The sequence below is a fragment of the Pseudonocardia sp. HH130629-09 genome, assembly GCF_001294645.1.
GTDB lineage: Bacteria > Actinomycetota > Actinomycetes > Mycobacteriales > Pseudonocardiaceae > Pseudonocardia.
Genome location: NZ_CP011868.1, coordinates 5,661,126 through 5,891,811, shown reverse-complemented (window position 1 = coordinate 5,891,811; position 230,686 = coordinate 5,661,126). Strand labels below are relative to the sequence as shown.

Below are 230,686 nucleotides of genomic sequence, written 5' to 3'. Positions count from 1 at the left end.
CGGTCTGCTGCGCGACCTCGACGCCGCCCGGCGCGGGGCCGTCACCCAGGTCTCCCGGTGCGTCCTGGGCTCGCTGGAGGCCATCGCCGCGGCCCCGGACGCCGAGCGGCTGCGCGAGGTCGTCGGTCGCCTGGTCCACCAGGGACTGCGCGCCGAGTTCGAGGCGCTGCAGGGGCACGCGGCCCGCCAGCGCGACGACCGCGCCCGGCACGCCGCCGGTCCCACGGTCGAGATCGTGGAGCCGCTGCCCCAGGGCGGCGCCGACCTCGTCCGCCGCTACCTGGACTTCCTCGACTCCGGCGGCCGGACCCGGTCCTACTTCCGCCCGCAGGAGCAGAAGGACGCCGAGCCGCACCTGCGCCGCTTCCGTGTCGGCGGGGAGGCCCCGCAGAGCTACGACCACGTGGTCGCAATCGTCCGGCACCTGGATCTGGCCCGCCGCGATGACAAGATCGCGCGGCTGTGCGCGGTGCTGGGCCTGCCGATCCCGCGGGACCCCTCCGAGCTGCCCGCGCTCACCGACACCCTGGACCGGGTGGCGGCGACCGCCCGGTCGGTCGGCGCGCTGCGCCACGACGTGCTGTTCCTGCAGCAGGACTCCCCGGTCTCGGTGCCGGACCTGGCCGCCGCCGAGCGGGTCGCCCGCGCGATCGTCGACTACGACGAGCACGGCGACCCCGCCGAGGCCGCCGACGAGCTGGAACGCCTGGCCGCCACCTGCGCCGACCGGGTGCCCTACGGGGCGCGGGCGCCGGAGCACGACGCCGTCGTGGACGCGCTGCGGGCACACGACCCGCAGGCCTACGCCGACGCGCTCGAGGAGCTCGACCGTGCCCGGCGCGAGGTCGCCGACCGCGACGAGCTGGACCGGCTGCTCGGCGAACTCGCCCGGACCCACCCGCAGCTCGCCGAGACCTGGGCGGCCGACGCCGGCCGTGGCGTCCCCGGCTTCGGCCTGGTCGTCTGCGAGCCCCTCGACGACGTCCTCGGCGCGCTGCCCCCGGCGGACACCGCCGACCTGGTGGTCGTGCTGGGTGCGGGCGCGATGCAGGCCGACGGGCTGCTGCTGACCGCGGCGGCGCCGCGGATGCTCGCCGTCGTCGGGGACGAGCCGCGGGCCGCCTCGTCCGGGACGACCCTGCTCGAGGTGCTGAACCAGGCCTCGGCGCGCTTCCTGCGCGGCACCGGGGACCGCACCGCCGCCGTGCGGCCGGGCCCCGGGTCCCCGGTCGTGCCGCCGCTGCCGTCGGTCCCCGCCGCCCGGACGGCCGCGGAGGCACCGGAGATCCCGGTCACCGTCCTGGTGCAGGCCGGACAGGCCGGCGCCCACGAGACCGTCGACCCGTCGGTGCCCGCGCCGCGCCCGGCTCCGCGCGGGTCGGACACGACCCCGCCCGACGACGAGCCGTCCCGCCCGTCGACACCGTCGGCAATGGCACCGGGTCCGCGCCCGGCCGTCACGGGCGGCCGTGACGACTGAGCGTCAGCTGCTCGCGCGGAGCGTCGCGGCGACCCGCGCGAGCAGCACGAACGGGTCGGTGTCCGGCGGCCCCGCCGGCTGCCAGCGCTGCCCCGAGCCGGGGTCGGCGACGCGGTACAGCGTCCAGCTGCCCGGCCCGGGGTCGTCGACCCGCAGCTGCGCCAGTGCCGTCGACGACCATGCCGCACCCAGCTCCGGGAACGTGGGCGGCCGCCGGTCGAGGATCGTGACGGTGTTGCCGGCGGTGGTGTAGGCGATCCGGCGCCGGTCGCTCTCGCCGTCGGGCACCTGCTCGGTGCACCAGGTCGCGAGCTGCGTGCGGACCTGCTCCGGGACTCCCATGGCGCGACATGGTCCCGGATCGGGCCGCGTGTGCGGAAGAGCCGTCTCCGTCGGAGGTCGTAGGCCGCAGTGCCGACCTGCGCCCGATGTGCCGGGGGCCCGTTCCGGCGAGGCTCGACGACATGATCACCGCACGCCGGACCGGCGGCCCGCCCCGCCGCAGCGCTGCCACCGTCGCCCTGCTCGTCCTCCTGGTCGCGGCTCTGGTCGGTGGCTGGGCGGCCCCGGCCGCACCGGCCCCCGCCCCGGCTCCGCGGACGGCCGTCCCGACCGCTCCGCTCACCGCCGCCGACGTCGGCGCCTGGCTGGACGGCCTCGTCCCCGCCGCGCTCGACCGGAGTGGGATCGCCGGGGCCGCGGTCACCGTCGTTCGCGACGGGCAGGTGCTCGCCGCCCGCGGCTACGGCTCGGCCGGACCGGGCAGGCCGGTCGACCCCGTCCGGACACTGTTCCGGGTCGGGTCTGTGTCGAAGGTGGCCACCGCGGTCGCCGTGCTGCAGCTCGCCGACCGCGGCCTCGTCGACCTCGACGCCGACGTCCGCCGCCATCTCGACATCGACGTGCCGATGCCCCGCGGCCCGGTGACCCTGCGGAACCTGCTGAGCCACACTGCGGGCTTCGAGGAGCAGATCCGCGGGCTCATCCGCACCGGGCCGGGTGGCCCGTCACTGCGGGAGTTCCTCGCCACCGACCCGCCCGAGCAGGTCAGCACCCCCGGCACCGTGCCGTCGTACTCCAACTACGGCTACGGCCTGGCCGGGCACGTCGTCGAGCGGGTCACCGGCGAGCCCTTCGAGCGGTACGTGCAGCGCGAGGTGCTCGACCGCGCCGGGATGACGACCGCGACCTTCGACCAGCCGCTGCCCGCGGCCGTCGCCGCGGCGATGTCGGACGGCCACACCAGCGTCGACGCCCCGCCGATGCCGTTCGAGTTCGTCAGCCCGGCCCCGGCGGGGTCGCTGAGCGCGTCGGCCACCGACATGGGCCGGTTCGCCTCAGCCCTGCTCGGCGCACCCGGTTCGACCCCGCTGCTCTCCCCCGCCGCGTGGGCACTCATGCAGCGCCCGGCGCTGGGCCCGGACACCCTCGGCGCGCTCGCCGACGGCCCGCGGATGGCACTCGGGGTGTTCGACGAGAGCCGCAACGGCCACCTCGTCCTCGGCCACGGCGGCGACACCCAGTGGTTCCACTCGCACCTGCAGCTGTACCCGGCCGAGCGGATCGGCGTGTTCGTCACGACGAACAGCATCGGTCGCGGCGGCGCGGACACCCTGGATCTGCGGCGCGCGGTGACCGAGGGGTTCACCGACCGCTACCTCCCCGGTCCGGCGGGCCCGGCGCCGGCTCCGGACGCGGGCACCCCGGCCAGGGCCGCCGCGATCGCGGGGACCTACGAGTCGGCCCGGCGGTCGGAGAGCACCTTCATGGGGGCGATGAACCTGCTGGCCCAGATGCGCGTGGCGGCCCGGCCGGACGGCACGCTGCTGGTCTCGCCCGCCCCGAACGACGTCCGCCCCGCCGCCTACGCCGAGGTCCGGCCCGGGCTGTGGCGGGAGGTCGGCGGGCAGCGGCTCCTGACCGTGCGCACCGATGCCGACGGCCGGGTCACCGCACTGGGTCACGACGCGGCGTTCACCGAGCTGTCGGTCGGCCCGCTGCGTGACGCGACGCTGCTCGGCACGGTGCTGGCCGGCTCGGTCGTGGTGCTCCTCGGTGCGCTCGTCGCCCGGCCGGCGGGGGCGCTGTGGCGCCGCCGGTACGGCGTGGTCGTCGCGACCCGGCCGCGGGCCGACCGGGTCGCGCACGGTCTCACCCGGGCCGCGGCGCTCGCGGCGCTCGTCGCGCTCACGGGCTGGGTGGTCTCGGTGCTCACGATCGCGTCGCTGGGCGAGGTGCCGCTCCCGGTGCTGCGCGGGCTCCAGGTGCTCCAGTGGATCGGGGTGGTGGGCGTGCCCGTCGCGGCGGCCGGGGTGGTCACCGCACTGCGCGCCAGGGCCGGCGCGTGGTCGGTGACCGGCCGGGTGATGCTGCTGCTCGCCCTGGCCGGCATCGCGGTGGTGGCGGTCGTGGCGGGCCTGCTGCTGCCGAGCCTCACCTACTGAGCCCTACGATCACCCCACCCGAGGCCGGAGACCCCATGCACCCGCACCCCGAACCGCCACCCCGCACGGTCGTGGAACGGCTCGACGCCCGGCTCACCGCGCTGGGCCTGGCCGGACCGCGACGCCGCGACACCGCGCTGGCGGTGCTCGTCGCGGCCGGGACGCTCGCGGTGGTCACCCCGGTGGTGCTGGCACCGGGCCCGGCCGCGGAGCTGGGCCTCGCGCAGGGCACGGTGGCGCTGGCACTCGGGGTGGTGACAGTGCAGAACCTGCTGCTGGCGCTGCGCCGCACCGCCCCCGCGGTCTGTCTGGCGCTGACGGTCGGGCTGGGGCTGGTGAACGTCGTCCTGATGCCGGTGGGTGCGGCGCTGCGCGGCCCGGCGACGGCGATCGCGGCCGGCACCTGCGGGTCGCGGCTCCCGGCGCGCCGGGCCGGGGCCCTGGTCGGCGCCGCGGCGGTCGTCGAGACGGCCGTGGTGCTCACCGGGACCGCGGTACGCCCGTCCGGCGACGCGCTGCTCGGCGCGGGCGGGCTGGTCGTCTCGCAGGTGCTGTCGGCGGTCCTGGTCTACGGCGGCCCGCTGCTGCTGGGTGTGTACCTGCGGACCCGGCGGCGCTACGCCGAGCTGGACCGGGTGCACACCGCCGGTGTCGTCGCGGCGTACCGGGAACGGGCGGACGCCGCCGTCGCCCGGGAGCGGGCCCGGATGGCCCGGGAGCTGCACGACGTCGCCGCGCACCACCTGTCGGCGATGGTGGTGCAGGCCGCGGTGGTCGAGCGGCTGGTGGACCGGGACCCGGACGAGGCGCGGCGGACGGCGTCCCGGCTGCGGGAGCAGGGTCGCCGCACCCTGCACGACCTGCGTCTGGTCGTCGGGGCGCTGCGGGAGCCGAGGGCGGGCGGCGCCGAGGCCGATACCCCGGTGCCCGGCCTCGCCGAGCTCGACGGGCTCGTGGAGCAGGCCCGGGAGCTGGGCGGTCCGGTGGAGCTGGTCCGGCGCGGGGACCCGGGCGAGCCGTCCCCGGTCGCCGACGTCACCTGCTACCGGGTGGTGCAGGAGGCACTGGCCAACGCCCGTGAGCACGCCCCCGGCGCCCCGGTCCGGGTGACGGTGACCCACGCCGACGACCGGGTCGCCGTCGAGGTCGTGAACGGGCCCGCGCGCGGCACCCCGGCGCCCTCCGCCGACGCCCCGGGCACCCGCGGGTTCGGGCTGGCCGGGATGCGCGAGCGCGCGCAGCTGGTCGGCGGGACGTTCTCCGCGGTCCGGACCGACGACGGCGGCTGGCAGGTCCGCCTGGTCGTCCCGCACGACCCCGGCCCGGAGACCGGAGGGGGACGCGCGTGATCAGGGTGGTGCTGGCCGACGACCAGGCCGTCGTCCGGGCCGGGTTCCGGATGTTCCTGGAGCTGGCCGGCGACGTCGAGGTCGTCGGAGAGGCCGCGAGCGGGCCGGAGGCCGTGGCGCTGGCGCGCGCGCACCGGCCCGACGTGGTCTGCATGGACGTCCGGATGCCCGGCGGGAACGGGCTCGTCGCGACCCGGGAGATCACCGGCCTCGACGACCCGGTCCCCGCGGTCCTCGTCGTCACCACCTTCGACCTCGACGACTACGTGTTCGGCGCGCTGGAGGCGGGCGCGAGCGGGTTCGTCCTCAAGGACACCCACCCCGACGACCTCGTCGACGCCGTCCGCCGCCTCACCCGTGGCGACGGGCTGATCGACCGGACCGTCACCCGCCGGGTGATCGCCGAGTTCGCGCGGCGCCGCCCCGCACCGGACACCGCGCCCGACGGCGGGGTCGCCCCGCTGACGCCGCGGGAGACCGAGATCGTGCGGATGCTGGCCCGCGGGCTCTCCAACGCCGAGATCGCCGAGGAGCTGGTCGTCGAGACGTCGACGGTGAAGTCGCACCTGGGCCGGGCGATGGCGAAGATCGGCACCCGGGACCGGCTGCAGACCGTCGTGTGGGCCTATCGGACGGGGGTCGCGGCGCCCGATCCCGACTAGCGTCCGGGACATGGCACAGCACGAGGTGAGCAGGTTCGGGCACGTCGACCTCGACGGGCTCCCGCCGGACCTGGCGGAGCGGATCGGCGCGATCGCCGAGCGCTCCGGGTTCGTCCCCAACGTGTTCCGGGCCCTGGGCCGGCGCCCGCGGGAGCTGCGGGCGTTCCTGGACTACCACGACGCGTTGATGGACTCCGACGACGGACTGTCCAAGGCCGAACGCGAGCTGGTCGTCGTCGCCACCTCGGGGGCCAACGACTGCACCTACTGCGTCGTCGCGCACGGGGCGATCCTCCGGATCCGGTACAAGGACCCGGAGATCGCCGACCGCGTCGCGACCAACCCCTACGCGGTCGAGCTGTCGGAGCGCGAGCGCGCGATCGTCGACCTGGCCCTGCTGGTCGCCCGGAGCTCGGAGTCGCTGACCGAGGCCGATCTCGACGACGCCCGCGCCGCCGGCCTGACCTCCGACGAGATCTGGGACGTCGGCGCGATCACCGCCCTGTTCGCGATGTCGAACCGGCTCGCGCACCTGACCGCGCTGCGCCCCAACCCGGAGTTCTTCCTGATGGGACGCATCCCCCGGAGCTGAGCTCCGCGGCCGATGTTCCCTCAACGCCCCCATCGGGGCTGTTCCCGCAACGCCCCCATCGGGGCTGTTCCCGCAACGCCCCCATCGGGGCTGTTCCCGCAACGCCCCCATCGGGGCCGGGAACGACGGCCCGGCTCCCGGGGCGGGCCCAGACTGCTCCACGGCGGGCCGCGGTGCGGGCGGCCGCCGGGAGGAGGACGGCGATGTCCCACGGGGTCCTGACCCGCGAGCAGCTCGGCCACCCGCCTCGGCGAACACCCGGGTGACGTAGCGGCCGGAGACCCCGAAGCGCCGGGCGACGGTGTCGACGGAGAGGCCGGGGTCGGTGAGCTGGTCCAGGACGAACCGTTGCGGCGTCGCGGCGAGGGCGACCGGGCCGGTCGGGAGTGTCTCGGTGCCCCCGAGCGAGCCGAGCAGGGCGCCGAGGATCTCGAGCACGGCGGACGACATCCGGGCGGCGGGCACCGGATCCAGGTCGCCGGCGGCCCGCCCGAGCGGGCCGAGCGTCGCGGCCAGCACGCGCAGCGCCGGCGTCGGGGCCGGAATCGTCCGCGCGAGCCCCGCGGCGACGGCCGTCCCGCCGAGCTCCGCGCACTCCCCGGTCACCTGCACCGTCACACAACGTGGACTCCTCGCAGACCAGGGACGGCCGGTCCCGGCTGCGGTACAGCACGGCCTCCCCGGCGACGGCCCGGGCGACCCGGCCCGCCTGGGCCACCCGCAGCGCTCCGCTGTGCTGGATCGACAGGAAGAGCGTGTCCGGTGCGTCGTCCACCGACCCGGACCGGGTCATCCGGCACGGATCGGCGGCGATCCGGGAGACGCCCACCCCGGCCGTCGACGGCGCACCCGGCGATCTCGCCGTGGAACCCCGACGGACCCGTGACCGGGGGCCGGACCCGGAGCGGGACGACACCGGTGTCCGCGATCGCGCTCCACTCGTCGAACGAGGAGGCCACCGCGGTTGAACATCCCCGGATGCTAACCCGGCCGCGGCGCCCGACCGTTCAGAGCACCTTCGACAGGAACGCGCGGGTGCGCTCCTCCTTCGGGTCCGACAGCACCGCGCGCGGGTCACCGGACTCGACGATCCGGCCGTCGTCCATGAAGACCAGCGCGTCGCCGACCTCACGGGCGAAGCCCATCTCGTGGGTCACGACGACCATCGTCATGCCCTCGCGGGCCAGCTCGCGCATCACGTCGAGCACCTCGCCGACCAGCTCCGGGTCCAGCGCCGAGGTCGGCTCGTCGAACAGCATCAGCTTCGGCCGCATCGCCAGCGCCCTGGCGATCGCCACCCGCTGCTGCTGCCCGCCGGACAGCTGCGCGGGGTAGGCGTCGGCGCGGTCGCCGAGCCCGACCCGGGTGAGCAGCTCGACCGCCCGCTCGCGCGCGGCCGCCCGGGACTCGCGGCGCACGACGACCGGCGCCTCCATCACGTTCTCCGCCGCGGTCCGGTGCGGGAACAGGTTGAACCGCTGGAACACCATGCCGACCTCGCGGCGCTGGCGGCCGAGCGCGGAGTCGCGGAGCCGGTAGAGCGTCCCGTTCTCCTCGCGCAGCCCCATCAGCTCGCCGTCGACCCACAGCCGTCCGGTGTCGATGGTCTCCAGGTGGTTGATGCACCGCAGCAGGGTCGACTTGCCCGAGCCGGACGGCCCGATCACGCAGCACACCTGCCCCGCCTCGACGACGAGGTCGACGCCGCGCAGCACCTCGACGTCGCCGAAGCTCTTGCCGACCGACTCGGCTCGCACCATCGGGGTCACGAGGTCTTCCCTCCGGTCCGGAACGAGAACAGCCGCACCAGCGGGGTCGCCTCGGTGACCGCACCGGCCACGCCGCGGCCGTAGCGACGTTCGACGACACGCTGGCCGGCGGTGAGCAGCGAGGTCAGCAGCAGGTACCAGGCCGCGGCCACGATGAGCAGCGGGATGGTCTGGAAGTTCGTCGAGTAGATCCGCTGCACCGAGGTGAGCAGGTCGGTGTAGCCGATGACGACGACCAGAGACGTCGTCTTCAGCATGCCGATCGTCTCGTTGCCGGTCGGCGGGATGATCACCCGCATCGCCTGCGGGAGGACGACCCGGCGCAGGGTCTGCGCGCGGGTCATGCCGAGTGCTCCGGCGGCCTCGCTCTGGCCCTGGTCGACCGACTGGATGCCACCGCGCACGATCTCGGCCATGTAGGCGGCCTCGTTCAGCCCGAGGCCCAGCAGACACGCCAGGAACGGCGTGATCAGCGAGTTCGTGTCGAACACGACGAACTCGGGGCCGAACGGGATGCCGAGCGACAGGTTCGGGTAGAGCGAGGACAGGAAGCTCCAGAACAGCAGCTGGGCGATCAGCGGGGTGCCGCGGAACAGCCACAGGTAGACCCCGGACACCCCGGACAGCACCGGGTTCGGCGACAGCCGCATGACCGCCAGCCCGATCCCGCCCACGATGCCGATCAGCATCGACAGGACGGTCAGGACCAGGGTGTTCGCGAGCCCGTTCAGCACCGGGCCGGCGAACAGGTACTGCGCGACCACCGGCCAGCCGAAGTTCTCGTTGGTCAGCAGCGAGTTGACCAGCATCGCGCCCAGGACCGCGAGCACCGCGATCGCGACCCACCGTCCGGGGTGCCGGACCCCGATCGCGTCGCGGGGCTCGGGTCGGGCGCCGGTGGTCGCCGGCTCAGCCACCGTTCACCGAGGACGTGGGGATCGCGCCGTTGCCGACGTTCCACTTGTCGAGGATCCGCTTGTAGGTGCCGTCGTCGATCAGCGACTGGACCGCGCCCTGCACGGCCTGCGCGTACTGGCCGTCGTTCTTCTTCAGCGCGATGCCGTACGGCGCGGTGTCGTAGGGCTGCCCGACGACCTCGACCGCACCGTTGGTGGTGGTCTGCGCGTAGGCGGCGACCGGGGAGTCGGCGAGCATCGCGACGATCCGGTTCGAGTTCAGCGCGAGCGTCACGTCGGTCTGCGCCTGCAGCTCGGTGACCTGGATGGCCGGCTTGCCCTCGTCGGTGCACTTCTTGTTGCGGGCCTGCACGTCCTCGACCTGCACGGTGCCCTGCTGGACGCCGATCGCCTTGCCGCAGAGGTCGTTCGGGTCGATCCCGTCCGGGTTGCCCTTGCGGGTCGCCAGGCTGGTGCCCGCGGAGAAGTAGCTGACCATGTCGAGGACCTGGGTGCGCTCGGGGTTGACGGTGAACGAGGAGATGCCCGCCTCGTAGCGGCCGCCGGTGATGCCCGGGATGATCCCGGAGAACTGGCTCTGCTCGAACCTCGCGGTCAGGCCGAGCTTCTGGGCGACCGCGGTGCCCAGGTCGACGTCCATGCCGATGATCGTCGTGCCGTCGGGCGCGGTGAACTCGTTCGGCGGGTAGGTCGGGTCGGTGCCGACGACCCACGTGCCGTCCCGCTTGACCTCGTCGGGGACGAGGGCGGCGAGCCGGTCGTCCTCGGCGACGGCCGGGATCGGGGCGTCGGTACCGGTTGCTCCGGCGGAGCCGCCTCCCCCGCTGCCGTCGCCGCCGGCACCACAGCCGGCCAGGACCAGTGCGGTCAGTGCGGTCAGTGCGATCCCGGTCAGGGAGCGGACACTGCGGGTCCTCGCGGTCGTCATGCGGTTGCCTTCCAGATGATGCCGGGTCGAACGGCGGGGATCCTGCCACTTGGGGAGTGGTTCCCGCCGCCTGGCGACCGATCCGTTACGTGCTCGTCCCATGACGCCGCGAGCCCGCGCCGGGCCGCGCACGTTCGCCTACTGTTGGTGCGACGACCGGGCGTCGCGGCACCGACGCGGCGCCCCACCGTCACGGAGGTCCTCGACGATGTCGTTGTTCCGCAGGCTCACCGTTCTGGCCGGCGCGGTGGAGGCCGCCCGCCGCTACGCCCGGTCCCACCCGGACCAGGCGGGCAAGGCCCTCGACTCCGCCGCCCAGTTCGTCGACAAGCAGACCAAGGGCAAGTACACGAACCAGATCGCCGGCGCCGCCCGCAAGGCGAAGGACGCCGCGGGCATCCCGCAGCCCGGCTACGGCTTCGGCTCGCCGGGCACCACCCCGCCCGCCCCGCCCCGCGCGGCCGCCGGGAACCCGCCGTACCCGGCGGGCGGTGCCGACGCTCCGACGCAGCGCACCCCGCAGCAGCCCCCGGCGTTCCCGCCGCCGAACCCGGAGCGTCCGCACGGCGCCTGACCTCCCTCCACGACGGTCCCGGCCGGGCGCCGGGACCGTCGTATGTGGACGTCCGACGGTCCGTCGTCCACCCGTCGGCCCGCCCGCCGCCGGTTCTCCTCGGGGCCGGTGACGTGCCAGGATCGGCGGCGACGCGCCTGCGCGTCCCGGGGCCGCACCACCCGCACGGGCCTGGAGCCGACGCTCCCGGGCGCCACCCCGCCCGGTGCGACCGAGGAGGTCTGCCGTGGACGAACCCCAGGCGTGGATACCGACCGATCCGCGGTCGCAGCCCAGCCACGACCAGGTCGTCGCGGGGCTGAAGGGCGTCGACGAGGGCGGGCCCGAGCTCGTCCAGTTGCTCACCCCCGAGGGCGAGCGGGTGCCGGACGAGCGGTTCGACCGCTACACCGTCGACATCACCGCCGAGGACCTGCGGTCGCTCTACCGCGACCTCGTCCTGGTCCGGCGCGCCGACCGCGAGGGCAACTCCCTGCAGCGTCAGGGCGAGCTCGGCCTCTGGGTGCCGCTGCTCGGCCAGGAGGCCGCGCAGGTCGGCTCCGGCCGCGCGCTCGCGCCCGAGGACATGTGCTTCCCCAGCTACCGCGAGCACGGCGTCGCCTGGTGCCGCGGGGTCGACCCGACCGAGCTGCTCGGCATCTTCCGGGGGACCGACCACGGCACTTGGGACCCGGTCGCGACCCGGTTCCACCCGTACACGATCGTCATCGGCAACCAGTGCCTCAACGCCGCCGGCTACGCGATGGGCCAGCGCTTCGAGTCGAAGGTCGGCGATCGCGATACGGGCGAGGCCACCATCTGCTACTTCGGCGACGGCGCCACCAGTCAGGGCGACGTGCACGAGGGCTTCGTCTGGGCCGCCGCCTACGACGCGCCGCTGGTCTTCTTCTGCCAGAACAACCAGTGGGCGATCTCGGTGCCCGCGGAGCGCCAGACCCGGGTGCCGCTCTACCAGCGCGCCCGCGGCTACGGCTTCCCCAGCGTCCGGGTGGACGGCAACGACGTGCTGGCCTGCCTCGCCGTCACCCGCTGGGCGCTCGACGAGTGCCGCACCGGCAACGGCCCGGTGCTGATCGAGGCGTTCACCTACCGGATGGACTCCCACACCACCTCCGACGATGCGACCCGCTATCGGCTCGCCGACGAGGTCGAGCTGTGGAAGCTCAAGGACCCGATCGAGCGGGTGCGGGTGCACCTGGCCCGGCGGCACGGCGTCGGCGCCGACTTCTTCGACGCCGTCGATGCCGAGGCCGACGCGCTGGGCGAGCGGATGCGGGCCTTCTGCCGGGCGATGCCCCAGCCCGGCCCGGAGCGGATATTCTCCCAGGTCTACGCCGAGCCGTCGCCGACGGTGGAGCGCCAACGCGAGGAGTTCCTGGCCTACCACGCGTCGTTCGCCGACCAGGAGGGCTGATCCGTGCCGACCACGATGGCCAAGGCACTGAACGACGGGCTGCGTGCCGCGATGGAGCGCGACCCCAAGGTGCTCGTCATGGGCGAGGACGTCGGCCGGCTCGGCGGCGTCTTCCGCATCACCGACGGGCTGCAGAAGGACTTCGGCGAGCAGCGCGTGCTCGACACCCCGCTGTCGGAGTCCGGGATCATCGGCGCCGCGATCGGACTCGCGGTGCGCGGGTTCCGCCCGGTCTGCGAGATCCAGTTCGACGGGTTCGTCTTCCCCGGCTACGACCAGATCGTGTCCCAGCTGGCGAAGCTGCGGTACCGGACGCAGGGCCGGGTGCCGGTGCCGGTCGTCGTCCGGATCCCCTACGGCGGCGGGATCGGCGCCGTCGAGCACCACTCCGAGTCGCCCGAGTCGCTGTTCGCGCACGTCGCGGGCCTCAAGGTGGTCACCTGCTCGAACCCGGCCGACGCGCACTGGATGATCCAGCAGGCGATCGTCTCCGACGACCCGGTGATCTTCTTCGAGCCGAAGCGCCGGTACTGGGAGAAGGGCGAGCTCGACGCCGACACCGACCTGGGCTCGGCCTTCCCACTGCACGCCTCGCGCGTGGTGCGGCCGGGCTCGACGCTGACCGTCGCCACCTACGGGCCGATGGTGCGGACCTGTCTCGACGCCGCCGGGGCGGCCGCCGAGGAGGGCCGCGACCTCGAGGTGATCGACCTGCGGTCGCTGTCGCCGCTCGACCTCGGCCCGGTCGCGGAGTCGGTGCGGCGCACCGGACGGCTGGTCGTGGTGTCCGAGGCGCCCCCGGAGGCGTCGGTGACCTCGGAGGTCGCCGCCCGGATCCAGCAGGAGTGCTTCTTCTCGTTGGAGGCGCCGGTGCTGCGCGTGACCGGCTTCGACACGCCCTACCCGCCGTCGCGGCTGGAGGAGGAGTACCTGCCGGACCTGGACCGGGTGCTCGACGCCGTCGACCGTTCCCTGGCCTGGTGAGGAGGAGCACATGCGTGAGCACTTCAAGCTGCCCGACGTCGGCGAGGGGCTGACCGAGGCCGAGATCGTCACCTGGCGGGTGGCGCCCGGGGACACGGTTGCGGTCAACGACGTCATCGTGGAGATCGAGACGGCGAAGGCGGCCGTGGAGCTGCCCTCGCCGTGGGCCGGGACGGTCGGTGAGCTGCTGGTCGAGCCGGGCGCGACCGTCGCGGTGGGGACGCCGATCATCGCGATCGACACCGCTGGGTCCGCGCCCGACGCCGACGCCGGAGCCAAGATCGGTGAGGCGGGCAAGGACGGGCGGATCGCGACGCTCGTCGGGTACGGGCCGCGGCAGGGCTCCGCGCGGCGGCGGCCGCGGCGCGATCCCGCTGCCGCCGATCCCGCTGCCGCCGATCCCGCGGCCGCCGATCCCGCTGCCGCCGATCCCGCTGCACCCGCCGCCGCTCCCACCGCATCTGCCGCGGCCGCTGCGCCCGCCGGCTCCGTGGTGCCGGCCCCCTCCGCCGAGCCCCCAGCCGAAGGCTCCGGGAGCCGTGCTGCATCGGGGACGGCCCCGGTCCCGGCGCCCGAGCAGACCACTCCCGCGACCTCCACCGGTCTTCCGGCCGGCGCCGCCCCGGGCGACGGTGTCGGGCCGCGGGCCGCGCAGGTCCCCCTCGCCCCACCGCCGGTCCGCCTGCTCGCGCGAGAGCTGGGCGTCGACCTGCGGACCGTGAGGGGGACCGGGCGGGACGACCGGATCACCCGTGAGGACGTGCACGCCGCCGCGACGGGTGCCGGGCTCACGGACGCCGGGAACGACGCTGCGGTCGACGGCCGCGCCGCCGGGACATCCGATGTCGGGGCATCCGAGGACGGGGCATTCGCTGCCGGGACGTCCGCTGCCGGGGCGTCGGTCGCCGGGGGCGCCGTCGTGGCGGGGGCCGCCGGAGGTGTCACCGGAGCCGCTGTCGCGGGCGCCGCTGCCCCGGGTGCCGTCGACCGGACTGCTGCTGCTGGTCAGACTGCCGCCGCCCAGGGTGGTGTCGCCGGCCAGGGCGCCGGGGAGTCGGCGGGGGCTCCGGCCGGGCCGGGCGCGAGCGCCACCACCCGACCCACCGAGGACCGCCGCGAGCCCATCCGCGGCGTCCGCAAGGCCACCGCCGCGGCGATGGTCGCGAGCGCGTTCACGGCGCCGCACGTCACCGAGTTCCTCGACGTCGACGTCACCGAGACGATGGCCCTGCGCGACCGGCTGCGGGCCTCGCGCGAGTTCGCCGGGGTCAAGCTGACCCCGCTGGCGTTCGTCGCGAAGGCCGCCTGCCTGGCCGCCGCGCGGACCCCGGCGATCAACGCCAGCTGGGACGAGCGCGCCGGCGAGATCGTCTACTTCGCCCGCGTCCAGCTCGGCATCGCCGCCGCGACGCCGCGCGGGCTCGTCGTCCCCAAGATCCGCGACGCGGACACCCTCACCCTGCGCGGCATGGCCGACGCGCTCACGACGCTCACCGACACCGCACGGGCGGGCCGGACCGCCCCGGCCGACCTGGTCGGTGGCACGTTCACCATCACCAACGTCGGTGTGCTCGGCGTCGACATCGGGACGCCGATCATCAACCCCGGCGAGGCCGCGATCCTCGCCGTCGGGTCGATCAAGCCCGCCCCGTGGGTCGTCGACGGCGAGCTGGCCGTGCGCACCGTGTGCCGGCTGGCGTTGTCGTTCGACCACCGCCTCGTCGACGGGGCCGAGGGCTCGCGGTTCCTCGCCGACGTCGGCGCGCTGCTGCACGACCCCGGGATCGCCCTCACCTGGTGACCTGGGGAGATCATCCGAGTGCCCCCGGAGATCGATCCGGGGAACTCGGGCGATCCGGGAGCAGAACGGCGTGCCCGTGCGTTGTACGGGCATGCCGTTCGTGCTGCTCTACGTCGTGCTCGAGATCGTCGCGCTCGCCGGGCTGATCGCGTGGATCGGGCTGGGCTGGACCCTGCTGGTCCTGCTCGCCGGGTCCGTGCTCGGGCTCCTGCTCGCCCGCCGGGAGGGCGTCCGCGCCGCCCGCGCGCTCGCCACCGCGGTTCAGCGCGGGAAGCTGGCGCACGAGGAGGCGACCGACGGGCTGCTCGTCGCCGCCGGCGGCATCCTCATCTTCCTGCCGGGCCTGATCACCGACGTGCTCGGCCTCGCCCTGGTGTTCCCTCCGACCCGGGCCCTGGTCCGGCGTCGCATGGTGAGCGCCGCCGAGCGGGCCGCACCGGGTCTGCGCACCGCGCGGATCCGCTACGGCGCCACCGTGGTGGAGGGGGAGACCGTCACCGAGCCGCGCACGGCGACCGTGTACCCGCGCATCGCCGGTCCCGCCGCGGGCACCGGCCCGGTCGTCGAGGGCGAGGTCGTGGACGGTCCCGACCGCACCTGACCCGTCACCGGGCCCGTGGTCGCCCGGCGCACCCCGCACGCGGTCTCCGCACCCCGTGCGGCGGGTGCGACGGCGGCACCAGGGGGTGCGACGGCCGGGCGCGGCACGCCTCGGGCCGGGGTGGTGGACGGCGGGGACGTTCGGGGGCGTCCCCGCCGTCCCTCTCACCAGCCGGGGCGCGCTCCTGCGAGCAGAGTGCGCAGGCTCTCCAGCCTCCGGCGACGCAGCGTGATCGGCTTCATCCGCAGTGTGGAGTGATGCATCCGGTCGGCGCGGTGCCGTCCTCGGTGTCGACCCACGGCGCTCCCCTCCCGGGTGTAGTCACGTGCGACAGGGTGGTGCACACAGCAGAGTGTTGCTGGTCAGCAGCGGTCGCGGAAGGTCGCGGGGCATGGGCCACCGGATCGTGACGACGACGCCGGCATTCTCCGGCCGCACTCGCACGGTGCGTTCGCGACGGACCCCACGGGCGATGCCGGAGTCGGCCCGGACGGGCAGTGTGACCACGCTGAGTGATTATCAGCGTCGCTGGGTCGCCCGGGTGGCGGGGAGGCGACACGCCGCCGTCGTCTACGGAATTCCGAAGATCGGCGGATACCGTCGTCGCATGGATCCGGTGCGCAACCCGTTCGCCCCCGGCGCGGGTCAGCGCCCGCCCGAGCTGGCCGGTCGGGACCGCGAGGTGGACGCCTTCGAGATCGTCCTGGAACGGGTCGCCCGCGGTCGCCCGGAGCGGAGCCTGGTGCTCACCGGGCTGCGCGGCGTCGGCAAGACGGTCCTGCTCGGCGAGCTGCGCTCGATGGCGATGCACGCCGGCTGGGGCGCCGGGAAGATCGAGGCCCGGCCGGACGCCGACCTGCGACGTCCGCTGTCCGCGGCGCTGCACCGCGCGATCCGCGACCTCGCCGTCCGGCACCGTGCCCCCGAGCGCATCGACGAGGTACTGGGGGTGCTCAAAGCGTTCGCGCTCCGGTCGTCGCCGGAGGGTACGAAGCTGCGGGAGCGCTGGCAGCCCGGCATCGACGTCCCGGTGAAGAACGGGCGCGCGGACTCGGGCGACATCGAGATCGACCTGGTCGAGCTGTTCACCGAGGTCGCCGAGCTCGCCCAGGACGTCGGATCCGGCATCGCCCTGCTGATCGACGAGATGCAGGACCTGCGGCCCGAGGACGTCTCCGCGCTCTGCGCCGCCTGCCACGAGCTGTCCCAGGCCCGGGTGCCCCTCGTCGTCGTCGGGGCGGGGCTGCCGCACCTGCCCGCGGTGCTGTCGGCGTCGAAGTCCTACTCGGAACGGCTGTTCAAGTACTCGCGGATCGACCGGCTGGACCGCTCCGACGCCGACTTCGCGCTGATCGCCCCCGCCGAGCGGGAGGACGCGACCTTCGACCAGGAGGCCCTCGACGACCTCTACGTCCGCTCGGGCGGCTACCCGTACTTCGTGCAGGCCTACGGCAAGGCCGCCTGGGACGCCGCGCCGACCAGCCCGATCGGTGCGAAGGACGTCGAGATGGCCGCCCCCGAGGCCGATGCCGAGCTCGCGGTCGGCTTCTTCGGCTCCCGCTTCGAGCGGGCGACGCCCGCCGAGCGGGAGTACCTGCGGGCGATGGCCGAGCTGACCGACGGGGAGGACCACCCCGTCGAGACGTCGCTGGTCGCCAAGCACCTGGACCGGCGGGCGTCGTCGCTGTCCCCCGCGCGCGACAGCCTGCTCAAGAAGGGCCTCGTGTTCTCGGCCCAGCGCGGGCAGATCGCCTTCACCGTGCCGCACTTCGGGCGGTACCTGCTCGCCAACACCTGAGCCCCACTGCTCCGGACGAGTGAAAACTGTTTGCGGTGTAACGGGTCGTCGTGGCAGTGCGAAACCCCTGCTGAGCCCCGCGGCGCCACCCGACCCCCGACTCGGTAGCGCCGCGGGGCGTTCCACGTTCGGGGCAGGCTGTCGCCCGCCCCGGGCGCTGCCGGGGGCGTCAGGGGTCACCCGTAGCATCGGCCCGGTGGCCGAGCCCAAACTCGAGATCCAGATGCTCCATGACCGAGTCATGATCAAGAGGGTCGAGGGTTCCGGCGAGCGACGGAGCTCGGCCGGAATCGTGATCCCGGCAACCGCACAGGTCGCCAAGCGTCTGGTCTGGGGAGAGGTGGTCGGGGTGGGACAGCACGTGCGCACGGTGAAGGCCGGCGACCGCGTCCTGCTCGCCCCGGAGGACCAGTACGAGGTCGAGATCGCCGGCGTCGGGCACCTGGTCATGCGCGAGCGGGATCTGCACGCGGTGGCCTCCGAGGCCACCCAGCACGGGACCGGTCTCTACCTCTGATCCCCCCCGGGGCGCGCCGGTCCGCACGGACCCGCGGCCCACCCGGTTCGACGGCGGTGTCGACGCAGGCGGCGACGTCGGCCTCGATGACAGAGTCGATGGCAGTGCGGAAAGGAAGTCCCACGTCATGCCCGAGCGCCCTCCCTCGTCCGACGACGCGGACGAGCAGCCGGTGACGGCCGCGCCGGAGCCGGGAGACCAGCCGAACGGCGACGCCGCCGGTGCCGGTCGCCCCGTGATGCCCGACCGCCGTCCCTCGCCCGGTCCCGCGGCAGCCGCTGCGCCCGCCACAGCCGCCCCCGCGCAGGGGACCAACGCGCCGCAGGGCGCGGCAGAGGCCCCGGCCGCCGACACCCGGGCCACCGAGACCCGGAGCGCCGAGGCCCGGGCCGCCGAAACTCCGGCCGCCGACGCGTCCGGGCCCGCGGATCCGGCCGAGGCCGCCGAGCAGGCGCCGCCGGAGTCCCCCGCGGCCCGCACCGTCGTCGGACAGGCCACCACCGCGGACGACCCGGCCGCACCGTCGCCCGCCGGGCACCAGCCGTCCCCGCAGCGCCCGGGCACCGGTGCCCCGCAGCCCGGCCCGGCGCCGCGGCAGGATCCGGGCACGACCGGACCGCAGGCCGGTGGTGCCCCGGCGCCCGCCACGTCGGAGCCCGGCCCCCGGACCTCCGGTGGACAGGACCCGACCCGCCCGGTCCCCGCCACCCCCGAGGGCCGGGACCAGGACACCGTCCGCGTCCCCCCGCTCAGTGAGCAGCGCACCCAGGTCCTGCCCCGGGTCACCCCCGCCGCGTCCGCGGCGGCGTCCGCGGGCGGCGCGGGCGAGCAGACCGCCCGCATCCACACCGGCGGCCCTGGCGCGGGCACCGCGGTCCTCGGCGGCGCGTTCGGTGCCGCGGGCCCCGCGGCCGCGACCGGTCCGGGTGGGCCGGGCGGCCCCGGTGGTCCCGGCGGCGGCGACGGGGGTGGCGGCGACGGGGGTGGCGGCGACGAGGGTGGCGACGGCGAGAGCGGTGACGGCCCGCAGCGCAAGCGCCCGGTCGGCCTGATCGTCGCGGCCGCCGCGCTCGGTGTGCTCGCCCTCGGGTACGTCGGCGACCTCGTGCTCAGCTCCGGCAGCGTGCCGCGCGGCGTCGTCGTCGCCGGTCAGCAGATCGGCGGCATGTCGCGGGCCCAGGCCACCGAGACGCTGCAGGCGGCGATCGAGCCGCGTGCCGGCGCGCCGGTGCCGGTCCAGGCCGGTGAGGTCCGCTCCGAGATCGACCCGAAGGCCGCGGGCCTGCAGGTCGACTACGCGCGCACCCTCGACGAGGCGGGCGAGCAGCCGCTGAACCCGATCACCCGGATCTCCTCGTTCTTCACCACCCGCGAGGTCGGGGTGGTCAACTCCGCCGACGACCGCGCCGTGCGCACCGCGCTCGAGCAGATGGCCCCGCTGGTCATGAAGGAGCCCAAGGAGGGCTCGGTCCAGTGGCAGGGCGTCACCCCGATGCCGGTCGCGCCGGAGCCGGGCCAGCAGCTCGACGTCGACGCGGCCGTCGGCGTCGTCGAGGAGCAGTGGGCGTCCGGCGAGCCGGTGCAGCTGCCGCTGATCGTGGAGCAGGCCGTCACCACCCCGGCCGACGTGCAGCAGGCGATCGACGAGGTCGCCCTGCCCGCCGTCTCCGGACCGCTGACGATCACCGGTGAGGGCGCGAACGCGACCATCACCCCCGAGGACATCACCACCGCGCTGAGCTTCACCGCGGACCCCGAGGGCACGGCCAAGCTGAAGCCGGTCATCGCGAACAAGACCCTCGAGGACGTGGCGCAGCCCCAGCTGGCGAGCACCGAGAAGCCCGGTGTCGACGCCCAGCTCGACTTCGCCTCGACCCCGCCGCGGATCGTCCCGTCCCAGGACGGGCGCGGCATCGACTACGACGCGACCCTCGCGAACGTGCTGCCGATCCTCACCGGTGAGGGCGAGCGGACCGTCGCCGCGGTCTACGCGAACAAGCCGGCCGAGATCACCACGGCCGACCTGGAGTCGCTGGGCAACGCCACCGAGATCTCGACGTTCACCACCGGCGGGTTCGCCGCCGACTCCGGGCAGAACATCAAGCGCGCCGCCGAGGCGATCAACGGCCAGATCGTGCAGCCCGGCGAGACGTTCAGCCTCAACGGCGTCAGCAACCCGCGCAACGCCGCCAACGGCTACGTCGAGGCCGGGATCATCGAGGACGGTCACCCGGCGCGCGGCGTGGGCGGCGGTGTCTCCCAGCTCGCGACGACGTTGTACAACGCCTCGTACTTCGCCGGCATGACCGACATCGAGCACAAGGAGCACAGCTACTACATCAGCCGCTACCCGGTGGCCCGCGAGGCGACGGTCTTCGACGACCTCATCGACGTCAAGTTCCGCAACGACGGCCCCACTCCGGTGCTGATCCGCACGGCGTGGACGCCCAGCAACGTCACCGTCTCGTTCGTCGGCCAGAAGATGTACGACGTCACCTCGACGACCGGGCCGCGGACCAACCCGACCCAGCCGCAGGTCGTCAACATCCCGGCCGGGCAGCCGTGCAGCGCGAGCTCGGGCTCGCCGGGCTTCACCGCGACCGACACCCGGACGATGCGCAACGTGCAGACCGGGGAGTCGACCAGCGAGACCCGGACGGTCAAGTACAACCCTCAGCCGATCGTGCAGTGCGGCGGCTGATCCGGTGATGGTCCCGTCCGGGGGGTGACGTAACCCACGTCACATTCGTACCCTGATCCCTCTAGCCGTCGGACAGCGAGGGATCGGGGTACCCCCAATGCGCATCGCGGACGTTCTGAGGAGCAAGGGCAGCGCGGTGAGCACCGTGGCGCCGGACGACCCGGTGGTCGAGGTGCTCCGGGCGATCGCCGAGCGGCACCTCGGCGCACTGCCAGTCGTCGACGGCGACCGGCTGGTCGGCATCGTCTCGGAGCGGGACGTGGTGCGCCGATTGCACAGTCACGGCGCCGCGCTGCTCGACGCGCGGGTGGCCGAGGTGATGACCACCGAGGTGGTCACCTGCTCGCCCGGCGACGGCGTCGGTGACCTCGCCCGGGTCATGACCGACCGCCGGGTGCGGCACCTGCCGGTCGTCGTCGACGGGGCGCTGGCCGGGATCGTGTCCATCGGCGACCTGGTCAAGGCCCGGATGGACATGCTCGAGCAGGAGCGCGAGCAGCTGGAGAGCTACATCGCGCGGTAACGGTGCGACGAGGAGGGGCCCCGGGCGGGGAGTCCGCACCCGGGGCCCTTCGTCATGGGAACCAGATCAGAACGAGGCCTCGTCGAGCTCCATGAGCGCGTTGTCGGCGTTCGCGATGATCGCCTTCTCCGAGGTCAGACGGGGCAGCACGGACTTCGCGAAGAACGTCGCGACGCCGACCTTGCCCTCGTAGAAGGCCCGGTCCTTCGCCGGGACGCCGTCGGTGCCCAGTGCGGCGAGCGCGACGGTCGCCTGACGCAGCAGCAGCCAGCCGACGAGCAGGTCGCCGACCGCCATGAGCAGCCGCACGGTGTGCTGGCCGACCTTGTACAGCTCGGTGGCGTCCTTGGTGGAGGCGTAGAGGTAGCCGGTCAGCGTGCCGAGCATCCCCTGCACGTCGGTGAGCGCGGTGCGCAGGAGCTCGCGCTCCTCCTTGAGCCGGCCGTTGCCCGCCTCGGAGTCGATGAACGCCTGGATCTCGCCCGCGACGTGCGCGAGCGCCTGCCCGTTGTCCCGGACGATCTTGCGGAACAGGAAGTCCTGGGACTGGATCGCGGTGGTGCCCTCGTAGAGGGAGTCGATCTTGGCGTCCCGGATGTACTGCTCGATCGGGTAGTCCTGGAGGAAGCCGGACCCGCCGAGGGTCTGCAGCGACTGCACGAGCTGCTCGGTGGCGCGCTCGGAGCCGACACCCTTGACGATCGGCAGCAGCAGGTCGTTGACCTTCTCCGCCAGCTCGGTGCTGATCCCGCTGCCCTCGTCGCCGAGGCGCACCCTGTCCTGGAAGGTCGAGGTGTAGATGTAGACCGAGCGCAGGCCCTCGGCGTACGCCTTCTGCAGCATCAGGCTGCGACGGACGTCCGGGTGGTGGGTGATCGTGACCCGCGGCGCGGTCTTGTCCGTCATCTTCGTCAGGTCGGCGCCCTGCACGCGCTCCTTGGCGAACTCGAGCGCGTTGAGGTAACCGGTCGACAGGGTGCCGATGGCCTTGGTGCCGACCATCATCCGGGCGTACTCGATGACCTGGAACATCTGGGCGATGCCGTTGTGGACGTCACCGAGCAGCCAGCCGACGGCCGGGGTGCCGTGCGCCCCGAAGGTCAGCTCGCAGGTCGTGGAGGCCTTGAGGCCCATCTTGTGCTCGACGTTGGTCACGAAGGCACCGTTGCGCTCGCCCGGCTCACCGGTCTCGGTGTCGAAGTGGAACTTCGGCACGAGGAACAGCGACAGGCCCTTGGTGCCCGGCTTCGCGTCCTCGGGGCGGGCCAGCACCAGGTGCATGATGTTCTCGGTGAAGTCCTGCTCGGCCGAGGTGATGAAGCGCTTCACACCCTCGATGTGCCAGGTGCCGTCGTCCTGCTGGATCGCCTTGGTCCGGCCGGCCCCGACGTCCGAGCCCGCGTCCGGCTCGGTCAGCACCATCGTGGCGCCCCAGCCGCGGTCGATCATCAGCTGGGCCCAGCGCTTCTGCTCCTCGTTCCCGTTCTTGTGGAGGATCGAGGCGAAGTTCGGGCCGGCCATGTACATGAAGATGGCCGGGTTGGAGCCGCACATCAGCTCGGCGGCGGCCCACTGCACCGACGGCGGGATGCCCATGCCACCCAGCTCGTTCGGCAGGCCGAGGCGCCACCACTCGCCGTCCCAGAGGACCTTGTAGGCGTCCTTGAGCTCCTGCGGGGTGGTGACCGTGTGGTCCTCGGGGTGGAAGACCGGCGGGTTGCGGTCGATCGTGGCGTAGTGCTCCGCGAGCGGTCCGGTGCAGACGGTCGACAGCTCCGACAGCACGCCCTTGGCGGTGTCGACGTCGACGTCGGTGAACGGCCCCGTCCCGAGGTGGTTCTGTACCTCGAACACCTCGAAGAGGTTGAACTCGAGGTCGCGCACGTTGCTCTTGTAGTGGCCCATCCGTCCTTCACCGCCGTTCGTGCCAGGGCCGATCGACTTACCGGCCGGTAACTGACTCCAGAGTATTACCGACGGGTAACCCAGGCAAGGGCGCAGGTGCGGGTCGGGACCGCCCACCTGTGTGACGCGCTCGACCGGCGCGCCCGCGCCGTACTTCTCCTGTGAACCGAGAGAATGTGGAGTCGCACGGGACGGATGTGGCGTGTGTGACGAAGGCGGTACCGGCTCGGTGCGGCCGATGGGGGGCAGCAGCGATGGGCGAGCCGGGGCAGAGCTGGAGTCGCCGCGGGCTGCTGGTCGGGGGCGCGGTCGCCGGCGCGGGCCTGGTCCTGCCCGGCCGGGCGTTCGCCGGGCCGCCGCCGGCCACCGACCCCGCCCCGCCCGCCACCGACCCGGTGTCTGGTCCGTCGGCGGTCCCGGGGCCGGACGGCATGCCCGGACCGGCGGGTGCCGGCCCCCTCGCGGAGGGCGTGCCGATCCCGTTCATCGCGCGCTGCTTCGAGTGGGGCGCGCGCAAGCCGAAGTCCGCGCCGAAGATCTGGGACCGGCGTCCGATCCGGATCCTGGTGCACCACACGGCCGGGGCGAACACGACCGACTACAGCGTCGGCGCCGCGCACCGGATGGCGAGGGCGATCCAGAACTACCACATGGACCGCAACGGCTGGCTCGACTCCGGGCAGCACTTCACCATCTCGCGCGGCGGGCACGTGCTGGAGGGCAGGCTCTGGAGCCTCGGTGAGCTCAACGGGGGCCGCCGCGTCGTCGAGGGGGCGCACTCGCCGGGCCAGAACGTCATCGCGATCGGCATCGAGAACGAGGGCACCTACATGGGTGTCGACCCGACGCCGGCACTGTGGAACTCTCTGCGCATCACCTGCGCCTACATCTGCCTGCGCTACGGCATCGCCCCGACCGAGCTCTACGGCCACCGCGACTACCGCAACACCCTCTGCCCCGGCGACCGCCTCTACGCCGCGCTGCCCCGGCTGCGTCGCGAGGTGGCGGGGCTGCTGGGCAGGCGGCTCTCCCGCACCGAGGCGACCAAGGCGAGTTGGCCGCTGCTGCGCACCGGCGACCGCGGACCGATCGTCGAGGCGGCCCAGTACCTGCTGCGCGACGCCGGGTCGCTGACCGGGAAGCCCGACGGCCGGTTCGACGACCGCACCGCGGCCGCGGTGAGCGAGTTCCAGCGCGCGCACCGCGCCGACGACGTCAACGGTCTGCTCGGCGGGGAGACCTGGCCGGAGCTGGCCCGCACGGTGCGCGCGGGCGCCGAGGGCGACGCCGCCCGTGCGGTCGAGGTGCTCGCGGCGGCGCGACGGGTGGAGAGCGTGCCCGACGTCGTCGACCACCCGCAGTGGCAGAAGCTGCTCGGGACCTCCGGCAGTCCCGTCCCGGACGCGCACGACCCGCAGGGCGTGCTGAACCGCTGAGGGCCACGCGCGGGCCACGCGCGGGCGGAGAGCGCCCGCACGGACGGGTGACGGACTGCCGCTAGTCTCGCCCGGTGCTGAACCGCTGCCCCACGTGCGACGCGCCCGCGAGCGATCCGTTCTTCTCGGTGACCGGGCTGCCGGTGCACGGCACCGCGGTGCTGCCCGACCCGGTCTCGGCGCGGTCGATGGCCACCGGTGACCAGGTGCTCGTGCTCTGCGAGCGCTGCGGGCTGGTGTTCAACCGCGACTTCGACCCGGGGCTGCTCGACTACACCGGCGACCACGAGGAGTCCCAGCACCACTCCCCCCGCTTCGCCGCCTACGCCGCGGAGATCACCGCGGACTGGGTGGCGCGGTTCGGCCTGGCCGGACAGCACGTCGTCGAGGTGGGCTGCGGGTCCGGTGACTTCGCCGCCGAGCTGCTCGGCGCCGGCGTCGGCCGGGTCACCGGGATCGACCCGCACTTCGTACCGCAGCGGGTCCGGCCCGAGCTCGCGGACCGGCTCACCGCCGTCCCCGCGGAGTTCGCCCGTGACCAGGTCGAGCCGGGCACCGCGGCCCTGGTCTGCCGGCACACCCTGGAGCACATCCCCGACCTCGCCGTCTTCGGCGCGGAGCTGTACGCCGGGCTGCGTCGCGGCGGTGGTCGGGCCCTGCTCGCCGAGGTGCCCGACCTGGGCCGGATCCTCGACGAGGGCGCCTTCTGGGACCTGCAGTACGAGCACTGCTCCTACTTCACCCCGGCGACCATGCGGACGTTCCTGGCCGGTGTCGGCTTCTCCGACCCGCAGGTGCGGCTGACCTACGCCGACCAGTACGTCGTCGCCGAGGCGGGGCCGGACGGGAGCCCGGGCGCGCCCGCGCTGGAGCCGCACCTGCGCGACGCGCTGCGCGGCGCCTGCCTGGACTTCGCGACCCGGGTGTCGGACCAGGTCGGACGCTGGCGGGAGTGGCTGGGCGGCCGGGCCGCGATCGGCGACGAGGTGGTCGTCTGGGGCGGCGGGGCGAAGGGGCTGACCTTCCTCAACGTCGTCGAGGGCGGGGCGGAGGGGACCGGCGCGGTCGGCGCGGTCGTCGACATCAACCCCGGCCTTCAGGGCCGCTTCATGGGCGGGCTCGGGCTGCCGATCCGCGCGCCGAAGGACCTGCTGGACTCCCCGCCGCGGTCGGTGCTGCTGATGAACCCGGTCTACGCCGGCGAGGTGCGGGCCACGCTCGACGAGCTGGGGCTCGGGTCGACGGAGCTACTCGCGGTCTGAGCCCCGCTCACCGGTCCGCGTCGCGCAGCTCGCGCACCGCGCGGGCGAGCTCGGCGCGGGCATCGGCGTGCTGGAGCGCGGTCGGCGCTGGGACACCGGCCCGAACGCGGAGACCTTCCCGCGGGTCCTGACCAATCCCGACCGCAGGCTGTTCTGACTCGACACCGTCGCCGACCCGCTGGACGGGCCGCCGAACCCGCTGTCGGTGCTGCTCGGACGGCCGACCCGGAGCACCCCGGGCGCGGTCCCGCTGTCCCCCGGCCGCTACACCGGTCTGCTGCAGCGGGTCGGCGGCAACGGCATGGACGTGTTCTGCGCGGCGGGCGGCGGCGGCGGGTCACTGACCTACCAGGGCATGACACTGCAGCCGTCCGCGGAGCTGTTCGCGGCCACGATGCCCCGCGAGCTCGACTACGACGTGCTCGCCCGCGAGCACTACCCGCGGGTCGCGCGGATGCTGCGCCTGGAACCGCACCCGACGAGCTGATCAACTCCCCCACCTACAGCTCGTCGCGGGTGTTCCGGGACCGCGCCGAGGCCGCCGGCTACGAGGTCGAGATGATCCCGATGCCGATCGACCGGGACTACGCCCTGGCCGAGCTGCGCGGGGAGATGAAGGCCACCTACACCAACGGCGACGGTGCGCTCGGTGTGAACAACGGCGGCTAGCACAGCGTCGACGTCACCTACCTCGCCGATGCCGAGGCGACCGGCCGGGTCACCGTCGCGACGCTGCACCAGGTCACCGACGTCATCCGGGCCGCCGACGGGCGCTGGGAGGTGCACGTCGACCGGATCGACGAGACCGGCACCTCCCAGGAGAAGAAGATCATCACGACTCCGGCGCTGGTGCTCGCCGCGGGGACGCAGAACACCAACCGGCTGCTGCTACGCGCCCGCGCGCACGACACGATCCCGGACCTGCCCGACGCCCTCGGCGAGAACTGGGTCACCAACGGCGACCGGATCTGCACCTGGGTCTCCCCCGTCGAGGACTTCGGCCCGGTGCAGGGCGGGCCGGTGGTGTTCGGGACGAAGGACTGGGCGGACCCGGCATCGGCGAACACGATCATCCAGGCGTCGCTGCCGCCGCTGCCGCTCGGGCTCGGCCGCACCGTCACGATGATCGTCGGCTACGGCGTCAGCGCCGGCCGCGGTCGTGTCACCTGGGACCCGGTGCGCCAGGAGGGCGTCGTGCAGTGGCCGCTCGACGGCGACGCGCCGCTCACCGCGCGCAGCCACGAACGGATGGCCCGCACCACCGGCGTACGCGGCACCTTCGTCGACACCACCTACGTCGTGCCGACGACCTGGCACCCGCTCGGCGGTGCGTGCATCGGCACGGTCTGCGACGTCGCGGGCCGGGTGCAGGGCCAGCGCGGGCTCTACGTGCTCGACGGGTCGCTGATGCCGGGCACCACGGCGGCCTGCAACCCGTCGATGACGATCGCGGCCGTCGTCGAGCGCGCCACCGACGACTTGATCGCCCAGGACGTCGGCACGCTCATCTGACCAGCCGCCGGACGACGGCCAGGTCCTCCGGGCTCGCCACGTGCAGGTTCGCCGGGTCCCCCGGCACCGTCACCACGCGGTGGCCCAGCCCGGCGAGCATCCCGGAGTTCTCCACCGGCCGGGGTGCGTCGGCGTGCGCGGCCCGCAGCACGTCCGCCCGGAACGCCTGCGGTGACTGGGTGATGACCGCGTCCTGCTTGGGGAGGGTCTCGACGACGACGCCGTCGACCACCCGCTGCACCACCTCCAGCAGCGGGACGACCGGCACCGCCCCGTCCGCTCCGGCACGCACGGCGTCGACGACGTCGGTGAAGATCCGGTCCGCGGCGAGCGGGTGTGCGGGGTCGGCGAGCACCAGGATCCCGGCGTCGCCGGGCACCACGGCGAGCCCGGCACGCAGTGACTCGGACTGGTGGTCGCCGCCGACGGCGAGTGCGTCGACCGGCTCGCCATCCCAGTCCACACCGGACGGGAGCACGAGCGCGACCCGGTCGCAGGTGCGCCGGGCGGCGGCGACGGTGTGGTCGACCAGCCGGGTCCCGGCCAGCTCGTCGAGCTGCTTCAGCCGGCCGTAACGCAGGCCCCGGCCGCCCGCCAGCACGATCGCCCACACGTGTTCACGCACTCCGGTGATCCTGCCGGGTCCGGCGGGGGGACCGGTCACCGCACCCGCTACCCTCGGTCGTCCCCGATCGGGCGACCCGATCGGGCGACCGGAGGGGCGGACGAGGATGGCGGCACCCACGACGTCCCCCTCCCCCTCCCCCGCGACGGCGACCGGCCCGCTCGCCGGCGCCCCCGCGTCGATCGCGCTGGTCCGGGCCGTCGCCGAGGACCCGGCCGCGCCGCGCTTGGTGGCCGTCACCGGTCCGGCCGGGGCGGGAAAGTCGACGGTGCTGCGCGAGCTGGTCCGGGTGTGGACCGAGGCCGGCGCCGGGGAGGGCGTGACCGTCGTCGACGACGCCCACGACCTCGGCGACGACGAGCTCACCGACCTGCGCGATCAGGCGGGCCGTCCGGACGCCCGGCTGGTCGTCGCGTTCCGGCCCTGGCCGCGCGGCCGCGCGCTGGCCCGGCTCGGGGCGACGCTGGCCGCCGCCCCGCCGCTGGTCCTGGGCGCGCTCGACGCCGCCGGGATCGCCGCGCGCGCCGCCCGCGTCGCCGGGACCCGGATCACCGACGAGGCCCTCCGCGCCGTCGCCGAGCGCACCGCCGGGTCCCCGATGCTGGTCGACCGGCTACTCGCGACCGGCCGGGTCGGCGGGCCGGTACCCCCGCAGCTCGCCGAGCAGATCGGCTACGCCGTCGACGCCGAGGACCCACGGGTGGTCGAGCTGGTCACCGCGCTCGCGCTCGGTGCCCCCGTCGACGGCGAGGTGCTCGTCCCGCTGCTCGGGATCTCCGACGCGGCAGGCATCGGCGTCGGCGCCGAGATCGCCGAGCTCGACGAGCTGTCCGGCCGGGCCGTCGCCGCGGGGCTCTGCACCCCCGACGGGCGGGTCGTCCCGCTGGTCGCCGAGTCGATCCGCGCCCGGGTCGCGCCCGCCCGGCGGGCCGAGCTGCGCCGCCACCTCGCCGAGATCGAGCTCGACCGCGGCGGGAGCGTGCTCGCCGTCGCCCGCACCCTGCGCGGGTCCGGGGCCACCGGGGAGCGTGCCGCCGCGGTGTTCCGGGCCGCCGCGGCCGAGGCGGCCCGCGCGGAGAGCCCGGACGCGGTCCGGTTCTACGCCGAGGCCGTCGCCGCGGGGGCACCCCCGCTGACCGTCGCCGCGCACCGCGCGCAGGCCCACCTCGTCGCGGGGGACCTCGACGGTGCGCTCGGGCACGCCGACTCGGTGCTGTCCGCGACCGACGCCGTCGAGGCCACCGACGCCGTCCGGGCCGGGTCGGTCGCGGCCGCCGTCCTCGCCCGGCGGGGTCTGCTGGCGCGCAGTGCCGAGCTGTACCGGTGGACCGCCGCGGTGTCCGGGGAGCGCCCGCCCGCTGCGGCCGTGCCCGTCCTGATCGGGACCGGGGCGCTGGAGGAGGCCCGCGCCGTCGTCGGGGGCGGCGGTTCCGGGTTCGTCGCCGGCCGTGCACCCACCCTGGTCGACGGCGCCGACGACCTGACCGCCCGCGGCATGCTCGACTCGGTCGAGGGCTCCCCGACGGCAGCACTGTCCGGCCTGGCCCGCGCCGCCGGGCTCCTGGAGGCCGCGCACGGCGCCGCGCTGCTGCCCGACACCCCGGCCGCGCTGGCCGCGCTGGTGGCCGTGCACACCGGGGAGTTCGATGTCGCCGCGTCCGTACTGGACCGTGCCCTGCGGACCGGGCTCGGCGGGGCACCCGCCCGGGCCCGGCACCGGCTGCTGCTCGGCTGGATCGCGCTGCTGCGCGGCGCGACCGGCCCGGCATCGGAGCGGCTCGCCGCCGTCGACGCGGGCGACGAAACCCTCGAACCGCGCGACGAGTTCCTCGCCGCGGCACTGCAGGTGGCGATCGCCCGCCGCCAGTCCGACCTCGGCGCCCTGATGCGGTCCTGGACGCGGGCCCGGCAGGCGATCGTCCGCCACCCGGTCGACCTCTACGTGCTGCAGCCGCTCGGGGAGCTGGTGACCGCGGCGTCGCGGCTGCGGGAGGAGAGCTGGGTGGCCCCGCACCTCGCCGAGGCCGACGCGCTGCTCGACCGGCTCGGCCGGCCCGCGCTGTGGGCCGCCCCGCTGCACTGGGCACGGCTGCAGGCCGCGGTCCTCACCGACGACGTCGAGGCCGCCCGCGCCCGCTCCGACGAGCTCCAGCGCGCGGCCTGCGGCAGCCGCTTCGCCCACGCCATGGCGACGGCGGCCCCGCACTGGGTGGGGGTGCTGGAGGACCGGGTCGACGCGGCCGAGGTCGAGGCCGCCGCCCGCGGGCTGCACGCCGTCGGCCTGTCCTTCGACGGCGGCCGCCTCGCCGGGCAGGCGGCGTTGCGGACCGGGGACCGGCGCGCGGTGTCGGCGTTGCTGGCCTGCGCGCGGGCCCTGCAGGCCGCGGGCACGGACCTGCGTCAGGGGACCGTCCCACCGCCGGCGGAGGAGCCCCGCCCGGTGGCCGAGGAGCCCGCCGTCGCGGCTCCGGCGCCCGTCGAGGCCGCCCCGGAGCCGGCCGCGTCGGGACTGCTGTCCGAGCGTGAGCTGGAGGTCGCCGAGCTCGTCGTGCAAGGGCGCACCCAGCGTGAGATCGGTGAGGCGCTGTTCATCTCGGCGAAGACCGTCGAGCACCACGTGGCCCGGATGCGCCAGCGCCTCGGGGTGCGCAGCCGCAGCGAGCTGCTCGACGAGCTCCGCCGGATCCTGGGCGACCGCGGCTGACCCCGCTCGGTCAGGGCAGGATCGAGTCGACGTAACCGCCGTCCACCCGGACCGCGGCTCCGGTCGTGGCCGAGGCCTGCGGGGAGGCCAGGTAGGTCACCATGTGGGCGATCTCCTCGGGCTCGATCAGCCGCTGGATCAGCGACTGCGGCCGGTGGGTGCGCATGAACTCGCGCTGGGCCTCGTCCCAGGGCAGGGCCGGATCGACCAGCTGGTACACGAAGTCCTCGACGCCCGCGGTGTGCGTCGGCCCGGCGATCACCGAGTTGACGGTGACCCCACTGCCAGCCGCCTCCTTGGCGAACCCCCGGACAGCGCCAGCAGCGCCGTCTCGGACACACCGTAGTGGATCATCTCGGCCGGGATGACGATCGCGGAGTCGCTGGCGATGTTCTGGATGCGGCCCCAGCCGCGGTCCCGCATGCCGGGCAGGTAGGTCCGGATCAGCCGGGCGGCGGTCAGGACGTTGACCTCGAAGTAGCGACGCCAGTCGTCGTCGGTGATGGTGAGGGCATCCTGGGCGCCGAAGACGCCCAGGTTGTTGACCAGGACGTCGACGTCGGGCAGCGCCGCCACCAGGGTCGCTGAGTCCCGGACCCGGGCGACGGCCTCGTCGACCCGGTCCGCCGTACGGCCGTTGACCGCGACCCGGGCGCCCGCGCGGGCCAGGCCGACGGCGATGGCGAGTCCGATGCCCTGGGTGGAACCCGTCACGAGGGCGGTCCGGCCGGTCAGGTCGAGGTGCATGGCTGTCTCTCCAGGAGTCGGGGCGGCCGTCTCGTATCGTGGTGACGGCACGCGCAACAGCCAGCGCACGCCGATAGTTGCACACTCTGGTTATTGCTGACGCCGCCAACGTAGCACCGACACCCGAAGGGGACGGATGCCATGTCGCTCGACGACGACGCGGTCGAGACGCGGGCGCGGGGGTGGCGCACCCTGGCCGCCCTGCACGCCCGGCTGGAGGACGACCTGGAGCGGGCGTTGCAGCGCTCGTACGGGCTGTCGGTGGTGGAGTACACCGTGCTCGACGCGCTGGCCCGCCAGGACGGGTTCCACCTGCGGATGGCCCAGCTGTCGTCGGTGGTCGCGCTGAGCCCGTCGGCGACGACCCGGCTGGTCGGCAGGCTGGAGGACCGGGGTCTGCTGCAGCGGTACCTGTGCCCCACCGACCGGCGCGGCATCTACACCGAGCTCACCGAACAGGGGCGTCTGCTCCTGGAGAGCGCCCGCCCGGGCTACGACCGGGCGCTGGAACGGGCACTGGCCGACGCGGCGACACGACCCGAGCTGGCCCCGCTGGTCGCGGCGTTGCATGCCCTGGACACGACGCCCTGACTCCTGCCTAGTGGTGCGCGTGCGGTCGGGACGCCTCGGCGAGCAGCCCCTCGCAGGAGCGCACCACGATCCGCGCGGCCTCCGCCGAGGCCCGCCCGGTCAGCGGGCTCTCCGCCCGCCGCCGCCAGCGGCGCAGCGCCTCGGAGGCGGCGTCGTGGACCTCGCGCGGGCCCGCGGCGCCGTCGAGCCCCAGCCGGGCCGACGCCGAGCCGCCCTCGCCGCCGAGCAGCCGTTCGGCGTCGGCGAGCGCCTCCGGCGGGAACACGATCTTCCCGGCGCGCAGGTCTGCCAGGGCCCGCAGCTCCACGAACTCGTGCGCCCCGGCCAGGATCCGCTCCACCTCGGCACGCAGCGCGGCCGTCGCCGGGCGGGGCTCACGGGTCAGCACGAGGTCGACGGCGAGCAGCGCGGAGCGGGCCTTGAGCAGGTCGCGGCGCTCGGAGAACTGGGTGTCGAGCACCGCGCGCAGCTCGTCGAGTCCGGAGCGGCGCACCAGGTCGTCGGCCAGCGCGGTCGGGTCCTTCACTCCCTGGCGGATCAGCGTGGTCCCGAGCCGGACGCCGAACAGTCCGAACCGCTCCAGCAGCGCGATCCGGGCGGCGGCGTCGGGCCGGTCGAGATCGGTGCGTCCGAACCGGTCGGCCGACAGCAGCAGCGCCTCGACGTCGCCACGCGGGAGCGCGGCGAGCTCGGTGAGCGCGACGTACTCGTCCTGCCGCATGGTGCGGGCGGTCTCTGCGAGCAGCCCGGCGACGGCGACGACGGTCTGGCACAGCCCCCGCAGCTTGTCGTCGCCGCGGTAGCGCCGCGCGATCCGGCGCGCCGAGATCAGCGCGTCGAGCCGGCCGACGCCGATCTCGTCGGCGCGCGAGAGCACCGCGATGGTGTTCACCGGGGTCGCGCGGGCGACGCCGCGGTCGTGGAATGCCTCCAGGAACCGCACGTCACCGGCGTGCAGGTGACGCATGAGGTAGACGACGGCGTCGGCGGGAGACGGGGTGTCCTCCGGTGTGAGGAACTCCCCGGCCCGGCCGGCCGCGTCGGTGGTCAGCGACCCGATGCCGGGGGTGTCGATCAGGTTGGTGCGGCGCAGGTGCTGCGACGGCCAGTCGACGTGCAGCCGGTCGACGTCCTCCACCCGGGTGCCCTGCAGGTCGATCTGCAGGGCACCGTCGCGGCGGGCCAGGGTGAGCGGGCGGTCGGCGCCGGAGCGCAGGTGCATCCGCACGCCCGGGGTGGGGGCGTCGGCGTACCAGGTGACGATGCGGGTGCACTCGCCCGCGTCGGTGGGTGCGATCCGCTCGCCGACCAGGGCGTTGAGCAGGGTGGACTTGCCGGCCTTGACCTTCCCGGCGATCGCGACGCGCAGCGGCTCGTCGAACCGGTCGAGGTGGTGGCGCAGCCAGCCCGCGGCCTGCGGGGAGTCGCCGTAGGCGTCCAGGGTCCGGCGCAGCAGCGCGCGGGTCTGCTCGGTCAGCGCGCTCACGTCGGACCACCGGAGCCCACGGCCGCGGCCAGTGCCCTGGCCCGCTCGGCGAGGCCGGTCACCCGTTCCAGCTCGGCCTCCAGGTCCGCGACGCGCTGCTGACGCTCGGCGTCGTCCTTCAGGGCGGTCTGCGCGGCCGCGACCGACTCCTTCAGCGCCTCGGACAGCTCGTCGGCGACGGTGGTGAAGTGGTCGCGCAGGTCGCGCTGGATGCGGCGCAGGTTGTCCCGGGAGTCCTTGCCGACCTGGAAGGTGACCTCGTCGATGTGCCGGCGCACGGCGTTCTTCGACTCGGCCTGGCGGCGCTGTTTCAAGCGCTTCTTCTCGTCGCGCACGGTCTTGGCGCCGAACAGCAGACCCGCACCGACCGAGAGCGGGTTGAGCAGGGCGATCCCGGCGAAGGTGGAGGCGAGACCGAACATCAGCATGCCGCCGTAACCGCCGCGGGCGCCGACGAACAGCTTCTGCCCGATGCCGAACTTCTCGTCCGCGGGCATCTCCAGCGGGTCGACGAGCCCGGCCACCGAGCCGCCCGCGACCCGCAGCTCGGGCAGGGTCACGTCGACGGCCTCGGCGAAGTGCTCGGCCACCTGCTCGGCCAGCCAGCGTGCCCGCTCGGTCGTCCACACGAAGTTCTGGGCGACGGCGTGGGCCACCTGCTTGTGGAACCACTCGGCGAACTGGTCCCAGATGTCGGCCGGGTCGGCGTCCTCCAGGAGCTGCTCGGCGTCGCGGGAGACCGCGCGCAGCCGGTCGCGCAGGTCGTACTCGATGTCGGCGATGAGGTCGGCGACGCCGTCGGTCAGCGTGGTCTGCCAGCGCGCGGAGCGCTGGCGCAGCCCGTCGACGCGCGACCGCGCGGCCTCCAGCTCGCGGGCGAGCTGACCGGCCTTCTCCGGGTCGTTCTGCGACATCAGCTCGGCCCGCATCGTGGCTTCCAGGGCCTGGCAGGTGACGAGGACGTCCTGGCTGGTGGAGCGGCGGTCGAGGTCGTCGGCGGCACCGACGACCTTACGCAGCAGGAAGCTGGTGAGCGCCTGGAAGCCGGACTCGGCGATGAGGTCGAGGTCCTGGGTGCGGGCCGCGTGCAGCCGCAGCGCGGAGGACACCGGCAGCAGCTCGGCATCGATCCGGGCGGTGCGCAGGTGGCGCTCGTCGAGCTCGACGATCCGCCGCCAGTGCGGGTACAGGTCGGTCTTGGTGACGATGCAGGCGACGTTCGGGCACAGCTTGCGCGCGGCCTGCAGGAACTCCAGCTCGGGGGCGGTGTACTCCTGGCTGGCGTCGGAGACCAGCAGCACCGCGTCCGCGGTGGGCAGCGCCGACATCGTCGCGGCGCCGTGCGCGGACCCGAGCCCGCCGACGCCGGGGGTGTCGACCAGGGCCAGCCCGCTCTGCAGGAGCTTGCGGGGCAGCGTGACCTCGGCGCGGGTGAGCCGGGCCCGGTTGCCGGGGTTGCCGGCCTCGGAGACGTGCTCGGCGAGCTGGTCGAGCCCGACGACGGTCCGCTCGGCCTTCTCGGTCGCCACGCCGTCGGTCCCGGGGGCCTCGCGCACGAGGGTCACCGACGTCTCCTCGCCGAAGCGCACGAGCGTCGGCACGGCGGTGGCGATGTCGTCGTCGACGGGGCACACGGTGGCGTTGACCAGCGCGTTCACCAGCTGACTCTTGCCCTGCTTGAACTCGCCGACGACCAGCACCCGCACGACCGGGTCGGTCAGCCGCGCCTTCGTCTGCCGCAGCCGTGGCGCCAGGTCGGGGCGGTCGTAGGCAGTGACCGCCTTGAGGGCGAGGTCGACGAGCGCGACCGCCTCCGGCACTGCCACGACCGCTCCCCCCAGATACGTCGCGGACGGTGCCCGGCGGCATCCGTCACGTCCTCGTCATGGATACACGAACGGTGACGGCCCCGGGCACCCACGGGTGGGTGTCCGGGGCCGTCGGTCCGGGCGGTCGAACCTGCTCCTCCGCCCGGAGCAGTGCGGTGGGTCAGAGGCCCACGTGCACGTCGGTGGAGACGTCGTTGTGCGACAGCACGTCGGTGTGGCTGTGGTTGTCCACATCGGTGTCGGTGTGGGTGCTCGTGTCGGCGTTGAACGAGTCGTCGATGTCGGTCGAGCTGTGCGTCTCGGTGTGGGTCTTGTTGAACGAGTCGGTCGCGTCGTTCGAGCCCGTGGCGGTGCCACCGACGGCCGCGGCGCCACCGTGGTCGGCGGAGATGTCGCCGGTCTTGGTAGCCGAGCCGGAACCGAAGGCGGTGGTGTTGCCGTCGCCCTTCACCACGTTGTTGTCGTCGCCCACGATGTTGTCGTGGCCGGTGGTGACGGTCGAGTCGCGGATGTCGTCGCCGGCGGCCACCGAGCCGTCGCCGGACGCGACGACCGACTTGGTGTCGATGGACTGGTTGAAGTCGCCGCCGCCGGTGTCGATGTTCTGGTTCACCGAGTTGTCGACGATGGTGTCGCGGTCGTCGACGTTGTAGGTGTAGTGGTTGTTGGTCACGTACTTGTCGATGTACTTGACCGGGTCCTCGCCGTGGTGGACGGGCGGCGGCGGGGTGTGGTGGTGGCCGCCGTGGCCGCCGCCGGTGTTGTAGTCACGGTCGAAGGACACGTCGTCGTTGTCCTGGGCCAGGACCAGGGCGTCGCGGACGTCGTCGGCGGAGACCTCGGACAGGCCGCACTGGGCGAGGACACCGTGCGGGTCCTCCTTGAACTCGGCCAGGGCCTTGGGGTCCTTCAGCAGGTCCAGGATGAACTGGATCAGCGACTTCTCGACGGACATGGCGATCTCCTCTGCGGGTGCCGCCGGGCTCGCGCGCTCGGCGGAGGGTTCGGGTGGTGCGGGAGGTGGTGACCGGGCCGGGGTCGGGGGCGTCCCGGCCCGGTCACCGGGCGGTGCGGTGGGTCAGCCGACGGCGAGGTCGATGCCGTTGTGCGACGCGATGTCGGTGTGGCTGTGGTCGTCGATCGACGTGTGGGTCTCGGTGCTGGCGTCGAGGTTCCCGGAGTCGTGGATCTCGGTGTTCTCGTGGGTCTCGGTCCAGGTCTTGTTGAACGAGTCGGTCGCGTCGTGCGAGCCGGTCGCGTTGCCGCCGATGGAGACCGCGCCGCCCTTGTCGGCGGAGATGTCGCCGGTCTTGGTGGCCGAGCCGGAACCGAAGGCGGAGGTGTTGCCGTCGCCCTTGACCACGTTGTTGCCGTCGCCCACGACGTTGCCGTTGCCGGTCGTGATGGTGGAGCCGTCGATGTCACCGCCGGCGGCCACCGCGCCGTCACCGGAGGCGGTGGTCGACCGGATGTCGATGTCCTGGTCGAAGTCGCCGCCGTGGGTGTTGATGTGCTGGTTCACGGAGTTGTCGACGATGGTGTCGCGGTCGTCGATGTTCTCGGTGTGCCAGACGTCCTTGACGTGCACGTTCTCGTGGGAGGCGGCGGCCTTGTGGCCGTGGTCGCCCTTGCCCTCGCTCCAGCCGCCCTCGTCGCCGCCCCAGTTGAAGCCGGTGTCGTAGTGGCGGTCGAAGGACACGGTGTCGTTGTCCTGCGCGATGACCAGCGCGTCGCGGACGTCCTCCGGGGACAGGTCGGCGAGGCCGTAGTGCTGCAGGACCGCGTTCGGGTTGTCGTTGAACCAGTCGCGGACCTGGATGCTCTCGGAGCCGCTGCCGAGCAGGAGCTTGATGAAGTCGATCAGCGAGATGTCGTGTGCAGCCATGTCGGCCTCCGGAGTCGCTCGGGGGGTGACCGGTCCGTCGGCGACGACCGGTGTTGACGACGAAAGCTAGGGGCGCCGGGCCGCCCGGCCATCGGGGATCGCTCCGGGTCCGTCGGGGGGCCGTTAGGGGATCGGTCCCCCACTTCGTTCCGCTGCGCGGCACCGGCTAACGCCGGAGCGGCCCCCGCCGATGGGTCGGGGAGAGGACCACGCCGGCGTGCCGGTTCGACGAGGGGGGAGCAGTGGTGTCGTACCTGCTCGGGATCGATCTGGGGGCCACCTCGGTGACCGCGGCCGTGCTGCGCACGGGTGGTGCCGCGGAGTCCGTCCGGCTGGGCGGCCGCGACGGGAGCGACGTGCTCCCCGCAGTGCTCGTCGCGACGCCCGGGGGCGACCTGCTCTGCGGTGAGCCCGCCCGTCGCCGGGCCCCGGCCGAGCCGGACCGTGTCGCACGTGGCTTCCTCGACCGGGTCGGGGACCCGACACCGCTGTCGCTGGGCGGCTTCGCCTACGCGGCCGAGGACCTGTGCGCCCGGCTGGTGCGCGTCCTGGTCGACGAGGTGTCCACCCGGCACGGTGGCCCGCCGTCCCGGATCGGCGTCACCTGCCCGGTGGGCTGGGGCCGGCACAAGCGGGACCTGCTGGCCGCCGCCCTGCGTCGCCGCGGGCTGACCGTCTCGCTGGTGACCGCGCCGCAGGCCGTCGCGCTCGCCCACCGCGCCGTCGTGCCGGCCGGGGGGCCGCTCGCCGTCGTCGACCTGGGGGGCAACGGGACCACCGCGACCGTGCTGGCCGCGGCCGCACCCGGGGTGCTGCCCGACGCCGTCGGTCGCACGCTGACCTGCCGGACCGGTGGCGGAGACGTCGACGACGCGGCGTTCGCCTTCGTCCGGTCCTCCTCCCCGGCCACGGCCGCCGCGTTCGACGCGCTCGACCTCGACGACCCGCGGACCGTGGCCGCTCTGACCTCCCTGCGCGACGAGTGCCGCGCCGCCAAGCAGCTGCTGTCCCGGGACACGGTCGCGACCGTCCCGGTGGAGCTGCCCGGCCTGCGGACCGCGGTCCGCATCCACCGCTCCGACCTCGACGAGCTCACCCGCCCGCTGCTCGAGCCGGTCACCGACCTGGTGCAGGACGTCGTGGCCGCCGCCCCGGACGCCGAGGTGCTGCTCGCCGGCGGCGCCGCACGGATGCCGGTCGTGGTGCAGGCGGTCTCGGCGGCACTGGGCCGCCCGGTCGCCGTCGTCGCGGACCCGGTGGCCGACGCCGCCCGGGGCGCGGCACTCGCCGTCGCGCCGGGGGCCGGGACCTCCTGGCCCGGTGTGCGGATGGCGCCGCTGACCGGTGTCCCCACCCCCCGCGAGCCCGTCGACCCCGCCGGGCACAGCCCGTGGGACCGGCCCGGGCCGGACACCGCCGACCGCGCCGGCAGCGTCGACCGTGGTGACCGGACCGACCGGACCACCCCCGCGTGGCCGACCCGCGGCGAGCGGGAGCGGACCGCACGGACCGAGGCGCCCGCCACGGACCGCACGGCCGTCGCCCTGCTCGACCCGGAGCCGCCGACCGGCCCGCTGACCGCGGTCCCCCGCACCCGTACGGCCCAGCCCCCCGCCCCCGCACGGACGTCGGTCCTCGGGGCCGGACAGGTGACCGGCCCGGCCGTCGCCCGCCCGGAGAGTCCCGCGCCGGACACCCTGGTCACCCGGGACGCCCCCGCCGGCGCGGCCCGCCGCGGCGTGGTCACCCGGCAGCGCCTGATGGTCGGTGCCGGTGGCCTCGCCGGTGCCGCCGCCATCGCGGGTGCGCTGCTGTTCTGGCCCACGACGAGCCCGGGGATCGGTGAGCTGAGCGCAGCCCCCGTGCTGAGCTCACCGGCCGTCGCACCGGCTCCGGTCACCCCGGGCGCCGCCCCGGCCGCCGGCGGCGCGGCCGGCCCGGTCGCGGGCGCCCCCGTGGGTGGGACGCGCGCCGGCACCTCGGGTGGCGCGGCCACCGCGGGTGCCGCTGCGCCGACCGCGCCCGGCGCCCCGGCTCCGGCCGCGCCCGCTCCGGCCGCGCCTGCCCCGGCCGCTCCGGGACCGGCCGTGCCGTCCGCCCCGGTGGTGTCGCCCCCGCCGGTCACCACACCGCCGGCGACCAGCACGGGCCCGAACACGCCGGCGGAGGGCACGTCCGATCCGACCACCCCGCCGGTCACCACCCCGCCCGCCACCGACCCGACCAGCCCGGTCCCGGGCCCGACGACCACGGCTCCCGCGCCGTCGTCGAGCGTCCCTCCGGCAGCCGCGTGATCATCCTGGGGGACAAGGAAATCGATCACCGATCACGCTGTGCGCTGCGACGACAGCGCGGAGTGACCCCCACCCCGTCCCGCCCGGACCCCGGGGCGGGATGATTCGGACCGCCGGGCCGGCGTGGACACGGGAGCCCCCACGCCGGCTCGGCCCCATACGGAATGCGATACGGCCGCGCCCGAAGGTGTGAGCGCGACCGCGTCGCGCCGCCCGTCTCCACCCCCTCCGACGTGGTAAAACCGTGGTCGTCACGGTTCGGGGGCACGGGTGAGAGGGGCGCGTGGTGACGCGGTTGGCGGGGGCGGTCATCGGCATGGCAGCGGGTGCGTTGGTGCTCGCCTATGCCGTGGTGGGCTGGCCGATCCTGGTGGTCGGCGGGCCGCTGCTGGTGGGGGTGGCCCTGACGGTCGGCGTCCTGGTCCTCACCGAGCGCCCGCGGGCCGTGCTGGCCCAGCGCCGGGCCGTCCAGGTAGGCACCTCTCCCTGGCAGGCCGCCGCCGACACGCGTGACGAGCAGCCCGGCCGCGGGCTGATGAGCGGCTTCTTCGAGATGCCCGCGGCGCTGCCCGAGCAGCGGCCCGCCCCGTCGGACGCCCGCCCGGCCGGCACCCGGTAGCAGTACGTCACAATCGGCCGGTGCCGATCTTCCCGCGTGCCGCCCGTGACCTGACCCGTGCCCGCCCGTGCTGATCGGGATGTTCTTCGCGGTGCTCGCGATGCTCTGCAGCACCGTCGCCGCCATCCTCCAGGCCGACGCGGCCAACCAGGGCGGGCGCACCAGCGCGGTCCTGGCCCGGCCCCGGTTCGTCGGCGGGATCGGGATGGACCTCGTGACCTGGCTCTGCATGGTCGTGGCGCTGCAGTACATCCCCATCTTCGCGGTGCAGGCCACGCTCGCCGGGGCCATCGCGATGACGGCCCTGTACGCCCGCTACTTCCGCGGCGAGTGGCTGCGGCCGGTGCACCGGCTGGCGATCGGCGCCAGCATCCTCGGGCTCGCGTTCGTCGCCGGCAGCGCGGGGACCGAGCGCAAGCAGGCCCTGACCGGCCACGGCACGACCGTGGCCGTCCTGATCGCGGCGCTCGTGGTGTTCATGGGGGCGACGCTGGCGGTCACCAACTCGACCAAGCCGTGGCCGTCGGCGGTGCTCGCCGGGCTCGGGCTGGGCGGCGGCTCGGTCTGCATCCGCGCGATGCACGTGTCCGAGGGCGTCGACCTCGCCGGTCTGCTGCGCGAGCCGCTGGTCTACATCCTGGTCGGCATGGCGCTGACCGGCCTGTACAACTACGCCCGCGCACTGCAGCTCGGCGACGTCTCCACGGTGACCGCGCTCTACATGGTCACCCAGGTCGTCGTGCCCGGTCTGGTCGGCATCACGCTGCTCGACGACACCGTCCGCCCCGGTCTGTGGTGGCTGCTGCTGCTCGGGCTGGCGCTCGTCGTTTACGGCACCTCGATCCTGGCGCGACGCCGTCCGGAGAAGCGGACTCCCCCGCGGGTGGCCTAGTTTCGGCTCATGCCCTCCTTCGAGCGCCCCGGCGTGACACTGCACTACGAGGAGCACGGCACGGGCTTCCCGGTCCTGCTGCTCGCCCCGGGCGGCATGAACTCGACGATCGCGGCCTGGGACAACGCTCCCTGGAACCCGGTCACCCACCTCGCCCAGCGGTACCGCGTCATCGCGATGGACCAGCGCAACGCCGGGTCCTCGGTCGCCGACATCCACGGCGACGACGGCTGGGACACCTACACCGCCGACCAGCTGGCCCTGCTCGACCACCTCGGCGTCTCCGAGTGCGCGGTGCTCGGCATGTGCATCGGCGGCGCCTACATCGCGAACCTGCTGGTCACCGAGCAGCAGCGGATCCGGGCCGCGGTCGCGCTGCAGCCCGTCGGCCGTGCCGACAACCAGCACCTGTTCGAGAAGAGCTTCGCGAGCTGGCGCGCCGGGATCGAGGCCGACCACCCCGGAGTCTCCGACGACGACTGGGCCGCGTTCCGCACGAACATGTGGGGCGGCGGCGGGATGCTGTACTCCGTTCCCGACGAGGCGCTCGCCCACGTCACGACGCCGTGGCTGGTGCTCATGGGGACCGACGCCTTCCACCCGGGGCCGGTGTCGCGCCGGCTCGCCGAGCTCGCGCCGGGCGCGGAGCTGGTGGAACAGTGGAAGGTCGAGCCGCACGTCGCCGCCGGCCGCGCGGCCGTCGACCGGTTCCTCGCCACCCATCTGGTCTGATTCCTCCACGACGGCGGGCACCCACTGCCCCGCCGTCGGTGGTGCGCCGGCACGACGGTTGAGTCAGGATCGGCGTCGTGCGCTACGTGGTGATCGGGGCAGGGGCGGTCGGCGGGACGATCGCGGCGCGGCTGCACGCGGCGGGGCGGGAGGTCGTCGCCGTCGCCCGGGGCGCGCATCTCGACGCGATCCGCGAGCACGGGCTGCGCCTGGACACCCCGGACGGGTCGACCACCCATCCGGTGGAGGCCGTGAGCACGGTCGCCGAGGCCCGCCCCACCCCCGACGACGTCGCGATCCTCGCCGTCAAGTCGCAGGACACCCCGCCGCCGCTGGCCGCGCTGCTCAAGGCGACCCCCGGGATCACCGTGGCGTGCGCGCAGAACGGCGTCGCCAACGAGCGCCTCGCCGCGCGTCGCACCGACCGGGTGCAGGCGATGCTGGTGATCCTGCCCGCCGAGCACTACGAACCGGGTGTCGTCGTTGCGTCGTCGTCGCCGGTCCCGGGTGTGCTCGACGTCGGCCGGTTCGCCTCCGGGGTCGACGCCACCACCGAAGCGATCGTCGCCGACCTCACCGCGGCCGGGTTCTCCTCCCGCGCCGACCCGGACGTGATGGCCGCGAAGTACGGCAAGCTGCTCACGAACCTGGCCAACGCGGTCGACGCGATCTGCGGGCTCGACGACCCGGACGCCCCCCGCCTCGTCCAGGCCGCGACCGCGGAGGGCCACGCCGTGCTGGCCGCGGCCGGGATCGCCGCCAGGACCGGCGACGACGACCGCGTCCGCCGGGAGGGCATCATCACCGAGCGGCCGGTCGCGGGTGCGACGCGGCGGGGCTCGTCGTCGTGGCAGAGCCTCCGGCGCGGTTCCGGTTCCATCGAGGCCCGGTACCTCAACGGCGAGATCGTGGCCCTGGGCGCGGCGCACCGGATCGCGACCCCGGTCAACACCGAGCTGATGCGGGTGGCCGAGGAGATGGCCGCGGCCGGGGAGCAGCCGGCCTCGCGGTCCGGGGCCGATCTGCTGTGACGGCCTATCCGCTCGACGTGGCGCGGCCCGCGTTCCTCGACACGCTCGACGGGCTGTCCGCGCTGCTCGACCACGTCGACGACACCGACCTGCACGCTCGCAGCCGCTGTCACGGCTGGCTCGCCGTCGACGTCCTCGCGCACCTGCACCTGGGCCTGGTCGAGATGCTCGCCGGGTTCCCGCCCGCACCGACCGTCCCGCCGACGCCGACCTCGCGACCTACTGGACCGCACCGCCGACCGGGCCCGAGCAGCCGGGCTGGGCGCACGAGCGCTTCGCCCGCGCCGTCGCCGCGGCCTACGCCCGTCCGACCGGTCAGGTCGCCCACGTCGCGACGACGCTGCGCGGGCTGCGCCGGCTCGTCGCCGACCTCGAGCGGCCCTACCGGCTGGAGTTCCAGGGGGTCGTCCTCGACGTCGGCGACTTCGTCGCGACCTGGGTGGTGGAGGTCGTGGTGCACCACCTCGACATGACCGTCGTGCTGCCGGACGCGCCCGCGCCGCCGGCGTCCGGGCTCGCGGTGGTGCGGGAGACGGTGCTGCGCCTGGCCGGGGACGCCGCCGTCGCGGGGTGGGAGGACGACACGGCGCTCGCGCTGGCCGCCACCGGGCGGGAGCCGGGCATGACGCCCGTCCTGGGCTAGCAGGTGATGCCGGTCGTCCCCACGCCCGTGACCGGAACTCTCCCGGCCCCGCGCCCGTCCGCGCCTACCGTCGACCCATGACGTCCGACGCGCACGGAACCGAGATCCGCACCCTCGCCGAGCTGCAGCAGATCACCGGGCAGCCGATCGCACCCGCCCTGGCGAAGGAACGCGACCACCTCGTGGACGTGCACCGCGCCTGGCTGGCGGCGTCCCGGTTCCTGCTGCTGGCGACGTCGGGCCGGGCCGGCACCTGCGACGTCTCGCCGAAGGGCGACCCGGCCGGGTTCGTGCACGTCGTCGACGACCGCACGGTCGCGATCCCCGAGCGTCCCGGCAACGGTCGTGTCGACGGCTGGCGCAACGTCCTGGAGAACCCGCACGTCGGCGTCATCCTGCTGGTGCCGGGGCGCAACGACACGTTGCGCATCAACGGCCGGGCCCGCCTCGTCCGCGACGCGCCCTACTTCGACGAGCTCGCCGTGAAGGGCCGACGGCCGCTGCTCGCCTGCGAGGTCGCGATCGAGCAGATCTACTTCCACTGCCCCAAGGCGTTCCTGCGCTCCGAGCTGTGGGCGACGGAGAGCTGGCCCGCGCCGGACGCGCTGCCCTCCACCGCGCAGCTCGCCAAGCGGCTCGCCCGCCCCGACGAGCCGCTGGAGAAGATCGAGGAGTACTACGGCGCCGGCTACGCGGCCCGGCTCTACTGAGGGTCGCGCAGGTTACATCGAAACCCCAGGTCAACCCCTGCACAATGGGGAGACGTGACACCCTCGGTCCCGCCGCTGCGGCGGTCCCTCCGCGCCCTGCTGTCCGCTGTCCTCACCGCGCTCGCGATCCCGGTCGCGCTCGCGGCGGGTGCCGCGCTGCCACCGGCCGCGGTGGTCGCGGGGATCGTGCTGGCGGTGGTGGTCGCCGGGGTGGCCCGCACCCTGTCCTGGGTGGCCGGGCAGCCGATCGGCGAGCGGGCCACGGTGCTGGCCGTGGCCAGCGGCATCGGCGCCGGGATCGCGGCGATCACCCTGGGCGTGGTCGCGGTGTTCGCCGGTCCCGCGGTGCTCGTGCTCGTCCCGCTGCTCACTGGCGCCGGGGTGGTGACCTGGTGGGTCGCCCGCCGCGACGTGCCGCCCGCGCTCTGACCCCGTCGTCCCCGTCCGTGGAGCGGAGGGAGGGCACCGGAAGGGGGAGATGCGGCAGTATCGCTGTGGTGTCCACAGCTCACGCCGCCGCCACCGTCATCGACGCGCCGGCATCGGCAGCATTCGAGCTGTTGCGCGACCCGGCGATGCATCGGCACTTCGACGGCTCGGCGATGGGTCGGAGAGCCGACCACCGCCGAGATCCTGTCCGGCGTCGGTCAGGTCTTCACGATGAACATGACCTACATCGACGGCGACGCCGTCGAGCACTACCTGTCCGACAACATCCTGACGATGTTCGACCTGAATCGAACCAACGCGTGGACCACGGCCGTTCACGGTGGCGCGCCGCTCGGCTGGACGTGGCGATACGACCTCGCGCCGACCGGTGGTGGGACGCAGGTTCGTCTGACCTACGACTGGTCCGACGCACCCGCTGCCACCATCCGCAGGTTCGGTGTTCCCATCGTCGGCCCCGACCGGCTCGCTGAATCGCTCCGCTTGTTGGCGGCGCTCTGGGGACTGTCCGGAAGATCGCGTGTGGGCGGTGATCGTCTCTGTCAGTTCAGGGCGGTTCGGTCGCCGTAGAACAGTAGGTGTGGCTGCCCGTCAGGGGTACGGGCGCCACGCACGGTCTTGCCGTCCGGCGCCCACACCCGCCGTTGCTCTCGACGCGGCCGACCGGTGTCGGTCGGGCGCTCGGCAAGCTGTGCGCTGGTCCAGGCGTGCAGAGCGGACTCCAGCTCGACGGGGTCGAGTTGCTGGAGCAGCCTGCGGATCGTGGACTCGTGCGGCACCACCAGTACGGCGTGCTGCGGGTCGATGCCGAGCCGGTCGGCGAGTTCGACCAGCAGGCCGACACCGACGTCCCGGGTGTGTTCGGCGATCGCGGTGGATGAGCGGGCACCGGCCAACACCGCGCACGCGACCAGCACCAACACCGGTGACAGGCCATGGCGGACCCCGCGCGCCCGTCGCGGGTCGGGAACCGAGTGCAGGGCGTCGAACAGCGACAACGCCGCCTGCGTCGAGCCCGACTCGGTGACGGCCGCGTCGAGTTGGGTGTCGGGGTCGAGCAGGACAGCAACGATCGGAGCAGATGACAACGCGGGCACGACCCTGTTGGTGATCAAGGCTTCGACAACCTCATGATCACCAACAGGGTCGTGCCCGCACCCGCATCTCGGCCCGGCGTGTCGCCCCAGCTCAGTCGCTACCCACTACGACTTCGCCGGGGCCCTGGCTCCGACCTGCTCGACCACCTGGCGGCCTACGTCGCCCGGCGTCCCGACGCGCTCGTCTTCACCGGCCTCCAGGGGAAATGCACTACGACGCGGGGGAGTGAGCCTTTTTCAACCTGACCAGCGAGCTTCTGCGTCAGGAGATCGCGAAGGTTGCAGCGCAACTGCTCTGACCCGAATCCGCGAGTAGCGCTGGTGTCCGGACTGGGGAGATGGCGATAGGTGCCCGCTGACCTGCGATGATCGTGTTTGCGACGACACGACATTGCGGGTTGAGAGGACACCTATCAGGTGCGAACAGTACGCAAGCGACGCCCGCGGTGTGCGCGGGTGCGTCTCGGCGCGCCGGACGCGGCGCTGACCAGGTTCTCCGGGCTGGCCGCGGTGACCGAACTGATCGACCGGCTCGGGATCATCGACAAGCTCGACGCCGCGGTCGGGCCCATCAAGGACCGCGACCGCGGGTGCAGCGCCGGGCAGATGCTGGTCGGCATGTCGGCGGCGCAGCTGTGCGGGGAGGACTTCCTGGTCGGGCTGGACCGGCACCGCGCCGACACCGCCGGGCAGGCACTCACGCCGGTGCCGGGGTTGGCGTCCACGACCGCCGCCGGGCTCGCGCGCAAGTTCATCGAGGGGCAGTGGGCGGCGGTGGAGACCGGGCTCGGTGACGTGCACACCACCGCGCTGGACCTGCTCGCCCAGGTCGACCCGGACCGGGCCGAGCAGCTGACGGCGGACGTGACGATCGATCTGGACACCACCGATGTCGAGGTTTACGGCCGGCTCAAGCAGGGCGTGGCGTTCAACCACCAAGGCCAGCGGGTCGCCCGCCCGCACGTCGCGACCTGGGCCGACACCGCGGTGGTGCTGGCCGCTGACCTCGGTTCGGGCCGGGATGACCCCCGCGCCACCAGCGCCGAGCTGTTCTACCGGGCGCTGGCCGCGCTCCCCGCGCAGGCGCGGGCGGGGCGAGTCCGCGTGCGTGCGGACGCGGGCTACTTCGCCGGGCAGCTCGCCCGCGCAGCCCTGTTCGTCGGCGTGGAGTTCGCCATCGGCGCCCGACGCATCGCGCCGCTGTGGCGCATCCTCGACGGCGTCGCGGCCGACGGGTGGACCGACGCGATCGACATGACCGGCGCGCAGGTCGCGGTGGCCGACTATTGCCCGAACTGGTGGCCCGCAGCGACCCAGCTGCTGATCCGTCGGGTCCGGCTCGACCTGGACCACGGCCAGGTCTCCGGTGACCCGCGAGCGCGGCGCCGACGCACCCTGCACCCCGCCCAGCGGGCGCTCCCGCTCGACGACCTCGCTACGGTGGCCAAGGTCGACGGGGTGTTCGCCTACTCGTTCATCGTGACCAACCTCGACGTCTCCACACCTGCCGCAGCCGCGCAGGCCGAGTACTGGTACCGCCACCGCACGAAGGTGGAGAACCTGTTCCGCGACACCAAGCACGGCGCCGCGCTGCGCCACCTCCCCTCCGGACACCTCGCGGTGAACCGAGCCTGGATGTGGGGCGCACTCCTGGCCGCCACCACCAGCGGGTGGCTGCACCACCTCACCGCCCGCACCCGCGACGGGCGCCTGGTCGGGCACGGCGTCCGCGGCGGCCAGGCCATGATCGCCACCCTGCGCCGGCGGCTGATCACCATCCCCGCCCGCCTCGTGCGCCACGCCCGCGGCCTCACCCTGCGCCTACCACCCGGCGAGCACCTACTCGCCGAGGTCCTCGCCCGCGTCCGCGCCCTGCCCGCTCCGTCCTGACCCGGCCGCACCGGCCCCGACCAGCACAGGAACCCGCCACCCGAGGCGACACTCGGGCCGCCCGCTTGCCCACCACCCAACTCCCGACCCAAGCAACATCAACTTTGGCCGACCAAGATCAGCTCATAGCCTACTCGCGGATTCGGGTCTGACCACAGCTGCACAGGTCACCGGCTCGCTAGCTCGGCGTCTGCACCCACACAACCAGGCCCCTGAGCTGCCGGAACGGCAGGTTGAAAAGGGCTCAGTGAGCGTTTGCCAACCTGATCAGACGTTGGTGATCATGAGCGTCTGAACAGCGGCGACGAGGTCGGTGGCGTGGCTGGGGCTGGAGCAGATCTTCCGCAGGATCCGCCAGTTCTTGAGCTCGGCGTTGACCCGTTCACCGGGCCCGCGTTGGCGGGCGTGAGTGGTGTTGACTTCCTTCTGTGCTGCAGACAGGGGCCGGTAGCGGCCGGTGTCGCGGTCCAGGCGTCGCCTGCGCTGCGGGACGACGACGTGTTTGCCGGCGCCTTGGTAGGCGGTGTCGGCGATCGCCTGAACGCCGGCGTCGGCGAGGGCGTCGATGATCCCGTGCTGGCGGGCCGCGGCGATGTCGTGACGGGCACCGGGCAGCGCCGGTGAGATCCACACCAGCCGGCCGGCCGGGTCGGCGATGACCTGCACGTTCACGCCGTGGCACTTGTGCTTGCCGGAGTAGAAGCCGGCGTTGTAGTCCGATCCCATCCCGACCCGGTCGATACGCAGCAGGCTCCCGTCGAGGATCACGAACGCCTTCCCGCGGGCGACCTCGATCGCCTGCTCGAGGCTCGGGGCCAGGTCGGCGAGCAGCGCGATCGCCTCGCGGATGTAGCGGAACGCGGTCGAGGTACCGACGCAGAACCAGCTCGGCACCCGCTGGCTTGCGGTGGCCGCGCAGGGCGTGAATTGGTGAAGCTCCTGGTAGACGGGCGACGCCACGCCGCAGAGCCGCTGACCAGCACAGATCAAGTTGGCAAAGGCTCAGTACTTCGCGCCTTCCCCGCCGTCGCCGGCCCAGATCCCCAACACGTCACGGCGGCCGTCGACGGTGAACTGACCCCCGGCGTGGTGTGGTGATGGTCAGTCGTTGCTGGCGCGGTTGTGTTTGGCCAGGAGCTCGCGTCGGGCGCGGGTGCGGTAGGAGTCCCCGGACAGGGTCAGGACTTCGGCGTGGTGGACGAGGCGGTCGATCATGGCTGCGGCGACGACGTCGTCGGAGAAGGTCTCGCCCCAGCGGCCGAAGGGCAGATTGCTGGTGACCATGACGCTGCCTTGTTCATAGCGGGAAGCGATGAGCTGGAAGAACAGGTTCGCTGCGTCCTGGTCGAACGGGATGTAGCCGACCTCGTCGATGATGATCAGTTTGTAGCGGCGGATCTTCTTCAGCTCGGCCTCGAGCCGGCCGCTCTGGTGCGCGGCGGCGAGTCTGGTGATCCAGTTGCTGGCGGTGTCGAACAGGACCGAGTAGCCGGCGTGGGCGGCTTTGACGCCGAGCCCGATCGCGAGGTGGGTCTTCCCGATCCCGGGCGGGCCGAGCAGGATCACGTTCTCGCACTTGGCGACGAACGTGCTCGTGGCCAGGTGGGCCAGGATGTCGCGGCGCAGCGAGGGCAGATGGTCGAGGTTGAAGTCCTCCAAGGTCTTGACCTGGGGGAAGTGCGCGGTGCGGATCCGCATGACCGTGCCCTTGGACTCGCGGTCGGCGACCTGGCGCTGCAGCAGCGCGCCCAGATACTCCTCGTGCGACCAGTTCTCCTCACGGGCCTGGGCGGCAAGCTGTTCCCAGCTGGCCGCGATGGTCGGGGTCTTCAGGACCCGGGTCAGGTAGGCGATCATCGCCGGCAGTCCGTCGGGGACCGCGGCCAGCACCGGACCGGCCGGCCCCGAGCTCCCAGCGGGGTCGGTGGTGATCTTCGGTGGTGTGGTTGTCATGAGCTGCTCGCTTCCTCGGCAGTGGAGACGAAGTCGACACCGAACAGGGCGTCGTAGTCGGGCAGTGCGCGCAGGGTCACCGGGTGGCCGTCGAGGTGACGGCGTGCTGCGGCCTGTCGGGTGTTGCGGTCGTGGGCCAGGGCGCGGCGCATCGCCGCGGCGGTGTGCTGGTGCGCCGGGTCGGTGATCACCGCGTGGCGGGCCCAGCTGCGGTCGTGACGGGCGACGACCTGGCCGGCGCAGTAGACGACGACCTCGCGCGGTGAGGCGGCGACATCGACGAACCGGCCGATCATCTGCGGATCCACGGAGTAGTCGTTGGCATCGACGCGGACGTAGTAGTCCCGTGCCAGCCGGATCCGCTGGGCCAGCCCGATCGGCGGGTCCAGCGGCGGCAGCGGAGTCATCGCCGCGTAGTCGTGGGCGAGCACGTCCACCGGGCGGCCGCCGATCGCTCGGACGGTGCGGGTGTTGGCCCGGGCCAGCCAGTCGTCGATCTGGTGGTTGAAGTCGGCTGGGGAGGCGAAGCGACGTCCGGGCAGGAACGAGGTCTCGAAGTAGCCGTTGTTGCGTTCGACCAGCCCCTTGAACTCCGGATCCCGCGGTGGGGCAAGCCGGATCCGGGTGGCCAGAGTGCCGGCGAACGCAGCGGCCGGTGCCGAGACCCGCCCGGTCCCGCCGATCGCAGACTCCCGGTCCCAGACCAGCGTGCGGGTCACCCGCCCGACGTCGCTGATCAGCTGCCACATCCCGGACAGGATGTCCCCGGCCTGGCGCGAGGGGATCATCGTCGCGGACAAGAACCGCGAGTAGCCCAGCGTCATCACCAGCACCGGTAGGACCCGTTCCTGGCCTGGGCCGACGGGGATCGTGGTCTCGGGGAACCACAGGTCGCACTGGGTGATCTCGCCCGGTGCGTAGGCGACCCGGTCGACCGGGTCGATCCCGACATACTCGGGGCGGATCTGGCGGATCCGGTCCTTGAGCACGGTCAGCGAGTGCTCCCACCCGATCCGCTCTGCGATCACCGTGGCCGGCATGCGTGGGAACTGCGCCAGCAATGCCCGCACCTGCGGCTCGACCGCATCCGCCAGCGATCCCCGCGGGCCCCGTTCCCGCTTCGGCGGGCCCGGCGCCCGCAACGCGGAGCGCACCGTGTTGCGGGCCACCCCCAGCCGGCGGGCGATCTCCTTGATCGGGACACCCTCGGCCCGATGCAGACGACGGATCTCGGCCCAGTCCTCCACCGACAACACCCCCTCAGCGTCGTGCAGAGGGGGTCAATCCCAAGCCGACGCTAGGGGGTCAGTCTGAGCCCGTCGTCGACACACAGGTCACCGGCTCGCCAGCTCGGCGTCTGCACCCACACAACCAGGCCCCTGAGCTGCCGGAACGGCAGGTTGAAAAGGGCTCAGTGAGCCTTTTTCAACCTGACCAGCGAGCTTCTGCGTCAGGAGATCGCGAAGGTTGCAGCGCAACTGCTCTGACCACAGCTGCACAGGTCACCGGCTCGCTAGCTCGGCGTCTGCACCCACACAACCAGGCCCCTGAGCTGCCGGAACGGCAGGTTGAAAAAGGCTCAGTGTCGTCAAATGATGAGCCGCAACAGCTCCGGCCGGCACATGGGCACCGCACGGTAAGAAGGGTAGGGCCCGACGGTCCTAGTAGCGTGTCGTCGCTAATTATTAGTTCACGCGGTGTATCAGTAGTGGCCTGGCGCCGGGCGGGATTCCTCGGGTGCCGGTAACCGCTCGTATTCGATCTAGCAGTATCCCCGTCCTCGACGGCCGCGAGTGCGTTCGACTCAGCGACGGGACGTGGCTCAATCTCAGTGGACCGCGCCGGTCGGGCTAGACGATCGTGAGTCTCGTGGGCCGACGAGAGCAGGGCGACCTCACCGGCAGGCCGACTGCACCTTCGAGCGGGGCAGGCCATCGTGCATCAGATGCAATAATGCTCTGCCCTTCTGTCATAATTCTTATTATCGGCTCGCGGTCAGTGCATGTCGGCAAGCGTCTCAGACACTTGATCTCAATCTGAGTGGAGAGTGCACGGTGGTTGGCATGACAGACGTTCGGACATGCGACCCGGCGTTCGAACCATGGATCCGTCCACACTGGCCGGGTTGACTCCACCCCATGACCACCCGACCCACACTCGTCCTGGGCGCCACCGGTAAGACCGGCCGGCGGATCGTCCCCCGTCTTCGACTGCGGGGCGTGCCGGTGCGCGCCGCCTCGCGCACCGCCGCCGTCCCGTTCGACTGGTACGACCCCACCGGCTGGGAGGCGGCACTCGCGGACGTGGAAGCCGTCTACGTCGTGGCCCCGACGACCCCTGGACCCGTCGGGACCTTCGTCGACCGCGCCGAGACGGCAGGCGTACGGCGCCTGGTCCTGCTGTCCGGACGCAGCGCCGACGACTGGGCCGGCTCCGGTTTCGGCGACGACATGCGCGACGCCGAGGACGCCGTGCGAGCCTCGTCCTCGGAGTGGACCGTCCTGCGCCCGACCAACTTCTTCCAGAACTTCTCCGAGGAAGCCCACCTCGCCCCCCTCCTGGCCGGCGACCTGGCGCTGCCCGCAGGGACCCTCACCGACCCAATGGTCGACATCGACGACCTCGCCGACGTGGCGACCCGGGTGCTGACCGAGCCCGGACAGCACGGCGGCCGGACCTACGAGCTCACCGGTCCACGGCCGCTGACCTACCGCGAGGCCGTCGACATCATCGCCCGCGCCACGGACCGGGCCATCACCTACAGCGAGGTCTCCCCCGAGCACTACACGGCGAGCCTGGTCGGCCAGGGTGTCGACGAGGACGTCGCCCGTGCCGTCACCGCCATGTACACGCTCATCGAGCGCGGCGTCCTCGCCGCCACCACCAACGGGGTGCGGGAGGTGCTCGGGCGCGCACCCCGCACCTTCGAGGACTACGTCGCGCGGGAGGCGGCGGCCGGAACCTGGCGACGGTGACCAGCACCCGGGCGTCCGGCGGACCCGGGTTAGCCGGACGCCTCGGCCCGCGCGACGAGGACCCCCGCTGGTCCCGCGCAGGTAGGCGAGCCACGTGCTCCCCGCCGAACGGGACCGCGAACATGATCCGCCGGATGCCGGGCGGGTTCACCGCGGCGCCGGGGTCCCCGGCCCGGCGGCGACGGCGGCGGCGACGCGAACCGCGTCAGCTCGAGGCGCCCGTGCCAGGGGCAGGTGGAGGCTGTCGCGGACGATGCCCGAGAATGCAGAAACCCCGGTGATGTAGCGCGCCGATGAGGGCGGCCAGGGATCGCTCCGGGGTCTTCGCCTTCGAGGATACGGAAGTCGTCAGAGGATGTCGAATTCACCGGCCGGCTCGGCTTCACCGCTGCTGATCCAGCAGTACCTGTCGCCGGCGAGGCTCAGCACCTACGTGGGGGCCTGTGGCGGTGATCTGGGCACGGCCTTGGGTCTGTATCGGTGGAACGCCTCGGTGTCCGCGGCGTTCTGGGAAGTGCTCGGGCACGGCGAGGTGATCCTGCGCAACGCCATGCACGACCAGCTGACCGCCCACCATCAGCGACGCGGTCTTCCCGGCGAGTGGTTCGACGACCCGCAGGGAGTGTTCAACAACCGGACCACCGACGACGTGCAGACAGCGAAAAGGCGGGCCGGGCGAGGGGCTCCGCCGGGCAAGGTCGTCGCCGAGCTCTCATTCGGGTTCTGGCGCTACCTGCTCGCCAATCGCTACTCCACGACGCTGTGGCCGGCGATCCGCCACGCCTTCCCTCAGCTACCCCGCCGCGGCAACACGCGGCCGCTGCTGGAGAGACCCGTGAACGATCTCCACCTGCTCCGCAACCGGATCGCCCACCATGAGCCGCTGATCCGCGAACCGCTGCACAAGCGCTTGGCCAGTCTGGAGTACGTGCTGGACCAGATAGACCCACAGGTCCGCGTCTGGGCTCTCGACGACGGCGGGAGGTTGACGACGCTGCTGGCCAGCAGGCCCTGAACTCGCCAAGGCCGTCGGTACCAGTGCCCTGATGTGCTCTACCCCGGCCATGGAACAGGCAAAGAGGCAGGAGCACGCTGACTGTGCATCTTCCGCTCCCCTGATCGGCGCTGTCGTGGCCCTCCTGATCTCGGCACGCTAGGGCTGGTGGAACGACGCCAGGTAGAGGTCAACGACATCCGACTCGACACCACGATCACCGGGCCCGGTTCGCCGACGGTCGTCCTATGCGACAGCGCTGGTGGCGACGGCGAGCAGTGGGAACATGTCGTGCCCCTCCTCGGTGGATACACGGTGCTCACCTACGCCCGACCCGGGCTCGGTAACAGCGATCCGCTCCCAGCCGAGGACGCTGCCGTCGCCCGTCCCGCTCGATGGGCCGCCGAGCAGCTCCGCGATCTTCTACGAGCCACCGGGGTTCCTGGCCCGTTCGTGGTGGCCGGCTGCTCCGTTGGCGGTCTGATCGCCGACGCGTTCGCCACTGAGCCTTTTTCAACCTGACCAGCGAGCTTCTGCGTCAGGAGATCGCGAAGGTTGCAGCGCAACTGCTCTGACCACAGCTGCACAGGTCACCGGCTCGCTAGCTCGGCGTCTGCACCCACACAACCAGGCCCCTGAGCTGCCGGAACGGCAGGTTGAAAAAGGCTCACTGCCTATCCCGATGAGGTAGCCGGGATCGTCCAGGTCGACGCAAGTCCCCTGACAGACATCCCCACCAATCGGGAACGGACCACGATCGACGAGGCAGACGGTCGTGGGATTGTGTACTCATGGCCGATGACGTGGGCCGAAGCAGCCCGGCTACGGCTGGCCCGTCTGATCGTCGACCAGGACTGGACCTGCTCCACCGCGGCCAGAATGTTCATGGTCGCCCCTCGCACCGCCCGAAAGTGGGCTGACCGCTACCGCGCCGAGGGCCCGCCCGGGATGGTCGACCGCAGCTCCCGACCACGGTCGATGCCGGCCAAGACCCCGCCGAGGCTGGTGAAGCAGATCGTGCGACTGCGGTGGCACCACCGACTCGGACCAGTACAGATCGGCGGCCGACTCGCTCTCGCCGCCTCGACCGTGCACGCGGTCCTGCGCCGCTGCCGGATCAACCGGCTCTCCCACATCGACCGGGTCACCGGCGAGCCCCTACGCCGCTACGAACACCCACACCCCGGCTCGTTGATCCACGTCGACGTCACCAAGTTCGGCAACATCCCCGACGGAGGCGGACACCGCTTCGTCGGACGCCGACAAGGCGCCCTGAACAAGCGGTCCACTCCCGGACTGCCCAGGGGAACCGACTACAAGCCGCGCACCGGCAGAGCGTTCGTCCACACCGTCATCGACGACCACTCCCGCGTCGCCTACGCCGAGATCCACAGCGACGAGAAAGCCGACACCGCCACCGGTGTGCTACGCCGGGCCGTGGACTGGTTGAACGCCCGCGGCGTGACCGTCGAACGGGTCCTGTCCGACAACGGCAGCTGCTACCGCTCACACGCCTGGCGTGACACCTGCAGCGAACTGGGCATCACCCACAAGCGAACCCGGCCCTACCGGCCTCAGACCAACGGCAAGATCGAACGTTTCCACCGCACCCTCGCCGACGGGTGGGCATACGCCCGCTTCCACCCCTGCGAAACGGCTCGGCGAGACGCGCTCCCCGGCTGGCTGCACTTCTACAATCACCACCGGCCCCACAGCGCAACCAACGGCCTACCGCCGATCAGTCGCCTGACCAACCTGCCTGGACATCACACCTAGACGCTGCCGCCCCGGCCGCCCCGGCCCGGCCGGCCACGCCCGAGGAGCTGGGACTGTTTCAAGATCGGTGTTTTCGGCCCGACACGCCGGGCTGAGGTCCGGCGAGATGGGCACGGACAGTGATGACATCGGACCTTGTGGATCCAAGCGAGGGTGACCCGAAGCCTGCTCGGCAGGCGTCGGCGGAGCGGGCCGCTGCGGCGGCGATGGTGGCCGAGGCGAAGGCGCGCGGGCTGGCGTTGACCGGCCCGGACGGCCTGTTGAAGCTCTTTACCAAGAATGTTCTGGAAACGGCGCTGAACGAGGAGATGACCGAGCACCTCGGGCACGACAAGAACCGGGCCGACTCCGGCCGGGAATCCACCAACGTGCGGAACGGGTCCCGCTCGAAGACGGTTCTCTCGGATGCCGCGGGTGACGTGGAGATCGACGTTCCGAGAGACAGGGCCAGCACTTTCGAGCCGCAGATCGTGAAGAAGCGTCAGCGGCGCCTCACAGATGTCGACGAGGTCGTACTGTCGCTGTATGCGAAAGGGATGACGACCGGGGAGGTTTCCGCACATTTCGCTGACATCTATGGGGCGTCAGTATCGAAGGAGACGGTCTCGCGGATCACCGACAAGGTCGTCGCCGAGATGAATGACTGGGTTGGTCGGCCGTTGGATTCGGTGTACGCCGCGGTGTTCATCGACGCTGTCCACGTCAAGGTCCGGGACGGGCAGGTCGCCAACCGGCCGGTCTACGCAGCCATCGGCGTCACCGTGGACGGCTGCAAGGACGTGCTGGGGCTGTGGATGGGCGTCGGCAGTGAGGGCGCGAAGTTCTGGATGAGCGTGCTGGTCGACCTGAAGAACCGCGGCGTGCGTGACGTGCTGTTCCTGGTCTGCGACGGCCTCAAAGGACTCCCGGAGGTCGTGGCCAACGTGTGGCCGCAAACCATTGTCCAAACCTGCGTCGTGCACCTGATCCGAAACACTTTCCGGCTGGTGGGTCGACAGGACTGGGACGCGGTGAAGCGCGACATCAAACCAATCTATGCCGCGCCCAACCCGAATGCAGCACTTATCGCTATGGATGAGCTCGACGAGAAATGGGGCCGTAAGTACGCGGCGATGATCCGGCTATGGCGCAACGCGTGGGAAGAGTTCGTGCCGTTCTTGGACTACGACGTCGAGATTCGAAGGGTGATCTGCTCTACGAATGCGATCGAATCGCTTAACGCCCGCTACCGGCGCGCGGTGCGGGCGCGTGGTCATTTCCCCACTGAGCAGGCTGCGATGAAATGCTTGTATCTTGTGACTCGCAGCCTGGACCCGACCGGGACGGGCCGCACGAGGTGGACGATGCGTTGGAAGCCCGTGATCAACGCGTTCGCCATCACGTTCGGTGACCGCTGGCCGGGAGCCGAGACCTACTGAGCAACGACGCCGAAACACCGATCACGAGACAGGCCCTGATCGGGGAGGCATCAGCTATAAGGGGTAGCGATGCCAGAGGTACGGAAGCGCTACGACCGGGAGTTCCGTGACGGAGCGGTCCGGGTCGTGGAGGAGACGGGCAAGCCGATCGCCCAGGTCGCCCGTGACCTGGGGGTCAACGAGGGCACGCTGGGCAACTGGGTGGCCCGTGCACGAGAGGCCCGCGAGGACACCGAGGGCCTGTCTCGCGGCGGCGTCGAGGAGCTCAAGCGGCTGCGCGCGGAGAACGCCGAGCTGCGGATGGAGCGTGATGTCCTCAAGCGATCCGTGGTCCTGTGGGTCAAGGAGGCGACGAAGTGAGCGTGGCCCGTTTCATCGCCGACCAGAGGACCTTCCACCGGGTGCCGCACACGCTGGCCTGCGCCCTGTTGGGGGTGTCGATCTCCTGGCTGTACAAGTGGCTCGACCGCGCCGCGCGTTCCGACGGTGGTGCCACCGCGACCGAGAAGCGCCGCTGCGCGTGGGACGCCGCCGTGGCCGTGGCGTTCGACGACGCCCAGCGGCTACACGGCTCACCCCGTCTGCACGCCGACCTGTGTGAGGCCGGATGGCGGGTGTCGGAGAAGACCGTGGCGGACTCGATGCGCCGCCAGGGCCTGGTCGCCCGCCGGATCAAGCGGCACAACGGACTGACCCGCCAGGACCGCACGGCGCCGAAGTTCCCGGACCTGCTTCGTCGGGGTTTCACTGCGGCCGAGCCGAACCGCAGATGGGTCGGGGACATGACCGAGATCCCCACCGCGGCCGGGAAGTTGTATCTGGCCACGGTGATCGACCTGTACTCGCGGCGGCTGCTCGGCGCGGCCACGGGGCTGCACCCGAACCCCGAGCTGGCGTGTGCGGCGATCCGGATGGCGGTGGCGGCCCGCGGCGGGGCGGACCGAATCGCCGGGGTGATCTTCCACACCGACCGCGGGTCGACCTACACCGCGGGCGCGTTCACCGCTCTGTGTCGGCGGCTCGACATCCGTCAGTCGATGGGCCGGGTCGGGTCGTGTTTCGACAATGCCGCGGCGGAGGCGTTCTTCTCCAGCCTGGAGTGGGAAGTGCTGTCCCGCAACGACTTCGACACCATCAGTAGGGCGCGGGCGGCGGTCATCGACTGGTGTTACGGCTTCTACAACCACCGGCGGCGACACAGTGCCGCCGCCGGGCTCTCACCGATCAACTACGAGAACGCCGCCCTCACCCGAGACGCGGCATAAGAACCCTCCACGATCTCGGGGGAACCGCAAGCTGCTCGGCGGTGCCGGGTACCGGGAGCCGGCCCGGCTGCCGGACCTGCCGTCCCGCCCGGGTGCGGGACGCGCCGTCGTCGCGGCCGGGGACTGCCGGCGGCACTGGGCGGCCGGTCCGGTGCGGACCGCCGCGCAGCGGGCCCGGGCGAGCGCCGCGGCCCGCGACCGCTCCCGTGGCCAGCGGATCTCGGCCTACATGACGTCGACGGTCACCAGCTCCTGACCGTCCCGGGCGGCGCGGGATGATGTCGCGGTGACGACCACCGGGACCCCGCCGCTGCCGAAGGCCGAGCTGCACCTGCACATCGAGGGCACGCTCGAACCCGAGACCGTGTTCGAGCTGGCCAGGCGGCACGACGTCGCGCTGCCGTACGCCTCGGTGGAGGACCTGCGGGCCGCCTACGACTTCACCGACCTGCAGTCCTTCCTGGACGTCTACTACGCCAACATGGCCGTCCTCCGGACCCGCGACGACTTCGCCGAGCTCGCCTCGGCGTACCTGCGGACCTGCCCGGAGCAGGGCGTGCGGCACGTCGAGATGTTCTTCGACCCGCAGGCCCACACCACTCGCGGCGTGGCGATCGGCGACGTGATCGGCGGCCTGACCGACGCGGTCGAGGCCCACGCCGGCGAGGTGTCGGCCGGGCTGATCCTGTGCTTCCTCCGCGACCGCTCGGCAGCCGAGGCGGAGGAGACCCTGCGGGCCGCGGAGCCGTACCTGGACCGGATCGTCGGGGTCGGGCTCGACTCGGCCGAGGTGGGCCACCCGCCGTCGAAGTTCACCGCCGTGTTCGACCGCGCCCGCGGGCTGGGGCTCAAGCCGGTCGCGCACGCCGGGGAGGAGGGTCCGGCCGGCTACGTCTCCGAGGCCCTCGACGAGCTGGGAGTGCTGCGCGTCGACCACGGCATCCGTGCCATCGAGGACGACGCGCTGGTCGCCCGCCTGGTCCGCGACCGCACCCCGCTGACGGTGTGCCCGCTGTCCAACGTCCGGCTCGCCTGCGTCCCCGGGATCGGGCTGCACTCGCTGCCGGAGATGCTCGCGGCCGGGCTGAACGTGTCGGTGCACTCCGACGACCCGGCCTACTTCGGCGGCTACGCCGACGCGAACTACGCCGCCGTCCGCGACGGCCTCGGGTTCACCGACCAGCAGCTGCGGACGCTGGCCGCGAACTCGTTCGCCTCGTCGTTCCTCGACGACGCGACGAAGGAGCGCCTGGCCGGCGAGGTCGCGGCCTGGGGCGTCCCTGGGCAGTACAGCTAGGCGGTCGCGGCCAGCCGGACCGGTCGCAGCGGGTGCAGCGGCCGGCCCGCCCCGCTGCGGCCCCGCTCCACCGTGAACGGCGAGAGCCGGAACCGGCGGGTACGCAGCTGATACTCGGCGGTGTTCGCGGGCCACATGACGACGTTGACGCCCTCGTCGTTCTGGTAGTAGCTGGAGCAGCCGCCGGTCTCGTACACGGTGCGGGCCGACCGGCGCCGGATCCGCCGCGTCCAGCGCTCCTCGACGGCGGGCTTCACGTCGAGCGCGCGGATGCCCTCGGCCGCCATCCGGCACACGGCGTCGGCGACGTAGCGGGCCTGGGCCTCGGAGAACAGCAGTGTCGAGCTGGCCCCGCTGGTCGCGTTCGGACCCTGCATCAGGAACAGGTTCGGGAAACCGGGGTAGCTCATCCCCAGGTAGGCGCGCGGGTAGGAACCCCAGTGGTCGTGCAGCGAGCGGCCGTGCGCGTCGTGGATGCGGCGCGCGATCGGGGCGGTCGCGCCGACCTCGAACCCGGTGGTCAGCACGATCGCGTCGACCTCGGCGCGGCTGCCGTCGCCGGAGACGACGGTCCGCCCCTCGACCCGGGTGAGTCCTCCGGTGTGCAGCGTCGTGTTCGGCGCGCTCATCGCGGGCAGGTAGTCGTTCGAGACCAGCGGCCGCTTGCAGGCGTAGTCGAAGTCGGGGGTCAGCCGGGCACGCAGCTGCGGGTCGGGCGTCTGGGCGGCGAGGTGCCGGCGGCCGACCCGGGTGAGCGCCTCGCGCAGCAGCCGCGACCGCCGGGTGGCGGCGAGCAGCTCGGCGCCGACGTACATGACGTCGAACTGCATCCGGCACAGCAGCGGGTTCGCCGCCAGCGTGCGACGGGTGCGCTCGCCGACAGGCCGCTCGGGCTTGGGCAGGATCCAGGCCGGGGTGCGCTGCAGGACGTGCAGCTCGGCGACGCGCGGCTGCAGCTCGGGGACGAGCTGGACCGCCGTCGCCCCCGTCCCGACGACCGCGACGCGCGAGCCGGTCAGGTCCGCGTCGTGGTCCCAGCGGGCCGAGTGGAACACCGGTCCGGGGAAGTCCGCGAGGCCCTCGACGTCGGGCAGCCTCGGGTCCGCGACCAGCCCCGCCGCGCTGACCAGCACGTCCGCGGTGAACTCGCCGGACGGGGTCGCGATCCGCCAGCGGGCGTCCGCGGGGTCCCAGCGCGCGGAGAGCACGTCGGCGTCGAAGCGGACGTGGTCGAGCAGACCGGTCGAGCGGGCCAGGCGCCGTGCGTAGTCCTGCACCTCGTGGCCGGGCGCGTAGAGGTCGCTCCAGTCCGGGTTGGTCATGGCCCGCAGCTGGTACAGCGGCGACGGCGTGTCGACGCCGACCCCGGGATAGGTGTTGTCGCGCCACACCCCGCCGACGTCGTCGGCCCGCTCCAGCAGGACGAAGTCGTGCACACCCCGCCGTAGCAGGGCCAGGCCCACGGCGAGTCCGGTGAACCCGGCCCCCACGACCGCGACCCTCGAACGACGGGGTGACGGGCCGTGCGGCCCGTCGGAGGAGCCGGGGGAGCGGCGGGATCGACCGGCCGCTGGATCGGCAGCGCCTCGGACGTCATAGTCTCGACGGTAAAGGCTTCGTGGTGCACCGGCACGCGAGAGCGGCCGGTCTCACGCAGGTCGCCGGACACCCGTGTCGTGCGGGTCACACCGGGCCCGTCGGCCACCGTCGCGCCTGCGCCGGTCGGGTTCGGACGCACTAGGCTCTCCGCGTGCCCTCCGTCATGATCACGGGCGCGTCGTCGGGGATCGGTGCCGCGTTCGCCGATCGGCTCGCCGCCGACGGCCGCGACCTCGTGCTCGTGGCGCGCGACGCCGACCGCCTCCAGGCCGCCGCGCAGCGCTACCGCGACCTCGGCGTGGTCGTGGAGGTGCTGCCCGCCGACCTGTCGGAACCGGACCAGCGGGCCCGCGTCGTGCGCCGCCTCGCCGATCCCGACCTCGCCCCGGTCGACCTGCTCGTCAACAACGCCGGGCTCGCGCTGGGCTCGTCGTTCCTGGACAACGACGCCGCCGACCTGGCTCGGCAGCTGCAGGTCAACGTGGCCGCCGTGCTGGAGCTGACCCGGGCCGTGCTGCCCGGAATGGTCGACCGCGGCACCGGCGCGGTGCTGAACGTCGCCAGCGTCGCGGGCTTCCTGGCCGGGCGCGGCTCCACCTACGCGGCCGACAAGGCGTGGGTCATCTCCTTCACCGAGGGCGTCGCCGCGTCGCTGCAGGGCACCGGGGTGCGCGCGATGGTGCTGTGCCCCGGCTACGTGCGCACCGAGTTCCACGAGCGCGCCGGCATCGACGTCGGCGCCCGCCGCGGCCCGCTGTGGCTGGAGGCCTCCCAGGTCGTCGACGAGGCGCTCGCCGACCTCGGCCGAGGCCGGGTCGTCTCGGTGCCCTCCCGGCAGTACAAGGCGATCGTGGGGGCGACCGGGGTGCTGCCCCGGGGCCTGCTGCGACGCATCACGGCGACGTTCGACAGGGATCGCACATGAGCTCCGCACACACCGACCGCTCCCGGCTGGCCGCGCTGGTCCGGGAGATCGCCGTCGTCCACGAGCGGGTCACGCTCTCCTCCGGCGCGGAGGCCGACTACTACATCGACCTGCGCCGCGTCACGCTGCACCACGAGGCGGCCCCCCTGATCGGGCGGCTGCTGCGCGAGCTCACCGCGGACTGGACCTACCGGTCGGTGGGCGGGCTGACACTCGGCGCGGACCCGGTTGCGACGGCGGTGCTGCACGCGGCGGCGGCCGAGCCGGACACCGACCCGGTCGACGCGTTCGTCGTCCGCAAGGAGACCAAGAAGCACGGCATGCAGCGGCTCATCGAGGGCCCGGACATCGCCGGTCTTCCGGTGCTGGTCGTCGAGGACACCTCCACCACCGGCGGCTCGGTCCTGACCGCGGTCCGGTCGGTGCTGGCGGCCGGCGCCGACGTCGTCGGCGTGTGCACGGTCGTCGACCGCGACACCGGCGCCCGGGAGGCGGTCGAGGCCGAGGGCGTGCCGTACCGCGCGCTGCTGGGGCTGGCGGACCTGCAGCTGGGATGAGCGAGTCAGGGCCCAGCGAGTGGTCGGTCCCCGGCCAGGTCGGGGTGGGCCCGTGGGCCGGGCGGTGGCCCGACGGCGACCACTGGGACCCGGAGCTGCTGGAGCAGGGGGATCGGCGCAACGTCGTCGACCGCTACCGCTACTGGCGTCGTGAGGCGGTCGCAGCGGACCTGGCACGCCGGGCGCACCCGTTCCACGTGGCGATCGAGAACCTCGGCCACGACCACAACATCGGCACGGTGGTGCGCACGGCGAACGCCTTCGGCGTCGCCGGCGTGCACATCGTCGGACGACGGCGGTGGAACCGGCGCGGCGCGATGGTCACCGACCGCTACCTGCGGCTGCACCACCACGCCGACGCCGGCGGGCTCGTCGCGTTCGCCAGGGAGCACGGTCTGGCCGTGGTCGCGGTGGACAACGTCGCGGGGGCGGTCCGGCTGGAGCGGACGTCGCTGCCGCGGGACTGCGTGCTGGTGTTCGGCGCCGAGGGCCCGGGTCTCTCCCCGGAGCTGTGTGCCGCCGCGGACCTGGTCGTGTCGATCGCCCAGTTCGGCTCGACGCGCTCGGTCAACGCCGGCGTGGCGTCCGGCATCGTGATGCACAGCTGGATCCGCGAGCACGCGGACCTGTCCGACGCCTGGTGATCAGCACGTTTCCGCCCCGCCGGGGGCGGAAACGTGCCGGTCGAGGCTCAGCCGCCCGCGCGGGGCGGCATCGCGGGATGGCCGGTGGTGTGGCGGTACGGCGGCTCGGTCCCGTCCTGGGGACGGGGCCCGGCGCCGGGCCGGGGCGCGGGCCCGCCGTGCTGCGGGGCGTGACCGCTCTGCGGGGCGTAACCGGACCGCGGTGCGCGACCGGGCTGCGGTGCGTACGGGGCCTGACCGTCCCGGGGCTGCCCGTGCTGCGGTGCCGGGCCGTTCCCGACGGCGGGCATCTGCATGGTGACCGCGGCCGGGTCGTCGTCGGCGGTGTGGCCGGTGACGGTGGCGGCGGCCGCACCGGCCGCGGCGCCCGCGACGCCGTCGACCGGGCCGGCGGGACCCCCACGCTTCGACGCGGCCCGCGCCCGCAGCACCTCGAACACGATCGGCAGCACCGAGACCAGCACGATCGCGACCAGGATCAGGTCGATGTGCTCACGGACGAAGGTGAACTGGCCGAGGAAGTAGCCCAGCACCGTCACGCCCGCCGCCCAGGCGACGCCGCCGATCAGCGAGTACGTCAGGTAGCGCTTCGGGTCCATCCGCGCGACGCCCGCGCTGACGGTGATGAAGGTCCGCACGATCGGCACGAACCGACCCAGGACGATGGCCCGGTTGCCGTACCTCTCGAAGAACTCGTGGGTCTTCTCGACGTGCTTGGGGTTGAACAGCTTCGACCTGGGCTTGTCGAAGATCGCCGGGCCGGCGCGGTAGCCGATCCCGTAGCCGACGGCGTTGCCGGCGAAGGCCGACACCACCAGCACCAGGCTGGCCAGCCACAGCGGGACGTCGATGGCGCCCTGCGCCACGAACAGGCCCGCGGTGAACAGCAGCGAGTCGCCCGGGAGGAAGAACCCGAGCAGCAGCCCGCACTCCGCGAAGATGATCGCGGCGACGCCCACCAGGGCCCACGGGCCCAGGGACTCGATGATCACCGCCGGGTCGAGCCAGTCGGGACCGAGGGCGAGCGTCTGCGTCGCGGCGAGAACCGTCACGTCGAGAAACGGTACCGGCCGGGTGACGGGGACCGACGTCGCCGTCGCTGTGGAGGTGCTGTGAGCGGTTCAGCCGAGGGCGGGCAGGGCACCCGGCAGGAGCACCGAGACCAGCGCGAGCCCCCCGCCGAGCAGCGCACCGAGGAGCAGCGCGATCACGGCGGCCCAGACGATCTGGCCGGTCGCCGAACGGGCGGGCGCCGGCGCCGGGGCCTGCTGCGGCCGGCGCTGCGGGGGCGGTGCGGGACGCGGGACCGGCGGCGGGATCCGGCCGGCAACGCGCGGTGGCACGGGCGCCGGGCCCGCCGCGGGACGCTGCGGCATCGGGCGCCCGCGGGCCTGGGCCTGGAGCGCCTCGCCGATCCGGCGGGCGGCGTCGTCGCGGCCGGGCTGCGGCGGCTGGGGGCCGGTCATCGCAGCTCTCCCGGACGCCGGACGGCCTCGGTCCCGGCGCGCTCGGCCATGATCCGGGCGACGGCGTCGAGCGCGCGGCTGGCGGTGGACTTCACCGTGCCGCGGCTCATCCCGGCGGCCTCGGAGATCTCGGACTCGGTCAGCCCGCCGTAGTAGCGCAGGACGAGGACCTCGCGCTGGCGCGGCGGGAGCTGGGCCAGTGCGTCGACGACCGACTGGTGCTCGGCCGACAGCATGGCCAGCGACTCCGCCGAGCGGGCGTTCGCCGCGTGCGGGGGCACGTACTCGCGCGCCGTGCGACGGCGCCGCAGCACCGAGCGCGACCCGTTCACCACGGCCGCGCGCAGGTAGGCGACGGCGGCGGACTCGTCCCGCAGGCCGGACCAGTGCCGGTGCAGGCCGGTGAACGCCTCCTGCACCACGTCCTCCGCGGTGGCCGGGATGTCCACCAGCAGCATCGCGAGGCGCATGAGCCGCAGCCGGTGGTCGCGGTAGAGGTCGGCCAGGGTCAGCGGCGTGTCCGGCCCCTGCCGGGACCCCGAGCCACCCGGCCCGTCGACCGGGTCGGGCGCCGTGCCCGGGGCGAACCGATGCGGCCCGGTGCCTTCGGGCGCCGGTCGGCTGTCGATGGCGCGCAACCGGCCCAGCGTCCGGTCGACGGCGTTCTCGGCGCGCTCCTCCTCCACGACCACCACCCTAGCGACCACCACCGACAGCCTTCGCAGCATTACCCGGTGCAGCAGTGTCACGCAGCAGTGTCACCCGGTGCGGCGGTCGGCGACGTCGTCCGCGGTGAGACCAGGCCCATCACCGACGATGGCTCCCCCTTCGCCGTGGGTACGTGATACTCACCCGGAGACAAGGAGCGCTGCGCGGAGCAGCGACCGCCGACGACGAGGAGGCAGGCCCCGTGCCCATCGCCACGCCCGAGATCTACAACCAGATGCTGGACAACGCCAAGAGCGGCGAGTTCGCCTACCCGGCGATCAACGTGACCAGCACCGAGACCCTCAACGCGGCGCTGCGCGGGTTCGCGGAGGCGGGCTCCGACGGCATCGTGCAGGTCTCGACCGGTGGTGCGGAGTTCCTGTCCGGCACCCGGGTGAAGGACATGGTCACCGGTTCGGTCGGGCTCGCCGAGTTCGCGCACGTCGTCGCGGACAAGTACCCGGTCAACATCGCGCTGCACACCGACCACTGCCCCAAGGACAAGCTGGACTCGTTCGTGCGTCCGCTGATCGCGATCAGCCAGGAGCGCGTGGACAAGGGGCAGAAACCGCTGTTCCAGTCGCACATGTGGGACGGCTCCGCGGTCGAGCTCGAGGAGAACCTGAAGATCGCGGCCGAGCTGCTGGAGCAGGCGGCCAAGGCGAAGATCATCCTCGAGGTGGAGATCGGCGTCGTCGGCGGTGAGGAGGACGGCGTCGCGAACGACATCAACGACAAGCTCTACACCGCCCCCGGCGACTACGAGCGCACCGTCGATGTCCTCGGCGCCGGCGAGAAGGGCCGCTACCTGCTGGCCGCGACCTTCGGCAACGTGCACGGCGTCTACAAGCCGGGCAACGTGAAGCTCCGCCCGGAGATCCTCAAGCAGGGCCAGGAGGTGGCCGTGCAGAAGCTGGGTCTCGACGCCGGCGCCAAGCCGTTCGACCTGGTCTTCCACGGCGGCTCCGGCTCGCTGCTCGAGGAGATCCACGAGGCGCTGACCTACGGCGTCGTGAAGATGAACGTCGACACCGACACCCAGTACGCCTTCACCCGGCCGATCGTGTCGCACATGTTCGAGAACTACGACGGCGTGCTCAAGATCGACGGCGAGGTCGGCAACAAGAAGGTCTACGACCCGCGGTCGTACCTGAAGAAGGCCGAGGTCGGGATGAGCGAGCGCGTCATCGAGGCCTGCGAGTCGCTGAAGTCGGCCGGCAAGGCCCTCTGAGCCCTGGTCCGGATCCTCCTCGCGTGCCCACCGGTTGGCGACGACCGGTGGGCACGCGCCAGGATGGCGCCATGAGTCTGCACGGCAACCTGCTCGAGCCCGACGACACGCGTCTCCCCGTCGACCCCGCGGCGGCGGACCTGGCGGCGGGCAAGGACCCGTCGGAGGTGGCGGCGGGGTCGCCGTCGTCGTCGATCGCCTGGGCGGTGCTCGCCGAGCGCGCCCTCGATGCCGGCGAGACCGTGGCCGCGTACGCCTACGCCCGCACCGGTTACCACCGTGGCCTGGACCAGCTGCGCCGCAACGGCTGGAAGGGCTTCGGCCCGGTCCCGTGGTCGCACGAGCCGAACCGGGGCTTCCTGCGGTCCTGCGGGGCGCTGCTGCGCGCCGCCACGGCGATCGGGGAGGCCCCCGAGGTCGAGCGGCTGCGCACGCTGATCGCCGACTCGGACCCGGAGGCGCTCGCCGCCCTCGGCGTGTCCTGACGCCCGTGGCCGCGTGGGACCGGGTCCGCTCACGTGGCCGGGCCGGCGCCCGGCGCGTCCGCGCGTCGTGGCTGCCGATCCTGCAGTGCTCCATGGCCGCCGGGCTCGCCCTCTGGGTGGCCGGTGACCTGGTCGGTCACACGCGGCCGTTCTTCGCGCCGATCGCGGCGGTGCTCAGCCTGGGCATGTCGCTCAACTCGCGGCTGCGCCGCACCGCCGAGCTCGTCGTCGGGGTCAGCATCGGGGTGCTGGTCGGGGACCTGCTGATCGCGCGGATCGGCAGCGGCCTCTGGCAGCTGGTGCTCGTCGTCGCGCTCGCGCTGGTCGTCGCGGTGTTCACCGACGGCGGCACGTTGTTCGTCAACCAGGCCGCGGTCTCCGCGGTGCTGGTGACGACGCTGCTCCCGCCCACCGAGACCGGCGGGATCGACCGCTGCATCGACGCACTGATCGGTGGCCTCGCCGGGATCCTGGTGGCCGCGGTCATCCCCGCGCACCCGGTCCGGATCGTGCGCCGGGTCGCCCGCCGGGTGCTCGACGACCTCGTCACCGTGCTCACCGAGACCGCGACGGCGCTGCGTGAGGGCGACCGGGAGAACGCGTCGCGGGCGCTGGCCCGGGCCCGCGACACCCAGGCCGTCATCGACGAGCTGCGCACCGCCGTCAGCTCCGCGGGCGAGGTCGTCACGGTCTCGCCGATGCACCGGCCGCGCCGGGCCATGCTGCGCCGCTACCGGACCCTCGCCGAACGGGCCGACTACGCCCACCGCAACGCCCGGGTGCTCGCCCGGCGAGCGATGACCGCGATCGAGGACGGCGAACCGGTCCCGCCGGGTCTGCCGGACGCCATCACCGAGCTCGCCGCCGCCGTCGAGGCACTGATCGGGGAGCTCGGGCAGGACGGCGACCGGGAGAAGGCCCGCGGCCCGATCCTGGAGGCCGTGCAGCACGCGCCGGTCCTCGCCGACCCGGGTGCGGTCGTCGTGCGGCCGGCGGAGGGGCAGACGGCGCCCGCGGGGTCGGCGGCGGCGGTGCTCGTCGCGCAGGTCCGCTCGATCGCGATCGACCTGCTGCAGGCGACCGGGATGACCCGCAGCGAGGCGTTGCGGGCGCTGCGGGCCCAGTTCGCCGATCCTGACGTGGACTGAACGGGCTGCGGGGCTTCCGTCACCGGTCGGTCACGGAGCAGAATCGGGCGTCGTTCGGCGCCGGGACGTCGGGTCCCCCTGCACGGAGTTGTGGACGTCGCTCATCGATCGGGGTTCACGGTGCAGCTGTTCATCCGCTACGTCCTCGCGCCAGTCGTCCGGCTCGTGTGGCGGCCTCGTGTGCGCGGGGCGGACCGCATCCCGGCCACCGGGCCGGTGATCCTCGCTGCGAACCACCGCGCGGCCGTCGACACGGCGTTCATCCCGCTCGTCGCCCCGCGCCAGGTCGCCTTCCTCGGCAAGGCCGAGTACTTCACCGGTCGTGGCCTGCGCGGACGCCTGATGGCGGCGTTCCTGGGAGCGCTCGGCTACATCCCGGTCGACCGGGCCAACGCCCGTGCCGGCCTCGCCGCACTCGCGGCCGGACGCGAGGTCCTGGAGCGCGGCGGTGCGTTCGGCATCTACCCGGAGGGCACCCGCTCCCTCGACGGCAAGCTGCACCGCGGGCACACCGGCGTCGCGTCGCTGGCCCTGTCAACGGGGGCCGTCGTCGTGCCCGTCGGCCTGATCGGGACCGAGCGCGTGCAGCCGATCGGACGGCTGTTCCCGCGCCTGGCCCGCGTCGAGATCCGCTTCGGGCGGCCGTTGGAGTTCAGTCGCTACGACGGGCTGGAGGGCGCGCCGGCGATCCGGCGCGCGGTCACCGACGAGATCATGGACGCCATCGCGGACCTGTCGGAGCAGACCTATGTGGATAGCTACCACCGGCGTCCGGACGACTCGGCGGCCGCGGCCTGACCGGAACGGGCCCGGGGACGACGACGGCGGGCTAGCCTGCTGCGGTCCTGTTCCTGTCCGGGGGAGCGTCGCTGGTGGTCCGACTCGTTCTCGTCCTGCTGGTGGTGTGCGGGGTGGTCGTGGGGTGTGGGGCTGCGGGGTCGGAGGGGCCGTTTCCGCCGTGGCCGGCGGAGATCGACGTGGCGAACGTCGATCCCTGTGTGGCGATGACCCCCGAGCTTCGACAGCGTCTCGGGGTCGAGGGTGACAATCCTGCGACCGTCCCGCTGGCGGATGGCCCGAGCCGGGCGTGCTCATGGGGAAACTTCGACTCTGGTGACAACTACACCGTGCAGTCGATTCAGAGTCCAGCCGCGGAGGTGGCGACAGCGGGAGGGGTCATCGTTACGGTTGTTGACGGTTATGGGGTAATTCGGATCGTCGAGCAGCGGGAGCGCTCGGCGTTGTGCGAGCTGTACCTCGACACTGCCGACACGGCGAGTGTCCGGATCCAGGCGGAGTCCCTTGGATACGGCGAGCAGAGCCCGGTCTCGGCCGACGACGTGTGTCGCAGGGCCGAGCTTCTGGCTGCCAGCTACCTAGCTGTAGCCCGCACGCGATGACGAGTTCGCATCTGCGAACCTTTGCGGCCGATCCACTAACGACCCATGGAGAACTGATCTACCGTCTGCGGCTATGCAGACATCCGCTCACGTCCCCCAGGGGAACGCCAGCGACTCGCTCATGCTGCAGATCGACATCGACAACGTGGCCAGCGTCTACCAGAGGATCGACGAGCAGGTCCGGACGATGCAGGAGAGTCGGTGGATCGCTTCCAGATTGAGGAGTCTTCCTCCTTGTGGCGACGATCCGGTATCACGTGACGCAGTAACCGTGTTCCAACCCAAGGTCGACACGATCGTCGGGACTCACGAGAACTATCTCCGCGAGGTCGTGGATGCGCGCGACCGGTTGAAAAGGGCCGCCCAGGAGTACGGCCTGATCGAGGACGAGAACACGGCGACCCTGAACTCCACCGCTCGCCGTCCAACGGCCCGTTGCTCGAGCGTTAGGGATCCGACCGTGCCCCTTCCCCGCTGCTACAACTACGAAGCTTTCGACATCGCCACGAAGTCGGCATGGATCCTCGGCAAACCGGGCGCCGAGGCGACCCGGCAGACAGCGGACAGCCTGCGTTCCCTCGTCGACGACATGGCGGCGACCAAGCAGACCCTCGACCGCGGAATGGCCGACCTCGGCATCTCGTGGCAGGGCCCGGCCGCCCAGGCGGCCCAGGAATCCCTGGATCGCACCGCGACCGGCGTCGACGGCACCGCGACCGTCGCCCAGAACGGCGCCGACCGCATGCTCGACCACGGCAGCGCGTTCGAGCGCATGCGCGGTCAGGTCCGGTTCATGGACCCGGCCGAGTTCTCCTGGATCCAGCGCGCGGGCGACAACATCAGCGAGGCCTGGCAGTCCCTCCAGGGCCGGGGCACCGACCACGTCACCATCGCCGAGCACAACCAGATCAACGACGAGATCGCGAACCGCGCGCTCCAGCAGTACGAGTCCGAGACCTCGGCCATCGACGACCGCTTCACCACCGAGGCCGCCGCCGCGCCCCCGGCCGGGTCGACGCCGGGCGCGACGTCCGGGGGCGGCGGAGCGTCGGGGCCGCAGCCCGGCGTCTCCGTCGGCGCGAACGTCCCCGCCCCTCCGGGCGGCGGCTCCGGTCCGGCGCCGGGACCGGCCGGCATCGGGCCTCCCCCGGGTGGGGCGGCGTCCCCTGCCCCGCCGGTCGGCGGCGCAGGCGGAGGCTCCGTGGGCGTGTCGGGTGGCGGTGCCGGACCCGGTGCCGGGTACTCGCCCGTCGTCCCGCTGCCGAACGGACCGGCGTCGAGCGCCGGCGGAGGGGGTGTCCCAGCCCCGGGTCTCCGCACCCCGCCCGCTCCGGACCGCACGCGGATCCCGCCCCGGACCCCGGTGCCGGATGCCGCCCGTACCCGCGAGGACCTCGCACGCCGGTTCGGTGACCAGGTCCGGCGGCAGCAGCTCGTCCGGCCCGTCACGGAGCCCCGACCCGGCGGGACCGGCTCCTACGGTGGCGGCACCGGAGCGGGCCGGGGCGGCTACGGCTCCCCGTTCGGCGACTCCCGCGGCACCGCGCGGCTGCCGGGGGCGTCGGCCGAGCCGCACTCGCCGGGGAGCCGTGTGGGGTCCGGGACGGCGTGGGGCACCGAGCCCCGTACCACCGGCCCGCGGAGCGGCGGTGCGACCGACTCGTGGACCGGCAGCCGGGCGGCGGAGGCACGGGGTGGCGCCGGCTACGGCCCGATGGCCGGTGGCGTCCCGGGAGGTCGTGCGGACGGGCAGGACCACCGCAACCGCTACGTCGTCCCCACCGACGAGGTGTTCGACGTCGGTGTCACCGCGACCGACGCCGTCCTCGCCCCCGAGGACCCCGGCCGCTGATCAGCCCGGCAGCACCGGTCGCCACGGCTCGGTGTGCTTGTACCAGGCCCAGCGCTTGATCTCCCGCGGGTGCGGGACGCCGTCCCGGACGGGCGTCGCACCCGTCGTCCCGATCTGGATCGCCCGCCCGGTCGCTCCGGTCACCCCACGCCCCGCACGCACCTGGACTCCCTCCGGCCCTGCGTCGACGACGAGCGTCTTCACGCGGCCGTGCAGCACCCGCGTCGCATCGCAGTAGGCCTCGCCGTAGAGGTCGGGGATCTCCCCGCGGCCGGCGAGAACACCGCCGTTGTCGTCGCGCACCAGCGGCATCTCGCGCGCGGTGCCGGACCGGGCGAGGGCGACGGCGTCGTCGAACCGGGTCGGGAGACCCCAGTTCGCGGCGGCGCGGGACCGGCGCGACACCGGCAGGTAGGCGACCTCGGTGTCGAGTGCGTCGCGACGCAGCAACCGGACCAGGACTGCGGCGAGGTCGGCGTCGTCACCGTGCACGATGAGCCGCCGCGCCGGGAGGAGGGCGTCGACCTCCGCCTTCCCGGGGCGCGGACCCACGGTGACCGAACGCACCGCGGGATCGGACACCAGCGACGACGGTGGGCGTTCCCGCCGCGCGCCGAGCCGGATACCGTGGAAGGGAAGACGGTGACGCCGCTGCGGCAGGCAGTCGAGGAGCACCGCTTCGGGATCGGTCGGAACCACTGATCGAGTACCCTCCTCGCCGCGGAAACCGGAAATCACGCCCGGGTCCGCGACCGTGACGAGCGTGTGTGAACTGGAGTCTCTTACATGCCCGCAATCGTGTTGATCGGCGCCCAGTGGGGCGACGAGGGCAAGGGCAAGGCGACGGACCTGCTGGGCGGACAGTTCGGCTGGGTCGTCCGCTACCAGGGCGGCAACAACGCCGGCCACACCGTCGTCACGCCGGACGGTCGCGACTTCGCGCTGAAGCTCATCCCGTCCGGGATCCTGTCCCCGGGCGTGAAGAACGTGATCGGCAACGGGGTCGTCGTGAACCCCGAGGCGCTGATCGAGGAGAAGGCGGGCCTGGAGCGGCGCGGCGTCGACACCTCCGGCCTGCTGATCTCGGCCGACTCGCACCTGATCATGCCGTACCACGTGGCGATCGACCGCGTCACCGAACGCTACCTGGGCAAGGCCAAGATCGGCACCACCGGTCGCGGCATCGGCCCGGCGTACCAGGACAAGGTCGCCAGGGTCGGCGTCCGCGCCGCGGACCTGCTCGACGAGAAGATCCTGCACCAGAAGGTCGAGGCCGCGCTCGAGCTGAAGAACCAGATCCTGGTCAAGGTCTACAACCGGCGCTCGCTGGACTTCAACGAGGTCGTCGACACCGTCCTGGAGCAGTCGAAGGAGTTCGCCGACAAGATCGTCGACACCCGGCTGCTCCTGAACGAGGCCCTGGAGCGCGGCGAGACGCTGCTGCTGGAGGGGTCGCAGGGCACCCTGCTCGACGTCGACCACGGCACCTACCCCTTCGTGACCAGCTCGAACCCGACCGCGGGCGGCGCGTCGGTCGGGTCCGGCATCGGCCCGAACAAGATCACCCGCGTGATCGGGATCCTGAAGGCCTACACCACCCGCGTCGGCTCCGGCCCGTTCCCGACCGAGCTGCACGACGAGATGGGTGAGTTCCTCCGCAAGACCGGCGGCGAGGTCGGTGTGAACACCGGCCGTGCGCGGCGCTGCGGCTGGTTCGACGCCGTCATCGGGCGCTACGCGGTGCGGGTCAACGGCATCACCGACCTCTTCCTCACCAAGCTGGACGTGCTGTCCGGGCTGGAGTCGGTGCCGATCTGCGTCGGCTACGAGGTCGACGGCCACCGCGTCGACGAGATGCCGATGACCCAGACCGGCTTCCACCACGCCGTCCCGGTCTACGAGGAGATGCCCGGCTGGGTCGAGGACCTGTCCGCCGCCCGCACCTGGGAGGACCTGCCGGCCACCGCCCAGGCCTACGTGGCGCGGATCGAGGAGCTCACCGGCGCGCCGGTGTCCGCGATCGGCGTCGGGCCCGGGCGGGACCAGACGATCACCCGCTGACCTGCCGCCCCAGCAGCCCGAGCGCGTCGCTGTCCGGGCTGCCGGGCGGTGCGGTCAGCACCAGCACCGTCCGGTCGGGCGTCCGGCCGACGTCGAGCACCTGGTGGTCGAGTGTCAGCTCGCCGACCAGCGGGTGTCGCAGCGTGTGCCGTTCCTGTGCGCAGGGGTGCGCCCGGTGGTCGGCCCACAGCCGGGCGAACTCGTCGCTGCGCACGGACAGGTCCCCGACCAGCGCGGACAGCCGCGCGTCGTCGGGACGGCGCCCGGCCGCCAGGCGCAGGGCGGCCACCAGGGCGCGGGTGCGGGCGACCGGATCGGCGTAGAGGGCCCGCACGTGCGGGTCCAGCACCGCCATCGCGACCAGGTTCGGGCGGTGCCGCGGGCAGGCCGGGGAGAGTGGATCCAGGTGCGCCGCGAGTAGCGCGTGCCCGAGCGGGTTCCAGGCCAGCACGTCCCCGGACCGGCCGAGGACGAACGCGGGCACGTCCGGCATGGCGGCCAGCAGGTCGGCGGTACGGGCGTCGATGCACTCGGGCGGTGCGCTGCGCAGCGGGACGGGGCGGGCCGCCGTCGCGGCGATCCGGTGCAGGTGGGCCCGCTCGCCCTTGTCCAGGGCCAGCACCCGGGCGATGGCGTCGAGCACCGCGGGGGAGGCACCGCGGGAGTGTCCCTGTTCGAGCCGTGTGTAGTACGACGGGCTGACCCCGGCGAGACCGGCCAGCTCCTCCCGGCGGAGCCCGGGGACCCGCCGCGCGCCGGTCGTCGGCAGCCCGAACGCGTCGGGATCGAGCCGTGCCCGTCGCGCCGCCAGGAACTCACCGAGAGCCGTCACGACCCCCATTGTCCGCACCGGAGCGACCCGAGCCACTCCCTGCGCGGGATACCCCGGGCCGGGGACTCCCGCATCGCGCCGGAGGCACCGACGATCACGGCGTGACCATCCAGCTGCGCGGACCCGTGACGGTCGAGCGGATCACCGAGCTCGACGACTGGCCCTTCGGCGTCCGCGAGATGTTCCCGGCCCACCCCTCGGACGGGCCGATCTCCCTGGTGATCGCCACCCACCTCGTCCGCACCCCGGACCTGACCGTCCTCGTCGATGCCGGCAACGGCGACGGCCGGCACCGCCCCGGCCTGCCCGCCCACCATCTGCTCGACGCCGGGTACGCGGCCCGGCTCGCCGCACGGGTCGCGCCCGAGGAGATCGATGTCGTCGTCTGCTCCCACCTGCACCCGGACCACTGCGGCGGGCTGACCACCGCCGACGCCCGCCCCGCCTTCCCCGGGGCGCGGCACCTGGTGTCCCGGACCGAGCTGGCGTGGCTGGGTGCGGTGCACCGCTCGGCCCCCGGCTCCGGCGTCGCCGAGGGACTGGCCCGGACCTGGGAGGACAGCGTCGCGCCGGTCCTGGACGCGGGTCTGGTCGACCCGGTCGGCGACGGCGTCGATGTCGATCTCGGTCACGAGGTGCGGCTGCGTGTCGCGCCCGGGCACACCCCCGGCCACCTCGTCGTCGAGATCGGGCCGCCCGATGGGCCGGAGGTGGTGATCGGGGGCGACGTCCTGCACCACCCGCTGCAGTTCGACGACCTCGACCTCGCGCAGGCGGGCGACGCCGATCCGGCCCGTGCCGCCCGTACCCGACGCGACCTGTGCGAGCGCCTCGCCCGCTCCGGCGGGCTGCTGCTGCCGTCGCACTTCACCCCCGGCCGTGTCCGGCGGGCCGGGGACGGTTTCGCCTACACGTCGTCGCCCTGACGCCGTCGCTCCTCGCGGACCGGGGTGACCAGCACCGCGGCCAGCGGCGCGACCGCGGCGATCGCGAAGGCCGCCGCGTAGCCGGTCGTGCCGACCAGCAGTCCCAGGGCGGCGGGGACGACCGAGGCGACGGCGTTCTGCCCCGTGTTCTGCACGCCCAGCGCACGCCCGGACCAGGCCGGGCCGGCGATCTCGGCGGTGCTGGTGAACGCCAGGCCGTTCGGGGCGACGGTGACGACCGCTCCGACGGCCAGCATCGTCACCGCCAGCCACCCGGCGACGGCGTCGCCGAGGGCGAACAGCAGCAGCACCAGGGTCGCGGCCACCGCGACCTGGCGCATCGGGCGCAGCCGCGACCTGACTCGGTCCGACCAGGCCCCGGTCGCGATCCGCCCGGCGGCCCCGGCGACCTGGCCGCACGCGACGAAGGCGCCCGCCGCGGCGACGTTCCAGCCCTGCTCCCGGACCAGGTACTCGGTGCCGAACGCCGACACCGCGAACTGCGAGACGACCAGCAGTGCGCTGGCGCCGTGCACCCGCCACAGCACGGACGTCCGGTACGGGGAACGCTCCGGCTCCGCACCGGCAGGCCGCTGCGGTCGGGGCGGATCCGGGGCCAGCGTCAGCACCAGCACCGCCGCGACCAGGCACAGCACCGCGGGCAGCGCCAGCGCCCGGAACGGCCCGACGGCCGCGCCGAGCGTCGGCAGCGTCAGGCCGGCCACCGCGACCCCCAGCGGCTGCGAGGTCTGCCGGATGCCCATCGCGGTCCCGCGCTCGTGGACGGCGAACCACCCCATCACCATCCGGCCGCTGGCGGCGAACACCGACGCTGCCCCCGCGCCGCCGAGCCCGAGCAGCACCAGCAGCGCCGGACCCGGCCCGAGCGGGAGCAGTGCGGCCATCCCGACGGCCAGCGCGCACAGCACGAGCCCGATCGTCATCACGCCGCGTTCGCCGGACCGGTCCGCGGCCGCCCCCCACAGGACGAGGGTGCACAGCAGGCCCACCGTCGGGGCCCCGACGTAGGCGCCGGCCTGCGCCAGCGTCAGTCCGGCCGAGTCGCGCAGCAGCGGCACCACGAAGGGCAGCCCGTAGACGAACGAGCAGGCCGCCGTCTGCGCGAACACCCCCACCGTGAGCACCAGCCAGCGACGCCGGGTGCGGGTCACATCGGCGGAGGTCATGTACCCACGCTAAGCATTCGTCCCACGATCCGGCCATTCATTCCCGGATCGTGGCACGATCTACGGTGGGGTCAGGAGGCGCAGTTCCCGGTGTCGGCGGGGGACGAGGCGCCGCTCGCCGCCACGTTCAACGCCTGCCCGACCTGCTCGGCGGTCAGTACGAAGCCGGTCTCGGTGTCGTCCAGCGCGGCGCCGAACACGACGCCGACCACCCGTCCGTCGGGCGTGATCATCGGGCCGCCGGAGTTCCCGGAGCGCACCACCGCGCGGACGGTGTAGACGTCGCGCAGCACGCTGCCCTGCTCGTAGATGTCCGGTCCGCGCAGCCGGATCCGCTCGCGGATCTTGCCAGGGGTGACCGTGTACGGGCCGTCCAGCGGGTAGCCCAGGATGATCACGTCGTCGCCGACGGCGGCCGGGTCCGGGCTGAACTGCAGCGGCTGCTCGTCGAGGTCGGGCACGTCGAGCACGGCCACGTCGACCTCGGGGTCGTAGTAGACGACCTGGGCGTCGAGCTGGCGGGTCCGTCCGCTGGACGTCGTCACCTCGACGGTGGTGCTGGAGGTCCCGGCGACGACGTGCGCGTTGGTCATCACCCGCTGCGGGGCGACGACGAACCCGGTCCCCTCCAGCGCGCGACGGCAGGACGGGGCGCGCCCGCGCACCTTCAGCACCCGGTCGCGGACCTCGGTGACCACCGGGGACTGCGCGAGCGCGGAGTCCGGCGGGCCGACCGCGGCGACCGGTGTCCGCGAGAACGGGCTGACGACGTCGGGGAAGCCGGAGTCGTCGAGGAGCTGGCGCAGCTCGGCGGGGAGCTTGCGTGCCGCGTCCGGCATCACGTCGTCCACCCCGGCGAGCACCCGCGAGTCGCGCAGGCCGCTGGTCAGGGTGGAGAAGCTCGTCGAGGACAGCGGCAGCGCGATCAGCCAGGCCGCCACCACCACCGCGACCGCCTGCACGCCGGCGCCCAGGGTGGAGTCGACCTTCAGGGTGCCCTCGCCGCGGATCCGGTCGCGGATGAACCGTCCGAGATAGACGCCCGTCGCCTCACCGAGCGCGACGAGCAGCACCACCACACCGATCCCGAGCAGCACCTTCCCCGGCTGGGACTCCACCTGCCCGGCCAGCAACGGGGCGAGCCGCAGCCCCAGCACCGCGCCGGTCAGCACACCGGCGAACGACAGCAGTGCCACCGCGACCCCGTGCCGCCAGCCGGACGCCGCGGCCAGCAGAGCGAGGATCACGACGACGACGTCGACCCAGCTGATGCTCACCGGTCCACCACGCCGTGGTCGTCCACCCGGACTCCTTCCGGTTCGTGCCGCCGGGCCCGGGCCCAGGCGTCGTCGAGATCGAGGACCCGGCCGGCGTCCCACGGACGCTCCCAACCGGACCGCTGCAGCAGCGCGGACAGCAGGCCCGCGGTGAAACCCCAGACCATCAGGCCCCCGGCGTCGAAGGCGGGGCCGGTGTGCCCCCTGGGGCCGCGCACGGTGAACCGGTTCGCCGGGTCGGTCAGGACCGCCACCGGGACCCGGACGACCCGGGCGACCTCGGCGGCGTCGACCACCCGCACCGGCGACGGCGACGCCCAGTGCGCCAGCACCGGGGTCACCAGGAAGCCGGTGGGCGGGATGAACAGGTCCGGCAGGACGGTCAGCGGCACGACCCCCGACGGGTCCAGCCCGGTCTCCTCCCAGGCTTCCCGCAGCGCGGCGTGCACCGGGCCGGTGTCGGTCGGGTCGAGCCTGCCGCCGGGGAAGGCGACCTGCCCGGCGTGCGAGCGCAGCGTCGCCGCGCGCTCGGTGAGCAGCACGTCCGGTCCCCCGGACCCCGCGTCGGTGAACAGCATCAGCACCGAGGCCCGGCGCGGTTCGCCGCTGTCGGGCGGCAGGCGTCGCCACCCGAACCAGGCCGGGTCCAGGCCCAGCGCCCCGTCGACGAGCGGGCGCAGCGACGCCGGGGTCGCCGAGGGGTCGGGCTCGGGCACCTGCGGAATGTCCGCGTGCGCGGTCACCGGAACCGCTCCACGGCGGCCGCGACGTCGTCGGCGGTCCGGAACGGGACGGGCGGGTCCACCATCGCGACGCCGCCGTCGGCGCGGGTCACGTAGCTGACCGGCAGCAGCGGCGGGGTGTCCAGCGCGCGGCGCACGGCCCGCTGCGGGTCGATCACGGCCGGCAGGGTGACCCCCAGCTGCGCGGACAGGGTCAGCGCGGCCACCGGGTCGTCCTGCACGTCGACGGTGAGCACCGGCAGTGCGCCGGGCCGCTGCGCGTAGGCCTGCAGTGCGGGCAGCTCCTCGCGGCACGGCACGCACCACGACGCCCAGAAGTTGACCAGCGTCGGACGCCCGGCCAGGGCGGCGCCCAGGTCGGTGCGGCCGTCGGCGCCCAGGCACGGCACGGTGATCCCGGCGAGCGGACCGGCCGGTGCGGCGCCGGACGGGACAGGGCAGGGGGCCAGCCGGGCCGAGGAGCGCGCGGCGGCCAGAGCCTGCGGGTCCGCGGCGGCGAGGTCGGTCTCGGACCGGTCGGCCGGGGCTGCGCTCGCCGCGGGGTCGCTGCCGGCGCCCCCACCCGTGGTGGATCCCGAGGGCCACAGTGCCCAGACCGCGATCGCCACCAGGACGACGACGACCACGGTCGACACGATCTCGGAGCGGGAGGCGCCTGTCCTGGTCACCGGCCGTCCCCGGAGGGCCCCGCGATCCCCGCGAGTGCGAGCAGATGGTCCCGTTCCGGCCCCTTGACCAGCGCCGCGGCCTCGCCCGGATCGGTGGGGCCGAGGCCGAAGGCGGGACAGTCCGCCGCGAGCGTGCAGGCTCCGCAGGCCGGTTTGCGGGAGTGGCAGACCCGGCGCCCGTGGAAGATCACGTGGTGGGACACGATCGTCCAGTCCCGGCGCGGGACGAGCTCGCCGATCGCGTGCTCGACCTTGACCGGGTCCTCCTCGGTCGTCCAGCCCCAGCGGCGCACCAGGCGTCCGAAGTGGGTGTCGACGGTGATCCCGGGGACGCCGAACGCGTTGCCGAGGATGACGTTCGCGGTCTTGCGCCCGATGCCCGGCAGCTTCACCAGCTCGTCCAGCGTCGACGGCAGCTCCCCGCCGTGCCGCTCGACGACGGCGGCCCCCAGCCCGATCAGCGACGTCGCCTTGTTCCGGTAGAAGCCGGTGGAGCGGATCAGCTCCTCGAGCTCGGTCCGGTCGGCGCCTGCGTAGTCCGCGGCGGCGGGGTACCGGGTGAACAGTGCCGGGGTGACCTGGTTGACCCGCTCGTCGGTGCACTGCGCGGACAGGATCGTCGCGACGGCGAGATCGAGCGGGGTGGTGAAGTCCAGCTCGCAGTGCGCGTGCGGATAGGCCTCGGCCAATGCCCGCAGGATGCGGTTGACCCGGCGTGCTCGCCCGATCGGGCTCTCCCCGGCCGCGACGCGCGCGGCCAGACCGGCCGCGGCGCGGGGGGTGGGCCGCGACGCCCGCGACGTCCGTCCGGCGGAGGTGCTCACGTGACCGAGCGTACGGGTGGGCACCGACAGTCGTGTCACGGTGTCGCGCCGTGCACCGCTCGTCGCCGCGCGCGGTCCGGTTCGCGTCGGAGCGTGGTCGACCGTCCGGCGCGGCGACGCGTCCGACGAGCGGTGCCCGCCCCCGGTCGGGTGTGCGCCGAACGGGCTACGAGGTCACGAACGCGTCACGAAGCCTCCGACGCGACCACCCCCGACCGGCCGGGCTCCGAACCCGTACGAGAGGATCGGAGTCGCCATGACTGCCTGGTTGAGCGTCCTCGTCCCGCTGCTCGTGATGTTCTTCGCGCTCGGTATGGAGCGCGTGGAGTCCCGCCTCCGAGAGTCCACCGTGCGCCAGGACGAGCTGGACGAGATGCTCGAACAGCCGCGTCCGGACGAGGTCCGCGCCCTGTTCCGGTCCGGCACCGGCCGCGCGCTCGAGCTGTTCCGGCTGCGCAACCGGCGTCGCCGGGGGGCTCGTCGGAGCCAGGTCCCGTCGGCCTGACAAGATCTCGTGCGGGCGTGTGACAGCGCCCCGCGACGAATCGGACCCGATCGGATGTCAATCCGATCGGGCCAGTGGTGCGCACGTGTGTGGCGAAGACCTCTACACTGACGCGCCGACGACCCGCCGTGACGACACGGCCGGTGAACGAGGAGCATTGCAGTGGACGAGGTACTGATCCGGGCAGGGATCTTCCAAGGTGTGGAGCCCCAGGCCGCCGAGGCGCTGGCCGAAGCTCTGGAGACTGCCGAGTTCTCCCGCGGGCAGGTCATCTTCTCCGAGGGGGAGCCCGGCGACCGCCTCTACATCGTGTCCGGTGGGAAGGTGAAGCTCGGTCGGAAGTCCCCCGACGGCCGGGAGAACCTCCTCATGGTGGCCGGACCGTCGGACATGTTCGGCGAGCTGTCGATCTTCGACCCGGGCCCGCGCACGTCCTCGGCGACCGCGGTCACGGAGGTGCGGTGCTACACGATGGACCGCGCCGCGCTGCGGGAGTGGATCGGCAAGCGGCCGGAGATCGCCGAGCAGCTGCTGCGCGTGCTGGCCCGCCGCCTGCGCCGCACCAACAACATGCTCGCCGACCTGATCTTCACCGACGTTCCGGGCCGGGTGGCGAAGTCGCTGCTGCAGCTCGCACGCCAGTTCGGTTCCCAGGAGTCGGGGCTGCTGCGGGTCACCCACGACCTCACGCAGGAGGAGATCGCGCAGCTCGTCGGCGCCTCCCGCGAGACCGTCAACAAGGCGCTCGCCGACTTCGCGCACCGCGGCTGGCTGCGCCTGGAGGGCAAGAGCGTGCTGATCCTGGAGCCGGAGCGGCTCGCGCGCCGCGCGCGCTGAATCCACTGGTACGGCCGTCCCAGACCATGTGATGCTGGGGCGGTGCCCGCCTCCCTGTCCGACTACCGCGCCGCCCTGGGCACGCCCGGGGCGGCGGCTCCGGTCTGCGCCTCGGTGATCGGCCGCTTCCCGATCGCGATGCACAGCCTCGCCACCCTGCTCTACGTCCGCGAGGTCCACGGCTCCTACGCCGTTGCCGGGGCGGTCTCGGCGGCGCTGCTGGTCGGGACGGCCGTCGGCACCGTCGTGCAGGGACGGGTGCTCGACCGGTTGGGCCCGACCCGGCCGATGCTGCTGCTCGTCGCGGTCTACTCGCTGTGCGTCACCGGACTGGTGCTCAGCATCGAGACCCGGGCGGCGCTGCTGCTCACCGTCGCCGTCGCAGTGGTCACCGGGCTCGCGACGCCGGCGTTCGAGGGCTCGTCGCGGGCCCTGTGGTCGGACCTGACCCCTCCGGGGCCGCGGCGGGAGGCCGCCTACACCTACGAGGCGATCAGCCTCGAGACCTTCTTCATCATGGGGCCGGCGCTGGCCGCGGTCCTGGTGGTGGCGACCCCGTGGCCCGGCACCGCGCTCGTCGTCGCGGCGACCGCGGAGATCGTCGGCACCACCTGGTTCGCGCTGACCGCGGCCGTCCGACGCCGGTCGGCCCGCATCCGCGCCGAGCGTGCCGACGGCTCACTGCCCGTCGAGGGCGGCCTGCTCGGGGTGTTCCGGCGCCCCGGCCTGCGGACGGTGGCACTCGCGTCGCTCGGGTTCGGCCTGGTCGCCGGCACCGCCGAGGTCGGCGTCATCGCGGCGACCGCGTCCGCCGGCGCCCCCGCAGCCGGGGGGATCCTGCTGTCGGTGTGGTCGGTGGTGTCGGTGCTGACCGGAGTGCTCTACGGGATGCGGCCCTGGCCGCGACCGCTGCACCTGCGGCTGCCGGTACTGCTCGCCGGCTTCGCGGTGCTGGTGACCGTGATGGGTCTGGTCTCCCCGCTCGGCTCGCTGACGCTGCTCACCGTCGTGATGATGGCGGCCGGCGCGCTGATCACCCCGCAGGTCACCGCGCACTCCCTGGGTGTGGAGCAGACCGCACCCGCCGGCTCGGCGACCGAGGCGTTCAACTGGATGGTGATGGCGGCGGTGCTCGGGGTCTCGGCCGGGCAGGCCGTGTCCGGCGGCATGATCGACCTCGTCGGGACGGGCGGGTACGCGGCGGGCGGTGCCCTGGGCGTACTGGTCGCGGTGCTGCTGTGGCTGCGCCGCGGCTCGGTCGCCGACACCGAGCCGCGCGTCGTCGTGGCCGGGAGCCCGGCGTGAGCGGCGCCGGGGAGCTGCGACGGCTGCGCGACGTCGTCGCCGGTGACATGGCCGGTGCGGACGTCGCGCACGACCTCGGGCACCTCGACCGGGTCGCCGGGCTGTCGGCCCGGCTGGCGGTGCGGGAGGGGCTCGACGGGTTCGTCGCCGCCGTCGCCGCGTACGTGCACGACCACCACCGGGCGGCCGAGGCACGGCTCGGCCGGGTCATCGCGCCCGCGGAGGTCCGCGACGACGCCCGGGACGCACTGCGCCGCGGCGGGGTCGCCGAGCCGCTGTGGGACCCGGTGCTCGACGCCGTCGAGGCCACCGGCCGCTACTCGTTCTCCGAGGCGGCCACCGCGCCCACCGCGGACCGGATCGCCGCCTGCCTGCACGACGCCGACATGCTCGACGCGATGGGCGCCACCGGCATCGCCCGCGCGTTCGCCTATGGCGGCGCGATCGGCGAGCCCCTGTGGGACCCGGGTGCTGGCGTCGCGAGCGGTGGCTACCGGTCCGGGCCGACCGGCTCGGTCGTCGCCCACTTCCACGAGAAGCTGCTCCGGCTGCGCGGCGAGCTGCGTACCGCCGCCGGCCGCGAGATGGGCGAGCGGCGGCACGCGGCCCTGGAGGAGTTCCTGCGCCGGTTCCGCGAGGAGTGGATCGAGGTCCACGGCGATGAAGGCGGCGCCCCGCCCGAGGTCTAGGGCGGCAGCGTCCGGGGCGGTAGCGGCTGCGGTGCCGGTGGGCTGCCAGGTCGCGTCGGCGAACAACTCGACGGCGCGCCGGGCCACCCGGACCCCCGCGGCGACGGCGCGCCGGGCCGGGTCCGGACGGGCCGGTGCGGTCTGCGGGGCGCTCACGACGAGGCCGGCGTCGAGGTCGTCGAGCACCGCGTCGGCGGCGTCGGCGGTCCACTCCGGCCGGTCGTCGCCCCGGACGGCGACGACGTGCACCTCGCCGGTCAGGTTCGGGGCGAGCGCGGTGACGAACGAGACCGCCCACGCGGCCGACTGCTCGTCCCCGCTGATCGCGACGATCCCACCGGCACCGCGGCGCAGCATGCCGGGCAACGCGGCGTTGGTGAGACGCCTCGTCGCGGTCATGCCGAGGTCGACGCTCGCCCGTCCGGCGTCCGACGCGGCGACCGCGTCGGCGAGGGCGTCGTGCACGAGGACGTCGACGGCCGGGGCCTCCGGGCCGGCGAGGTGGGCCTCGAGCCGGAACAGGCCGTGCCGGGTGCCGAGGTCCGCGACGAGGACGTCGGCGCGCACCCCGTACCGGGCGGCGAGCTCCCGGGCGGTGGGGGCGACCCGCTCGGGGTCGCGGGTGACGAGCAGGAGGTCGTGTCCGCGCGCGGCCAGTCGGTCGGCCAGAACCGCGCCGAGTCCCGTACCGCCGCCGGTGATGAGAGCCAGAGCCACACGATCAGGCTAGCTGTACCCGTTCGGCTTAACGCGTTCGGGTGGTCACATCGCGTTGTGATCAGTCAACGCTGCGTAGATGTCGCAGGTCAGGAATCGATCGTGGGACGACGGGCGTGCAGCCCCTCCTCCAGAGCGGTGGCGACCTCGGCCAGATCGGCGAGCAGGTCCTGCATCCGATCGGCGGAGATCCCGACGGGCGCGGCGGCCAGCACCCAGGCGTCCTCGGCCCAGAGCAGCTCGACGTCCTCGCCGACCGCGTCGCTGGCGTCGGCGACCCGCGGGGTCAGCAACGGACGGACGGCGTCGGCGTCGCTGACGAAGGCGTAGCGCTCGCCGACCGGCTCGAGCAGGTCGAGGCCTGCGTCGTCGGGCAGCGGGGCCGAGGGCAGCCGCAGCTCGACGGCGGCGGGCAGCGACTCGTGCACCTGCACGGCGCAGAGCACCGAGCTGATCCGGCCGGCCTGCTCGTGGTCGAACGCGTAGGCCTTGCGCGGGCCGTCCGGGGTGGGGACGTCGCCCGAGACCAGGTTGCGGGCCACGCCGGGGCCGCCCTGGTGGATCGTCCCGTAGCGCCAGCGGCTGGGCAGGACGGGATCGGACTCGAGGTACTCCCACTCCCGCATGGAGGCCCAGCGGCGGCGGTCCCGCGTCGCCCCCCCGCGGAACCGGTCGAACAGCAGCAGACCGACGCCGAGGACGATCGCGACGAGGGCGATGACGAACCAGACCGACATGCCGGGGAGCGTAGTCCCGACCGGGCTCGTGGAGTGGTAACGCCACGACACGGACGTGCACGTTTCGACGCGGTCGGGGACCTCAGCCGGATGTCTCCTCGTCCCACTCGGCCGCCGTGGCCCGGCGAGCCGTGTCGTTCTTGCCGTACTCCAGCACCGTGTCCTGCCCGAGGGTCACAGCCTTCTCGACGGCCTTCCGCGCCGCGGGGTCCGCGATCCCGGGCAGCAGCCCGGTCCGCATCGTGTCCTCCAGCCGGCGTGCCACCGCGGCGGACTTCTCCAGCAGCCCGATGACCTCCTCGACCCGGCGGACGATCGTGCGCGCCAGGTCGACGGCGTCGAGGACGAGGACCGCGATGCCGACCGGCGCGGCGACCCCCACCGTCACCACGGCGCCCGCGGCCCACGCGAGCAGCTTCGGAATGAGCCGCACGACGAACTCGGCGATGATGTCGCGTACGACCGCGCGCTCGGTACCGACGATCGAGGCCGAGGTCAGCACGACATCGGCCACCTCGTGGGCGGTCTCGGACAGGCGTCGCGCGGCCTCGACGCGTGTCGCGGCGGCACCGTGGAACGCGTCCCCGGCTGCGCCGGTCCAGGCGCCGGGGGCGGCGAGGACGGTCTCGATCTCCGGGACGAGGGTGGCCAGTTCGCGGGAGATCTGCTGCCAGTCCTTCGCCCGGGCCTCGATCTGCTTCGCGTCACCGCAGAGCCAGTCCAGCGGTTCGCGCAGGAAGTCGACATGCTCGATGGCCCAGCCGACACCGGCCGCCCCGAGCTCCTTCAGCGGGTCGGCGACCACGCTCAGCGTGTCGAGCCCAGCGACGGCCGTGGCCACGACGATGCCGCCGGTGTCCTGCTCCCCGACCGCCTTCCCGACGTCGTCGAACGAGGAGAACACCCCTGCACCCTCGAGCGGGCCGGGCCCCTCCACCTCAACCGGCGCCGTCACCGGTCCGCCCCGACCGGTGACGGGGCCGTCGGGACGTCGACGCCGAGCAGCCCGTCGACCACCCGGCTCTCCACCTCGAGGTACGCGGTGACGGACTCCCGTGCCGCGGTCGCCAGCTCGTGCAGCTCCGAGGAGAGGCGGTCCACGGCCTCGACCCCGGCCCGCATGGCCGAGGTGGCGCGGGCGGAGAAGAAGTCGCCGATGACCCCGTAGGCGTCGGAGTCGAGCTCGGCGAGCGCCGGGCGCATCCCGGTGACGGTGGAACCGGCGTCGTCGAGGACCCCGGCATGGGTCGAGACCGTGTCGGTGTCGACCGAGAAGCCGGGGCCCGTCACCGCCCGCCGCCCGCCGTCAGCGGCTCCACGATGGCCGCCACCTGCGCCGCGGCGTCGGCGGCGGCCTCCCGGCTCAGCCGCAGGACCGTCTCGGCGAGCCGGGCCCGCGGCAGCTCCTCGGCCCGCACGCCGAGCTGCAGGTCGGTCAGCGTCCCGTACGCGTCGACGGTGACAACGACCGCGCCGTCGCGGGTGCGCGCGGTCGCCGTCACCGTCGCCACCCGGTCCCGGGCCTCCTCGGCCCGGAGCCGGATCGTGTCGATGCGGGTGCGGTACTCGTCCAGCCAGGTCCGCCCGGCGGAGGGCTGCTCGGCGGTGAAGGACTCCATGGGCCCCGACGATGACGTGCACCGTCGGGTTCCACGGGCGAACCGGTGGATCAGTTCGCGATCGCGACCGGCTCCAGTGCCTTGCCGACGACCAGGGCACCTGTCCCGCCGTCGGCCGAGGGGTCCAGGTCCACCCGGACCGTGTCGCCCTCGCGGACGCCGCCGGACAGCAGCTCGCGGGCGAGCTGGTCGCCGATCGCGGACTGCACCAGCCGGCGCAGCGGACGCGCCCCGTAGACCGGGTCGAACCCGTTGAGCGCGAGCCACTCGCGGGCCGCGTCGGTGACCTCCAGCGAGAGCCGCCGCTTCGCGAGCCGCCGCGCCAGCACGCCGACCTGGATGTCGACGATGTGGGTCAGCTCCTCGGTCGACAGCGCGTGGAAGACCACGACGTCGTCGAGCCGGTTGAGGAACTCCGGCTTGAAGTGCGACCGGACGACCGACATGACGGCGTCCTTGCGGCCCTTGTCGTCCAGCGAGGGGTCGGCGATGGCCTGGCTGCCCAGGTTGGACGTCAGCACCAGGATCGTGCTGCGAAAGTCCACCGTGCGGCCCTGGCCGTCGGTGAGCCGGCCGTCGTCGAGCACTTGCAGGAGCGTGTCGAAGACGTCCGGGTGGGCCTTCTCGACCTCGTCGAGCAGCACGACGCTGTAGGGACGCCGCCGCACCGCCTCGGTGAGCTGACCGCCCTGGTCGTACCCGACGTAGCCGGGAGGGGCACCGACGAGGCGGGCCACCGAGTGCTTCTCGGAGTACTCGCTCATGTCGATGCGGATCATCGCCCGCTCGTCGTCGAACAGGAACTCGGCCAGCGCCTTGGCCAGCTCGGTCTTGCCGACGCCGGTGGGCCCGAGGAACAGGAACGACCCGGTGGGCCGGTTCTCGTCCGCGACGCCGGCACGCGTCCGGCGCACCGCGTCGGACACCACGCGCACGGCCTCGGCCTGGCCGACCACGCGCCGGCCCAGCTCGTCCTCCATGCGCAGGAGCTTAGCGGTCTCGCCCTCCAGCATCCGGCCGGCGGGCACGCCGGTCCAGGAGCTGACGACGTCGGCGACGTCGTCCGGGCCGACCTCCTCCTTGAGCATCACGTCCTCGTGCTTCTCGACGACGGCGGTCTTCTCCGCGAGCTCCTTCTCCAGCGCCGGGATGCGGCCGTAGCGCAGCTCCGCGGCGCGGCCCAGGTCGCCGTCGCGCTCGGCCCGCTCGGACTCACCGCGCAGCTGCTCCAGCTGCTCCTTGAGCTCGCGGGTCGCCTCGATGGCGCCCTTCTCGTTCTGCCAGCGCGCGGTCAGCGCGGCCAGCTCCTCGCGCTTCTCGGCCAGCTCGGCGCGCAGCGCGACGAGCCGGTCGGCCGAGGCCGCGTCGGACTCCTTCTCCAGCGCCATCTCCTCGATCTCGAGGCGACGGACGGCCCGCTCCACGGTGTCGATCTCCACCGGGCGCGAGTCGATCTCCATCCGGAGCCGGGACGCGGCCTCGTCGACCAGGTCGATGGCCTTGTCCGGCAGGAACCGGGCGGTGATGTAGCGGTCGGACAGGGTGGCGGCGGCGACGAGCGCGGCATCGGTGATCCGGACGCCGTGGTGCACCTCGTAACGCTCCTTGAGCCCGCGCAGGATGCCGACGGTGTCCTCGACCGACGGCTCCCCGACGAGCACCTGCTGGAAGCGGCGCTCCAGCGCCGGGTCCTTCTCGATGTGCTGGCGGTACTCGTCGAGCGTGGTCGCGCCGACCATCCGCAGCTCACCGCGGGCGAGCATCGGCTTGATCATGTTGCCGGCGTCCATCGCGCCCTCACCGGACGCGCCCGCACCGACGATCGTGTGCAGCTCGTCGATGAAGGTGATGACCTCGCCCGCGGAGTCGGTGATCTCCTTGAGGACGGCCTTGAGCCGCTCCTCGAACTCGCCGCGGTACTTCGCGCCGGCCACCATCGACCCCAGGTCGAGGGCGACGACCCGCTTGCCGCGCAGCGACTCGGGCACGTCACCGGCCACGATCCGCTGGGCCAGGCCCTCGACGATCGCGGTCTTGCCGACGCCCGGCTCACCGATGAGCACCGGGTTGTTCTTGGTGCGCCGCGACAACACCTGGACGACGCGGCGGATCTCGGTGTCCCGGCCGATGACCGGGTCGAGTTCACCCTCGCGCGCGCGGGCGGTGAGGTCCTGGCCGTACTTCTCCAGGGCCTGGTAGCTGCCCTCGGGGTCGGGGCTGGTCACCCGGGCGGAGCCGCGGACCTTGCCGAACGCCTCGCGCAGCGCGTCCGGCGTGGCGCCGTGGCGCTGCAGGAGCTGGGCGACCGGGCCGCCGGACCGCGCGAGCCCGACGAGCAGGTGCTCGGTGGAGACGTACTCGTCACCCATCTCGGTGGCGAGCTGCTGGGCCGCGGTGATGGCGGCCAGCGCGTCACGGGACAGCTGCGGCGCGCTCACCGACGACCCCGAGGCCGACGGCAGCCGGTTGCCCAGCGCGGTCAGCTCGGATCGGACGGCGTCCGCGTCCGCCCCGACGGCGGCCAGCAGCGGCGCGGCGATGCCGTCGCCCTGGGCCAGCAGGGCACCCAGCAGGTGGGTGGGCCCGACATCGGGGTTCCCGGCCAGCGTCGCGGCCTGGGCGGCTGCGGAGATGGCCTGCTGGGTACGGGTGGTGGGGTTGAAGGAGTCCATGCTCCGCGTTCCTCCCGGTCCTTCTGTGTCGACGATCTGTGCATGGGGAGCGGCACCCCGGGCCACTGCTCTCACAGTGTGCCGGAGGGTACGCCTCTCGACAGGTTCAACAGCAGGAAAGTTGAGTCTGTTCCGCTCAGGGTGAGGGAGTTCGGAGGAACGACCGCGGCCCGCCCGGAAGGATCCGGACGGGCCGCGGGGTGGAACGGTGGCGCAGGGCGCGCTCAGCGGTGGTTGTCGCCGAGCACCGCGATCTGGGTGCCGTTCAGGTTGTCCTCGACGTCCACGACGTCGTTCAGGAAGTCGCTGCAGTTGCCGATGTTGGCAATCTGGTTGCCCGCGATCGGGGCGAGGACGTTGAGGCCGGCGAGACCACCCTCGGCACCGCCGCGGGCGGACGCGTCGCCACCCTCGAAGGCGCAGTTCTTGTCGCCGCCACCGTGGTGGTGACCCTTGTCGTTCCCGTAGTCGCCCGCGAAGGCGAACGGTGCGGCGGCGGCGAGGGCGGCGGCGGAGCCGGCCACGACCATGCCCAGCTTCTTCTTCGACAGCATTCCTGCTTCTCCTGTGTATCCGATTCAGGACGGGTGGTCGCAGCTCCCGGAGCCCGTGGGAGCCGCAACCCGTCCGATCGCCCGGATTCGACCAGAAGTGCCCGGTCGGTGACGATCTGCAGCAATCAACGAGGCTGCGCCTCGGAAGTGACGGTCCGAACGTCACCTAATCGGCGGACTGTCGGCGCCATGCTCGTCACCGCAGGTCAGCGACGGGTGGTACGACCGCGCAACGAACGTGATGCGCCCGACACCAGATGGGTCGTGCTCGGGAACCGCCGGCGCGGCGGTCGCGGCACGCGCGGCGCCGTCCCCCGCGCACCGAAGAAGTCGCCGCCCTTGCGGGCCGGGTCGTCGGTGCCCCAGGCCCGCCGCTGCGTCACCCGCTCCATCCGCGGGATGTGCTTGCGGCAGTGGATGTAGGCCTCCTCGACGTCCACCACCACCCAGCGCTCGGCGCGGCGGCCCGCGGCGTGGTCGTCACGCGCGCGCCCGGGGTAGACGGCGCGGAAGGCGTCGTCGTCCATGATCCGGGCGCGGCCGTTGACGTGCAGCCCGATCAGCGACTCGGTGAAGTCGACCATCAGCAGCCCGATGTGCGGGTTCTCCGTCAGGTTGCCGAGACTCGCGTAGACGCCGTTGCCCCGGTACTCGGGGTAGGCCAGCGTGTGCGGGCCCAGCACGTGCAGGAACCCGGGCGGGCCCGCCCGCAGCGAGCTGTCGCACTCGCCGTGCGCGTCGGACGTCGCGACGAAGGCCATCTCCATCCGCCCGACGAACTCGATCATCCGGGGCAGCAGCCGGTCGCGGAGCTGGTCGTCGTAGAACCGGTCGGCGCGGGCGGAGCTGCCCACCTCGGCCTGCACCGCGTGCTCACCCGCGGAGCCGGGCCGGTGCGGTCCGTCCGGGACCTCCGGGACCTCGGACGGGCCCCGCTCCGAGGGGGCGGGGACGACGACCCGCGGCACGGCCGGACGGCCCCGTCCGGGCAGGACGACGGCGGGGATTCGCAACGGCACGGGACAACCGTGCCATCCGGCACGGCCAGGACCAAACGATCACCGTTCCGACCGACCGGGCCACCGCCACGTCGGCTTTCCGCACGATGGGCGCTATCCTGAGCCCGGCGCCCCCCACGCCATGACGAGTGACCGCCGTCCCCGAACGGATGATGAGTGACGATGCGTACCCGCTCACCGCACCTTGGTGAGCCGGTCGGCGTACGCCGTACCGGCGGACGGAGACTCTCGCGTACCCTAACCGGCGGAACGCGGGCGTCGACGCCCGGTGTCACCGCGGCACGGAGCACGACCGAGGAGAGTGTCCGCCAGGCATGACTGCTGACCAGCTGATCGCCGGCGACGTCGCCCCGCCGCGACGCCCCGCCTCGGAGGCGGATCGCACCGTCGAGCTCATCCGGACCAGCTTCGCCCTCGTCGAGCCGCAGGCCGAGGAGATCGGCAAGCACTTCTACGCCACGCTGTTCAGCAAGGTACCCGAGACGCGTGACCTGTTCCCCGTGAACATGGAGGTGCAGCGCAGCCGGCTGCTGCGCGCCCTCGTGCACGTGGTGCAGATGGTCGACCAGCCCGACGACCTCGTCCCGTTCCTGCAGCAGCTCGGCCGCGACCACCGCAAGTTCGGCGTGCTGTCCCAGCACTACGACGCGGTCGGCGCGGCGCTGCTGTCGGCGATCGCCACGTTCGCGGGCGAGAACTGGACCCCGGAGATCGAGAAGGCCTGGGTCGGCGCGTACGGGATCGTCGCGGACGCGATGCAGCAGGCCGCCGCGGCCGAGCGCGGGCCGGCGTCCTGGCTGGGCCGGGTCGTCGAGCACCGCCGGATCGGCTGGGACCTGGCCGTGGTCACCGTCGCGACCGACCAGCCGGTGCCGTACCAGGCCGGCCAGTACGTCTCGGTGGAGACGCCGCACCGCCCGCGGCTGTGGCGCTACCTGTCCCCCGCCAACGCGCCGCGTCGCGACGGGACCATCCAGTTCCACGTCCGCGCGGTCGAGGGCGGCTGGGTCAGCCGCGCGATCGTCGCGCACAGCCGGGTCGGCGAGACCTGGCGGATCGGCCCGCCGATGGGCCGGATGGCGGTCCCGCAGAACACCCGGCGAGAGCTGCTGATGGTGGCGGGCGGCACCGGCGTCGCGCCGATGAAGGCCCTGCTCGACGAGGTCGGCCGGCGCCCCCAGCCGCCGCGCACCCAGGTCTTCGTCGGCGGCCGGACGTGGGACGACCTGTACGACTTCACCTCGCTGCGCAAGCTGTCCTACAACTACCCGTGGCTCGACGTCATCCCGGTCGTGGAGTACGAGGACGAGCCCTCCGGCGCCGAGACCGGCACCCTGGCCGACGTCGTGACCCGGTTCGGTGCCTGGAGCGACCACGACGTCCTGGTCTGCGGGTCGCCGACGATGATCCGCTCCACGGTGTCGCGGATGCTGGTCGCGGGCACGCCGCTCGACCGCATCACCTACGACCCGTTCACGATGGACTGAGCGGCTCCGTACGCCACGACGGCCGCCCTCCCGCACCGGGAGGGCGGCCGTTGCCGTCGGGCGGGTGGGCTCAGAACGCCTCGGTCGTCCGGACCGAGAGCACGTGCAGCTCCCGGGTGCCGGTGAACGCGTCCCGGCCGTGCAGGAAGCGGTAGTTGTCCAGGACCAGAAGGTCGCCGCTCTCCAGCCGGAACCGCGGCGCCACGTCGAATGCGGTGGCGAGCACGTCGGCGTAGGACTCGATGTGCGCGAGGTGGGCGTCCCAGTACGGCTCGCGCGGCACCGGCAGCACGTAGTCGCTCGCCCGGACCGCGCGCCGGCCACCCCGGGTGTGCTCGATCATCCGGCGCAGCAGCGGCGTCAGTGGGACCCCGCGCGGCGGGTTCATGCGGCTGCCGAAGAAGTCGACGTCGCTGCCGGTCAGGAACCCGTACAGCGACGGGTGCTCCGCGGCGAGCCGGTCGGCCAGCGCGTAGCCGTCGACGAGCACCGAGTCGCCCCCCGACGGCGCCGGCGACGTGCAGTGCATGAACAGGAAGTCCTCGTCGGGGTCGCGCAGCCGCACGGTTCGGCCGTGCACGTCGGCCTCCAGGTAAGCGCCGTCGTTGTGCAGACCCAGGACCGGGGAGTCGGTCCCGCCCTGCGGCCGGATGCCGAACAGCTCGCGCAGCCGCCCGCCGAGCAGGGTGGCCGCGGCGACGACCATCGCCTCCGGGTCCGGACCGGCGCCGGGGATGTGGACGACGCCGTCGCGGGCCAGCACCTCCCGGGCCTCGTCGAGCTCCGCCGCGCGGGGCACCACCCCGGTCTCGTCCACCAGGCTCTTGAGCTCCGGGCGCGCCTCACCCGTGCGCCGCCCGTCGGTTCCGATCCTCGCCACGACGTACCTCCTGCCGTTCATCCGTACTCGCAGCAGTGTGGCAGGAACGAAGCTCTGTCAGAACTGTCCGGTCGGACCGGTCGTCCACCGGCGTTCCAGCCCGCGGCCGAGTGCGGTGACGAGCAGCGCCGTCCCGACGACGGCCAGCGCGGGCAGCAGGACGAGCTGCGGGGCGTTGAACAGGAACTGCCGGCCGTCGGCGAGCATCGCCCCCCACTCCGGGGTGGGCGGCTGCGGCCCGAGCCCGAGGAAGGACAGCCCGGCCACGGTCAGCAGGACGTTCGCGAACCGCAGGCACAGGTGCGACAGCAGCGGCCGGGCGAGGTTCGGCAGGACGTGTCGGAACGCGATCCGCAGCGGCCCCGCGCCGACTGCGACGGCGCCCTCGACGTACTCGCGGGCGCGTTCGCGCACCACGAGCTGGTAGGTGAGCCGGGCGAACGGCGTCCACCCGGCGACGACGATCGCCACCAGCAGCGACCACACCCCCGGCGCCCCGCCGGACGCGGCGACCACCACGAGCCCGATCAGCACCGCCGGGATCGCGACGAGCACGTCGATGGTGCGCTGGAACAGCTGGCCGACCGCCCGTCCGCACCAGGCGGCGAGCACGCCCAGCACCGTTCCGATCCCCGCGCACAGCGCGAGCGCGACCAGGGTGAACCCGACCGAGAGCCGGGCGCCGACGGCCAGCCGCGCCAGCACGTCCCGACCGAGCTGGTCGGTGCCGAGCGGGTGCGCGGCCGACGGCCCGGCGAAGCGGTGGGACAGGTCGTTGGCGACCGGGTCGAGCGGTAGCAGGGCGATCAGCACCAGCACACCGAGCAGGACCAGCGCCCCGACCTGCAGGACCGCCGCGCGCCGGGTGGTGCGTGCGGCGGCGCCCGCGGGGCGGGCCATGACCGAGGCGGTCACCGGACGGCGCTCCGGGCGACCGGGTCCAGCGCGAGCGCGAGCAGCTCGGCGAGGATCCCGGCGACGGCGGCGATCAGCACGAGCGCGAGCAGCCCGGCCTGCACGACCGGCAGGTCCTGAGCGAGGACGGCGTCGTAGAGCAGGCGGCCCAGGCCGGGGATCGCGAACAGCACCTCCACCACGACCGAGCCGCCGAGCAGCCCGCCGAGGAACAGCCCGGACAGCGAGGTGACCGAGGTCAGGGCCAGGCGGCCGCCGTGGCGCCACAGCACCCGTCCGTCGCTGATCCCCTTGGACCGCGCGACGGCGACGTGCGGGCGGGCCAGCGCGTCGACGGTCTCGGCGCGCACCAGCTGGGCGGCGAGCGCGGCCGGGAACGCGGCCAGGGTGACCACCGGCAGCACCGCCTGCTCCACGTCACCCCAGCCGGTCGCGGGCAGCACCGGCACGGTGACGGCGAAGGCGAGCACCAGCGCCGTCCCGAGCACGAACTCGGGGATCGCGACGCCCAGCACCGATCCGGTGGTCAGGGCCCGGTCGAGCCGCCCACCGGGGCGACACGCGGCGCGCACCCCGAGCGGGATCCCGACCAGGGCCGCGAGCACCAGCGCGGCGACGGTGAGGGTCAGCGACACCCCGAGCGCGGGCCAGAGCAGGCCCGAGACCGGTGTGCGGCTGGTCCAGGAGATCCCGAGGTCGCCGCGCAGCAGCGCGCCGGCCCAGCCGGTGAACTGGTCCCACCAGGTGCCGTCGAGGCCGTACTGCTCCCGCAGCGCGGCCAGTACCGACGGGTCCGGGTCGGACTCCCCTGTCCGGCTGCGCATGATCGCGAGCGCGGTGTCCTGTCCGGAGAACCGCGGGAGCAGGAACACCAGCACCGCCGCGGCCACGGCGACCAGCGGCAGCGCCAGCAGCCTGCGTGCGACGAGTGCGGTCACTCCGTGGTCGCCAGCCCGGGGACGACGAGCGACTTGGCCAGCGGGTCGACGGTGTAGCCGGTGACCCGGTGCCCGACGCCGTTGGCGTTGGTGTGCACCAGCGGGACCCCGACGACGTCGGCGTTCAGCTTCGCCGCGGCCTCGGTGAAGACTTTCTGCCGCGCCGCCGGGTCGGTCTCGGTGGCCAGCGGGGCGAGCAGGGCGTCGAACTGGGGCGAGCAGTAGTGGTTGAGGTTGTAGGAGCCCTGGCAGGTGTAGTCGGTGGCCAGCGTGGCGCCGGCGTCCGGCACGTCGACCAGGTAGCTGCGCGAGAGCAGGTACATGTCGAAGTCACCGGCGAGCAGCTGTGGCTCGCGGGCGTCGTAGTCGCCGATGCGCACGGTGACCTCGATGCCGGCCCCGCGGAGCATCTCCTGGACGGCGGTGACCAGCGTCGGGAGCTCCGGGCGGGCGCCGTAGGACCCCAGCTCGATGCGCAGCGGGTTGCCAGGGCCGTAGCCGGCCTCGGCCAGCAGCTGCCGGGCGCGCGCGGGGTCGGCCGGCGGCGGGGCGTCCTGCGAGCCCCACGCCACGGCCGGGCCGAACGGCTCCGAGGCCGGGACCGCCGACCCGGCGAGCGCCTGCTCACCGAGCGCGGTGCGGTCCACGGCGGCCGCGACGGCCTGCCGCACCCGGATGTCGGCGAAGGGCCTGCGGGACTGGTTGAGGACCAGCGACGCGGTCCGGGGCGCGGCGACGGTCTGGTTCACGTACTCGTCGCCGGTGAACTCCAGCGCGCTGGACTCGGGGAGCTCCTGGGCGATGTCGGCGTCGCCGGCCCGCAGGGCCAGTGCGCGGGCAGCCGGGTCGGGCACGAAGTTCGCGGTGACACCGGCCAGCTGCGGGCGCTCACCCCAGTAGCGGTCGTTGCGGGCGAGGGTCACCGACTGGGTGCCGTTCGTCCGGGTGATCGTCATCGGGCCGGTGCCGGTCTGCTGGACCGACGGCGGCGTGGCCCGGTACGCCGACGGCGCCAGGATCGCTGTGTTCACGCCGGACAGCCGCAGCGGCAGGATCGGGTCGGGCTTCGTCGTCGTGACGCGCACGGCGCCCGCGCCGTCCGCGGCGGCCTGCAGGCCGATCCCGCGCACCGCGCGCGGCGGCGCGGCGACGCCGGCCACCCAGTTCAGGGCGGTCGCGGCGGCCTGCCCGGTGAGCGGCTCGCCGTTCTGGAAGGTCACGCCGGGGCGCAGCTCGAACCGCCAGGTCCGCGGGTCGGACTGCTGGGCCCACGCCGTCGCCAGCGCGGGTCGGGGCTGCCCGTCCGGGCCGGACGCCACCAGGGACTCGGTCACCCCGAGCTGGGAGAGGACGAACGCGTCGTCGGTGTCCACGCCGTAACCGGCCGACGGGCCGAAGGCCATCGCGATCGTGGCCTGCCCGTCCGGCACGACCCGACCGCTCCCGCCACCGGTGCCGCCGCACGCGGTGAGGACCGCGGCGCTCACCACCAGGGCGGCGGCGACCCGCAAGCGGGAACGACGGGGTGCTACGACGGCGCGCACGGCGGCGGGCATCACGACCTGGCCTCTCCGGCGCCCTCGACCGTGTGTCACCCGGCGCCCGGGAGATCTTCGGTAAGCCTGTACAGACGGTCAAGCATCTTCACGCATGCGCATATGTCGTTGTTGCCATCGAGTCGCGACTGCTGACGTCGACCTGGTACCACTTCGTGGTGCTCCGCAGCCTGCTCCGCCGACCCGCCGATCCCGAGTCGGACCCGCGTCCCCCGACGCCGCTCCGACCGGGCCGGTGGGTCCAGTTCCGCGGGCTCCCCCCGGTCATGAAGCTGCTGATCAGCACCCAGATGGCCTTCAACGTGGGCTTCTACATGGTGCTGCCCTACCTGGCGACGCACCTGGCCGAGGACCTCGGGCTCGCCGCGGCGGCCGTCGGGCTGGTGCTGGGGCTGCGGACGTTCAGCCAGCAGGGACTGTTCGTGATCGGCGGGACCCTGACCGACCGGTTCGGTGCGAAGCCGGTCGTGCTCGTCGGGTGCTCGCTGCGCGTGATCGGTTTCATCCTCCTCGGCGCGGCCGGGTCGCTGCCCGCGGTCATCGGTGGGGCGCTGCTGACCGGGTTCGCGGCGGCCCTGTTCTCCCCGGCCGTCGAGTCGTCGCTGGCGCGGGAGGCCGGGGAGCGGGAGCGCGCCGGTGAGGGCCCGGCGCGGACCGAGGTGTTCTCGATGTTCGCCGTCGCCGGTCAGGTCGGGACCGTCACCGGGCCGCTGGTCGGCACCGCGCTCATGGTGGTCGACTTCCAGCTCGCCTGCCTGGTCGCCGCGGCCGGCTTCGTTCTGGTGGGTCTGGCGCACTGGCGGTGGCTGCCGTGGCGCGAGCCCGAGCAGGCCGGGCAGCCGATGCTCGCCGGCTGGGGCGAGGTGCTGGGGAACCGCCGCTTCCTGCTGTTCGCGGTCGGCTACTCGGGTTGGCTGCTCTGCTACAACCAGCTCTACCTGGCCCTGCCCGACGAGCTGGAGCGCGTGGGGCGCACCGCCGCGCTCGGCTTCCTGTTCGTGATGATGTCGGTGCTGGTGATCTGCCTGCAGATGCGGGTGGCGGCCTGGGGGAGCCGGATGGGGGCGGGCCGCGCGGTGGTGCTGGGGTTCTGCCTGATGGCCGCGTCGTTCACCGTCGTCGCGGTGGCGCGGCTGCTGCCGGACCTGCCGGGGTGGTGGGCGCTCACGCCCGCGGTGCTGATGGTGCTGCTGCTGACCTTCGGCGAGATGTTCGCCGTGCCGGTCGCGCAGGATCTCGTCCCGCGGCTGGCCGGGGAACGCAGGCTGGGTGCCCACTTCGGGGTGCTCGCGTCGTTCGGCGGGCTGATGGTGCTCGTCGGCTCGACGGGGGTCGGGGCGCTGCTCGACCCCGCGTTCCCGCCCGCCCTGCCGTTCCTGGTCCTGGCGGCGGTGCCGCTGGCCGGAGCCGTGATGCTGGGCCTGCTGGCCCGGCGCGGAGCGCTGACGGCTGCCTGACCGGCTCGTGGCCCGGGCACGACGGTCGTCGCCGCACGAGGGACGGTCCCGCACCCCGGTTCCGACGGAGGACGCCGGGGTGCGCGACGGAGCGGGTTCAGCCGTCGTCGGCCGGGCGCCAGCGCACGACGGCCTGACGCCGGTCCACCGGCACGAGGTCGCGCCGGTAGGAGCGGTGCACCGCCGCGGTGGCCTGCGCAGCGGCGGCGCGGACCGCGTCCAGCTCGGCGGTCACCTCCTCGAAGCGCGCCGAGAGCTGGTCGACCATCTGCTCCAGTTCGATGATCCGCTTGACGCCCGCGAGGTTCACGCCCTCCTCCTGGGAGAGCCGCTGCACCTCGCGGAGCAGGGCGATGTCGCGCTGGGAGTAGCGACGTCCGCCGCCCGCGGACCGGCCCGGGCTGACCAGGCCGATCCGGTCGTAGCTGCGCAGGGTCTGGGCGTGCAGGCCGGACAGCTGCGCGGCAACCGAGATGACGAACACCGGGCTGTCGTGTGCCACGTCGACCGTCGGCGGTTCCTCCCCGTCACGGGGGGTGCGTCGTCCGGACACCGCCATCACCTCCTGGCGCTACCGTGCAGGTCGGCCCGCGGGTCGAACGACGACGTCGCCTCGGCGTAGGCCTCCAGCGCGCTCCTCGCCGCCGCGTCCAGCTTCTGCGGCACCGCCACCTCGACGGTGACCAGCAGGTTGCCCTTCTTCCCGTTCTTGCGTTCGACCCCACGCCCCGACACCCGGAACGTGCGACCGCTGGTGGTCCCCGGCGGGATCCGCAGCGAGACGGTGCCGTCGAGTGTGGGCACCGTCAGGGTCGCGCCCAGAGCGAGCTCGGGGAAGGTCACCGGCACGGTGAGGGTCAGGTCGTCGGGGTTCTTCGACGACCGCCCGAAGATCCGGTGCGGGGTCACGCTCACGGTCACGTAGAGATCCCCGGCGGGGGCCCCGCCGCGCCCGGGCTCGCCCTGTCCGGGGAGCCGGATCTTCTGACCGTCGTCGACGCCCGCGGGGACCCGGATGGACAGCGACCGGGTCCGGGTGGACACGCCGTCGCCGTGGCACTCGGGGCACGGGTCGTCGATGATGCGCCCGGTCCCGCGGCAGTCGCGGCACGGCTCGGAGAACGAGAACGCGCCCTGGCTGCGGTTCACCAGGCCCTGACCGGCGCAGGTGGGGCAGGTGCGCGGGGTGCTGCCGGGCCGGGACCCGGTGCCACCACAGCGCTCACAGCGGCCCGGCGAGGACAGCTTGATGGGCACCGTCGCGCCGCGCACCGCGTCCTCGAAGGAGATGGTCAGGCTGCTCTCGACGTCCTGGCCGCGGCGGGCGCCGGCCGTGCCGTACCCGCCGGCACCGCCGGCGCTGTTGCGTGCGGCGCGGCCGAAGATGTCGCCCAGGATGTCGCTGAAGTCGCCCGCACCGGCCCCGGCGCCGCCTGGGCGGCCGGCCTGGCCGAACAGGTCGTTGATGTCGAAGCCACCCTGGCCGGCGCCACCGGGTCGCGCGCCGCCGGGGAAGCCACCACCGGTGCCGAACCCGCCGAAGCCGCCGCCACCGGCGAACATCGCGCGGGTCTCGTCGTACTCCTTGCGCTTGGACTCGTCGCCCAGCACGCCGTAGGCCTCGGAGACCGCCTTGAAGCGGGCCTCGGCCTTCTCGTCGCCGGGGTTCGCGTCCGGGTGCAGCTCACGGGCGAGCTTGCGGTACGCCTTCTTGATCTCGTCCTGGGACGCCGTCGAGGAGACGCCCAGCTCGCGGTAGTAGTCCTTCTCGATCCAGTCGCGCTGGGTCACTCCGCCTCCTTTCCGTTCACGCCCGCGACGCGGCGGGTGACCTGTCGTCTCCCGCCGCACCGCGTGGTCACGTCCCTACCCGTCCTGGTCAGGCCGGGTTCTGCGGCTCGCCGTCGCCGGCGTCCGCGCCGCCCGCGGCGTCGGTCTCGGCCTCCGCCTCGGGGCGGTCCTGCACGGTCACCATCGCCGGCCGGAGGACCCGGTCGGAGATGCGGTAGCCACGACGTAGCACCGTCGACAGCACGGTGACCGTGGGGCCGGAGCCCTCGGCCGGCTCGTGCTGCACGGCCTCGTGGAGCTGCGGGTCGAAGGGCTCGCCCTCGGCCCCGAACGGCTCGAGACCGAGCTTCGTCAGCACCGCGGTGACCTTGTCCGCAGCGGCCTTGAAGGGTCCCGTGAGGTCGCCGTGCTGGGCGGCGCGCTCGAAGTCGTCGAGCACGACCAGCAGGTCGTTCGCGAAGGAGACCTTCGCGTCCACCTTCGTCTGCTCACGGTCCCGGTCGGCCCGACGCCGGTAGTTGGCGTACTCGGCGCTGACCCGCTGCAGGTCCGCGGTGCGCTCGGCGACCTCGGCCCGCAGCTTCTCGACCTCCGGGTCCTCCCCGTCGGCCGGGCCCGCGACCTGCTCGCCGTCACCGGCCGGGGCCGCCGTGTCGGCGGCCCCGGTCGCGTCGGCGTCGGGACGGACATCGCCGGTCTCCGGGTCCACCTTGCGGCGGTCCCGGAACGTCACCGGCTCGTCCTGCTTCTGTTCGTCTGCCATGTCGACCGTCCTGTCGTCCCGTGGATGGCCGCCGGCCGTCACTTGCCGCCCTTGGCGTCCTTGTCGTCGTCCACGATCTCGGCGTCGACGACGTCGTCCTGCGCGTCGGAGGCACCGGCCGCGCCGGCACCACCCTCGGCACCGGCACCCGCGGTGCCCTCGGCACCGGGCTGCGAGTACAGGGCGGACCCCATCTTCTGGGACTCGGTGGCGAGCTTCTCCATGGAGGACTTGATCGCCTCGTGGTCGGTGCCCTTCAGCGCCTCCTGGGTCTCACCCAGGGCGGCGTTGACCGAGTCCTTGACGTCGGAGGGGAGCTTGTCGTCGTTCTCCTTGACGAACTTCTCCGTCTGGTAGACGAGGGTCTCCGCCTGGTTGCGGGTCTCCGCCTCCTCGCGACGCTTGGCGTCCTCCTCGGCGTGGGCCTCGGCCTCCTTGACCATGCGGTCGATGTCGTCCTTGGACAGGGCCGACCCGCCGGTGATCGTCATCTCCTGGCTCTTGCCGGTGCCCATGTCCTTGGCGGACACGTTGACGATGCCGTTGGCGTCGATGTCGAAGGAGACCTCGATCTGCGGGACGCCGCGCGGGGCCGGCGCGATGCCGGTCAGCTCGAACATGCCGAGCTTCTTGTTGTACGCGGCGATCTCGCGCTCGCCCTGGTAGACCTGGATCTGCACCGACGGCTGGTTGTCGTCCGCGGTGGAGAAGATCTCCGAGCGCTTGGTCGGGATCGTGGTGTTCTTCTCGATCAGCTTGGTCATGACGCCGCCCTTGGTCTCGATACCCAGGGACAGCGGGGTGACGTCCAGCAGCAGGACGTCCTTGACCTCACCGCGGAGCACACCGGCCTGCAGCGCGGCACCGGCGGCGACGACCTCGTCCGGGTTGACGCCCTTGTTGGGCTCCTTGCCGCCGGTCAGCTCCTTGACGAGCTCGGTGACGGCGGGCATCCGGGTGGAGCCACCGACGAGCACGACGTGGTCGATCTGGTTCACCGAGATGCCGGCGTCCTTGATGACCTGGTTGAACGGCTGACGGGTGCGGTCCAGGAGGTCCTGGGTGATCCGCTGGAACTCCGCGCGGGACAGCGTCTCGTCCAGGAACAGCGGGTTCTTCTCGGAGTCGACCGTGATGTAGGGCAGGTTGATGCTGGTCGAGGACGAGCTGGACAGCTCGATCTTCGCCTTCTCCGCAGCCTCGCGGAGCCGCTGCATCGCCATCTTGTCCTTGGTCAGGTCGATGCCCTGGGAGGACTTGAACTTGTCGACGAGCCAGGTGACGATCCGCTCGTCCCAGTCGTCACCACCGAGGTGGTTGTCGCCGTTGGTCGCCTTGACCTCGACGACGCCCTCGGCGATCTCCAGCAGGGACACGTCGAACGTGCCGCCACCCAGGTCGAAGACCAGGATGGTCTGCTCCTTGTCGCCCTTGTCCAGGCCGTAGGCCAGCGCGGCCGCGGTCGGCTCGTTGACGATGCGGAGCACGTTCAGGCCGGCGATCTGACCGGCCTCCTTGGTCGCCTGGCGCTGCGCGTCCTCGAAGTAGGCCGGCACCGTGATGACGGCGTCGGTGACCTCGTCGCCCAGGTAGGACTCGGCGTCACGCTTGAGCTTCTGCAGGACGCGGGCGCTGATCTCCTGCGCCGCGTAGGTCTTGCCGTCGATCTCCGGCGTCTTCCAGTCGGTGCCGATGTGGCGCTTGACCGAGCGGAAGGTGCGGTCGGAGTTGGTGACGGCCTGGTTCTTCGCCGACTGGCCGACGAGAACCTCACCGTTGCGCGCGAACGCGACGATCGACGGAGTGGTGCGGGCACCCTCCGAGTTCGCGATCACCGTCGGCTCGCCACCCTCGAGGACGGCGACGACGGAGTTGGTGGTCCCGAGGTCGATACCGACCGTACGAGCCATGGTGACTGCCTCCGAGATGTGTGGGGTATGAGTGCGTCCGGCTCAAGTTGTACCAAACCGGGGAGCAGCTCGCGCATCGCCCTTGAGTGGACTCTGCTCAACGTGCTCTCGTGGGGGTCAACGGACCACCCGGGAGACTTGTTCCCAGAGGACTCAACTTTTATCCGCGACGTTCACGTGTGCAGGTCCGTGGGGCGGGCTAGCCTGTGGCCGCTCGATCGTCGACGGAGGATCACGTGCTCGTACCGGCTGCGCGTCGCACGGTCCTCGGCGTCGTGAGCGCCGCTGCGATCGTCGGCCTCACTTCCTGTATGTCGCAGTCACCTGACTCCGCAGGGGACCCCGCATTGCCTGCGCGCCCAGCAGCAGTCGATGTCGGCGGGCGCCATCCGTGTGAACTGCTCGACACCGCCCAGCGGTCGGACCTCGATCTCAGGGACGGGAAGGTCGACGACGCGACGATCGGAGATCTTCCAGCCCCCACATGCGGGTATCTGGGGTCGGACGAGACCGTCGACGTGAACCTTCAGTTCATCCCGGTTCCGGTGTCTCGACTCCTGTCCGACCCGAGGGCGGTGCCGATCGATGTGGCGGGATACCGCGCCGCCGAGACCGTGTACCCGTCGGGCTCGTACCCCTCATGCGAGGTAGGTGTTGATATCGACGATTCGACCTCGCTGAGAGCACAGGCCATGGCGACGTCGTCGAACCTCCAACGTTCCGGAATGACCGACAGCGACCTGTGCGCGAGGGCCCGCGCCGTGGTGTCGGCCGCTCTGTCCTCACTCCTGCACCACTGAACCGACTCCGCGACTTCGCGATCGCGACCGGAGCTGTGGAAACCGCCGTCCCCTGGTCCCGGTGACACTACGTTCCGGTCCGTGGAACAGAACCAACGCGGGACTGTGAGCAGCTCGTCGGACGTCTTGATGAGCCAGATCTCGCCGGACAACGTGCTCGAGGTCGGTCGCGTCCTGTCCGCCCAGATCACCGCCATCCGCGATTCTCTCCGCAGCGCGCAGAGGACGCGGGTCGGGTCCTGTGGAGACGACCCGATCTCGGGAATCGCGACACCCGCGTTCCAGGACAGGTTCGAGCGGATGATCACGACGCACGCGCAGCACCAGACAGAGTTGGAGGAGGCAGTCCGACGCCTTCGTGCGACTGCGGTCGACTTCGAACTCGGCGAGGCCGCCATCGCTCGTTCGTTCACGATCTGAACCCGGTACTCCGGAACAGACGATGGCGTTCCACCAGGGCTTCAACTTCGCTGCCAAGTCCCTCCAGGAGAAGTACGCCTGGGTGGTCGGCAAACCCGGCTCGTCCGCGGTCGTCGACGCCGCGTCCGCGCTCCGGACCGCGGACACCGAACTCCGTGCCGCGGCCGACGAGGCCAGGAAGCGCATGACCGAGCTCGGCGTCTCCTGGCAGGGCCCCGCCGCGGCCGCTGCCCAGCAGTCCCTCGACGGCATCACCACCTCGATGGCGTGCACCGCACCCGTCACCGCGAACGGCGCGACCCAGCTGGACGCCTACGGGCAGTCGTTCGACCGCACCCAGGCCGCCATCGCCGCCCTGGACCCCACCCCGCCCGGCATCTTCACCAGCGGCGTCCGCAACGCCCACCTGCTGGCGGGCGCCCCGTTGACCGGTCTGGGCGCCACCGTCGCCGACTACGTGACCTCGCTCGAACGCGACCAGCGGCACAGCGAGGAGGCCGACCGTGTGCTGCAGGAGCACCTCGACACCGCGTCGGCGATCGACGACCGCTTCCGCACCGTCGACCCGGCGTCGGCTGCGGCGCCCACCGGTGCCGGAGGTCCGCCGCCGAGCTCGGACCGGGCCGGCGGGCTCGGCCCGGCCGCCGTCGGGGACGGCGGCGGAGCCACCCGTGTCGGCGGCGGGGGACCGGGCGACGGTGCACCGGATCAACCGGATCCACCGGGTGTCGGGCCCCGGCCCGGACCGGGCGGCGTCGAGGCTCCCGGCGAGTGGGGATACGGCGGGCGGGTGAGCGGCGGATCGGGTCCCGGCACGCCGGACGTCGGGCGGCCCGCTGGCCCCGGCGGGCCCGGGACCAGCGGGGACGGCACCGACCGGGACCGCACTGGGCTGCCCGGACCGGTCGACGTCGTCGCACCCCAGCGCCTCGACCCACCGACCACGCCCGCCCCGGACCCGTACCGGCCCGCGCCACCCCAGGTCGCGTACCCCACGTCGACGGCACCGGGTCCCGGTCCGTTCGGCACCCGCGTCGACCTCGGGCGCCAGTTCGGCGAGCGGACCCGGGCGCAGCCGCTCCTCCCGCCGTCGGCCCGCGGCCCCGGGTACGGCGAGCGCCTCCCCGGCGGGACGGGGACCGGCGGCGGACGGCTGTTCGAGCCGTTCGGCCACGGCACCCGGTCCGCCGACCCGGCCTGGTCCGCCCGCCCCGGCGAGACCACCGGACGGAGCACCGGCCCGAGCGGCTACGGCCCGACGGCCGGCGGCGTGGGCGGCCGCGACGCCCAGGACCACCGCAACCGCTATGTCGTCCCCACCGACGAGGTGTTCGACATCGAGATCGCCGCGACCGACGCCGTCCTGGCACCCGAGGAGCCCCACCGATGATCGACTGGAACCGCGCCACCGTCCTCACCGCCGCCGAGTTCGACGTCGCCCGGGACCTCCTCGACCTCGGTCGCAACCCAGCGGTCCTGGAGCTGCTCAGCCCCGGGTTCACCGACGTCGAGCGGGCCCGCGTCGTACGGGAGTGCCTCGACACCCTGGCGGCGCGTGGCCTGTTCACCGGCACCACGTTCGAGCCGAACCTGGTCGACGACCTGCGCACGGTCGTCGCACCGGAGTTCCAGCACGACCTCGTGGTCGCGCCCCTGTCGTGGCAGCGTGCGCTGGTCGCGCGGCGGGCCGGGCGCGCGGTGCTGGCCACCCGGATCGACGACGACGTCGCGCTCGTGCGTGTCCGCCCCGAGGACGCGGCCGCCGTCCTGGTCGAGCTGCTCGGCGAGGTCGTCCCGGGCCCCGGTGTCGGGGTGCAGATCCCCGTCACGGTGCTGGGGGAGGCCGTCGAGCGCGCCGACGGCGACGCCGACCGGCTCGTCCACGAGCTCCTGCGGCGGGGCTGCACCGCGGCCGAGACCGAGGTGCTGCGGCGGATGGGGCGGATCGAGGGCGTCGCCCAGCTCGGCGCCGGGCGCAAGGGACCCGACCCGTGCCGCGCGCCGGGTGTCCTGCTGGTGCACGCCACCCCGGACGGCTGCTACGTCCAGCGGCGCCCGACCCCGGACGGCGTCGGCGGCCCGCTGCCCGACGACGCCGTCGTGCACGCCGGGCCGGCCGACGCGACGTACCTGGTCCGTGAGCTGGACCGGCTCGCCGACGCGGCCCGGCGCCGTCGCGCACCGGTCGGGGCGCACCGGACCTGCTGACGGTCAGCCCGGAACTCGCTTACCGGGTAAGCGAATTCGGCAGGAAGGTATCCCTGTCGCACCGCGAGATGCAGCTCAGCAGGCCGTGGGGATCGACGATTCCCGCTGGGGTGCATCTCGCCGTCGCTCGGCCACGGACCGCGCAGGTCCGCCGGAACCGACCGCCGCAAGCAGCGTGATCGGCTCAGCGGCGTGATCGGCTCAGCGGCGTGAGCGCAGCGGGGTCCCGTGAAGTCAGCGCAGGACGACGGTCCCCCGCGGCACCTGCCCCGCCGACGCCGGCGGCACCGTGTCCGGCACCTCCACCCGGACCGGCAGCGACCCGGGGACCACACGGTCGTCGACGTCGCGGTACTCGAGATCCCCGTCGGGACCCAGCTCGGTGACGTAGCCGTGTGTCGCGAGCTGGGCGTCGTCGAGCTCGGTCAGGGGCTCGGCGCGCACCGCGGACACCGCGTACTCGGGCCAGACGACATCGGGGTAGGCCTCGTGCAGGTCGGTGAGCAGCCCGACGAAGACCTGCTGCCAGCGCAGCGGCATCGACTGGGCCAGTGAGCGCGGCACGACGAGATGGTCCGGGCAGGCACCGGGCGCCGCGGAGTCGAGGTAGTCCGAGAGCGGGGAGCGCATGCCGCCCATGATGGCGCCTCGACCCCGTTCAGGCCGGGTTCGGCGTGGTCCCCGGCCGGGTGGCGAGCGGCACGAGGTCGCCGAACTCCCACGGGACGGGCTGCACCCGGACCGGGTGGTCCTTGTTGGGCGCCTCGACCATCTTCCCGTCGCCGATGTACATCGTGACGTGGTAGATCGTGCTCGGATCCGACGGATCGTGAGCGTAGAACAGGAAGTCGCCCGGCGCGACGTCGCGCACCGGCAGGTGCCCGCCGGACTTGTACTGGTCGCGCGAGACCCGCGGGATCGTGAGCCCGGCGGCCTCGTAGGCACGCATGAGCAGGCCGGAGCAGTCGTACGCGTCCGGGCCGGTCGCGCCCCACACGTAGGGCTTGCCGAGCTCGCCGAGCGCGAACCCGATCGCGGCGCCGGCGACGCCCGGGGGCAGCGCGCCGGTCGTGCCGGGGGCGCAGCCGGTCGGGTTGGCGACGTCGCCGATGTTCTGGACCAGCGACGCGGCCAGGCCCTCCCACTTGGCATAGGCGTCGGGGAAACCGGAGCGCTGGACTCTCTGAGCTGCCACTGTCACCGGCAGCGAGTCCCAGCCGGGCACCTCCATCAACCGCTCGTAGAAGATCCGGCTGCTGTAGGCGGGGTCGGTGACCTGCGCGGGGGTCCCCCACCCCTGCGACGGACGCTGCTGGAACAGCCCGAGCGAGTCCCGGTCCCCGTAGTTGATGTTGCGGAGCGTCGACTCCTGCATCGCCGTGGCCAGCGCGATGAGCCAGGCCTTCGGCGGGAGCTGCATGTCCTTGGCGACCGAGATGATCGCGGCGGCGTTCTGCTCCTGCTCGTCGGACAGCGTCTCGAGGGTGGCTCCTCCGCCACCGCGGCCGACCGTCGCCGTCGAGATGCCGGTGTCGCACCAGGCCGCGTTCGACCGACCGCCACCGAGGTTGGGGCTGAACGCGAGGAAGCCGACCGTCAGGAACAGCACCAGCGTCATCCCGATCGCGACGAACGGCAGCAGCAGCCGCAACGGCCGCAGCGCACGCGTCAGCGGGGTGCTCATGCCCGGTCGTAGCGGGACACCTTCCAGCCCGCCTCGGTGTCGACGATCAGGATCCGCAGGGTCAGCGTGTCGGTCGGCACGGTGACCTCGATGCTCTTCGGCGCGACCCGGGTCGGGGTGGCCGGCCCGGTGACCCGGGAGGCGGGCACGTTCGACGGGTCGACGCTCGCGAGCACGCCGAGGAACTCGTCGGTCGTGTACGGCCGCAGCCCGGCGACCCACTGCTGGGAGGTCATCCCGTCGGGGTGGTTCACCCAGGCCGACGCCCACACCCGGGCCGTCTCCAGGGCCTGCTGCGGTGCCTGCGAGACCGGCAGTGCCTCGGGGGTCAGCTCGGGCACCGGCGGCAGCAGCGTCGGGGTGGGCGTCGCGGAGACCCCGGACGACCCGCTGTCCCACCGGTTGCCGCCGGATCCTCCCCCGGCGACGAGCCCGCCGGACGCCGCACCGCCGGAACCTCCGAGCGAGACCAGCCCGAACACGAGTGCGCCCAGGACCACCACCGTCACGGCGAGCCGGACGGGGGAGCGCAGCGGCCACTGCCACACCGCGCGATAGGCGCCGGCACGGCCGCGGGAGGACCTAATCGGCACGGTCACCGCCGGTGTGCGCCGCCCGCGGGCGGTAGATCTTGTAGACGGGCACGCCGTCGACGAGCTCCGGGGTCACCGGGGCCGGGTCGCCGGGGCGGCGGGGGCCCGTGTCGTCGCGGCGGTAGATGGAGCGGTCGTCGACCTCGCCGGGGTCGACCCGCGTCGCGAACCCGGTGTCGGGCCGCCCGGACAGCCCGACCGGCAGCGCCCCGCGGCGTGGCTCGGCGATCCTGGCCGCCTGGGGGGAGGGCACGTCGGTCGCCGCGCGACGACGGACCCGGGCCCCCGGCCCGGCAGCGGTCTCGGCCTCCGGGCGCACCGCACCCGGGTCACCGGACCCGCCGTTGCCGCCGCGCTCGGACCACCAGCGGGACTGGCGTTCGTCGGCGTCGTTCGGGCCGCGCATCCGGTTCCAGACGCGCGACACCGGGCCGCCGTTGATGCCGGGGACGATCCCGCCGAACTGCTCGCGGGTGAGCGTCACCATCGACACCAGCCGCCGGAACGGTCGCGCGACGGCCCACAGCACGAGCGTGACCACACCGGTGACCAGCAGCGCGAGCCACAGATCGACCCCGGACCCCGGGGCGAACAGCGACACGACCAGCAGCGCGTGCAGCCCGGCCAGCGCCCCGACGACCAGCGTGTTCACGATCGCGGCGCCGCCGATGCGCAGGATCGCCGGGATGACGTCCGGTTTCAGCAGCGCGACGACGGCGATCGCCGGCGCCGTCACCACCATCAGCCGGATGATCAGCAACGCGACCAGCACCAGGACCTTGGACAGCAGCTGGAACAGCGCGATGCACGCGGCCTGGATCAGCGCGAGCGTCCCGGCTCCGATCCGGCTGCCGGACGCCCCGGTGAAGTACGCGTAGCGGTCGCCCATGCGGTCGGCGATCGCGGCGTACTCGCCCTTCTTGCGCTCGGCCGTCTCGCTGGTGTCCTCGCCGCGGTCGATCTCGTCGATGGTGAACGCCTGGGCCCGCAGCAGGTCCCGTCCCAGCTCCTGGGCCTGAGGGACGTCCGGTGCGCCGAACGTCCCACGCAGCCAGTTCTGGTAGGCCACCTGGTCCACGAGCACCGTGGGGAGGGTGTCGCGGGTGCCGAGCCCTACCTGCCCGAGGAAGCCCTCCTGCATCTGCGTGACGCCGTCGAGCAGCAGGTTGTCCGCCGCGCGGGACCAGTCGACCGGTGCGAGATAGGCGGCGGAGCCGATCATCAGCGCCAGCACCGCGATGCCGGTGCGCTGGGCCTGGCGCGCGAGCTCGCCGCGCATCGCCAGCAGCAACACGATGATCGCGAACCCGAGCAGGCCGAGGCCCACCCAGGTGGTGAACACCGTCTCGTACATCGCCCGGGTCGCGGTGGTAATGACCTGGTCGAGCGGTTCGAACAGCGACCCGCCGTCGGCGATCAGGTAGTGCGCCCAGCTCACCCCGCCGACGGTCAGCTTCGCCAGGTTGAAGACCTGGTTGCCCAGCCAGGTGTCGGTGGTGACCGAGGGGTTCAGCACGCCCGACGCGGCGCAGCCCAGGTCGTAGTTGTGCCAGACGAGACCGGCGTAGCCGACCTCCTCGTAGACGCTGCCTGCCTCCCCGTGCAGCGCCGAGGGCCGGTCGAGCGAGCCGACCAGCCCGGTGCCGGGGCGGTCCGGCTCCGGCGGGGTCTTGCAGTCCAGCGCCTGCGCCATCGCGGGCGAGCCGAGCAGCAGTGTGCCGCCGGCGATCGCGGTGACCACGAGAATCGCCGTCCGCCGGCGACGGCGCCGGGTGGTCCCCGGGGTGTCCGGCCGGCGTGCGCGGCGGGTCCTGCGCACCGACACGACGACGGCCGCGAGCAGCACACCCAGGACGACCCAGATCCCTGCGCCGCCGGACGGGTCGAGCCCCGCCGTCACCGTCCGTCCCCGTCGGGGGGCGTGGGCGGGGTGTGGCCGTTCGTGGGAGCAGCCCCGTCCGAGGGCGCGCCGTGCGGGGCCGTGCCGTTCGGGCCACCGTTCGGGGGCGTCCCGTTCGAGGGCGCCGCGTTCGGGGGCGCCGCGGCGGGCTCGTCGACGATCCAGTCGTCGTCGAGCTCGTCGAGCAGGTCGAGCTGCTCGTCGTCGTAGAGTTCCGCACGTCCGACGGCGGCGTCGGTCGCGGCGACCGACACGACCTGTACCCCACCGGCGCGGATCCCGCCGGCCAGGACCGGGTCGGCGTCGCCGGGGCCGATCCGGGTGTCGGTGGTCAGGTCGATCTCGTCGCCGTCGAGGTCGGGCACCGCCACCGGGGCCGGGACGCGGCGCGCGGGCAGCGGGCTCGGCTCGTCGGGTGCGGTCATCTCGGGACTCCCCGGCCCGGTGAGCGCCGGCCCGCCGGGCGGGCGCGGGGCGACGACCCGGGCGGCGTCGGGGTTGGTGTCGAGCGCCTCGCGGACGTGCTCCAGGTGCGGCGCCTCCAGGTCGATGCGCACCTTCTCCACACCGCCGTGGCCGTCGGCGAACACGAACTGGCGGGGCGCGTCGTCGGGCCGGTCGTCGTGGCGGGGGCGCGGGGACAGCGTCCCGAGCATCTCCTCGTAGCCGACACCGGTGGGCACGCGCAGCAGCCGCAGCGCCTCGGACTGGGCCTCCTCGTCGTCGGTCCGGCCGACGAACACCGCGTTGACCAGCGACGCGAAGCCCGACACCCGCAGCAGGTCGCCGGCCAGCTGGGAGGCGAACAGCGCGCGGACGTTGAACTTGCGGGAGTCGCGGGCGAGCCGGTCGATGAGGACCTTGCCGGTCGGCACCTGCGACAGGAAGTGCGTCTCGTCGAGCGCGACGCCCTTGCGGAGGTTGCGGTCGGCATCGTAGATCGTGCGCTGGGTCAGCCAGGACGCCAGGTTCAGCAGCTCGACGCCGAGCGACTCGTTGTCGGTCCACTCCTCGCGCGGGCTGCCCGGACGCGGCAGCGACAGGCCCTGCATCGTCAGCACGGTGAGCCGGTAGTCGCGGTCGGCCTGCCAGGGGTCCGCCCGGGTCTCGTCGGGGAACAGCAGCGCGGCCTGCGGCAGCTCGCGCCGCTCGTCGAGGAAGTCCGCGACGACGCCGGCGTGGTCCTCACCCTCGGTGGCGTGCCGGCGCAGCGCGTCGATGACCATGCCGGGGTGCCGGTCGGGCGAGCCGCCGACCTCGCGCACCGCCCGGAGCAGCACGATCCGGGTGTGCGGCTGGCGGGCGATCTCGTAGGGCAGCAGGCCCGACAGCACGTCGAGCACCAGGCGGCGACGGGTGGCCGCGGCGAGCGAGCGCTCCCGCTTCCAGGCGCGCTCGGGGTCCTCGTCGTCGAGGAAGTGGTCCGGGCGCGGCTCGGCGACCACCCGGTACGGGTTGAGGATGCCGGGGTCGGCGCGGAGCAGGTTGATGTGCCGGGAGAACGGCGCCAGCTCCGGCAGCCGGGTCAGCTCCGCGAGCGGGCCGGACGGGTCGAGCACCGTCCAGCGGGCCCCGGCACGCAGCGTCTTGTAGACGACCAGCCCGGTGAGGAACGACTTGCCCGAGCCGAGGCCACCGACGATCGCGGTCAGGCCGGACGCGCGCCGGACCTCCTGGGCAAGCCACGGGTCCCAGGCGACCGGACGCCGGGTCGCGGTGCAGGTCTCGCCGAGCATGATCCCGCGCCGGTCGCCGACGCTGGCCGTCGCGGCCGGGACCGCTGCCGCCGCCCAGGTGACCGAGCCGCGTCGGCGGTAGGCCGTCGCAGCCAGCGGCTCGCCGGGGATGAACTCGCGGGCGTAGCGGTACTGGGCCTCGGGGTGCTCGATCTGCACCTTGGGCCGGTACAGGTCGACGACCTGCTGGGCGCGGGTGGTGGCCTCGGCCTCGTCGCGGCCGGAGACCGCGATCCGCCACCAGCCGTAGAGCCGGGTGTTGAGCTGGGTCAGCCCGGTGGTGAGCTCGTCCTCGACCTCCAGGACCCGGTCGGCCTGGCGCGCCAGCGACATCGGCGGGTCGAGGTCGTGGTCGTGGGTGTAGTGCCGGATCTGGCTGCGCACCTTGCCCATCTGGCGCTGCAGCTCACCGGTGACGTCCTCCGGGCGGCGCACGTAGATCCGCGCCGACCACTCGACCGGGAACGGCAGCCGGTCGGAGTGCTGCATCCACGGGTCGTCGATCTCGGGGATGCGCAGGCCCTCCATCAGCCCGACGCTCAGCACCGCGACGTTGCGGGTGACGGTCTGGCTGCGCATCCGCCCGACGACCTGGACGGTCGGCGCGTACGGCTCCTGGTGGAGGTCGACGCCCTCGGTGAACGCGGCCAGGTCCTCCGGCTCCCAGGTCGACACCCCACGCGGCACCGAGGACAGCCCGCGCGGCGCGGGCAGACCGAGCGCGACGGAGCGGTGCATCAGCCAGGCCATGTCCTCGGCGCTGGCCGGGACGGCGTCGAGGCCGGATCCGGCGACGAGCACGTCGAGGTGGTTCACCTCGGACTCCAGCGCGGCGAGCTCGGCCCGGACCGCGGACGGCACGAGCCGGTCGAGGACGGGCGCGGCGCGCTCCACCCAGCGGTCGATCAGCCCGCGGCCGGAGACCTCGATGCCGAGGAAGACCTCCTTGTCGGCCATCGACAGCCCCATGAGGTGGCGCTGCTCCCCCTCCAGGAAACCGTCCCAGCCGAGCGCGCCGGGCACGTCGGGCATCCGGCCGATCGCGTTCTGGTCGAACGACTCGGCCCACATGTGCACCGGGTACGGCCGGGTGGTGACGCGCAGGTGCAGCCAGCGCCCCTGCAGCTCGCCGAGCTGCGCGGCGATCTGGCGGATCAGCACCTCGCGCTGGTTGTCGCTGCGGAAGCTCCACGCCTGCGCCGCGAGCCGGTACCAGGCCATGACCTGGCCGTTGGTCCGCGTGATGTGGCCGTCGATCGAGCGCAGCGCGATCGACGGGGTGTAGTCCGAACCGCCCTCGCCGGCACGGGCCCGGCCACGCCGAGCCCTCCGGCGGGGGGTTCGCTCAGGTGCGGCCACGGTGGCCACTCCGGCGCCACGGGTCGGGACGGCCGGTGCGCGCGGGGAGGCTCGCCCCACGACCGCTGCTGCTGCCGCGGGCCCGGCGGAAACGGCTGCGCCGCGGCGCGCTCCCCGGCTCCGGCAACGGCGGGACCACGCGCGTGGGTGCCGCGACCGGGGCCTCGAACCCCGGGACCACCGGGCCGGCGGTGTCGGGGACCGACTCCACGAGGGTGCCGGACGCGGGGCGCGGCGTGGCGTCCGCCGCGGTCAACGAGGACCGGCGGGGCGCACCGAGTGCGCGGGCCCGGCCGCCCGAGGAGGAGGCGCCCGGGTGGGCACGGGTGGTGTGGACACGCACGTGGGACGCACGCACCGAACCACCCGCGGCCTTGCGCCCGGCCCGCGGACCGGTCACCTCGGCCCAGAACTGGGCGAGCACCTGGCCGAGCGGCCGCTCGTAGTCGATCTTCTTGCCGAGCAGGCGGGTGATCGCGATCGTGCCGACGAGCGCCCAGGCCACGGAGAAGAAGTCCAGCCCGATGCCGAGCCGGCGCTGGACGAACATGATCAGCATCATGACGAGGAGACCCACGCCGTAGCTGACGTAGCGGGCGCGCCAGGGGAACGTGGCACGCGGCGGCCCGAGCCAGACGGCGTCGACGCGGTAGACCTCGTCGTCCGTGCGAACGAGCACGGGTCAGCCCGGGGTCACGAGCAGGTTGGCCAGCGCCTGTCCGATGGCCGGACCGCTGCCGGTCACGGCGATGCCCAGTGCGATCAGACCCACCAGTAGTCCGATGCTCCGCCGGGCCACGCCGGCGTTGTCACCACGACCACCGATCCACAGCAGGATGACGGCGATCGCGAGCAGGATCAGCGGCACGATGTTGTTCGTGATCCAGTCGCGGAGGTTGACCGTGGTCAGCTGTCCGCCCTGGGCGAGTACCAGCTGGATCGCCTCGTACGAGGTCTTCACAGCTCCTCCTTGCGGCAGTCCGTTTGTCCCGGTCGCTCCCGCAGGCGAGTAGACCACGAGACCCGTACGTGATCCTAGGGGCTGAGCCACCCGGCCCACGCCTGCGCCACGCTGCGCGATCGGGTCGACACGGTCGGAGCAGTGTCGATCGGGCGTGACTCGCGTCTCCCCGGCGACCCGCCCCCGGCCCGAGATGTCATGGTCGGCTTTGTCTACTGTTCGGTAACAAGTATGGCCCGACCGTGACGGGGTCGGGCGACCCACGGCCGGGCGCACTACCCTTCGCCCGACCGTCGTCGCACCCCACCACACCAGTGCGACGACGAGGTCCGAGGAGGCACTGCGATGACGAGGCCCGTCCGGTCCCGGCGGGACGGTACGCCGTGCGCGCACGACCGCACCCCCGCCTCCGCACGTCCCAGGACCGGTTCACCGTTTCCCGTCCCGATCCGTCACGGCAGCACCACGCTCCGGCAGGGACCGCTGGGTGTTCTACAGGGAGGTTCCTCCAGATGACCTGGGTGCAGTACACGCTCGGCATCATCACGGTGGTGTCGGCAGTGGTCGCCGTCGCGCTCGTGTCCATGACCGTGACCCGGATGGTCCGGATCATCCGGCTCGGTCAGTCCGACCCGACGCGCAACGGCCCGTTCGGGCCGCGGCTCGTGACCATGCTCAAGGAGACCCTGGGCCACACCAGGATGCTCAAGTGGACCAAGATCGGCATCCTGCACTGGCTGGTCATGGTCGGCTTCCTGGGCCTGATCCTGGCGCTGGTCGAGGCGTTCGTGGAGGTCTGGAACCCGACCTTCCACCTGCCGGTGATCGGCGTGTGGTCGGTGTACTCGATCTACGTCGAGTTCCTCGGCGTCGCCACCGTCGTGGGCATCGCCGCGCTGATCGTCATCCGGCAGCTGAACAACCCGCGCTCGCAGGGCCGGATGTCGCGGTTCTACGGGTCGAACATGGGCCGGGCGTACTTCGTCGAGGGCGTCGTGTTCCTCGAGGGCCTGGGCATCCTGGTGGTGCGGGCCGCGAAGATCTCGCTGAACGCCTTCGACGTGCCGGTGTGGTCGGCTCCGGTGTCCTACGCCCTGTCGACGATCCTCCCCGCCTCCACCGCGCTGGTCAGCGTGTTCGCCGCGGTGAAGGTCCTGTCGGCGATGATCTGGCTGATCGTGATCGCGGCAAAGCCCACCATGGGTGTGGCCTGGCACCGGTTCACCGCGTTCCCGAACATCTACTTCAAGCGCAACGACGACGGCTACAAGGCCCTCGGCGCGACCCGGCCGATGATGAGCCAGGGCAAGGCGCTGGACCTGGAGGAGGCCGATCCCGACACCGACACGTTCGGCGTCGGCAAGGTCGAGGACTTCACCTGGAAGGGCCTGCTCGACTTCACCACCTGCACCGAGTGCGGCCGCTGCCAGTCCCAGTGCCCGGCCTGGAACACCGAGAAGCCGCTGTCGCCGAAGCTCCTGGTCAACGCCCTGCGCGACCACGCCTACGAGAAGGCCCCCTATCTGCTCGCCGGCGGCAGCCGTGACATGGCCGGCGACGAGGTCGGCATCACCGGCGAGGGCGCCGAGGAGCGGCTCAAGGCCATCCCGGTCGACGCGCTGGAGGCCGCGGGCCGCCCGCTGATCGGCGGCGAGGACGTGAACGGCGTCATCGACCCCGACATCCTGTGGTCCTGCACCACCTGCGGCGCCTGCGTCGAGCAGTGCCCGGTCGACATCGAGCACGTCGACCACATCATCGACATGCGCCGCTACCAGGTCCTGATCGAGACCGAGTTCCCCACCGAGCTCAACTCGCTGTTCAAGAACCTGGAGAACAAGGGCAACCCCTGGGGCCAGAACGCCAAGGACCGCCTGGAGTGGACGAAGGGCCTGGACTTCGAGGTCCCCGTCGTGGAGGGCGAGCTCGACGCCGACACCGAGTACCTGTTCTGGGTCGGCTGCGCCGGCGCGTTCGACGACGGCCAGAAGAAGACCGTCCGCGCCACCGCGGAGCTGCTGCACCGGGCCGGGGTGAACTTCGCCGTCCTCGGATCGGGTGAGACCTGCACCGGTGACCCGGCGCGCCGCTCGGGCAACGAGTTCGTGTTCCAGATGCTCGCGCAGCAGAACGTCGAGGTCCTCAACACGGTCTTCGAGGGCCGTGAGACCGGGACCCGCAAGATCGTGACGACCTGCCCGCACTGCCTCAACACCCTGGGCCGGGAGTACCCCCAGCTCGACGGGCACTACGAGGTCGTGCACCACACGCAGCTGCTCAACAAGCTGGTGCGGGAGAAGAAGCTCGTCCCCGTCTCGGCCCCCGCCGCCGACGCCGCCCCGGTGACCTACCACGACCCCTGCTACCTGGGCCGGCACAACGAGGTCTACGAGGACCCGCGCGCCCTGGTCAGCGCGGCCGGAGCGACCCTGTCGGAGATGCCGCGGCACGGTGACCGGTCGATGTGCTGCGGTGCCGGTGGCGCCCGGATGTGGATGGAGGAGCGCATCGGCAAGCGCATCAACTTCACCCGCGCCGAGGAGGCCGCCGAGACCCTCACGAAGGCCGGTGGCGGCTCGGAGCCGTCCGGGACGCTGGCGGTCGGCTGCCCGTTCTGCCGCACGATGATGACCGACGGGGTGAACCAGACCGCCGGTGAGGCCGTGCAGGTCCAGGACGTCTCGCAGATGCTGCTCGCCGCGGTCAAGCGAGGCGACCCGGCTCCGGAGCCGGAGCCCGTCGCGGCCGGGACCATCACCGAGACCACCCCCGAGATCACCGCCGAGGACGCGCCGACGACGGAGACCCCCGCCGTCGCCACCCCGGACGCGGAGGTCGCCGAGGAGGCCGCGACGCAGGACCCGGCCACCCCGGCCGGCTCGGACGGGGCGTCGAGCACCGGCACCCCGGCGTCGTCGGGCAACGGGAACGGCAACGGCTCGACCAACGGCTCGTCGCCGGAGCAGGCCGAGCAGCAACGCTCGAACGAGAACTGACCCACCACCGACGACGGCCGGGAACCCCGCACGGGGACCCGGCCGTCGTCGTGTGTGCGGGGGTCAGCAGGGTGCGAAGGAGCTGACCTGGAACGTCGACGGCGTGGTCCGGGTGAGCACGACCCGGCCCAGCTGGGGTGCGGCGGCGCCCCAGGCCGAGCGGCAGGCGTCGACGGTGGTGGTGGCGCCGACCGCCACCACCGGGTCGGGGCGGCGGTCCGGCTCGGTGACCCCGGCTCCCGCCGGCACCCGGCCGTGCAGCACGGCGACGGCGTCCTCGCAGGTGGGCGCCCCGGTGGCGGCCCGCACCTGGTCCAGCGCCGCGGGCTGCACGAGCCGGCAGACCCGGGCCGGGTTCGGTGAGGCGACCCCGGTGTCCAGCGAGACGAGCGCGAGCTGTGGGCGGGCGACGCCGAGATCGGTGCGGAACTGGGTACCGGCCTGGGCGTCGATCCGGGCCTGGTCCTGGCGGATCTCCGCGGAGCGGAACGAGTAGCCGACCCCGGACACGACCAGCAGGACCACGCCCAGGGCGAGCACCTTCCAGCGGGGCAGCAGCAGCGCCCCGGCGACGATCACCCCGACCGACAGGGCCAGCGCCCACGCCCACGGGTTCTCGCGTGTCCCGTTGACCAGGGCCGCGACGAGCACGACCCCGGCGACGTGCGGTGCCCAGCCCTGCAGCAGCCGGTCCAGCCGCAGCAGGGCGAGCAGGAGCAGGGTGCCGAAGCCGAGTCCGACCGGGACCCACCAGCGGTCCGGGTCGTCGAGGAAGGGCAGGAGCAGCAGCGCTGCGCCGGCCAGGCCCAGCGCGGTGGCACCGCGGAGGCTGCGGGGTCGCAGCTTCCGCCACGGGGCCCAGGGGTCGTCGGGCCCCGACCCGGGTGGGTCGGCAGCCCCCGGCCCGGGTCCGGAGCCTCCCGTCGCGGGCCCGTCCGGGAGCACGAGGGCACGCGGGTCGGCCTCCGGCGGTGTCCGGGGCTGCTCCGGGGTCGGCACGACGAGCTCGGTCCCGGGCACCGGCGGGTGCACCGTGCCGCGGTCCGCAGCGTCGCCCTGTCCGGTGGGGCGGTCCGCAGCGTCGCCCGGCCCGGTGGGTCGGTCCGCGGCGGCGCGGGCGGGCGGATCGGGAGCGTCCGGCCGGCGGGCGGCGGGGCGGACGCCGCGGTCGGGTCGTCCGCTGCGGCGACGGCCGGTGGCCCACGGGTCCGGGGAGCTGCGGTCGGCGTCCATCACCTCCCAGCGTAGCGAGGCGGGAGCCCGCTCAAGCGCCGAAGAACGCGTTCATGCCCGGCTCGTCGGACAGGAAGATCTCGATCTCGACGATCCGGCCGTCCCCGATCCGGCAGACGGTGGCGAGGTGCTCGTCGAGCACCCGGTGCCCGCGGCGGGCCGTGTTGTGCAGACCGAGCGCGACGTTGTCGGCGCTCACCAGGACGTGCTCGAGCGCGAAGTCCACCCCGTAGGAGGCGATCAGCGCCGCACGGTCGAGAACCGCTCGCAGCCGGTTCTTGTCCCCGGTGGTGAGGGCGGAGTGGAACTCGGTGGCGATGTGGTGACGGCCGTCCATGGCTCCTCTAACTATTCGAATCAATTCGAACCGGAGTCCTCGAACCCGGCCGCCTCCCAGATGACCGCCGCCACATCAGTTCGAACGCAGTCGTACCATGGGTGCATGCAGGACGATCCGAGCCGCGATGAGCTGAGCATCGAGACCGTGATCGCGGCACTCGACCATCCGGTGCGGATGCGGGTCGTCCGCACCCTGGCCGCCCTCGGCGAGGACGAGACGCTCACCTGCCAGGAGATCCTCCCCGACATGACCAAGAGCAGCGCGAGCCATCACTGGCGGACGCTGCGGGAGTCGGGCGTGATCGAGCAGCGGCGCGACGGCAGGGTGCTGCGGACCCGGCTGCGGCGCGTCGATCTCGACGCGCGGTTCCCCGGGCTCGTGGCGGCCGTCGTCGACGGGTGAGCTCAGCTCCGCCGGGTGTCGGTGCGGTGGAAGCTGCGGAACGCGCGCGACGGGGTCGGCCCCCGCTGCCCCTGGTAGCGCGACCCGACACCCTCGGTGCCGTAGGGCCGTTCGGCCGGGCTGGACAGCCGGAACAGGCACAGCTGCCCGATCTTCATCCCCGGCCACAGGGTGATCGGCAGGTTCGCGACGTTGGACAGCTCCAGCGTGATGTGCCCGGTGAAGCCCGGGTCGATGAACCCGGCGGTGGAATGGGTCAGCAGACCCAGGCGCCCGAGCGAGCTCTTGCCCTCCAGCCGGCCGGCCAGGTCGTCGGGCAGACCGACCCGCTCGAACGTCGACCCCAGCACGAACTCGCCGGGGTGCAGCACGAACGACTCGCCGTCCGGCGTCTCCACCGGGGTCGTCAGCTCGTCCTGCTGCTGGGCGGGGTCGATGTGGGTGTAGCGCGAGTTCTGGAAGACGCGGAAGAACCGGTCCAGCCGGACGTCGACGCTGGACGGCTGGAGCATCTCGACGTCCCACGGGTCGAGCACGAGCCGGCCGGACTCGATGTCCTTGCGCAGGTCGCCGTCGGAGAGCAGCACGCCGACACCCTATCCAGGACCGGTTGTCACGCCTCGGAGGACTCCTCGGAGTCAGACTCCACCTCGCCGGGACCGTGCCGGCCGCCCACGAGGTCGTCGGGCAGCTGCGGCGAGCGGGTCAGCCCGAACATCCAGGCGATGGCCTGTTCGGCCCGGGCGGCCTCGAAACCGTCCGACGCGGCGGCGCGACGCCCGTGGTCACCGTCGAGCACCTGCGCGACGGCGCCGGCCGTGTCGTGGGCGGCGATGCTGCGGATCGAGTCGCCGGGCTGCGGCACGTTCGGCCCGTCGACCAGCACCGCCAGGGTGCCGAGGCCGGGCGCGTCGACGACGAGCTCGTGATCGTCGCTGACCAGGACGGTCGCCGCGGCGAGGACGGCCAGCTGGTCGGGCAGCTGGGGCTCGAGCACGGCCGTCACCCGGGGGTGGGTGCCGAGCGATCGGGCCGTCTCCCCGGCGGCGAGCGCACCGAAGAGCACGATCTCGATCCGCGGGTAGCGCTCCAGCAGGTCCGCGACGCCGCGCAGCACCGGCGACGACGACGCCCGCGCCAGGTCGACGACGATCAGCCTGCGGTGCTCGTCGTGCACCCGCTCCAGCGCGTCGACACAGCCCTGGTGCTGCGGCCCTGGCAGCGAGTTGATCGTGTCGCCGATGGTCAGCACGTTCGGGCCGAGGGGGCTGCCCAGCGCGGAACCGCTGGTGGTGAGGAACAGCGACGCGAGCTGGCCGATGACCCGCCGGTGCGCCTCCTGCGGGAACGGGCACAGCAGGTCGTCGGTGCCCATGCCGGCCTGCATGTGCACGATCGGGATCCGCCGCCAGAACGCGACCGTCGCCGCGACCTCGGCGGCCAGCCCGCCGCCGTGCACCAGCACCGCGGACGGGTCCTGGTCGACGAGCAGCTGGTCGAGCCGGGTGAACAGCGCCGCGGCGACGTCGGCCATGCCGGGCCCGGTGTCCAGCGGCAGCAGGATCGTGATGTCGGTGGGGACGCCGAGCGCCTCGAACGCCTCGTGGACGGCCATCGGGTCCGGCCCGGTGGCGACGGTGATCCCACGGATGCGGTCCGCCGCCGCGACGGCCCCGGCGACCGGGGCCAGCCGTGCGACCTCGGGACGGCTGCCGGCGATGAGCAGTACGTCGTGCTCGTGGTCCGGGGGGAACCCGGACGCATCGACCGACATCGGGTCGAACACCGTCATCGCAGTCACCTTCCGGCCGAGGCGTGACCGACGGTGCCGAGTGTGCGCGGAGCGGGTGGCCCGGTCGAGACATGCGCGCCCGGTGGTCGGTTCGTGCGGTGGCCGGGGCGGGGAGGTCCGTGACAGGTCCACGGATCGTGGTGCTAGGGTGATCTCGCGACATGCGGATGTAGTTCAATGGTAGAACATCAGCTTCCCAAGCTGAATACGCGGGTTCGATTCCCGTCATCCGCTCAGAACACGAAGGCCCAGGTCAGCGGCAGGATCACCGCCGCGCCTGGGCCTTCGTCGTTCCCGGGGAACGGTCCTTCGTGCGATCCCCGTGCGATTCGGGTCTCTCATCCGGCGACCGGCGGATCCGGCTCGGCGCTCTGTGGTCGAGCGGGCCCGCGTCGGTGCTCGTCGACCAGGCCGCTCAGCCCGTCGGCGATCCGGCGGTCGGCCGAGCTGGTCGCACGCTGGTAGATCAGGGCCGCTCGCATGTCGTCATGCCCCATCCGGGACATCAGGTCCTTGGTGCTCGCGCCGGTCTGCGCCGCCCAGAGGTTGCCGGTGTGGCGCAGGTCGTGGAAGTGCAGGCCGGGCGCCCCGAGTTTCTTCACGGTCTCGACCCAGCGGACGAGGTTGTTGAAGTGCGCCCGGCGCAAGGCCCCGCCCTTGGGCCCGGTGAACAGCAGCGCGTCCGGCTCCGGGCCGACGTACTCGCGCAGGTGCTCCACCAGGTCCGGGCGGACGGCCGTCGGGATGCTGATCGTCCGGACCCCGGCTCGGGACTTCGGCGGTCCGACGACGATCCCCCGCCCGACGACCTCGGTGTGGGCGACGCTGACCCGGACCCAGCTCCCGTCTGCGGCGACGTCCTGGCGCCGGAGGGCGGTCGCCTCGCCCCACCGCAGCGTCGCGAACGAGGTCACGATGATCAGCATCCGCAGTCGGCGGTAGCGCATCGCGTCGGCCAGCTCGAACACCTGCGGCACGGTGAGGACCGGGCGTTCCGCCGGGTTCTCCTGGTCGGCGCCGCGGACCCGGCACGGATTCCGAGGAAGGATGCGGTCCTCGTCGACGGCGGTGTTGAGCACCGCCCGCAGGAGCCGGTACGCCTTGGCCGCCATCGTCTGGGACACCCCGGCGGTGAGCAGGTCGGCCCGCCACTGTCGGACGAGCGCCGTGGTCAGCTCACCGAGCGCGACCCCGCCGAGGGTGGGGACGATGTGCCTGGCCAGCAGCCATCGATACAGCTCGACGGTGCGCGGCCGGAGTCCCGCGCGCTGCTCGACCCAGCGTCCGGCGTAGTCGACGAGGCGGACCTTGGCCCGGGACGGGTCCGTCCACTCGCCCTGACTGATCGTCGCCTCGACCCGGGACAGGTAGACGTCGGCATCGGTCTTGCGGGCGAACGTGGTCGGAGCGCTCCGGCGCTGCCCGTCCGGACCGAGGTAGCTCGCCTGGTAGCGGCCGGAGGGCAGCTTGCGGACATGCCCGAACCGACGGTGACCCCGCTTGTTCGCCATCAGGCCACCCCGCCGAGGTCACGCCAGACGCTCGCGGCGGTCACCGGCTCGACCCGCCCGGCCTGGACGAAGGCGTCGAGATCGGCCACGGCGAAGCGCACGTGTCGACCGACCCGGAAGAAGGCGACGCGGCGTTCGGCGATGAGCCGGCGGACGAAGCGCACCGACGTGTTCAGGTGCTCGGCCGCCTGCGGGACGGTCAAGTACTGCGCGGTTGAGTCAGCCATGACGGGCCTCCTTCCTACTCGTGCGCTGTTCGCGTCGTCGTTCGGCGATGCCGAGTGCGATCTCTCGTTCCGCGTCGTTGCGGTGGCCGATGTGGACGACGGACCAGTCGTTGACCACCAGCACCGATCCGGGCTCGGTGGGGGTGTCGAGGGCGGCGAGGGTTTCGCCGAGGCGGTAGGTGCGCCTGTCGCCGCGGATCGCGCCGAAGGTCGTGGAGTAGGCGCGGGATTTGGTGAGGAAGTGGCCGCGGAACCCGAGCATGTGCGCCCAGCGGCGCAGGTTCAGCCCCTCGTACTCCTCGCGTCCGCCGAGCTCCCACGCGGTCTCGATCAGGCGCCGGTGGTGCGCGGTGATGTCGAGGTGGTCGAGGTGGGCGATGTCGCGGATGGGCCGGTCGGTGGCTTCGGACTTGCCGGTGCCCTTGGTGGCGTACTTGGCCACGTAGGCGGCCAGGGCTGAGTCGGTGATCTCCCCGTCGTCGTCCTCCAGCGCCGCCGCGGTCGTGGAGGTGATGGGCCGGATGTCGACCTGGCTGCCCCACGCCAGCGTCTGCGGTGTGCCGTCGGGCCGGTCCACCGTGAGCGACACGTCGTGCGCAGCGTCCCGGATGGCCGCATGGAGTGCGTCGGCTGTGGTCCCGGGCGGTGGTGCGGTCCAGGGTCCGTCGGGGCCGTCGAGGCGCACGACGGCGTGGAAGTGGACGAGCCCGCGGCGTTGGTACTCGGCGACCTTGGCGTAGGACAGGCGTGCGTGGTCGCGGAAGTCGCGGACCCGGACGCCGAGGGCGTGGGCGAGCAGGCGGCGGAGGCGGATGGCGAAGCGGTTCCAGAGGACGCCGGAGTGGGCCTGCCAGAGCACGGCGCCGGTGTAGTCGTGGGTGTCGGGGTCGAGGGCGCAGCCGATGCGGGGGTCGTCGCGGTGGTGCTTGTCCCCGCAGCGGCAGGGGACGATCAGGCCGCGGGCGGTGACCCGGCGGGTGTGCACGGGGCCGAAGGAGGGCGCGGTGAGGGTGACGAACAGCCGCGGGTGTGCGGCGGCCGTGTCCGGGACGCCCTTGCCGCCGGCCATCCCGGAGCGGAGCAGGTGGTAGGCGTCGGAGGCGTAGCGGTCCGAGCACGCGGGGCACACCGACGCTCGTCGGTTGCCGCAGGGGGCGAGGATCTCGCCGTCGCGTTCGGCGAGGACGGTGCCGGTGGTCCGGTCGTAGATGTGGGAGGAACCAGCGAGGTGGATGGGGGCGGCGCAGCCGCCGATCGCGGTGACCTCCCGGCGCCAGGTCTGGAAACCGGTCGAGCGCAGCAAGTGGGACAGATCGTGGTCGTGTGGAGCGGTCGTGGCAGCCGTCATCACGGCATCCCTCCGAGGGACGGGGCGAGTGGGTGCGGGGTGGGCGCCGGCCCCGCCGGGAGCTGGACTCGCAATGGCGGGGCCGGGCCAGATTGCCGGGGTCAGCGGCGGTGGAGGCGGTGCTCGTGCTCGATCTCGACCGGCCCTGGTGCGTAGCCGTGGTAGCGAGCCAGGAGCCGCGCGGCGGCCCGGTAGGACGAGGCGTGGCCGACGAGTGCGCCGTGGTCGTTCTCGACCCGGTAGCGGCCGCCGTCGCGCAGCACGGTCCCGCCTTGCCCGGTCGTGCCGAGGCAGACCAGCGCCTTACCGGGTTCCACCACGTCGACGCCGATCAACCCGGTGGAGCGCTGCGGGGCCTTGGTCGGTTCCGGTGCCCGGGTGGGTTCCGGGATGGGCCGCAGGTGGTCCCAGCGCGACACCATGTCCCGGGTCGCCTTCGGCACGAGCACCGAGCGGGCCGGGCCCTCATCACCGTTGTGGTGGACGTGGTGGGTACCGCCGAGCCGCAGGTGCCCGGTGTCAAGGAGCTGGGCCACGGTGTCCCCGTCATGCCGGGCCAGGGCGTCGGCGCAGCCAGGACGGGCCGGGTCGGCGCGCAGTACGAGCCCGGTGCGCTCGACGACGAACAGCCCCGGGTCCTGGGCCAGCCCGACGACCCGGGCGACTTCCCGCGGGTCCTGCGTCGCGGTGGGCCCGTGGTCGGTGGTCTCGATGACGGCCGGGTCCCCGAACAGCGCGCCCTGCACGGTGCTCGTCTCGGCGGTCATGCCGACCACCACCAGGTGGCGCGGGCTTCCCAGGACCACTCGCGGGCGAGCTGGCGCATCACATACCACTCGGCGACGACGGCCCCGGCGAGGACGATCCAGAACCAGCCGGACCCCGATCCGAGGTAGAGCCAGGTCCCGGCCACGATGAGGGCGAAGAGCAGGGTGAACTTGGCCCAGGTGCGGAGCACCCATGCGGTGGTGGTGCCCATCAGGCGGCGCCCCGCTCGGTGTCGAGGTCGATCACGTCCGCGTCCGGCGGTGGGGTGCAGCGGGTCACGAGTTCGGTGATGTCGTCGTCGGAGACGAATGCCGCCCGGAAGCGGACCGGGAGCCGGGACCCTTTGTCGATCACGAACCCGATCCCGGCGTGGCGGGCGTCGCCGGGAATCTCATCGGCCAGCGCCCCCCGCTCCCGGGCGCCTTCCCCGAGGACCATGTCGACGTGGGAGGCGGCGGTGACGCCGAGGCAGATCCGCTGGGTGAACAGCTCCCGCACGTCCACGACGTCCTTGGAGGGCTCCTGCAGGTAGCCGTGGACGGCGAACAGCGACGCCCGCCCCTGGGTCATCACCTCCGCGAGCAGCCGCAGGGCGTCCCGGACCGAGGTGCGGTCGCCGTAGGCGGTGAGCATCGCCATCTCATCGATCACCAGCAGCTCCACCGGCGTCCCGATGCTGGGGGTGGCGGCGCGGATGTTCTGGTCGCGCATGTCGTCTTGGCGGTCGCGCATGGCGTCGCGGAACTCGGTGAGCAGCTCCAGCGCTTGGGGCATGGTGGTGGCGTAGCGGTGGAACAGCGGGGCGCCCTGCTCGGTCTCCACCCCGCCCTTGAGGTCGACCATCCAGACCCGCACGATGCCGTCGCAGATGCACGGACCGACCCCACGCAGCGTCGACCAGAGCACGGAGCCCTTGCCTGCTCCGGAGGCGCCGGCCACGAGGCGGTGTCCGCCGATGACGGGTGCGGTGAAGGGCTCGCCGCGCTCGTTGTCCCCGATCTCCACCGCGCCCAGGTCCACGTCGTCGACCTGCTCGGGGATGTCGGGTGCGGGGATGGTGCGGGTGAAGGGCAGCTCCCACTCGATGACGATCGCGACGACGCCGGGGCGGTGGCGGGTGATGGCGACCCGGTGGGCGATCAGGGCTTCCCACAGCACGGAGGAGCGTTCCTGCCAGTAGGCGACGTCCTGGCCGCGGACCATGCGCACGTAGACGGTGTCGATCGATCGCGACGACGACCGCACCCGCAGCACGCGGGGCACGAGCAGATCGCCGGTGTGTTGGTGCTCCTTCGTCAGCCCGGTGTCAGAGAGTGTTTGAGAAGATCATGTTGAGGGTGTGACTACGTACTTCTGCTGGCGTCGGGCGGGTTCGCCACGGGCGATGCGGCGGGTGATGGTGTTGATCGCCGCCCAGCGGATCATGGCCTCGGACACTGCGGGGTGGCGTTCGTAGTCCCGGGCCAGGCGGCGGTGCGCGGTGACCCAGGCCAGGGTCCGCTCGACCACCCACCGCCGCGGGAGGACGGCGAATCCGCGCTGCTCAGGCGGTTTGCGCACGATCTCGACGCTGGTGTGCAGGATCGTGGTCGCCCAGTCCAGCAGGCGCCCGGCGAACCCGGCGTCGGCGTAGACGAACCGCACCCTCGTGCGCAGGTAGAGGTCGAGCAGGGTCGACTTGGCGCCATCGCGGTCCTGCACCGACGCCGAGCACACCATCGTGGTCAGCAGCAGGCCGAGGGTGTCGGTCACGATGAACCGCTTCCGGCCGTTGATCTTCTTCCCGGCGTCGTAGCCGCGGGTGTCCCGCCCGACCGTGTCAGCGCTCCTCACCGACTGCGAGTCGATGATCCCCGCGCTGGGTTCGGGGTCGCGGCCCTCATCAGCGCGTAGCTGACGGCGCACGATCGGGAGGATCTGCTCGGTGACCCTCTGCTGCTCCCACCGGTTGAAGTACCAGTACACCGTCTGCCACGGCGGGAAATCAACTGGTAGAGCACGCCACGCGCACCCGGCGCGCACGACATAGAGGATCGCATCCACCACATCACGGCGCGCGTGCTTCTCCGGCCGGCCTCCCGCCCCCGCCGCTGGCAGCAGCGGCTCGATCAACGCCCACTGCTCATCGCTGGTGTCCGAGGGGTACCGCCGCCTACGCCGAGCCACTCCTCCACGATGGACCACACCCGGACGCATCCAGCGCAGACACGCCGACCCGTCTCAAACACGCTCTCAGACATCAACTGCGTCCACCGACGTCCGCGGTAGACCGTCCAACGGCGCCAGGTGGCCCGTAGGGCGGGTGCGGCGAACCGGTCGAAGGTGGCCGGGTGAGCACGGCCCCAGACCGCCACGGAGCCCGCCAGAGCGCCGAGCAGGATCGCCGCCAGAACCGGCCCCAGGACGAGCACCAGCCCCAGGACGATCAGGGGTACGGCGACGAACCCAGGATGACGGGCCGTCCAGGCCAGCGCCTGGAACTCCCGCCCCGGCGGCCGCGAGGCACGACCCACATGAGTGCGGGCCGGGCCGTTCATACGAGTTGCAGAGCTACTACGCTTGTTCACTGCTACCAGTCCTCACGAGAGTTGTCGGGTAGCAGGGGCGCCCGCTGTGTGTTTCCGCCAAGAATCAGTGCAGCGGGCGACCCCACCACCCAGAGATGGGTCACTTCTGTTCGCGCAAAGCCCCACGCGCCGAATCGAGGTGCACGGTCAGGTGGGCGACGTCGCGGGCGAGGTTGTCGTGGGTGTTCTTGAACCCACCCGTCCGATACGGAATCCCATGCAGCGACCGTTTGAGTTCGCGCATCGCGGCATCCAGCTCCTCAACCGTGCGGTCCACAGCCTTCGACATCACTTCCTCCATTCGCGGGAGACCAACTCGGCCTCCCACTTCTTCGCCGCCGACGCCATCACCCGCAGCGAGGCATGCGCGGTCTTGGCCGAAGCCCGGATCTCCTCCGGCGACGCAGTCGACCAGTGCTCCCCGCCCGCACCGCTCTTGGCCGACACGCCCTTCCCAGAGCGCTTGCCCTTGGTGTCGGTGGCCTTGGCCGCGACCTTGTCGGCTTCGGCGAGGGCGTCCCCGACGAGCTGCAATGCCCGCCAGAACTCGCCGTACTTCCGCAGCGCCCGCCGGTTGACCTTCGGCAGCGTCTTGATCCGATCCCGCGGGCCCAGGTTGATCGCCACCGCCTCAGACCCCCTTGCGGATCGCGAGCTGGGCCAGGCGCAGGCCCTCGGCGACCCCGGCCCGCCACGCCTGCTCCGTCGCTACGACGGGGTGATCGGTGCGGGCCCAGCGGCGCCGCTCGATCTCCAACCGCCGCACCAGCCGACCCACCCCGGTCGTCACCCGCGGACGGACACTCGTCGTTGTGCTCATCGCGTCGTCTCCATCTCCACCGCAGCCGTCGGGCTGCTGGTCTCGCCGTCTCCGAAGCAGCCCGGGCAGACCCCGGAACCACCACACGCCCCACACTCGACACCGCAGGTCGAGTCGCCGTAGCCGTCGCACACATCGCACGCCCCGCTACCGCTGCATTCGCCACACACCACCGCAGATCACCCCTGATCGAGGACACAGGTGTCCCCGTCTCGGAATTACTGGGAATTGCCGGAACACCATTCCGGCGCATGAATTGGGCCGCTCTATCAGGCGGCCGGCCCGCACATCACCGCGGGCGACACCGACGACTCAGAGGTCGGTCAGGAGTGGTTCTCGTCGTCCTTGCCCCGGCGCATCGGCGCGGGAGCGGGGTGGGCGTGCTTGAGGCCCATCGCCTTGAACGCGATCCCCGACACCGTCCGGCCATCCGCGGACTCGATGGAGTACGGGTTGATCTTCGGATCGATGAGCTGGACCCGGGCGTCCTCCCCGAACCCGTCCCCGGGGTCGGCGGTGAGGGTCACCTTGATCTCCTCGCCCTTCGGGGCTCGCTGCCCGGCCTGGACCTGGAGCTTCGCGAACAGTGACACCACGAACTGCGTCACCCCGTCCCGGTCGGTCACCGGCACCTCCGCACCGTTCGCGTCCTGCCGGGTCTTGGGTGCGGGCGGCTCCACCACCGTGAGCTTGTAGCCGTCGAGCACCACCGGAAGATCCCTCATCGCTCCACCTCTCGTCGTTGATACCTCTAAACCCCTGCTCGGTCAGACAGTCCGTTCAGGGGGCTAAACAAGCATGGCGCCGAGCAGAGCCCTTGTCAAGGGGCCTAAACTGGCGGGCGTGGTTGATGTTGATGAGGAGTTCCACGCGCTGCGTTCGGAGCCGGATCCGGTCCGACGCGGTCGGCGTGCAACCGACCTGCTGGCTACTTACCAGCAGCGATCGGTGGAACTCGCGCGCATCCGTCGCGCCGCGGTCGAAGAGGCCCGTGACCAGCTTGGCGGCAGCTATACCGAGGTGGCCCGTGCGTTCGGCCTGACCAAGGGCCGGATCACCCAGATCCGCAACACCGCGCCTCCGCCACATCGGGCGTTCTTCGGCGTCGGCCCGCTCGACGTCGCGCTACCCGGCCGGCGCCTGCTCGACCGGCAGGACGTCGTCATCGCCACCGAGGACGACGCCACCGGTACCTACCTGACCGAGGAGACCGAGCGCCTGGCGTTCACCGTCGAGCGTCGCATCATCGACCCGCGGCAGGAATGGGAACCCGAGCGCGACGCCGTGGTGGTCTGCGGCCCCGCGTCAGCCCACATCGGGAACGTGCTCATGCAGCGCGACCCGCTGCTCTCGATGTCGATCGGCGACGGGGCCCGCTGGGCCATCATCGACCACGAGACCGGCGAGCGGTTCCTGTCCCCGATGGACGACGAGCAGCCCCACCGCGCCGATGTCGCCTACCTGGCCCGCCATGCGATGCCCTCCGGCGCTGTGGTGATCCACATCGCCGGGATTCACGCCCTCGGATCGGTGGGAGCGGCGCACTACCTCATGGAGCACGTGCCCGAGCTGTGGGCCGAATTCGGTGACGACTCGTTCAGCATGGCCATCGGAGGACAGTTCCACGAGCTGACTCCCATCGGTCTGGACGTCGTAGTGCCACCCCGACGGTGGCCTCAGTGAGCGTCTACGGCGCGGTGCTGCCAGGCGGATCACCTCCGGGGCAAGACCGGTGGACCGCAACACCGCACGGCATCGTCGTGCTCGACGGTGCCACCGCACGCGCTCCCGAGGTCCCACCGGCCGAGCGCTACGTCGACACCTTGCTCGACGCACTGACTACGCGACTCGCAGGCCGCGACGAGCTGCCCGAGGTCATCGCCGAGGCCATCGCGGATGCCAAGAGCACCCTTGGAATCACACCCGGGGTGGGCCCGTCATCGACTGTGGCCTTGCTCCGGTGGACGGAGACAACCATCGAGGTGGCGGCGCTCGGGGACAACACCATCGTGCTCGGGCTGACCAGCGGGGGAGAGGTCCGCCTACGCGACGATCGCCTCTCCACCGTCGACCCAGCCGCCCGCCGGACCTACCACGAACGCCTACGCCACGGCCACGGCTACGACGACGGACATCGCGACCTCCTCACCACCATCCAGCGCAGCGAAGTCCAGGCCCGCAATACCCAGGACGGCTACTGGATCGCCGAAGCCGATCCCGACGCTGGACACCATGCCGAGACCATGCATCTCCCTCACGAATCCGTCTCCTGGGCCGTCATCGCCACCGACGGCGCTCAACGGGTCATCGACCATCTCGGCCTGCCCTGGGCCGATGTCGCCACCAGCGACGACGACGAGCTCCAAGCCCTGCTTGACCGGCTGCACCGCTGGGAGACCGAGAACGACCCGAACGGGCAGGCCCTCCCACGAGCCAAGCCGCACGACGACAAGACCCTCGTCGTCTGGCAGCCCAACCGAGCATGACCAGCATGCCGCGCCACTCCGTGGCCGTAGCCGGGGTCACCGTCCGCGAAGACGGACGCATCCTCGTAGTCCAGCGTCGCGACAACGGCCGCTGGGAAGCACCGGGCGGAGTCCTCGAACAGGACGAGACCTTCGAGCAAGGCGTCGTCCGGGAGATCGCCGAAGAGACGGGTGTGACCGTCGCCGTCGACCACCTCAGCGGGGTCTACAAGAACATGACCATCGGCGTCGTCGCCATCGTCTACCGCTGCCACTTCCTCTCCGGCGAACCGACCACCACCGCCGAATCGCAGCGCGTCGAGTGGCTCACAGTCGACGAAGTCGAAGACCGCATGATGCCCGCCTACGCCGTCAGGGTTCTCGACGCGCTCACCACGGAACCCTGCTCACGGGCCCACGACGGCACGATCGTCCACCCCTCCTGAACAGCACGAATCGCACCATCGGGCGGCGACAGCGCTCGCCGTGTCTAGACCTTCCATTCGGTATCAAGGCGGCGCCTGCGGCGCCGCGCCGAGCGTGCGGCCTCCGGCCGGTCCCGGCGCGGCGCGGCGGACGTGGCGCCCGCTACACCGTCTTTTATCGAACTTCATCGCACGAAGCGGGACTGTTTCAAGATCGGTGTTTTCGGCCCGACACGCCGGGCTGAGGTCCGGCGAGATGGGCACGGACAGTGATGACATCGGACCTTGTGGATCCAAGCGAGGGTGACCCGAAGCCTGCTCGGCAGGCGTCGGCGGAGCGGGCCGCTGCGGCGGCGATGGTGGCCGAGGCGAAGGCGCGCGGGCTGGCGTTGACCGGCCCGGACGGCCTGTTGAAGCTCTTTACCAAGAATGTTCTGGAAACGGCGCTGAACGAGGAGATGACCGAGCACCTCGGGCACGACAAGAACCGGGCCGACCCCGGCCGGGAATCCACCAACGTGCGGAACGGGTCCCGCTCGAAGACGGTTCTCTCGGATGCCGCGGGTGACGTGGAGATCGACGTTCCGAGAGACAGGGCCAGCACTTTCGAGCCGCAGATCGTGAAGAAGCGTCAGCGGCGCCTCACAGATGTCGACGAGGTCGTACTGTCGCTGTATGCGAAAGGGATGACGACCGGGGAGGTTTCCGCACATTTCGCTGACATCTATGGGGCGTCAGTATCGAAGGAGACGGTCTCGCGGATCACCGACAAGGTCGTCGCCGAGATGAATGACTGGGTTGGTCGGCCGTTGGATTCGGTGTACGCCGCGGTGTTCATCGACGCTGTCCACGTCAAGGTCCGGGACGGGCAGGTCGCCAACCGGCCGGTCTACGCAGCCATCGGCGTCACCGTGGACGGCTGCAAGGACGTGCTGGGGCTGTGGATGGGCGTCGGCAGTGAGGGCGCGAAGTTCTGGATGAGCGTGCTGGTCGACCTGAAGAACCGCGGCGTGCGTGACGTGCTGTTCCTGGTCTGCGACGGCCTCAAAGGACTCCCGGAGGTCGTGGCCAACGTGTGGCCGCAAACCATTGTCCAAACCTGCGTCGTGCACCTGATCCGAAACACTTTCCGGCTGGTGGGTCGACAGGACTGGGACGCGGTGAAGCGCGACATCAAACCAATCTATGCCGCGCCCAACCCGAATGCAGCACTTATCGCTATGGATGAGCTCGACGAGAAATGGGGCCGTAAGTACGCGGCGATGATCCGGCTATGGCGCAACGCGTGGGAAGAGTTCGTGCCGTTCTTGGACTACGACGTCGAGATTCGAAGGGTGATCTGCTCTACGAATGCGATCGAATCGCTTAACGCCCGCTACCGGCGCGCGGTGCGGGCGCGTGGTCATTTCCCCACTGAGCAGGCTGCGATGAAATGCTTGTATCTTGTGACTCGCAGCCTGGACCCGACCGGGACGGGCCGCACGAGGTGGACGATGCGTTGGAAGCCCGTGATCAACGCGTTCGCCATCACGTTCGGTGACCGCTGGCCGGGAGCCGAGACCTACTGAGCAACGACGCCGAAACACCGATCACGAGACAGGTGAACCGTCCCGGCTTCTCTGCCGCTCCGTTGTGAGCAGGCTGAGAGGATGGGTGTCGTGCCCAAGAAGATCGACCCAGCGGTTCGGAGCCAGGCTGTGCGTCTGGTGACCGAGCATCGTTCGGCGTACTCGACCGAGCGTGCCGTGCATGTCCAGGTCGCTGAGTCACTCGGGGTGTCGCGTGAGTCCGTGCGTCGCTGGGTGTCCCAGCACGACGTCGACACCGGCGTCGTAGCGGGCGTGACCAGCGATGACCGCGAGGAGCTGCGGCGGTTGCGGGCGGAGAACAAGCGCCTGCGCGAGGTCAACGAGGTCCTCAAGTCGGCGACGATTTTCTTCGTGGGGGAGCTCGACCCCCGAAACCGCTGATCGTCGCGTTCGTCGATCAGATGCGGGCTGCTGGTCATGCCGTCGAGTCGATCCTTGCTGCCCTCAACACCCTGGGGCTCACGATCGCGGCACGAACCTTGCGGGCCTGGTGCGCTCGGACCGGCACCAGGAACGGCGCCGCCGGCCGGGTCGCGGCCCGGACCGTCACCGACGCCCTGGTCGAAGACGCCGTCCGTGCGGCGGCGTTCACCACCAACCGCGCCGGCGAACCGGTGCTGGCCCCAGAGGGACTTTATGGGCGTCGCAAGATGCTGGCCCTGATCCGTCGAACGGTGCTGCCCGAGGCTGGGTTCGGAGCGGTCGACCGGGCGATGCGCTCGGTGGGGCTGGCCGGAGTGGTCCGCGGGAAACGGCCGCGCACGACCATCCCGGACTCGACCGCCCAGCGGGCCGCTGATCTGCTCGACCGCAACTTCACCGCCTCAGCACCCGACAGCAAGTGGGTCACCGACTTCACCTACGTGCGCACGTATCAGTCGTTCACCTACGTGGCGTTCATCGTGGACTGCTTCTCGCAGAAGATCGTGGGCTGGCACGCCGCGCTCACTCGTGACGTCGAGCTGGTGGACGTGCCGTTACGGATGGCGCTGTGGCGACGTGCCCACGAGGGCAAAGCCGTGGCCCGGGACCAGCTGATCTGCCATTCCGATGCCGGGTCGCAATATACGAGTCTGCGGTTCACCGAGCACCTGCACCTCGAGGGCATACGGCCCTCGGTCGGCAGCGTCGGCGACGCCTACGACAACGCCCTGATGGAGACCATCAACGGCCTCTACAAGGCCGAATGCATCCGCACCCGAGTCTTCCACGACGGCCCCTACCGCACGATCGCCGACGTCGAGTACGCCACCGCCAGCTGGGTCGAGTGGTACAACAACCGCCGACTGCACTCAAGTCTGGGCATGATCAGCCCCACCGAGTTCGAGGCAGCCCACTACGCTGACACAGAACCATCGGCCAGATGATCACTGGCCACCAAACCACCGGCAGTAAAGCCGGGACGGTTCAATCCGTCGCTACGGGGTCACTCCCAACCCGCCGTTGACACCTGTGCAGCTGTGGTCAGAGCAGTTGCGCTGCAACCTTCGCGATCTCCTGACGCAGAAGCTCGCTGGTCAGGTTGAAAAAGGCTCACTAGCCACGGCGTCTGTCGATTGCAGCGGAAGCTGTAGAGGTGGGGCGGGCTCAACTCGCGCGGGATAGTCCCCGCTGCTCAAGGACTTCGGCGAGCCCAGCGACGGTGGGGTTCTCGTAGAGCTCCTGGGTCCGTACCCGGACCGAAAGCCGGTCGTCGAGCGCCGACAGGAGCTGCGAGGCCCTCAATGAGCTACCGCCGAGGTCGAAGAAAGACTGGTCGCGCCCGACCCGAGCCCGGTTGAGGATCTCCGACCAGACGGCTGCCACTCGCACCTCGAGCGGGTCGATCGGTTCGACGACCTCGCCTCCGTCGCAGGCCGTGGCGGCGGTGTCGAGCAGCAGCTGCGCGACGTCGACCGCACCGTGGACAGTGACCGGGAGCTTCGCCAACCGGACCGGACGCACCGGAACCGGGCAGGTGCGTCCGGCGTCGGCCACCGCACGCTCTACGGCCACGGGGTCGCAGTCCGCACCGGTCCAGGCGACGACGAGTTCGTTCGCGCCGAGCACATCGCCGTCCATCTCCGGGATGATCTGCGGGTTCGTGGTGTCGATCCCGATCACCAGTTGACGATGCCCCGACCGCAGCACCTCGACCAGCGTCTCGAGCCCCTCGTCGGGGTGGATCACCCGGAACCCACGTTGTTCGACGGCGCCCGTGGCCTGGCCGGCATTCATGCCGACCTTGGCCCACATACTCCAGGCCAGGCACCTGACATCGCGGCCGCGCTCGTGGTGCCAGTGGTCGGCGAACGCGGTGAGGAACGAGTTCGCCGCAGAGTATGCGCCGAACGAGTTACCGCCGAACTCCCCGTTGACCGATCCGAACAGCACGGCCTTTGCCTGTGGCCGGTCTTCCAATAGATAACCGACCGTGACCGTGCCAGCGACCTTAGCTCGGTAAAAGTAATCGAATGTCGCCTGCTGTTCGGTGAGCAGCGTGTGGCGCTCAAGCTCGGCCCATTGTCCGGAAGGGTCAGCCCCAGCCAGATGTAGGACGACATCGGTGGTGCGGTCCCACCGCTGTTCGGCTTCGCGGACTGCGTCGACCACTGCGCCGGTGTCGGCGATGTCCACCGCGTGGTACCCGACTTCGCCCAGCTCATGGAGCTCGCGGAGCCGCTCGGCCCGCTCACCCTCGGCCGGCGACCGTCCCAGCAGGAGCACCTTCGCGTTGTAGGCGCCGAGGAGGTAGCTCGCGAGTTCGTAGCCCAGACCTCCGAGACCGCCGGTGAGAACGTAGAGACCACCCGCGGTCAATGGAGACGATCCCTCCGGATCGTCCCCGGAGAGTGGACGTAGCCGTCGCACCCATCGCACGCCGTCGCGGACGGCGACCACACCGGCGGTCTCGCGGTCGCCGAGTTCGATGGTCAGCGCGCGGCCCCACTCGGAGCGGTTCTCGGGGAGATCGACAAGGCGAGTCAGTACTACAGGTGACTCCGCACCGGCTGTGCGCACGAGACCGGTCAGGACACCCGCCCCAAGGTCGACATGGTCACCGTCGACAGCGTGAACTGCGCCCTGCGTGAGCACCAGGAGGCTCGCGTCCGGCGCGGCGGCAGCGGTCGCCCGTACCGCGGAAAGGAACATTGCGGTGTACTCCTCCGCGGCCTCTGCCACTCCTCGGGACTGGTTCGGCAGCGTCCAGGCCAGTACGACCGAGTCGATCGATCCGTACCGGCGCGCGACCCCGGTGAGTGCCGCGGACACGCTCTCTGTATCACCTCGCGAGACGGCCACCACGGTTCGGCGCCCGTCATCGACCGGGACGTCGCCGTCAGCGAGGACGACAACGGCTCCCCGGCTGCTCCCGTCGTCGGTCGCGGAGACATCCGGCAGGACGGTCCAGCGCCGGGAGAGGGTCCAGGCCGCCTCCGGTGCCAGCCCGCCGGTCTCGACGCGGTCGTCGAAGCGACCCTCGCGCAGCGCGGAGACGAGCGCGCTGCGCTGGATCTTCCCGCTGCCGGTCTTGGGGAACTCTGCTTCGGTCACCGGGACGATGAGGTCAGGGACGAGTCCGACCTGGCGGGCGATCGAGCCGCGGATGGCGACGACGGCTGCGGCTAGGCGGTCGGTGTCCCAGGACAGCGGCACGAAGAACAGAACCAGACGGTCAGAGCCATCCCCCGGCTCCCGCACACCGGTCGCCGCGGAGAACGTGACGCGAACGCCCTCGCACTGCTCGGCCACGCTCTCGATCTCGTGGGCGATGTAGTTGACGCCTTGGACGATGATCTGGTCCTTGATGCGGCCCGCGATGACGACCGATCCGCCGGTAACGAATGCAAGGTCGCCGGTGCGGAACCAGCCTTCGTCATCGTAGGACTCCTCGTTCGCCACGGGGTTTGCGTGGTAGCCGTTCATCATCGTCTCGCCCCGCACCAGCAGCTCGCCCATCCGCTCCTGGGGCAGGGTGCGCCCGTCGGCGTCGGCGATCCGCATGGTCACACCGGGCGTCGGTGGACCGACCGAGGAGAAGACAATCGCGTCCGGGTCGGTGGTGTCGAGGTGACGGATATTGCCGCCGAGCGAGGACTGGGCGACCGCGACCGTCGCCGCGTCCGCCCGGTCCCGGTGCTGGCACTCGTAGGTGACCACGGAGCAGGTCTCTGACATCCCCCACCCGGGCCACATGGCATCGGCCGGCATGCCGTACGGCGCGAGCAGCTCTAGGAAGCGCCTGCTGGTGGAGGCGATGACCGGCTCTGCAGCGTTGCAGATAGCCCGCATTGATGAGAGGTCCCAGTCTCTCCCCTCGATCTCGGCGGCCCGCTCGTTCACCATCGCGAACGCGAAGTTCGGGGCCCAGGTGTTGGTCGCCCCGTACTCCGAGATCCAGTCCATCCACGCGAGCGGGTCGGCGAGAAAGTGGTCGACGCGGGCGTTGACGTGCAGGCATCGGAGGAAGACGTCGCGCACGTTGTACATGACGATTGCGACGTGGTCGAGCGGCATCCAGTTTACGGTCACGTCGTCGGAGCAATAGCCCCGTTCCTGCGCTACCGACCAGGTCCGGGCGGCGACGCTGGCGTTCGTGTGCTGGACGCACTTGGGCGTGCCGGTGCTGCCCGAGGTGAGGAGATTGAGTACCGGGGAGTCGGGCTGGGTGGGGAAACGCTCGTGGTCTGGCGCGTGTTGTGCCAGCTCCTCCACCACTAGGATCGACACATTCTGCTCGTCCCACAGCCTGCCGACCTCGCGCAGCGCCGGCTCGGTGGTGGCGTCGGTGAGGATGACCGGGTCGCCGAGAAGCTTGCGAGAGTTGTACAGGCGCCGGGTGGTCGCGTTCGCCGTGCGGTAGGTCGGGGACACGGCGACCGGCGTCGGCACAAAGCCGCCGAGTACGCAGGCCCAGAACGCTGTGACGTAGGCGCGGTTGTCGTCGAACTGGAACATGGCTGCGTCCCCGGGGCGCAGTCCAGCGGCACGCAGACCGCCGAGCACCCGTTGCGCCTCCTCACGCAGCTCTGAAAATGTCTGCATCGACGCCGTGCCGTCGCGGCGGATGAACACTGTTCCCTTCTCCGGACTCTGGGTGACGGCCTGCTCGAGCGCATCCTGCAACGTCATTGGGGCACCCGGCGGGACGGCCAAGTCACCCCCGTACACCTCGGAGGACACGGTGCTGGCCACTTCACAGGCTGAGGAGTCACCCGTGGCCAGCACGAGGGCACCTGGCTCAGGGACGCGTCGGATCCCATGACGAGGGACCGCCGCGGCGGCGGTCACGCCCGGAACCGCCAGGGCTGCGGCGGAGACGCCGGCGACGACGCCTGGGTCCAGCTCGACGCTTGATGATTCCGGTGACGTGGCGGTCATTTGGTCCCCTCAGATGCCAGAATCGTGCGTGCCGCCTGCTCCGGGACACCGGAAGCGGCGTCGAGGAAGAAGAAGTGGCCGCCGGGGTACCGGTGGCTAGTGACTGGCCCGGTGGTCTGCCGGCGCCAACCTTCGACGGAGTCGGGCCGGGTCCGCGGATCGTCGTCGCCCGCCATCGTGATGATCGGGACGTCAAGCGGCTCACCGGCTGTGATGCGATGGCGCTCCCAGAGCACGAAGTCGTCGCGCATGACGGGCATCAGCGCGTCCATGACGTCCTCGTCCTCGGCGACTTCGGGGTCGACGCCTCCCAAGCTGACCACCTCGTCTCGGAACTTGTCGTCGTTCAGGCCGTGCAGCTCCCGAACCTCATCCATCCGTTCTGGACAGGGCTGTCCGGACAGGAACAGGTGTGACGGCTGGGGGCCGCCACGGTCGCGCAGCGCGCGAGCTAGCTCGAAGGCCAGCACAGCACCGCCGCAGTGTCCGAAGAAGGAGAACCTCCTGGTCAGCACCGGTCGCAGTGCCTGGACTAGCACGCGCACCAGGGGGGCGACCTCGGTGAACGGTTCTTCGGCGATCCGGTTCTGTCGTCCCGGGAGCTGGACGGCGATGGGTTCCACCGAGCTCGGCAGGCGGCCGACCCAATCGGCAAACACGCCTGCTCCCGCGCCGGCGTGCGGGAAGCAGATCAAGCGGTGGACATGGCCTGGTCTCCGGGCCCGCCAGACGTACGGGCTCTCGACGGCCAGTTCGGTGCTGGACACGGTCGCTCCCCTCTTCGTGGTCGGAATCAGTGGCCGTAGATCAGTGGCCGTCGAGAGTGGTCATGAGATGTGCTATCTCGCTACTGCGTCCGTGCTGGGCTGCTGCGAAGTGGCAGCGAACGCGGTCGCGTATGTCCGAGGGCTGTTCCTGGCTGAGCTTGAACATTCCCTCAGCGGACCCGACCCTGACGCGGAAGGCCCCGACTCCTGGCAGGAGCCGGTGGAAGTATTCGATCGAGTCGGTCATGTCCCAGCCCGCGCCGAATCGTCCCTCGAGAGCCGTCACGGTGTCCGTGACGACGTCGAGCGTGGTCCGCTCCGCCTTGTGCGGTTCCAGCTTCGTTACGACGCCGTGCACGTGCACCGCGGTGAAGTCCCACGTTGGCGCTGCGGGGGTGGTGTCGTAGACGGCCGGTGACACGTAGGCGTGGGGCCCGGTGAACACAAGGAGCACGGTCTGCCCGTCGTGCAGGTGACGCCACTGGGGGTTTGCGCGGTTCATGTGCCCTAGCAGAACGGCTCCACGTGGGCCGTCGCTCCAGTCGTGCGGCGCCGACGGGTCAGGAATGCACGGAAGGTGCGTCGCGGCCGGTCCGCAGCCCTCTGGAGTCCCATCAGATGCCATGAGCGCCAGCGGGTTGCTCCGGACAATGTCGAGCATCCAGTTGCTGTCCTGCTCGCGGTACTGCTCAGGGACGAACATCGGCTGACTTCCTCTCGTCTCTCCCCCGGTAGGCGTCCGTAGCTCGGGCGACAGCAGCGGAGCGAATGGCGGTGAAACCCATGCAACTCACGCCCCGGAAGGTAACGCCATGGTGGGTGCCACTGAGCCTTTTTCAACCTGACCAGCGAGCTTCTGCGTCAGGAGATCGCGAAGGTTGCAGCGCAACTGCTCTGACCACAGCTGCACAGGTCACCGGCTCGCTAGCTCGGCGTCTGCACCCACACAACCAGGCCCCTGAGCTGCCGGAACGGCAGGTTGAAAAGGGCTCACTGCGCGTCGAATCCATATGCAAAGACGCAGCGCGTGTTCTCGATCTCTGACACGTCCCGTCGACGGGACAGCTTCCTGTTTCGCATGAGACGGCACCGCCCGTCTGGCGGGCGTTGTCGTCGCAATTATGGTGGACGATTCGAGTCGAACACGGGGTAACGATGATCGTCGCGGTCCGCATAAGCGGATCGAGGTCGTCATTCACTCGGATTTCGTTGGTGGAACTCCGCGGGATGCACCGTCCGACCTGCACCCACCAACCTGCTCTCTCGACAGGGCGAGGCTTCTTGCGTCCGCCGGATACCCGAGGTCTGCTGTTTGGTTGAGTCCTGCGCTGCCTGCCCTTCGGGACCTGCACATCCTGCCGCAGGCGCGGCGTTATGACGCAGGCGCGGCGTTCGCCGACTCAGAGGTCGCCCAGGCGACTCGATGTCACACACTGTACGAGAGTTGGTTCAGCCGTTAGAGTCCACTGTCACGAACAGCGTACGAGATCGATCATGCGATCTCGTCTCGACGCGGAGCGGCAGGGAGTCCGGACCGTCATGATCAAGTACGGGAGAAATTCCCTAGGTGTTTACCCCGGGAATGAGATAGTACGAGGTCGGACGTCGATGTCGCTCGGGTGGGACCTGTCCTCCGACTGTCGGAGGCAGCGCGTCGTGGCGCCCAAGCTTGGTGCGCGATGGCTTTTCGTATGCAGTCTGGAACATGTCCGAAGAGCTACTCCTCGGCACGTCTCACCCACGAGGTCGACCTGAAGATTCACGGAATGACGATCACGACCGCATCGTCGTCGCGGGCGTGAGATTCATCTGGGGGGCTGAGGACAGACCGATGTCAAGCATGATCTTCGAACACGAAGCGACCGAGACCGACCGCGATCAAGTTGCCACCGTGCCACCCGAGGTCACCGCCCGCGGCGTCAACTGTAAGCGGGTCGTGACGACCGATGTGGGTCTCAGCATTCCGCGCGACCTGTCCTTCGAGGCGTGGGAACGGGCTGGTCGCCAGCTGTCTGGGCTGCTGAACTCGTCGTCTTGGTGGCTGGGCGACTGGCTCGTCTACGGCAAGTCGCACTACTCCGATCGCTACCAGCGCGGCATTCAGGCTGCTGGTCTGAGCTACCAGACCCTCCGAAACTACGCGTGGGTCGCCCGGCGGTTCGACCTCCAGAGGCGACGTGCGGCACTGAGCTTCGCTCATCACGCCGAGCTCGCCTCGCTGCCGGTCGAGGAGCAGGAGCGCTGGCTGGACCGCTCCGAGCAGATGCAGTGGACCACCAAGCAGTTGCGCGCCGCGATTTGCGCCGAACGGACCGGTGCGGTCGGCAACGGCACGCCCAACGAGACGCGGCGCCTCGTCGTGCCGCGCAACCGGCTCCCCCAGTGGAGCGAGGCCGCGCAGCAGATCGGCATCGACCTGGACCAGTGGGTTCTCTCCACACTGGATAACGCGGCCAAGAGGGTTCTCGACACAGAGGACGCGCTGACTGTCGACGCGTGACGGCGAGCTCACCGATGCCGGTGACGGCGCGCTGGCCGTCACCGGCATCATGGGGTCACAGACGGGCGCCGTCCATTGCCTCAGCGAGGGACCGCGGCCGCATGTCGGTCCAGTTCTCGTTGATGTAGTCGAGGCAGGCTGCGCGCGAGTCCTCACCCTTGACGACCGTCCACCCCGCCGGCACTTCGACGAATGAAGGCCACAGTGAGTACTGGCCCTCGTCGTTGATCAGTACCAGATAGGTCTGGTTCTCGTCCTCGAACGGATTCATCATCCCATTCTCCTGTCATTCATGATCAGGGCCGCGCTACGCGAAGCGAACGGCGGTCGGTGGCCTCACTCTTACAGTTTCGGGATGGATCATAAAGGGATGATGGGGCGTCACGTCCCGTCGACGGGACAGCAATGCGCAGCCCATCGCGAAGTCTTGAAGGACCTTTCCTGTCGGACCTAGCGTCGCCGTTGCGCATCAGGGCCAGATCCACGACGCCCGAGATTCGGGAGACGTGCCGTGGAGAACGACAGGAGAAAATCCGATGAATGCACCGTCCGAAACCCACGCGACAGCCATCGTCGAGGACGGGCTCGTCGAGTGGCTGCGCGCCGAGCTCGACGATCCGGACATCGTCTCGACGGACAACTTCCTCGACGTCGGCGGTCACTCGATGACGTTTGCGCGCCTGAACGAGCACGTCGGCCAGCGGTTCGGGCTATCGCTCGACCGGAAGACCACCTACTCCGAGGCACTCGGTGACGCCGCCCGCGGAGCGCAGCCCGTCACCTGAGCACCACGACCACCGGCACTGAAAGGGTTCCAGATGACCGCTACGAACACCGAGACCGCCTACCCGCTCAGCCGAGAGCAGATGGACTTCTTCCACCACAACGGCTATATCGGACCGCTGACCGTCTACACGCCGGAGGAGATGGACCAGCTGTGGCGCTCGGTCCAGCGCGAAGCTCTCGACCGAACCCACGCCGCATACCCCGAGGTGGAGCTCGGTGCCGGCTCGCCGAACATCTTCAACTACGACCGCCATCTCGACGTCGATGGGCTGGCCCGGCACATCGGCCACCATCGGATCGTCGACCGGGTGGCGTCCATCCTCGGGCCTGACTTGCTGTGCTGGCGATCCGAGTTCTTCCCTAAGTACCCCGGAGACGAGGGCACCGACTGGCACCAGGCAGACACGTTCGCGAACGCCAGCGGGAAGCCACAGCTGCTGTGGCCCGGCGAGTCCGAGGATGACTTCGGCGCCGGCACGCTGACTGTCTGGACCGCGTTTACCGACTCCACACGAGAGAACGGCTGCCTGCAAGTGATGCCCGGGACCCAGCACCGGATGAACTATGACGAGACCAAGCAGATGACGTTCGACGAGGACCGGATTAACTCCGAGATCAAGGACGGCATCCCGCGCGGGTTCTTCGGTTACGACTACCGCCAGCTCCAGATCGATCCGGACTGGAAGCCATCGGAGGAGGACGCGGTCTCGCTCGTCATGGAGAGAGGACAGTGTGTGATCTTCTGGTCCACCCTGATGCACGCGTCGCTGCCGAATGTCTCCACCGGCAAGAACTACCGGATGGGCTTCGCCAGCCGGTATGTGCCGACGAAGGTGCGCGTCTACCCGGACACCGACCGCATCGAGGAGTACGGCGGCGACATCTCGCTGGACCGCTGGTCGGCCGTGCTGGTGAACGGGCGCGACGAGTTCGGCCACAACAAGATCACGACGACGACGCTTAAGGGCACCCCGATCCGTCCCGCGTGACCGGACCGCGCCCGCGGCGGACGACGCCGCGGGCCGGTCCGATCCCGCCTGATCTCCTGGAGGGACCGGCGATGCCTGATCCCGGCGGCCGACCGACGGTCGTGCTGATCCCGCCGTCATGCTGCGGCGCGGGATACTTCCGCCCGTTGCGTCGTGCGCTCGGCGATCGCGTCACCGCCCGGGCAGTCGAACTCCCCGGGCGTGGCCATCGCTACGACGAACCCCGCGTCGTGCACGCCGATAGCGCTGTGGCTGACCTCGATGCCCGCATCGGCGCCGATGTGGACGTCATCTACGGCGAGAGCCTCGGGGCCTACCTCGGCCTCGCTGTGCTGAGCTCTCGCGACCGCGGTGCCGACGGCGTGGTGCTAGTCGCCGCGTCCAACTCGCCGCCGTCGGCCCGCAGCGGCGACATCCCAGCCGACTTGTCCACCGGCGAGCGGGTGGTGGCCGCGCTGCGAACCATGGGCGGCGAGGTCCCGCCGGAGGTGCTGGCCGACACCGACGACGCCCGCGATGCTGTCAGCCTGATCCGGGACGATCTGCACCTCTCACGCTCGCTCGCCACCCATCTCCACGGCATCCGGGTAGCGGCCGACATCGTCGTGCTTGCCGGGCGGTCTGACCCAACGCTGTACCGGCCTGCGTCGTGGGCTGTCCACACCAGTGGTTCCTGCATGGTCGCCTCCCTTCAAGGCGGACACCTGCTGTCCGCAGGCAATCCCGCCGCCGTCGCCGATGCAGTGGCCCACGTGGCCAGCCGCAGGGCGGTCCTCTGCCGGCCTGCCGCGGGCGGCCTACGCTGGAAAGGAACAAAGCCGTGACCCTCGCGAACGCCGTACCGGCCGCGGGCATCAGCGACGACGACATGCTGGCGTTCCTGGTCCAGATTGGGATCCTGCTCGCCGTCGCCGTGCTGTTGGGCCGGCTCGCAGCCCGGATCGGACTGCCCGCCGTGGTCGGTGAGCTGAGCGCCGGGGTACTACTCGGGCCGACGCTGTTCGGGGAACCGCTGGTCACGCTGGCATCTCCGTCCGGGTCGCCTAACGGCCCGATGAACTTGATCCTGGCCGTCGCCCAGCTCGGTGTGCTGATGCTGATCGCGCTGACCGGCGGCCACATCGACCTGCCGGGGATGCGGCGCAGCCGGCGGGCGCTCGCGTTCGTTAGTACTGGCAGCGTGGTGCTCCCGCTGGCTGCCGGCGTCGGTCTGGGCCTACTACTACCCGCCTGGCTGCGTGGCCCTACCGCCGACCCGATGACCTTCGCGCTGTTCACTGGCGTCGCGATCGCGGTGAGCGCGCTCCCTGTGATCGCCAAGACGCTGATCGACCTGCAGCTGCTGCATCGCGAGGTGGGGCAGCTGATCGTCGGCGCGGCCGCGATCAGCGACATTATCGGATGGCTGCTGCTGTCCGCGGTGTCGACGATGGTCGTGGCAGGCGGCGGCCTTGGCTCCGTCGGCCTGAGCGTCGTGTACCTGCTGGGCACGCTCGTCGTCACCGTGGTTGTGGTCCGGCCGCTGGGCCGCGTGCTGCTGGATCGCTCAAGCCGGTCGCCCCACCCCGAGGTCGGCACCGCCGTGGTTGTGGTGCTCGTCGTGGCCTGCGCCGCCGGCACACTCGTGCTCGGCCTGGAACCGATCCTGGGCGCGTTCCTGTGCGGGCTCGCCATCGGCTCGCTGGGCAGGCACGCCCGCGGGTACCTGGAGTCGCTGCGCCCGGTCGTGATGTCGTTCCTGGCACCGCTGTTCTTCGCGACCGCAGGGCTCAAGCTCGACCTTGGCGTCCTTGCCCACGGCCCCACCCTGCTGGTAGCGGTGGTGGCGGTGCTGATCGCGTCGGTCGCGAAGCTGTGCGGGGGCTACGCAGGGGCACGGGTCGGTGGGCTCAGCCACCGTACGGGTCTCGCGATCGGCGCCGGCCTGAACGCCCGCGGCGTGGTGGAGATCGTGATCGCCACTGTCGGCCTCCAGCTCGGCATCCTCAGCCCAGCCATGTACGCGATCGTGATCGTGGTGGCGGTGGCGACGTCGGTGATGACGCCGCCGTTACTGCGTCTGGCGACCCGTGGCATCCCCACAACCGACGCCGAACGGGCCCGCGAGCAGCGGTTCAGTCCGTCCCCCAGCTGATCCCGTTACCTTCTTGATCAAGCCCGGTGAGGGCTTGCAGGCCACCGGCCACGGCATGACTCGTTGCCCCTGTCGTTGATGATCTGGGGGGTGTTGTCACCGTGGTCGGAGGGCGCCAACGACCGCTGATAGAGACCTGACCCGCTTGCGTGGTCTGCTCGTAACGTGGCTGCCGGCGCGGGTGTCCAGGCTGGTCTGCCACGACGACGGAAGGGCGCCGGTTGTCCGAGGAGATCGAAGCGGTGCCGTTCGCAGTGTTCTGCGGGCTGGACGTGGGCAAGCCCGAACACCACGCCTGCGCGCTCGACACTGCGGGCAAGCGGGTGCACGACAAGGCCCTGCCCAACGACGAGACCGCGCTGCGCACCGTATTCACCGCGCTCGCGGAGCACGGTCGGGTGCTGGTGGTAGTCGATCAACCGGCCTCGATCGGCGCGCTGGCCGTCGCGGTCGCCCGCAGCCTGGGTATCGACATGGCCTACCTGCCTGGGCTGGCGATGCGCCGGATCGCCGACCTGCACCCCGGACAGGGCAAGACCGACGCCCGCGATGCTCACGTCATCGCCGAGGCCGCACGCAGCATGCCGCACACGCTGCGCCGGGTCGGCAGCGACGACGAGACCCTCGCCGAGCTGTCGGTGCTGGCCGGCTACGACGACGACCTCGCCGGGCAATCCACGCGGCTGACCAACCGGCTGCGTGACGCCCTGCTGCACATTCATCCGGCTCTGGAACGGCTGCTCGGACCCCGTCTGGATCGCGGCGGGGTCCAGGACCTGCTCGCCGCCGCACCCACCCCCGCGGCTCTGCGCCAGCTCGGCGAGAGCGGCATCGCCGAGCTCATGCGACCGCGCTCGCCGCGCCTGGCGCGGACCCTGCCCACCCAGATCCTGGCCGCCCTCGACGCCCAGACACTCGTGGTCGCCGGCACGGCCGCCTTCGCCCGCGTCATCAGCGGAGTCGCCGCGCAGCTACGTGACGTCCACGTCGAACGAGGCAATCTGGCGGCTGAGCTCGAGGCCCGCCTGGAGGCCCACCCTCTTGGGCCGGTCCTGACCTCGATGCCCGGACTCGGAGTCAGGACCGCCATCAAGATTCTCACCATCGTCGGCGACGGATCCGCGTTCCCCACCGCCGGGCACCTGGCCGCCTACGCAGGGCTCGCACCCGTCACGCGTCGATCCGGGACCTCGATCAAGGGCGAGACCCGCTCCCAACGCGGCAACCATGCCCTCAAGTCCGCGCTGTTCCTCTCGGCGTTCGCCAGTCTCGCCGACCCGACCAGCCGCGCCTACTACGACCGCAAACGAGCCCAGGGCAAGCGCCACAACGCCGCCCTGATCTGCCTGGCCCGCCGCCGCACGGACGTCCTGTTCGCGATGCTCCGCGACCACACGCCCTACACCCCACCGACGGTTACCGAACCCGATCCGGCCCTCGCCGCGGCTTGACAACCACATAGAGACACCCCCCGGACGCCGAAGGCCCCCGCTACGTCGGCGGGGGCCTTTGGCGTCCGGGGGGATCAGGCGCGGCGCGGAACAGCAGGCAGCGCGGAACGGTCCAACTTGCCATTCGGTGTCAACGGGAGGTGGTCCAGCGTCACGAACCGGGACGGGATCATTGCGCTGGGTAGACGACCGCGCATGAAACGCCGCAGCTCACGCGGATACGGCGTCGCGGCAGTGGCAGGCACGACGTAGGCGATGAGCAGGTCCTCGGAATCGCCGTCGCCGCGCCACAACCTGGCCACGGCATGCCGGACCGACGGGTGCTCGGTGAGAGCAGACTCGATCTCAGCCGGCTCGATTCGGACACCGCGCAGCTTCATCTGACCGTCGCTGCGGCCGAGGTGCTCGAGCTGCCCGTCGTCGTTCCACCGGGCCATGTCACCGGTCCGGTACATCCTCTCCCCCGGCGGGCCGAACGGGTCGGCAACGAAACGTTCCGCCGTTAGGTCCGGCTGTCCGCGGTACCCGCGCGCCACAATCCCGGCGATGTAGAGCTCACCCTCCGCTCCCGGCGGCAGCGGCTGTAGGCCGGCTCCAAGCACATAGGCCCGCATGTTGGCCAGCGGCGTCCCGATCGGCACACCGGCTTCCGGGTCGTGGCCGGCCGGCAGCGTGCAGGTAGTGGCGTAGAAGCTCTCGGTCTGGCCGTAGGCGTTCACGAGCGCCGCGCCCGGAACGGACTCGCGCACGCGCCGGACTAGCTCGGACGGCAGCCGCTCGCCGGCGAATACAAGGGTGTCGACGGTGAGCCGGCCGCCGAGGCGTTCGAGTACTCCGGCGAACACGGACGGGACTGTGTGCACTACGGCGCCGGTCCACGACCGGCGCTCGCCGAGCGCGAGTATGTCGCGTACGACGTCCACCACGCCGCCGGTGGACAGGGCGGTGAAGACCTCGAATACGGACACGTCGAAGTTGATCGAGGTCCCGGCCAGCAGCCGGGCCCCGCGGCGCGCGCCGACGACGTCGGCGAGACCGGCGAGACCGTTGATGACAGCCGCGTGCGACACACCGACGCCCTTGGGCGAGCCGGTGGATCCGGACGTGTACATCACGTAGCAGAGGGCGTCCGGGTGCCGGTCGACGTCCGGTGCGCTCTCTGGCCCGGTGTTGAGGTCGAGTTCGTCGAGCAGCTGGAGCGGTCCGTCATGCGCGGGCAGCGCGTCGGCGACAGCGACCTCGGTGATAAGCAGCGCGGGGTCGGCGTCGGTGAGCAGCTGCGCCAGCCTGCGGCCCGGGTAGGCAGGGTCGATGGGGAGATAGGCGGCGCCGGACTTCAGGATCCCGAGCAGGCAGACCACCAGATCGGCGGAGCGGTCGAGCGCGACACCGACGAGGGACTCGGTCCCGATCCCCCGCCCGGCCAGCCACCGGGCCAGCCGGTTCGCGCGGGCATCGAGCTCGCGGTAGGTCAGCGACCGGTCCCCGTCGAGCACTGCGACCGCGTCCGGCGTCGCGAGCACCTGGCAGTGCACCAGGTCTCCGACCGTGACCCGGGTCCGGACTTTCACCGAACCTGCCCCGGCCACCAGCAGACGGTTCCGATCGGCCGGGTCGAGCACATCGATCCGACTGACCAAGACAGCCGGGTCCGCGGTCACACGGTCCAGCACGCGCACGAGCCCGCGTGCCAGCGCGGACGCGCCCGCGCGGGCGAACAGGTCGGGGGCGAACGTGAGTTCGCCCGCCCGGCAGCGACCCGGCCCGATCCTCTCGTCGAGTCGAACCACCAGGTCGGGTCCGACACCACCGGAGCGGTCTCCAGCTAGGGGCTCACTGGCTCGGCCCGATCCGCCGGTTTCGACGGCGACCTGAGCCAGCGGGTGGCATCCGACCGGGGTGTCCGGCTCGAGGTGGCGGGCCAGCTCGTCGAACGGCACCGGATGCTGCACCGCGGCCGCCGCCCGGTCCCGCAAGCGCCCGACCAACTCGCCGAACGACGGGTTTCCCGCCAGGTCGGCGCGCAGCACCGCGGTCACGATGCCGGCGGACGCGGTCGCGATCGGCACATCGGCACCGCACCCCACCTGATGCAGCAGCACGGCGAACGCCGCCTGAAGCACGATGACAGGGCGAGTGCCAGCCTCTTCGGCCAGGCGGCCGAGGGCGTCGGCCGAGCGTGTCCCAACGACGAACCCAACCCGGCCCGCGTTCCCCTGCCGGTCAGCGCTGCGTACCCGGCAGGTAGGGAGAGGTAGCGGCGACGGGGCACCGGCCAGCTCGGCCTGCCAGAACCGTAGCTGGGCGTCGGGTTGAGCAGTGATCGACGACGAGGTCATGCGCGTCTCCTGTCGTTGCCTCCCGCCGGCCTCATGTACGCAGTTCGAGAGTGCAGCACTTCACGCTGCCGCCCGCCTTCAACAGCTCGGCGAGCTCGACGCCGACGGGGGTGTATCCACGATCGCGCAACTGGTCCCGCAGGCCGACGGCCTCGGCCGGCAGGACGACGTTCTGGCCGTCGGAGACCGCGTTCAGGCCGAACACGTTAACGTCGGACAGGTCGGCGTGGATCGCGTGGGGGAACCGGTCCTGCAGAACCTTCTGGCTCTCGTCCGAGAAGGCGGCGGGGTAGTACATGACGTCGTCGTCGGAGAGCACAGCCAGGGCGGTGTCGAGGTGGTAAAGATACGGGTCGACGAGCTCCAGCGACACGACCGTCCGGCCGAAGAACTCGCGAACCTCGTCGTGCGCGCGGGGATCGCTGCGGAAGCCGGTCCCGGCCAGGATCTCATCGCCAGCGCAGAGGAAGTCGCCCTCGCCCTCGTTGACGTACGTGGCGCGCTCCACCTCCGACCATCCCTGACTGCGGAACCATTCGACGTAGTAGTCGGCCTCGTCCGCGCGCTCGGAGTGTCGGAACCGCGCCACCAGCGCACGGCCGTCGCAGACGGTGGCGCCGTTGGCGGCGAACACCATGTCCGGTAGCCCGGGCCGTGGCTCGAGCAGCTCCACATCGTGGCCGAGGGTCACGAACACGTCGTGCAGGCGCTTCCACTGCTCGATGCCCAGATCGGTCGAGACGGACCGCTTCGGGTCCATCCAGGGGTTGATCGAGTACGTGACGTCGAAATAGGTCGGACGGCACATCAGGTAACGGCGCGGGCTGGTCGCCCGATCGGCGGTCTCCGAGTACATCGGGGCACCTCGTCTCGTGGTTGGGTGGACGTGCAGCTGATCAGCCGCTCGCGCGCCGGACGTCGCCGGCGATGCGGAGCCTGATTCGACGATGCGACACAGATGCGCTTTCCGGCAATTATCACGACCCGACGGAAAGGATCGGCGACGCGCCCGCTGTCCCGCTGACAGGACACGTGACAAAACCGTAGCCGCATGGTGAGGACCACAGAGCGGAATGGTCCTTCGCGTTCCGCGAAACGTTTCGATGGGCGTTTGGTCAAGTTACGGTCGAGAACGGTGACGTTGCCGAACGACGGCCGAGGAGAGAGCAGCCATGACGCGACCGATCATCGAACTGACGCCTGAACAGGCGAGCGATCCAGTGCACGGGTACACCGAGCTGCGCGAGGAGGCGCCGCTCGTGCGTGTGATCCTGCCGGGGACCACCTCACCAGTGCTGCTGGCGTCACGCTACGCCGACGTCCGCGCGATCATGACGGATCCGCGCTTCGAGCGTGATCGGGCGAAGGTCCCCGGTGAGCAGGTTCCGGACCTCGGCGCCGAGATGAACTCCGCATGGGGCATCCCGCCCGAGTACGAGCCGTACCTAACGAGCCTGGTCATGATGAACGGACCGGAGCACGCGAGGTTGCGGGCCAAGGTCGTCCGGACGATGTCGGCCCGGCGGGTAAGCCGGGGCCGGGCCCGCGTTGAGAGCCTGGCCGACGAGCTCGTGGCAGAGCTGGCCGGCCGGGAGCAGTTCGACCTGATGACCGACTTCTGCTACCCGCTCGCGAGCCGGGCGGTGTTTGACCTGCTCGGCATCGAGGAGCGACACCGGGAGAAGGTATCGCGTTGGATCCGGCAGTTCGTCTCGGGCGCGACGACCGCCGATGTCGTCGAGGGCCTCGACGGGATCGTCGAGCTGAGCCGGGAGATGATCGCGGTGCGGCGCCACGAACCGGCCGACGACGTGATCTCCGCGATGATCGCCGACGCGGATCCGACTACCGATGACGAGATCATCTCGATGGTTTTCCTGCTGATCAACACCGGCCAGACGCCGCCGGTGCTGTTCGTTACGAACTCGGTGCTCACCCTGCTGGATCACCCGGACCAGCTGGCGCGCCTGCGCGCGGAGCCGGCGCTGCTAGGGTCCGCGATGCACGAGCTGCTGCGCTGGACGACACCGGTGACGATCGGTGCGACCGCGTACGCGAGGGAGGACCTGGAGATCTCTGGATGTCCGGTGCGCCGTGGCGAGGCCGTCACGTACGGCCTGCTCGCCGCCGATCACGACCCGGCCGTCTTCGATGCCCCTGACCGGCTAGACATCACCCGGGAGACGCCGGCGCGCGGTGAGGAACATCTCGCGTTCGGCGCCGGCGCCCACTACTGCCTCGGGGCGGCGCTGGCCAAGGCTCAGGCCGAGGTGGCTTTCGACCGGCTGCTCTTGTCCGGGGGGGACCTCGAGCTCGCGGTCCCCCGTGACCGGCTGGAGTATGACTTCTGGCCGGGCGAGGGCAACCACCTGCTGGGCCTCCCCGTGCGGTTCGCCACTCGGTTGCAGAATCGGTCGGCGTGAGCGGGTCCGACGCGGCGGTTCCATCGTCGACACGGAAGCTCCCGATGCGCCGGGAGTGCCCGTTCTCCCCTCCCCTGGAGTACGCGCGGATGCGCGCAGAATCGGCGGTCTGCCCAGTCGACATGCCGAACGGTGCGAGGGCGTGGGCGGTGACCCGCTACGCCGACATCCGCGCGCTGCTCACCGACTCCCGCCTGAGCTCGGACAACACGCTCCCGGGCTACCCGACTTTCACGAGCGAGCAGCCGACGGAGCAACCGATCCGGCTTCTGATCAACCTCGACGGCGACGAGCACCACTCGGCGCGCAAGCGGGTGATGGGCGAGTACACAGCACGACGGGTCCGCGAGCTGCGCCCTGTCGTGCAACGCCTCGTGGACCACCGGCTCGACCGGATGCTGGCCAGGCCGGCACCGGCCGACCTTGTTGCCGAGTTCTCCGTGCCGTTGCCGGCGCTGGTGATGAGCGAGCAACTGGGGGTGGCGCCTGACGACACAGCTCGCTTCCTGGAGAACAGCACGCGTCTGGTCAGTATCTCCTCGTCCGAGCGGGAGCGCGACGACGCGTTCGCCGTCCTCGTCGAGATGATGACCGATCTCGTCGCGAGCAAGGAGGCTACGCCGACCGACGACCTGGTCGGCCGCCAGATCATCAGCCTGCGCGAGAACGGCGAGTACGACCGTGAGGCGCTGGTGAGCCTCGCGTTCCTGCTACTGGTGGCCGGCCATGAGACGTCTGCAGGCATGCTATCGCTCGGCACGCTGGTCCTTTTGCGACGCAACGACATCGCCGAACGGGTCCGGAGGGATCCGTCGTGCACCCGCGCGTTCGTGGAGGAGCTGCTGCGCTTCTTCACCGTCGGCGAGCAGGCGATGGTGCGGGTCGCCACCGAAGACATCAGGATCGGCGGCACGACGGTCCCCCGCGGTGACGGCGTGGTCGCGCTGACAAACGCGGCGAACCGGGACCCAGACGGCTTCGACGACCCAGACTCGTTCGACATCGACCGGCCCAACCGGCACCTTGCGTTCGGGTACGGCCCGCACCAGTGCATCGGCGCAAACCTAGCCCGACTCGAGCTGCAGATTGCGTTCGACTCGCTGCTCGCGCGGGTCCCAGGGCTGCGGGCCGCGGTGGCGTTCGACGAGCTGCGGTTCACCGACGACCGCGGGGTCTACGGGCTCGAGGAGCTCCCCGTGTCCTGGTGACCCCTCCAGACGACGAGGTCCCCGCCCGGCAATGCGCCGGGCGGGGACCCCGTCGTTGGTCGGGTCTCGAGAACCCCGTGCGGTTACCGGAGCTCGTCGAGCTCCCGGTTGACGATGGCGCAGATCTCGGCCGCTGGCCCGGCGTCGCACATCTGGGGATGGGTCGTGTCGACGACGTGCTCGGCGATCCCGCCCAGGATGTACTCAAGCCACTCGGACGAGTCCCCGGAGTAGTAGCCGTCGACGCTGTGGGCGGCCTTGAAGAAGACCGCGCGGCCGGTAAACACCGGCGAGTCCGCGGTACGTAGCAGCGACATGTGGTTGATCAGAGCGTCCGCTGAGCAGCTGAGGACGTGCCGGTAGCCGGTGGAGCCGACCATGTGTCCGATGTAGTCGGCGAGGATCTCCTCCACGTTGTGCTTCGGGATCTCCTCGACGTCGTGGAAGTACCTACAGGGCGCGCAGTCCAGCAACCCGAGCAGCCCCACCTCGCGGCCGCGATGCTCCAGCTCTGCGGCGATGGCGTGCGCGGCCGTCCCGCCGAACGACCAGCCCATCAGCAGGTACGGCCCCTCGGGCTGGGCCTCGAGGATCCGCTCGACGTGGTCGTCGACCATCTCCAGCAGCGAGGCGGGCTGGGCCGCACCGCTGAACGCGGCTGCCTGGAACGCATAGATCGGCCGGTCTGTGATGTGCGGGGCCAGGTTCAGGTAGGACCAGCTCAGCCCGAAGCCGGGCTGTACGAACCACAGCGGGGCCTTCTCCCCGCCGGACCGGATCGTCAGCACCCGCGCGTAGGGGTCCTCGAACCGGGACTCGGCACCGGACTCCAGCTCCGCGGCCAGCTCGCCCACCGTCGGGTACTGGAACACCATGCGTATCGGCAGGGAGATCCCGAACTCCTCGGAGATCGTCCCGACCAGCCGGGTCGCGAGCAGGGAGTGTCCGCCGAGAGCGAAAAACCCGTCGTCGGCACCGACCTGGGGCACTCCGAGTGTGTCGGCGAACAACCGGGCCAGGCGGGCCTCCCATGTCGTGCCCGGCGCCCGGTACGGTCGCGTGTCGGCCTCCGGCTCGGGCAGCGCGGCCCGGTCGAGCTTCCCGCTCGGTGTCGTCGGCAGCGCGTCGAGTGCCATCACCGCCGACGGCACCATGTACTCCGGTAGCCGCTCCCCGACGAACGCGGTGAGCGCGGTCCCGTCGATCCCGTCGTCGCCGGCGGGCACTACGTGGGCGACCAGACGGCGACCGGCTGTACCGTCGCGGGTGGTCACCACCGCCCTTTCCACCGACGGGTGCGCGGTCAACGCCGACTCGACCTCGCCCGGCTCGATCCGGAAGCCGCGCACCTTGACCTGCTGGTCGGCGCGGCCCTGGTACTCCAGCATCCCGTGGTCGTCCCACCGGGCCAGGTCCCCAGTCCGATACATCCGGTCACCAGGAGGACCCCAGGGGTCCGCGACGAACCGTTCGGCCGTCAGGCCCGGCGCGTGGTAGTACCCGCGCCCGACCGCTCCGGCGACGTACAGCTCCCCGACACCGCCGGGCGGGACTGGGGTCAGGCCCGGCCCGAGCACGTAGGTGCGCATGTTGCTCAGCGGGGTCCCGATGGGCGCGCTGTCACCGAGTTTACGGTCGTCGCCGGCGGGCAGCGCGAATGCGCTGGCGTAGAACGTTTCGCTCTGGCCATAGCCGTTGACGATTCGCACGCCCGGCAGCGCCTCGCGGGCCCTCCGGACCAGGTCGGACGGCAGCGCCTCCCCTGCGAACACCAGGGTGTCCGCGCGAAACGTGCGACCCGCTCGGTCGGCGAGTCCGGCGAACGCCGACGGCACGGTGCTGATCACTCCGCCGTCCCAGTCTTCGCGCTCAGCCAGCACGAGCACGTCGCGCACAACCTCGACGATCCCTCCGGAGCAGAGCGTCGTGACGATCTCGAACACGGACACGTCGAAGTTGATCGACGTGCCGGCCAACAGCCGCGAGCCGGCCGGCCGGTCGGTCACCCCCGTCAGCGCTGTGACGCCATTGACCACGCCGTGGTGGGTGATCGTCACGCCCTTCGGCCGCCCGGACGTACCCGATGTGTACATCACGTACGCCGGGTTGTCCGGACGCGGTGTTCGGTGATGCCCCGCAGGCGCACCGTCGTCGAGGTGAAGGTCCTCCAAGTGCACGGTGACGACGTCGCCCGGTGGCAACGACGGCGCCGTCGCCCTGTCGGTCAGCAGCAGTCCGGGACGAGCCTCGCCGAGCACCGTTGCCAGTCGGTCCGACGGGTAGGCCGGATCGAGCGGAAGGTACCCGGCACCGGAGTGCAGGATCCCGAGCAGGGCGACGATCAGGTCCGCCGTCCGCGGCAACGCGAGGGCCACCAACGTCTCCGGTCCCGCACCACGAGCCGCCAGCTCGCCGGCCAGCCGTCGTGCTCTGCGGTCCAGCTCGCGGTAGGTTAGCGACACCGGGCCGCACTCCACCGCCACCGCGTCCGGCGTCCGCCCGACCTGGAGCCCGACCAGCTCCGGCACGGTTCCCGCGGGCAGCTCGGCGGCTGTGTCGTTGCGCTCGGCGAGCTCGTGGTGCTCGGCCGCGCTCAGCAGGTCGACGTCACCGAGCCGCCCGGCCGGGGCCTCGGCGAAGCCGCGCAGGATCCGGATTAGCCGTTCGGCCATCCCCGCGACCGCACCGTGCTCCAGCACGTCCGGCCGGTAGTCGAGTGAGAGCTGCAGCTGCGGGGTGGTCACCGCCATCACGGTCAGCGGGTAGTGGGTGCCCGAGGCGACCCGCATTCCGCCGACGGTGAGGCCCCCGTTGGCGTCGGCGTCCACGAACCCGGCGCCGTCGAACGGGTAGGACTCGAAGACCACCAGCGTGTCGAACAGCGAGGCCAGACCCAGGTCCTGCTGGATCTCGACCAGGCCCCGGTGGTGGTGCTCAAGCAACCCCGCCTGCCTGCTCTGCAGGTCGGTGAGGGCCTCGCGCAGCGGCGTGGCCGGGGCCAACGGCATCCGCACGGGCACCGTGTTGATGAACAACCCGACCATCGAGTCCACACCGGCCAGCTCGGCCGGGCGTCCGCTCACGGTCGCGCCGAACACGACGTCGTCGCGGCCGGTGAGCTGCCCGAGCAGGATCGCCCACGCGGCCTGCACCATGGTGTTCGTCGTGACACCCCACTCGCCGGCCCGTCGCGACAGTGCGCGGGTCTCCTCCCCGGTGAGCGCGACCTCGACATGGGCCACCGAGGTGTCACCCCCGTCGGCCGCGCCGCTTGGGACGAGCAGCGTCGGCTCGTCGACGCCGGCAAGAGCATCCCGCCAGGCGGCCGTCGCGGCACCGTTGTCCTGACAGTCCCGCCAGGCCAGGAACTCACGATAGCTCCGCACGGCGGGTAGCGCGCCCTGGTCCCCCGCGGCCCCGTACAACCGCAGCAGCTCCTGCATCAGGACCGGGATCGACCAGCCGTCGAACAGCACGTGGTGCGCGGTCAGGACGAGCTCGCCGCCGTCGTCGCCGGTGCGTACCAGCGACAGCCGCAGCAGCGGCGGCGACGCCGGGGCGAAGTGCAGCTCGTGGTCCTCGGCGAGGAACCGTTCGAACTCGTACCTGCGCCGTTGCTCGTCGTACCCGCGCAGGTCCACAACCTGCCACGGCAGCTCGACGCGGTCCTGGATCAGCTGTACCTGACCACCGTCGGCGCCGGCGGCGAACGCGGCCCGCAGCGTCGCATGCCGGTCCAGCAGTGCCTGCCCGGCCACCCGCATCCGGGCCGGGTCGACGGTGCCGTTGAGGCGGAACACGAACTGCATCTGGTATGCGTCGACCGTCTCGCGGGTCAGCATGCTCTGGAACAGTAGGCCGGACTGCAGGGGCGTCAGCGGCCAGACGTCGGCCAGGCCCGGGTACGCCGCCTCCCACTGTTCGATGCGGTCCTGCCCGGCGTCGACCAACGGCAGATCGGACGGGGTGAGCCCGCCCACGCCCGGTCTGGCGGCGTGCCGGGCCAGCCCGGCCAGCGCATCGGCCCATAGGTCGGCCAACTCGGCCACCTCGTCGCGGTCGAGTACACCGGTCGGGAAGCTCAGGAACGCCGTCAACCGGGGTCCGTCCGCCCGGTCGGTGACCAGTGAGTTGATCTCGACCGAGGACAAGGCCGGCATGTCGGCATCCATCGCGGCGTCTGCCCCGTCGACGTCGGTGACCTGCGTGAAGCCGAGGCCCCGCAGATCCTCTGGCATATCCGTGTCTGAGAACCGGCCCAGGTAGTTGAACCCGATCTGCGGTGTCTCGTAACCGGCGAGCAGCGGCATGGTGCGGGGGTTCGACCAGCGCAGCAGCCCGTATCCGACGCCTTTGTCCGGCACTGCCGCCAGCTGCTCCTTGACCGCTTTCACGACCGTCCCGGCGGCGGCGCCACCGGCGCACACCTCGTCCAGGTCGGCGCGTTCTGCGTCGACCCGCACCGGGAACATCGACGTGAACCAGCCCACCGTGCGTGAGACGTCCGCACCCGGCAGCAGGGCATCCTCGCGGCCGTGTCCCTCCAGCCGGATCAGCGCCGATGACTCGTCCACCCCACGACGGGCGCGCCAGCCGGCGACCGCAACCGCGAGGGCGGCCAGCAGGCCGTCGTTGACCCCGGATCGGTACGCGGCTGGGACAGCCGTGAGCAGGCCCTCGGTTACCTCGACCGGCACGTCAAGACGGACCGTCTCGACCGCGGCCATCGTGTCCCGAAGGGGGTTCACCCGGCGCCGGCCCAGGACCGGATCCGGTCCGTCCAGCACATCACGCCAGAACGCGAGCTCGTCCTCGCGTGCGGGCGCGACGGCCGCGTCGGCCAGCGCATGCGCCCAGCGGCGCGCCGACGTCCCGACCGCGGGCAACGCGGCCACCCGGCCGTCGCGCACCGCCGACCACGCCGCGGCCATATCCGGAAGGAGCACCCGCCATGACACGCCGTCGACGACGAGATGATGTAGCACCACGGCTAGACGGCCCGGCCGGTCCGGGCCCGCATCGAACCACACGAATCGCCCCATCACACCGTCCTGCGGATCGAGCAGCCCCGTCGCCGTATCCAACTCGGACGCGTACGTCGACGGCCACTCCGGACGGTCCCAATCACCCGAGAACCGCACACGGTGAACCCGCTCATCTGCCCGGACGGTCCCAGCGGGCGCGACTTCCATGGCCCGGTGGTCGCCGACCAGCCGGGAGCGCAGTACGTCATGGTGGTCCAACACCGCCTGCAGCGTCGCCGCCAGGTCGTGCTCGTCGATCCCGACGGGAAGGTCCACCAGCGAGGACATCGCGAACCGGCTCATGTTGCCATCGGGCACGAGGTCCATCAGCCAGCACCCGACTGGTGGCAGTGGCATCCGGCCGACCCCACCGCCGTCAAGCTCGGAGACCGCCGGAACCGCGGCGGACGTGGCGACTGCAACCTCGGCCAGCGCCGCCACGGACCGGCGGTCGAACACCGTCCGCGGGGTCACCTCGAGCCCGCGCGATCGTGCCCTGGCGACCACCTGGATCGACCGGATCGAGTCGCCGCCGACGGCGAAGAAGTCGTCGTCCACGCCCACCCGCTCCACCCCGAGCACCTCGGCGAACACCTCCGCCAGCGCCCGCTCGGTCTCCGAACGAGGGGCGCGGTACGCCCCGGCGGCGACCTCCGGCTCCGGCAGGGCCGCGCGCTCCACCTTGCCATTGAGGTCGAGCGGCAGGTGATCGAGCACCATCAGAATCGAGGGCACCGCGTACTCCGGTAGCCGTCCGGTCGCGAACCGGCGGACCGACGCGACATCGACGAGCGCGTTGACGTCGACGATGCCCGATCCCCCTCCGCTGCCGGTGGGCACGACGTATCCAATGAGTTGACCGGCTCCGGAGCCGCGGCCTCCGCGCACCGCCACGACGGCCGCCGACACGCTCGGGTGCTCTACCAGCGCGGACTCGATCTCGGCGGGCTCTACGCGGAAGCCACGGACCTTCATCTGCGCGTCGCCGCGGCCCAGGTACTCCAGATCGCCGTCGGTAGTCCACCGCGCGAGGTCCCCCGTGCGGTACATGCGCCCACCCGGCTCACCGAACGGGTCCGCGACGTACCGCTCGGCGGTCGGACCAGGACGCGCGTGATAGCCGCGGCCGATTGATCCGCCGACGTAGAGCTCCCCGGTCACACCCGGGGCCACCGGCGCGAGCTCCGGGCCCAGGACGTAGGTTCGTACATTCCACAGCGGTTTGCCGATCGGCGGGTTGCCGGGACCTGACCAGTCGGCCGGGATCGAGTGTGTCGTCGCGTACAGGTCCTCGGTCTGGCCGTAGGCCTGGACGAGCCGGGCATGCGGTGCCGCCGTCCGGATCCGCGCCAACAGGTCGGCAGACAGGGCATCGCCACCGAACACGAGCGTCTCCACGTCGAGGCCGCCCGACACCTGTTCGAGGATCTCAGCGAACACGGACGGGACCGCGTGGATCGCGGTGCCCGACCAACCCCCGCGCTCGGCGAGTTCGAGGACATCGCGCACTACTTCGACCGAGGCGCCCGACCCGAGCGCCGAGAAGATCTCGAACACCGACACGTCGAAGTTCACCGATGTCGCAGCTAACAGGCGCGACCCCGCCGCGACCCCCACCACCTCAGCCAGGCACAGCACGTCGTTCACGACGCCGGCGTGGGTGATCGCGACGCCCTTCGGAGTCCCAGATGATCCCGAGGTGTACATCACGTAGGCCACGTTGCTTGGGCGCAGCGGTGCTGCCCTGTCCTCGTCCGTGAGAGGCCCTGCTGGCCCCGAGCAGAGGTCGATTCCGTCCAGGGACAGCAGCGGCGTCCCGTGGCCGGGCACCACGCCGGCCGTGGAGGCGTCGCAGAGCACCAGTGCCGGCCGTGCCTCGGCCAGGATCAGGTCCAACCGCTTCGATGGGTACCGCGGGTCGATTGGTAGGTACGCCGCCCCCGACTTCAGGATCCCCAGCATCCCCACCACCAGCTCCGCTGAGCGCGGCAGCGCCAGCCCCACCGACGACTCGGGGCCGACCCCGCGGCGAACCAGCTCGCGCGCCAGCCGGTTTGCCCGCGCGTCGAGCTCCGCGAACGTCAGCCGCACGTCACCGCACACCACCGCCACAGCGTCCGGAGCCTCCACCACACGCGCCTCCACCAGCTCCGGCACCGTCACGTCCGGTACCGGCACGGCCGTGTCGTTGACCCGGGTCAGCAGCCGATCCCGCTCGTCGGCGGACAGCACGTCCAGCGACGCGACGCGGTCGCCCGGTGCGGTCACCACCCGGTCCAGCAGCCGCACGAAGCGGTCCGCGATGGCGTCGGCCGACGACCGGTCGAACAGGTCTGTGGCGAACTCCAGGTATCCGGACAGGCCGTCGCCGTCCGGCCCGAACGCGAACTGGAGGTCGAACTTCGCTGTACCGGTCGGGACCATCTCCATCCGGCCGGTCAGCGACGACGTGTCGAGTTCGACGCGGGAGCTGTCCTGCCACGCAATCATTACCTGGAACAACGGGTGATATGAACGTGACCGCTCCGGGTTCACCACCTCCACCAGCCGCTCGAACGGAGCATCCTGATTGTCGTAGGCGGCCAACGCCTTCGACCGCACCCGGCCCAGCACGTCCCGGAACGACGGGCCACCGGACAGGTCCACCCGCAGCACCCACGTGTTCACGAAGAACCCAACGAGATCCACCAGCGCCTCGTCCGAACGACCGGCGATCGGGGAACCGACCGACACGTCCGGCCCTGCACCCAGCTGCTGCAACAGCACCACCAGCGCTGACTGCAGCAACATCGGCATCGTCACGCCCTCGGCGGCGGCCAGCTCCCGCGCCCTGGCGACCAGCCCAGGGTCGACCCCGAACCGGACGCCCGCACCCCGGTGGCTCGCCTCTCGGGGCCGGGGGCGGTCGATCGGCAACATCAATGGCTGCGGCGCACCCTCCAGCTCGGCCCGCCAGTGCTCGGACTGGGCAGCCATGACGCTGTCCGGGTCGTCCTCGTCGCCGAGGACCTCGCGCTGCCACAGCGCGTAGTCCGCGTACCGCACCGGCAGCGGCTCCCACCTTGGTGCGACACCACTACTGCGCGCCTCGTACGTGATCGACAGGTCGCGCACGAGCGGCACCATCGACTCGCCGTCCGCCGCGATGTGGTGCACGACGAGTGCGAGTTCGCTGCGGCCGTCGTCGATTCGGAACAGCACGGCGTGCACCGGGATCTCGTCGGCCAGGTCGAACGGATACTCCATCGCCGCGGCAACGGCCGCTTCCGCCTCCTCGGCAGCGACGTCGGTCAACTCCAGCACACGCCCGAGCTCGTCCTCCGACACGACCTGCTGATGCGGAATGCCGTCGACGTCTTCGATGAACACCGTCCGCAATGCCTCGTGCCGCACCACGACGTCGCGCAGCGCGGCGCCCAGCGCGTCGGCGTCCACCATGCCGCAGAGCCGGAACACGACCGGGATGTTGTACGTCGCGGATGATCCCTCGAATCGGTGGATGAACCACAGACGGCGCTGCGCGTAGGACAGGGGCATCGGGCCGGTCCCGGCACGTTGCTCCAGCACCGGTCGCGCCCGCTCCCCGACACGACCCAGGTGGCCCGCCAGCTCGGCGACCGTGGGCGCCTCGAACACGGTCCGGATCAGCAGGTCGGTCCCGAACGCCTCGCGGACACGTCCGACCAGCCGCGTTACTAGCAGTGAGTGCCCGCCGAGACTGAAGAACCCGTCGTCGAGACCGACCCGGGGAACGCCGAGGACGTCAGCGAACAGTTCCGCTAGCCGCTGCTCAGAGGCCGTGGTCGGAGCCCGGTATGTCCCGGCGGCGAGGTACGGCTCGGGCAGGGCGGCACGGTCGAGCTTCCCGTTCGGTGTGAGCGGGAGCCCGTCGACCGCTACAACGGCGGACGGAACCATGTACTCGGGCAGGCGCTGGCCCACGAACGTGCGCATCTCGTCGGTGTCAACCTCCGTACCGACCTCCGGCACCACCCAGGCAACTAGCCGCGGCCCGGCGGCACCGCCGTCGCGGGCCAGCACGACGGCCCGGGTCACTGACGGGTGCTCGGTCAGCGCCGACTCGATCTCCCCCGGCTCGATTCGAAAACCGCGCACCTTGACCTGCTGGTCGGCGCGGCCGAGGTACTCGACGCGGCCGTCGGTGTCCCACCTGGCCAGATCACCGGTGCGGTACATGCGGTCCCCGGCACCGTCGAACGGGTCGGCGACGAACCGCTCCGCCGTGAGCCCGGCGCGTAGGTGGTAGGCGCGGGCGAGACCGGCGCCGACCAGGTAAAGCTCGCCTGGGACACCGATCGGGACGGGCCGCAGGGCGCTGTCGAGGATCCGGGCGCGGACGTTCGCCACCGGGCGGCCGACCGGGATGGTGCCATCGACTTCCTCCTCTACGCACGCGAGCGCGTAGACGCAGCTCTCAGTCGGCCCATAGATGTTGGCCAGCCGGGCCCCCGGCGCGGTCTCGCGCAACGACCGGACGAGGCTCGCCGGCAACGCCTCACCGGCCAGCGCAATCGTGCCGATCTGGTCCAGCCGGGCCTGCTCGCCGACGGCGGCCAGCGCCGACGGGACGACACACAACAGCCCGCCGGGACCGACATCGCGATCGGCGAGCTCCAGGACGTCGGAGAGCAGCACAATGCTGCCGCCCACCAGCAGCGGGACGATCGTGTCGAACACAGACACGTCAAAGGTGATCGATGTCGTAGCCAGCGCGCGGTCGAATGTGGCCGCGCCGAGCTCGGCGACGCCCCAGTCGGCCAGGTTGGACACGCTCGCGTGTTCGACGACGACGCCCTTCGGACGCCCCGTCGAACCGGACGTGTAGATCGTGTAGGCGCGGTGCCGCGGAGTGAGCGGCGCCGTCCGGTCTGCGTCGACCGGGTTGTGGTCCGGCCGATCCGCGAGCGCGCGGCGGACGCCCACATCGTCCAGTGCGAGGACGTCGCGTCCGCCGAGCCCGCCGCGTCCGCGGGGCCGGTCGGTGTCGGTCACGACGAGCACTGGCTCTGAGTCTGCGAGCAGGTGCGCGATCCGGTCCGTCGGGTATGACGGGTCGATCGGGACGTAGGCCCCTCCCGCCTTTAGCACAGCGAGGATCGACACAATCAAGTTCGCCGTGCGCGGCAGAATCAGCGCGACCGACGTCTCCGGGCCCACCCCGCGCGCGATCAGCTCGTGCGCCAGCCGGTTCGCCCGCGCATTGAGCTCGACGTAGGTCAGCGAGGTCCCACCCACGACGAGCGCATCGGCATCGGTCAGGGTCTCGACCTGGCGCTCGAAACGCTCCGGGACGGTCGCCACCGCGAACGGCGCCGCGGTGTCGTTGAACCCGGTCAGGACCTGCTCACGCTCGGCAGGGCTTAGCAGATCGATCCGGCCCAGCGCTGTCGCTGCACTGGTGTCGCTCGCGGCCCCATCGACGGTGCCGGAGAGCAACTGCAGCAGCCGCCCGAGTCGGACCGCGATCTGCTCGACGGCCTCGTGCTCCAGCCGACCGGGCTGGTACTGCAGGGCCAGGTGCAGGTGTGGGTCGAGCTCGGCGGTCAGAGTTAGCGGGTAGTGCGTCGCCGAGAATGGCCGCATGCCGGTCACCTCGATGCCAGCGGCCGCGTTGGCGTCGGCCACAGCGTCAGTGTCGACCGGGTAGGACTCGAACACGACCAACGTGTCGAACAGCGAGGACATGCCCAGGTCCTGCTGGATGTCGATCAGGCCCCGGTAGTGGTGCTCGAGCAACGCCGCCTGCCTGCTCTGCAGGCCGGCGAGGGCCTCGAGCAGCGGCGTGGCCGGATCCAACGGCATCCGCACCGGCACCGTGTTGATGAACATGCCGATCGTCCTGTCGACGCCGTCGAGCTCGGCGGGACGGCCGGACACGGTGGCACCAAACACGACGTCGTCGCGGCCAGTAAGCTGCCCGAGCAGGATCGCCCAGGCGGCCTGCACCATCGTGTTCACCGTGACCCCCCATTCAGCGGCCCGGCGGGCCAGTGCGGCTGAGCTGGCCTCCGGCAAGTCGACGTTCACCGTCCACAGCCCGATCTCCGTGTGCTCGGGGGGCCCGGGAGCGATCAGCGTGGGCTCCTCGACGCCGGCCAGCTCGTCGCGCCAGGCCTGCGCGGCGGCATGGTGGTCCTGGCGGTTCAGCCAGTCCAGGAAGTCGCGATAGCCGCGAGTTACGGTCAGGTCCCCCGGCGCACCTGCGGATCCGTAGAGCCGCAGCAGCTCCTGCATCAACAGCGGGATTGACCAGCCATCGAACAACACGTGATGCGCGGTGAATACGAGCTCGGCTGTGTCCTCGGCGATACGGATCAGGCCTAGGCGCAGCAGAGGCGCCGCGGCCGGGTCGAAGTGGCGGGTGTGGTCGTCGGCCAGGAACCGCCCGATGCGCTCCGCCCGCTCCCCCTCGACACATCCTCGCAGGTCGAGGACTTTCCAGGGCAGCTCCACCCGATCTTCGACGAGCTGCACCCAGCCCCCGTCGATGCGCGGCTCGAACGCCGCACGCAGGTTCGGATGCCGATCCAGCAGCCTCTGACCGGCCATCCGCATCCGGTCTGGATCGACCGCGCCAGAGATCTCTAGGACGAGCTGGACCTGGTAGGCATCCACCTCGGATGGGTTGACAACGAGCGCGCGGTGGAACAGCAGGCCGGACTGCAGCGCGGTGAGCGGCCAGGCGTCGACGAGGCCGGGCCGGCGCCGCTCCCAGCCGTCAATCTCGGACTGCGCCACCCCGCGCAGCAGCGGCAGGTCCGACGCCGTCAGCCCGCCCACGCCGGGAGTGCGCGCGTGCCGGGCCAGCCCGGTCAGCGCCTCCCGCCAGAGTCCGGCCAGCTCGGTCACCTCGTCGCGTGTGAGCACGCCGGCCGGGAAGCTCAGCACCGCTTCGAGTCGTGGCCCCCGGTCCGTGTCGGTCACCGCGGAGTTGATCTCCAGCGAGGACAGCGCCGGCATTGTGGGATCCAGAGCGACCTCGCTGTCGTCCACGTCGAGTACTTGAGTGAACCCGAGCCCCCGCAGGTGCTCAGGCATGTCGGCCGCCGAGAACCGGCCGAGGTAGTTGAACCCGATCTGCGGGTCCGCGTAGGCCGCCAGCATCGGCGCGGACCGTGGGTTCGACCAGCGCAACAGCCCAAAGCCCGCGCCCTTGTCCGGCACCGCCGCCAGCTGTTCCTTGACCGCCTTCAGCACCGCGCCGGCCGCGTCCCCGCCTGCGGCAACGTCGTCGAGGTCGACGTCGCCGGTGTCCAACCGCACCGGGAACATTGACGTGAACCAGCCCACAGTGCGGGACACGTCCGCGCCCGGTGCCAGCGCCTCCTCGCGACCGTGGCCCTCCAGACGGACCAGTGTGGACGGCTCCTCGACTCCACGACGACCGCGCCACCGCGCGACCGCGACCGCCAGTCCGGCGAGCAGGCCGTCGTTCACACCGGCGTGGTACGCGGCCGGCACCGCGGTGAGCAGCGCGTCGGTCACGTCGGCCGGGATATCCACCCGGACCGTCCCGACCGTGGACATCGTGTCCCGCGCGGGGTCCACGCGCCGACGGCCCAGCACCGGGTCCGGACCGTCCAACACCCCGCGCCAGTGCTCCAGCTCGCCGGTCCGGCACGGGGCGACGGCCGCGGTGGTGAGCGCGTGCGCCCACCGCCGCATCGACGTCCCGACGGCCGGGAGCGCCACCGGACGGCCCTCCTGCACCGCACCCCAAGCTGCGGCCAGGTCCGGTAGCAGGATCCGCCAGGACACACCGTCGACGGCGAAGTGGTGCAGAACGACCGCGAGCCGACCCGCGACATCCGAGCCGGCGTCGAATCGGACGAACTGCGCCATCACGCCGGCACGGGGGTCCAGCCGGCCGGGCGCCGCGTCCAGCTCGGACTCGACGACATCCGACGACCCGTCCCAGGGGACCCTGCGCACCAGGCCCCCCGCAACAACCGCACCGGGCGGGTCGACGCGCATACCCCACTCGCCGTCGTCGTCGGTCACGAGCCGGGAGCGCAGCACGTCGTGGTGGTCCAGAACGGCTTGCAGCGTAGCCGCCAGGCCGTCGTCGTCGATGCCGATCGGCAGGTCCACGACTGTCGACATGGCGAACCGGCTCGCGCCGCCGTCGGGGACCAGGTCCATCAGCCACCTGCCGACGGGGGTGAGCGGCATCGAGCCGACGCCACCGCCGGCCAGCTCGTCCAAGGAGGTGGGCCTGGCCGCTGCGGTGGAGGTCGCGACGGAGGCCAGTTCGGCGACGGTGCGGCGGTCGAACACCGTCCGCGGGGTCACCTCGAGCCCGCGCGATCGTGCCCTGGCGACCACCTGGATCGACCGGATCGAGTCGCCGCCGACGGCGAAGAAGTCGTCGTCCACGCCCACCCGCTCCACCCCGAGCACCTCGGCGAACACCTCCGCCAGCACCTGCTCTTCGGGCGTGCGCGGGCTGCGGTATGCGCCGGCGACCGTCTCCGGCTCAGGCAGCGCGGACCGGTCGACCTTGCCGTTCAAGTCGAGCGGGATCCGGTCGAGCTCCATCAGCACCGACGGGACCGAGTATTCCGGCAGCCGCTCCGCCACGAACCGGCGCACCGCCGTCAGATCCATGACGCCTCCGGCGGGTACAACGTACCCGACGAGCTGCTTGCCGGCGCGACCCTCGCGCACGACGGCGACGGCGGCGCAGACGTCAGGGTGCTCGACCATCGCCGCCTGCACCTCGGCCGGTTCGATCCGCAGACCGTGCAGCTTGACCTGGCTGTCAGCGCGGCCGACGCACTCCAGGATCCCGTCGGACCGCCAGCGCGCGAGGTCTCCTGTGCGATACATGCGCCCGCCCGGCGCGCCGAACGGGTCCGCCAGGAATCGTTCCGCGGTCATGCCCGCGCGACCGTAGTAGCCGCGACCGATCGACCCGCCCACGTACAGCTCGCCGACGACGCCAGCCGGCACCGGGGTCAGCTCCGGACCCAGAACGTAGGTCCGCACGTTCCACAGTGGAGTGCCAATCGCCGCGTTCCCGGTGAGATCCCGTCCGGCCGGGAGCTCGTATGCGGACGCGTAGAATGTCTCGGTCTGGCCGTATCCGTTCAGGATGCGGGTGTGCGGGAACGCCTTCCGCACGCGCTCGACGTCCGGCGCGGAAAGCACCTCACCGGCAAAGATCAAGGTACCGATGTCGACGGTGTCGCGGACGTCGTCGAGCATCTCCACGAAGACTGACGGCACTGCACTGACGACGTCTCCGCACCACGTGTCGCGCTCAGCGAGCTCGAGGACGTCGCGCACCACCTCCACCGAGGCTCCCGATCCCAGCGCGGCGAACACCTCGAATGCGGACACGTCGAAGTTCACCGACGTTGCCGCCAGGAACCGGGATCCGGCTGACGCTCCCACGATCTCGGCCAGCGACAACGCGTCGTTCACGACACCGCCGTGGGTGATCGCCACGCCCTTCGGCGTCCCCGAAGACCCAGAGGTGTACATCACATACGCCACGTTGTCCGGCCGCAGGCAGCGCTCGGCGGCGGTCAGGTCGTGGCCCGGGCCGGAGCGCAGGTCCACCTCGTTGAGGAGCAGCCGTGAGGTGCCGTCGGGGGGCAGCACACCTGCAGTCCCGGAGTCGGTGAGCACCAAGGCCGGGCAGGCCTGCGAGAGCACCAGATCCAGACGCCGCGAGGGGTAGCGCGGGTCGATCGGCAGGTACCCGGCGCCCGACTTGAGGATCCCCAGCATCCCCACCACCAGATCGGCCGACCGCGGCAAGGCGAGCCCGACCAGCGACTCTGCCCCGACACCTCGGGCCACCAGCTCGCGGGCCAGACGGTTCGCCCGCGTGTTGAGCTCCGTGAACGACAGCGACACGTCACCGCACACCACTGCCACCGCGTCCGGCGTCTCGGCGACGCGCGCCTCGACCAGCTCGGGCACGCTCGCGTGCGGCACCGCCACGATGGTGTCGTTGATCCTCTCGATCAGCTCGTCGCGCTCGGCGGGCGCCAGCACCTCGAGCGAGCTGACCCGCCGCGACGGCTCGGCTACCGCGTGGCGCAGCAGTCGCACAAAGCGCTCGGCGATGGCGTCGGCAGACGACCGGTCGAACAGGTCGGAGGCGTACTCGAGGAAGCAGGACAGACCGTCGCCCGACTCGTCCGCGCCGATCGCCAGCTCGAGATCGAACTTCGAGGTCTTCGACGAGACCGTCTCTCCCGAACCGGTCAAACCACCCATCTTCACATCGAGACGGAAGTGGTCCTGCCAGGCGAACATCACCTGGAACAACGGGTGATACGAGCGTGACCGCTCCGGGTTCACCACCTCCACCAGCCGCTCGAACGGAGCATCTTGGTTGTCGTAGGCGGCCAGTGCTTTATCTCTCACCCGGCTCAGCACGTCCCGGAACGACGGGCCGCCGGACAGGTCCACTCGCAGCACCCAGGTGTTGACGAAGAACCCAACAAGGTCCTCGAGTGTCTCGTCCGAACGACCGGCGTTCGGAGAACCGACCGACACGTCTGAGCCGGCGCCCAGCTGCTGCAGTAGTACGACCAGCGCCGACTGCAGCACCATCGGCATCGTGACGCCTTCGGCGTAGGCCAGCTCACGCGCGGCCGCTACCAGCTGGGGCTCCACACGGAACTCGACGACGCCGCCGCGGTGGCTCGGCTCGGGGGGACGGGGCCGGTCGGTCGGGAGGTCGATCCGCGGGGGCTGGCCGGCGAGCTCCTCGCGCCAGTAGCCGAGCTGCGCGGAGATCTCGCTGTCCGGGTCGTCCTCGTCGCCGAGGACCTCGCGCTGCCACACCGCGTAGTCGCTGTACTGCACCGGGAGCGGTTCGAACGCTGGCTCCATGGAGACGCAGCGCGCGTCGTAGGCGCGGGACAGGTCGCGCACCAGAGGCACCATCGACTCGCCGTCGATCGCGATGTGGTGCACGAGCAGGACGAGCACGGACCGGTTGACGGCGGTCCGCAGCAGCACCGGCAGAATCGGGATCTCGCGGGAGAGATTGAAGACGTGCCCGCACACCTCGTCGATCGCGGCGTCCACGTCACCGGCGTCGACGTCACGCACGACGAGATCGCAGTCGAGCTCGTCCGCTGGGATGACCTGCGGGTGCGGGACGCCGTCGACGTCCTCGAAGAACACCGTCCGCAATGCCTCGTGCCGCACCACGACGTCGCACACCGCGGAACCCAGCGCGCCGGTGTCCACCACGCCGCACAGGCGCAGCACCAACGGGATGTTGTACGTCGCCGACGGGCCCTCGAAACGGTCGATGAACCACAGGCGGCGCTGCGCGAACGACAACTGGGCCATGGTATTCGATCTCCTCGTTATATCCGATCGAACCGGTGGTGCGACCGATTCCTGGCATTCGTGGGGCGGTTCGTTGACTCGCGTTTAACCGCTCGTGGTGTCATCGCCAGACCGATTCGACCTCGGTCGGCTCCGCTCGACGACGATACGCACGGACTGGGGGGACGGGGCAACGATGGCGGACGCCTTAATGCAGCTTGCAGCCCTGCTCCACGCTTCGGTCGTGGCGGCCGCAGCCGATCTGTGAACGTTGTCTGCACGGTAGATCGGGACCGTCCGTGTCCTGTCGACCAGACAACTCTGAACGTCGACCAGATAAATCTGAACGCCGGGTACGTCGTCGCGAACGGCTCGAGAAGCGTTCTTCGGGGGTGGCGAGTGGAGCTACACTTATCACGACACAGCTTTCTTAAAGACCTGGACCTTGGACTCAACCGGTCAGCGCAACACCCGGGTAGTTGATCATGATAGGGGTGTGGGATGGCGCGACTGGGACGACCTGGGATGTCCGATGCCGACCGCGCGGATCTGTGGGTCCGGTGGGGGCGTGGGGAGTCGATCAGTGACATCGCTCGGGCGATCGGACGCCCGCCGGGGTCGGTGTTCACGGTGCTCAAGTCCACCGGTGGCTACGTGCCGCCATCACGTCGTCGCCGACCGGGGACGCTGACCGCGGCCGAGCGGGAGGAGATCTCTCGTGGTCTGGCCCAGTATCGTTCGATCCGGGCCATCGCGGCTGGGCTCGGTCGTCCGGCCTCGACGGTGAGCCGGGAGGTCGCCCGCAACAAGGGTCGGCGTGCCTACCGTGCTGTGGACGCCGAGGACCGCGCCTGGCGCCGGGCCCAGCGCCCCAAGACGTGTCTGCTCGCCCGTCGTCCGCTGCTGTGTGGGTTCGTCGCTGCCAGACTGGGTGAGGACTGGTCGCCCGAGCAGATCGCCGGGCACCTGGCCAAGCACTACGCTCCGGGATCGGGGATGCGGGTGTCACACGAGACGATCTACAAGTCGCTGTTCGTGCAGACCCGCGGTGTGCTGGCCAAAGACCTGCAGAAACACCTGCGGTCGGGCCGTCCGATCCGGCGTAACGTGCACAACACCACCGGTGGGCAGTGGCGCTCGCAGATCCCCGGCGCGGTCTCCATCCACGACCGGCCCGCCGAGGTGACTGATCGGGCGGTGCCCGGGCACTGGGAAGGTGATCTGCTGCTCGGGCGTGGCACCACCCAGATCGCGACCGTGGTCGAGCGCGCGACCCGGTTCACCGTGCTGGTCGCGCTCGGAGGGCGCGACATGCACACCGTCGCCCACCAACTGTCCCGGCAGATGGCCCGACTGCCCGAACACGTCCGCAAGTCGCTGACCTGGGACCGCGGGATGGAACTGGCCCGCCACACCATCGTCACCGCCCGGACCGGGTTGGACGTCTACTTCGCCGACCCGGCCAGCCCCTGGCAGCGTGGCACGAACGAGAACACCAACCGGCTACTACGCCAGTACTTCCCGAAGGGCACCCGGCTCGACCACATCACCCAGGCCCAACTCGACCGCGTCGCGGAACGCCTCAACACCCGACCGCGCAAAACGCTTGATTTCGACACCCCGGCTGATAGATTCGGAGCACTGTTGCGCTGACCGGTTGAGTCCAAGGACCCCGGGCAGAACGGGATGTGATTTGTCAAGCATCTCGCCGTCGGATGTGGCATTACCGGCCTGCTCGATTCTGGGGCACGGGCGAAGGGGGCGCTGCCCACCACCGCGGCCATCGGGGCACACAGCCCGACCGGCAATCCCGGCCGAGCGAAGGAAACGAGGCGATGACATGACCAGTCCGTCGAGAATTACGGATCGGTTCGGGGCGCCGCCCCTCACCGAGGACGGGCTATCCGAACGGTCCCGTACCGGCACGACCGGTGACCAGCCCCAGCATCTCCGGGACGGCGCGGAGACCTTACGTCGCGATGACCCGCAGCTGGCCCGCCTGCTGGATGCCGAGGTCCACGCGCAGCGAACGACCCTCGCGATGATCGCATCGGCCAGCGTCGCCGCCCCGTCGGTCCTCGCGGCCGGGGGCGCGGCGCTGTCCAATGTCACGGCAGAGGGGTATCCCGGCCGGCGCTACCACCCGGGGGCTAAGCAGTTCGACGGCGTCGAGCGGCTCGCGATCGAGCGGGCCAGGGTCCTGTTCGGCGCCCGCTACGCGAACGTACAGCCGCATTCCTGCTCGTCTGCCAACCTCGCCGTGCTCGCCGCGATCGTGCCGCCCGGCGGCACCCTGCTCGGGCTCGACCTCGACTCTGGCGGTCACCTCACCCACGGGTCACCCGCCTCCGTGACCGGCCGTCAGTACACAGCCGTCCACTACGGACTTGGCGAGGATGGACTGATCGACTACGACCAAGTCGTCGAGTTGGCCCGCGAGCACCGACCGCACCTGGTGATCGCCGGCGCCAGCGCGTACGCGCGCACGCTGGACTTTGAGCGTTTCCGGGCCGTCGCCGACGAGATCGGCGCCTACCTGCTGGCCGACATCTCGCACATCGCGGGCCTCGTCGCGACCGGGTTGCACCCGAGTCCTATCGACCTCGCCCACGTCACCACGACCAGCACCTACAAGCAGCTCGGCGGCCCGCGCGGCGGTTTGATCCTTAGCGGCCGTGAGCACCGGACCCCGGGCCCGGACGGCCGGACCCCGCTGTCCACGCTCTTTCAGCGAGCTGTGTTTCCCCAGACGCAGGGCACCCCCGCCCCGGCGTCAATCGCGGCGAAGGCCCGTGCGCTCGACCTCGCCTCGCGGCCCGCTTTCGCCCGCACCACGAGGCTGATCGTCGAGGACGCGCGGGCCATGGCCGATGAGCTAAAGCGGCTTGGCCATCGGGTGCTGACTGGCGGCACCGATAACCACATGGTGCTGGTCGACATCCGGGTACGTGGGCTGACCGGCGTCGTCGCGGAGCGGGCCCTAGAGAGCTGCGGGATCCTGGCCAACCGCAACCGGATCCCGGACGACGACAAGCCTCCGCTGGTCACGAGCGGTCTGCGGCTGGGGACGAACATCCTGGCGCAGCGAGGAATGGGCCCAGACGCGGTGCGGGAGTGCGCGCGTCTGCTTGACGAGACGCTCGCCGCTACGACTCTGCACAGCGATAACAAGGGCCACGTCGACGAGGCGGTCTCCGCGCGGGTGCGGGCCGCCGTCCGCGAGCTGTGCGAGCGCTACCCGCTGCCCGACGAGCGAGAGCCCGACGTTCTGAAGGGAGTCGGCTGATGAACGGTGCTGAGACCAGCACACGGAGGGTACCGGTTCTGGTGCCAGTCGACCGAACGCGGCGACCGGGCCGGGCACCGCGCTGCTCGGCAGCGGTGCGAGCGGGCGGATTCGTCCGTGCACCGTCCGGGCCGCTCCGCGACGCGATCGTGCTCGCCGGGTTTGCTGTGTTGCTGTACCGCTACACCGGGCAGACAGTCGTCGGGCTGGATCGGCACGGCGCGCGTGGCGCCGAACGCGTGGAAATCGACGTCCGGCCGAACGAGGCACTGACGGGCCTGGCTAACCGCAGCCCGCTCATGGCGGAGGGCCCAACTGGGCCAGTCGGCATCGGATTCGAGACGCCCGATGAGCCGGTCGCGGGTGACCAGCCCCACGAGCTCATGCTTGTCTCCGGCGACGGGACGGGCGGCTCTGTCGCGTTCGAGCTGCACTACGACCCCGCGCTGTTCGACGAGAGCACCGCCGCCCGACTGCTCACCCACCTGACCGTGCTGCTCGCCGACGCAGCTGAGCACCCGGGCCGTCCGGTCTCCCGGCTGCGGCTGCTGACCTGCGCGGAGCAGGAGCAGATCCTGGTGGACTGGAACCGGACTGCCGTTGATCTCCCGCACGATGTCTGTCTGCACGAGGCGTTCGAGCGACAGTCGGCCATGGCCCCCGAAGCTGTCGCGGTCCGGCACGAGGGCCGCAGCTGGTCCTACCATCAGGTGGAGGTCGAGGCGAACCGGCTCGCACACCACCTGCGCTCACTCGGCGTCGGCCCGGACGTCCGGGTCGGGCTGTGCCTCGATCGGTCACCCGAACTGCTCGTCGGCGTGCTGGGCATTATGAAGGCGGGCGGCGCCTACGTGCCGATCGACCCGGCCTACCCGGCCCAGCGGATCGCCACCATGGTCGGCGGCACGTCCTGCGCCGCCATGGTCAGCCGCGAGGAACTGGCCGACGGTCTGCCCGTGGAGACGCTCGCGTCGCGGCCGCTGCTGCTGCTCGACCGGCACACCCGGATGCTAGCCGAGCTGCCTGAACACCCCCCGGTGCCGCTCGCCGAGCCGGACGACCTCTGCTATGTCATACACACCTCAGGATCGACCGGGGCGCCGAAGCCGATCGCGCTGCGCCATCGCGGAGTGATGAACAATCTGGCCGACCTCAACCGGCGCTTCGACGTCGGTCCGGGCGACGCGGTCCTCTCGCTCTCGTCGCCGAGCTTTGACATGTCGGTCTACGAGTTCCTCGGCATGGCCGCGGCGGGCGGTACCACCGTCGTCCCGGACCGAGCCCGCGCGGCGGACCCGGCGCACTGGGCCCAGCTCATCGCCGACGAGGCGGTCACCATCTGGAACTCCGCGCCTGCCCTGCTCGGCCTGCTGGTCGAAGAGCGAGAGCAGGCCGGCGGCGAACCGTTGCACGACCTGCGTCTGGCGCTGCTGGGCGGCGACTGGGTCCCGGTCACGCTGCCCGCCAGGGCCAGGGCCATCGCGCCCTCGCTACAGGTGATCGTGATGGGAGGTGCCACCGAGGCGTCGATCCATTCCACGATCACCGATGCCACTGAGACCGACACCGGGCGGCCGAGCATCCCGTACGGCCATCCGATGTCCAACCAGCGCACCTACGTGCTCGACGGGGCGGGCCAGCCGGTCCCACCGGGTGTCGCAGGCGAGCTGCACCTGGCTGGGATCGGTCTCGCACGCGGCTACCTCGACCAGCCTGAGCGGACCGCCGAGCGGTTCTTCGATTGGTCTTACGCCGACGTCGCGCACGACCGCGTCTACCGCACCGGAGATCTCGCCCGCTACGACGCGTCCGGGATGATTGAGCTGCTCGGCCGGATCGACTTCCAGGCCAAGATCAACGGCTTGCGGATCGAGCCAGGCGAGATCGAGGCCGTGCTGCGCTCGCACCCCGACGTTGGGCAGGTGGCCGTCGTCGTGCGCGATGGCCGGCTCATCGCCTACCTCGCGCCATCGGGAGACGCCCCCGCCGACGGTCAGGTCGACGAGCTGCGCGAGCTGGCGGCCGAGCGGCTGCCGGAGTTCATGATCCCGGCGGCGTTCGTCGGGCTGGACGCGCTGCCGCTCACTCCGAACGGAAAAGTTGATCGGGCTGGACTGCCGGCCGTCGATGTCCCGGGCGCGGTCTACCGCGCGCCGACCACTCCAGACGAGCAGATCGTCGCCGACGTGTTCGCCGATGTGCTTGGGAAGGGGCCGGTGGGCGCGGACGACGACTTCGTCGCTCTCGGGGGGGACAGTATCCGCTCCATCCAGGTCGTGACCCGTCTGCGGGCGCGTGGCCGGGACACCACCACGCAAGACGTTCTTGCTCTGCGCACGGTCACCGCACTCGCTGCGCGGCTCGCGGACGTCCGCGCCGAGCCGGACCTTCCGACCGGGCCGCTGGTCGACGCCGACGGCGCGCAGCTGGCCGAGTGGCGCGACCGCTACCCCGGCTTCCGGGAGGCGTGGCCGCCGACGCCGATGCAGTCCGGGATGCTGTTCGAGTCGATGCTCAACGAGACCGGGCGAGACACCTACCAGATCCAGACCGTCTACCGGATCGCTGGCACAGTCGACTCTGACCGGCTGAGGAAGGCGTGCGCAGCGCTGGTCGCGCGCCACAGCGCGCTGCGTGTGGCGTTCACCCATGACGCGTCGGACGAGCTCGTCCAGATCGTCGTCGACGATGTCGAGGTTCCCTGGTCGGAGCTGGACCTCACCCAACTCATCGGCTCGGCGCAGAACGACGCAATTGCCAGGTTCCTCGACTCAGACCGGGCCGAGCGCTTCGACCTGGCCGCCCCGCCGCTGTTGCGCGCCACCCTGTTGCGTCTGGGCCCGTCGCACTGCGAGCTCGTCGTCTCGGCGCACCACGCGCTGCTCGACGGCTGGTCGGAGCAGCTGGTCGGCCGGGAGCTGCAAGAACTCTACGCCGGCGTGGAGGTCGAGCCGACCCGGGACTTCCGCGACTTCATGGCCTGGTGCGCCAGGCTCGACACTGCTAACAGCCGCCGCGCGTGGGCAGAGGAGCTGCGGGGGGTCGGCGGGCCGACCCTGATCGCCCCCGCCGCGGACGTGCACGCTTCCGCCGAGACCGTCTCGGAGATCGTCCTGCCCGACCCCGCGACGGCGTCGCGGGACGCAGCCCGTGCCTGCGGGGAGTTGGGCGTCACCGTGAACACCATGGTCCAGGCCGCGTGGGGGGTCGTATTGTGCGCGCTGACCGGGCGTGACGACGTTGTGTTCGGCGCGACCGTGTCCGGCCGTCCGGCCGGGCTCGCCGGCGTCGAGTCGATGATCGGGCCGTTCATCAACACGGTTCCGGTCCGCGTCACGCCTGGGTCCGTCCTAACTGTCGCGGATCTACTGGTGGACCTTCAGCGGCGGCAGACTGCCCTATCCGAGCATCACCACCACAGCCTGGCCGACACACATCGCACCTGCGGTGTGGACACCCTGTTCGACACTCTCGTGGTGTTCCAGTCCTACCCGTCCGGCACCGGTGACTCCGATGGTTCCAACGGCTCGTTCACGATCACCGGCGTCGAGTCGCTTGGCGGAGTGAGCTTTCCGCTCGCCCTGCTCGCCGAGCCCGACCGGATCGTCGTGCAGTTCCACCCCAACCGGTTCGGGTCGGCGTCGGTGGATGCGATCGTGCAGCGGTTTGCGGCGGTGCTGGCGCAGATGGTGGCCGATCCGAGCCGGTCTATCGGCTCGCTCGACGCGCTCCTGCCCACCGAGCGGTCTCGCTACACCCCGACACATCGGCCCGCGTCGTTATCGGCGCCGAGGACGCTGCCCCCGCTCGTCGAGCGGTACGCGGCCGCGACGCCGGACGTCCCGGCCGTCGTGTTCGGCGGTGTTTCCCTGACCTACGCGGAACTCAACGCCCGGGCGAACCGGCTCGCGCACGAACTGATCGGGAGCGGGGTTGGCCCGGGTTCGGCGGTCGGCGTCGTGATGCCGCCCTCGACCCAGCTCACCATCGCCATGGTGGGTGTGCTGAAGGCGGGCGCCGCCCACGTCGTCGTGGACCCGTCGGATCCGCGGCGCGATGAGATTCTGGCTGCTGCGGGCACCGTGCGGAATCTGGGCTGGCTAGACGTCGAGACCTCCGCATCCGCCTCCGCGCTGGACCCGACCGACGAGGACCGGACGTCCGCCCTGCATCCCCTGACCGTAGCCAGCATCCGGTTCCCGGACCGGTGCGGCGACCATCCAAAGGGGATCTCAGTCGGGCATCAGGTACTCGCCGAAGAGGTGCTGCGCTACGCATTGGTGACCGGGATCAGCCCCGGGGCCAGGCTGGTGTGCGGCGTCTCAGGAGACGACCAGACCGCCTTCGAAGTGCTCGCCGGGCTGTGCCGCGGAGCCGTCGTCGAGCTGGTCCGCGCCCCCGACGGGCTCGGCGGGCCGGACCTCGTGGCCGACGTGTTGAGCACAACCGCACCTCGCATGGCCGAAGAGCTTTCGCGAGGCACCGCAGACGGGGCGAGCATCGGTGTCGTGGTTCTTGCCGGTGACATGACCGGCGGCAGCGTCGTGCCCAGCGCGCTTGTGCACCGGATCCGGGAAGCCGTACCGGGCACCGACGTGATCACCACGGGCGGGACGTCCGCTGTGCCATACAGCCTTGCCGGGCGCGCTGCACCGAACTCCGACCCGCATGCGGTGCCGGTCGGGCACCCGATCGGTAACCAGCGGGTCTACGTGCTGGACCCGGCGCTGCGGCCGTTGCCGGACGGGGCGATCGGCGAACTCTACGTCGCCGGGACGCTGGCGCAGGGATACCACGCGCTGCCGGGCACGACCGCCGAGTACTTCGTCGCCGACCCGTGGGGACCGCCCGGTGCACGCATGCACCGCGCCGGCGTCCTGTCCCGGCGCGACGACAGCGGGCGGGTGGAGGTTCTCGGACGCTCGACCGACCGGCTCACGATCGCCGGGCACCGGTTCTGGCCGCACGAGATCGAGGTGGTCCTGGCCGACCACCCGGACGTCACCTCCGCGACCGTGTCCGACATCGACGGCCGCGTTCTAGCCCTGGTTGCGACGCGGGGGCCCAGCGCGGACGAGGCCGGCATCCGGGCCTTCGCAGCCCGGCACCTGCCGCACCACATGGTTCCGGACGTGGCAGTGGCCGGGCGGGAGGACCAAGCGGACACCCCGTCCGGGGGCGTGGAACCCCTCGGCGACGCGTCGGTGCCGCACCGCGACGGGCGCAACGAGCGTGAGACCGCCCTCTGCGCGATGTTCGCTGAGATTCTCGGCATCGAGCGGGTCGGCATCGACGACAACGTGCTTCACCTCGGTGTCGACTCGCTGCTTGCCGGTCGGATGATCAGCCGCATCCGACGGACCCTCGGTGTGAAGCTGCCGATCCGGACGCTGTTTCGAAAGCCTACGGTTGCCGAGCTCGCCGCGGAGTTGTCCACGGGGGTACGGGCCCCGGCCCGCCCTGCGATGCGCAGGAAGACCTGATCTGACCCGAATCCGCGAGTAGCGCTGGTGTCCGGACTGGGGAGATGGCGATAGGTGCCCGCTGACCTGCGATGATCGTGTTTGCGACGACACGACATTGCGGGTTGAGAGGACACCTATCAGGTGCGAACAGTACGCAAGCGACGCCCGCGGTGTGCGCGGGTGCGTCTCGGCGCGCCGGACGCGGCGCTGACCAGGTTCTCCGGGCTGGCCGCGGTGACCGAACTGATCGACCGGCTCGGGATCATCGACAAGCTCGACGCCGCGGTCGGGCCCATCAAGGACCGCGACCGCGGGTGCAGCGCCGGGCAGATGCTGGTCGGCATGTCGGCGGCGCAGCTGTGCGGGGAGGACTTCCTGGTCGGGCTGGACCGGCACCGCGCCGACACCGCCGGGCAGGCACTCACGCCGGTGCCGGGGTTGGCGTCCACGACCGCCGCCGGGCTCGCGCGCAAGTTCATCGAGGGGCAGTGGGCGGCGGTGGAGACCGGGCTCGGTGACGTGCACACCACCGCGCTGGACCTGCTCGCCCAGGTCGACCCGGACCGGGCCGAGCAGCTGACGGCGGACGTGACGATCGATCTGGACACCACCGATGTCGAGGTTTACGGCCGGCTCAAGCAGGGCGTGGCGTTCAACCACCAAGGCCAGCGGGTCGCCCGCCCGCACGTCGCGACCTGGGCCGACACCGCGGTGGTGCTGGCCGCTGACCTCGGTTCGGGCCGGGATGACCCCCGCGCCACCAGCGCCGAGCTGTTCTACCGGGCGCTGGCCGCGCTCCCCGCGCAGGCGCGGGCGGGGCGAGTCCGCGTGCGTGCGGACGCGGGCTACTTCGCCGGGCAGCTCGCCCGCGCAGCCCTGTTCGTCGGCGTGGAGTTCGCCATCGGCGCCCGACGCATCGCGCCGCTGTGGCGCATCCTCGACGGCGTCGCGGCCGACGGGTGGACCGACGCGATCGACATGACCGGCGCGCAGGTCGCGGTGGCCGACTATTGCCCGAACTGGTGGCCCGCAGCGACCCAGCTGCTGATCCGTCGGGTCCGGCTCGACCTGGACCACGGCCAGGTCTCCGGTGACCCGCGAGCGCGGCGCCGACGCACCCTGCACCCCGCCCAGCGGGCGCTCCCGCTCGACGACCTCGCTACGGTGGCCAAGGTCGACGGGGTGTTCGCCTACTCGTTCATCGTGACCAACCTCGACGTCTCCACACCTGCCGCAGCCGCGCAGGCCGAGTACTGGTACCGCCACCGCACGAAGGTGGAGAACCTGTTCCGCGACACCAAGCACGGCGCCGCGCTGCGCCACCTCCCCTCCGGACACCTCGCGGTGAACCGAGCCTGGATGTGGGGCGCACTCCTGGCCGCCACCACCAGCGGGTGGCTGCACCACCTCACTGCGGTTCCCCCATGATCGGGGAGGCATCAGCTATAAGGGGTAGCGAGGGCCTGTCTCGTGATCGGTGTTTCGGCGTCGTTGCTCAGTAGGTCTCGGCTCCCGGCCAGCGGTCACCGAACGTGATGGCGAACGCGTTGATCACGGGCTTCCAACGCATCGTCCACCTCGTGCGGCCCGTCCCGGTCGGGTCCAGGCTGCGAGTCACAAGATACAAGCATTTCATCGCAGCCTGCTCAGTGGGGAAATGACCACGCGCCCGCACCGCGCGCCGGTAGCGGGCGTTAAGCGATTCGATCGCATTCGTAGAGCAGATCACCCTTCGAATCTCGACGTCGTAGTCCAAGAACGGCACGAACTCTTCCCACGCGTTGCGCCATAGCCGGATCATCGCCGCGTACTTACGGCCCCATTTCTCGTCGAGCTCATCCATAGCGATAAGTGCTGCATTCGGGTTGGGCGCGGCATAGATTGGTTTGATGTCGCGCTTCACCGCGTCCCAGTCCTGTCGACCCACCAGCCGGAAAGTGTTTCGGATCAGGTGCACGACGCAGGTTTGGACAATGGTTTGCGGCCACACGTTGGCCACGACCTCCGGGAGTCCTTTGAGGCCGTCGCAGACCAGGAACAGCACGTCACGCACGCCGCGGTTCTTCAGGTCGACCAGCACGCTCATCCAGAACTTCGCGCCCTCACTGCCGACGCCCATCCACAGCCCCAGCACGTCCTTGCAGCCGTCCACGGTGACGCCGATGGCTGCGTAGACCGGCCGGTTGGCGACCTGCCCGTCCCGGACCTTGACGTGGACAGCGTCGATGAACACCGCGGCGTACACCGAATCCAACGGCCGACCAACCCAGTCATTCATCTCGGCGACGACCTTGTCGGTGATCCGCGAGACCGTCTCCTTCGATACTGACGCCCCATAGATGTCAGCGAAATGTGCGGAAACCTCCCCGGTCGTCATCCCTTTCGCATACAGCGACAGTACGACCTCGTCGACATCTGTGAGGCGCCGCTGACGCTTCTTCACGATCTGCGGCTCGAAAGTGCTGGCCCTGTCTCTCGGAACGTCGATCTCCACGTCACCCGCGGCATCCGAGAGAACCGTCTTCGAGCGGGACCCGTTCCGCACGTTGGTGGATTCCCGGCCGGAGTCGGCCCGGTTCTTGTCGTGCCCGAGGTGCTCGGTCATCTCCTCGTTCAGCGCCGTTTCCAGAACATTCTTGGTAAAGAGCTTCAACAGGCCGTCCGGGCCGGTCAACGCCAGCCCGCGCGCCTTCGCCTCGGCCACCATCGCCGCCGCAGCGGCCCGCTCCGCCGACGCCTGCCGAGCAGGCTTCGGGTCACCCTCGCTTGGATCCACAAGGTCCGATGTCATCACTGTCCGTGCCCATCTCGCCGGACCTCAGCCCGGCGTGTCGGGCCGAAAACACCGATCTTGAAACAGTCCCCCCGATCATGGGGGAACCGCATGCCGCTGCTGTCAACGGCGGGTTGGGAGTGACCCCGTAGCGACGGATTGGAACTGACCCCCGGCGTGGTGTGGTGATGGTCAGTCGTTGCTGGCGCGGTTGTGTTTGGCCAGGAGCTCGCGTCGGGCGCGGGTGCGGTAGGAGTCCCCGGACAGGGTCAGGACTTCGGCGTGGTGGACGAGGCGGTCGATCATGGCTGCGGCGACGACGTCGTCGGAGAAGGTCTCGCCCCAGCGGCCGAAGGGCAGATTGCTGGTGACCATGACGCTGCCTTGTTCATAGCGGGAAGCGATGAGCTGGAAGAACAGGTTCGCTGCGTCCTGGTCGAACGGGATGTAGCCGACCTCGTCGATGATGATCAGTTTGTAGCGGCGGATCTTCTTCAGCTCGGCCTCGAGCCGGCCGCTCTGGTGCGCGGCGGCGAGTCTGGTGATCCAGTTGCTGGCGGTGTCGAACAGGACCGAGTAGCCGGCGTGGGCGGCTTTGACGCCGAGCCCGATCGCGAGGTGGGTCTTCCCGATCCCGGGCGGGCCGAGCAGGATCACGTTCTCGCACTTGGCGACGAACGTGCTCGTGGCCAGGTGGGCCAGGATGTCGCGGCGCAGCGAGGGCAGATGGTCGAGGTTGAAGTCCTCCAAGGTCTTGACCTGGGGGAAGTGCGCGGTGCGGATCCGCATGACCGTGCCCTTGGACTCGCGGTCGGCGACCTGGCGCTGCAGCAGCGCGCCCAGATACTCCTCGTGCGACCAGTTCTCCTCACGGGCCTGGGCGGCAAGCTGTTCCCAGCTGGCCGCGATGGTCGGGGTCTTCAGGACCCGGGTCAGGTAGGCGATCATCGCCGGCAGTCCGTCGGGGACCGCGGCCAGCACCGGACCGGCCGGCCCCGAGCTCCCAGCGGGGTCGGTGGTGATCTTCGGTGGTGTGGTTGTCATGAGCTGCTCGCTTCCTCGGCAGTGGAGACGAAGTCGACACCGAACAGGGCGTCGTAGTCGGGCAGTGCGCGCAGGGTCACCGGGTGGCCGTCGAGGTGACGGCGTGCTGCGGCCTGTCGGGTGTTGCGGTCGTGGGCCAGGGCGCGGCGCATCGCCGCGGCGGTGTGCTGGTGCGCCGGGTCGGTGATCACCGCGTGGCGGGCCCAGCTGCGGTCGTGACGGGCGACGACCTGGCCGGCGCAGTAGACGACGACCTCGCGCGGTGAGGCGGCGACATCGACGAACCGGCCGATCATCTGCGGATCCACGGAGTAGTCGTTGGCATCGACGCGGACGTAGTAGTCCCGTGCCAGCCGGATCCGCTGGGCCAGCCCGATCGGCGGGTCCAGCGGCGGCAGCGGAGTCATCGCCGCGTAGTCGTGGGCGAGCACGTCCACCGGGCGGCCGCCGATCGCTCGGACGGTGCGGGTGTTGGCCCGGGCCAGCCAGTCGTCGATCTGGTGGTTGAAGTCGGCTGGGGAGGCGAAGCGACGTCCGGGCAGGAACGAGGTCTCGAAGTAGCCGTTGTTGCGTTCGACCAGCCCCTTGAACTCCGGATCCCGCGGTGGGGCAAGCCGGATCCGGGTGGCCAGAGTGCCGGCGAACGCAGCGGCCGGTGCCGAGACCCGCCCGGTCCCGCCGATCGCAGACTCCCGGTCCCAGACCAGCGTGCGGGTCACCCGCCCGACGTCGCTGATCAGCTGCCACATCCCGGACAGGATGTCCCCGGCCTGGCGCGAGGGGATCATCGTCGCGGACAAGAACCGCGAGTAGCCCAGCGTCATCACCAGCACCGGTAGGACCCGTTCCTGGCCTGGGCCGACGGGGATCGTGGTCTCGGGGAACCACAGGTCGCACTGGGTGATCTCGCCCGGTGCGTAGGCGACCCGGTCGACCGGGTCGATCCCGACATACTCGGGGCGGATCTGGCGGATCCGGTCCTTGAGCACGGTCAGCGAGTGCTCCCACCCGATCCGCTCTGCGATCACCGTGGCCGGCATGCGTGGGAACTGCGCCAGCAATGCCCGCACCTGCGGCTCGACCGCATCCGCCAGCGATCCCCGCGGGCCCCGTTCCCGCTTCGGCGGGCCCGGCGCCCGCAACGCGGAGCGCACCGTGTTGCGGGCCACCCCCAGCCGGCGGGCGATCTCCTTGATCGGGACACCCTCGGCCCGATGCAGACGACGGATCTCGGCCCAGTCCTCCACCGACAACACCCCCTCAGCGTCGTGCAGAGGGGGTCAATCCCAAGCCGACGCTAGGGGGTCAGTCTGAGCCCGTCGTCGACACCGGGTCGTGGAGGAGACGGGCAAGCCGATCGCCCAGGTCGCCCGTGACCTGGGGGTCAACGAGGGCACGCTGGGCAACTGGGTGGCCCGTGCACGAGAGGCCCGCGAGGACACCGAGGGCCTGTCTCGCGGCGGCGTCGAGGAGCTCAAGCGGCTGCGCGCGGAGAACGCCGAGCTGCGGATGGAGCGTGATGTCCTCAAGCGATCCGTGGTCCTGTGGGTCAAGGAGGCGACGAAGTGAGCGTGGCCCGTTTCATCGCCGACCAGAGGACCTTCCACCGGGTGCCGCACACGCTGGCCTGCGCCCTGTTGGGGGTGTCGATCTCCTGGCTGTACAAGTGGCTCGACCGCGCCGCGCGTTCCGACGGTGGTGCCACCGCGACCGAGAAGCGCCGCTGCGCGTTGGACGCCGCCGTGGCCGTGGCGTTCGACGACGCCCAGCGGCTACACGGCTCACCCCGTCTGCACGCCGACCTGTGTGAGGCCGGATGGCGGGTGTCGGAGAAGACCGTGGCGGACTCGATGCGCCGCCAGGGCCTGGTCGCCCGCCGGATCAAGCGGCACAACGGACTGACCCGCCAGGACCGCACGGCGCCGAAGTTCCCGGACCTGCTTCGTCGGGGTTTCACTGCGGCCGAGCCGAACCGCAGATGGGTCGGGGACATGACCGAGATCCCCACCGCGGCCGGGAAGTTGTATCTGGCCACGGTGATCGACCTGTACTCGCGGCGGCTGCTCGGCGCGGCCACGGGGCTGCACCCGAACCCCGAGCTGGCGTGTGCGGCGATCCGGATGGCGGTGGCGGCCCGCGGCGGGGCGGACCGAATCGCCGGGGTGATCTTCCACACCGACCGCGGGTCGACCTACACCGCGGGCGCGTTCACCGCTCTGTGTCGGCGGCTCGACATCCGTCAGTCGATGGGCCGGGTCGGGTCGTGTTTCGACAATGCCGCGGCGGAGGCGTTCTTCTCCAGCCTGGAGTGGGAAGTGCTGTCCCGCAACGACTTCGACACCATCAGTAGGGCGCGGGCGGCGGTCATCGACTGGTGTTACGGCTTCTACAACCACCGGCGGCGACACAGTGCCGCCGCCGGGCTCTCACCGATCAACTACGAGAACGCCGCCCTCACCCGAGACGCGGCATAAGAACCCTCCACGATCTCGGGGGAACCGCACTGGGGACCCAGTCCCACGCCGCGAAGCCTATGAATGTGAACCCCCCGTGACCGCCCCGGCCTGGGTGGACGTTGTGGATCGCCGAGTCGGCAAGGACCGCGTCATAGCTCTCGTGGAGACGGCGGAGTTCCGCGCGCAGGCGCTCCAGATAGGTCGGTGGTGTCGGTGCCGCCAGGCGGCGCTGGCTGCCCATCCAGACAGGATCCCCGTATCCGAGGACACGCCCGCGTCCGGGGGTGGGCGCGGGTGTCGCGGCGGGTCCCGCGGAGCGGGCGTCGTCCGTCCGCGTCTGACCGGCACGCCCTTGCCGTTGGAGTCGATCTCGGCGATCAACTCCCAGTTCCCGCACTGGTTCCCCGAGACCTACAAGCGCTTCAGCGGAAACGCCAGCGCCCTGCCGGTGGATCAGAACGAGCTGCTCGCGCTGATCGCGCCGGGCCGGGTCGTGGTCGCCTCGGCCACTGACGACGGCAACGCGGACCCCCAGGGCGAGTTCCTGTCCTACCTCGGTGCCGCCCGGGTCTATGCGCTCTACGGGCTGGGGGACACCGGGCTGCCGTCGACGAGCTGGCCACCGACGGCTGGGAAGAGCTTTCGGGGGCCCGGTATGAGCTACCACCTGCGATCCGGGGGGCATGGCCTTGAAGACGCCGACTGGGACAACTACCTCGGCACCGATCTGTTCGAGCGCTAGCGCGACTCGGGCCAGCTTCGGTGGACCCGTGGCCCTTTCCGGCGCGCTGGCCGCTGTTCCTCGAGGAGGAGATTCGTGCTGATCGACAGACGTCGGTTTCTACGTCGTAGCGGGCAAGTCGGTCTCGGCGTCGCGGTGACCGGACCTGTCCATGGGCTGCTCGGCCGAGGGGGCGGCGCTGCGCAGCCTGTCGCGGCGGCCGGGTACGGGCCGCTCGTCGATGACCCGAAGGGCATGCTCGCGCTGCCCGAGGGCTTCTCCTACCGCGTGGTCACCCAGGCTGGGAAGACCCGCCTGTACTCCGAGCACCCCTCGCCCGGGATCCACGACGGCGCCGCGGCGTTCGCCGCGCCGGACGGGAACGTGCTCGTGGTGCTCAACCACGAGGTCCGCGGGGGCCCCGACGACGACGGCGCCGTCCCGCACCTGCGCGGCTACACCTGGCGCGACGACGCAGGCGGCGGCTGCACCGTCGTCAAGACCACCCCCAACGGCGAGCTCATCTGGGAGACCGTCGCCCTCGCCGGCACCTCCACCAACTGCGCCGGCGGTGTCACCCCCTGGGGAACCTGGCTGACCTGCGAGGAGACCGACAAGAACGGGCACGGCTACGTCTTCGAGGTCGACCCGGTCAACCTGCAGGCCAACCAGGACCCACAGCCGATCAAGGCCCTCGGCCGGTTCGTCCACGAGGCCTGCTGCGTCGACCCCGACACCCTCACCATCTACCTCACCGAGGACACCTCGGACCCCTACGGCACCGTCTACCGGTGGGCACCACCCGCCGGGTTCCGCGGCCGCAGCGGCGCGCTCAAGGCCCTCGACGCCGACGCCGGCGAGCTCGCCGCGATGGCGGCCACCGACCGCTCCGGCAACCTCGTCACCGACCTCGACCAGGCCGACGCCGTCGGCACCGCCTACACCGTGAAGTGGGTGCCGGTCACCGACCGCGACGCCGCCCAGAGCTCGGTGCGCTCCCTCGACGGGATCACCCGGGCGAAGAAGCTGGAGGGCGCCTGGTGGGCCGCCCATGACGGCGCCGCCGGCGCCTATCTGGTGTCCAGCTACTCCGACTCCCACCGCGGCCAGATCTGGCACTACAACCCCAAGGCCTCCAGCCTGACTCTCACCACGGTGTTCGCCGTCGAGGCCGGCGGGGAGACCGTCGAGGCCCCGGACAACATCGTCGCCGCCCCGTTCGGCGGACTGATCGTGTCCACCGACGGAGACGGCGACAACCACCTCGCCGGCGTCACGGCCGACGGGGACGTGTTCGCGATCGCGCGCAGCCAGATGGGCTCGGAGTTCACCGGTCCCACCTTCTCTCCCGACGGGCGGGTGCTGTTCGCTGGCATTCAGCAGCCCGGCACCCTGTTCGCGATTACTGGACCTTGGTGAGGCTAGTGAGAAATCGGATCTGGTGGACTCTACGTCGTCGCTTTCTTACGGGGACCGCCGTCACCGGCCCCACGTCGCATACGCGGCGTTTGACGCCGTCCTGGTACACCCGGACCAGCCTGTACTCGAGTCAGTCAGCTGAGTGCGACAGCGCCGCGTCCGGTCTGTGCCAAGCGTGTCCGGGCCTGGTGGGCGATGATGCGGACGGGGCCCGCTCGACGACCTCAGCCGTCTGCTGCGAGTGCGACGCGGCATCACGGCCCGGGACTAGACGGCGCGCTGATGCAGGCGTGTGTCGAGGCTTAGCTCGGTGACCGTGCCGTTCGCGTCGCGAACGAATGCGCCCATTAGTCCCTCGAGCGCCCCATCTAGTACAAGGAACTCGCCGCGGTCGCCGGACAGAACACCGAGCCGACACGACTCGATGCCGTCGGAAGCGACGATCTCGTCGCCGGACCGCAGAGCCAACGACATGTGCAGCTCCCCGTCGTCGTCGACGCTAACCTCCAGACGCAGCAGACTGCTGGCGAACACACCGGCCACATCTCCGTCGCGATCCGTGTTGTAGGGACGCAGCTGCGGTCGGGGTCGGTGTAGACCCAGGTGGTCGGCAAGGACGGCGTTCGTCGTCTCCCGTAGGAATCTCATCCCGCTCGGAGCACCGTTCGTAGCGACGGCCACGGCAAATCGGTGCTCCGGCACCAGCAACAGCTCGGCGTGCTGGCCGTTCGTGCTCCCCGGATGCGATGCGACGAGGGTCCCGTCGATCTCGGTCAGGAACCAGCCGAGCCCGACCGCGTCCCCGAGCGAGCTTCCGACCAAGCACTTGGTCGGGCGGCGCATGGCCGCCAGGTGCGAGCCTTTGATTAGGCGCGAGCCGTCCTCGGTGGTGCCATCCCCAAGGTGGAATGCCGCCCAAGCCAGCTGGTCGCCGAGGCTTGAGACCAACCCTCCTTCAGGGTTGGCCGCCCGCGGCCACCGCCAGGGTCGCGCCACATGGAAGTTGCCGTCATCGTTCTCCTGGTGGCCGACTGTGCAGCGTTCTGCCACCAGGTCATCGGTGGTGAAGCCAGTCCGGTTCAACCCGATCGGCTCGAGCAAGAGTGATCGGATGGCGTCCTCGTAGTCCTGTCCTGTGACGTTCTCCAAGAGCCGCCCGGCCAGCGCGACGCCGCTGTTGTTGTAGGCCACCCGGGCTCCGGGTGGGTCGAGCTGCTCCAGCTCATTGATGCAGTGGACGAACTCCTTCAGTGGCGCATCGATGTCGCGGCACCCAGAGGTCATGGAGCCGTCCCAGCCGGCCGTGTGGTTGAGCAGGTTGCGAACGACGAGGGTCTCGAGCGCCGCCTGGTCGGCCAGTCGCAGCTCGGGCACATGCTGCCGGACTGGATCGTCGAGTGTGACGACGCCGTCGGACACGAGCCGCATTACCGCCGTCACCGCGTACGTCTTGCTGATCGAGCCGATCTGGAACCGGGTCCTGCTGTTCACCGGAAGGGGGTTCTCGACATTGGTGTATCCGTGGAAAGCGAACCGGACATCGCCCTCGTGCCAAATCCCGAGAGCGGCGCCGGGTACAGGGTGGCGCTCGACGATGTCGGTCAGTTGTGTGTTCAGGTCGGTGGGGGCCACGACATTCTCCGGTGGGGTACGGGCGTGGACGGCGGCTGCCGCTCGCGGAAGGACGGGCGTGTCCGGCGACGCCCAAGGGGCCCGAGCCGGAACTCGTACACTGTGCGAGTAGCACCGTAGCAGGAGACTCGCACGCTGTACGAGTGATGTCCGTGGCAGATCCCGCCGCAACGGGACCGCATCATGCGCATGTCAAAGCGGCACAGGCGCCAGGCGTCCGTGCGCAGGAGTTGACGCTGGAAGGGGTCGCTCGGTGCAAACCCCTAGGACTCAGTTTGAGGTGGCGGTGTTCCTCAGCTGAGCTGCGAGTCCGTCGAGAATCGTCCGAAGACCGAACGTGAAGCTCTGCTCTCGGACCTCTTCGGGGTCGGCCTTCATGAGGGCGTCGTAGCGCTCGAGCAGCTTCGGATGTTCCCGTGCGTGCTCACGGGCCTGCGCGACGGCGTCGCCGCCTGCGTTTTCCCCGAGCGCGGGCGCCGTCGAGGACGTCTCTCCCCATACAGCACCGACAACGAAGGCGAGCACGGTGCCGCCGGCCCAGTCCAGGTCGTGCCCACTGAAGCCCGCGAGCTCGCACGCAGTGAGCCTTTTTCAACCTGACCAGCGAGCTTCTGCGTCAGGAGATCGCGAAGGTTGCAGCGCAACTGCTCTGACCACAGCTGCACAGGTCACCGGCTCGCTAGCTCGGCGTCTGCACCCACACAACCAGGCCCCTGAGCTGCCGGAACGGCAGGTTGAAAAAGGCTCAGTGAGCGCATGATTCTGATAGCTGGCGATGTGCTTGCCGTTGATGGTCGGGTGCGCGCCAAGGACCGGAATCAGCCACCGGTGGCGCAGGATCACGTTCCGCAGCCCGTGCGAGCTGGCAACGATGGCGTCGCGCCATCCGATCTCGGCCGGGTCAGGAAGGTCGACTTCGCCGAACACGGCATCCGCGGCCAGCGCCACGAGGTTGTCCTTGTTGCCCACGTGCCAGTAGACCGAGGTGGCCCCCGAACCGAGACGGCTCCCGAGCTGACGCATGCTCAGGCCGTCGACGCCATCGGCGTCGAGCAGCTCGATTGCGGCGCAGACGATCTGCTCCCGGCTCAATCTGTCCACCGCCATAGGCCCAGTCTAGTCACCAGGTCGAACGTCGTGCGAGAGGACGGCCCTCTTCCTCATCGAACAGCGTGCAAGATAACTCGCGCCCACCCCTCGCACACTGTACAAGTGTGTCGTACAGTGTGCGAGACCGAGACGGCGTGAGTGTTCGTGAGGTGAGTTTGATGACTGTCGACAAGGCCCGGGCACCGAGCCCGGACAAGGCTGAAGGGGGACGGACGCCCGCGAGGGCGTGGTGGAGCCTCCTGGCCGTCGCGCTCGGGATCATGGTGGTGCAGATCGACGGCACCGTGGTGAGCGTGGCGAACCCGGCGATCGCCGCCGACCTGAATGCGTCACCCGCGGGTATCCAGTGGGTCACGACCTCTTACCTGCTGGTGTTCGCGGCACTGCTGATTCCAGCCGGGACAGTGGCGGACCGGATCGGCCGCAAACGGGCCTTCTTGATCGGCATCGGTGGCTTCTCGTTGGCCTCGTTGCTGTGCGGGCTCGCGGGATCGGTCGAGTTCCTGATCGGGGCGCGGGTCCTGCAGGCGGTCTTCGCGGGCCTGCTGGGGCCGGCTGGTCTGGCGCTGCTGCGCGCGGTGTTCCCGGCGGACAAGCTGCCACGGGCTCTCGGAGTGTTCGGAGCAGTGACCGCTGCAGCGCTGGCCGGCGGACCCATGCTCGGCGGTGTGCTGGTCGAGTACGCCAGCTGGGAGTGGGTGTTCTTCATCAACCTCCCGCTCGGCGTGGTCGGCATCCTGATCGGCTTCCTGGTCCTGCGCGAGTCCGCGCCGCAGGACAAGGAGCCCCTCGACATCCCGGGGGCGGTGACCCTGACCGCGGCGATGCTTGGTGTGGTGTGGGCCATCTCGAATGCTCAGACCGCGGGTTGGCTGTCGGTGAGCACAATCGGGTCCGCGGTGCTGGGCCTGGCGCTGGTGGCGCTGTTCGTCATGATCGAGAAGCGGCGTAAGCATCCGATGATGCCGCTGTCGCTGTTCCGTGACCGGTCGTTCTCGGTCGGTTGCGTGCTGATGGTTGTCACCATGCTCGCATTCTTCGCGATTCTCTTCTACCTGACGTTCTTCCTGCAGGGCGTGCAGGGCCGCAGTGCGGTCATGACCGGTGTGGCCCTGCTGCCATTGACCGCGGTGTTCACCGCGGCCTCACCGATGGCCGGCTGGGCCACGAGCGCATGGGGCAACCGCCTGACACTCCTGTTCGGCGCGGCCTGCACCGTGGTCTCGCTGATCTGGCTCCTGACGCTGGACGCTTCTACGACGCTGCTGTGGATGGCGCCCGCGCTGCTACTCGCCGGATTCGGTGCCGGGTTCATGTTGGTTCCGGCCATTGGCGTGGTGATCGGGAGCGCCCCGGTCGACAAGGCAGGAGTCGCCTCCGGAATCCAGCAGTCCACCCAGCAGCTCGGCGGGACGCTCGGCATCGCAGTGTTCGGGAGCATCATCGCCTCAGTCGTCGCGGCCCGGTTGCCCGACGCGCTGCGGGACGCGCTCGGCGCCCAGGGCGTCGCGCTGGCTGCACAGCTGGGCTCGGACCCGCAGATCCAGGCGGGTGTTGCGCTCGGTTTCGAGCCGGCCACGCAGGAGGCGCTGCAGCAGCAGCTGTCCGCCCAGGGTGTGCCCGAGGCGGCCCGGGTGGCCGAGATGGTCACCATTGCCGCGCACGACACGTTCCTGAACGGTCTGGACACCGTGTTCATCGTGGCCGCTGGGGCCACCGTCGTGGCCGGTCTCCTGTCCCTGCTGGTCCGCAACACGGTGGTCGACGATGGCGCCGGAAACGAGGACATGGTGACCGGCGACAACGCCCAGGTGGTCACGCTCGCGGGCGACAAGTAGGTCCCCGGGAGTTCGCGCTCCGTCCCCCCGGGTGCGTGCTCCCGGTCGTTCCCCTTCGGGGGAACCGGCCTCCCGGACCTCCGGTCCGGGAGGCTCGGACTTCCGCTCCCATGTCCGGATCCGGTTTCGTGCCAGTCGCCGAGCCGCGATCCGGATGCACGACGCTGTCCGGACAGCCCCGTAACGCGGAACGGCCCCGGGACTCTGTGGAGTCCCGGGGCCGTGGGCGTCTGGTCGTGCGGAGGCCAGGTCAGCCGGCGCGCTCCCACGCCTGCTCGATCCGTCGGGTGGAGCGCTGCATGGTGGGCGCGTCTGCGCGGGTGCGTGTGATGACCGAGTCGGCGATTTCGCCGCCGCGGACAGCAACGTTGGACAGTAGCGACGACGTCAGGCCGTGCGTGTGCTCCGTGCCTCCCTGCAGATAGATACCGCAGGGAAACTCCGGGTCGGTCATCAGCCGGTAGTCGCGTTCGATCCGGTACCGACCCTCGGGGTCGCGGTGGCAGAAGTGGTCCACGTCGCCGATGAGCCCGGTCGGCGTCATCTCGGTGTAGCCGGTCGCGAGCACGAGCGCGTCGATGTCGAGCTCGCGCGTCTCCCGATCGATCAGCGAGTGCAGTGAGACCCGGTTGGTCGCACCGTTGCGGGTGACCGCACGGACCCGGGTCAGGTTGAGAAAGTGCAGGCGCCGCTCCCCTGTCACCTGCTCAGCGTACGAGGCGCGGTGCAGGTCCCGGATGATGTCGTCGTCCACGACGGAGTAGTTCGTGTTGCGGTGGTAGCGCCAAAACGCGTCGCGGGTCTCGTCGCTTCCGAAGTAGTAGTCGTCGACGGCCTCCGGGTCGAAGACCTGGTTTGCAAACGGTGTGTCGTCGGCGACGGAGTAGCCGTAGGACGGGACGATCGCGTAGATCTGCGCTTCTGGGAGCGTGGCGTGCAGGTAACGCGCAATTTCCGCAGCGCTCTGCCCGCCTCCGACGACGGCCACGTTGCGCAGATCGGCTGGGTCGACGTCCCGGAGCTTTTCCAGGAACTGTGAGCTGTGCCAAATTCGGTCGCCAGTCGGGACGTTGTCCGGTACCTTTGGGACCAGTCCCGTGGATATCGAGATGTTTCGTGCGTTCACTATCTCTGTGGCGCCGATAGCGCCGTTGCTGATCTCCAGCTTCAGGTAGAGCTGGGCGCACTCACACGGTTCAGGTGCGAGGGTGACGCCCAGCACCTCGGAATCGTAGGAGACCTGATCGTCGAAGCTCGATCCGACCCACTCGAGATACCGATGAAACTCCTGCCGGGTCGGAAAGAAGTCCTGATTGTTACAGAACTGTGTGAGGCGTCCCGACTCGTGCAGATAGTTGACGAAGCTGAACCGTGAACGCGGGTTGCGGAACGTCACCAGGTCTTTCATGAAGGAGATCTGCATTGTTGTCTCGGGCAGCAGCATGTTGCGGTGCCACCCGAACGACTGCTGGCGCTCGAAGAACGCCGCCTTGACCGGGTGGCCCGCCCGATTTCCCTGATGCTCGCCGAGTGCGATCGCGAGTGACAGGTTGGACGGGCCGAATCCGATTCCGACCACGTCGTATACGTCGCTTTTGCAGGTGCACATTCAGGTTCCTCCAGCGGATTTATCGCCAGTCGTCTGCGCGGATACTCGCGTGTTTTCGAGTGCGGGGGCCAGCTCGCTCAGGGAGTTCCGCCTTTGCCGTCCACCCGGCCGCTCCGCCCTTGCCATCCGGTATGTCAATGAGCCTTTTTCAACCTGACCAGCGAGCTTCTGCGTCAGGAGATCGCGAAGGTTGCAGCGCAACTGCTCTGACCACAGCTGCACAGGTCACCGGCTCGCTAGCTCGGCGTCTGCACCCACACAACCAGGCCCCTGAGCTGCCGGAACGGCAGGTTGAAAAAGGCTCAATGGCTGTCGACGACGACTGTCCCGCCGACAGGACACTATTTCGGCAATGCCAGGAGTCGCCAGCGGTATGGAGCACGCGTTCAGCACCGGCCGGCGGTTCGTGAGCCTTCTGACCCGAATCCGCGAGTAGGCTATGAGCTGATCTTGGTCGGCCAAAGTTGATGTTGCTTGGGTCGGGAGTTGGGTGGTGGGCAAGCGGGCGGCCCGAGTGTCGCCTCGGGTGGCGGGTTCCTGTGCTGGTCGGGGCCGGTGCGGCCGGGTCAGGACGGAGCGGGCAGGGCGCGGACGCGGGCGAGGACCTCGGCGAGTAGGTGCTCGCCGGGTGGTAGGCGCAGGGTGAGGCCGCGGGCGTGGCGCACGAGGCGGGCGGGGATGGTGATCAGCCGCCGGCGCAGGGTGGCGATCATGGCCTGGCCGCCGCGGACGCCGTGCCCGACCAGGCGCCCGTCGCGGGTGCGGGCGGTGAGGTGGTGCAGCCACCCGCTGGTGGTGGCGGCCAGGAGTGCGCCCCACATCCAGGCTCGGTTCACCGCGAGGTGTCCGGAGGGGAGGTGGCGCAGCGCGGCGCCGTGCTTGGTGTCGCGGAACAGGTTCTCCACCTTCGTGCGGTGGCGGTACCAGTACTCGGCCTGCGCGGCTGCGGCAGGTGTGGAGACGTCGAGGTTGGTCACGATGAACGAGTAGGCGAACACCCCGTCGACCTTGGCCACCGTAGCGAGGTCGTCGAGCGGGAGCGCCCGCTGGGCGGGGTGCAGGGTGCGTCGGCGCCGCGCTCGCGGGTCACCGGAGACCTGGCCGTGGTCCAGGTCGAGCCGGACCCGACGGATCAGCAGCTGGGTCGCTGCGGGCCACCAGTTCGGGCAATAGTCGGCCACCGCGACCTGCGCGCCGGTCATGTCGATCGCGTCGGTCCACCCGTCGGCCGCGACGCCGTCGAGGATGCGCCACAGCGGCGCGATGCGTCGGGCGCCGATGGCGAACTCCACGCCGACGAACAGGGCTGCGCGGGCGAGCTGCCCGGCGAAGTAGCCCGCGTCCGCACGCACGCGGACTCGCCCCGCCCGCGCCTGCGCGGGGAGCGCGGCCAGCGCCCGGTAGAACAGCTCGGCGCTGGTGGCGCGGGGGTCATCCCGGCCCGAACCGAGGTCAGCGGCCAGCACCACCGCGGTGTCGGCCCAGGTCGCGACGTGCGGGCGGGCGACCCGCTGGCCTTGGTGGTTGAACGCCACGCCCTGCTTGAGCCGGCCGTAAACCTCGACATCGGTGGTGTCCAGATCGATCGTCACGTCCGCCGTCAGCTGCTCGGCCCGGTCCGGGTCGACCTGGGCGAGCAGGTCCAGCGCGGTGGTGTGCACGTCACCGAGCCCGGTCTCCACCGCCGCCCACTGCCCCTCGATGAACTTGCGCGCGAGCCCGGCGGCGGTCGTGGACGCCAACCCCGGCACCGGCGTGAGTGCCTGCCCGGCGGTGTCGGCGCGGTGCCGGTCCAGCCCGACCAGGAAGTCCTCCCCGCACAGCTGCGCCGCCGACATGCCGACCAGCATCTGCCCGGCGCTGCACCCGCGGTCGCGGTCCTTGATGGGCCCGACCGCGGCGTCGAGCTTGTCGATGATCCCGAGCCGGTCGATCAGTTCGGTCACCGCGGCCAGCCCGGAGAACCTGGTCAGCGCCGCGTCCGGCGCGCCGAGACGCACCCGCGCACACCGCGGGCGTCGCTTGCGTACTGTTCGCACCTGATAGGTGTCCTCTCAACCCGCAATGTCGTGTCGTCGCAAACACGATCATCGCAGGTCAGCGGGCACCTATCGCCATCTCCCCAGTCCGGACACCAGCGCTACTCGCGGATTCGGGTCAGAGCAGTTGCGCTGCAACCTTCGCGATCTCCTGACGCAGAAGCTCGCTGGTCAGGTTGAAAAAGGCTCACTGTGACCCCCGACAAGCGAGGCAAGCAGGCCCATGGGTGGGTTGACCGGCGCGGCGGGACTGTTTCAAGATCGGTGTTTTCGGCCCGACACGCCGGGCTGAGGTCCGGCGAGATGGGCACGGACAGTGATGACATCGGACCTTGTGGATCCAAGCGAGGGTGACCCGAAGCCTGCTCGGCAGGCGTCGGCGGAGCGGGCCGCTGCGGCGGCGATGGTGGCCGAGGCGAAGGCGCGCGGGCTGGCGTTGACCGGCCCGGACGGCCTGTTGAAGCTCTTTACCAAGAATGTTCTGGAAACGGCGCTGAACGAGGAGATGACCGAGCACCTCGGGCACGACAAGAACCGGGCCGACCCCGGCCGGGAATCCACCAACGTGCGGAACGGGTCCCGCTCGAAGACGGTTCTCTCGGATGCCGCGGGTGACGTGGAGATCGACGTTCCGAGAGACAGGGCCAGCACTTTCGAGCCGCAGATCGTGAAGAAGCGTCAGCGGCGCCTCACAGATGTCGACGAGGTCGTACTGTCGCTGTATGCGAAAGGGATGACGACCGGGGAGGTTTCCGCACATTTCGCTGACATCTATGGGGCGTCAGTATCGAAGGAGACGGTCTCGCGGATCACCGACAAGGTCGTCGCCGAGATGAATGACTGGGTTGGTCGGCCGTTGGATTCGGTGTACGCCGCGGTGTTCATCGACGCTGTCCACGTCAAGGTCCGGGACGGGCAGGTCGCCAACCGGCCGGTCTACGCAGCCATCGGCGTCACCGTGGACGGCTGCAAGGACGTGCTGGGGCTGTGGATGGGCGTCGGCAGTGAGGGCGCGAAGTTCTGGATGAGCGTGCTGGTCGACCTGAAGAACCGCGGCGTGCGTGACGTGCTGTTCCTGGTCTGCGACGGCCTCAAAGGACTCCCGGAGGTCGTGGCCAACGTGTGGCCGCAAACCATTGTCCAAACCTGCGTCGTGCACCTGATCCGAAACACTTTCCGGCTGGTGGGTCGACAGGACTGGGACGCGGTGAAGCGCGACATCAAACCAATCTATGCCGCGCCCAACCCGAATGCAGCACTTATCGCTATGGATGAGCTCGACGAGAAATGGGGCCGTAAGTACGCGGCGATGATCCGGCTATGGCGCAACGCGTGGGAAGAGTTCGTGCCGTTCTTGGACTACGACGTCGAGATTCGAAGGGTGATCTGCTCTACGAATGCGATCGAATCGCTTAACGCCCGCTACCGGCGCGCGGTGCGGGCGCGTGGTCATTTCCCCACTGAGCAGGCTGCGATGAAATGCTTGTATCTTGTGACTCGCAGCCTGGACCCGACCGGGACGGGCCGCACGAGGTGGACGATGCGTTGGAAGCCCGTGATCAACGCGTTCGCCATCACGTTCGGTGACCGCTGGCCGGGAGCCGAGACCTACTGAGCAACGACGCCGAAACACCGATCACGAGACAGGCCCGTCTTCGTCGTCGGTAGTGGCTTTCGCGGGCTCGGTGTTGGTGACGGCGACGCCAGGTCGACCAGGCCCAGCCCACGGTGCGGGCGGGGATGTGGATCAGAGATGCCAGGAGACGTCGGATCTCGGCGAGGGTGAGCGGGATGAGCCCGCTGCCAGGTCTTTTGGGGCGATCGCCGCGGTGACCGAGAGGTAGGCGTGGGCGAGCATGGCCAGGGTGATGTGGCGGTACCAGGCGTCGTAACGCCGCACCTGGTACTGGTCGAGCCCGACCTCGTTCTTCGCGGTCTGGAAGCACTCCTCGATCGCCCACCGGGCGCCGGCGACCCGGATGAGGTCGTCGTCACTGGTGCCGGGCGGGCCTGCGCACAGGTAGTAGGCCAACTCCGGCTCGTCACCGGCGGCGATCTGGGTGTCGGTGAGGATCTGACGGCGCACCAGCAGCCAGCGCCCCCACCCGGCGGGCGCCTCCGGTGGCGGAGACAGGCTGGCCACGGCCCAGTCGTAGAGCCGCTCACCCTTCGCCCCGTCCCCCGCCGAGCGGCGCTTCCACGCCTGCTCCGGCGCGCGAGCGACCAGGTCGTCGGCGCGTCGTGACCCGGCCAGCCCGGCGATGTCAGCCTCGAGCGAGAGCGGGATCGACTGACTGCGGGGCACGGCGACGACGTAGCCGATCCGGCGCTTCTCGCACCAGGAGCGGAACTTGTAGTCCTGACCGTAGGCCTCGTCCGCAGCCACCCACGACGCCGGGACACCAGCGTCGAGGGCCCGGCCGAGCATCTGCTTGGCCAGCACGGTCTTGGTGGCGAACTCGACCTCGTCGGGCACCGCCGCAGCCCGGCAACGTTCCCGATCACCGGTCCACGACCTGGGCAGGTAAAGCTCACGATCGATCAACGTGCGGCCCCTGCCGCTGGCATAGGCGCAGAACACCCCGAGCTGGCAGTTCTCCACCCGGCCCGCAGTGCCGGAGTACTGGCGCTGCACCCCGGCCGACTTGGCCCCCTTCTTCAGGAACCCGGTCTCGTCGACGATCAGCACCCCGCCGGGCTCGCCGAGGTGTTCTGTGACGTAGTCCCGCAGGTCATCGCGCATCCCGTCGGCGTCCCAAGCCGCCGAGTTGAGCAGCCGCTGCATCCCGTCCGGCGTCGTGTCACCGGCGACCTCGGCCAGCGTCCACCCGTTCTTCCCGGCCAACGGCGCCAACAATCCACGCACATACGCCCGCGCCCGACGCCGCGGCTCCGTCCGGAAGAACCGCCCCGCCACCAGCCCGAACAACCCGTCCAGGCCGCCGGCCCACGCCTCTAGGTCCTCCTCCACCTGCACAAGATCAAAGCCTAGCGCAGACCCACATCACGAAGTGCGGCTGGAGTACTAGGTCGTCCGGGATGCCCTCGCGCTCGCGGTAGGCGCGGGCGCGTGGGCTGTCCCAGCTGCGGAACACCGCCTCGACCGCGGCGCGCAGCTGGGCGCGCGGGTCGGTCGGTACCGGGGTCCCCGCGGCGTCGAGGACCGCGCGGACGCGGTCGACCTCGGCGCGCAGCGCGGCCTCGGTGCGCTCGGCGGGGGCGGGCCCGATCAGGGCGTGGTCGACCCCGAGCACCGTGGTCGCGAACATGGCGAGGAACCGCCGGTAGCTCTCCCAGGCGAACACCGGGTCACCGGAGACCTCGGCGAGGCCCGCCGTGGTGGCCTCGTCGAGCCCCAGGTTGAGGACGGTGTCGAGCATCCCCGGCATGGACCGTGGGGCGCCGCTGCGCACCGCGAGGAGCAGCGGGTCGGCCGGGTCGCCGAAGCGGCGGCCCAGGCGTTCTTCCAGGGCGGTCAGCTGCCTGGTGATGGCCTCGTCGAGCCCGGCGGGCCATCCCCCGGCGCGATGGGCGGCGCACACGGACAGCCCCAGGGTGAAGCCCGGGGGCACCGGCAGGCCGAGCACCGAGGTCATCTCGGCGAGCCCGGCGCCCTTGCCACCGAGCAGGTCGGCCAGCTCGCGCGGGGGCCGCTCGTGCGGGTGGTCGAAGGCGAACACGGCGGTGGACGCCGCGGTGGCCGTGCTGGTCATCGTCGTCCTCACGGTCTGCGGTGCGGCTCAGTGGCCGTCGGCGGCGCCGCGCTCGCGGCCCAGCGTGCTCATCAGGTCCTGGTGGAGCTCCATCCACACGTCGTGGTAGCTCTCCTGCAGCGGCGCGGCGAACGCCGTCGTCTCGCCGCCGTCGACCCGCTCCCAGGCCGCGGCGAGGTCGCGCGGGTAGCGGCCGAACCGCGGCAGCACCCCCGCGAGCTCGGCGGTCACCTCGACCGCACGCGGGTGCAGGGCACCGAGCTCGTCGACGACACCACGGTCGTAGGTGAGGTCGGAGTGGTCGTTCGGGGTGCCGTCGGGACGGACCTGCCAGCGCGAGCAGATCTCCTTGAACGGCTGGTTGAGCTCCAGGAACCGCGCCTCCGCCCGCTCCACGGCCGCGCGCGCCCCGGACGCGTCCAGCTCGGCGGCCAGCATCCGGGCGTGCTCGGTGCGCCCCTCGGCGGTGAGCGTCCAGCCCGCGACGCGTCCGGTGCGCTCCTTCACCCGGCCGGCCTCCGCGGCCGCGGCGAGGGCGGCGTCGACGGTCACGTGGTCGAGCTCCGTCCAGCGGGCGATCACCGGGGCGGCGACGAAGCCGGACAGTCGCAGCGTGTGCAGGACGAGCAGGTCGGGCGACGTGGTGGTGTCGGCGGTCACGGCGCTTCCTCCGGTTCGTGGTGACGACGGTGTCAAAACGGTGTCGACGAGGTCATGGTGGGGTTCAGGCGGACCGGCTGTGCAGCCCCGGCCCGGCGGCCGGGAGGAGCAGGTGTGGGGTCTCGTTGATGCTGCGCAGCTGGCGGACACCCCCGCTCGAGGCGAGCAACCTGCTGAACGAGGTGTAGTCGAGCTGGACGAACATGCTGCGTCGGCGACCGAGCAGACGGGACAGGAACGCGTTGATCACACCGCCGTGGCAGACGACGGCGACCCGCTGCCCGGGGTTCGCCGCGATGACGTCCTCGAACGCGGCGAGCACGCGCTGCTCGAAGGCCTCCGGGTCGAACCGGTGCTCGCCCCAGACGCCGGACTCGAGCGCCCGCCACTGGGCGGCCCGGTCGGTGCCACTGAGCTCCACGGGCACGTAGGTGTGCGCGCCGCGGTCGAACTCGGCGAGCCGGTCGTCGACGGCGACCGACAGCCCGGTGCGCTCGGCGAGCGGGTGTGCCGTCTGCAGCGCTCGGCGCATCGGGCTGGACACGATGCGGTCGGGGGTCAGCCCGGCCGCCCCGGTCAGCAGTGCGGCCAGCAGGTCCGCCTGGTGGCGGCCCTCCTCGGTGAGACCGGGGTCGGCGCCGGCGACGTGCCCCTGCACGGTCTCCGGACGCCCGTGCCGGACGACGATCAGCTCCACGGTCTGCTCCCGGCGGGCTCCGGGACGAGCGACGCGCGCAGCTCGCCCATCCTGACCTTCCCGGCGTCGCTGCGCGGCGGGGATTCGACGAGACGGACCTCGCGGGGGGTCTTGAACCCGGCGAGGCGGGCGCGGCAGTGCGCGACGAGCCGATCGGCGAGCCCCGTCCGGTCGGCGTCGGCGGCGGGCACGACGACGGCGACGACCCGCTCCCCGAACTCCGGGTCGGGCAGCCCGACGACGGCGGCGTCGGCGACCTCCGGGTGCGGGAGCAGCACGTCCTCGACCTCCCGGGGGTACACGTTGACCCCGCCGGTGATGATCGTGTGGCCGCTGCGGCCGTCGAGGTAGAGGTAGCCGTCGGCGTCGACGTGGCCGAGGTCGCCCGCGGTCCCCCAGCCCGGTGTCGCGGCCAGGTCGGCGGTGCCGTCCGGACGTCGCTGCGGCTCGGCGGCACCGGGCCGGGCGAACCACACCGCGCCGACCTCACCCGGGCCGAGCGGGCGGCCGTCCGCGTCGGCGACGTGCACGGTGCTCCCGGCCGGACGCCCGACCGACCCGGGGCGTTCGCGCCACTCGTGCGGGCCGATGGTGGTGCGCCCGTAGCCCTCCGACGAGCCGTAGTACTCGTGCACGATGGGCCCCCACCAGTCGAGGACCGCACGCTTGGTCTCCGGCGGGCACGGCGCGGCGCCGTGCACCGCGACCCGGTGCGACGACAGGTCGTAGCGGTTCCGGACCTCGTCGGGCAGGCGGAGCAGGCGCACGAACATCGTCGGGACCCACTGGCTGTGGGTGACCCGGTGGCGCTCGATCGCGGCGAGCGCGGCCTCGGGCTCGAAGCGATCCATGAGCACGACGGTGCCGCCGACCTCCTGGACCGACTGCAGGAAGCCGAGCGGGCCCGCGTGGTGGGCCGGCCCGGCGACGAGCAGCACGTCGGGGGCCTCACCCGGGCCGGTGGGCTCGGTGCGGAACCCGAGGCTGCGCATGAGGGCGGCCGAGCGGACCGGTCCGTCGGCCGGGTGGCCGCCCGTGGGGGCCACCCGGAAGGGCTTGGGACGGCCGGTGGTGCCCGAGCTCCAGAGGATCCGGCCGCCGGTGGTCTCGGCGTCGCGCGGGAGCCGGGGTGCGGCGGCCACCGCGGCGTCGTGGCCGGTCCAGCCCGACGGCACGTCCGGGCCGATGACCAGCCGGACCGCGGGCACCGGGACGCCCGCGCGGGCCAGCGCGCCGTCCAGCGCCGTCGCGATCCCGGCCCCGCCCGCGACGACGGCGGCGGGGCGGGCGTCCTCCGTCATCGGGACGAGCTCGGCGGCGGACAGGTGCCGGTTGACCGCGGCGAGGTGGAGCCCGCTGCGCCGGGCGGCCCAGAACACCTCGCCCCAGCGGACGTCGTTGCCACAGGCGATCAGCAGGGTGTCGCCCGGGCGCAGGCCGGCCGCGTGCAGGAGACCCGCGAGCCGGGCGCTGCGGTCGTCGAGCGCGGCGTAGGTGACCGCGTCACCGCTGCCCGCCACGACGAGGGCGGTCCGGTCGGGCACCGTGACCGCGAACGATGCGGGGTACACGCTTCCTCCGCTCAGTTTTGCAATGTTCGTTCACATTACGACGAGCCGAAGGTACCGCGTGGGGCGTGCCCGGACAAGCTCCGGCCGGTCCGGACACGCGTCGACGCCCGGCCATGATGCGACCAAGCAGTCATCGGGTCGACCGGGGTGGGTCAGGACCCGGCGGGCGGGCCCTCGGCGAGGATCGGGATGGAGCGGTGCCAGACCTCGGCGACGCCGCGGGCGAGCCGCTGCAGCTCCTCGGGGCGCGGGGCCCGTTCGGCCAGGCCGATGTGCACGTAGGCCATCTGCTCGACGGCCGAGCCGAGCACGTCGGCCAGCAGCCCGAAGTCGGTCTCCGCAATGCGTCCGGCGGCGTGCAGGCGACGCAGCCAGCCCGCGGTCCGTTCGACGAACGACGCGCGCTGGCGCAGCCAGAGCTCGGTGAAGCCCTCGTCGGACCGGATGGCCGCGGCCTCCCGCATGACCCGCAGCAGGTGCCGGTTGCGGGTGTAGGAGACCAGGTAGGCCGAGGTGAGCTCCTCCATCGTCGCCAGGTCCAGGCGGTCGCCGACGGTGCTGCGCCGGCTGGACTCGACGAGCGAGTCCAGGCCCGGCCGCAGCGCCTCCAGGAAGATCTCGTCCTTGCTGGTGAAGTGCCGGTAGAAGTTCCCCTGCGAGACCCCGGCCCGGTAGACGATGTCGGAGATCCGGGTACTGGTGTAGCCGTACTCGGCGAAGCAGTCGGCGGCGGCGTCGATGAGCTGCCGGCGGGTCCGCATGCCCCGGGCGTTCTTGCCCCGGACCTGGCGCTGTGGGGCCTCCGGCGCGTCCTGCTGCGCGCTGTCCTGCTCGGCCACCCGACCTCCGGCCCCCTGTCGCGCCGCCCTGTACGCGGGCGCGAATGCGATAGTCGCGTCACTGTACCCACCGGGGCGGAGCCCCGGGGCGTGCGGCGGTCACCCGAGCAGGGAGACGAGCTCCACGTACTCGTCGATCCCGAACCGGCCCAGCTCCCGGCCCAGACCGGACCGACCCAGACCGCCGAAGGGCGCGTCGAGGCCGTCGCGGGTGCGGACGCCGTTGACCTTGACCTGGCCGGCCCGGATGCGACGCCCGACCGCGCGGGCCCGGTCCGGGTCACCCGACCAGACACCCGCGGCCAGGCCGTACTCGGTGTCGTTGGCCAGGCGGACCGCGTCGTCGTCGCCGCGGTGGGTGAGCACCGCGAGGACCGGGCCGAACACCTCCTCCCTGGCCAGCGCGGACCCCGGGTCGACGCCGGTGAACACGGTCGGGCGGTGGTAGTGCCCCTCGGGCAGGTCGGGGTCGGGCTCGCTGCCGCCGACGAGCAGGCGGGCACCGTCGGCACGCGCCCGGTCGACGTGCCCGCGCACCGATCGCAGTTGCCGTTCGCTCACCAGCGGGCCGAGATCGGTCCCGGCGTCCCAGGGGTCGCCGACCGTCAGCGCCCGGACCGCGGTGACGAGCAGGTCGCAGACCTCGTCGTGCCGGTGCGCGGGCACGAGTAGCCGGGTGAGGGCGTTGCAGGCCTGCCCGGAGTTGAAGAACGCCTGCGCCACGGCCGCAGGCACCGCCCGGTCGAACGGGGCGTCGTCGAGGAGCACGTTGGCCGACTTGCCTCCGAGCTCGAGACAGACCCGGGTGATGCCGGGCGCGGCGAGCTCGGCGACCCGGGCACCGGACGGGCCGCTGCCGGTCAGCGAGACGACCGCGACCCGTGGATCGCGCACCAGCGCCTCGCCGACCACCGGCCCCGTGCCGGTGACGAGGTTCAGCACACCCGGCGGGACTCCCGCCTCCTCGGCCAGTCCGACCAGGGCGAACGCGGTCAGGGGCGCCACCTCGCTGGGCTTGAGCACCACGGTGCAGCCCGCGACCAGTGCGGGCCCGACCTTCGCCGCGATCTGGTGCAGGGGCATGTTCCACGGCGTGATAGCGACGACCACCCCGGCCGGGACCCGCAGCACCTCGCCCGCGGCGACCGGCTCGGACCACGGGTGGGACAGCGCCGCGTCGGCGGTCAGGTGCAGCACCCTGGCGGGCACCGCGACCTGTGCGGGCCCGGCCAGGTGGTACGGCATCCCGACCTCGGTGGTGACGACACCGGCCAGGTCGTCGGTGTGCGCGGCGAGCAGGTCCCCGAGGGTGCGGACGATCTCCGCGCGGCGGGCCACCGGGGTGTCGGCCCACGCGGGGCCGGCCGCGACGGCGACGGTCACGGCGCGCCCCGCGTCCTCGGCGGTGCCCCCGCCGACGTGGGCGACGGTCGCGCCGGTGGCGGGGGACCCGACAGCGATCGGCGCCCCGCCGGCCTCGACCCACTCGCCGCCGATGCGGTGGCAGAGCCGGTCGACGACCAGGTGCGCACCCGGCCGGATGCCCGGGGCCGCGGTCATCCCTGCGTCACCCGCACGGGCAGCCGCTTGATCCCGTGGAACCAGTTGGACAGCAGGCGGTCGGGCTCGGCGAGCGGCTCGATCCGGATCCCGCGGGCCAGGACCTGCTCGTAGAAGACCCGGGTCTCCATCCGCGCCAGGTGGGCCCCCAGGCAGTAGTGCGGGCCCGCGCCGAACCCGAGGTGCCGGTTCGGCGTGCGGTCCAGGCGGAACTCCTCCGGGGCGTCGAACACCCGCTCGTCGCGGTTGGCGGCGGCGAACCACAGCACGAGCTTCTCCCCGGCCCGCACGGTCTGCCCGTGCAGCTCGACGTCCTCGGTGGCGGTGCGGCGCATGTGCACCACCGGGGACACCCAGCGGACCATCTCCTCGATCCCCGACCGCAGCAGCGGTGCGCCGCCGGCACGCAGCTCGTCCCACCGCCCGTGTTCCGACAGCGCCGCGACCGAGCCGGAGAGCAGGTTGCGGGTGGTCTCGTTCCCGGCAACGGTCAGCACCATGTAGTACGGGTTGAGCCACTCCTGGGTGAGCGGCTCCCCCTTCGGCATGGCCCGGGTCAGCGTGCTGACGATGTCGTCGGCCGGGCAGGCCCGTCGCCGCTCGGTGAGGTCGGCGTAGTACGCGAACAGCTCGTCGCGCGCCCGCGCCGCCGTCTCCGGGCCCGCGGAGTACTCCGGGTCCTCGCTGGAGGACTCGTTGGTCCAGCGCAGCAGCAGGTCCGCGTCCTCGACCTGCACCCCCAGCATCGGCGCGAACACCAGCAGGGGCAGCCGCGAGGCGATGACCTTGACGAAGTCGAACTCGCCGAGCTCGAGCGCCTCGTCGAGCAGCGCGCCGGTGACCTCCTCGACACGTGCCGCCAGCCGCTCCACCGCCCGCGGGGTGAAGGTGGAGGTCAGGACCCGGCGGAACGGCACGTGGTCGGGGGCGTCCATGTTGTGGATCTGGCGCGGGCCGTTCCCCTCGGCACGCCGGTCCGGGATCTGGGTGCCCTGGCCGTTGCCGAAACGGTCGGCGTCCTTGGCGACGGCCTCGACGTCGGCGTACCGGGTCACCGACCAGAACCCCTCCCCCTCGCCGGGGCCGGGGTTCCAGTGCAACGGGGCCCCGTCGCGCAGGACGCGGAACATCTCCGGGTCCCGTCCGGCGGCGAACACGCCCGCGTCGAGCAGGTCGACGCCGCGCACCCCACCGACGGGGCACTCTGTCGAGGCGGCCATGGCGATCTCCATCCCGTACCGACGTCCGGTCCGACTGTGGACCAGTTTTGCGAACGAGACTATACATAAACTCCGAGCCCGCGGAAGCCCGCCGATCGCATCCGCCACGACCTCGAGGAGCCCCATGACCACCGACCCGACCGGTGTCCGCCGGTTCGTCGTCACCGGTGCCGGATCGGGCATCGGCGCGGCGCTCACCGACCGGCTCGTCACGTCCGGGCACGAGGTCGTCGCCCTCGACCGCGCGGTCTCCGGGGTCCCGGACGGAGCCGAGCCGCTCGTCTGCGACCGCACCGACCCGGCCGCGGTCGAGGCGGCGGTGGCGGCGGTCCGCGCCACGGGCCCGCTGCACGGGGTGGCCGCCGTCGCGGGGGTGCCCGGGAGCGTCCCGCCGCCGGTCGTGCACGCGGTCAACGTGGTCGGGCTCCGCCGGGTGGTCGGGGCACTGGCGCCGCTGCTAGCCCCCGGCTCCGCGGTGGTGCTGCTGTCGTCGATGGCCGGGTACCGGGGCACCGCGACCCCGGACGAGCTCGACCGCTACCTCACACTTGGCGACGACGACCTGCAGGCCGCGCTGGAGGCCACCGCACTCGACGGTCCCGGCGCGTACCAGCTGTCCAAGCAGGTGGTCCACGCCCTCGCCGCCGACTTGGCGGCGACGCTGCACCCACGCGGTGTCCGGGCGGTGAGCGTCAGCCCCGGCCCGGTCGAGACCCCGATCCTGGCCGACTTCCGGGCGACGATGCCCACCCTCGACGAGGCGAGCCGGCTGGTCGGGCGCAACGCGCGCGCCGAGGAGGTGGCCGCCGTCGTCGAGTTCGTGCTGTCGCCCGCGGCCTCCTGGCTGAACGGGATCGACCTGCGCCTCGACGGGGGGCTCACCGCCCTGCGGGCGCGCGCCGTCCGCTGAGGTGACGCGCCGTCGCCGGACGCGATGCACCTGGCGGTGGGACGCCGCTCAGCCCACCGGCCTCGGCTCACGGCCGAGCCGCAGGCGCACCCGCGCCGCGTCGAGCAGCGGTGAGGCGAGCCCTCGGCGTCGGGCGAGGGCCGCGAGCTCGTCGAGAACCTCGACCTCCACCGGTCGCCCGGCCCACAGCTCGCGGGTCATCGACGGCACGAACCCCGAGCTCGGATCGGAGAGACCGCGCACGAGCGCTGCGGGGTCGCCGGCGTGGCCGTCGGCCCCGGCGACGGCGGAGACCTCGGTGACCACGGCGTCGACGAGGCCCGGTCCACCCGGGGCCGCCGCGACGTCCCCCACCCGAGCGCCGCCCAGGCACGTCAGCACCGTGCTCGCGGCGATGAAGACCCACTTCGCCCACATCGCGGATCGGATGTCCTCGACGACGCGCACCGCGATCCCGTCCACGGAGAGTTCGCGGCGGACCGCCTCGACCGCGGGGTTCTCACCCGGAGCTCCCGGACGTCCGAGCTCCAGCGTGGCGCCGACCGCCTGTTCGACGATCACGCCGTGCGGCAGCAGGGTGGCCGCCAGCCGGGCGGTCGCCCCGAGCACCGCTCCGGCACCGAAGGCGTCGACCAGCGTGTCCAGGTGCGCCATCCCGTTGAGCAGCGGCACGACCTGGGTGTGCGGTCCCACCGCGGCGGCGACGTCCTTCACTGCGTCCGGCAGCGCGTTGCCGCACACCGCCACGACGACCAGGTCGCACGGGGAGCGCAGCTCGTCAGCGGTCACCACGGACGGGAGCAGGTGGGAGTGGGTCACCCCGTCGACCCCGCGGATCTGCAGCCCCTCGAGGGACAGTCGGTCGGCGGTGGCCGGGCGGGCCAGGAAGGTGACCTCGCGGCCCGCGGCGAGCAGACGCGCGCCGAGGTAGCCGCCGGTCGCACCGGCGCCGAGCACCAGGGTCCTCATCGGCGTCGTCACGCCCGGGACGGAGCGACGGCGGAGCCCCGCTCGTCGCCGGTCTGGACGGGCACCCCGACGAGCGAGCCGTACTCGGTCCAGGACCCGTCGTAGTTCTTCACCTCGGGGTGGTCGAGGAGCTCGTGCAGGGCGAACCAGGTGTGCGAGGAGCGCTCGCCGATGCGGCAGTAGGTGATGACCCTGGTGTCGCGGTCGACGCCCGCACCCCCGTAGAGCGCCCGCAAGTCGTCGTCGGACCTGAACGTGCCGTCCTCGGCGACCGCGCGGCTCCACGGGATGTTCACCGCCCCCGGGATGTGCCCGCCACGTTGGGCCTGCTCCTGGGGGAGGTGCGCGGGGGCCAAGAGCCGACCCGCGTACTCCTCGGGCGAACGGATGTCGATCAGCGACGCCGTTCCGATCGCGTCGACGACCTCGTCGCGGAAGGCTCGGATCGAGCGGTCTCGCTCACGCGCGGTGTAGGTCGTCCGCGGGCGCGCCGGCACGGCGGTGTCGAGCCTGCGGCCGTCGAGCTCCCACTTCTTGCGGCCACCGTCGAGCAGTCTCACCGCCGGGTGGCCGTAGAGCGTGAAGTACCAGTAGGCGTAGGCGGCGAACCAGTTGTTGTTGCCGCCGTAGAGCACCACCGTGTCGTCGTTCGCGATTCCCTTGGTCGAGAGCAGCGCCTCGAAGCCGGCCCGGTCGACGACGTCGCGACGGACCTGGTCCTGCAGCTCGGTCCTCCAGTCGATCCGGACGGCACCGGGGATGTGCCCGCCGTCGTAGGCGGTGGTGTCCTCGTCGACCTCGACGAACACCACACCAGGTGTGCCGAGGTTCTCCTCCGCCCAGTCGGCGGTGATCAGGGCGTCCTGGCGGCTCATGGCTCAGCTCCACTCGTATCGACGTAAACACACAGCTGTAGCTTACGTCTACAGTGAGGCGGACGTAAGCCCATGGCAGCGGATTCTCCGCTTGGATGCGAGGTATACGACGCATACATTCCCTACTCGCCTACGTCGTAGTGGGTGAGCTGCGCTAGACTCGTGCCATGCCCTGGACCGCCACGTCGCGTTACGACACCGCCGTCGCCGACGGCGGCCTGGCCCTGGTACAGGACCTGCTGAACACCATCCCGGCAGGTCGCCCTCGCCAGCCGGATCTGCTCGGGGAGCTCGACAGCGCGCGGACCTGGCTCGACTCGGCACTGTCGGACTGGACCGCGACCACCGACCGGTCCCTGCCGTCGGCGGTGCTCGACGACCGGGGCCTGGAGGAGCTGCAGGCACTGCGCGCCGACCTGCGGGCCGTGGTCTCCGCACCGGATCGGGGTCAGGGCGCGGCCGAGGACGAGTACCTGCGCAGCGCGTCGGTCGGCCTGGTGCTGGCCGCCGACGGCTCGGTGGTCCTGCGCCCGCGTGGGCAGGGGTGGCGCACCGTGGTGGGCCAGTTCCTCATCGAGGTGCTCGAAGCCCAGCGCGCCGACAGCTGGCGCCGGCTCAAGACCTGCCGCAACGAACGGTGTGCGGTCGCGTTCTACGACCGGTCCCGCAACAACAGCGGCGCCTGGCACGACGTGCGGGTCTGTGGGAACGCGGTGAACCTGCGCGCCTCCAGGGCACGGCGGCGCGCGGCGCTGGAGGCGGCCGACGCCGAGCACGGCTGACGGCACGCCCCCGGCCGTCGGCACCCGCGCGGCATCCGGGCCACCGGCTCCCGGTGGCCGTCAGCCCTCGGTGTGCACCGAGCCCGACGGCGACCAGGCGTCGTTCTCGATCGGGCTGAAGGTGGTGTCGTGCTCGTCGAGCCGGCGCATCCGCCCGCCGCGGCCGCGGAGCACGGCGTCGTCGAGCGGCGTGGTGAAGACGTTCTCGACCAGCGTGTACTCGGCGGCGAGGCGGCCCACGGGCGCCAGCGCCGCGGTGTCGACCCGGCCGCGGTCGAGGTACAGGTCGTCACGCAGGTGCACCCGTTCCACGACACCCCACACGACGTGGTCGTCGAGGTCGCCGACCGGGATGATCCGGTCGACGCGACATTCGAAGTGGATGGGGGCGTCGCGGCCCCGGGGGGCCGCCACGACCTCCGACGGTGCCTTGGCGAGTCCGACGGCCTCGAACTCGTCCACCTCTGGGGCGAATTCGTGGGCGGTGCGGTGCATCTGGTGGGCCTGGGGCAGGGAGACCAGATTGGTGACGAACTCGCTGGTGTCGCGGATGTTGGGGAGGGTGTCCTTGAGCTCACCGGTGCTGCGGGGCTGCATGGTCAGCGACACCATCGGCGGCCTGCGCCCGACGGCGGTGAAGAAGGAGATGGGCGCGAGGTTGGCGACGCCGTCGGTCGAGACGGTGCTGACCCACGCGATCGCCCGGGGCACGATGCTGCCGATGAGCAGCTTGTAGGCCTCGGTGGCGTCCAGCTCGGCGGTGTCGATGATCGTGTTCGGGTCTCCGTCGGGAATGCGGCGCGGGCGGAGCCCCAGAGCGCGCCGGGGTTGATCCGGTCCGGGTGCCGGGTGCGCATGGCGTGGTAGAGCTCGAGCGCGCTGCCGCTGGTGTCGAGCAGGTCCTCGAAGTCGTCGAGGTAGGCGAGCGTGGCGTCGATCGCGGACGGGTCTCCGGTGCTCCCCGGACGTTGGTGCCCGGCCACGACCGTCCGCGGCTCCAGGTCGCGGATCGTCCGGAGCGCCGCGCGCCAGGCCGCGCGCCCGGTCGCGTCGGACTCGGCGAGGTAGAGGTGGACGTCGTCGTAGACGGCGTCGCCGGCGACGACCAGGCCGAGGGAGGGCACGTGCAGGGCGCTGGTGCCGTCGGTGTCGGTGTGCCCGAGCGGGACGGCGATCAGCTCGTGGCCCCCGAGGACGAGGACCCGGCCCTCCATCGGATCCGGGGGTACCCGCTTGTCGGGCATCTGACCGCCGGGGAAACGGGGCTCCCAGAACGCGGCGACCTGTTCCGGGGTCCGTGCCCTGGCGCGGGCGGCGACCTCGGGCAGCGCGAGGACGCGGGCGGTGGGGAAGTGCTCGAGCAGCGCTGCGCTGCCGAACCAGTGGTCGCCGTGGGCGTGGGTGACGTAGATCGTCGTCAGTTCCCGGCGCCAGGCGAGGACGCGCTCGACGACCGACTCCGCCTGGGCGGCGGTCAACGGCGGGTCCACCAGGACGGCCTCGTGCTCGCTGCCGATGAGCGTGGTGGCGATGGGCGACCGGACCCGGACGTCGAGGTCGGGCGGCAGGTCGGTGATCGCGGTGGGGATCGACGGGCTGACATGGACGTCGATGTGCAGGAGATCGGTCGTCGTCAGCGTCCCTCGAACGACATCGCCGGGCGCGGGCGGCCGGCGTGCAGTGCCTCGACGGCGGTGGGGATCGCCATCCGGGTGTCGGCGCTGTCGAACAGCGGGATCGCGACGTCGACGATCGCCTCGTCGGCCGCGGCGACGCCGCCCACGGCCCAGGTCCGCAGGAGGCTCTTGTGGGCCGCATGGGCGAGCGTGGGACCGGCGGCGAACCGGGCGGCGAGCGCGGCGGCCTCGTCGTGGAGGGTCTCGTCGTCCACCACCCGGTCGACGACGCCGTACCGCTCCATATCCGCGGCGGGGACCTGCTCGGAGGTCAGCGCCCAGCGCATCGCCCGGGAGCGGCCGGCGCGCTCGGCGATGCGGTAGACCCCGCCGAGCAGGGTGACGATGGCGATCGACTGTTCCGGGTGACCGAACCGGGCGGTGCGGCCGGCGACGATCAGGTCGGCGCGGACGGCAAGCTCGAGCCCGCCGCCGAAGCACAGGCCCTGCACCGCGGCGACCGTGGGGAGCGGAAGGCGTTCGAAGCGGTTGAACGTCTGCAGGAAGTGCTCGAAGTGCGCGCGCATCTCACGGCGTCCCCAGTGGGGCCAGGGCTCGATGTCGCCACCGAAGCTGAAGTCGGGACCCTCGGCGCGCAGGACCACGGCGCGGGCGTCGCCGGCGGCGATCTCGGTGAGCGCGGCGTCGAGCTCGTCGACCATGGTGGTGCCGATGCGGTTCTGAGGCGGGTTGTGCAGCACCAGCGTCGCGACGCCGTCGGTGGTGGTGACGGACACGTGGGACATCGTCAGTCCTTCCGGGGAGCGAGATGGTCGGCGAGCCAGGTGCGGGCGGCGCCGCACTCGGCGTCGAACCCGGCGAGGTAGGGGTCGAAGTGGCCGCCGGGGACCAGCACCAGACGCTTGGGTTCCCGCGCGCGTTCGTAGGCCGCCAGGGCCGTGTCGGTGAGGGTGACGGTGTCGTGGGTGGCGACGACCATCAGCAGGGGCGTCGGGCTGACCCGGTCGACGTACACGCCGGGCTCGTAGGTGGTGGCGGCGAGCGTGGAACGGACCGTCACCTCGTTGGCCCAGACCCCGTCGGGCACGTCCTGCAGGTAGAACGCCACGGCGTCGGGGGGCGCGGTAGGAGGCCGGCGTGTCGGGGTCGGTCGAGACGATCGCGCGGCGCGCCGCCGGCCGTCCTGCCGCACGGGCGCGTTCGTCGTCGAGCAGGCCGGCGTGGAAGGCGGGGAGGTCCTCCTGCCGGCCCCGGCGACGGGTCTGCTCGGCCCCGCTGATGGTGGGGACCTGTGCGACCACCGCGCGGAGCCGGGGGTCGGTCGCCCCGAGGACCAGGGCGTGCCCGCCGGCGTAGCTGGTGCCCCAGAGTCCGAGGCGGTCGGCGTCGACCTCGGGGCGGGACTCGAGGAAGGACAGGGCCCGTCGCCAGTCGGCGATCTGGGTCCAGGGGTCGACGTCCTGGCGGGGTACCCCGCCGCTGGCACCGAAGCCGCGGTGGTCGTGCAGCAGGACGGCGTGGCCGTCGGCGGCGAAGGCCTCGGCGAACCGCTCGATGCCGTGGTGGCGGGTGCCGGCGTATCCGTGGGCCATCGAGATCGCCGAGTGCGGCCCGGGTCCGTCGGGCAGGTGGAGCCAGGCCCGCAGCACGGTGCCGTCGTCGGCGGTGAACTCGACGTCCTCGCGCCGGAACCCGTTGCCGGTGCTCATGCGCGGTGGAATCGGTCGCGCTCGATGCGGCCCTCGAGGCGCCGGCCGAGCTCGTCGGAGAACCGCAGTGCGCCGTCGAGGGGCCGGTGGTGGATGGCGATCTCGACGTGTCGGCCGTCCTCGTCGGCCACCAGCCGCGTGACGCCGCTGACCTCGGTCCCGTCGTGCAGCGTGGCGTCCCACTCGAGGTAGGTCCGCGCACCGTGGCGTGCCTCGTGGGTGAACACCAGGGACGTGTAGATGCCGCTCGCCGCACCCATCACCGCCGCGACGTCGTCGCGGCCCTCGACCGGTGTCCGCAGCACCGAGGCACGCAACACCACGTCCGGTGCGAGCGCCTCGGTGAAGGCGGTCGCGCTGTGCCGCGCGCAAGCCCTCGTCCAGCCCTGCTCGGACACTCCGTGGGCGGTGTTGCCGCCCCCGCTCCCCCGGGTCGGGCCGGAGACGCGGTCCACGAGCTCGTCGAGGTGGGCCGCCACCGTCCCGGGGCGCTCGACGTGGGGCGAGTGGCCCGCGTCGGCCACGGTGGCCGTCGACGCGTGCGGGAACCGCGCCAGGACGCGGGCGTCGAGGAGCTCGGCGGTGATGAACGGATCCCGTCCGCCGCGCAGGACGACGACGGGAGCGGTGACCTCCGACGGTGCCGCGCCCGCAGGGTCGCCGTCGTTCCACGCGTCGACTGTGGCCGAGCACGCCTCGGCAGTGATCCGCTTCCCGGCCGCGGCGAGCCGGTCGAGCTCCGCCGGGGGGAACGCGTCGGAGAGCCGGCTGCGCACGGCGCGCTGCGCGTCGACGTCGCCGCCGAGGGCCTTGAACGGCGCCAGGGCGTCGGCCGGGAGCCGGGTACCGGCGAGCGGGACCGGTGCGACGAGGACCAACCCGGCGACACGGTCCGGCCGCTGCGTCGCGACGAGCTCGACGATCTGGGCCCCGAGGCTCTGGCCCACCAGGACCAGGGCGCCGGTCGTGCTGTCGACGAGGTCGACGACGTCGGACGTGTGCCGGGCGAGTGTGTAGGGCCCGGCCGCGTCAGGACGTCCGGCCATGCCTGCCAGCTCGGCGACGACGGTGGGCGATCGGCGCGTCCGGGAGTCGAGCACGGGATCCCACACCGCGCCGTCGTCGAGGAAGCCGTGCACGACGAGCGTGGTCACGGACGTGGTCTGCGTCATCGCCGAACCTCGTTCCGGTGGTTGAGGTGGTCCGGACCGACCACCCTCGTCGCTCAACATAGTCTTTCCTGTTTCGACTATGTCAAGCGTCCTCACCCATCGCGCCCCCTGCGAACGCGGGCGATGGAGGGGCGGACAGACGGGTCCAATCGCCGCCTCCCCCCGTCGACCGAGGTCGCCGACGCCGACCGCCACCCGCTGCTGCTGGCACCAGTACCTCGCTGTCCGCCGCACAGGCGCCGCTTGACCCGGCCGGCACGACGGGACACGATACGGACCGATCGGTCCAGGACCGATCGGTCCACCGGAGGAGAGCCATGAGAGACGCAGTCATCATCGAAACGGTCAGAACCCCCTGACCAAGGGCAAGGCCGACGGTGCCTACGCCGGGGTGCACCCGGTGGAGCTGCATGCACACGTACTACGGGCGCTGGTCGATCGCGCACAGCTCGATCCGGCGGAGATCGACGACGTCGTCGGCGGAGCCGTCGGGCAGGTGGGCGAGCAGAGCGGCAACACGACCCGGTTCGCCACGCTCGCCGCGGGGTTCCCCGAATCGGTGCCGGGCACCACCGTGGACCGGCAGTGCGGGTCGAGCCAGCAGGCCCTGTCGTTCGCCGCACAGGGTGTCGTCGCCGGTGCGTACGACATCGCGATCGCGTCCGGGGTGGAGTCGATGTCCCGCATCCCGATCGGCAGCCAGACCCGCGTCGACGGAGTCGCCCAGGACGTGTCCGGGCCGTCGGTCGCCGCCCGCTACGCACCGGGACTGATCCCTCAGGGTGTGAGTGCCGAGCTCATCGCCCGCCGGTGGGGGTTCTCGCGCAGCCAGCTCGACGAGTTCGCCCTGACCAGCCACCAGCGGGCCGCCGCGGCCTGGGCCGACGGGCGGTTCGCCCGCGAGGTCGTCCCGCTCAAGACCACCGGCCCCGACGGGACCGTCGGTCAGCTGGAGACCGACGAGACGATCCGGCCGGGCACGACGGCCGAGGCGCTCGCCGCGCTGCGCACCCCTTTCGCCGACCCGCGGTGGACCGAGCGCTTCGGCGCCATCGACTGGACCGTCACAGCCGGCAACGCCAGCCCGTACAACGACGGCGCCGCCGCGCTGCTCGTCACCACCTCCGAGATCGCCGCCGCGCACGGCTGGACCCCACGGGCCCGCGTCCACACCGCGACCGTCACCGGCGACGACCCGGTCCACATGCTCACCGGCATCATCCCGGCGACGGCGAAGGTGCTCGCGCGCGCCGGGCTCTCGCTGGACGACATCGACGCCTTCGAGGTCAACGAGGCGTTCGCCTCGGTCGTGCTGGCCTGGCTCGCCGAGACCGGCGCGGATCCCGCGAAGGTCAACGTGAACGGCGGCGCGATCTCCATCGGCCACCCGCTCGGGGCCAGCGGCGCCCGGCTGGCCACGACCCTGGTCGGGGTGCTCGAGCAGACCGGCGGGCGCTACGGCCTGCAGACCATGTGCGAAGCCGGTGGCACCGCGAACGCCACCATCGTCGAGCGGATCGTCCGATGATCGTCTCCGGGGCCAACGCGCTGGTCACCGGCGCCAACCGTGGCCTGGGCGCGGCGCTGGTCACCGAGCTGCTCGCCCGCGGAGCGGGCACGGTCTACGCCGCCACCCGCGACCCGCGCGGTCTGCGGCCCGAGGATCCCCGGGTGGTCCCGCTGCGCCTCGACGTCACCGACTCCGTGACGATCCACGAGGCCGCGCAGCGCGCCGACGACGTGGACCTCGTCATCAACAACGCCGGGGTCAGCGGGGCGGGATCGCTGCTGCACGCCGATCCCGAACGCGCCCGGGCAGAGATGGAGACCAACTTCTGGGGGCCGGTGGCAGTGACCCGGGCCTTCGCGCCGGCGCTCGCACGCCGGGGTGGCGGCGCCCTGGTGACCGTCCTCTCCGCCCTGTCCTGGGCTGCTCTGCCGTTCGCAGGGTCCTACGCGGCGACCAAGGCGGCCGCGTGGTCGTTCACCAACGGCGCACGGGCCGAGCTGCGGAGCCAGGGCACACAGGTGGTCGGAGTGCACCTGGGGTTCATGGACACGGACATGGTCGCCGACCTCGACGTCGCGAAGGTCGCCGCACCCGAGGTCGCCCGCGCCATCCTCGACGGCGTCGCAGCCGGTGACGAGGAGGTGCTGGTCGACGACCCCAGCCGCGCCCTGAAGGCGGCGCTCGCCGGCTCGCCGGCCGGCCTGGAGATCACTGCCGGGTGACCGCAGGCGCCCGGGCGTCGGACGACGCGCGACCGTCCCCGGGCGCCGAGCCCGCCCGAGCGGCCGGGGTGGCGGCCGGCCCGCGCCCAGACGCCTGCGGCACCGTGGGCGGGGCGCCGGCTCCTGTTCACCAGGAGCGCAGCCATCAGGGACTGTTCCAGCGGCGGACCGGGCCGGAGTACGCCGTTCCCATCCGGATCCGGAGATCGCCGAGCATCTCCGCACAGATCACATCAGACGACATGATCGGGCCCGGCGTACGGATCGAAGGTCAAGATCGATCGCGTCGGCGTTGCACCAACACGACGCTCCCCACAACCGCGGATGCCACCACAATGATGATTACTCGGTTCAGGACGTCGTTCGTCAGGGCGGTGAGACCCACACAAGCGGTCAACCACACGACCAGGAGCGCGGTCAGGTTCGGATCTCGCGGCGCATCGGGCATCGGGGCCCCTTCGGAGATACCGACACCGCTGGCACACCGGCAGATCGGTCGTGTCAGCGCACTCCGGCGGCATCGACCGCAAGGAACGCTCCTCACCGCAGCCGTGGTTCGGTCACGACGATCCCGGCGGCCGACGGGTGCTGAACGACCTGCTCTCCACCCGTACTGCGGAGAGCAGGCTCCGCAATGGCGAGCACCCCGCCCGCGGCGGTCGGCGTCGTGGCGATGACCATGCCGGCGAGGTCGTGCGGACGATTCTCGTCGTCGATGTCTGCATTCGTCGCGGCTGGACCCACGCCCGGGGTTCTTCCTCGTTGCGTCGCGAATGGGATGAAAGCGGTCGACCCGTCCGCCGCGAGCCGGCGAGCAGGACCCGCTCGCACGACGCATGACTCCACGTTGCGCGCCGCAGACTCGAGGATCCGAGCGTTTCCGCTGGTCAGACATGGAGCCGGAGGTCGGGATCGAACCGACGACCTACCGCTTACAAGGCGGTTGCTCTACCACTGAGCTACACCGGCGAGGGACCACAGCCTAACGCCCCGGCACCGTCACGACCCTCCCGCCCGCCCGGCCGACGCCGGGTGTGGGGCCGGGCAGGGCGCCGTCGGCCCGCCCCTAGCCTGGTGCGGACAGCACCGACGGAGGGAGGGACCCGTGGCCGAGGGAACGCCGCCGGCCGACCGGTTCGCGCGGCGGTTGCGCGGCGCGCTGCGGCGTGACGCGAGACGGCTGCTCACCCCGGGTCCGTCGACGGTGCCGATGCTCATGCTCGGCCCGCAGGTCCCCGACGACGCCCGCGTGCAGGAGGTCCTGGACCTCTGCATGCGGATCGGTGAGATCGCGCTGTCCTCCGGCGAGTCGGTCGACGAGGTCACGGCGACCATGCTGCGGCTGGCCAACCTGGCGGGTCTGCCCGCCGTCGACGTGGACATCACGTTCACCTCGATCACCATGTGCTGCCACCGGGGCAACGCCGCGCAGCCGGTGACGACGATGCGGCTGGTCCACTACCGGACGCTCGACCTCTCCCGGCTGGCCGAGACCGAGGAGATCATCCGCGAGGTCGAGGCGGGGCGGCTCGACGTGCGGGCGGCGTCGTCGAAGGTGTCGGAGGTCGTGCGGCATCCGCACCCGTACCCGCGCTGGGTGGCGACGTTCGGCTGGGCCGCGCTGGCCGCGTCGATCGCCCTGCTGCTCGGCGGCGGCCCGCTGACCGCGACGACGGCGTTCGTCACCACCGCGATCATCGACCGGATCGGCCGGGTGCTGGCGCGGCGCGGGGTCGCGGCGTTCTTCCAGCAGGTGGTCGGCGGGTTCCTCGTCACCGCCTCGACGGTGGCCCTGGTGCAGCTGGAGGTGTTCCCGCCGGGCACCCGGGCGTCCTACGTCGTCGCGGCCGGCATCACGGTGCTGCTGTCCGGGCTGAGTGTGGTCTCGACCGTGCAGGACGCGCTGACCGGCTACTACCTGACCGCGGCCGCGCGCATGGTGGAGATCTCGTTGCTGTCGGCGGGGCTGCTGACCGGCGTCGTGCTGGGGCTGCAGCTGGGGCTCGCGATGGGCACCCAGATCGAGGTGTCCGGGGACCTGCCGTCCGGTCCCGGCCAGTTCGGGCTGTCGCTGGTCTCCGGTGCGCTGGCGGCGGCGTTCTACGCGCTCGCCGGGTACGCGCCGCTGCGGTCGTTGCCGATCGCGGGCGCGGTCGGCGCGTCGAGCTGGCTCGTCTACGGCCTGCTCACGCAGAACGCCGGGCTCGGACAGGTGCCGGCGACCGGGGCCGCGGCGCTCGTCGTCGGCCTGGCGGCGGGCCTGCTGCGCCGGGGCACCCAGACCCCGCCGATGGTCGTCACCCTCGCCGGGGTCACACCGCTGCTGCCCGGTCTGGCCGCCTACCGCGGCTTCTACCAGCTGGCGATCGAGGGGCCGTCCGAGGGACTGGTGACGATCACGATCGCGCTGGCCGTCGGGCTGGCGCTGGCCGCGGGCGTCGCCCTGGGGCAGTTCGTGGCCAGCCCGCGCCGCCGCCCGGAGGACCGGCCCGGCGGGGCCGAGAACTCACCCACCGGCGGAGCGGCCGTCGGCTCCCCGGTGTCGGACGGCACGGCCGACGGAGCCGATCCGAAGTAGGGTCGGCCGCGGGGCGAGCGTCGAGGAGGGCATGTGTCCACACGGGAACCGGTGACCGCGGCGGATCTGGTGGTGGTGGCCAATCGGCTCCCCGTGGACCTGGAGCGGCACCCGGACGGCAGCACCACCTGGCGGCGCAGCCCGGGCGGCCTGGTCACGGCGCTGGAGCCGACCCTGCGGGCCCGGGAGGGTGCCTGGGTCGGCTGGCCCGGGGTGCCCGACGCGGAGGTCGAGCCCTTCGCCGAGGACGGCCTGTCGCTGTTCCCGGTGACGCTGACCGCCCAGGAGGTCACCGACTACTACGAGGGCTTCTCCAACGGCACGCTGTGGCCGCTCTACCACGACGTCGTCGCGCCGCCGCAGTTCCACCGGCACTGGTGGCGCGCCTACACCGCGGTGAACCAGCGATTCGCCGAGGAGGTCGCGAAGATCGCCGCGCACGGCGCGACGGTCTGGGTGCAGGACTACCAGCTCCAGCTCGTCCCGGGGAAGCTGCGCGAGCTGCGCCCGGACCTGCGGATCGGCTTCTTCCTGCACATCCCGTTCCCGCCGGTCGAGCTGTTCCGCCAGCTGCCGTGGCGGACCCGGATCATGGAAGGGCTGCTCGGCGCGGACCTGGTCGGTTTCCACACCGACGGCGGCGTCCGCAACTTCCACTGGCTCGCCCAGGAGCTCGCCGGGGCCGTCTCCGAGCGCGACCCCTACGTGCTCCGCCACGGCGGCCGGCGCATCCGGCTCGGCGCCTTCCCGATCTCGATCGACTCGCACCGGCTCGACGAGCTGGCCCGAACCCCCGAGGTGGAGAAGCGCGCCGCGCAGATCCGCGAGGAGCTGGGCAGCCCGCGCAAGATCGTCCTGGGCGTCGACCGGCTCGACTACACCAAGGGCATCGACGTCCGGCTGCGCGCCTTCCACGAGCTCCTGGAGGAGCATCGGGTGACCGTGGACGACGCCGTCATGATCCAGCTGGCGACGCCGTCGCGCGAGCGGGTCGAGCACTACCAGCAGATGCGCGCCGACATCGAGCAGGCCGTCGGGCGGATCAACGGCGAGTTCGCCCGCGTCGGGCACCCGGCGGTGCACTACCTGCACCGCTCGCTGCCGCGCGAGGAGCTGGCCGCGTTCTTCCTCGCCGCCGACGTCATGCTCGTGACCCCGCTGCGCGACGGCATGAACCTCGTCGCCAAGGAGTACGTCGCCTGCCGCCCGGACGACGGCGGCTGTCTCGTGCTGTCCGAGTTCGCCGGCGCCGCGATCGAGCTGACCAGTGCCCTGCTGGTGAACCCGCACGACACCGACGGCGTCAAGGAGGCGCTGTACGCGGCGCTGACCATGAACGCCGAGGAGGGCAGGAAACGGATGCGCACCCTGCGCAGACAGGTCCTCGACCACGACGTCGACCGCTGGGCGACCTCGTTCTTGGAGGCGCTCGGGATCCGGGTGCAGCAGTGAGCCTCGACGACGCGCTGATCCGCCTCGCCCGGGTGCCGCGGCTGCTCGTCGCGCTCGACTTCGACGGCGTGCTGGCCCCGCTGGTGGACGACCCGTCGGCGTCCCGGCCGCTGCCGGCCGCCGCCGACGCCGTCCGTCGTCTCGCCGCGCTCGACGACACGACCGTGGTGATGCTGTCCGGGCGTGGCCGCGACGACCTCGCCGCCGTCTCCGGGTTCGGCCCGCCGGTCGGGCTGGTGGGCAGCCACGGCGCCGAGTACGACGACGAGCTCGGCGCGTTGCTCGGCCGCGGCGGCCTCCTCACCGCCGAGCAGGAGCAGCGGCGCGCGACGCTCCTCGACGGCCTGCGCGCCGTGGTCGACGGGACTCCCGGGGCCCGGCTGGAGACCAAGCCCGCGGGCGGTGCGGTGCACGTGCGCGGGATGGAGCCGGGCGCCGGGACGGCCCTGCTGGAACGGGTCCGCGCCGACTGGGTCCGGGACGGAGTGGACGCCACCGCCGGCAAGGACGTGCTGGACCTGGCGGTCGTCGAGACGACGAAGGGGTCCGCGGTCGACGCGCTGCGGGCCGCGCTGGGCGTCGACGCGGTGCTGTTCGCCGGCGACGACGTCACCGACGAGACCGCGTTCCGGGTGCTGGGCGACGGCGACGTCGGGCTCAAGGTCGGCGACGGCGACACCGCGGCCCGGTACCGGGTCGCGGACCCGCAGGAGGTGGCCGCGGTCCTGCAACGCCTCGCCGCGCTGCGCACCGGGGCGTGACGGGGCCTGGTCAGTCGAGGTCGGCCAGCGCGGCCGGGGGCTCGCGGCACGGGTCGTCGGCCGCGGGCAGGTCCGAGGCGTCGCCCGCGATGCCGATGCCCTCGGTCGCGGCGAGCCCGCCCATCTGGGCGTACCAGCGCGGGGCGCGCTCGCGGGCGTGCCAGTAGCCCTTCGCACTGATCCAGCCGCGCTCGCCGGGGTCGGCGACGCCGTTGCCGTTGGCGTCGCCGAGGAAGCGCATGCCGCCGCCGGGGGCGCGCTCGACGTGCAGCGGGGACGGCAGCAACCCGACGAGCTGTGCGGACTCGTCGACGCTGAGCGAGCGACTGGACTTGCCGAAGTAGTACCAGGACGCGGCGCAGACACCGTAGACGCGCGGCGCGAACTGCGCGACGTTGACGTAGATCTCCAGGATCCGCCGCTTGGACATGACGATCTCCATCGTCTCGGCCGGCGGGATCTCCAGTGCCTTGCGGAGCGGTTCGAGCGGCGGGTAGCGACCGGCCCACAGGAACAGGTTCTTCGAGGTCTGCTGGGTGATCGTCGACCCGGACGGGTCGTCGGTGCCGTCCAGGTACGCCTGCACGCGCGCCCACTGCATCCCGTAGTCGACGGCGAGCATCCGCTCCGGGAACTGCTGGTCCTCCTGCCCCATCACCACGACCAGGAAGTTGCGCGACACGTGCTCGGCGTCGGTCCACTGCGCGACGGTCGGCCCGAAGTTCCACAGCCGGAACATCGTGTACGGCGGGTTGACCAGCGTGAACAGCAGTACCAGGACCAGCGGGACGGTCTGGGCGATCAGCGCCCAGCGCAGCACCGTGCGCAGCCGGGCCCGGGTCGACGGCGGTGGGGTCCCCGGTGGCCGCTGCGGTCGCAGCCGGCGCAGCCGTTCCCGCAGCGCCGCGACCTGCGGCCCGATCGTGCGGCGCGAGGGGCGACCGACCTCCGGCCGGGGTTCCGGGACCGCCGCTCCGCGTCGCGGGGGCGGGCCGCTCCGGCGGACGCCGCGGCGGGAGGGCAGGGGCCGCTGGGCGGGGTGGAGCACCTCCGGCGCCTGCGACGCCGCGTCCCGGCGACGGTCGGCGTCCACGCGGTCGTCGGCCGGTGGGACCGGCCGTGGGGCGGCCGGGGGGAACGCCGGGCCGCGGCGGGGCGGGACGACGCGCGGTGCGGGCGACGCGGAACGCCCGGCGGGCGGGGCAGGCGGCGCGGGACCCCGGCCGGCGACGCGCGGGGGTCCGCCCCGTCCCGGGCCGCGCTGGTCCGACGGGGCGGGCCGGGCGCCGCCCGGTCCCGGGGCTCGCGCGGGGTCCGGGCCGGCAGGGCGCGGCGGACCCGACGGCGGGCGCGGTGCGATGGGCGGAGAGGCCGGCGGCACGGCGGAACGCCCGTGCGGCGGGCCGCGGCGCGGGCGTCGGGGCGGGCCGGCGTCGTTCAACCCAGCCTCCCCCCTCGCCCGGTCCGGCCACCCGGACGGGCGACCCGAACCCGACGATACCGACGGGCCGGGACGATCCGTGGACGGTCCGGTCAGCGCGGCGGGCCGCAGGCCGGGTCGACGGCGTCGAGCACCTCGACCGGGTCACCGACGGTGATCTCCGCGCCCGGGTCGTCCGGGATCAGGTTGACCCCGAACCACACCTTGCCGTCGAACCTCCGGTGCCGGGCCAGGGTCGCCATCGGCTCGCGGCCCTTGGCCGCCGTCTCCGGGTCGACGGTGGTGAGCACGCAGCGGGCGCAGCCCTTCGCCACCCGGAACTCCGCGGCGCCGATCCGGACGCGCCGCCAGCCGTCCTCGGCCCACGCGGGTGCGCCCTCGACGACGGCGTTCGGCCGGAACCGGGTCATCGGCAGCGGCGCCTCCGTCGCGTGCCTGCCCTCGGCGACCAGTGCGTTCAGCGCGTCGAGCGAGGCGACGGAGGCGAGCAGCAGCGGGTAGCCGTCGGCGAAGGAGACGCGGTCGTCGTCGTGGGAGAAGTCCGGGTCGGGGCGGCGCCGGGCCGGGTCGTCGAGGTGGAGCAGCCGCACCGGGGAGCCGAGCAGGTCCGAGAACCAGGCGTCGGCCTCGGGGCCGGCCGGGACGCCCGCGGTGTCCCAGCGGTGCACACGGGCCGGCAGCGGCTCGCCGTCGGGCACCGGGACCGTCAGCGGCGGCATCTCCGGCCCGGTCAGGCGGAGCCCGTCGGCGGCGGGGGTGGGTGCGACGAGCACGAGCCGGGGATGGGTGCGCGCGGTGACCACGGCGCCGTCGTCGCGGACGAGCATCCACCGCCGGTCCCCGGCGAGACCGGCCCGTTCGACGACGGCGCGCGCCACCTCGGCACCCCGGCAGGACTTCACCGGGTAGCGCCGCAGCCCGGACAGACTCACCATCCGGAGAAGAACTCCCCGGACTGACGCAGTTCCCGGGTGGTCGACCCGACGATCAGCTCGGTCGGGAGGGTGACGTACTCGGGGACGTGGCGGTCGCCGCGCTCGAGCAGCAGCCGCCCGGCCTCGAGGCCCTTCTCCCGGAACGGCTGGCGGACCGTGGTCAGGCCGAGGCGCTCGGCCTCGGGCACGCCGTCGAACCCGGCGACCGAGAGGTCCTCGGGGACCCGCACGCCGCGGTCGCGGGCCTCGCGCAGCGCGCCGAGGGCGAGGATGTCGGAGGTGCACACCAGCGCGGTGATGCCGGGGTGCGACGCCAGGAGGGTGGCCGCACCGTCCGCGCCGGCGTCGAGGGAGTGCTCGAACCGCTCGATGACCGGGACGTCGGCCCAGTCGACACCGGCCTCGGTGAACGCCGCGCGGAGCCCGGCGAGGCGCTCGCGCTGCACGGCGTAGGAGCTCCCCTCCTGGCGTGCGATGTCGGCCGGGCCGTCGTGCCGGTGCGACGACAGGCGCATGCAGAGCACGCCGACGCGGCGGTGGCCGAGCTCGACGAGGTGCCGTCCGAGCGCGAGGGTGCCGGCGCGGTCGTCGACGCCGACCCGGTCCACGCCGGTGATCCCGGTGGGCTGGTCGCAGACCACCGTCGGCACCGGGCGCTGCAGGACGGCCCGGAAGTGCGGGTCGTCCTCGCTGACCGAGTAGACGACGAACCCGTCGACCCCGGCCTGGTAGACCGCGTCGACGTCGGAGTGCTCGGGGCTGACCGGGATCAGCAGCAGCCCGGTGCCCGCCTTCTCGCAGGCCAGGGCGAGCCCCTCCAGGAAGCCGGTGGCGCCCGGGTCCCGGAAGGCGTAGCTGAGCGCCTCGGTGAGCAGCAGGCCGACCGCACCGGCGCGCCGGGTGCGCAGTGAGCGGGCGACCGGGTCCGGGCCCGGGTAGCCGAGCCGGCGGGCCGCCTCCAGGACGCGCTCGCGCAGCGGCGCGGAGAGCTGGTCGGGCCGGTTGTAGGCGTTCGACACGGTCGTCCGCGAGACCCCGAGCTCTGCGGCCAGCGACGCCAGCGTCGCCGGGCGCCGCGGGTGCTGGGGTCCTGTCATTCCCCGAACGGTAGCGGCGCGGTCACGCACGTGAAAGTCGGCCCAGACCGGCCGTGACGGGATCACACGGCGGGCGCGGGCCCGGCGCGCCGCGCAACGGTAGAGTGAATCTGAGAATGATTTCCAATAAATGTATGTCGATGTTTTGATGGGAGATCCGTCCGTGTCCCGATCCCCGCTCCGCCCGGCCGCGCTCGTGGCCGGGCTGGCCGCACTCGCCCTGGGACTGACCGCCTGCGGCTCCGGCCAGGTCGACGCCCCCACCAGCGCCGACACCCCGCAGGTGAAGATCGTCGCCTCCACCGACGCCTGGGGCGCCGTCGCCCGCGCCGTGGGCGGCAACTACGCCCAGGTCCAGTCGATCATCAGCTCCCCCGACGTCGACCCGCACGGTTACGAGCCCACCCCGCAGAACGCGGCCACCGTCGGCGAGGCCCAGCTGCTGCTCATGAACGGCGGCGGGTACGACGCCTTCATGACCGACCTCGTCTCCGCCTCCGGCAACAAGGCCCCGCTGATCGACGCCGTCGGGGTCTCCGGCATCGAGGGGGCGCAGGAGGCCGCCGCGGACGACCACGACCACGGCCACGACCACGCCGGTGAGGCCGGGGCCGAGCCCGCCGCGGGCGCCGAGCACGAGCACGGTTCGTTCAACGAGCACGTCTGGTACGACCCGGCCGCGGTCGGCCGGGTCGCCGACCAGCTCGCCGAGCAGCTCGGCCGGATCGACCCGAGCGCCGCGGAGTACTTCCGCACCAACGCCCAGACCCTCCAGGGCGGCGTCGCCCAGCTGACGTCGAAGGCCACCGAGATCGGCCGTGCGCACCCGGGGGCCCGGGTCGCCGTCACCGAGCCGGTGCCCGACTACCTGCTGCAGGCCGCCGGGATCGCGAACGCCACCCCGCAGGAGTTCTCCTCGGCCGTCGAGGAGGGCACCGACCCGCCGGCCGCCGTCGTCGCGCAGATGCTGGGGCTGTTCACCGCCCAGCCGCCGGTCGACGCGCTGATCCTGAACAGCCAGACGACCTCGCCGACCACCGACCAGGTCCGCGACGCCGCCCAGGAGGGAGGCGTCCCGGTGATCCAGATGTCGGAGACCCTGCCCGCGGGCACCACCGACTGGGTGCAGTGGATGAACGCCAACCTGGACGAGCTGTCCGCGGCGCTGAACCGCTGACATGGGGCTCCCGGAACGGTCCGCGCTGTCGCTGCGCGGGGCAGGCCTGCGGTTCGGGGACCGGACCCTGTGGTCCGGCCTCGACCTGGACGTCGCACCCGGCGAGTTCGTCGCCGTCCTCGGCCCGAACGGCTCCGGCAAGACGACGCTGATGCGCGTCCTGCTGGGGCTGCTCCCGCTGTCCGAGGGCACCGTGACCGTCGGTGGGCACACCCCGCGACGCGGCAGCCCCGAGATCGGCTACGTCCCGCAGCAGCAGCCGCTCGACCCGGGCCTGCCGCTGCGCGGGCGCGACCTCGTCGGTCTCGGCCTCGACGGGCACCGCTTCGGCCTCGGCCTGGGACGGCGACGCGAGCGGCGCGAGCGGGTCGACCGCGCGCTGGCCCAGGTCGGCGGCACCGGGTACGCCGACGCCCCGGTCGGGCGGCTGTCCGGCGGCGAGCAGCAACGGCTGCGGGTCGCACAGGCACTCGTCGGGGACCCGGCGGTACTGCTGTGCGACGAGCCCCTGCTCAGCCTGGACCTGTCCCACCAGCGGATCGTGACCCGGCTGATCGACGAGCGCCGCCGCGCCGCGGACACCGCGGTGCTGTTCGTGACCCACGAGATCAACCCGGTGCTGCCGCTGGTGGACCGGGTCCTCTACCTCGTCGACGGCCGGTTCTCGATCGGCACCACCGACGAGGTCATGACCTCGGAGACGCTGTCGCGGCTCTACCGCACCGACGTCGACGTGCTGCGGGTCCGGGACCGGCTGGTCGTGGTCGGGGCCGACGACTCGCCGGTCACCCGCGACGAGCACGCCGAGCACGGCGTCACCGCGGTCGGGGGTGGCGCATGACCGAGTTCCTGGCCCGCATCCTCGATCTGTCCGGCACCGGCGCGCTGCTGGGCTACCCGTTCGTCCGCAACGCGCTCATCGCCTGCGCGGTGCTCGGGCTGGTCGCCGGGCTGCTCGCCCCGCTGATCGTCAGCCGCGGGATGGCCTTCGCCGTGCACGGCACCGCCGAGCTGGCCTTCACCGGCGCCGCGGCCGGGCTGCTGCTCGGCGTCGCCGTCGGGGTGGGAGCGGTGGTGGGCGCCGTCGTCGCCGCGGTGATCTTCGGTGTGCTGGGGCTGCGGCAACGCGAGCGGGACTCCGCGATCGGCGTGGTGATGGCGTTCGGGCTCGGCCTGGGCGTGCTGTTCCTGGCCCTCTACGACGGCCGCTCCTCCAACCGCTTCGGCCTGCTCACCGGCTCGATCGTCTCGGTCGACCAGCAGAACCTGTGGGTTCTGGGGGTCGTCGCGGCCGTCGTGCTCGCGACGCTGGCGGTGCTCTACCGGCCGCTGCTGTTCGCCAGCACCGACCCCGACGTCGCGGTGGCGCGCGGCGTGCCCGTCCGCGCGCTGACCCTGGTGTTCAGCGTGCTGATCGGGCTGGTGACGGCGCTGGCCGTGCCGATCGTCGGCGCGATCCTGGTGCTGTCGGTGCTGATCGTGCCCGGCGCCGCGGCGAACCGGGTGACCGCGAACCCGTTGCTGGCGACCATTATCGCGATCGTCATCGCGGAGGTCGCGCTGGTCGGCGGGACGATCCTGTCGCTGGCGCCGGGGCTGCCGATCTCGGCCTACGTGGCGACCATCGGGTTCGTCGCCTACCTGCTCTGCCGCCTGGTCGGCCGGCTGCGCGGCCGCGGCCCGGTCCGCGCCTGATCCCGCACGGCACGCGGCGATCATGGGATCGGGTCAGCGGTGGGTGCGACGACGGCGGGCCACTTCGGCCAGCACGACGCCGGTGGCGACCGAGGCGTTCAGCGACTCCACCCGGCCGGCCAGGGGGATCGAGACGGTCACGTCGCAGGTCTCGCGGACCAGCCGGGACAGTCCCTTGCCCTCCGACCCGGTGACGATCACCAGCGGCCCGGTGGCCAGGTCGAAGTCGTCGAGGGAGACGTCGCCGTCGGCGGCCAGGCCCGCGACCATCAGCCCGGCGGAGGCGTACTCCTGCAGGGTGCGGGTCAGGTTCGTGGCGCGTGCGACCGGGACCCGGGCCGCGGTGCCCGCCGAGGTCCGCCACGCGACCGCGGTCATGCCGGCGGCGCGCCGCTGCGGCACGACGACGCCGTGCCCGCCGAACGCCCCCACCGACCGGACGACCGCACCCAGGTTGCGCGGGTCGGTCACCCCGTCCAGGGCCACGGCCAGTGCCGGGCGCCCGGAGTGCGACGCGGCCTCCAGCACGTCGTCGGGGTGGGCGTAGGAGTACGGCGGCACCTGCAGGGCGACGCCCTGGTGCAGCGCTCCGCCACTGATCCGGTCGAGGTCGTTGCGCGGCACCTCCAGGATGGAGATGCCCCGCTCCGCCGCCAGTGCGACGGCCTCGGTGACCCGGTCGTCGGCGGACATGCCGGTGGCCACCTGCAGCGCCGTCGCCGGGACGCCCGCCCGCAGGCACTCGACGACCGGGTTGCGCCCGAGCACGGTCTCCGGGGTCTCCCCGTCACCGCGACGGCCCGCGACCGGGCGTCGGCGCTGCTGCTGGTCCTGGGCGGCACGCCGCGCGGCCGCCCTCGCCTTCGGGTGGCCGGGGCGCATCTCGGCGGGCGGGGTCGGCCCCTTGCCCTTCAGTGCGCGCCGGGCCTGACCGCCGGAACCGACGACCATGCCCTTCTTGGTGCCTTCCTTGCGGATCGCACCGCGGCGCTTGGAATTGCCTGCCATGAGTTCTACGAGTCCTAAGCGTCTTTGAGAGTCCAGGTGGAGCCGTCGGCGCCGTCCTCGACGGCGATCCCGGCGGCGAGCAGCTCGTCGCGGAGCCGGTCCGCGGTGGCGAAGTCGCGTTCGGCGCGCGCGGCCCGGCGGCGCTCGAGCATCGACTCCACCAGGGTGCCCAGTGCCTGCCGGGCGGCGTCGCCCGACTCCTCGGCCGCACCGCCGGCTGCCAGCGGGTCCAGGCCGAGCACCTCGGTCGTCGCACGGACCGCGGACGCGGTCCGCAGGGCGCCCGCGACGTCCCCGGCGTCGAGGGCGGTGTTGCCCTCGCGCACCAGGGTGTGCACGGTGCCGAGCGCGAGCGGGGTTCCCAGGTCGTCGTCGAGTGCGGCGGTGAACGCGCCGGGCAGCTCCGCCGCGACCTCGGGCAGGCCGTGCCGCTCGCGCACCCGGTGCACGAACGACTCGATCCGCCGGTACGCGGCGACGGCCTCGTCCAGCGCGGCGTCGGAGTACTCGATCGCCGACCGGTAGTGCGGGCCGACCAGGTAGTAGCGCAGCTCGGCCGGGCGGACCCGCTCGAGCAGGTTCTCGATCGCCAGGGTGTTCCCCAGCGACTTCGACATCTTCTCCCCGCCCATGGTGACCCAGGCGTTGTGCAGCCAGTAGCGGGCGAAGCCGTCGCCGGCGGCGTGGCTCTGGGCGCGCTCGTTCTCGTGGTGCGGGAAGACCAGGTCCAGGCCGCCGCCGTGGATGTCGAACTCCGGGCCGAGGTAGGCCGTCGCCATCGCCGAGCACTCCAGGTGCCAGCCGGGACGCCCGTTGCCCCAGGGGGTGGGCCAGCTGGGCTCGCAGGGCTTGGCCGCCTTCCACAGCGTGAAGTCCAGCGCGTCGCGCTTGGCACCGCCCTCGCCCTCACCCTGGTGGACGTCGTCGACGCGCTGACCGGACAGCGCGCCGTAGTCGGGCAGGGTGCGCACGGCGAAGTACACGTCGCCACCCGCGGCGTAGGCGTGGCCGCGCTCGATCAGCCGCTCGATCAGCTCGACCATCTGCGTGATGTGCCCGGTCGCCCGAGGCTCCACCGACGGCGGCAGGCAGCCCAGCGCGTCGTACGCGGCGGTGAAGGCCCGCTCGTGGGTCGCCGCCCACTCCCACCACGGACGGCCCGCGGCCTGCGCCTTGCGCAGGATCTTGTCGTCGATGTCGGTGACGTTGCGGACCAGCGTGACGTCGTAGCCGGACCGGGCCAGCCAGCGACGCAGCACGTCGTAGTTCAGGCCCGAGCGGACGTGGCCGATGTGCGGCAGGCCCTGCACCGTCGCCCCACAGACGTACATCGACACGGCTCCGGTCCGCAGCGGCGTGAAGGCGCGCTGCTCCCTGGTCGCTGAGTCGAGAAGTCTGAGGCTCACGTCACCAGGGTACGGGCCTCCGATTCGTCCACTACACGCGCGGTGGGGCTGGGGCAAGGTGTCCGGCATGGCTGTTGAGCGGATGTACCCGCGGCTGGTCGTGCACGACGCCGACGCCGCGATCGACTTCTACCTCGCCGCATTCGGCGCGGAGCTCGTGGAGCGCTACACCGACGGTTCCGATGCCGTGGTGCACGCCCTGCTGCGGGCCGGTGGCGCCGAGTGGGCCCTCAAGGACGGCGACGCCGTCGACCCGGCGCCGTCGGGGCCCGGCGCGGTGATCATGGCCCTGGAGGTCGACGCCCCGGACGCGGTCGCCGCGGCGATGGTGGCCCACGGCGGCCGCGTGCTGTTCCCGGTGACCGACCACGACTACGGGCGGCGCGCCGGGCGGATCGCCGACCCGTTCGGCCACGCCTGGATGGTGGCGGCCCACACCGGCGACCTGACGCCCGAGCGGATCCAGGAGCGGACCGGGCGTCTCTAGCCCGCAGCTCTAGCCCGCGGCGAGCAGCAGCGCCGTCGCGACGGCGGCGCGCCCCTCACCGCGTCCGGTCAGCCCCAGCCCGTCGGTGGTCGTGCCGGACACCGACACCGGGCCGCCGACCACCTCCGACAGCACCCGTTCGGCCTCGGTCCGGCGTGTGCCGATCTTCGGGTCGTTCCCGATCACCTGGACGGCGGCGTTGCCGACGGTCCAGCCGTCGCGGGCGAGCAGGCGGCGGACCTCGGCGAGCAGGGTCGCCCCGCTCGCGCCCGTCCACTCCGGACGGCCGGTGCCGAACACCGCGCCCAGGTCGCCCAGCCCGGCCGCGGACAGCAGGGCGTCGCACAGGGCGTGCGCGGCGACGTCGCCGTCGGAGTGTCCGGCGCACCCGTCGGTGCCGGTCCACAGCAGACCCGCGACCCAGCAGTCCCGGCCCGGCTCGACCGGGTGCACGTCGGTTCCGATCCCGACCCTCATGCGTGTTCCTCGTGCTCGGTGACGCGGCCCGCCCCGGCGAGCAGCAGTTCGGCGATGCGCAGGTCCCACGCGGTGGTGACCTTGAACGCGAGCGGGTCCCCGGCGACGGTGGCGACCGGGTCGCCGAGCGCCTCGACCAGCCCGGCGTCGTCGGTGCGGGGGTCGGGCGTGCCCGCGTGCGCGCGACGCAGGTCGGCCGCGCGGAATCCCTGCGGGGTCTGCACCGCGCGCAGCTCCGAGCGGTCCACGGTGGACACGACGGTGCCGTCGGCGTCGACCCGCTTGACCGTGTCGGTCACGGGGAGCACCGGGATGACGGCGGGTGCGCCCGCGCGCACGGCGCCGACCACCCGACGGACGACGTCGGGTGGCGTGAGCGGGCGCGCTGCGTCGTGCACCAGCACGACCTCGGCGTCCGAACCGGTCGCGGCGAGACCCGCCGCGACGGAGGCGGTGCGGTCGGCACCGCCGGCGACGACCGTCGCCGGGCGTCCGGGCAGCATCGCCGCGGCGTCGTCCACCTGGTCCGCGGGGACGACGACCACCACGTGCCCGACCACGTCGGACGCGAGAAGGCCGTCGACCGCGCGCACCAGCATGGGAACCCCGGCCAGCCCGACGAACGCCTTGGGCACACCTGCACCCAGCCGCACCCCGGAACCGGCCGCGGGAAGCACCGCGACGACACCCGCCCCGGAGGACGGTCCGTGCACGCCGGTCAGGCGTTCGCGGTGGCGAGCACCTCGTCGAGCAGGACCTCGGCCCGCTCCTCGTCGGTGCCCTCGGCCAGCGCGAGTTCACTGACCAGTATCTGCCTCGCCTTGGCCAGCATCCGCTTCTCACCGGCGGACAGGCCCCGGTCCTTCTCTCGCCGCCACAGGTCGCGGACGACCTCGGCGACCTTGTTCACGTCGCCGGACGTGAGCTTCTCCCAGTTCGCCTTGTACCGGCGCGACCAGTTCGTGGGCTCCTCGGTGTGCGGCGCGCGCAACACCTCGAAGACCCGATCCAGTCCCTCCTGGCCCACGACGTCACGAACACCGACCACCTCGACGTTGTCGGCGGGGATGCGCACCGTCAGATCACCCTGCTGGACCTTCAGGACGAGGTACTGCACTTCCTCGCCCTTGATCGTCCGGGTCTCGATCGCCTCGATGAGCGCGGCACCGTGGTGCGGGTAGACGACGGTCTCTCCGACCTTGAAAACCATGTGTCCTCTGGCCCCTTTCGCTGCGTCCAGATTAACACGTCGTCAGAGCGGGACGGCGACCGGCTTTCACCGTCGTCGCAGGTCAGGGGGTTGACAACGGCGGAGGAACGTGTTCTCCGCGGGCGTGGCGCCCGTCGGGGGCCATCCGGCCACGTGCCGGTCGCCGCCGCGTCACGTCCCGGACCACCGGGTCTTCCGTCCCCGCCGTCCAGTGGGGACGCGGTCGTCACAGCCGAGTGCCCGACCGCGCAACCTGTCGGAGCGCGCGACTAGGCTGCCCCCGACAGACCCCGCACGTGCGCCGGGGGCACTTCGGGGCACCGGCAAGGAAGGACACGACGACCGTGAGCCGCACCCGCCGTTCCGCCCGGACCCTGGCCGGGGTCGCCGGCGCCGCCGCCCTGACCGGCCTGCTGCTCAGCGGCTGCGGGACCGGGCAGATCTCGCAGACCTCCCGCCAGGTCGCCGCCGTGAACGGCGCCAACGTCACGGTCGGCTCTGTCGACCTGCGCGACGTGCAGATCGCCTACCCGACCACGCCCGCCGGTCCGGACGCGCTGTACCGCCAGGGCGGCGCCGCACCGCTCGTCGCCACCTTGGTCAACACCGCTCCGGTCGCCGACCGC

198 protein-coding genes, 2 tRNA genes and 4 pseudogenes (2 of these 204 only partly in view) are annotated in these 230,686 nt (G+C 72.0%); 100 read left to right on the top strand and 104 right to left on the bottom strand.

Features of this window, described 5'->3' with window-relative positions:
• Nucleotides 1-1,480 carry the 3' portion of a hypothetical protein gene (locus XF36_RS27455; RefSeq protein ID WP_060714193.1) on the top strand. It extends 614 nt beyond the left edge of the window, so 1,480 of the gene's 2,094 nt are visible here — the last part of the coding sequence; its start codon lies beyond the left edge, outside the window; its stop codon occupies nucleotides 1,478-1,480.
• A 3-nt stretch (nucleotides 1,481-1,483) separates the two neighbouring features.
• Here XF36_RS27455 and XF36_RS27450 read toward each other — a convergent pair whose 3' ends face one another.
• A complete protein-coding gene (locus XF36_RS27450) occupies nucleotides 1,484-1,822 on the bottom strand; it encodes a hypothetical protein (protein WP_060714192.1) in 339 nt (112 codons plus the stop codon).
• 122 nt (nucleotides 1,823-1,944) lie between these two features.
• Here XF36_RS27450 and XF36_RS27445 point away from each other — a divergent pair, with 122 nt between their 5' ends.
• The 5 genes from XF36_RS27445 (at nucleotide 1,945) to XF36_RS27425 (ending at nucleotide 7,495) form a co-directional block, all read left to right on the top strand.
• Nucleotides 1,945-3,924, top strand: a complete 1,980-nt coding sequence (locus XF36_RS27445; RefSeq protein WP_060714191.1) for a serine hydrolase domain-containing protein — start codon at nucleotides 1,945-1,947, stop codon at nucleotides 3,922-3,924.
• Nucleotides 3,925-3,959: 35 nt separating this feature from the next.
• Nucleotides 3,960-5,273 (top strand): sensor histidine kinase, encoded by a 1,314-nt coding sequence (locus tag XF36_RS27440; RefSeq protein ID WP_060714190.1) that lies wholly within the window; start codon nucleotides 3,960-3,962, stop codon nucleotides 5,271-5,273.
• Nucleotides 5,270-5,935, top strand: a complete 666-nt coding sequence (locus tag XF36_RS27435) for a response regulator (protein ID WP_060714189.1) — start codon at nucleotides 5,270-5,272, stop codon at nucleotides 5,933-5,935. The genes XF36_RS27440 and XF36_RS27435 overlap by 4 nt, the downstream gene beginning before the upstream one ends.
• Nucleotides 5,936-5,945: 10 nt before the next feature.
• Nucleotides 5,946-6,527 carry a peroxidase-related enzyme gene (locus tag XF36_RS27430; protein ID WP_060714188.1) on the top strand — a complete coding sequence of 194 codons (582 nt, stop codon included), beginning with the start codon at nucleotides 5,946-5,948 and terminating at the stop codon, nucleotides 6,525-6,527.
• Between the two features lie 623 nt (nucleotides 6,528-7,150).
• A complete protein-coding gene (locus tag XF36_RS27425; RefSeq protein ID WP_060714187.1) occupies nucleotides 7,151-7,495 on the top strand; it encodes a hypothetical protein in 345 nt (114 codons plus the stop codon).
• Between the two features lie 39 nt (nucleotides 7,496-7,534).
• Here XF36_RS27425 and XF36_RS27420 read toward each other — a convergent pair whose 3' ends face one another.
• The 3 genes from XF36_RS27420 to XF36_RS27410 are packed head-to-tail and all read right to left on the bottom strand — an operon-like array spanning nucleotide 7,535 to nucleotide 10,141.
• Nucleotides 7,535-8,296, bottom strand: a complete 762-nt coding sequence (locus XF36_RS27420; protein WP_304437848.1) for an amino acid ABC transporter ATP-binding protein — start codon at nucleotides 8,294-8,296, stop codon at nucleotides 7,535-7,537.
• Nucleotides 8,293-9,213 carry an amino acid ABC transporter permease gene (locus tag XF36_RS27415; RefSeq protein WP_060714186.1) on the bottom strand — a complete coding sequence of 307 codons (921 nt, stop codon included), beginning with the start codon at nucleotides 9,211-9,213 and terminating at the stop codon, nucleotides 8,293-8,295. The genes XF36_RS27420 and XF36_RS27415 overlap by 4 nt, the downstream gene beginning before the upstream one ends.
• Nucleotides 9,206-10,141, bottom strand: a complete 936-nt coding sequence (locus XF36_RS27410) for an ABC transporter substrate-binding protein (protein WP_082375692.1) — start codon at nucleotides 10,139-10,141, stop codon at nucleotides 9,206-9,208. Before XF36_RS27410 ends, XF36_RS27415 begins: the two co-directional genes overlap by 8 nt.
• 208 nt (nucleotides 10,142-10,349) lie before the next feature.
• Here XF36_RS27410 and XF36_RS35370 point away from each other — a divergent pair, with 208 nt between their 5' ends.
• The 9 genes from XF36_RS35370 (at nucleotide 10,350) to XF36_RS27365 (ending at nucleotide 21,054) form a co-directional block, all read left to right on the top strand.
• Nucleotides 10,350-10,715: an antitoxin gene (locus tag XF36_RS35370; protein WP_064485518.1), complete on the top strand. Its 366-nt coding sequence runs from the start codon at nucleotides 10,350-10,352 to the stop codon at nucleotides 10,713-10,715.
• Between the two features lie 226 nt (nucleotides 10,716-10,941).
• Nucleotides 10,942-12,129, top strand: coding sequence for a pyruvate dehydrogenase (acetyl-transferring) E1 component subunit alpha (gene pdhA, locus XF36_RS27400; protein ID WP_060714185.1), 1,188 nt, complete (start codon nucleotides 10,942-10,944; stop codon nucleotides 12,127-12,129).
• A 15-nt stretch (nucleotides 12,130-12,144) separates the two neighbouring features.
• Complete coding sequence (locus XF36_RS27395) at nucleotides 12,145-13,113, top strand: alpha-ketoacid dehydrogenase subunit beta (RefSeq protein ID WP_060715014.1); 969 nt, start codon at nucleotides 12,145-12,147, stop codon at nucleotides 13,111-13,113.
• A 10-nt stretch (nucleotides 13,114-13,123) separates the two neighbouring features.
• The gene (locus tag XF36_RS29700; RefSeq protein WP_064485517.1) at nucleotides 13,124-14,914 is read left to right on the top strand and encodes a dihydrolipoamide acetyltransferase family protein; all 1,791 of its coding nucleotides are present in this window, start codon (nucleotides 13,124-13,126) and stop codon (nucleotides 14,912-14,914) included.
• 91 nt (nucleotides 14,915-15,005) lie between these two features.
• A complete protein-coding gene (locus tag XF36_RS27385; protein WP_060714184.1) occupies nucleotides 15,006-15,515 on the top strand; it encodes an FxsA family protein in 510 nt (169 codons plus the stop codon).
• Nucleotides 15,516-16,122: 607 nt separating this feature from the next.
• Nucleotides 16,123-17,313, top strand: coding sequence for an ATP-binding protein (locus XF36_RS27380; protein WP_060714183.1), 1,191 nt, complete (start codon nucleotides 16,123-16,125; stop codon nucleotides 17,311-17,313).
• Between the two features lie 196 nt (nucleotides 17,314-17,509).
• On the top strand, nucleotides 17,510-17,830 hold the full coding sequence (locus XF36_RS27375) for a GroES family chaperonin (protein ID WP_043276256.1): 321 nt from the start codon (nucleotides 17,510-17,512) through the stop codon (nucleotides 17,828-17,830).
• Between the two features lie 127 nt (nucleotides 17,831-17,957).
• Nucleotides 17,958-20,531 carry a VanW family protein gene (locus XF36_RS35035; RefSeq protein ID WP_202968458.1) on the top strand — a complete coding sequence of 858 codons (2,574 nt, stop codon included), beginning with the start codon at nucleotides 17,958-17,960 and terminating at the stop codon, nucleotides 20,529-20,531.
• A gap of 97 nt (nucleotides 20,532-20,628) precedes the next feature.
• Nucleotides 20,629-21,054, top strand: coding sequence for a CBS domain-containing protein (locus XF36_RS27365; protein ID WP_060714182.1), 426 nt, complete (start codon nucleotides 20,629-20,631; stop codon nucleotides 21,052-21,054).
• 66 nt (nucleotides 21,055-21,120) lie between these two features.
• On the opposite strand, the gene XF36_RS27360 is transcribed toward XF36_RS27365, so the two are convergent.
• Nucleotides 21,121-22,959 carry an acyl-CoA dehydrogenase gene (locus tag XF36_RS27360; protein WP_060714181.1) on the bottom strand — a complete coding sequence of 613 codons (1,839 nt, stop codon included), beginning with the start codon at nucleotides 22,957-22,959 and terminating at the stop codon, nucleotides 21,121-21,123.
• Nucleotides 22,960-23,213: 254 nt separating this feature from the next.
• On the opposite strand from XF36_RS27360, the gene XF36_RS27355 reads away from it, so the two are divergent.
• The 5 genes from XF36_RS27355 (at nucleotide 23,214) to XF36_RS34650 (ending at nucleotide 27,169) form a co-directional block, all read left to right on the top strand.
• Nucleotides 23,214-24,395, top strand: a complete 1,182-nt coding sequence (locus XF36_RS27355) for a peptidoglycan recognition protein family protein (protein ID WP_060714180.1) — start codon at nucleotides 23,214-23,216, stop codon at nucleotides 24,393-24,395.
• 74 nt (nucleotides 24,396-24,469) lie between these two features.
• A complete protein-coding gene (locus XF36_RS27350; RefSeq protein WP_060714179.1) occupies nucleotides 24,470-25,657 on the top strand; it encodes a class I SAM-dependent methyltransferase in 1,188 nt (395 codons plus the stop codon).
• Nucleotides 25,658-25,862: 205 nt separating this feature from the next.
• A complete protein-coding gene (locus XF36_RS34660; RefSeq protein ID WP_238589042.1) occupies nucleotides 25,863-26,144 on the top strand; it encodes a hypothetical protein in 282 nt (93 codons plus the stop codon).
• A gap of 29 nt (nucleotides 26,145-26,173) precedes the next feature.
• Nucleotides 26,174-26,326, top strand: a complete 153-nt coding sequence (locus tag XF36_RS34655; RefSeq protein WP_238589041.1) for a hypothetical protein — start codon at nucleotides 26,174-26,176, stop codon at nucleotides 26,324-26,326.
• Between the two features lie 111 nt (nucleotides 26,327-26,437).
• Nucleotides 26,438-27,169 carry a GMC oxidoreductase gene (locus XF36_RS34650; RefSeq protein ID WP_238589040.1) on the top strand — a complete coding sequence of 244 codons (732 nt, stop codon included), beginning with the start codon at nucleotides 26,438-26,440 and terminating at the stop codon, nucleotides 27,167-27,169.
• Here XF36_RS34650 and XF36_RS27340 read toward each other — a convergent pair.
• A complete protein-coding gene (locus XF36_RS27340; protein WP_202968457.1) occupies nucleotides 27,162-27,794 on the bottom strand; it encodes an IspD/TarI family cytidylyltransferase in 633 nt (210 codons plus the stop codon). The two genes, XF36_RS34650 and XF36_RS27340, sit on opposite strands and share 8 nt — an antisense overlap.
• Before the next feature lie 106 nt (nucleotides 27,795-27,900).
• On the opposite strand from XF36_RS27340, the gene XF36_RS27335 reads away from it, so the two are divergent.
• The gene (locus XF36_RS27335) at nucleotides 27,901-30,498 is read left to right on the top strand and encodes a helix-turn-helix transcriptional regulator (protein ID WP_060714177.1); all 2,598 of its coding nucleotides are present in this window, start codon (nucleotides 27,901-27,903) and stop codon (nucleotides 30,496-30,498) included.
• A 10-nt stretch (nucleotides 30,499-30,508) separates the two neighbouring features.
• On the opposite strand, the pseudogene XF36_RS27330 reads toward XF36_RS27335, so the two are convergent.
• Nucleotides 30,509-31,245 (bottom strand): annotated as a pseudogene (locus XF36_RS27330) (SDR family NAD(P)-dependent oxidoreductase).
• A 141-nt stretch (nucleotides 31,246-31,386) separates the two neighbouring features.
• Between XF36_RS27330 and XF36_RS27325 the strand changes: the two are divergent.
• The gene (locus XF36_RS27325) at nucleotides 31,387-31,836 is read left to right on the top strand and encodes a MarR family winged helix-turn-helix transcriptional regulator (protein WP_060714176.1); all 450 of its coding nucleotides are present in this window, start codon (nucleotides 31,387-31,389) and stop codon (nucleotides 31,834-31,836) included.
• Between the two features lie 7 nt (nucleotides 31,837-31,843).
• Here the strand turns inward: XF36_RS27325 and XF36_RS27320 are convergent, their stop codons facing one another.
• The 4 genes from XF36_RS27320 to XF36_RS27305 form a co-directional block, all read right to left on the bottom strand.
• Nucleotides 31,844-33,322: a dynamin family protein gene (locus tag XF36_RS27320; RefSeq protein ID WP_060714175.1), complete on the bottom strand. Its 1,479-nt coding sequence runs from the start codon at nucleotides 33,320-33,322 to the stop codon at nucleotides 31,844-31,846.
• Nucleotides 33,319-35,148: a dynamin family protein gene (locus XF36_RS27315; protein WP_060714174.1), complete on the bottom strand. Its 1,830-nt coding sequence runs from the start codon at nucleotides 35,146-35,148 to the stop codon at nucleotides 33,319-33,321. The genes XF36_RS27320 and XF36_RS27315 overlap by 4 nt, the downstream gene beginning before the upstream one ends.
• A gap of 163 nt (nucleotides 35,149-35,311) precedes the next feature.
• Entirely contained in the window at nucleotides 35,312-36,106 is a 795-nt protein-coding gene (locus XF36_RS27310; RefSeq protein ID WP_060714173.1) for an IniB N-terminal domain-containing protein, read from the bottom strand.
• 123 nt (nucleotides 36,107-36,229) lie between these two features.
• Nucleotides 36,230-37,036 (bottom strand): hypothetical protein, encoded by an 807-nt coding sequence (locus XF36_RS27305; RefSeq protein WP_060714172.1) that lies wholly within the window; start codon nucleotides 37,034-37,036, stop codon nucleotides 36,230-36,232.
• A gap of 245 nt (nucleotides 37,037-37,281) precedes the next feature.
• On the opposite strand from XF36_RS27305, the gene XF36_RS35030 reads away from it, so the two are divergent.
• The 9 genes from XF36_RS35030 to XF36_RS27255 all read left to right on the top strand — a co-directional run bounded on the left by XF36_RS35030 (nucleotide 37,282) and on the right by XF36_RS27255 (nucleotide 44,974).
• The gene (locus XF36_RS35030; RefSeq protein ID WP_168169580.1) at nucleotides 37,282-39,330 is read left to right on the top strand and encodes a hsp70 family protein; all 2,049 of its coding nucleotides are present in this window, start codon (nucleotides 37,282-37,284) and stop codon (nucleotides 39,328-39,330) included.
• A 286-nt stretch (nucleotides 39,331-39,616) separates the two neighbouring features.
• Complete coding sequence (locus XF36_RS27295) at nucleotides 39,617-39,949, top strand: hypothetical protein (protein ID WP_145981538.1); 333 nt, start codon at nucleotides 39,617-39,619, stop codon at nucleotides 39,947-39,949.
• 67 nt (nucleotides 39,950-40,016) lie between these two features.
• The gene (locus XF36_RS27290; RefSeq protein ID WP_020623642.1) at nucleotides 40,017-40,841 is read left to right on the top strand and encodes a DMT family transporter; all 825 of its coding nucleotides are present in this window, start codon (nucleotides 40,017-40,019) and stop codon (nucleotides 40,839-40,841) included.
• Between the two features lie 9 nt (nucleotides 40,842-40,850).
• The gene (locus tag XF36_RS27285; protein WP_060714169.1) at nucleotides 40,851-41,573 is read left to right on the top strand and encodes an alpha/beta fold hydrolase; all 723 of its coding nucleotides are present in this window, start codon (nucleotides 40,851-40,853) and stop codon (nucleotides 41,571-41,573) included.
• 77 nt (nucleotides 41,574-41,650) lie between these two features.
• On the top strand, nucleotides 41,651-42,604 hold the full coding sequence (locus XF36_RS27280) for a ketopantoate reductase family protein (RefSeq protein ID WP_060714168.1): 954 nt from the start codon (nucleotides 41,651-41,653) through the stop codon (nucleotides 42,602-42,604).
• Between the two features lie 439 nt (nucleotides 42,605-43,043).
• Nucleotides 43,044-43,247 carry a hypothetical protein gene (locus XF36_RS27270; RefSeq protein WP_145981537.1) on the top strand — a complete coding sequence of 68 codons (204 nt, stop codon included), beginning with the start codon at nucleotides 43,044-43,046 and terminating at the stop codon, nucleotides 43,245-43,247.
• A gap of 77 nt (nucleotides 43,248-43,324) precedes the next feature.
• Nucleotides 43,325-43,957 (top strand): pyridoxamine 5'-phosphate oxidase family protein, encoded by a 633-nt coding sequence (locus XF36_RS27265; protein WP_060714165.1) that lies wholly within the window; start codon nucleotides 43,325-43,327, stop codon nucleotides 43,955-43,957.
• A 54-nt stretch (nucleotides 43,958-44,011) separates the two neighbouring features.
• Complete coding sequence (locus tag XF36_RS27260) at nucleotides 44,012-44,386, top strand: hypothetical protein (protein WP_060714164.1); 375 nt, start codon at nucleotides 44,012-44,014, stop codon at nucleotides 44,384-44,386.
• A 231-nt stretch (nucleotides 44,387-44,617) separates the two neighbouring features.
• Nucleotides 44,618-44,974 carry a hypothetical protein gene (locus XF36_RS27255; protein ID WP_060714163.1) on the top strand — a complete coding sequence of 119 codons (357 nt, stop codon included), beginning with the start codon at nucleotides 44,618-44,620 and terminating at the stop codon, nucleotides 44,972-44,974.
• Here XF36_RS27255 and XF36_RS27250 read toward each other — a convergent pair.
• Nucleotides 44,947-45,519, bottom strand: coding sequence for a transposase family protein (locus tag XF36_RS27250; protein WP_060714162.1), 573 nt, complete (start codon nucleotides 45,517-45,519; stop codon nucleotides 44,947-44,949). The genes XF36_RS27255 and XF36_RS27250 overlap by 28 nt on opposite strands.
• A gap of 438 nt (nucleotides 45,520-45,957) precedes the next feature.
• Here XF36_RS27250 and XF36_RS27245 point away from each other — a divergent pair, with 438 nt between their 5' ends.
• Nucleotides 45,958-47,391 carry an IS1380 family transposase gene (locus XF36_RS27245; protein ID WP_060710862.1) on the top strand — a complete coding sequence of 478 codons (1,434 nt, stop codon included), beginning with the start codon at nucleotides 45,958-45,960 and terminating at the stop codon, nucleotides 47,389-47,391.
• Nucleotides 47,392-47,658: 267 nt separating this feature from the next.
• On the opposite strand, the gene XF36_RS27240 is transcribed toward XF36_RS27245, so the two are convergent.
• From XF36_RS27240 to istA (XF36_RS27230), 3 genes are all read right to left on the bottom strand, one after another.
• Nucleotides 47,659-48,285 carry an IS5/IS1182 family transposase gene (locus tag XF36_RS27240; RefSeq protein WP_060714161.1) on the bottom strand — a complete coding sequence of 209 codons (627 nt, stop codon included), beginning with the start codon at nucleotides 48,283-48,285 and terminating at the stop codon, nucleotides 47,659-47,661.
• Between the two features lie 207 nt (nucleotides 48,286-48,492).
• Nucleotides 48,493-49,344, bottom strand: a complete 852-nt coding sequence (gene istB, locus XF36_RS27235; RefSeq protein ID WP_060713594.1) for an IS21-like element helper ATPase IstB — start codon at nucleotides 49,342-49,344, stop codon at nucleotides 48,493-48,495.
• Nucleotides 49,341-50,600 (bottom strand): IS21 family transposase, encoded by a 1,260-nt coding sequence (gene istA, locus XF36_RS27230; RefSeq protein ID WP_145981219.1) that lies wholly within the window; start codon nucleotides 50,598-50,600, stop codon nucleotides 49,341-49,343. The genes istB (XF36_RS27235) and istA (XF36_RS27230) overlap by 4 nt, the downstream gene beginning before the upstream one ends.
• 882 nt (nucleotides 50,601-51,482) lie before the next feature.
• On the opposite strand from istA (XF36_RS27230), the gene XF36_RS27225 reads away from it, so the two are divergent.
• The 8 genes from XF36_RS27225 to XF36_RS27195 all read left to right on the top strand — a co-directional run bounded on the left by XF36_RS27225 (nucleotide 51,483) and on the right by XF36_RS27195 (nucleotide 59,069).
• Nucleotides 51,483-52,319: an NAD(P)H-binding protein gene (locus XF36_RS27225; protein WP_060714160.1), complete on the top strand. Its 837-nt coding sequence runs from the start codon at nucleotides 51,483-51,485 to the stop codon at nucleotides 52,317-52,319.
• Nucleotides 52,320-52,674: 355 nt separating this feature from the next.
• A complete protein-coding gene (locus XF36_RS27220) occupies nucleotides 52,675-53,334 on the top strand; it encodes a hypothetical protein (RefSeq protein WP_060714159.1) in 660 nt (219 codons plus the stop codon).
• Nucleotides 53,335-53,481: 147 nt separating this feature from the next.
• On the top strand, nucleotides 53,482-53,835 hold the full coding sequence (locus tag XF36_RS32010) for an alpha/beta fold hydrolase (protein ID WP_145981536.1): 354 nt from the start codon (nucleotides 53,482-53,484) through the stop codon (nucleotides 53,833-53,835).
• A 276-nt stretch (nucleotides 53,836-54,111) separates the two neighbouring features.
• A complete protein-coding gene (locus tag XF36_RS27215) occupies nucleotides 54,112-55,089 on the top strand; it encodes an IS481 family transposase (protein ID WP_082375688.1) in 978 nt (325 codons plus the stop codon).
• A 206-nt stretch (nucleotides 55,090-55,295) separates the two neighbouring features.
• Entirely contained in the window at nucleotides 55,296-56,507 is a 1,212-nt protein-coding gene (locus tag XF36_RS27210) for an IS256 family transposase (RefSeq protein ID WP_422662586.1), read from the top strand.
• Between the two features lie 69 nt (nucleotides 56,508-56,576).
• Nucleotides 56,577-56,867, top strand: a complete 291-nt coding sequence (locus tag XF36_RS27205) for a transposase (RefSeq protein WP_060710840.1) — start codon at nucleotides 56,577-56,579, stop codon at nucleotides 56,865-56,867.
• The gene (locus XF36_RS27200) at nucleotides 56,864-57,772 is read left to right on the top strand and encodes an IS3 family transposase (RefSeq protein ID WP_060711247.1); all 909 of its coding nucleotides are present in this window, start codon (nucleotides 56,864-56,866) and stop codon (nucleotides 57,770-57,772) included. Before XF36_RS27205 ends, XF36_RS27200 begins: the two co-directional genes overlap by 4 nt.
• Before the next feature lie 286 nt (nucleotides 57,773-58,058).
• Entirely contained in the window at nucleotides 58,059-59,069 is a 1,011-nt protein-coding gene (locus XF36_RS27195) for an adenosine deaminase (RefSeq protein WP_060714158.1), read from the top strand.
• Here the strand turns inward: XF36_RS27195 and XF36_RS27190 are convergent.
• Nucleotides 59,066-60,559, bottom strand: coding sequence for a flavin-containing monooxygenase (locus XF36_RS27190; RefSeq protein ID WP_060714157.1), 1,494 nt, complete (start codon nucleotides 60,557-60,559; stop codon nucleotides 59,066-59,068). The two genes, XF36_RS27195 and XF36_RS27190, sit on opposite strands and share 4 nt — an antisense overlap.
• 260 nt (nucleotides 60,560-60,819) lie before the next feature.
• Here XF36_RS27190 and XF36_RS27185 point away from each other — a divergent pair, with 260 nt between their 5' ends.
• The 3 genes from XF36_RS27185 to XF36_RS27175 are packed head-to-tail and all read left to right on the top strand — an operon-like array spanning nucleotide 60,820 to nucleotide 62,794.
• Nucleotides 60,820-61,593 carry an SDR family NAD(P)-dependent oxidoreductase gene (locus XF36_RS27185; RefSeq protein WP_020625732.1) on the top strand — a complete coding sequence of 258 codons (774 nt, stop codon included), beginning with the start codon at nucleotides 60,820-60,822 and terminating at the stop codon, nucleotides 61,591-61,593.
• Nucleotides 61,590-62,150 (top strand): orotate phosphoribosyltransferase, encoded by a 561-nt coding sequence (gene pyrE / locus XF36_RS27180; protein WP_020625733.1) that lies wholly within the window; start codon nucleotides 61,590-61,592, stop codon nucleotides 62,148-62,150. The genes XF36_RS27185 and pyrE overlap by 4 nt, the downstream gene beginning before the upstream one ends.
• Entirely contained in the window at nucleotides 62,147-62,794 is a 648-nt protein-coding gene (locus XF36_RS27175; protein WP_060714156.1) for a TrmH family RNA methyltransferase, read from the top strand. Before pyrE ends, XF36_RS27175 begins: the two co-directional genes overlap by 4 nt.
• Nucleotides 62,795-62,841: 47 nt before the next feature.
• Here XF36_RS27175 and XF36_RS35365 read toward each other — a convergent pair whose 3' ends face one another.
• From XF36_RS35365 to XF36_RS27160, 3 genes are all read right to left on the bottom strand, one after another.
• On the bottom strand, nucleotides 62,842-63,846 hold the full coding sequence (locus XF36_RS35365; protein WP_145981535.1) for a DedA family protein: 1,005 nt from the start codon (nucleotides 63,844-63,846) through the stop codon (nucleotides 62,842-62,844).
• A 69-nt stretch (nucleotides 63,847-63,915) separates the two neighbouring features.
• On the bottom strand, nucleotides 63,916-64,260 hold the full coding sequence (locus XF36_RS27165; protein WP_060714155.1) for a hypothetical protein: 345 nt from the start codon (nucleotides 64,258-64,260) through the stop codon (nucleotides 63,916-63,918).
• Nucleotides 64,257-64,946, bottom strand: coding sequence for an RNA polymerase sigma factor (locus tag XF36_RS27160; RefSeq protein WP_064485709.1), 690 nt, complete (start codon nucleotides 64,944-64,946; stop codon nucleotides 64,257-64,259). Before XF36_RS27160 ends, XF36_RS27165 begins: the two co-directional genes overlap by 4 nt.
• A gap of 224 nt (nucleotides 64,947-65,170) precedes the next feature.
• Between XF36_RS27160 and fbaA the strand changes: the two genes are divergently transcribed.
• The 6 genes from fbaA to XF36_RS32785 all read left to right on the top strand — a co-directional run bounded on the left by fbaA (nucleotide 65,171) and on the right by XF36_RS32785 (nucleotide 71,084).
• Nucleotides 65,171-66,199, top strand: a complete 1,029-nt coding sequence (gene fbaA / locus XF36_RS27155) for a class II fructose-bisphosphate aldolase (protein WP_060714154.1) — start codon at nucleotides 65,171-65,173, stop codon at nucleotides 66,197-66,199.
• 71 nt (nucleotides 66,200-66,270) lie between these two features.
• The gene (locus XF36_RS27150; protein WP_060714153.1) at nucleotides 66,271-66,684 is read left to right on the top strand and encodes a DUF3151 domain-containing protein; all 414 of its coding nucleotides are present in this window, start codon (nucleotides 66,271-66,273) and stop codon (nucleotides 66,682-66,684) included.
• Between the two features lie 5 nt (nucleotides 66,685-66,689).
• The gene (locus XF36_RS27145) at nucleotides 66,690-67,832 is read left to right on the top strand and encodes an FUSC family protein (RefSeq protein ID WP_060714152.1); all 1,143 of its coding nucleotides are present in this window, start codon (nucleotides 66,690-66,692) and stop codon (nucleotides 67,830-67,832) included.
• A 120-nt stretch (nucleotides 67,833-67,952) separates the two neighbouring features.
• Entirely contained in the window at nucleotides 67,953-68,630 is a 678-nt protein-coding gene (locus XF36_RS27140; protein WP_060714151.1) for a lysophospholipid acyltransferase family protein, read from the top strand.
• Nucleotides 68,631-68,704: 74 nt separating this feature from the next.
• Complete coding sequence (locus XF36_RS27135) at nucleotides 68,705-69,232, top strand: DUF3558 family protein (RefSeq protein ID WP_060714150.1); 528 nt, start codon at nucleotides 68,705-68,707, stop codon at nucleotides 69,230-69,232.
• Between the two features lie 460 nt (nucleotides 69,233-69,692).
• Entirely contained in the window at nucleotides 69,693-71,084 is a 1,392-nt protein-coding gene (locus tag XF36_RS32785) for a WXG100 family type VII secretion target (RefSeq protein ID WP_060714149.1), read from the top strand.
• Here XF36_RS32785 and XF36_RS27125 read toward each other — a convergent pair whose 3' ends face one another.
• Nucleotides 71,085-71,666: a hypothetical protein gene (locus XF36_RS27125; RefSeq protein WP_238589039.1), complete on the bottom strand. Its 582-nt coding sequence runs from the start codon at nucleotides 71,664-71,666 to the stop codon at nucleotides 71,085-71,087.
• A gap of 204 nt (nucleotides 71,667-71,870) precedes the next feature.
• On the opposite strand from XF36_RS27125, the gene XF36_RS27120 reads away from it, so the two are divergent.
• Nucleotides 71,871-73,145, top strand: a complete 1,275-nt coding sequence (locus XF36_RS27120; protein WP_060714148.1) for an adenylosuccinate synthase — start codon at nucleotides 71,871-71,873, stop codon at nucleotides 73,143-73,145.
• Here the strand turns inward: XF36_RS27120 and XF36_RS27115 are convergent.
• The gene (locus XF36_RS27115; RefSeq protein WP_060714147.1) at nucleotides 73,135-73,986 is read right to left on the bottom strand and encodes a helix-turn-helix domain-containing protein; all 852 of its coding nucleotides are present in this window, start codon (nucleotides 73,984-73,986) and stop codon (nucleotides 73,135-73,137) included. The genes XF36_RS27120 and XF36_RS27115 overlap by 11 nt on opposite strands.
• A gap of 92 nt (nucleotides 73,987-74,078) precedes the next feature.
• Here XF36_RS27115 and XF36_RS27110 point away from each other — a divergent pair, with 92 nt between their 5' ends.
• Nucleotides 74,079-74,903, top strand: a complete 825-nt coding sequence (locus tag XF36_RS27110; protein ID WP_060714146.1) for an MBL fold metallo-hydrolase — start codon at nucleotides 74,079-74,081, stop codon at nucleotides 74,901-74,903.
• Here XF36_RS27110 and XF36_RS27105 read toward each other — a convergent pair.
• From XF36_RS27105 to nth, 5 genes are all read right to left on the bottom strand, one after another.
• Nucleotides 74,885-76,090, bottom strand: a complete 1,206-nt coding sequence (locus XF36_RS27105) for an MFS transporter (RefSeq protein ID WP_060714145.1) — start codon at nucleotides 76,088-76,090, stop codon at nucleotides 74,885-74,887. The two genes, XF36_RS27110 and XF36_RS27105, sit on opposite strands and share 19 nt — an antisense overlap.
• Before the next feature lie 71 nt (nucleotides 76,091-76,161).
• A complete protein-coding gene (locus tag XF36_RS27100; protein ID WP_060715010.1) occupies nucleotides 76,162-77,361 on the bottom strand; it encodes a MarP family serine protease in 1,200 nt (399 codons plus the stop codon).
• Nucleotides 77,362-77,363: 2 nt separating this feature from the next.
• Nucleotides 77,364-78,110: an NUDIX hydrolase gene (locus XF36_RS27095; RefSeq protein WP_238589037.1), complete on the bottom strand. Its 747-nt coding sequence runs from the start codon at nucleotides 78,108-78,110 to the stop codon at nucleotides 77,364-77,366.
• Nucleotides 78,107-78,778, bottom strand: a complete 672-nt coding sequence (locus XF36_RS27090) for a TlpA family protein disulfide reductase (RefSeq protein ID WP_060714144.1) — start codon at nucleotides 78,776-78,778, stop codon at nucleotides 78,107-78,109. The genes XF36_RS27095 and XF36_RS27090 overlap by 4 nt, the downstream gene beginning before the upstream one ends.
• Nucleotides 78,775-79,506 carry an endonuclease III gene (gene nth, locus XF36_RS27085; RefSeq protein ID WP_414706260.1) on the bottom strand — a complete coding sequence of 244 codons (732 nt, stop codon included), beginning with the start codon at nucleotides 79,504-79,506 and terminating at the stop codon, nucleotides 78,775-78,777. Before nth ends, XF36_RS27090 begins: the two co-directional genes overlap by 4 nt.
• Nucleotides 79,507-79,858: 352 nt before the next feature.
• On the opposite strand from nth, the gene XF36_RS27080 reads away from it, so the two are divergent.
• The 4 genes from XF36_RS27080 (at nucleotide 79,859) to XF36_RS31990 (ending at nucleotide 82,938) form a co-directional block, all read left to right on the top strand.
• A complete protein-coding gene (locus XF36_RS27080; RefSeq protein WP_060714143.1) occupies nucleotides 79,859-80,107 on the top strand; it encodes a hypothetical protein in 249 nt (82 codons plus the stop codon).
• A 162-nt stretch (nucleotides 80,108-80,269) separates the two neighbouring features.
• Nucleotides 80,270-80,944 carry a Crp/Fnr family transcriptional regulator gene (locus tag XF36_RS27075; RefSeq protein WP_060714142.1) on the top strand — a complete coding sequence of 225 codons (675 nt, stop codon included), beginning with the start codon at nucleotides 80,270-80,272 and terminating at the stop codon, nucleotides 80,942-80,944.
• A gap of 42 nt (nucleotides 80,945-80,986) precedes the next feature.
• Nucleotides 80,987-82,249 (top strand): MFS transporter, encoded by a 1,263-nt coding sequence (locus tag XF36_RS27070; RefSeq protein ID WP_060714141.1) that lies wholly within the window; start codon nucleotides 80,987-80,989, stop codon nucleotides 82,247-82,249.
• Nucleotides 82,246-82,938: an HD domain-containing protein gene (locus XF36_RS31990; RefSeq protein WP_060714140.1), complete on the top strand. Its 693-nt coding sequence runs from the start codon at nucleotides 82,246-82,248 to the stop codon at nucleotides 82,936-82,938. The genes XF36_RS27070 and XF36_RS31990 overlap by 4 nt, the downstream gene beginning before the upstream one ends.
• Nucleotides 82,939-83,313: 375 nt before the next feature.
• Here the strand turns inward: XF36_RS31990 and XF36_RS35875 are convergent.
• The 8 genes and pseudogenes from XF36_RS35875 to XF36_RS27030 all read right to left on the bottom strand — a co-directional run.
• Nucleotides 83,314-83,655, bottom strand: a pseudogene (locus tag XF36_RS35875) (SDR family NAD(P)-dependent oxidoreductase); the annotation flags it as partial.
• Between the two features lie 89 nt (nucleotides 83,656-83,744).
• Entirely contained in the window at nucleotides 83,745-84,392 is a 648-nt protein-coding gene (locus tag XF36_RS27060) for a hypothetical protein (protein ID WP_020627000.1), read from the bottom strand.
• 82 nt (nucleotides 84,393-84,474) lie between these two features.
• Nucleotides 84,475-85,296 carry a hypothetical protein gene (locus XF36_RS27055; RefSeq protein ID WP_145981531.1) on the bottom strand — a complete coding sequence of 274 codons (822 nt, stop codon included), beginning with the start codon at nucleotides 85,294-85,296 and terminating at the stop codon, nucleotides 84,475-84,477.
• A 47-nt stretch (nucleotides 85,297-85,343) separates the two neighbouring features.
• Nucleotides 85,344-85,682 carry a hypothetical protein gene (locus tag XF36_RS27050; RefSeq protein ID WP_060714138.1) on the bottom strand — a complete coding sequence of 113 codons (339 nt, stop codon included), beginning with the start codon at nucleotides 85,680-85,682 and terminating at the stop codon, nucleotides 85,344-85,346.
• On the bottom strand, nucleotides 85,679-86,011 hold the full coding sequence (locus XF36_RS27045; protein WP_060714137.1) for a YbaB/EbfC family nucleoid-associated protein: 333 nt from the start codon (nucleotides 86,009-86,011) through the stop codon (nucleotides 85,679-85,681). Before XF36_RS27045 ends, XF36_RS27050 begins: the two co-directional genes overlap by 4 nt.
• A gap of 50 nt (nucleotides 86,012-86,061) precedes the next feature.
• Nucleotides 86,062-88,683 (bottom strand): ATP-dependent chaperone ClpB, encoded by a 2,622-nt coding sequence (gene clpB, locus XF36_RS27040; protein WP_060714136.1) that lies wholly within the window; start codon nucleotides 88,681-88,683, stop codon nucleotides 86,062-86,064.
• Nucleotides 88,684-88,907: 224 nt separating this feature from the next.
• Entirely contained in the window at nucleotides 88,908-89,237 is a 330-nt protein-coding gene (locus XF36_RS27035; RefSeq protein ID WP_060714135.1) for a hypothetical protein, read from the bottom strand.
• 206 nt (nucleotides 89,238-89,443) lie between these two features.
• Entirely contained in the window at nucleotides 89,444-90,256 is an 813-nt protein-coding gene (locus XF36_RS27030) for a pyridoxamine 5'-phosphate oxidase family protein (RefSeq protein ID WP_082375685.1), read from the bottom strand.
• Nucleotides 90,257-90,570: 314 nt separating this feature from the next.
• On the opposite strand from XF36_RS27030, the gene XF36_RS27025 reads away from it, so the two are divergent.
• Nucleotides 90,571-91,743: a globin domain-containing protein gene (locus XF36_RS27025; protein WP_193393992.1), complete on the top strand. Its 1,173-nt coding sequence runs from the start codon at nucleotides 90,571-90,573 to the stop codon at nucleotides 91,741-91,743.
• A gap of 70 nt (nucleotides 91,744-91,813) precedes the next feature.
• Here the strand turns inward: XF36_RS27025 and XF36_RS27020 are convergent, their stop codons facing one another.
• Genes XF36_RS27020 through XF36_RS27005 form a run of 4 tightly spaced genes read right to left on the bottom strand, consistent with a single transcriptional unit; the run spans nucleotide 91,814 to nucleotide 96,032 of the window.
• The gene (locus XF36_RS27020) at nucleotides 91,814-92,623 is read right to left on the bottom strand and encodes a TauD/TfdA family dioxygenase (RefSeq protein WP_060714134.1); all 810 of its coding nucleotides are present in this window, start codon (nucleotides 92,621-92,623) and stop codon (nucleotides 91,814-91,816) included.
• A gap of 57 nt (nucleotides 92,624-92,680) precedes the next feature.
• Nucleotides 92,681-93,538, bottom strand: coding sequence for an ABC transporter permease (locus tag XF36_RS27015; protein ID WP_060714133.1), 858 nt, complete (start codon nucleotides 93,536-93,538; stop codon nucleotides 92,681-92,683).
• Complete coding sequence (locus XF36_RS27010) at nucleotides 93,535-94,476, bottom strand: ABC transporter permease (RefSeq protein WP_060714132.1); 942 nt, start codon at nucleotides 94,474-94,476, stop codon at nucleotides 93,535-93,537. Before XF36_RS27010 ends, XF36_RS27015 begins: the two co-directional genes overlap by 4 nt.
• Complete coding sequence (locus tag XF36_RS27005) at nucleotides 94,473-96,032, bottom strand: ABC transporter substrate-binding protein (RefSeq protein ID WP_082375683.1); 1,560 nt, start codon at nucleotides 96,030-96,032, stop codon at nucleotides 94,473-94,475. The genes XF36_RS27010 and XF36_RS27005 overlap by 4 nt, the downstream gene beginning before the upstream one ends.
• 266 nt (nucleotides 96,033-96,298) lie before the next feature.
• Here XF36_RS27005 and XF36_RS27000 point away from each other — a divergent pair, with 266 nt between their 5' ends.
• Entirely contained in the window at nucleotides 96,299-97,489 is a 1,191-nt protein-coding gene (locus XF36_RS27000) for an MDR family MFS transporter (RefSeq protein WP_145981530.1), read from the top strand.
• Nucleotides 97,490-97,586: 97 nt separating this feature from the next.
• Here the strand turns inward: XF36_RS27000 and XF36_RS26995 are convergent, their stop codons facing one another.
• The 4 genes from XF36_RS26995 to dnaK form a co-directional block, all read right to left on the bottom strand.
• A complete protein-coding gene (locus tag XF36_RS26995) occupies nucleotides 97,587-98,042 on the bottom strand; it encodes a heat shock protein transcriptional repressor HspR (protein WP_304437847.1) in 456 nt (151 codons plus the stop codon).
• Between the two features lie 5 nt (nucleotides 98,043-98,047).
• On the bottom strand, nucleotides 98,048-99,280 hold the full coding sequence (gene dnaJ, locus XF36_RS26990) for a molecular chaperone DnaJ (RefSeq protein WP_060714129.1): 1,233 nt from the start codon (nucleotides 99,278-99,280) through the stop codon (nucleotides 98,048-98,050).
• An 88-nt stretch (nucleotides 99,281-99,368) separates the two neighbouring features.
• Nucleotides 99,369-100,043, bottom strand: coding sequence for a nucleotide exchange factor GrpE (grpE, locus tag XF36_RS26985; RefSeq protein ID WP_060715005.1), 675 nt, complete (start codon nucleotides 100,041-100,043; stop codon nucleotides 99,369-99,371).
• A gap of 38 nt (nucleotides 100,044-100,081) precedes the next feature.
• Entirely contained in the window at nucleotides 100,082-101,953 is a 1,872-nt protein-coding gene (gene dnaK / locus XF36_RS26980) for a molecular chaperone DnaK (RefSeq protein WP_060714128.1), read from the bottom strand.
• A gap of 275 nt (nucleotides 101,954-102,228) precedes the next feature.
• Between dnaK and XF36_RS26975 the strand changes: the two genes are divergently transcribed.
• The 4 genes from XF36_RS26975 (at nucleotide 102,229) to XF36_RS26960 (ending at nucleotide 105,381) form a co-directional block, all read left to right on the top strand.
• Nucleotides 102,229-102,753, top strand: a complete 525-nt coding sequence (locus XF36_RS26975) for a DUF3558 family protein (RefSeq protein ID WP_145981529.1) — start codon at nucleotides 102,229-102,231, stop codon at nucleotides 102,751-102,753.
• Between the two features lie 129 nt (nucleotides 102,754-102,882).
• The gene (locus XF36_RS26970) at nucleotides 102,883-103,173 is read left to right on the top strand and encodes a PE domain-containing protein (protein WP_145981528.1); all 291 of its coding nucleotides are present in this window, start codon (nucleotides 102,883-102,885) and stop codon (nucleotides 103,171-103,173) included.
• A 22-nt stretch (nucleotides 103,174-103,195) separates the two neighbouring features.
• Nucleotides 103,196-104,563, top strand: coding sequence for a PPE domain-containing protein (locus XF36_RS26965; protein WP_060714125.1), 1,368 nt, complete (start codon nucleotides 103,196-103,198; stop codon nucleotides 104,561-104,563).
• Nucleotides 104,560-105,381 (top strand): ESX secretion-associated protein EspG, encoded by an 822-nt coding sequence (locus tag XF36_RS26960; protein WP_060714124.1) that lies wholly within the window; start codon nucleotides 104,560-104,562, stop codon nucleotides 105,379-105,381. Before XF36_RS26965 ends, XF36_RS26960 begins: the two co-directional genes overlap by 4 nt.
• Before the next feature lie 234 nt (nucleotides 105,382-105,615).
• Here the strand turns inward: XF36_RS26960 and XF36_RS26955 are convergent, their stop codons facing one another.
• From XF36_RS26955 to XF36_RS26925, 7 genes are all read right to left on the bottom strand, one after another.
• The gene (locus XF36_RS26955; RefSeq protein WP_238589036.1) at nucleotides 105,616-106,011 is read right to left on the bottom strand and encodes a hypothetical protein; all 396 of its coding nucleotides are present in this window, start codon (nucleotides 106,009-106,011) and stop codon (nucleotides 105,616-105,618) included.
• A gap of 28 nt (nucleotides 106,012-106,039) precedes the next feature.
• Nucleotides 106,040-107,065, bottom strand: a complete 1,026-nt coding sequence (locus tag XF36_RS26950; protein ID WP_060714122.1) for a C40 family peptidase — start codon at nucleotides 107,063-107,065, stop codon at nucleotides 106,040-106,042.
• Nucleotides 107,062-107,658: a hypothetical protein gene (locus XF36_RS26945; protein ID WP_064485702.1), complete on the bottom strand. Its 597-nt coding sequence runs from the start codon at nucleotides 107,656-107,658 to the stop codon at nucleotides 107,062-107,064. Before XF36_RS26945 ends, XF36_RS26950 begins: the two co-directional genes overlap by 4 nt.
• Complete coding sequence (locus tag XF36_RS26940; RefSeq protein ID WP_060714120.1) at nucleotides 107,648-109,558, bottom strand: hypothetical protein; 1,911 nt, start codon at nucleotides 109,556-109,558, stop codon at nucleotides 107,648-107,650. Before XF36_RS26940 ends, XF36_RS26945 begins: the two co-directional genes overlap by 11 nt.
• A complete protein-coding gene (locus XF36_RS26935) occupies nucleotides 109,555-112,515 on the bottom strand; it encodes an ATP-binding protein (protein WP_238589376.1) in 2,961 nt (986 codons plus the stop codon). The genes XF36_RS26940 and XF36_RS26935 overlap by 4 nt, the downstream gene beginning before the upstream one ends.
• Before the next feature lie 124 nt (nucleotides 112,516-112,639).
• Nucleotides 112,640-113,332: a hypothetical protein gene (locus XF36_RS33060; protein ID WP_060714119.1), complete on the bottom strand. Its 693-nt coding sequence runs from the start codon at nucleotides 113,330-113,332 to the stop codon at nucleotides 112,640-112,642.
• A gap of 3 nt (nucleotides 113,333-113,335) precedes the next feature.
• On the bottom strand, nucleotides 113,336-113,614 hold the full coding sequence (locus XF36_RS26925) for a hypothetical protein (RefSeq protein WP_020622502.1): 279 nt from the start codon (nucleotides 113,612-113,614) through the stop codon (nucleotides 113,336-113,338).
• A gap of 512 nt (nucleotides 113,615-114,126) precedes the next feature.
• Between XF36_RS26925 and XF36_RS26920 the strand changes: the two genes are divergently transcribed.
• Nucleotides 114,127-116,610 (top strand): (Fe-S)-binding protein, encoded by a 2,484-nt coding sequence (locus XF36_RS26920; protein ID WP_064485515.1) that lies wholly within the window; start codon nucleotides 114,127-114,129, stop codon nucleotides 116,608-116,610.
• Nucleotides 116,611-116,673: 63 nt separating this feature from the next.
• Here XF36_RS26920 and XF36_RS26915 read toward each other — a convergent pair whose 3' ends face one another.
• Nucleotides 116,674-117,843, bottom strand: coding sequence for a hypothetical protein (locus XF36_RS26915; RefSeq protein WP_060714118.1), 1,170 nt, complete (start codon nucleotides 117,841-117,843; stop codon nucleotides 116,674-116,676).
• A 31-nt stretch (nucleotides 117,844-117,874) separates the two neighbouring features.
• Entirely contained in the window at nucleotides 117,875-118,180 is a 306-nt protein-coding gene (locus tag XF36_RS26910; protein ID WP_064485514.1) for a hypothetical protein, read from the bottom strand.
• A gap of 105 nt (nucleotides 118,181-118,285) precedes the next feature.
• Between XF36_RS26910 and XF36_RS26905 the strand changes: the two genes are divergently transcribed.
• Complete coding sequence (locus XF36_RS26905; protein WP_020621989.1) at nucleotides 118,286-118,585, top strand: ArsR/SmtB family transcription factor; 300 nt, start codon at nucleotides 118,286-118,288, stop codon at nucleotides 118,583-118,585.
• Nucleotides 118,586-118,587: 2 nt separating this feature from the next.
• Here the strand turns inward: XF36_RS26905 and dcd are convergent, their stop codons facing one another.
• Both dcd and XF36_RS26895 read right to left on the bottom strand, forming a co-directional pair.
• On the bottom strand, nucleotides 118,588-119,172 hold the full coding sequence (gene dcd, locus XF36_RS26900; protein WP_020621988.1) for a dCTP deaminase: 585 nt from the start codon (nucleotides 119,170-119,172) through the stop codon (nucleotides 118,588-118,590).
• 26 nt (nucleotides 119,173-119,198) lie between these two features.
• Nucleotides 119,199-120,377: a UDP-N-acetylglucosamine 2-epimerase gene (locus tag XF36_RS26895; RefSeq protein ID WP_060714117.1), complete on the bottom strand. Its 1,179-nt coding sequence runs from the start codon at nucleotides 120,375-120,377 to the stop codon at nucleotides 119,199-119,201.
• Nucleotides 120,378-120,540: 163 nt separating this feature from the next.
• Here XF36_RS26895 and XF36_RS26890 point away from each other — a divergent pair.
• Nucleotides 120,541-120,611 (top strand) — tRNA-Gly (locus tag XF36_RS26890).
• 104 nt (nucleotides 120,612-120,715) lie between these two features.
• Here the strand turns inward: XF36_RS26890 and XF36_RS26885 are convergent.
• From XF36_RS26885 to XF36_RS26840, 11 genes are all read right to left on the bottom strand, one after another.
• Nucleotides 120,716-121,888, bottom strand: a complete 1,173-nt coding sequence (locus XF36_RS26885) for a tyrosine-type recombinase/integrase (protein WP_060714116.1) — start codon at nucleotides 121,886-121,888, stop codon at nucleotides 120,716-120,718.
• On the bottom strand, nucleotides 121,888-122,115 hold the full coding sequence (locus XF36_RS26880; RefSeq protein WP_060714115.1) for a helix-turn-helix domain-containing protein: 228 nt from the start codon (nucleotides 122,113-122,115) through the stop codon (nucleotides 121,888-121,890). The genes XF36_RS26885 and XF36_RS26880 overlap by 1 nt, the downstream gene beginning before the upstream one ends.
• Nucleotides 122,108-123,463 carry a replication initiator gene (locus XF36_RS26875; RefSeq protein WP_060714114.1) on the bottom strand — a complete coding sequence of 452 codons (1,356 nt, stop codon included), beginning with the start codon at nucleotides 123,461-123,463 and terminating at the stop codon, nucleotides 122,108-122,110. Before XF36_RS26875 ends, XF36_RS26880 begins: the two co-directional genes overlap by 8 nt.
• 101 nt (nucleotides 123,464-123,564) lie before the next feature.
• Nucleotides 123,565-124,230, bottom strand: coding sequence for a hypothetical protein (locus XF36_RS26870; RefSeq protein ID WP_238589035.1), 666 nt, complete (start codon nucleotides 124,228-124,230; stop codon nucleotides 123,565-123,567).
• The gene (locus XF36_RS26865) at nucleotides 124,227-124,442 is read right to left on the bottom strand and encodes a hypothetical protein (protein ID WP_060714112.1); all 216 of its coding nucleotides are present in this window, start codon (nucleotides 124,440-124,442) and stop codon (nucleotides 124,227-124,229) included. Before XF36_RS26865 ends, XF36_RS26870 begins: the two co-directional genes overlap by 4 nt.
• Complete coding sequence (locus XF36_RS26860; RefSeq protein WP_238589034.1) at nucleotides 124,442-125,494, bottom strand: FtsK/SpoIIIE domain-containing protein; 1,053 nt, start codon at nucleotides 125,492-125,494, stop codon at nucleotides 124,442-124,444. The genes XF36_RS26865 and XF36_RS26860 overlap by 1 nt, the downstream gene beginning before the upstream one ends.
• 63 nt (nucleotides 125,495-125,557) lie before the next feature.
• The gene (locus XF36_RS26855) at nucleotides 125,558-126,427 is read right to left on the bottom strand and encodes an IS5 family transposase (protein WP_060713651.1); all 870 of its coding nucleotides are present in this window, start codon (nucleotides 126,425-126,427) and stop codon (nucleotides 125,558-125,560) included.
• A gap of 471 nt (nucleotides 126,428-126,898) precedes the next feature.
• Nucleotides 126,899-127,087 carry a hypothetical protein gene (locus XF36_RS26850; RefSeq protein WP_010223771.1) on the bottom strand — a complete coding sequence of 63 codons (189 nt, stop codon included), beginning with the start codon at nucleotides 127,085-127,087 and terminating at the stop codon, nucleotides 126,899-126,901.
• Nucleotides 127,087-127,425, bottom strand: coding sequence for a hypothetical protein (locus XF36_RS26845; protein ID WP_060714111.1), 339 nt, complete (start codon nucleotides 127,423-127,425; stop codon nucleotides 127,087-127,089). Before XF36_RS26845 ends, XF36_RS26850 begins: the two co-directional genes overlap by 1 nt.
• Before the next feature lie 4 nt (nucleotides 127,426-127,429).
• Nucleotides 127,430-127,618: a hypothetical protein gene (locus XF36_RS30965; protein ID WP_082375681.1), complete on the bottom strand. Its 189-nt coding sequence runs from the start codon at nucleotides 127,616-127,618 to the stop codon at nucleotides 127,430-127,432.
• Nucleotides 127,619-127,941: 323 nt separating this feature from the next.
• Nucleotides 127,942-128,343, bottom strand: coding sequence for a hypothetical protein (locus tag XF36_RS26840; RefSeq protein WP_060714110.1), 402 nt, complete (start codon nucleotides 128,341-128,343; stop codon nucleotides 127,942-127,944).
• A 73-nt stretch (nucleotides 128,344-128,416) separates the two neighbouring features.
• Between XF36_RS26840 and XF36_RS26835 the strand changes: the two genes are divergently transcribed.
• The 5 genes from XF36_RS26835 to XF36_RS26810 all read left to right on the top strand — a co-directional run bounded on the left by XF36_RS26835 (nucleotide 128,417) and on the right by XF36_RS26810 (nucleotide 133,464).
• Complete coding sequence (locus tag XF36_RS26835; protein WP_145981526.1) at nucleotides 128,417-129,301, top strand: hypothetical protein; 885 nt, start codon at nucleotides 128,417-128,419, stop codon at nucleotides 129,299-129,301.
• Nucleotides 129,298-130,104, top strand: coding sequence for a hypothetical protein (locus tag XF36_RS26830; protein WP_145981525.1), 807 nt, complete (start codon nucleotides 129,298-129,300; stop codon nucleotides 130,102-130,104). The genes XF36_RS26835 and XF36_RS26830 overlap by 4 nt, the downstream gene beginning before the upstream one ends.
• The gene (locus XF36_RS26825) at nucleotides 130,101-130,529 is read left to right on the top strand and encodes an NUDIX hydrolase (protein ID WP_060714107.1); all 429 of its coding nucleotides are present in this window, start codon (nucleotides 130,101-130,103) and stop codon (nucleotides 130,527-130,529) included. Before XF36_RS26830 ends, XF36_RS26825 begins: the two co-directional genes overlap by 4 nt.
• A 335-nt stretch (nucleotides 130,530-130,864) precedes the next feature.
• Nucleotides 130,865-132,076, top strand: a complete 1,212-nt coding sequence (locus XF36_RS26820; RefSeq protein WP_238589343.1) for an IS256 family transposase — start codon at nucleotides 130,865-130,867, stop codon at nucleotides 132,074-132,076.
• Between the two features lie 90 nt (nucleotides 132,077-132,166).
• A protein-coding gene (locus tag XF36_RS26810) for an IS3 family transposase (RefSeq protein WP_145981349.1) occupies nucleotides 132,167-133,464 on the top strand; the annotation gives its coding sequence in 2 pieces (ribosomal slippage) (nucleotides 132,167-132,440 and nucleotides 132,440-133,464; 1,299 coding nt in all).
• Nucleotides 133,465-133,684: 220 nt separating this feature from the next.
• On the opposite strand, the gene XF36_RS26805 is transcribed toward XF36_RS26810, so the two are convergent.
• From XF36_RS26805 to XF36_RS26795, 3 genes are all read right to left on the bottom strand, one after another.
• The gene (locus tag XF36_RS26805; RefSeq protein ID WP_168169579.1) at nucleotides 133,685-137,209 is read right to left on the bottom strand and encodes an SDR family NAD(P)-dependent oxidoreductase; all 3,525 of its coding nucleotides are present in this window, start codon (nucleotides 137,207-137,209) and stop codon (nucleotides 133,685-133,687) included.
• Nucleotides 137,210-137,454: 245 nt separating this feature from the next.
• Nucleotides 137,455-138,225: a thioesterase II family protein gene (locus XF36_RS26800; RefSeq protein WP_064485511.1), complete on the bottom strand. Its 771-nt coding sequence runs from the start codon at nucleotides 138,223-138,225 to the stop codon at nucleotides 137,455-137,457.
• 40 nt (nucleotides 138,226-138,265) lie between these two features.
• Complete coding sequence (locus tag XF36_RS26795; protein ID WP_060714104.1) at nucleotides 138,266-138,928, bottom strand: FMN-binding negative transcriptional regulator; 663 nt, start codon at nucleotides 138,926-138,928, stop codon at nucleotides 138,266-138,268.
• Between the two features lie 1,128 nt (nucleotides 138,929-140,056).
• Here XF36_RS26795 and XF36_RS26790 point away from each other — a divergent pair.
• A complete protein-coding gene (locus XF36_RS26790) occupies nucleotides 140,057-140,725 on the top strand; it encodes an LmbU family transcriptional regulator (protein WP_193393991.1) in 669 nt (222 codons plus the stop codon).
• Between the two features lie 55 nt (nucleotides 140,726-140,780).
• Here XF36_RS26790 and XF36_RS26785 read toward each other — a convergent pair whose 3' ends face one another.
• Nucleotides 140,781-140,999 carry an MbtH family protein gene (locus XF36_RS26785; RefSeq protein WP_145981524.1) on the bottom strand — a complete coding sequence of 73 codons (219 nt, stop codon included), beginning with the start codon at nucleotides 140,997-140,999 and terminating at the stop codon, nucleotides 140,781-140,783.
• A gap of 262 nt (nucleotides 141,000-141,261) precedes the next feature.
• Here XF36_RS26785 and XF36_RS26780 point away from each other — a divergent pair, with 262 nt between their 5' ends.
• The 5 genes from XF36_RS26780 to XF36_RS26760 all read left to right on the top strand — a co-directional run bounded on the left by XF36_RS26780 (nucleotide 141,262) and on the right by XF36_RS26760 (nucleotide 146,085).
• Nucleotides 141,262-141,510, top strand: a complete 249-nt coding sequence (locus XF36_RS26780) for an acyl carrier protein (RefSeq protein ID WP_060714103.1) — start codon at nucleotides 141,262-141,264, stop codon at nucleotides 141,508-141,510.
• 33 nt (nucleotides 141,511-141,543) lie between these two features.
• Entirely contained in the window at nucleotides 141,544-142,500 is a 957-nt protein-coding gene (locus tag XF36_RS26775) for a chlorinating enzyme (RefSeq protein ID WP_060714102.1), read from the top strand.
• Nucleotides 142,501-142,571: 71 nt separating this feature from the next.
• A complete protein-coding gene (locus tag XF36_RS26770) occupies nucleotides 142,572-143,324 on the top strand; it encodes a thioesterase II family protein (protein ID WP_082375678.1) in 753 nt (250 codons plus the stop codon).
• Nucleotides 143,321-144,634, top strand: coding sequence for a cation:proton antiporter (locus XF36_RS26765; protein WP_064485510.1), 1,314 nt, complete (start codon nucleotides 143,321-143,323; stop codon nucleotides 144,632-144,634). Before XF36_RS26770 ends, XF36_RS26765 begins: the two co-directional genes overlap by 4 nt.
• A gap of 221 nt (nucleotides 144,635-144,855) precedes the next feature.
• A complete protein-coding gene (locus XF36_RS26760) occupies nucleotides 144,856-146,085 on the top strand; it encodes an IS110 family transposase (protein ID WP_060711898.1) in 1,230 nt (409 codons plus the stop codon).
• 74 nt (nucleotides 146,086-146,159) lie between these two features.
• On the opposite strand, the gene XF36_RS26755 is transcribed toward XF36_RS26760, so the two are convergent.
• Together XF36_RS26755 and ddaH are read right to left on the bottom strand one after the other, a co-directional pair.
• Nucleotides 146,160-148,424 (bottom strand): non-ribosomal peptide synthetase, encoded by a 2,265-nt coding sequence (locus XF36_RS26755; RefSeq protein WP_082375677.1) that lies wholly within the window; start codon nucleotides 148,422-148,424, stop codon nucleotides 146,160-146,162.
• A gap of 31 nt (nucleotides 148,425-148,455) precedes the next feature.
• On the bottom strand, nucleotides 148,456-149,280 hold the full coding sequence (ddaH, locus tag XF36_RS26750) for a dimethylargininase (protein ID WP_060714099.1): 825 nt from the start codon (nucleotides 149,278-149,280) through the stop codon (nucleotides 148,456-148,458).
• Between the two features lie 316 nt (nucleotides 149,281-149,596).
• On the opposite strand from ddaH, the gene XF36_RS26745 reads away from it, so the two are divergent.
• Together XF36_RS26745 and XF36_RS26740 are read left to right on the top strand one after the other, a co-directional pair.
• Nucleotides 149,597-150,847 carry a cytochrome P450 gene (locus XF36_RS26745; protein WP_060714098.1) on the top strand — a complete coding sequence of 417 codons (1,251 nt, stop codon included), beginning with the start codon at nucleotides 149,597-149,599 and terminating at the stop codon, nucleotides 150,845-150,847.
• 149 nt (nucleotides 150,848-150,996) lie between these two features.
• A complete protein-coding gene (locus XF36_RS26740) occupies nucleotides 150,997-152,055 on the top strand; it encodes a cytochrome P450 (protein ID WP_238589033.1) in 1,059 nt (352 codons plus the stop codon).
• Between the two features lie 83 nt (nucleotides 152,056-152,138).
• Here XF36_RS26740 and XF36_RS26735 read toward each other — a convergent pair whose 3' ends face one another.
• Nucleotides 152,139-168,419 (bottom strand): non-ribosomal peptide synthetase, encoded by a 16,281-nt coding sequence (locus tag XF36_RS26735; protein WP_060714096.1) that lies wholly within the window; start codon nucleotides 168,417-168,419, stop codon nucleotides 152,139-152,141.
• A 480-nt stretch (nucleotides 168,420-168,899) separates the two neighbouring features.
• On the opposite strand from XF36_RS26735, the gene XF36_RS26730 reads away from it, so the two are divergent.
• The 4 genes from XF36_RS26730 to XF36_RS26715 all read left to right on the top strand — a co-directional run bounded on the left by XF36_RS26730 (nucleotide 168,900) and on the right by XF36_RS26715 (nucleotide 178,577).
• Nucleotides 168,900-170,051 carry an IS30 family transposase gene (locus tag XF36_RS26730; RefSeq protein ID WP_060710806.1) on the top strand — a complete coding sequence of 384 codons (1,152 nt, stop codon included), beginning with the start codon at nucleotides 168,900-168,902 and terminating at the stop codon, nucleotides 170,049-170,051.
• Nucleotides 170,052-170,238: 187 nt separating this feature from the next.
• A complete protein-coding gene (glyA, locus tag XF36_RS26725; protein WP_082375676.1) occupies nucleotides 170,239-171,684 on the top strand; it encodes a serine hydroxymethyltransferase in 1,446 nt (481 codons plus the stop codon).
• Between the two features lie 167 nt (nucleotides 171,685-171,851).
• Nucleotides 171,852-177,167, top strand: a complete 5,316-nt coding sequence (locus tag XF36_RS26720) for a non-ribosomal peptide synthetase (RefSeq protein WP_168169578.1) — start codon at nucleotides 171,852-171,854, stop codon at nucleotides 177,165-177,167.
• A 162-nt stretch (nucleotides 177,168-177,329) separates the two neighbouring features.
• Complete coding sequence (locus XF36_RS26715) at nucleotides 177,330-178,577, top strand: transposase (RefSeq protein WP_060714094.1); 1,248 nt, start codon at nucleotides 177,330-177,332, stop codon at nucleotides 178,575-178,577.
• 67 nt (nucleotides 178,578-178,644) lie between these two features.
• Here XF36_RS26715 and XF36_RS26710 read toward each other — a convergent pair whose 3' ends face one another.
• From XF36_RS26710 to istA (XF36_RS26700), 3 genes are all read right to left on the bottom strand, one after another.
• Nucleotides 178,645-179,856, bottom strand: coding sequence for an IS256 family transposase (locus XF36_RS26710; protein WP_422662586.1), 1,212 nt, complete (start codon nucleotides 179,854-179,856; stop codon nucleotides 178,645-178,647).
• A 258-nt stretch (nucleotides 179,857-180,114) separates the two neighbouring features.
• Entirely contained in the window at nucleotides 180,115-180,966 is an 852-nt protein-coding gene (gene istB, locus XF36_RS26705; RefSeq protein WP_060713594.1) for an IS21-like element helper ATPase IstB, read from the bottom strand.
• On the bottom strand, nucleotides 180,963-182,222 hold the full coding sequence (gene istA / locus XF36_RS26700; RefSeq protein WP_145981219.1) for an IS21 family transposase: 1,260 nt from the start codon (nucleotides 182,220-182,222) through the stop codon (nucleotides 180,963-180,965). The genes istB (XF36_RS26705) and istA (XF36_RS26700) overlap by 4 nt, the downstream gene beginning before the upstream one ends.
• Before the next feature lie 79 nt (nucleotides 182,223-182,301).
• On the opposite strand from istA (XF36_RS26700), the gene XF36_RS26695 reads away from it, so the two are divergent.
• The 4 genes from XF36_RS26695 (at nucleotide 182,302) to XF36_RS26680 (ending at nucleotide 185,562) form a co-directional block, all read left to right on the top strand.
• A complete protein-coding gene (locus XF36_RS26695) occupies nucleotides 182,302-182,535 on the top strand; it encodes a transposase (protein WP_060714092.1) in 234 nt (77 codons plus the stop codon).
• The gene (locus tag XF36_RS26690) at nucleotides 182,532-183,440 is read left to right on the top strand and encodes an IS3 family transposase (RefSeq protein ID WP_060711044.1); all 909 of its coding nucleotides are present in this window, start codon (nucleotides 182,532-182,534) and stop codon (nucleotides 183,438-183,440) included. Before XF36_RS26695 ends, XF36_RS26690 begins: the two co-directional genes overlap by 4 nt.
• 340 nt (nucleotides 183,441-183,780) lie before the next feature.
• The gene (locus XF36_RS30960; protein WP_193393990.1) at nucleotides 183,781-184,164 is read left to right on the top strand and encodes a hypothetical protein; all 384 of its coding nucleotides are present in this window, start codon (nucleotides 183,781-183,783) and stop codon (nucleotides 184,162-184,164) included.
• A gap of 234 nt (nucleotides 184,165-184,398) precedes the next feature.
• The gene (locus tag XF36_RS26680; RefSeq protein WP_238589032.1) at nucleotides 184,399-185,562 is read left to right on the top strand and encodes an alkaline phosphatase PhoX; all 1,164 of its coding nucleotides are present in this window, start codon (nucleotides 184,399-184,401) and stop codon (nucleotides 185,560-185,562) included.
• Between the two features lie 267 nt (nucleotides 185,563-185,829).
• On the opposite strand, the gene XF36_RS26675 is transcribed toward XF36_RS26680, so the two are convergent.
• The 3 genes from XF36_RS26675 to XF36_RS26665 form a co-directional block, all read right to left on the bottom strand.
• Entirely contained in the window at nucleotides 185,830-187,194 is a 1,365-nt protein-coding gene (locus XF36_RS26675; RefSeq protein ID WP_060714089.1) for a serine hydrolase domain-containing protein, read from the bottom strand.
• 270 nt (nucleotides 187,195-187,464) lie between these two features.
• On the bottom strand, nucleotides 187,465-187,719 hold the full coding sequence (locus tag XF36_RS26670; RefSeq protein ID WP_060714088.1) for a TetR/AcrR family transcriptional regulator C-terminal domain-containing protein: 255 nt from the start codon (nucleotides 187,717-187,719) through the stop codon (nucleotides 187,465-187,467).
• 66 nt (nucleotides 187,720-187,785) lie between these two features.
• The gene (locus XF36_RS26665; RefSeq protein ID WP_060714087.1) at nucleotides 187,786-188,301 is read right to left on the bottom strand and encodes a TetR family transcriptional regulator; all 516 of its coding nucleotides are present in this window, start codon (nucleotides 188,299-188,301) and stop codon (nucleotides 187,786-187,788) included.
• Between the two features lie 161 nt (nucleotides 188,302-188,462).
• On the opposite strand from XF36_RS26665, the gene XF36_RS26660 reads away from it, so the two are divergent.
• The gene (locus XF36_RS26660) at nucleotides 188,463-190,142 is read left to right on the top strand and encodes an MFS transporter (protein WP_064485699.1); all 1,680 of its coding nucleotides are present in this window, start codon (nucleotides 188,463-188,465) and stop codon (nucleotides 190,140-190,142) included.
• A 250-nt stretch (nucleotides 190,143-190,392) separates the two neighbouring features.
• Here the strand turns inward: XF36_RS26660 and XF36_RS26655 are convergent, their stop codons facing one another.
• Together XF36_RS26655 and XF36_RS26650 are read right to left on the bottom strand one after the other, a co-directional pair.
• Nucleotides 190,393-191,721 carry a lysine N(6)-hydroxylase/L-ornithine N(5)-oxygenase family protein gene (locus XF36_RS26655; protein WP_238589031.1) on the bottom strand — a complete coding sequence of 443 codons (1,329 nt, stop codon included), beginning with the start codon at nucleotides 191,719-191,721 and terminating at the stop codon, nucleotides 190,393-190,395.
• 596 nt (nucleotides 191,722-192,317) lie between these two features.
• On the bottom strand, nucleotides 192,318-193,751 hold the full coding sequence (locus XF36_RS26650; RefSeq protein ID WP_060710862.1) for an IS1380 family transposase: 1,434 nt from the start codon (nucleotides 193,749-193,751) through the stop codon (nucleotides 192,318-192,320).
• Nucleotides 193,752-194,193: 442 nt separating this feature from the next.
• Here XF36_RS26650 and XF36_RS26645 point away from each other — a divergent pair, with 442 nt between their 5' ends.
• The gene (locus XF36_RS26645; RefSeq protein ID WP_238589343.1) at nucleotides 194,194-195,405 is read left to right on the top strand and encodes an IS256 family transposase; all 1,212 of its coding nucleotides are present in this window, start codon (nucleotides 194,194-194,196) and stop codon (nucleotides 195,403-195,405) included.
• 132 nt (nucleotides 195,406-195,537) lie between these two features.
• Here the strand turns inward: XF36_RS26645 and XF36_RS26640 are convergent, their stop codons facing one another.
• The 8 genes from XF36_RS26640 to XF36_RS26605 all read right to left on the bottom strand — a co-directional run bounded on the left by XF36_RS26640 (nucleotide 195,538) and on the right by XF36_RS26605 (nucleotide 204,050).
• A complete protein-coding gene (locus XF36_RS26640) occupies nucleotides 195,538-196,761 on the bottom strand; it encodes an IS701 family transposase (RefSeq protein ID WP_082375830.1) in 1,224 nt (407 codons plus the stop codon).
• A 10-nt stretch (nucleotides 196,762-196,771) separates the two neighbouring features.
• Entirely contained in the window at nucleotides 196,772-197,503 is a 732-nt protein-coding gene (locus XF36_RS26635; protein ID WP_060714084.1) for a PEP/pyruvate-binding domain-containing protein, read from the bottom strand.
• A 27-nt stretch (nucleotides 197,504-197,530) separates the two neighbouring features.
• Nucleotides 197,531-198,163 (bottom strand): hypothetical protein, encoded by a 633-nt coding sequence (locus XF36_RS26630; RefSeq protein WP_060714083.1) that lies wholly within the window; start codon nucleotides 198,161-198,163, stop codon nucleotides 197,531-197,533.
• 64 nt (nucleotides 198,164-198,227) lie between these two features.
• Nucleotides 198,228-198,860, bottom strand: a complete 633-nt coding sequence (locus XF36_RS26625; RefSeq protein WP_060714082.1) for a histidine phosphatase family protein — start codon at nucleotides 198,858-198,860, stop codon at nucleotides 198,228-198,230.
• The gene (locus XF36_RS26620; RefSeq protein WP_060714081.1) at nucleotides 198,851-200,431 is read right to left on the bottom strand and encodes an AMP-binding protein; all 1,581 of its coding nucleotides are present in this window, start codon (nucleotides 200,429-200,431) and stop codon (nucleotides 198,851-198,853) included. Before XF36_RS26620 ends, XF36_RS26625 begins: the two co-directional genes overlap by 10 nt.
• A gap of 152 nt (nucleotides 200,432-200,583) precedes the next feature.
• Nucleotides 200,584-201,270 (bottom strand): TetR/AcrR family transcriptional regulator, encoded by a 687-nt coding sequence (locus XF36_RS26615; protein WP_060714080.1) that lies wholly within the window; start codon nucleotides 201,268-201,270, stop codon nucleotides 200,584-200,586.
• Nucleotides 201,271-201,369: 99 nt separating this feature from the next.
• The gene (locus XF36_RS26610) at nucleotides 201,370-202,830 is read right to left on the bottom strand and encodes an aldehyde dehydrogenase family protein (protein ID WP_082375671.1); all 1,461 of its coding nucleotides are present in this window, start codon (nucleotides 202,828-202,830) and stop codon (nucleotides 201,370-201,372) included.
• A complete protein-coding gene (locus XF36_RS26605) occupies nucleotides 202,827-204,050 on the bottom strand; it encodes a cytochrome P450 (protein ID WP_060714999.1) in 1,224 nt (407 codons plus the stop codon). Before XF36_RS26605 ends, XF36_RS26610 begins: the two co-directional genes overlap by 4 nt.
• A 124-nt stretch (nucleotides 204,051-204,174) precedes the next feature.
• Here XF36_RS26605 and XF36_RS26600 point away from each other — a divergent pair, with 124 nt between their 5' ends.
• On the top strand, nucleotides 204,175-204,960 hold the full coding sequence (locus XF36_RS26600; RefSeq protein ID WP_060714079.1) for an SDR family oxidoreductase: 786 nt from the start codon (nucleotides 204,175-204,177) through the stop codon (nucleotides 204,958-204,960).
• Between the two features lie 48 nt (nucleotides 204,961-205,008).
• On the opposite strand, the gene XF36_RS26595 is transcribed toward XF36_RS26600, so the two are convergent.
• Both XF36_RS26595 and XF36_RS26590 read right to left on the bottom strand, forming a co-directional pair.
• The gene (locus tag XF36_RS26595; protein WP_145981523.1) at nucleotides 205,009-205,941 is read right to left on the bottom strand and encodes a ketopantoate reductase family protein; all 933 of its coding nucleotides are present in this window, start codon (nucleotides 205,939-205,941) and stop codon (nucleotides 205,009-205,011) included.
• Nucleotides 205,938-206,804, bottom strand: a complete 867-nt coding sequence (locus XF36_RS26590; protein WP_060714077.1) for a sulfurtransferase — start codon at nucleotides 206,802-206,804, stop codon at nucleotides 205,938-205,940. The genes XF36_RS26595 and XF36_RS26590 overlap by 4 nt, the downstream gene beginning before the upstream one ends.
• 167 nt (nucleotides 206,805-206,971) lie before the next feature.
• On the opposite strand from XF36_RS26590, the gene XF36_RS26585 reads away from it, so the two are divergent.
• Nucleotides 206,972-207,586 carry a CGNR zinc finger domain-containing protein gene (locus XF36_RS26585; protein WP_060714076.1) on the top strand — a complete coding sequence of 205 codons (615 nt, stop codon included), beginning with the start codon at nucleotides 206,972-206,974 and terminating at the stop codon, nucleotides 207,584-207,586.
• Nucleotides 207,587-207,646: 60 nt separating this feature from the next.
• Here XF36_RS26585 and XF36_RS26580 read toward each other — a convergent pair whose 3' ends face one another.
• The 6 genes and pseudogenes from XF36_RS26580 to XF36_RS31975 all read right to left on the bottom strand — a co-directional run bounded on the left by XF36_RS26580 (nucleotide 207,647) and on the right by XF36_RS31975 (nucleotide 212,104).
• The gene (locus XF36_RS26580; RefSeq protein ID WP_238589030.1) at nucleotides 207,647-208,297 is read right to left on the bottom strand and encodes a flavin reductase family protein; all 651 of its coding nucleotides are present in this window, start codon (nucleotides 208,295-208,297) and stop codon (nucleotides 207,647-207,649) included.
• Complete coding sequence (locus XF36_RS26575) at nucleotides 208,186-209,076, bottom strand: MBL fold metallo-hydrolase (protein WP_238589029.1); 891 nt, start codon at nucleotides 209,074-209,076, stop codon at nucleotides 208,186-208,188. Before XF36_RS26575 ends, XF36_RS26580 begins: the two co-directional genes overlap by 112 nt.
• A gap of 143 nt (nucleotides 209,077-209,219) precedes the next feature.
• Nucleotides 209,220-210,008, bottom strand: coding sequence for an enoyl-CoA hydratase/isomerase family protein (locus XF36_RS34640; RefSeq protein WP_060714075.1), 789 nt, complete (start codon nucleotides 210,006-210,008; stop codon nucleotides 209,220-209,222).
• Between the two features lie 2 nt (nucleotides 210,009-210,010).
• Nucleotides 210,011-210,331 (bottom strand): alpha/beta hydrolase, encoded by a 321-nt coding sequence (locus XF36_RS34635; protein WP_238589028.1) that lies wholly within the window; start codon nucleotides 210,329-210,331, stop codon nucleotides 210,011-210,013.
• A gap of 166 nt (nucleotides 210,332-210,497) precedes the next feature.
• Nucleotides 210,498-210,932: pseudogene (locus tag XF36_RS35870) on the bottom strand (alpha/beta hydrolase); the annotation flags it as partial.
• The gene (locus tag XF36_RS31975) at nucleotides 210,929-212,104 is read right to left on the bottom strand and encodes an alpha/beta fold hydrolase (RefSeq protein WP_168169577.1); all 1,176 of its coding nucleotides are present in this window, start codon (nucleotides 212,102-212,104) and stop codon (nucleotides 210,929-210,931) included. The pseudogene XF36_RS35870 and the gene XF36_RS31975, both read right to left, overlap by 4 nt.
• A 317-nt stretch (nucleotides 212,105-212,421) precedes the next feature.
• On the opposite strand from XF36_RS31975, the pseudogene XF36_RS26555 reads away from it, so the two are divergent.
• The 3 genes and pseudogenes from XF36_RS26555 to XF36_RS31970 all read left to right on the top strand — a co-directional run bounded on the left by XF36_RS26555 (nucleotide 212,422) and on the right by XF36_RS31970 (nucleotide 215,176).
• Nucleotides 212,422-213,632 (top strand): annotated as a pseudogene (locus tag XF36_RS26555) (thiolase family protein).
• Nucleotides 213,629-214,336 (top strand): SDR family oxidoreductase, encoded by a 708-nt coding sequence (locus XF36_RS26550; RefSeq protein WP_060714074.1) that lies wholly within the window; start codon nucleotides 213,629-213,631, stop codon nucleotides 214,334-214,336. Before XF36_RS26555 ends, XF36_RS26550 begins: the two are co-directional and overlap by 4 nt.
• 498 nt (nucleotides 214,337-214,834) lie before the next feature.
• A complete protein-coding gene (locus XF36_RS31970; protein WP_145981521.1) occupies nucleotides 214,835-215,176 on the top strand; it encodes a hypothetical protein in 342 nt (113 codons plus the stop codon).
• Between the two features lie 54 nt (nucleotides 215,177-215,230).
• On the opposite strand, the gene XF36_RS26545 is transcribed toward XF36_RS31970, so the two are convergent.
• Nucleotides 215,231-215,305 (bottom strand) — tRNA-Thr (locus tag XF36_RS26545).
• 136 nt (nucleotides 215,306-215,441) lie between these two features.
• On the opposite strand from XF36_RS26545, the gene XF36_RS26540 reads away from it, so the two are divergent.
• From XF36_RS26540 to otsB, 3 genes are read left to right on the top strand one after another with little or no spacing between them, the layout of a single operon-like run.
• Nucleotides 215,442-216,914: a threonine/serine ThrE exporter family protein gene (locus XF36_RS26540; protein ID WP_060714073.1), complete on the top strand. Its 1,473-nt coding sequence runs from the start codon at nucleotides 215,442-215,444 to the stop codon at nucleotides 216,912-216,914.
• Between the two features lie 33 nt (nucleotides 216,915-216,947).
• Entirely contained in the window at nucleotides 216,948-218,366 is a 1,419-nt protein-coding gene (locus XF36_RS26535; RefSeq protein ID WP_060714072.1) for an alpha,alpha-trehalose-phosphate synthase (UDP-forming), read from the top strand.
• On the top strand, nucleotides 218,363-219,127 hold the full coding sequence (otsB, locus tag XF36_RS26530; RefSeq protein ID WP_060714071.1) for a trehalose-phosphatase: 765 nt from the start codon (nucleotides 218,363-218,365) through the stop codon (nucleotides 219,125-219,127). The genes XF36_RS26535 and otsB overlap by 4 nt, the downstream gene beginning before the upstream one ends.
• A 10-nt stretch (nucleotides 219,128-219,137) precedes the next feature.
• Here the strand turns inward: otsB and XF36_RS26525 are convergent, their stop codons facing one another.
• From XF36_RS26525 to XF36_RS26515, 3 genes are all read right to left on the bottom strand, one after another.
• Nucleotides 219,138-220,220, bottom strand: coding sequence for a transglycosylase domain-containing protein (locus XF36_RS26525; protein WP_060714070.1), 1,083 nt, complete (start codon nucleotides 220,218-220,220; stop codon nucleotides 219,138-219,140).
• 440 nt (nucleotides 220,221-220,660) lie between these two features.
• Entirely contained in the window at nucleotides 220,661-221,503 is an 843-nt protein-coding gene (locus tag XF36_RS26520; RefSeq protein ID WP_060714069.1) for an MOSC domain-containing protein, read from the bottom strand.
• Nucleotides 221,497-222,600, bottom strand: coding sequence for a LacI family DNA-binding transcriptional regulator (locus XF36_RS26515; RefSeq protein WP_060714068.1), 1,104 nt, complete (start codon nucleotides 222,598-222,600; stop codon nucleotides 221,497-221,499). The genes XF36_RS26520 and XF36_RS26515 overlap by 7 nt, the downstream gene beginning before the upstream one ends.
• Nucleotides 222,601-222,763: 163 nt before the next feature.
• Here XF36_RS26515 and XF36_RS26510 point away from each other — a divergent pair, with 163 nt between their 5' ends.
• The 3 genes from XF36_RS26510 to XF36_RS26500 are packed head-to-tail and all read left to right on the top strand — an operon-like array spanning nucleotide 222,764 to nucleotide 225,472.
• Entirely contained in the window at nucleotides 222,764-223,777 is a 1,014-nt protein-coding gene (locus tag XF36_RS26510; RefSeq protein ID WP_060714067.1) for a metal ABC transporter solute-binding protein, Zn/Mn family, read from the top strand.
• A gap of 1 nt (nucleotide 223,778) precedes the next feature.
• The gene (locus XF36_RS26505; protein WP_060714066.1) at nucleotides 223,779-224,618 is read left to right on the top strand and encodes a metal ABC transporter ATP-binding protein; all 840 of its coding nucleotides are present in this window, start codon (nucleotides 223,779-223,781) and stop codon (nucleotides 224,616-224,618) included.
• Nucleotides 224,615-225,472 carry a metal ABC transporter permease gene (locus XF36_RS26500; protein WP_060714065.1) on the top strand — a complete coding sequence of 286 codons (858 nt, stop codon included), beginning with the start codon at nucleotides 224,615-224,617 and terminating at the stop codon, nucleotides 225,470-225,472. Before XF36_RS26505 ends, XF36_RS26500 begins: the two co-directional genes overlap by 4 nt.
• A 33-nt stretch (nucleotides 225,473-225,505) precedes the next feature.
• Here the strand turns inward: XF36_RS26500 and rlmB are convergent, their stop codons facing one another.
• Both rlmB and cysS read right to left on the bottom strand, forming a co-directional pair.
• Complete coding sequence (rlmB, locus tag XF36_RS26495) at nucleotides 225,506-226,480, bottom strand: 23S rRNA (guanosine(2251)-2'-O)-methyltransferase RlmB (RefSeq protein WP_060714064.1); 975 nt, start codon at nucleotides 226,478-226,480, stop codon at nucleotides 225,506-225,508.
• A gap of 14 nt (nucleotides 226,481-226,494) precedes the next feature.
• The gene (gene cysS / locus XF36_RS26490) at nucleotides 226,495-227,886 is read right to left on the bottom strand and encodes a cysteine--tRNA ligase (protein ID WP_082375669.1); all 1,392 of its coding nucleotides are present in this window, start codon (nucleotides 227,884-227,886) and stop codon (nucleotides 226,495-226,497) included.
• Between the two features lie 67 nt (nucleotides 227,887-227,953).
• Here cysS and XF36_RS26485 point away from each other — a divergent pair, with 67 nt between their 5' ends.
• Nucleotides 227,954-228,373, top strand: coding sequence for a VOC family protein (locus XF36_RS26485; protein ID WP_060714063.1), 420 nt, complete (start codon nucleotides 227,954-227,956; stop codon nucleotides 228,371-228,373).
• Between the two features lie 9 nt (nucleotides 228,374-228,382).
• On the opposite strand, the gene ispF is transcribed toward XF36_RS26485, so the two are convergent.
• Genes ispF through XF36_RS26470 form a run of 3 tightly spaced genes read right to left on the bottom strand, consistent with a single transcriptional unit; the run spans nucleotide 228,383 to nucleotide 230,060 of the window.
• Nucleotides 228,383-228,850 (bottom strand): 2-C-methyl-D-erythritol 2,4-cyclodiphosphate synthase, encoded by a 468-nt coding sequence (gene ispF / locus XF36_RS26480; protein ID WP_060714062.1) that lies wholly within the window; start codon nucleotides 228,848-228,850, stop codon nucleotides 228,383-228,385.
• Nucleotides 228,847-229,563, bottom strand: a complete 717-nt coding sequence (gene ispD / locus XF36_RS26475; protein WP_060714061.1) for a 2-C-methyl-D-erythritol 4-phosphate cytidylyltransferase — start codon at nucleotides 229,561-229,563, stop codon at nucleotides 228,847-228,849. Before ispD ends, ispF begins: the two co-directional genes overlap by 4 nt.
• Nucleotides 229,564-229,568: 5 nt before the next feature.
• Nucleotides 229,569-230,060, bottom strand: coding sequence for a CarD family transcriptional regulator (locus XF36_RS26470; protein WP_020625956.1), 492 nt, complete (start codon nucleotides 230,058-230,060; stop codon nucleotides 229,569-229,571).
• Nucleotides 230,061-230,404: 344 nt separating this feature from the next.
• Here XF36_RS26470 and XF36_RS26465 point away from each other — a divergent pair, with 344 nt between their 5' ends.
• Nucleotides 230,405-230,686 carry the 5' portion of a copper chaperone PCu(A)C gene (locus XF36_RS26465; protein WP_060714060.1) on the top strand. 456 nt of this gene lie beyond the right edge of the window, so only the first 282 of its 738 coding nucleotides appear in the window; it begins with the start codon at nucleotides 230,405-230,407; the stop codon falls past the right edge of the window.

Excerpts from the sequence above, each read along its gene's own strand:
- XF36_RS26500 (WP_060714065.1), top strand. The coding sequence starts at position 224,615 with ATGACCGAGTTCCTGGCCCGCATCCTCGATCTGTCCGGCACCGGCGCG.
- XF36_RS26790 (WP_193393991.1), top strand. The coding sequence starts at position 140,057 with ATGTCAAGCATGATCTTCGAACACGAAGCGACCGAGACCGACCGCGAT.
- XF36_RS26745 (WP_060714098.1), top strand. The coding sequence starts at position 149,597 with ATGACGCGACCGATCATCGAACTGACGCCTGAACAGGCGAGCGATCCA.
- XF36_RS27430 (WP_060714188.1), top strand. The coding sequence starts at position 5,946 with ATGGCACAGCACGAGGTGAGCAGGTTCGGGCACGTCGACCTCGACGGG.
- XF36_RS26820 (WP_238589343.1), top strand. The coding sequence starts at position 130,865 with ATGGTGGCCGAGGCGAAGGCGCGCGGGCTGGCGTTGACCGGCCCGGAC.
- XF36_RS27360 (WP_060714181.1), bottom strand. The coding sequence starts at position 22,959 with ATGGGCCACTACAAGAGCAACGTGCGCGACCTCGAGTTCAACCTCTTC.
- XF36_RS26665 (WP_060714087.1), bottom strand. The coding sequence starts at position 188,301 with ATGGCGGTGGACAGATTGAGCCGGGAGCAGATCGTCTGCGCCGCAATC.
- XF36_RS27165 (WP_060714155.1), bottom strand. The coding sequence starts at position 64,260 with ATGACCGGCCCCCAGCCGCCGCAGCCCGGCCGCGACGACGCCGCCCGC.
- XF36_RS27150 (WP_060714153.1), top strand. The coding sequence starts at position 66,271 with ATGAGTCTGCACGGCAACCTGCTCGAGCCCGACGACACGCGTCTCCCC.
- XF36_RS26590 (WP_060714077.1), bottom strand. The coding sequence starts at position 206,804 with ATGAGCCGCCAGGACGCCCTGATCACCGCCGACTGGGCGGAGGAGAAC.
- XF36_RS27005 (WP_082375683.1), bottom strand. The coding sequence starts at position 96,032 with ATGCCCGCCGCCGTGCGCGCCGTCGTAGCACCCCGTCGTTCCCGCTTG.
- XF36_RS27000 (WP_145981530.1), top strand. The coding sequence starts at position 96,299 with ATGAAGCTGCTGATCAGCACCCAGATGGCCTTCAACGTGGGCTTCTAC.
- XF36_RS26680 (WP_238589032.1), top strand. The coding sequence starts at position 184,399 with ATGCTCGCGCTGCCCGAGGGCTTCTCCTACCGCGTGGTCACCCAGGCT.
- XF36_RS26770 (WP_082375678.1), top strand. The coding sequence starts at position 142,572 with ATGCCTGATCCCGGCGGCCGACCGACGGTCGTGCTGATCCCGCCGTCA.
- XF36_RS27395 (WP_060715014.1), top strand. The coding sequence starts at position 12,145 with ATGGCCAAGGCACTGAACGACGGGCTGCGTGCCGCGATGGAGCGCGAC.
- XF36_RS26835 (WP_145981526.1), top strand. The coding sequence starts at position 128,417 with ATGGCGCCGAGCAGAGCCCTTGTCAAGGGGCCTAAACTGGCGGGCGTG.
- XF36_RS27335 (WP_060714177.1), top strand. The coding sequence starts at position 27,901 with ATGGCGGCACCCACGACGTCCCCCTCCCCCTCCCCCGCGACGGCGACC.
- XF36_RS35035 (WP_202968458.1), top strand. The coding sequence starts at position 17,958 with ATGCCCGAGCGCCCTCCCTCGTCCGACGACGCGGACGAGCAGCCGGTG.
- glyA (WP_082375676.1), top strand. The coding sequence starts at position 170,239 with ATGACCAGTCCGTCGAGAATTACGGATCGGTTCGGGGCGCCGCCCCTC.
- XF36_RS27325 (WP_060714176.1), top strand. The coding sequence starts at position 31,387 with ATGTCGCTCGACGACGACGCGGTCGAGACGCGGGCGCGGGGGTGGCGC.
- XF36_RS27255 (WP_060714163.1), top strand. The coding sequence starts at position 44,618 with ATGAACATGACCTACATCGACGGCGACGCCGTCGAGCACTACCTGTCC.
- XF36_RS27220 (WP_060714159.1), top strand. The coding sequence starts at position 52,675 with ATGTCGAATTCACCGGCCGGCTCGGCTTCACCGCTGCTGATCCAGCAG.
- XF36_RS26600 (WP_060714079.1), top strand. The coding sequence starts at position 204,175 with ATGACCACCGACCCGACCGGTGTCCGCCGGTTCGTCGTCACCGGTGCC.
- XF36_RS27440 (WP_060714190.1), top strand. The coding sequence starts at position 3,960 with ATGCACCCGCACCCCGAACCGCCACCCCGCACGGTCGTGGAACGGCTC.
- XF36_RS27285 (WP_060714169.1), top strand. The coding sequence starts at position 40,851 with ATGCCCTCCTTCGAGCGCCCCGGCGTGACACTGCACTACGAGGAGCAC.
- XF36_RS27385 (WP_060714184.1), top strand. The coding sequence starts at position 15,006 with ATGCCGTTCGTGCTGCTCTACGTCGTGCTCGAGATCGTCGCGCTCGCC.
- XF36_RS27060 (WP_020627000.1), bottom strand. The coding sequence starts at position 84,392 with ATGTCGGTCTGGTTCGTCATCGCCCTCGTCGCGATCGTCCTCGGCGTC.
- XF36_RS27025 (WP_193393992.1), top strand. The coding sequence starts at position 90,571 with ATGACTGCTGACCAGCTGATCGCCGGCGACGTCGCCCCGCCGCGACGC.
- XF36_RS26795 (WP_060714104.1), bottom strand. The coding sequence starts at position 138,928 with ATGTTCGTCCCTGAGCAGTACCGCGAGCAGGACAGCAACTGGATGCTC.
- XF36_RS27215 (WP_082375688.1), top strand. The coding sequence starts at position 54,112 with ATGACGTGGGCCGAAGCAGCCCGGCTACGGCTGGCCCGTCTGATCGTC.
- XF36_RS26965 (WP_060714125.1), top strand. The coding sequence starts at position 103,196 with ATGGCGTTCCACCAGGGCTTCAACTTCGCTGCCAAGTCCCTCCAGGAG.
- XF36_RS26950 (WP_060714122.1), bottom strand. The coding sequence starts at position 107,065 with ATGAGCACCCCGCTGACGCGTGCGCTGCGGCCGTTGCGGCTGCTGCTG.
- ddaH (WP_060714099.1), bottom strand. The coding sequence starts at position 149,280 with ATGTACTCGGAGACCGCCGATCGGGCGACCAGCCCGCGCCGTTACCTG.
- XF36_RS27115 (WP_060714147.1), bottom strand. The coding sequence starts at position 73,986 with ATGGGGGTCGTGACGGCTCTCGGTGAGTTCCTGGCGGCGCGACGGGCA.
- clpB (WP_060714136.1), bottom strand. The coding sequence starts at position 88,683 with ATGGACTCCTTCAACCCCACCACCCGTACCCAGCAGGCCATCTCCGCA.
- XF36_RS27205 (WP_060710840.1), top strand. The coding sequence starts at position 56,577 with ATGCCAGAGGTACGGAAGCGCTACGACCGGGAGTTCCGTGACGGAGCG.
- XF36_RS26960 (WP_060714124.1), top strand. The coding sequence starts at position 104,560 with ATGATCGACTGGAACCGCGCCACCGTCCTCACCGCCGCCGAGTTCGAC.
- XF36_RS26935 (WP_238589376.1), bottom strand. The coding sequence starts at position 112,515 with ATGGCCTGGTACCGGCTCGCGGCGCAGGCGTGGAGCTTCCGCAGCGAC.
- XF36_RS26785 (WP_145981524.1), bottom strand. The coding sequence starts at position 140,999 with ATGATGAATCCGTTCGAGGACGAGAACCAGACCTATCTGGTACTGATC.
- XF36_RS26505 (WP_060714066.1), top strand. The coding sequence starts at position 223,779 with ATGGGGCTCCCGGAACGGTCCGCGCTGTCGCTGCGCGGGGCAGGCCTG.
- XF36_RS26870 (WP_238589035.1), bottom strand. The coding sequence starts at position 124,230 with ATGACCGCCGAGACGAGCACCGTGCAGGGCGCGCTGTTCGGGGACCCG.
- XF36_RS27225 (WP_060714160.1), top strand. The coding sequence starts at position 51,483 with ATGACCACCCGACCCACACTCGTCCTGGGCGCCACCGGTAAGACCGGC.
- XF36_RS27380 (WP_060714183.1), top strand. The coding sequence starts at position 16,123 with ATGGATCCGGTGCGCAACCCGTTCGCCCCCGGCGCGGGTCAGCGCCCG.
- XF36_RS26920 (WP_064485515.1), top strand. The coding sequence starts at position 114,127 with ATGACCTGGGTGCAGTACACGCTCGGCATCATCACGGTGGTGTCGGCA.
- XF36_RS26485 (WP_060714063.1), top strand. The coding sequence starts at position 227,954 with ATGGCTGTTGAGCGGATGTACCCGCGGCTGGTCGTGCACGACGCCGAC.
- XF36_RS27450 (WP_060714192.1), bottom strand. The coding sequence starts at position 1,822 with ATGGGAGTCCCGGAGCAGGTCCGCACGCAGCTCGCGACCTGGTGCACC.
- XF36_RS26805 (WP_168169579.1), bottom strand. The coding sequence starts at position 137,209 with ATGACGTTGCAGGATGCGCTCGAGCAGGCCGTCACCCAGAGTCCGGAG.
- XF36_RS26755 (WP_082375677.1), bottom strand. The coding sequence starts at position 148,424 with ATGACCTCGTCGTCGATCACTGCTCAACCCGACGCCCAGCTACGGTTC.
- XF36_RS26915 (WP_060714118.1), bottom strand. The coding sequence starts at position 117,843 with ATGGACGCCGACCGCAGCTCCCCGGACCCGTGGGCCACCGGCCGTCGC.
- XF36_RS27265 (WP_060714165.1), top strand. The coding sequence starts at position 43,325 with ATGACGTCCGACGCGCACGGAACCGAGATCCGCACCCTCGCCGAGCTG.
- XF36_RS29700 (WP_064485517.1), top strand. The coding sequence starts at position 13,124 with ATGCGTGAGCACTTCAAGCTGCCCGACGTCGGCGAGGGGCTGACCGAG.
- XF36_RS26850 (WP_010223771.1), bottom strand. The coding sequence starts at position 127,087 with ATGTCGAAGGCTGTGGACCGCACGGTTGAGGAGCTGGATGCCGCGATG.
- XF36_RS27365 (WP_060714182.1), top strand. The coding sequence starts at position 20,629 with ATGCGCATCGCGGACGTTCTGAGGAGCAAGGGCAGCGCGGTGAGCACC.
- XF36_RS26775 (WP_060714102.1), top strand. The coding sequence starts at position 141,544 with ATGACCGCTACGAACACCGAGACCGCCTACCCGCTCAGCCGAGAGCAG.
- XF36_RS26880 (WP_060714115.1), bottom strand. The coding sequence starts at position 122,115 with ATGGCTGACTCAACCGCGCAGTACTTGACCGTCCCGCAGGCGGCCGAG.
- istB (WP_060713594.1), bottom strand. The coding sequence starts at position 180,966 with ATGACAACCACACCACCGAAGATCACCACCGACCCCGCTGGGAGCTCG.
- XF36_RS26645 (WP_238589343.1), top strand. The coding sequence starts at position 194,194 with ATGGTGGCCGAGGCGAAGGCGCGCGGGCTGGCGTTGACCGGCCCGGAC.
- XF36_RS27105 (WP_060714145.1), bottom strand. The coding sequence starts at position 76,090 with ATGACCTCCGCCGATGTGACCCGCACCCGGCGTCGCTGGCTGGTGCTC.
- XF36_RS26895 (WP_060714117.1), bottom strand. The coding sequence starts at position 120,377 with ATGACGGTGTTCGACCCGATGTCGGTCGATGCGTCCGGGTTCCCCCCG.
- XF36_RS26885 (WP_060714116.1), bottom strand. The coding sequence starts at position 121,888 with ATGGCGAACAAGCGGGGTCACCGTCGGTTCGGGCATGTCCGCAAGCTG.
- XF36_RS34640 (WP_060714075.1), bottom strand. The coding sequence starts at position 210,008 with ATGTCCCACGTGTCCGTCACCACCACCGACGGCGTCGCGACGCTGGTG.
- XF36_RS26875 (WP_060714114.1), bottom strand. The coding sequence starts at position 123,463 with ATGACGGCTGCCACGACCGCTCCACACGACCACGATCTGTCCCACTTG.
- ispF (WP_060714062.1), bottom strand. The coding sequence starts at position 228,850 with ATGAGGGTCGGGATCGGAACCGACGTGCACCCGGTCGAGCCGGGCCGG.
- rlmB (WP_060714064.1), bottom strand. The coding sequence starts at position 226,480 with ATGGCAGGCAATTCCAAGCGCCGCGGTGCGATCCGCAAGGAAGGCACC.
- XF36_RS27080 (WP_060714143.1), top strand. The coding sequence starts at position 79,859 with ATGACTGCCTGGTTGAGCGTCCTCGTCCCGCTGCTCGTGATGTTCTTC.
- grpE (WP_060715005.1), bottom strand. The coding sequence starts at position 100,043 with ATGGCAGACGAACAGAAGCAGGACGAGCCGGTGACGTTCCGGGACCGC.
- dnaK (WP_060714128.1), bottom strand. The coding sequence starts at position 101,953 with ATGGCTCGTACGGTCGGTATCGACCTCGGGACCACCAACTCCGTCGTC.
- XF36_RS35370 (WP_064485518.1), top strand. The coding sequence starts at position 10,350 with ATGTCGTTGTTCCGCAGGCTCACCGTTCTGGCCGGCGCGGTGGAGGCC.
- XF36_RS26825 (WP_060714107.1), top strand. The coding sequence starts at position 130,101 with ATGACCAGCATGCCGCGCCACTCCGTGGCCGTAGCCGGGGTCACCGTC.
- XF36_RS27355 (WP_060714180.1), top strand. The coding sequence starts at position 23,214 with ATGGGCGAGCCGGGGCAGAGCTGGAGTCGCCGCGGGCTGCTGGTCGGG.
- XF36_RS26970 (WP_145981528.1), top strand. The coding sequence starts at position 102,883 with ATGAGCCAGATCTCGCCGGACAACGTGCTCGAGGTCGGTCGCGTCCTG.
- XF36_RS27045 (WP_060714137.1), bottom strand. The coding sequence starts at position 86,011 with ATGGAGTCCTTCACCGCCGAGCAGCCCTCCGCCGGGCGGACCTGGCTG.
- XF36_RS26585 (WP_060714076.1), top strand. The coding sequence starts at position 206,972 with ATGCCCTGGACCGCCACGTCGCGTTACGACACCGCCGTCGCCGACGGC.
- istB (WP_060713594.1), bottom strand. The coding sequence starts at position 49,344 with ATGACAACCACACCACCGAAGATCACCACCGACCCCGCTGGGAGCTCG.
- XF36_RS26905 (WP_020621989.1), top strand. The coding sequence starts at position 118,286 with ATGCAGGACGATCCGAGCCGCGATGAGCTGAGCATCGAGACCGTGATC.
- XF36_RS26780 (WP_060714103.1), top strand. The coding sequence starts at position 141,262 with ATGAATGCACCGTCCGAAACCCACGCGACAGCCATCGTCGAGGACGGG.
- XF36_RS26520 (WP_060714069.1), bottom strand. The coding sequence starts at position 221,503 with ATGGTGAGTCTGTCCGGGCTGCGGCGCTACCCGGTGAAGTCCTGCCGG.
- XF36_RS26660 (WP_064485699.1), top strand. The coding sequence starts at position 188,463 with ATGACTGTCGACAAGGCCCGGGCACCGAGCCCGGACAAGGCTGAAGGG.
- XF36_RS26735 (WP_060714096.1), bottom strand. The coding sequence starts at position 168,419 with ATGGCCCAGTTGTCGTTCGCGCAGCGCCGCCTGTGGTTCATCGACCGT.
- XF36_RS26515 (WP_060714068.1), bottom strand. The coding sequence starts at position 222,600 with ATGACAGGACCCCAGCACCCGCGGCGCCCGGCGACGCTGGCGTCGCTG.
- XF36_RS27210 (WP_422662586.1), top strand. The coding sequence starts at position 55,296 with ATGGTGGCCGAGGCGAAGGCGCGCGGGCTGGCGTTGACCGGCCCGGAC.
- XF36_RS26635 (WP_060714084.1), bottom strand. The coding sequence starts at position 197,503 with ATGACCAGCACGGCCACCGCGGCGTCCACCGCCGTGTTCGCCTTCGAC.
- XF36_RS26955 (WP_238589036.1), bottom strand. The coding sequence starts at position 106,011 with ATGCGCTCCCCGCTCTCGGACTACCTCGACTCCGCGGCGCCCGGTGCC.
- XF36_RS26840 (WP_060714110.1), bottom strand. The coding sequence starts at position 128,343 with ATGAGGGATCTTCCGGTGGTGCTCGACGGCTACAAGCTCACGGTGGTG.
- XF36_RS26855 (WP_060713651.1), bottom strand. The coding sequence starts at position 126,427 with ATGCGTCCGGGTGTGGTCCATCGTGGAGGAGTGGCTCGGCGTAGGCGG.
- XF36_RS26550 (WP_060714074.1), top strand. The coding sequence starts at position 213,629 with ATGATCGTCTCCGGGGCCAACGCGCTGGTCACCGGCGCCAACCGTGGC.
- XF36_RS26610 (WP_082375671.1), bottom strand. The coding sequence starts at position 202,830 with ATGACCGCGGCCCCGGGCATCCGGCCGGGTGCGCACCTGGTCGTCGAC.
- XF36_RS30965 (WP_082375681.1), bottom strand. The coding sequence starts at position 127,618 with ATGAGCACAACGACGAGTGTCCGTCCGCGGGTGACGACCGGGGTGGGT.
- XF36_RS27120 (WP_060714148.1), top strand. The coding sequence starts at position 71,871 with ATGCCCGCAATCGTGTTGATCGGCGCCCAGTGGGGCGACGAGGGCAAG.
- XF36_RS27175 (WP_060714156.1), top strand. The coding sequence starts at position 62,147 with ATGAGCGAGTCAGGGCCCAGCGAGTGGTCGGTCCCCGGCCAGGTCGGG.
- XF36_RS26865 (WP_060714112.1), bottom strand. The coding sequence starts at position 124,442 with ATGGGCACCACCACCGCATGGGTGCTCCGCACCTGGGCCAAGTTCACC.
- XF36_RS27305 (WP_060714172.1), bottom strand. The coding sequence starts at position 37,036 with ATGGCTGCACACGACATCTCGCTGATCGACTTCATCAAGCTCCTGCTC.
- XF36_RS27310 (WP_060714173.1), bottom strand. The coding sequence starts at position 36,106 with ATGTCCGTCGAGAAGTCGCTGATCCAGTTCATCCTGGACCTGCTGAAG.
- pyrE (WP_020625733.1), top strand. The coding sequence starts at position 61,590 with ATGAGCTCCGCACACACCGACCGCTCCCGGCTGGCCGCGCTGGTCCGG.
- XF36_RS27035 (WP_060714135.1), bottom strand. The coding sequence starts at position 89,237 with ATGCTGTCGAAGAAGAAGCTGGGCATGGTCGTGGCCGGCTCCGCCGCC.
- XF36_RS26730 (WP_060710806.1), top strand. The coding sequence starts at position 168,900 with ATGGCGCGACTGGGACGACCTGGGATGTCCGATGCCGACCGCGCGGAT.
- XF36_RS26605 (WP_060714999.1), bottom strand. The coding sequence starts at position 204,050 with ATGGCCGCCTCGACAGAGTGCCCCGTCGGTGGGGTGCGCGGCGTCGAC.
- XF36_RS26470 (WP_020625956.1), bottom strand. The coding sequence starts at position 230,060 with ATGGTTTTCAAGGTCGGAGAGACCGTCGTCTACCCGCACCACGGTGCC.
- XF36_RS26710 (WP_422662586.1), bottom strand. The coding sequence starts at position 179,856 with ATGGTGGCCGAGGCGAAGGCGCGCGGGCTGGCGTTGACCGGCCCGGAC.
- XF36_RS31975 (WP_168169577.1), bottom strand. The coding sequence starts at position 212,104 with ATGACGCAGACCACGTCCGTGACCACGCTCGTCGTGCACGGCTTCCTC.
- XF36_RS26910 (WP_064485514.1), bottom strand. The coding sequence starts at position 118,180 with ATGGACGGCCGTCACCACATCGCCACCGAGTTCCACTCCGCCCTCACC.
- XF36_RS27445 (WP_060714191.1), top strand. The coding sequence starts at position 1,945 with ATGATCACCGCACGCCGGACCGGCGGCCCGCCCCGCCGCAGCGCTGCC.
- XF36_RS27410 (WP_082375692.1), bottom strand. The coding sequence starts at position 10,141 with ATGACGACCGCGAGGACCCGCAGTGTCCGCTCCCTGACCGGGATCGCA.